At 38.2% G+C, this 194,315-nt stretch carries 175 protein-coding genes, 3 tRNA genes and 2 pseudogenes; 115 read left to right on the forward strand and 65 right to left on the reverse strand.

Annotated features, from left to right (window positions below):
• Window positions 1-652: 652 nt before the first annotated feature.
• Together mdh and gyrB are read right to left on the reverse strand one after the other, a co-directional pair.
• A complete protein-coding gene (mdh, locus tag QPK98_RS08060) occupies window positions 653-1,579 on the reverse strand; it encodes a malate dehydrogenase (protein ID WP_310992668.1) in 927 nt (308 codons plus the stop codon).
• Between the two features lie 212 nt (window positions 1,580-1,791).
• Window positions 1,792-3,732 carry a DNA topoisomerase (ATP-hydrolyzing) subunit B gene (gyrB, locus tag QPK98_RS08065; protein ID WP_310992669.1) on the reverse strand — a complete coding sequence of 647 codons (1,941 nt, stop codon included), beginning with the start codon at window positions 3,730-3,732 and terminating at the stop codon, window positions 1,792-1,794.
• 315 nt (window positions 3,733-4,047) lie between these two features.
• Between gyrB and QPK98_RS08070 the strand changes: the two genes are divergently transcribed.
• On the forward strand, window positions 4,048-4,587 hold the full coding sequence (locus QPK98_RS08070) for a DUF2911 domain-containing protein (protein WP_310992670.1): 540 nt from the start codon (window positions 4,048-4,050) through the stop codon (window positions 4,585-4,587).
• 123 nt (window positions 4,588-4,710) lie between these two features.
• Here QPK98_RS08070 and QPK98_RS08075 read toward each other — a convergent pair whose 3' ends face one another.
• Window positions 4,711-5,340: a 7-carboxy-7-deazaguanine synthase QueE gene (locus tag QPK98_RS08075; RefSeq protein ID WP_310992671.1), complete on the reverse strand. Its 630-nt coding sequence runs from the start codon at window positions 5,338-5,340 to the stop codon at window positions 4,711-4,713.
• A 255-nt stretch (window positions 5,341-5,595) separates the two neighbouring features.
• Here QPK98_RS08075 and QPK98_RS08080 point away from each other — a divergent pair, with 255 nt between their 5' ends.
• The 6 genes from QPK98_RS08080 (at window position 5,596) to QPK98_RS08105 (ending at window position 10,761) form a co-directional block, all read left to right on the forward strand.
• A complete protein-coding gene (locus QPK98_RS08080) occupies window positions 5,596-7,125 on the forward strand; it encodes a helicase HerA-like domain-containing protein (RefSeq protein WP_310992672.1) in 1,530 nt (509 codons plus the stop codon).
• A gap of 109 nt (window positions 7,126-7,234) precedes the next feature.
• Window positions 7,235-7,801 (forward strand): hypothetical protein, encoded by a 567-nt coding sequence (locus QPK98_RS08085; protein ID WP_310992673.1) that lies wholly within the window; start codon window positions 7,235-7,237, stop codon window positions 7,799-7,801.
• A 234-nt stretch (window positions 7,802-8,035) separates the two neighbouring features.
• Window positions 8,036-8,275 (forward strand): DUF7218 family protein, encoded by a 240-nt coding sequence (locus tag QPK98_RS08090; protein WP_310992674.1) that lies wholly within the window; start codon window positions 8,036-8,038, stop codon window positions 8,273-8,275.
• Window positions 8,276-8,710: 435 nt separating this feature from the next.
• Entirely contained in the window at window positions 8,711-9,751 is a 1,041-nt protein-coding gene (locus QPK98_RS08095) for an AI-2E family transporter (RefSeq protein ID WP_310992676.1), read from the forward strand.
• 10 nt (window positions 9,752-9,761) lie between these two features.
• Window positions 9,762-10,244 (forward strand): thiol-disulfide oxidoreductase DCC family protein, encoded by a 483-nt coding sequence (locus QPK98_RS08100; protein WP_310992677.1) that lies wholly within the window; start codon window positions 9,762-9,764, stop codon window positions 10,242-10,244.
• 52 nt (window positions 10,245-10,296) lie between these two features.
• On the forward strand, window positions 10,297-10,761 hold the full coding sequence (locus QPK98_RS08105) for a YkvA family protein (RefSeq protein ID WP_310992678.1): 465 nt from the start codon (window positions 10,297-10,299) through the stop codon (window positions 10,759-10,761).
• Here the strand turns inward: QPK98_RS08105 and QPK98_RS08110 are convergent.
• The gene (locus QPK98_RS08110) at window positions 10,758-11,636 is read right to left on the reverse strand and encodes a bifunctional 5,10-methylenetetrahydrofolate dehydrogenase/5,10-methenyltetrahydrofolate cyclohydrolase (protein ID WP_310992680.1); all 879 of its coding nucleotides are present in this window, start codon (window positions 11,634-11,636) and stop codon (window positions 10,758-10,760) included. The two genes, QPK98_RS08105 and QPK98_RS08110, sit on opposite strands and share 4 nt — an antisense overlap.
• 101 nt (window positions 11,637-11,737) lie before the next feature.
• Window positions 11,738-13,066, reverse strand: a complete 1,329-nt coding sequence (ffh, locus tag QPK98_RS08115; protein ID WP_310992681.1) for a signal recognition particle protein — start codon at window positions 13,064-13,066, stop codon at window positions 11,738-11,740.
• 621 nt (window positions 13,067-13,687) lie between these two features.
• On the opposite strand from ffh, the gene QPK98_RS08120 reads away from it, so the two are divergent.
• The 6 genes and pseudogenes from QPK98_RS08120 to QPK98_RS08145 all read left to right on the forward strand — a co-directional run bounded on the left by QPK98_RS08120 (window position 13,688) and on the right by QPK98_RS08145 (window position 17,894).
• Window positions 13,688-13,906 (forward strand): hypothetical protein, encoded by a 219-nt coding sequence (locus QPK98_RS08120; RefSeq protein ID WP_310992682.1) that lies wholly within the window; start codon window positions 13,688-13,690, stop codon window positions 13,904-13,906.
• Complete coding sequence (locus tag QPK98_RS08125) at window positions 13,870-14,634, forward strand: HNH endonuclease (protein WP_310992683.1); 765 nt, start codon at window positions 13,870-13,872, stop codon at window positions 14,632-14,634. The genes QPK98_RS08120 and QPK98_RS08125 overlap by 37 nt, the downstream gene beginning before the upstream one ends.
• A 303-nt stretch (window positions 14,635-14,937) precedes the next feature.
• Entirely contained in the window at window positions 14,938-15,243 is a 306-nt protein-coding gene (locus tag QPK98_RS08130; protein WP_310992880.1) for an HpaII family restriction endonuclease, read from the forward strand.
• 126 nt (window positions 15,244-15,369) lie between these two features.
• A pseudogene (locus QPK98_RS08135) lies at window positions 15,370-15,660 on the forward strand (DUF1016 N-terminal domain-containing protein); the annotation flags it as partial.
• A gap of 240 nt (window positions 15,661-15,900) precedes the next feature.
• On the forward strand, window positions 15,901-16,665 hold the full coding sequence (locus QPK98_RS08140) for a BamP family beta-assembly machinery protein (protein ID WP_310992685.1): 765 nt from the start codon (window positions 15,901-15,903) through the stop codon (window positions 16,663-16,665).
• An 83-nt stretch (window positions 16,666-16,748) separates the two neighbouring features.
• Entirely contained in the window at window positions 16,749-17,894 is a 1,146-nt protein-coding gene (locus tag QPK98_RS08145) for a lycopene cyclase family protein (RefSeq protein WP_310992686.1), read from the forward strand.
• Here the strand turns inward: QPK98_RS08145 and QPK98_RS08150 are convergent, their stop codons facing one another.
• Both QPK98_RS08150 and QPK98_RS08155 read right to left on the reverse strand, forming a co-directional pair.
• Window positions 17,895-18,845, reverse strand: coding sequence for an aldo/keto reductase (locus QPK98_RS08150; RefSeq protein ID WP_310992688.1), 951 nt, complete (start codon window positions 18,843-18,845; stop codon window positions 17,895-17,897).
• Window positions 18,846-18,952: 107 nt separating this feature from the next.
• Complete coding sequence (locus tag QPK98_RS08155) at window positions 18,953-19,423, reverse strand: GtrA family protein (protein ID WP_310992689.1); 471 nt, start codon at window positions 19,421-19,423, stop codon at window positions 18,953-18,955.
• 173 nt (window positions 19,424-19,596) lie between these two features.
• On the opposite strand from QPK98_RS08155, the gene QPK98_RS08160 reads away from it, so the two are divergent.
• Complete coding sequence (locus tag QPK98_RS08160) at window positions 19,597-21,636, forward strand: T9SS type A sorting domain-containing protein (RefSeq protein WP_310992691.1); 2,040 nt, start codon at window positions 19,597-19,599, stop codon at window positions 21,634-21,636.
• Between the two features lie 25 nt (window positions 21,637-21,661).
• Here the strand turns inward: QPK98_RS08160 and QPK98_RS08165 are convergent, their stop codons facing one another.
• Complete coding sequence (locus tag QPK98_RS08165; RefSeq protein WP_310992692.1) at window positions 21,662-22,933, reverse strand: DEAD/DEAH box helicase; 1,272 nt, start codon at window positions 22,931-22,933, stop codon at window positions 21,662-21,664.
• A gap of 346 nt (window positions 22,934-23,279) precedes the next feature.
• Between QPK98_RS08165 and QPK98_RS08170 the strand changes: the two genes are divergently transcribed.
• Window positions 23,280-24,515, forward strand: coding sequence for a YCF48-related protein (locus tag QPK98_RS08170; protein WP_310992693.1), 1,236 nt, complete (start codon window positions 23,280-23,282; stop codon window positions 24,513-24,515).
• A gap of 83 nt (window positions 24,516-24,598) precedes the next feature.
• On the opposite strand, the gene QPK98_RS08175 is transcribed toward QPK98_RS08170, so the two are convergent.
• A complete protein-coding gene (locus QPK98_RS08175; RefSeq protein WP_310992694.1) occupies window positions 24,599-25,273 on the reverse strand; it encodes an RNA polymerase sigma factor in 675 nt (224 codons plus the stop codon).
• A 105-nt stretch (window positions 25,274-25,378) separates the two neighbouring features.
• On the opposite strand from QPK98_RS08175, the gene QPK98_RS08180 reads away from it, so the two are divergent.
• Together QPK98_RS08180 and QPK98_RS08185 are read left to right on the forward strand one after the other, a co-directional pair.
• Entirely contained in the window at window positions 25,379-25,771 is a 393-nt protein-coding gene (locus QPK98_RS08180) for a hypothetical protein (protein WP_310992696.1), read from the forward strand.
• 254 nt (window positions 25,772-26,025) lie between these two features.
• Window positions 26,026-26,673: a carbonic anhydrase gene (locus QPK98_RS08185; protein WP_310992698.1), complete on the forward strand. Its 648-nt coding sequence runs from the start codon at window positions 26,026-26,028 to the stop codon at window positions 26,671-26,673.
• A 54-nt stretch (window positions 26,674-26,727) separates the two neighbouring features.
• Here the strand turns inward: QPK98_RS08185 and QPK98_RS08190 are convergent, their stop codons facing one another.
• On the reverse strand, window positions 26,728-27,687 hold the full coding sequence (locus QPK98_RS08190) for a fasciclin domain-containing protein (protein ID WP_310992699.1): 960 nt from the start codon (window positions 27,685-27,687) through the stop codon (window positions 26,728-26,730).
• 262 nt (window positions 27,688-27,949) lie between these two features.
• On the reverse strand, window positions 27,950-29,728 hold the full coding sequence (gene argS, locus QPK98_RS08195) for an arginine--tRNA ligase (protein ID WP_310992700.1): 1,779 nt from the start codon (window positions 29,726-29,728) through the stop codon (window positions 27,950-27,952).
• Window positions 29,729-29,855: 127 nt separating this feature from the next.
• Here argS and QPK98_RS08200 point away from each other — a divergent pair, with 127 nt between their 5' ends.
• Both QPK98_RS08200 and QPK98_RS08205 read left to right on the forward strand, forming a co-directional pair.
• On the forward strand, window positions 29,856-30,092 hold the full coding sequence (locus tag QPK98_RS08200) for a hypothetical protein (RefSeq protein ID WP_310992701.1): 237 nt from the start codon (window positions 29,856-29,858) through the stop codon (window positions 30,090-30,092).
• A gap of 273 nt (window positions 30,093-30,365) precedes the next feature.
• On the forward strand, window positions 30,366-30,998 hold the full coding sequence (locus QPK98_RS08205; protein WP_310992702.1) for a MarC family NAAT transporter: 633 nt from the start codon (window positions 30,366-30,368) through the stop codon (window positions 30,996-30,998).
• Between the two features lie 51 nt (window positions 30,999-31,049).
• On the opposite strand, the gene QPK98_RS08210 is transcribed toward QPK98_RS08205, so the two are convergent.
• Window positions 31,050-31,256: a hypothetical protein gene (locus QPK98_RS08210; protein WP_310992704.1), complete on the reverse strand. Its 207-nt coding sequence runs from the start codon at window positions 31,254-31,256 to the stop codon at window positions 31,050-31,052.
• A gap of 124 nt (window positions 31,257-31,380) precedes the next feature.
• On the opposite strand from QPK98_RS08210, the gene QPK98_RS08215 reads away from it, so the two are divergent.
• On the forward strand, window positions 31,381-32,805 hold the full coding sequence (locus QPK98_RS08215; protein ID WP_310992705.1) for an SDR family oxidoreductase: 1,425 nt from the start codon (window positions 31,381-31,383) through the stop codon (window positions 32,803-32,805).
• Window positions 32,806-32,813: 8 nt separating this feature from the next.
• On the opposite strand, the gene ctlX is transcribed toward QPK98_RS08215, so the two are convergent.
• The 4 genes from ctlX to QPK98_RS08235 form a co-directional block, all read right to left on the reverse strand.
• A complete protein-coding gene (gene ctlX / locus QPK98_RS08220) occupies window positions 32,814-33,716 on the reverse strand; it encodes a citrulline utilization hydrolase CtlX (RefSeq protein WP_310992881.1) in 903 nt (300 codons plus the stop codon).
• A gap of 452 nt (window positions 33,717-34,168) precedes the next feature.
• Window positions 34,169-34,522, reverse strand: coding sequence for a hypothetical protein (locus tag QPK98_RS08225; protein WP_310992706.1), 354 nt, complete (start codon window positions 34,520-34,522; stop codon window positions 34,169-34,171).
• 124 nt (window positions 34,523-34,646) lie between these two features.
• The gene (locus QPK98_RS08230) at window positions 34,647-35,051 is read right to left on the reverse strand and encodes a rhodanese-like domain-containing protein (RefSeq protein WP_310992707.1); all 405 of its coding nucleotides are present in this window, start codon (window positions 35,049-35,051) and stop codon (window positions 34,647-34,649) included.
• 12 nt (window positions 35,052-35,063) lie between these two features.
• Window positions 35,064-35,375 (reverse strand): rhodanese-like domain-containing protein, encoded by a 312-nt coding sequence (locus QPK98_RS08235; protein ID WP_310992708.1) that lies wholly within the window; start codon window positions 35,373-35,375, stop codon window positions 35,064-35,066.
• Between the two features lie 306 nt (window positions 35,376-35,681).
• Here QPK98_RS08235 and QPK98_RS08240 point away from each other — a divergent pair, with 306 nt between their 5' ends.
• From QPK98_RS08240 to QPK98_RS08300, 13 genes are all read left to right on the forward strand, one after another.
• The gene (locus QPK98_RS08240) at window positions 35,682-37,079 is read left to right on the forward strand and encodes an anthranilate synthase component I family protein (RefSeq protein ID WP_310992709.1); all 1,398 of its coding nucleotides are present in this window, start codon (window positions 35,682-35,684) and stop codon (window positions 37,077-37,079) included.
• 133 nt (window positions 37,080-37,212) lie between these two features.
• Window positions 37,213-37,785 carry an anthranilate synthase component II gene (locus QPK98_RS08245; protein ID WP_310992883.1) on the forward strand — a complete coding sequence of 191 codons (573 nt, stop codon included), beginning with the start codon at window positions 37,213-37,215 and terminating at the stop codon, window positions 37,783-37,785.
• Between the two features lie 112 nt (window positions 37,786-37,897).
• Window positions 37,898-38,890, forward strand: a complete 993-nt coding sequence (trpD, locus tag QPK98_RS08250) for an anthranilate phosphoribosyltransferase (protein ID WP_310992710.1) — start codon at window positions 37,898-37,900, stop codon at window positions 38,888-38,890.
• 47 nt (window positions 38,891-38,937) lie between these two features.
• Entirely contained in the window at window positions 38,938-39,723 is a 786-nt protein-coding gene (gene trpC, locus QPK98_RS08255) for an indole-3-glycerol phosphate synthase TrpC (protein ID WP_310992711.1), read from the forward strand.
• Entirely contained in the window at window positions 39,720-40,388 is a 669-nt protein-coding gene (locus QPK98_RS08260; protein WP_310992713.1) for a phosphoribosylanthranilate isomerase, read from the forward strand. Before trpC ends, QPK98_RS08260 begins: the two co-directional genes overlap by 4 nt.
• Window positions 40,389-40,453: 65 nt before the next feature.
• Window positions 40,454-41,674 carry a tryptophan synthase subunit beta gene (gene trpB / locus QPK98_RS08265; RefSeq protein ID WP_310992715.1) on the forward strand — a complete coding sequence of 407 codons (1,221 nt, stop codon included), beginning with the start codon at window positions 40,454-40,456 and terminating at the stop codon, window positions 41,672-41,674.
• Window positions 41,675-41,719: 45 nt separating this feature from the next.
• Complete coding sequence (gene trpA / locus QPK98_RS08270; protein WP_310992717.1) at window positions 41,720-42,481, forward strand: tryptophan synthase subunit alpha; 762 nt, start codon at window positions 41,720-41,722, stop codon at window positions 42,479-42,481.
• Window positions 42,482-42,564: 83 nt separating this feature from the next.
• Window positions 42,565-42,693, forward strand: coding sequence for a hypothetical protein (locus tag QPK98_RS08275; protein ID WP_310992718.1), 129 nt, complete (start codon window positions 42,565-42,567; stop codon window positions 42,691-42,693).
• A complete protein-coding gene (locus QPK98_RS08280; RefSeq protein ID WP_310992719.1) occupies window positions 42,693-42,824 on the forward strand; it encodes a 30S ribosomal protein THX in 132 nt (43 codons plus the stop codon). The genes QPK98_RS08275 and QPK98_RS08280 overlap by 1 nt, the downstream gene beginning before the upstream one ends.
• Window positions 42,825-42,996: 172 nt before the next feature.
• Window positions 42,997-44,310 carry a hydroxymethylglutaryl-CoA reductase, degradative gene (locus QPK98_RS08285; RefSeq protein WP_310992720.1) on the forward strand — a complete coding sequence of 438 codons (1,314 nt, stop codon included), beginning with the start codon at window positions 42,997-42,999 and terminating at the stop codon, window positions 44,308-44,310.
• A gap of 44 nt (window positions 44,311-44,354) precedes the next feature.
• A complete protein-coding gene (locus QPK98_RS08290) occupies window positions 44,355-44,861 on the forward strand; it encodes a hypothetical protein (protein ID WP_310992721.1) in 507 nt (168 codons plus the stop codon).
• A 3-nt stretch (window positions 44,862-44,864) separates the two neighbouring features.
• Window positions 44,865-45,767 (forward strand): GYDIA family GHMP kinase, encoded by a 903-nt coding sequence (locus tag QPK98_RS08295; protein ID WP_310992722.1) that lies wholly within the window; start codon window positions 44,865-44,867, stop codon window positions 45,765-45,767.
• A gap of 17 nt (window positions 45,768-45,784) precedes the next feature.
• Window positions 45,785-46,258, forward strand: coding sequence for a DUF2147 domain-containing protein (locus QPK98_RS08300; protein WP_310992723.1), 474 nt, complete (start codon window positions 45,785-45,787; stop codon window positions 46,256-46,258).
• Between the two features lie 394 nt (window positions 46,259-46,652).
• Here the strand turns inward: QPK98_RS08300 and QPK98_RS08305 are convergent.
• A tRNA-Phe gene (locus QPK98_RS08305) sits at window positions 46,653-46,725 on the reverse strand.
• A 144-nt stretch (window positions 46,726-46,869) separates the two neighbouring features.
• On the opposite strand from QPK98_RS08305, the gene QPK98_RS08310 reads away from it, so the two are divergent.
• The 22 genes from QPK98_RS08310 (at window position 46,870) to QPK98_RS08415 (ending at window position 66,963) form a co-directional block, all read left to right on the forward strand.
• Window positions 46,870-47,598: a type III pantothenate kinase gene (locus QPK98_RS08310; RefSeq protein WP_310992725.1), complete on the forward strand. Its 729-nt coding sequence runs from the start codon at window positions 46,870-46,872 to the stop codon at window positions 47,596-47,598.
• Window positions 47,598-48,836, forward strand: coding sequence for a BamG family beta-barrel-assembly machinery protein (bamG, locus tag QPK98_RS08315; protein WP_310992727.1), 1,239 nt, complete (start codon window positions 47,598-47,600; stop codon window positions 48,834-48,836). The genes QPK98_RS08310 and bamG overlap by 1 nt, the downstream gene beginning before the upstream one ends.
• Before the next feature lie 19 nt (window positions 48,837-48,855).
• Window positions 48,856-50,220, forward strand: coding sequence for a tetratricopeptide repeat protein (locus tag QPK98_RS08320; protein WP_310992728.1), 1,365 nt, complete (start codon window positions 48,856-48,858; stop codon window positions 50,218-50,220).
• Between the two features lie 2 nt (window positions 50,221-50,222).
• The gene (gene lptC / locus QPK98_RS08325; protein ID WP_310992730.1) at window positions 50,223-50,798 is read left to right on the forward strand and encodes an LPS export ABC transporter periplasmic protein LptC; all 576 of its coding nucleotides are present in this window, start codon (window positions 50,223-50,225) and stop codon (window positions 50,796-50,798) included.
• 263 nt (window positions 50,799-51,061) lie between these two features.
• On the forward strand, window positions 51,062-52,285 hold the full coding sequence (locus QPK98_RS08330; RefSeq protein WP_435373094.1) for a hemolysin family protein: 1,224 nt from the start codon (window positions 51,062-51,064) through the stop codon (window positions 52,283-52,285).
• 191 nt (window positions 52,286-52,476) lie between these two features.
• Complete coding sequence (locus tag QPK98_RS08335; RefSeq protein WP_310992733.1) at window positions 52,477-54,591, forward strand: peptidylprolyl isomerase; 2,115 nt, start codon at window positions 52,477-52,479, stop codon at window positions 54,589-54,591.
• 165 nt (window positions 54,592-54,756) lie between these two features.
• Complete coding sequence (locus tag QPK98_RS08340; protein WP_310992734.1) at window positions 54,757-55,659, forward strand: tryptophan 2,3-dioxygenase family protein; 903 nt, start codon at window positions 54,757-54,759, stop codon at window positions 55,657-55,659.
• Between the two features lie 134 nt (window positions 55,660-55,793).
• Window positions 55,794-56,138, forward strand: a complete 345-nt coding sequence (locus tag QPK98_RS08345) for a DUF488 domain-containing protein (protein WP_310992735.1) — start codon at window positions 55,794-55,796, stop codon at window positions 56,136-56,138.
• A gap of 40 nt (window positions 56,139-56,178) precedes the next feature.
• Entirely contained in the window at window positions 56,179-56,931 is a 753-nt protein-coding gene (locus QPK98_RS08350) for a DUF481 domain-containing protein (RefSeq protein ID WP_310992736.1), read from the forward strand.
• Between the two features lie 330 nt (window positions 56,932-57,261).
• On the forward strand, window positions 57,262-57,810 hold the full coding sequence (locus tag QPK98_RS08355) for an RNA polymerase sigma factor (RefSeq protein ID WP_310992737.1): 549 nt from the start codon (window positions 57,262-57,264) through the stop codon (window positions 57,808-57,810).
• A 116-nt stretch (window positions 57,811-57,926) separates the two neighbouring features.
• Window positions 57,927-58,508, forward strand: coding sequence for a YceI family protein (locus QPK98_RS08360; protein WP_310992738.1), 582 nt, complete (start codon window positions 57,927-57,929; stop codon window positions 58,506-58,508).
• On the forward strand, window positions 58,508-59,116 hold the full coding sequence (locus tag QPK98_RS08365; protein ID WP_310992739.1) for a peroxiredoxin-like family protein: 609 nt from the start codon (window positions 58,508-58,510) through the stop codon (window positions 59,114-59,116). Before QPK98_RS08360 ends, QPK98_RS08365 begins: the two co-directional genes overlap by 1 nt.
• A 4-nt stretch (window positions 59,117-59,120) precedes the next feature.
• Window positions 59,121-59,576 carry a DUF6789 family protein gene (locus tag QPK98_RS08370; protein ID WP_310992740.1) on the forward strand — a complete coding sequence of 152 codons (456 nt, stop codon included), beginning with the start codon at window positions 59,121-59,123 and terminating at the stop codon, window positions 59,574-59,576.
• Window positions 59,577-59,923: 347 nt separating this feature from the next.
• Window positions 59,924-60,262, forward strand: a complete 339-nt coding sequence (locus QPK98_RS08375; RefSeq protein WP_310992742.1) for an arsenosugar biosynthesis-associated peroxidase-like protein — start codon at window positions 59,924-59,926, stop codon at window positions 60,260-60,262.
• 110 nt (window positions 60,263-60,372) lie between these two features.
• Complete coding sequence (gene arsS / locus QPK98_RS08380; RefSeq protein WP_310992744.1) at window positions 60,373-61,449, forward strand: arsenosugar biosynthesis radical SAM (seleno)protein ArsS; 1,077 nt, start codon at window positions 60,373-60,375, stop codon at window positions 61,447-61,449.
• A 27-nt stretch (window positions 61,450-61,476) separates the two neighbouring features.
• Window positions 61,477-61,977 (forward strand): rhodanese-like domain-containing protein, encoded by a 501-nt coding sequence (locus QPK98_RS08385; RefSeq protein WP_310992745.1) that lies wholly within the window; start codon window positions 61,477-61,479, stop codon window positions 61,975-61,977.
• 59 nt (window positions 61,978-62,036) lie between these two features.
• Window positions 62,037-62,729, forward strand: a complete 693-nt coding sequence (locus tag QPK98_RS08390) for a TIGR04282 family arsenosugar biosynthesis glycosyltransferase (protein WP_310992746.1) — start codon at window positions 62,037-62,039, stop codon at window positions 62,727-62,729.
• Between the two features lie 3 nt (window positions 62,730-62,732).
• The gene (locus tag QPK98_RS08395; protein ID WP_435373095.1) at window positions 62,733-63,551 is read left to right on the forward strand and encodes a purine-nucleoside phosphorylase; all 819 of its coding nucleotides are present in this window, start codon (window positions 62,733-62,735) and stop codon (window positions 63,549-63,551) included.
• A 316-nt stretch (window positions 63,552-63,867) separates the two neighbouring features.
• A complete protein-coding gene (locus QPK98_RS08400; RefSeq protein ID WP_310992747.1) occupies window positions 63,868-64,245 on the forward strand; it encodes a GxxExxY protein in 378 nt (125 codons plus the stop codon).
• Window positions 64,246-64,345: 100 nt separating this feature from the next.
• The gene (locus QPK98_RS08405) at window positions 64,346-65,230 is read left to right on the forward strand and encodes a sterol desaturase family protein (protein ID WP_310992749.1); all 885 of its coding nucleotides are present in this window, start codon (window positions 64,346-64,348) and stop codon (window positions 65,228-65,230) included.
• 86 nt (window positions 65,231-65,316) lie between these two features.
• On the forward strand, window positions 65,317-66,117 hold the full coding sequence (locus QPK98_RS08410) for a DUF547 domain-containing protein (RefSeq protein WP_310992750.1): 801 nt from the start codon (window positions 65,317-65,319) through the stop codon (window positions 66,115-66,117).
• 96 nt (window positions 66,118-66,213) lie between these two features.
• Window positions 66,214-66,963, forward strand: coding sequence for a TIGR04283 family arsenosugar biosynthesis glycosyltransferase (locus tag QPK98_RS08415; RefSeq protein WP_310992751.1), 750 nt, complete (start codon window positions 66,214-66,216; stop codon window positions 66,961-66,963).
• Window positions 66,964-66,972: 9 nt separating this feature from the next.
• Here the strand turns inward: QPK98_RS08415 and QPK98_RS08420 are convergent, their stop codons facing one another.
• Both QPK98_RS08420 and QPK98_RS08425 read right to left on the reverse strand, forming a co-directional pair.
• The gene (locus QPK98_RS08420; protein ID WP_310992752.1) at window positions 66,973-68,571 is read right to left on the reverse strand and encodes a DUF4139 domain-containing protein; all 1,599 of its coding nucleotides are present in this window, start codon (window positions 68,569-68,571) and stop codon (window positions 66,973-66,975) included.
• 315 nt (window positions 68,572-68,886) lie between these two features.
• Window positions 68,887-69,957 (reverse strand): glycoside hydrolase family 113, encoded by a 1,071-nt coding sequence (locus QPK98_RS08425; RefSeq protein WP_310992754.1) that lies wholly within the window; start codon window positions 69,955-69,957, stop codon window positions 68,887-68,889.
• Window positions 69,958-70,075: 118 nt separating this feature from the next.
• Here QPK98_RS08425 and QPK98_RS08430 point away from each other — a divergent pair, with 118 nt between their 5' ends.
• Together QPK98_RS08430 and QPK98_RS08435 are read left to right on the forward strand one after the other, a co-directional pair.
• Window positions 70,076-71,380 carry an NAD(P)/FAD-dependent oxidoreductase gene (locus QPK98_RS08430; RefSeq protein WP_310992755.1) on the forward strand — a complete coding sequence of 435 codons (1,305 nt, stop codon included), beginning with the start codon at window positions 70,076-70,078 and terminating at the stop codon, window positions 71,378-71,380.
• A 63-nt stretch (window positions 71,381-71,443) separates the two neighbouring features.
• Window positions 71,444-73,033, forward strand: coding sequence for a 4Fe-4S binding protein (locus QPK98_RS08435; RefSeq protein ID WP_310992756.1), 1,590 nt, complete (start codon window positions 71,444-71,446; stop codon window positions 73,031-73,033).
• A gap of 3 nt (window positions 73,034-73,036) precedes the next feature.
• Here the strand turns inward: QPK98_RS08435 and QPK98_RS08440 are convergent, their stop codons facing one another.
• The gene (locus QPK98_RS08440) at window positions 73,037-73,423 is read right to left on the reverse strand and encodes a DUF2784 family protein (protein WP_310992757.1); all 387 of its coding nucleotides are present in this window, start codon (window positions 73,421-73,423) and stop codon (window positions 73,037-73,039) included.
• A gap of 130 nt (window positions 73,424-73,553) precedes the next feature.
• On the opposite strand from QPK98_RS08440, the gene QPK98_RS08445 reads away from it, so the two are divergent.
• From QPK98_RS08445 to QPK98_RS08460, 4 genes are all read left to right on the forward strand, one after another.
• Window positions 73,554-74,261, forward strand: coding sequence for a glycosyltransferase family 2 protein (locus tag QPK98_RS08445; RefSeq protein ID WP_310992758.1), 708 nt, complete (start codon window positions 73,554-73,556; stop codon window positions 74,259-74,261).
• A complete protein-coding gene (locus QPK98_RS08450; RefSeq protein WP_310992759.1) occupies window positions 74,251-75,741 on the forward strand; it encodes a cellulose synthase family protein in 1,491 nt (496 codons plus the stop codon). Before QPK98_RS08445 ends, QPK98_RS08450 begins: the two co-directional genes overlap by 11 nt.
• Window positions 75,742-75,979: 238 nt before the next feature.
• On the forward strand, window positions 75,980-76,522 hold the full coding sequence (locus QPK98_RS08455) for a hypothetical protein (protein WP_310992760.1): 543 nt from the start codon (window positions 75,980-75,982) through the stop codon (window positions 76,520-76,522).
• 206 nt (window positions 76,523-76,728) lie between these two features.
• A complete protein-coding gene (locus QPK98_RS08460) occupies window positions 76,729-76,824 on the forward strand; it encodes a DUF4172 domain-containing protein (RefSeq protein WP_310992886.1) in 96 nt (31 codons plus the stop codon).
• A 68-nt stretch (window positions 76,825-76,892) separates the two neighbouring features.
• Here QPK98_RS08460 and QPK98_RS08465 read toward each other — a convergent pair whose 3' ends face one another.
• Window positions 76,893-79,655 (reverse strand): hybrid sensor histidine kinase/response regulator transcription factor, encoded by a 2,763-nt coding sequence (locus tag QPK98_RS08465; RefSeq protein WP_310992761.1) that lies wholly within the window; start codon window positions 79,653-79,655, stop codon window positions 76,893-76,895.
• A 280-nt stretch (window positions 79,656-79,935) separates the two neighbouring features.
• Here QPK98_RS08465 and QPK98_RS08470 point away from each other — a divergent pair, with 280 nt between their 5' ends.
• The gene (locus tag QPK98_RS08470; RefSeq protein ID WP_310992762.1) at window positions 79,936-82,743 is read left to right on the forward strand and encodes a tail fiber domain-containing protein; all 2,808 of its coding nucleotides are present in this window, start codon (window positions 79,936-79,938) and stop codon (window positions 82,741-82,743) included.
• 124 nt (window positions 82,744-82,867) lie between these two features.
• Here the strand turns inward: QPK98_RS08470 and QPK98_RS08475 are convergent, their stop codons facing one another.
• Together QPK98_RS08475 and QPK98_RS08480 are read right to left on the reverse strand one after the other, a co-directional pair.
• A complete protein-coding gene (locus tag QPK98_RS08475; protein WP_310992763.1) occupies window positions 82,868-84,706 on the reverse strand; it encodes a monovalent cation:proton antiporter-2 (CPA2) family protein in 1,839 nt (612 codons plus the stop codon).
• Window positions 84,707-84,775: 69 nt separating this feature from the next.
• A complete protein-coding gene (locus tag QPK98_RS08480; RefSeq protein ID WP_310992765.1) occupies window positions 84,776-85,648 on the reverse strand; it encodes an AraC family transcriptional regulator in 873 nt (290 codons plus the stop codon).
• 167 nt (window positions 85,649-85,815) lie between these two features.
• Here QPK98_RS08480 and nfsB point away from each other — a divergent pair, with 167 nt between their 5' ends.
• Window positions 85,816-86,475: an oxygen-insensitive NAD(P)H nitroreductase gene (nfsB, locus tag QPK98_RS08485; protein ID WP_310992766.1), complete on the forward strand. Its 660-nt coding sequence runs from the start codon at window positions 85,816-85,818 to the stop codon at window positions 86,473-86,475.
• A gap of 243 nt (window positions 86,476-86,718) precedes the next feature.
• Here nfsB and QPK98_RS08490 read toward each other — a convergent pair whose 3' ends face one another.
• Window positions 86,719-88,386, reverse strand: coding sequence for a formate--tetrahydrofolate ligase (locus tag QPK98_RS08490; protein WP_310992768.1), 1,668 nt, complete (start codon window positions 88,384-88,386; stop codon window positions 86,719-86,721).
• A 180-nt stretch (window positions 88,387-88,566) separates the two neighbouring features.
• On the opposite strand from QPK98_RS08490, the gene QPK98_RS08495 reads away from it, so the two are divergent.
• The 10 genes from QPK98_RS08495 to QPK98_RS08540 all read left to right on the forward strand — a co-directional run bounded on the left by QPK98_RS08495 (window position 88,567) and on the right by QPK98_RS08540 (window position 96,809).
• Window positions 88,567-89,211, forward strand: coding sequence for a hypothetical protein (locus QPK98_RS08495; protein WP_310992770.1), 645 nt, complete (start codon window positions 88,567-88,569; stop codon window positions 89,209-89,211).
• Between the two features lie 322 nt (window positions 89,212-89,533).
• The gene (locus QPK98_RS08500) at window positions 89,534-90,043 is read left to right on the forward strand and encodes a hypothetical protein (RefSeq protein WP_310992772.1); all 510 of its coding nucleotides are present in this window, start codon (window positions 89,534-89,536) and stop codon (window positions 90,041-90,043) included.
• Window positions 90,044-90,047: 4 nt separating this feature from the next.
• Window positions 90,048-90,362 (forward strand): hypothetical protein, encoded by a 315-nt coding sequence (locus QPK98_RS08505; protein WP_310992774.1) that lies wholly within the window; start codon window positions 90,048-90,050, stop codon window positions 90,360-90,362.
• Window positions 90,363-91,002: 640 nt separating this feature from the next.
• The gene (locus QPK98_RS08510) at window positions 91,003-91,575 is read left to right on the forward strand and encodes an adenylate kinase (RefSeq protein ID WP_310992775.1); all 573 of its coding nucleotides are present in this window, start codon (window positions 91,003-91,005) and stop codon (window positions 91,573-91,575) included.
• A 74-nt stretch (window positions 91,576-91,649) separates the two neighbouring features.
• Complete coding sequence (gene obgE / locus QPK98_RS08515; protein ID WP_310992777.1) at window positions 91,650-92,648, forward strand: GTPase ObgE; 999 nt, start codon at window positions 91,650-91,652, stop codon at window positions 92,646-92,648.
• A gap of 456 nt (window positions 92,649-93,104) precedes the next feature.
• Window positions 93,105-93,350, forward strand: coding sequence for a DUF433 domain-containing protein (locus QPK98_RS08520; RefSeq protein ID WP_310992779.1), 246 nt, complete (start codon window positions 93,105-93,107; stop codon window positions 93,348-93,350).
• A complete protein-coding gene (locus QPK98_RS08525) occupies window positions 93,347-93,685 on the forward strand; it encodes a DUF5615 family PIN-like protein (protein ID WP_310992780.1) in 339 nt (112 codons plus the stop codon). Before QPK98_RS08520 ends, QPK98_RS08525 begins: the two co-directional genes overlap by 4 nt.
• A 62-nt stretch (window positions 93,686-93,747) precedes the next feature.
• Window positions 93,748-94,266, forward strand: coding sequence for a DUF4136 domain-containing protein (locus QPK98_RS08530; protein WP_310992781.1), 519 nt, complete (start codon window positions 93,748-93,750; stop codon window positions 94,264-94,266).
• A gap of 45 nt (window positions 94,267-94,311) precedes the next feature.
• Window positions 94,312-95,331 (forward strand): tetratricopeptide repeat protein, encoded by a 1,020-nt coding sequence (locus QPK98_RS08535; protein ID WP_310992782.1) that lies wholly within the window; start codon window positions 94,312-94,314, stop codon window positions 95,329-95,331.
• 116 nt (window positions 95,332-95,447) lie between these two features.
• Complete coding sequence (locus QPK98_RS08540; protein WP_310992784.1) at window positions 95,448-96,809, forward strand: UDP-N-acetylmuramate--L-alanine ligase; 1,362 nt, start codon at window positions 95,448-95,450, stop codon at window positions 96,807-96,809.
• Window positions 96,810-96,916: 107 nt separating this feature from the next.
• Here QPK98_RS08540 and QPK98_RS08545 read toward each other — a convergent pair whose 3' ends face one another.
• From QPK98_RS08545 to QPK98_RS08560, 4 genes are all read right to left on the reverse strand, one after another.
• Window positions 96,917-97,585 carry a hypothetical protein gene (locus QPK98_RS08545; RefSeq protein WP_310992786.1) on the reverse strand — a complete coding sequence of 223 codons (669 nt, stop codon included), beginning with the start codon at window positions 97,583-97,585 and terminating at the stop codon, window positions 96,917-96,919.
• Between the two features lie 86 nt (window positions 97,586-97,671).
• The gene (locus QPK98_RS08550) at window positions 97,672-97,989 is read right to left on the reverse strand and encodes a thioredoxin family protein (protein ID WP_310992787.1); all 318 of its coding nucleotides are present in this window, start codon (window positions 97,987-97,989) and stop codon (window positions 97,672-97,674) included.
• Between the two features lie 47 nt (window positions 97,990-98,036).
• Window positions 98,037-98,486, reverse strand: a complete 450-nt coding sequence (locus QPK98_RS08555) for a hotdog fold thioesterase (protein ID WP_310992788.1) — start codon at window positions 98,484-98,486, stop codon at window positions 98,037-98,039.
• A 111-nt stretch (window positions 98,487-98,597) separates the two neighbouring features.
• On the reverse strand, window positions 98,598-99,134 hold the full coding sequence (locus QPK98_RS08560) for a GNAT family N-acetyltransferase (RefSeq protein WP_310992789.1): 537 nt from the start codon (window positions 99,132-99,134) through the stop codon (window positions 98,598-98,600).
• 238 nt (window positions 99,135-99,372) lie between these two features.
• Here QPK98_RS08560 and purK point away from each other — a divergent pair, with 238 nt between their 5' ends.
• The 3 genes from purK (at window position 99,373) to QPK98_RS08575 (ending at window position 103,414) form a co-directional block, all read left to right on the forward strand.
• Window positions 99,373-100,536 carry a 5-(carboxyamino)imidazole ribonucleotide synthase gene (purK, locus tag QPK98_RS08565; RefSeq protein WP_310992790.1) on the forward strand — a complete coding sequence of 388 codons (1,164 nt, stop codon included), beginning with the start codon at window positions 99,373-99,375 and terminating at the stop codon, window positions 100,534-100,536.
• Window positions 100,537-100,772: 236 nt separating this feature from the next.
• Window positions 100,773-101,264 carry a 5-(carboxyamino)imidazole ribonucleotide mutase gene (purE, locus tag QPK98_RS08570; protein WP_310992791.1) on the forward strand — a complete coding sequence of 164 codons (492 nt, stop codon included), beginning with the start codon at window positions 100,773-100,775 and terminating at the stop codon, window positions 101,262-101,264.
• Window positions 101,265-101,374: 110 nt separating this feature from the next.
• Window positions 101,375-103,414, forward strand: a complete 2,040-nt coding sequence (locus tag QPK98_RS08575) for a M3 family metallopeptidase (RefSeq protein WP_310992792.1) — start codon at window positions 101,375-101,377, stop codon at window positions 103,412-103,414.
• Between the two features lie 545 nt (window positions 103,415-103,959).
• On the opposite strand, the gene QPK98_RS08580 is transcribed toward QPK98_RS08575, so the two are convergent.
• On the reverse strand, window positions 103,960-105,405 hold the full coding sequence (locus tag QPK98_RS08580; protein WP_310992794.1) for a M20/M25/M40 family metallo-hydrolase: 1,446 nt from the start codon (window positions 105,403-105,405) through the stop codon (window positions 103,960-103,962).
• A 166-nt stretch (window positions 105,406-105,571) separates the two neighbouring features.
• Between QPK98_RS08580 and QPK98_RS08585 the strand changes: the two genes are divergently transcribed.
• Both QPK98_RS08585 and QPK98_RS08590 read left to right on the forward strand, forming a co-directional pair.
• Window positions 105,572-106,120, forward strand: coding sequence for a sigma-70 family RNA polymerase sigma factor (locus QPK98_RS08585; RefSeq protein ID WP_310992795.1), 549 nt, complete (start codon window positions 105,572-105,574; stop codon window positions 106,118-106,120).
• An 11-nt stretch (window positions 106,121-106,131) separates the two neighbouring features.
• Window positions 106,132-106,386 carry an anti-sigma factor family protein gene (locus QPK98_RS08590; RefSeq protein ID WP_310992796.1) on the forward strand — a complete coding sequence of 85 codons (255 nt, stop codon included), beginning with the start codon at window positions 106,132-106,134 and terminating at the stop codon, window positions 106,384-106,386.
• On the opposite strand, the gene QPK98_RS08595 is transcribed toward QPK98_RS08590, so the two are convergent.
• Window positions 106,375-107,199 (reverse strand): UbiA prenyltransferase family protein, encoded by an 825-nt coding sequence (locus tag QPK98_RS08595; RefSeq protein WP_310992797.1) that lies wholly within the window; start codon window positions 107,197-107,199, stop codon window positions 106,375-106,377. The two genes, QPK98_RS08590 and QPK98_RS08595, sit on opposite strands and share 12 nt — an antisense overlap.
• Window positions 107,200-107,431: 232 nt before the next feature.
• On the opposite strand from QPK98_RS08595, the gene gcvP reads away from it, so the two are divergent.
• The 7 genes from gcvP (at window position 107,432) to QPK98_RS08630 (ending at window position 115,805) form a co-directional block, all read left to right on the forward strand.
• Entirely contained in the window at window positions 107,432-110,281 is a 2,850-nt protein-coding gene (gene gcvP / locus QPK98_RS08600; protein WP_310992799.1) for an aminomethyl-transferring glycine dehydrogenase, read from the forward strand.
• Between the two features lie 115 nt (window positions 110,282-110,396).
• Window positions 110,397-111,455: a 3-oxoacyl-ACP synthase III family protein gene (locus tag QPK98_RS08605; RefSeq protein ID WP_310992800.1), complete on the forward strand. Its 1,059-nt coding sequence runs from the start codon at window positions 110,397-110,399 to the stop codon at window positions 111,453-111,455.
• Window positions 111,456-111,503: 48 nt separating this feature from the next.
• Window positions 111,504-112,025 carry a class I SAM-dependent methyltransferase gene (locus QPK98_RS08610; protein WP_310992801.1) on the forward strand — a complete coding sequence of 174 codons (522 nt, stop codon included), beginning with the start codon at window positions 111,504-111,506 and terminating at the stop codon, window positions 112,023-112,025.
• Window positions 112,025-112,879 carry a glycosyltransferase family 2 protein gene (locus tag QPK98_RS08615; protein ID WP_310992802.1) on the forward strand — a complete coding sequence of 285 codons (855 nt, stop codon included), beginning with the start codon at window positions 112,025-112,027 and terminating at the stop codon, window positions 112,877-112,879. Before QPK98_RS08610 ends, QPK98_RS08615 begins: the two co-directional genes overlap by 1 nt.
• 68 nt (window positions 112,880-112,947) lie before the next feature.
• A complete protein-coding gene (locus QPK98_RS08620) occupies window positions 112,948-114,054 on the forward strand; it encodes an alkaline phosphatase (protein WP_310992803.1) in 1,107 nt (368 codons plus the stop codon).
• 249 nt (window positions 114,055-114,303) lie between these two features.
• A complete protein-coding gene (locus tag QPK98_RS08625; RefSeq protein ID WP_310992804.1) occupies window positions 114,304-115,044 on the forward strand; it encodes an MlaE family ABC transporter permease in 741 nt (246 codons plus the stop codon).
• Entirely contained in the window at window positions 115,041-115,805 is a 765-nt protein-coding gene (locus QPK98_RS08630) for an ABC transporter ATP-binding protein (protein WP_310992806.1), read from the forward strand. The genes QPK98_RS08625 and QPK98_RS08630 overlap by 4 nt, the downstream gene beginning before the upstream one ends.
• Before the next feature lie 4 nt (window positions 115,806-115,809).
• On the opposite strand, the gene QPK98_RS08635 is transcribed toward QPK98_RS08630, so the two are convergent.
• The 3 genes from QPK98_RS08635 to QPK98_RS08645 form a co-directional block, all read right to left on the reverse strand.
• Window positions 115,810-117,240 (reverse strand): DUF389 domain-containing protein, encoded by a 1,431-nt coding sequence (locus QPK98_RS08635; RefSeq protein WP_310992807.1) that lies wholly within the window; start codon window positions 117,238-117,240, stop codon window positions 115,810-115,812.
• Entirely contained in the window at window positions 117,241-118,320 is a 1,080-nt protein-coding gene (locus QPK98_RS08640) for a mannose-1-phosphate guanylyltransferase (RefSeq protein WP_310992808.1), read from the reverse strand.
• Window positions 118,321-118,461: 141 nt separating this feature from the next.
• Window positions 118,462-119,058: a SprT-like domain-containing protein gene (locus QPK98_RS08645; protein ID WP_310992809.1), complete on the reverse strand. Its 597-nt coding sequence runs from the start codon at window positions 119,056-119,058 to the stop codon at window positions 118,462-118,464.
• 256 nt (window positions 119,059-119,314) lie between these two features.
• Here QPK98_RS08645 and QPK98_RS08650 point away from each other — a divergent pair, with 256 nt between their 5' ends.
• A complete protein-coding gene (locus QPK98_RS08650; protein WP_310992810.1) occupies window positions 119,315-121,696 on the forward strand; it encodes a TonB-dependent receptor in 2,382 nt (793 codons plus the stop codon).
• 171 nt (window positions 121,697-121,867) lie between these two features.
• Here QPK98_RS08650 and QPK98_RS08655 read toward each other — a convergent pair whose 3' ends face one another.
• From QPK98_RS08655 to porU, 6 genes are all read right to left on the reverse strand, one after another.
• Window positions 121,868-122,548 (reverse strand): SDR family NAD(P)-dependent oxidoreductase, encoded by a 681-nt coding sequence (locus QPK98_RS08655; RefSeq protein WP_310992812.1) that lies wholly within the window; start codon window positions 122,546-122,548, stop codon window positions 121,868-121,870.
• Between the two features lie 257 nt (window positions 122,549-122,805).
• The gene (locus tag QPK98_RS08660) at window positions 122,806-124,461 is read right to left on the reverse strand and encodes a pyruvate dehydrogenase complex dihydrolipoamide acetyltransferase (RefSeq protein ID WP_310992814.1); all 1,656 of its coding nucleotides are present in this window, start codon (window positions 124,459-124,461) and stop codon (window positions 122,806-122,808) included.
• Between the two features lie 106 nt (window positions 124,462-124,567).
• Entirely contained in the window at window positions 124,568-125,566 is a 999-nt protein-coding gene (gene pdhA / locus QPK98_RS08665) for a pyruvate dehydrogenase (acetyl-transferring) E1 component subunit alpha (RefSeq protein WP_310992816.1), read from the reverse strand.
• 198 nt (window positions 125,567-125,764) lie between these two features.
• Window positions 125,765-126,247, reverse strand: coding sequence for a cytidine deaminase (gene cdd, locus QPK98_RS08670; protein ID WP_310992817.1), 483 nt, complete (start codon window positions 126,245-126,247; stop codon window positions 125,765-125,767).
• Window positions 126,248-126,372: 125 nt separating this feature from the next.
• Window positions 126,373-127,596, reverse strand: coding sequence for a type IX secretion system outer membrane channel protein PorV (porV, locus tag QPK98_RS08675; protein WP_310992819.1), 1,224 nt, complete (start codon window positions 127,594-127,596; stop codon window positions 126,373-126,375).
• 34 nt (window positions 127,597-127,630) lie between these two features.
• Entirely contained in the window at window positions 127,631-131,494 is a 3,864-nt protein-coding gene (gene porU / locus QPK98_RS08680) for a type IX secretion system sortase PorU (protein WP_310992820.1), read from the reverse strand.
• Between the two features lie 220 nt (window positions 131,495-131,714).
• Here porU and gldJ point away from each other — a divergent pair, with 220 nt between their 5' ends.
• Both gldJ and QPK98_RS08690 read left to right on the forward strand, forming a co-directional pair.
• Complete coding sequence (gene gldJ / locus QPK98_RS08685) at window positions 131,715-133,385, forward strand: gliding motility lipoprotein GldJ (RefSeq protein WP_435373096.1); 1,671 nt, start codon at window positions 131,715-131,717, stop codon at window positions 133,383-133,385.
• 69 nt (window positions 133,386-133,454) lie between these two features.
• Window positions 133,455-134,735, forward strand: a complete 1,281-nt coding sequence (locus QPK98_RS08690; RefSeq protein WP_310992822.1) for a UDP-N-acetylmuramoyl-tripeptide--D-alanyl-D-alanine ligase — start codon at window positions 133,455-133,457, stop codon at window positions 134,733-134,735.
• 214 nt (window positions 134,736-134,949) lie between these two features.
• On the opposite strand, the gene QPK98_RS08695 is transcribed toward QPK98_RS08690, so the two are convergent.
• A tRNA-Val gene (locus tag QPK98_RS08695) sits at window positions 134,950-135,024 on the reverse strand.
• A 55-nt stretch (window positions 135,025-135,079) separates the two neighbouring features.
• Window positions 135,080-136,060 carry a YitT family protein gene (locus tag QPK98_RS08700; protein ID WP_310992823.1) on the reverse strand — a complete coding sequence of 327 codons (981 nt, stop codon included), beginning with the start codon at window positions 136,058-136,060 and terminating at the stop codon, window positions 135,080-135,082.
• Window positions 136,061-136,606: 546 nt separating this feature from the next.
• Here QPK98_RS08700 and QPK98_RS08705 point away from each other — a divergent pair.
• From QPK98_RS08705 to QPK98_RS08715, 3 genes are all read left to right on the forward strand, one after another.
• Window positions 136,607-139,453, forward strand: a complete 2,847-nt coding sequence (locus QPK98_RS08705) for an ATP-binding protein (protein WP_310992824.1) — start codon at window positions 136,607-136,609, stop codon at window positions 139,451-139,453.
• 137 nt (window positions 139,454-139,590) lie between these two features.
• Window positions 139,591-140,685 (forward strand): T9SS type A sorting domain-containing protein, encoded by a 1,095-nt coding sequence (locus QPK98_RS08710; RefSeq protein WP_310992825.1) that lies wholly within the window; start codon window positions 139,591-139,593, stop codon window positions 140,683-140,685.
• Window positions 140,686-140,959: 274 nt separating this feature from the next.
• A complete protein-coding gene (locus QPK98_RS08715; protein WP_310992826.1) occupies window positions 140,960-141,112 on the forward strand; it encodes a hypothetical protein in 153 nt (50 codons plus the stop codon).
• Between the two features lie 228 nt (window positions 141,113-141,340).
• Here QPK98_RS08715 and QPK98_RS08720 read toward each other — a convergent pair.
• Window positions 141,341-141,413 (reverse strand) — tRNA-Met (locus tag QPK98_RS08720).
• A gap of 176 nt (window positions 141,414-141,589) precedes the next feature.
• On the opposite strand from QPK98_RS08720, the gene QPK98_RS08725 reads away from it, so the two are divergent.
• Window positions 141,590-143,137, forward strand: coding sequence for an AsmA family protein (locus tag QPK98_RS08725; RefSeq protein ID WP_310992827.1), 1,548 nt, complete (start codon window positions 141,590-141,592; stop codon window positions 143,135-143,137).
• A gap of 7 nt (window positions 143,138-143,144) precedes the next feature.
• Here the strand turns inward: QPK98_RS08725 and QPK98_RS08730 are convergent, their stop codons facing one another.
• Window positions 143,145-143,324 (reverse strand): CPXCG motif-containing cysteine-rich protein, encoded by a 180-nt coding sequence (locus tag QPK98_RS08730; RefSeq protein ID WP_310992828.1) that lies wholly within the window; start codon window positions 143,322-143,324, stop codon window positions 143,145-143,147.
• Window positions 143,325-143,343: 19 nt separating this feature from the next.
• Window positions 143,344-145,257, reverse strand: a complete 1,914-nt coding sequence (abc-f, locus tag QPK98_RS08735; RefSeq protein ID WP_310992829.1) for a ribosomal protection-like ABC-F family protein — start codon at window positions 145,255-145,257, stop codon at window positions 143,344-143,346.
• Between the two features lie 121 nt (window positions 145,258-145,378).
• Here abc-f and QPK98_RS08740 point away from each other — a divergent pair, with 121 nt between their 5' ends.
• A complete protein-coding gene (locus QPK98_RS08740) occupies window positions 145,379-145,765 on the forward strand; it encodes a DUF983 domain-containing protein (protein WP_310992830.1) in 387 nt (128 codons plus the stop codon).
• 15 nt (window positions 145,766-145,780) lie between these two features.
• Here the strand turns inward: QPK98_RS08740 and QPK98_RS08745 are convergent, their stop codons facing one another.
• From QPK98_RS08745 to topA, 7 genes are all read right to left on the reverse strand, one after another.
• The gene (locus QPK98_RS08745) at window positions 145,781-146,833 is read right to left on the reverse strand and encodes an NAD(P)/FAD-dependent oxidoreductase (RefSeq protein ID WP_310992831.1); all 1,053 of its coding nucleotides are present in this window, start codon (window positions 146,831-146,833) and stop codon (window positions 145,781-145,783) included.
• Between the two features lie 135 nt (window positions 146,834-146,968).
• Window positions 146,969-147,865 carry a type IX secretion system ring subunit PorN/GldN gene (porN, locus tag QPK98_RS08750; RefSeq protein WP_310992833.1) on the reverse strand — a complete coding sequence of 299 codons (897 nt, stop codon included), beginning with the start codon at window positions 147,863-147,865 and terminating at the stop codon, window positions 146,969-146,971.
• A 19-nt stretch (window positions 147,866-147,884) separates the two neighbouring features.
• Window positions 147,885-149,456 carry a type IX secretion system motor protein PorM/GldM gene (gene porM, locus QPK98_RS08755; RefSeq protein WP_310992834.1) on the reverse strand — a complete coding sequence of 524 codons (1,572 nt, stop codon included), beginning with the start codon at window positions 149,454-149,456 and terminating at the stop codon, window positions 147,885-147,887.
• 44 nt (window positions 149,457-149,500) lie between these two features.
• The gene (gene porL / locus QPK98_RS08760; protein WP_310992835.1) at window positions 149,501-150,157 is read right to left on the reverse strand and encodes a type IX secretion system motor protein PorL/GldL; all 657 of its coding nucleotides are present in this window, start codon (window positions 150,155-150,157) and stop codon (window positions 149,501-149,503) included.
• 62 nt (window positions 150,158-150,219) lie between these two features.
• Entirely contained in the window at window positions 150,220-151,593 is a 1,374-nt protein-coding gene (gene porK, locus QPK98_RS08765; protein ID WP_310992836.1) for a T9SS ring complex lipoprotein PorK/GldK, read from the reverse strand.
• 111 nt (window positions 151,594-151,704) lie between these two features.
• On the reverse strand, window positions 151,705-152,868 hold the full coding sequence (locus QPK98_RS08770) for a formimidoylglutamase (RefSeq protein WP_310992837.1): 1,164 nt from the start codon (window positions 152,866-152,868) through the stop codon (window positions 151,705-151,707).
• Window positions 152,868-155,408 (reverse strand): type I DNA topoisomerase, encoded by a 2,541-nt coding sequence (gene topA / locus QPK98_RS08775; protein ID WP_310992838.1) that lies wholly within the window; start codon window positions 155,406-155,408, stop codon window positions 152,868-152,870. Before topA ends, QPK98_RS08770 begins: the two co-directional genes overlap by 1 nt.
• Window positions 155,409-155,967: 559 nt before the next feature.
• Between topA and miaB the strand changes: the two genes are divergently transcribed.
• The 5 genes from miaB to secG all read left to right on the forward strand — a co-directional run bounded on the left by miaB (window position 155,968) and on the right by secG (window position 160,706).
• Window positions 155,968-157,410, forward strand: coding sequence for a tRNA (N6-isopentenyl adenosine(37)-C2)-methylthiotransferase MiaB (gene miaB, locus QPK98_RS08780; protein WP_310992839.1), 1,443 nt, complete (start codon window positions 155,968-155,970; stop codon window positions 157,408-157,410).
• A gap of 48 nt (window positions 157,411-157,458) precedes the next feature.
• A complete protein-coding gene (locus QPK98_RS08785) occupies window positions 157,459-158,736 on the forward strand; it encodes a sigma-54 interaction domain-containing protein (RefSeq protein WP_310992840.1) in 1,278 nt (425 codons plus the stop codon).
• 42 nt (window positions 158,737-158,778) lie between these two features.
• On the forward strand, window positions 158,779-159,291 hold the full coding sequence (locus QPK98_RS08790; protein WP_310992841.1) for an LptE family protein: 513 nt from the start codon (window positions 158,779-158,781) through the stop codon (window positions 159,289-159,291).
• A 75-nt stretch (window positions 159,292-159,366) separates the two neighbouring features.
• Complete coding sequence (locus QPK98_RS08795) at window positions 159,367-160,359, forward strand: DUF8458 domain-containing protein (protein WP_310992842.1); 993 nt, start codon at window positions 159,367-159,369, stop codon at window positions 160,357-160,359.
• A complete protein-coding gene (gene secG / locus QPK98_RS08800) occupies window positions 160,356-160,706 on the forward strand; it encodes a preprotein translocase subunit SecG (protein WP_310992843.1) in 351 nt (116 codons plus the stop codon). Before QPK98_RS08795 ends, secG begins: the two co-directional genes overlap by 4 nt.
• A 166-nt stretch (window positions 160,707-160,872) precedes the next feature.
• Here the strand turns inward: secG and QPK98_RS08805 are convergent, their stop codons facing one another.
• Complete coding sequence (locus QPK98_RS08805; RefSeq protein ID WP_310992844.1) at window positions 160,873-161,457, reverse strand: laminin B domain-containing protein; 585 nt, start codon at window positions 161,455-161,457, stop codon at window positions 160,873-160,875.
• A gap of 263 nt (window positions 161,458-161,720) precedes the next feature.
• Here QPK98_RS08805 and QPK98_RS08810 point away from each other — a divergent pair, with 263 nt between their 5' ends.
• The 5 genes from QPK98_RS08810 to QPK98_RS08830 all read left to right on the forward strand — a co-directional run bounded on the left by QPK98_RS08810 (window position 161,721) and on the right by QPK98_RS08830 (window position 166,407).
• Window positions 161,721-161,996: a co-chaperone GroES gene (locus tag QPK98_RS08810; RefSeq protein WP_310992845.1), complete on the forward strand. Its 276-nt coding sequence runs from the start codon at window positions 161,721-161,723 to the stop codon at window positions 161,994-161,996.
• A gap of 124 nt (window positions 161,997-162,120) precedes the next feature.
• The gene (gene groL, locus QPK98_RS08815) at window positions 162,121-163,767 is read left to right on the forward strand and encodes a chaperonin GroEL (protein ID WP_310992846.1); all 1,647 of its coding nucleotides are present in this window, start codon (window positions 162,121-162,123) and stop codon (window positions 163,765-163,767) included.
• Between the two features lie 200 nt (window positions 163,768-163,967).
• Window positions 163,968-165,404 carry an MptA/MptB family glycosyltransferase gene (locus tag QPK98_RS08820; RefSeq protein WP_310992847.1) on the forward strand — a complete coding sequence of 479 codons (1,437 nt, stop codon included), beginning with the start codon at window positions 163,968-163,970 and terminating at the stop codon, window positions 165,402-165,404.
• Window positions 165,405-165,472: 68 nt separating this feature from the next.
• Complete coding sequence (locus QPK98_RS08825) at window positions 165,473-165,940, forward strand: Xre family toxin-antitoxin system antitoxin (protein ID WP_310992849.1); 468 nt, start codon at window positions 165,473-165,475, stop codon at window positions 165,938-165,940.
• A gap of 2 nt (window positions 165,941-165,942) precedes the next feature.
• Window positions 165,943-166,407, forward strand: coding sequence for an RES family NAD+ phosphorylase (locus QPK98_RS08830; RefSeq protein ID WP_310992850.1), 465 nt, complete (start codon window positions 165,943-165,945; stop codon window positions 166,405-166,407).
• 391 nt (window positions 166,408-166,798) lie between these two features.
• Here the strand turns inward: QPK98_RS08830 and QPK98_RS08835 are convergent, their stop codons facing one another.
• Entirely contained in the window at window positions 166,799-167,731 is a 933-nt protein-coding gene (locus QPK98_RS08835; protein WP_310992851.1) for a pseudouridine synthase, read from the reverse strand.
• Window positions 167,732-168,792: 1,061 nt separating this feature from the next.
• On the opposite strand from QPK98_RS08835, the gene QPK98_RS08840 reads away from it, so the two are divergent.
• Window positions 168,793-169,329 (forward strand): lipocalin-like domain-containing protein, encoded by a 537-nt coding sequence (locus QPK98_RS08840; RefSeq protein WP_310992853.1) that lies wholly within the window; start codon window positions 168,793-168,795, stop codon window positions 169,327-169,329.
• Window positions 169,330-169,427: 98 nt separating this feature from the next.
• Here the strand turns inward: QPK98_RS08840 and folK are convergent, their stop codons facing one another.
• Window positions 169,428-170,564, reverse strand: coding sequence for a 2-amino-4-hydroxy-6-hydroxymethyldihydropteridine diphosphokinase (folK, locus tag QPK98_RS08845; protein ID WP_310992854.1), 1,137 nt, complete (start codon window positions 170,562-170,564; stop codon window positions 169,428-169,430).
• Between the two features lie 141 nt (window positions 170,565-170,705).
• On the opposite strand from folK, the gene QPK98_RS08850 reads away from it, so the two are divergent.
• Window positions 170,706-173,354 (forward strand): AsmA family protein, encoded by a 2,649-nt coding sequence (locus tag QPK98_RS08850; protein WP_310992855.1) that lies wholly within the window; start codon window positions 170,706-170,708, stop codon window positions 173,352-173,354.
• A gap of 75 nt (window positions 173,355-173,429) precedes the next feature.
• On the opposite strand, the gene QPK98_RS08855 is transcribed toward QPK98_RS08850, so the two are convergent.
• Window positions 173,430-174,224 (reverse strand): DUF2797 domain-containing protein, encoded by a 795-nt coding sequence (locus tag QPK98_RS08855; RefSeq protein WP_310992856.1) that lies wholly within the window; start codon window positions 174,222-174,224, stop codon window positions 173,430-173,432.
• 145 nt (window positions 174,225-174,369) lie between these two features.
• Between QPK98_RS08855 and QPK98_RS08860 the strand changes: the two genes are divergently transcribed.
• On the forward strand, window positions 174,370-175,884 hold the full coding sequence (locus tag QPK98_RS08860) for a GH3 auxin-responsive promoter family protein (protein WP_310992857.1): 1,515 nt from the start codon (window positions 174,370-174,372) through the stop codon (window positions 175,882-175,884).
• A gap of 238 nt (window positions 175,885-176,122) precedes the next feature.
• Window positions 176,123-176,248 (forward strand): annotated as a pseudogene (locus tag QPK98_RS15730) (Fic family protein); the annotation flags it as partial.
• A gap of 71 nt (window positions 176,249-176,319) precedes the next feature.
• On the opposite strand, the gene clpX reads toward QPK98_RS15730, so the two are convergent.
• The 8 genes from clpX to QPK98_RS08900 all read right to left on the reverse strand — a co-directional run bounded on the left by clpX (window position 176,320) and on the right by QPK98_RS08900 (window position 184,765).
• Entirely contained in the window at window positions 176,320-177,552 is a 1,233-nt protein-coding gene (clpX, locus tag QPK98_RS08865; protein WP_310992890.1) for an ATP-dependent Clp protease ATP-binding subunit ClpX, read from the reverse strand.
• A gap of 26 nt (window positions 177,553-177,578) precedes the next feature.
• Window positions 177,579-178,253, reverse strand: coding sequence for an ATP-dependent Clp endopeptidase proteolytic subunit ClpP (gene clpP / locus QPK98_RS08870; RefSeq protein ID WP_310992858.1), 675 nt, complete (start codon window positions 178,251-178,253; stop codon window positions 177,579-177,581).
• A 187-nt stretch (window positions 178,254-178,440) separates the two neighbouring features.
• Window positions 178,441-179,763 carry a trigger factor gene (gene tig, locus QPK98_RS08875; protein WP_310992859.1) on the reverse strand — a complete coding sequence of 441 codons (1,323 nt, stop codon included), beginning with the start codon at window positions 179,761-179,763 and terminating at the stop codon, window positions 178,441-178,443.
• 167 nt (window positions 179,764-179,930) lie between these two features.
• Window positions 179,931-180,275 carry a phage holin family protein gene (locus tag QPK98_RS08880; RefSeq protein ID WP_310992860.1) on the reverse strand — a complete coding sequence of 115 codons (345 nt, stop codon included), beginning with the start codon at window positions 180,273-180,275 and terminating at the stop codon, window positions 179,931-179,933.
• 115 nt (window positions 180,276-180,390) lie between these two features.
• Window positions 180,391-181,923: a G-D-S-L family lipolytic protein gene (locus tag QPK98_RS08885; protein ID WP_310992861.1), complete on the reverse strand. Its 1,533-nt coding sequence runs from the start codon at window positions 181,921-181,923 to the stop codon at window positions 180,391-180,393.
• 17 nt (window positions 181,924-181,940) lie between these two features.
• Window positions 181,941-183,191 carry an OmpP1/FadL family transporter gene (locus QPK98_RS08890; RefSeq protein ID WP_310992862.1) on the reverse strand — a complete coding sequence of 417 codons (1,251 nt, stop codon included), beginning with the start codon at window positions 183,189-183,191 and terminating at the stop codon, window positions 181,941-181,943.
• A 99-nt stretch (window positions 183,192-183,290) separates the two neighbouring features.
• Window positions 183,291-184,052: an alpha/beta fold hydrolase gene (locus tag QPK98_RS08895; protein ID WP_310992863.1), complete on the reverse strand. Its 762-nt coding sequence runs from the start codon at window positions 184,050-184,052 to the stop codon at window positions 183,291-183,293.
• A complete protein-coding gene (locus tag QPK98_RS08900; RefSeq protein ID WP_310992864.1) occupies window positions 184,049-184,765 on the reverse strand; it encodes a pyridoxine 5'-phosphate synthase in 717 nt (238 codons plus the stop codon). Before QPK98_RS08900 ends, QPK98_RS08895 begins: the two co-directional genes overlap by 4 nt.
• 140 nt (window positions 184,766-184,905) lie before the next feature.
• On the opposite strand from QPK98_RS08900, the gene QPK98_RS08905 reads away from it, so the two are divergent.
• The 8 genes from QPK98_RS08905 to murI all read left to right on the forward strand — a co-directional run bounded on the left by QPK98_RS08905 (window position 184,906) and on the right by murI (window position 193,259).
• Window positions 184,906-185,562: a CBS domain-containing protein gene (locus QPK98_RS08905; protein ID WP_310992865.1), complete on the forward strand. Its 657-nt coding sequence runs from the start codon at window positions 184,906-184,908 to the stop codon at window positions 185,560-185,562.
• A 51-nt stretch (window positions 185,563-185,613) separates the two neighbouring features.
• Window positions 185,614-186,498, forward strand: a complete 885-nt coding sequence (locus QPK98_RS08910; protein ID WP_310992867.1) for an NAD kinase — start codon at window positions 185,614-185,616, stop codon at window positions 186,496-186,498.
• A 178-nt stretch (window positions 186,499-186,676) separates the two neighbouring features.
• Window positions 186,677-187,402, forward strand: coding sequence for a type IX secretion system protein PorG (gene porG, locus QPK98_RS08915; protein WP_310992868.1), 726 nt, complete (start codon window positions 186,677-186,679; stop codon window positions 187,400-187,402).
• Between the two features lie 5 nt (window positions 187,403-187,407).
• Complete coding sequence (gene uppS / locus QPK98_RS08920; RefSeq protein WP_310992869.1) at window positions 187,408-188,151, forward strand: undecaprenyl pyrophosphate synthase; 744 nt, start codon at window positions 187,408-187,410, stop codon at window positions 188,149-188,151.
• Window positions 188,132-190,732 (forward strand): outer membrane protein assembly factor BamA, encoded by a 2,601-nt coding sequence (gene bamA / locus QPK98_RS08925; RefSeq protein ID WP_310992871.1) that lies wholly within the window; start codon window positions 188,132-188,134, stop codon window positions 190,730-190,732. The genes uppS and bamA overlap by 20 nt, the downstream gene beginning before the upstream one ends.
• 39 nt (window positions 190,733-190,771) lie before the next feature.
• The gene (locus QPK98_RS08930) at window positions 190,772-191,623 is read left to right on the forward strand and encodes an OmpH/Skp family outer membrane protein (protein WP_310992873.1); all 852 of its coding nucleotides are present in this window, start codon (window positions 190,772-190,774) and stop codon (window positions 191,621-191,623) included.
• Between the two features lie 84 nt (window positions 191,624-191,707).
• On the forward strand, window positions 191,708-192,217 hold the full coding sequence (locus QPK98_RS08935) for an OmpH/Skp family outer membrane protein (RefSeq protein ID WP_310992875.1): 510 nt from the start codon (window positions 191,708-191,710) through the stop codon (window positions 192,215-192,217).
• 250 nt (window positions 192,218-192,467) lie between these two features.
• Complete coding sequence (gene murI / locus QPK98_RS08940; protein ID WP_310992876.1) at window positions 192,468-193,259, forward strand: glutamate racemase; 792 nt, start codon at window positions 192,468-192,470, stop codon at window positions 193,257-193,259.
• 48 nt (window positions 193,260-193,307) lie between these two features.
• Here the strand turns inward: murI and QPK98_RS08945 are convergent, their stop codons facing one another.
• The gene (locus QPK98_RS08945) at window positions 193,308-193,817 is read right to left on the reverse strand and encodes a gamma carbonic anhydrase family protein (RefSeq protein WP_310992878.1); all 510 of its coding nucleotides are present in this window, start codon (window positions 193,815-193,817) and stop codon (window positions 193,308-193,310) included.
• 123 nt (window positions 193,818-193,940) lie between these two features.
• Window positions 193,941-194,315: type IX secretion system membrane protein PorP/SprF (locus tag QPK98_RS08950; protein ID WP_310992879.1), on the reverse strand; the 375-nt coding region annotated here is incomplete at its 5' end.

Below are 194,315 nucleotides of genomic sequence, written 5' to 3' on the forward strand. Positions count from 1 at the left end.
TCATCAAAGCACTGGATTTAAAGGCGAGTTCCTAAAATTTAGGGGACGAACAAAAAATTTAGAGAAAATTTCGTAAGCCTAGATTTTTTTGGTTCGTTTTTTCATCAATGGAAAAAATGAACAGGTTAAATATTTAGGACAGGATTGTTTTTATAGCTTTACTCCTGGCTTCAAGCCTCTATAGTACTGATAGTTCCGCCCAAGACCTAAGCTGTTCAGACTTTAAAGACGGAACTTTTAATGTTGCCGCTGACAATATAATACCCTTCGGTTATAAAATTATCAGAAAAGGAACTTCACAAATTGAAGTTGTTGAAGATCCAGAGGGGAAATTAGACGATGATTTCAACAAGACTTCCTATGAAATTATTGAGTGGATTGATGATTGTACGTATCGATTAAAATATGACGAATCAAAAATGCAACTCACCGAATATCAACAATTCATAAATGATAATAACGGAGTTATGACTGCGTTGATTAAAATTGAAGAAAATTGTTTTTACGTAACATCCACATTGTCCGCAAATGGCGAAACCCAAACAATAGACAGTAAAATTTGCAAGGAATAAAACGCACTATATTCTTAATTAAAAAACCTGTCAAGCTATGGAAACTTGACAGGTTTTGTAATTTTAAAGATGGCTTGAGTTTATAGCTCTAGCAAATTGTTAGTTTTACGAACACCTTCGGCACTTTTTTCAATATGTGCTTTTTCGGCATCGGTCAATTCAATTTCAACTATTTTTTCGATTCCGTTGCGGCCCAAAATTACTGGAACGCCAATAGAAATGTCATTCAGTCCATATTCACCATTAAGCATTACCGAGCAAGGGAACATTTTCTTTTGGTCGCATGCAATGGCCTGTACCAAACCAGAAACAGCAGCCCCAGGCGCATACCAAGCCGAAGTACCCAAGAGTTTTGTAAGTGTAGCACCACCAACTTTAGTATCTTCTTTAACTTGGTCCAGTCTTTCTTCTGAAATGAATTTTGTTACTGGAACACTATTTCTAGTTGCCAATCGTGTTAAAGGCACCATTCCGGTATCGCTATGACCACCAATTACCATTCCGTCAACATCGCTAATTGGGGCTTCCAAAGCTTCTGCCAAACGGTATTTAAAACGAGCGCTATCCAAGGCTCCACCCATCCCGATAATTTTATTTTTATCAAGGCCAGAGGTTTTGTGCACCAAGTAAGCCATAGTATCCATTGGGTTACTCACTATTATAAGAACAGTATCTGGAGAATGCTTTACAAGATTTGAAGAAACTTCTTTTACAATTCCGGCGTTTATACCAATTAGTTCTTCACGGGTCATCCCAGGCTTACGTGGAATTCCACTTGTGATTACACAGATATCGCTACCTGCTGTTTTTGAATAATCGTTAGTTACACCGGTAATTTTGGTATCAAAACCGTTCAACGAAGCAGTTTGCATCAAGTCCATCGCCTTTCCTTCGGCAAAACCTTCTTTAATGTCTAATAAAACTACTTCACTTGCAAAATCTTTAATGGCAATGTACTCGGCACAACTCGCACCTACAGCACCTGCTCCTACTACTGTTACTTTCATATCTTTTATTTAATCGTTATGTGTTATTTATCAAAAAGCCGTCCTTATCTGAAGTTAAAACAATGAAATGACAGCTATTTCAAAAATTCATTCTGAACTCACTACAAAAGTACTATTATCTACTTAAAATTATGATAATAAAGGGTTAAAAACCAAAAAGCCCATTTCCTAAATTCCAGAAATGGGCCTTTATAAGGTTATGACAAAGCTATTTATACGTCAATGTTTGCATAAACTGCATTTCTCTCAATAAATTCACGTCTTGGCGGCACCTCATCGCCCATCAACATAGAAAATATTCTATCTGCTTCCGTACCGTTATCAATAGTTACTTGGCGCAGGGTTCGAAATTCCGGGTTCATCGTTGTATCCCAAAGTTGTTCGGCGTTCATTTCTCCCAAACCTTTGTAACGTTGAATAGAAGCACTACCACCAAACTCTTCGTTTAGTCTATCGCGCTCCTTATCGCTCCATGCGTAATCTTTTTTGGCTCCTTTTTTCACCAAATAAAGCGGTGGCGTTGCAATATAGACGCAACCAGCCTCCACCAATTCTCGCATATAACGATAAAAGAAAGTAAGAATCAAAGTAGCAATATGACTTCCATCCACATCTGCATCACACATAATAACTACTTTATGATATCGCAATTTTTCAAGGTTAAGCGCCTTACTATCCTCTTCGGTACCAACCGTTACACCTAGTGCAGTATAAATATTTCTGATTTCCTCATTCTCAAAAACCTTGTGGTGCATAGCCTTTTCCACGTTTAGGATTTTACCTCGAAGCGGAAGAATAGCTTGAAAATTACGGTCACGCCCTTGTTTGGCCGTCCCGCCCGCAGAGTCACCCTCTACTAAGAATACTTCACATTTTTCGGGATCCTGCTCAGAGCAATCGGAAAGTTTTCCTGGTAAGCCACCACCGCTCATCACGGTTTTACGCTGTACCATCTCGCGCGCTTTCTTAGCGGCATGGCGTGCTTGTGCCGCAAGAATAACTTTTTGGACAATGGTCTTGGCATCATTTGGGTTTTCTTCCAAATAATTTTCCAGCATTTCCGCAACGGTCTGGCTTACTGCCGAAGTAACTTCGCGGTTACCCAGCTTTGTTTTTGTCTGCCCCTCAAACTGTGGTTCTTGAACTTTAACTGAAATTATCGCTGTTAAGCCTTCGCGGAAGTCATCGCCAGAAATATCAAATTTAAGCTTATCGAGCATTCCAGAAGCATCGGCATATTTCTTCAACGTACGCGTTAATCCAGATCTAAAACCAGAAAGATGGGTTCCGCCTTCATGCGTATTAATATTATTTACATAAGAATGAAGATTTTCATTAAACGACGTATTGTAAACCATGGCAACTTCCACAGGAATATCGTTCTTTTCACCTTCCATGGAAATAACTTCGTTTATAATGGGCTCACGATTACCATCCAAGAAACGAATAAATTCCTTTAGGCCCTCTTCACTGTGAAACTTTTCGGTTTCAAACTCGCCTTCATCATTGGTTCGGCGTTTATCAGTAACATAAATGGTTAGCCCCCTATTTAAAAAGGACAGCTCACGCATTCTACTTGCCAGCGTATCATAACTGTACTCAAGAGTTTGATGAAAAATTTCAGCATCGGGCTTAAAAGTAACTATGGTTCCGCGTTTATCGGTTTCGCCAATAGCTTTTACAGGACTCAAGGCCTTTCCGCGCCCAAATTCTTGCTGCCATATTTTGCCTTCGCGATAAACTGTAGCGGTAAGATTTTCGGAAAGTGCGTTTACTACAGAAACCCCAACCCCGTGAAGCCCACCGGATACTTTATAGGAATCTTTATCAAACTTACCACCAGCTCCAATCTTGGTCATTACAACCTCAAGTGCCGAAACACCTTCTTTTTTATGGATATCTACCGGTATTCCACGTCCATTATCTTCTACAGATATTGAATTATCTTCGTTTATTATAACTTTAATCGTATCGCAGTAACCACCCATTGCTTCATCAATGGAGTTATCTACAACTTCATACACCAAGTGGTGCAAACCGCGGTTGCCTACATCGCCAATATACATGGAGGGGCGCATACGCACGTGTTCCATTCCTTCTAAGGCTTGAATCTGGTCGGCGCCGTAGCTACCTTTTTTCTGTTCTTCGCTCATATAATTATTTGAATGATTTTCGGTTTTTCTCGTAACGAACAAATATAACGAAATCCCCAATAAAATTAAGGGTTTACGCAAGTTATGATGCTTAAGTTATTAACAAGTTTTTGTGGAAAAACCGAGTATTTAGAGAAGACATAAACCTTCTGTTAGTTTTAAGCCATTATCGTGCACTATTTTTGTGCATTTATTCGTTTTAACAATAATCAGGAAGCGCTAAACTGATATGTTGCCCAATTATTTTTTAAATTTACATAAAAACCTTCCCTCAGATTATAAGTTGCATGAGTTAGAAGCCTAAATAAAGAAATTATGAAAAATTCAATACTTGTATTTTTTATCGCCGTAACTGCATTTACTTTTCAAGATGTTTATGGGCAAGGCTTTCCTGATAGGGATGTATCCCCTATGGATCTTGCTATTGCTAGACCAGATAATGCTGCACCTTTGGCACGCGTAATTTACAGTAGGCCGCAAAAAAGAGGTCGCGATATTTTTGGCGAACTAGTTCCTTATAACAAAGTATGGCGTACCGGAGCCAATGAAGCTACCGAACTTACAACCTATGTGCCGCTTATGTTCGGGAAAACACTACTAAAACCCGGAACTTATACACTGTACACTATTCCAAGAGAAGATGAGTGGACGATTATTATTAACAGCGAAATCAACGCATGGGGAGCTTTTAGCTATAAAAAAGAAAAAGATGTGGCACGAATTAAAGTTCCATGTGAACAAGCTGCAGCCCCAATAGAATCGTTATCAATGATTTTTAAAACTGATGAAAACAAAACAACTTTAATGATAGGCTGGGACGATCACTATGTGGAAATTCCGTTCCGGATTCCGTAACGGCAGAACTTCATGAACAGATCATGTACGGGCAAATTATTCACGGACAGCGTACGGACAGGACAGCGTACGGACAGGACAGTGTACGGACAGGACAGTGTACGGACAGGTCGCGACCTGTCCCTACGGGATATTCAAATATTTATGCGTTTGCAAGGAAACTTTCCATTGCGGATTTTGCATGACATAATCCACAATTAACGGACTCATTTTTTCACGTTTACTCCATTCAGGCTGCAGATACAGGATACAATCTTTATTCACCTTCTTGGCTTGTTCTTCGGCAAAGCGAAAATCATCTTTGTTAAAAATGATTACTTTCAATTCATTGGCCACCTTATACACTTCTTCAGTTGGCAGTTTTATTTTTTTCGGGGATAGGCAAATCCAATCCCAAGTGCCCGTTAGCTTATATGCACCTGAGGTTTCTATATGAATTTGCATTCCTTTCTGCTTTAGCATTTGGGTCAAGGGCCCCATATCCCAAGTTAAAGGCTCTCCTCCCGTAATTACAATGGTTTTTGAATGCTTATCGGCGTTATCAACAATTCTTTCAACCGCAGTGGGTGGATGCAATTCCGCATTCCAGCTTTCTTTAACATCGCACCAATGGCAACCAACATCGCAACCACCAACTCTAATAAAATAAGCTGCGGTGCCTTTATGAAACCCTTCCCCCTGAATGGTATAAAACTCCTCCATCAATGGCAGTACCAGCCCCTTGTCAACCAAATTCTGTATTTCCTTTTTCATCGTTGCAAAAATACTTTAAATATGGAATAAAATTCAAAATAAGGCGCATTGAATTGCAAGGATTTAGCACTAGAATTTAAGAAGGTTTTCCATACGCAGGTTTATTCTTGACTTTGCAACGACTTTGAAATCAACAAAACAAAAGTTTAGTGTTTTAGCATTTTAATTAGGTTTCAATAATCTGACTTACTAGGAAATCAGATTTTTAGAGTTTGGAATTTATATTTTCTTACTTTTGACTAAAATTTTATAGGGATGTCCACCAAGCAAGCTTTTACAGATTACATCAACAAGGGATACGCCACAAAAGGAGATTATATCAATCTTGGTGCGGCCATGTATAATGAAGAAACCGCCGCGCAGGCTTACGTGAAAATTCCATTAAAAACCATGAACCGCCATGGGCTTATTGCAGGCGCTACGGGTACAGGGAAGACCAAAACACTGCAGATTATTGCTGAAAACCTTTCGGCTAAAGGAGTTCCCGTATTACTTATGGATGTAAAAGGCGATTTAAGCGGTATTGCAGAACCGGGGTCCAACAACGCCAAAATTGAGGAACGGCACCAAGCCATTGGCTTTCCGTATGAGGCCAAAAAGTTTCCCGCTGAAATTCTTTCACTTTCCAATCAGGAAGGGGTTCGGCTTCGGGCAACGGTAAGCGAGTTTGGACCTGTGCTACTTTCCAGGATTTTAGGGCTAAACGATGTTCAATCGGGGATTGTAGCCGTAATTTTTAAGTATTGCGACGACCATAAAATGCCACTGTTAGATTTACAGGACTTTAAAAAAATACTCCAATACACCACCGAAGAGGGTAAAGATACTTTTAGCAAGGAATACGGGAGAATTTCTACTGCCTCTACAGGGGTCATTTTCCGTAAGGTAATAGCCTTGGAACAACAAGGTGCAAATTTATTTTTTGGTGAAAAATCTTTCGACCCACAAGATTTGCTTCGTAAGGATGAGAATGGAATGGGGTTTATCAACATTGTTAGGCTGACCGATATTCAAGATCGTCCCAAACTATTTTCAACCTTTATGCTAAGCCTATTGGCCGAAATATACGCGACGTTTCCAGAGCAAGGCGATAGTGGAAAACCAGAACTTGCCATATTTATTGACGAAGCACATTTAATCTTTAAACAGGCAAGCACTGCACTTTTAGATCAAATTGAGAGTATTGTAAAGTTGATACGCTCAAAGGGCGTAGGGCTTTACTTTGTTACCCAAAACCCTACAGACGTGCCGGAGGCCGTACTAAGTCAGTTAGGTTTAAAAGTTCAGCATGCACTACGGGCATTCACGGCTAAAGATAGAAGAGCGATTAAGCTTACTGCCGAAAACTATCCGCTATCACCCTATTATAAAACCGATGAAGTTTTAACCAAACTCGGTATTGGCGAAGCGCTGGTAAGTGCATTAAATGAGAAAGGGATTCCCACCCCGCTTGCAAGAACAATGTTGCGAGCCCCAATGAGCCGAATGGATATTTTAACCGATAGCGAGTTATCTGGATTATTAAAAACGTCAAAGCTTATTCCTAAATACAATGAGCATACCAATAGGAATAGCGCCTATGAAATGCTAAACGAAAAAATTAAAGAAGCCAACAAGGCAGAGACCAAAGAAAAGGCAAAAAAAGAAAAAGAGGCGGCAAGCAAGACCGTGAGGAAAAAAAGCAGTTCTAGTAAAAAATCTTCTTCGAGCCCCTGGATAAAAGCCCTTTCAAGCCCTACGGTAATTAGAAGCGTTCTTGGCATTTTAAGCAAAATGATAAAATAAACGGAAAGCGATAAAAGGTGAAAATAAATATCCAGACTCTAAACCCATCATCTTAAAATCTTATTACCTTCGCAGCCGAATAGTCTATAACGAAGTAATTAAAGAAACAATGAAAAAAACAATAATTATCGGTGCTGTTGCGGCAGTATTATTTGTGCAGTGTGGAAAAGAAAGTGACCCATTTACTATAAACAAAGGTTCTATTGGAAAATTGAGCAGTGAGATAATGATGAAACAGGTTGATTCTGTTTTTGCTACGGACTCCATTGTAAAGATCAACTCGTCGCCAAATGCTATAGAAACCCAAGGCGAAGTAGAAGTTTATGAAAAAGGAGGAAAAAAACTCATGACACTTTCTCCAGAGAATGAATCGGACCCTAGCTCAACCATAACGAATATTCAAGTTTTTGACTCGCGTTACAAAACAGATAAAGGCCTTAATTCTGCCAGTACATTTAAAGATGTAAAAGCAAATTACAAGGTGAACAATATAGAAACCACGATAAATGCAATTGTAGTTTTTCTAGAAGACACCGATGTTTATTTAACCATAGACAAAGAGAATTTGCCAGAAGAATTGCGCTATGACCCCAATATTAAAGTAGAGGCTTCGCAAATTCCAGACAATGCTCCTTTTAAATACTTTATGCTTGGTTGGGAACCTGCGGCAGAATAATTATTCCGCTGTAAAGATTTTGTTAACATTCATCATTTAATGGATGTTTTCCTTTATTTTTAATTCAACCAGATTGTTAATACAATTGAATTATGATTAAAGTTATAGATCTTCCAGCAATACACGCCAGAGGAAAAGTCTTTTTAAAAATCGAAAAGACATCAAACCAATACAGCTATTAACGTTAGCACCCTATGGTAAACCATGGGGTGTTATTTTTTTAGAACTATACGTATGCCAAAACCAAGAATTAAAAACGAAGAACAATATGAAGCCTTACGCGAGCAAGGGTATAGCAAGGAAAAGTCTGCACGAATTGCAAACACCCCAAAAGCCGGTAAAAAAGGTGGTAAAGCGAAGCCTTACGAGGAGTGGACAAAAGATGAACTCTATGAACAAGCTAAAAATGTGGGTGTTGAAGGCCGTTCAAAAATGAAGAAAAAAGAACTTATTAAAGCTTTAAGAAACAACTAATGAGCAATACATTAAGACCTTTCCATCTTGCAATAACCGCTGACAACTTGCCGAACTTTTTAAGGCACCGTATTAAGCCTGCCTGAAGATAAAAGCAGTAATGGGTGGATAGATTTCGGTTTTTGGCTATCAAATTATCATTCATTTAAAAGAAAAAAGACCAGCATTAACCCAATTGCTAGGTCGAAAAATTACAAACGATAACTCAGTTGCTGGTATGATTGTGCCGATGCCACATTTAGGTGTAGATTAAGATATTAAAACTTTTAAGGTGTTTTCAACAAAACTCATAGAAAAAAACATTACTTTCATAATCGCTCCATATATTCGGTTTGAAGGAAAGCTCGGAGAATAGGCAACCCTATTTTTTAAGGATCCTTCTGGAAACACCCTCGAATTTAAAGCATTTAATGACCTAACTCAACTATTTGCCAAATGATTAAAGTAATACCCACCCAAATAATAAGACAGATTTTCGTAATCTTGCTAATACTGTTAATGGGAAGCCTGATATTTAGAGAGCTCATCCCATACCTTACCGGAGTATTAGGAGCCATTACCATTTACGTTTTAATGCGTAATTGGATGTCAAAATTAGTTATTAAGAAAAATTGGAACCCCAATTTAGCAGCCTCCGTATTGATGCTTATTTCTTTCTTCGGAATTCTAATTCCCATAGCGGGAATTATTTTAATGTTGACGAACAAAGTAGGTACGGCTGTAGAAAATTCAGGAGAGGTTGTTCTAGCGTTTAAAGAGCAATTGGCCAAGATTCAAGAGAAAATCGGCTACGATTTAACTTCGCAGATTGATGCTGCAGCCATTACCGGATGGACATCAGAAAACCTCCAAGGCTTTGTTGGTGGCACTTTTAATGCATTTGTTGCTATTGGATTGATGTATTTTATGCTCTTTTATATGTTTACAAACCGTAAAGATTTAAGAGATTCGCTTAGAGATTACATTCCAATGAATCGAAAAAACTTAAAGGAAGTTGGAATAGAAGTACAAAAAATGGTCCGTTCTAATGCCTTAGGAATCCCGATGGTTGGCCTTGCACAAGGTATTGTCGCCCTTATAGGTTTTTTAATATTTGGCACTGAAGATCCATTTTTTTGGTTTGTTATTGTAACCATCTCCAGTATGATTCCCTTTGTGGGAACCCTCTTGGGAATTCTACCCGTTTTTCTACTTTCGCTGTCCACCGGCGATAATTTTGCAGCTTGGGGAATTCTGCTATACGGGTTTATAGTTGTTGGTTCTACAGATAATATAATTCGCTTATACGTACTTAAAAAACTGGACGATGTACACCCATTAGTCACCCTTATTGGGGTAATAGTAGGCGTGCCATTATTCGGGTTTATAGGCCTTATATTTGGCCCCTTATTGATAAGTCTTTTTATGGTAATTGTTAAAATTTATCGGAAAGAATACGGTAAAGAGGAGTCTATTACACAGGAAGAACACCTGTAACACCAAACACATGTTCACAAAAGTGCCTTCTACCTCTTTTTCCCCTAGTAAACCACTTCTGGTCTGGGATGGTGCATGTGGGTTTTGTAAATATTGGGTAACCCATTGGAAGTTCAAAACAGGAAACCGTGTAAATTACAGCCCATATCAAGAAGTTGCTCATCTGGTTAAAGGCATTCCGATCAAGGAATTTAAAAAAGCCTCGCGACTTATTGAAACGGACGGATCAATCTACAGTGGACCAAACTCAGCCTATCGTAGTTTTGTCTATTTTAAAAAGCCTTCCTATTTCTGGAATAAGCTTTACGCTCGCTCAAAAACATTTACTTTTATCAGCGATCACTCTTATAATTTTATAGCGAAGCATCGCAGCTTTTTCTTTAAGCTCACTACAATATGCTTCGGAAAAAATCCAAAATCACTGAAACCATACTGGTTGCTTTGGATTTGTACTTTTGGTTTGAGTATAATAATGATAGTTTCAATTTTATAACAAAATTTTAAAACTTCCCTCTGCTTAAAAATGTATCTTTAAAAGAAAAAATATGTCATTCAAAGGAATTTTATCGAAATACTTTAATCCAGGAAACCGACAAGACAGTTCCTCAGATCACAGCACCACCCATGACTCTGCAAAAGAGTTTATGGAAGAGGAAGTGGTTAAAATTGAAGACGATGATGTTGAACTGGTTTTGGAAAACGAAGAAGCCATTAATAAAAAATTTAGTGGCGCCAAGACACTTTCAAAATATGCCGAACTCGGAAAAATTATGATGGCCATGTTAAAAGATATGAAAAACCGCGTATATCCGGAAATTCCATGGTTTACAATTGCCACGGTAGTATTGGCGTTATTATACGTATTAAATCCAATGGATTTAGTTCCAGATTTTATTCCCGGAGTAGGTTACATTGATGATCTTTCGGTATTGGCTATCGGTACCGGATGGATAGAAAGCGACCTTCACAAATACTTGGATTGGAAACTAAAAAAAGGCGAAGGACTTTAATGTTTTCTTTGCTCTCTTGCCAATAACGTATTTTTAAGAAGCATGGCAATGGTCATTGGCCCTACCCCGCCCGGAACTGGCGTAATAAAAGATGCCTTTTTACTTACGTTTTTAAAATCTACATCGCCCGTAATGGCGTAGCCTTTTGGGCGGCTTTCGTCTTCAACTCTTGTTATACCAACATCAATAATTACAGCATCGTCTTTTACCATTTCGGCCTTAAGGAAGTTTGGAACCCCCAAGGCTGAAATTATAATATCTGCCTGTGTAGTAATTTGGGCAATATTTTTGGTGTTGCTGTGCGTTAAGGTTACCGTACTATTTCCTGGCCAGCCTTTTCGGCTCATTAAAATACTCATTGGGCGCCCAACAATATGGCTTCTGCCAATAACCACCGTGTGTTTTCCCTTGGTATCAACTTTGTAGCGTTGCAGAAGTTCTAAAATACCAAATGGCGTAGCTGGAATAAACGTACTCATATCTAAAGCCATTTTACCAAAATTTTCAGGGTGAAACCCATCAACATCTTTTGAAGGATCTACGGTAAGCAGCACTTTTTGCGTGTCAATTTGTGGAGGCAACGGAAGCTGAACAATAAACCCATCTATGGCCTCATCTTCATTTAATTCCTTAATTTTTTTCAGCAGCTCTAGTTCGCTAGTAGTTTCGGGCATTTTCACTAAGGTTGACTCAAAACCTACGCGCTCGCATGCACGTACTTTACTTCCTACATACGTAAGACTCGCCCCGTCATTCCCAACAATTATGGCGGCAAGATGCGGCACTTTTTCGCCATTGGATTTCATCTTATCCACTTCAGCAGCGATTTCGTTTTTAATATCGTTTGAAACTTTTTTTCCGTCTAGAATTACCATCTGCTGTTTATTATTGAACTGATTGTTACTACTAATCACTGACTACTTATTACTAACTACTGACTACTGATTACTGACTACTGATTACTGACTACTGAACACTACCGCATATTCCCCATGGCCTGCATCATCTTTCTTCCGCCGCCACCTTGCATCATTTTCATCATCTTGCTCATTTGGTTAAATTGCTTAAGCAACTGATTCACTTGTTGAACGCTTGTTCCGCTACCTTTGGCAATTCTTTTTTTACGACTTCCCTTAATCAATGCGGGCTGGGTTCTTTCGGCTGGCGTCATAGAATGAATTATAGCTTCAATTCCTTTAAAGGCATCATCGTCTATATCAACATCTTTTAATGCTTTTCCTGCCCCGGGAATCATTCCCACCAAATCTTTCATACTTCCCATTTTCTTAACCTGCTGAATTTGGCTTAAGAAATCGTCAAAACCAAATTGGTTTTTTGCAATCTTCTTTTGAAGTTTTCGAGCTTCATCCTCATCAAATTGCTCCTGTGCTCTTTCTACCAGCGAAACAACGTCTCCCATCCCCAAAATACGATCGGCCATACGCGCCGGGTGGAACACATCAATGGCATCCATCTTTTCACCGGTACCAATAAATTTAATAGGTTTATCTACTACACTTTTAATAGAAATAGCAGCACCTCCACGGGTATCACCATCTAATTTAGTAAGTACAACCCCTTCAAAATTTAATCGATCATTAAAGGCTTTTGCAGTATTTACGGCATCTTGCCCCGTCATTGCATCTACCACAAATAGTGTTTCTTGCGGTTCAATTGCCTTGTGTACGTTTGAGATTTCAGTCATCATTGCCTCATCAATGGCAAGACGACCGGCGGTATCTACAATAACAACGTTAAAGCCATTTTGCTTGGCGTGGGCTATTGCATTTTGAGCTATAGAAACTGGATTTTTATTTTCTGGTTCGCTATAAACCTCAACGCCAATCTGATCTCCAACTACGTGCAACTGATTTATTGCCGCGGGTCTATAAACATCACAGGCAACCAAAAGTGGTTTTTTAGTCTTCTTTGTCTTTAAGTAATTTGCCAATTTTCCAGAGAAAGTAGTTTTACCGCTACCCTGCAAACCAGACATTAAAATAACCGTTGGCGTACCGCTCAAGTTAACTCCAGCAGTCTCGCCGCCCATCAATTCGGTAAGCTCGTCTTTTACCAACTTCACCATTAACTGTCCGGGCTGAAGCGTAGTAAGTACATCTTGACCCAGTGCCTTTTTCTTAACCGTATTGGTAAATTCCTTGGCGGTTTTAAAGTTAACATCGGCATCCAGTAGGGCGCGACGCACTTCCTTTAGGGTTTCTGCTACGTTTACTTCGGTTATGCTGCCGTGACCTTTTAGTACGTGCAGCGCTTTATCCAGCTTATCACTTAAATTATCAAACATATTCTTGCGTTCTTAATGGGTTAACTCCAAACTTATCACCTGTGCAAAGCCAGGTTGTTAGCTTTGGGGTCTAAGGTTGCAAAGATAACACACTGAAAGGGAGTATCAAAAAAAAGTATTCATTTGTACGGGTCTAGTTTAACCAAACAACTATTTTTTGTGGTGAACATGCCGTTAAATTGCTTTGTGCGGAGATAAACGACGTTATTCTCATTATAAATGCGGAAAACCACTTGCCCATTTAATCCTGATAATGAATGTATTGCGAAAAAAACACCTGAAATGCTACTTGCTCTTTAAAATCTAAGTTCACAAAGAAATTATAGCTTATCAATCCAGAAACTTATTGAGAAGAAAAGAGTTTCAATCAAAAATAATTAGAAGGTCGAAGTACAAATTACGAATTGAAAAAAATGGCTTTGACAATAATTGCAGAAAATGAACAGTCGTACAGTTAAGGAGGTTTCGTTTTTGCCATCGCATTAGCCAAAACTAAAAAGCTAAAATAGCTGCTTTTTAACCTCTACGCTCGAAAAAAATTGAAAAGGCTTTGAATAAAAAACTTAATATCATCTGCCCAAGACGACAAATTTTGTTATCTTGTACAGTTAAAAAAAGATAATGCTTAAGGAAAGAATTAACATAGAAAATATTGACGGACAGCTGTTTGAAATAAAGATAATTGACCCAGACAATTCTAAACCTGCCTCTTTTACGCATTATTTGATAGCTCTAGAAAAATATAGAATAAGATACAAAAGAACAGGTTTTCCACTTCAATCTCTATCGCAAAATATAGCTCAATGGCAAAGAAAAACTGGACAAGAAAAGAAACTATAGTTGCCTTTAATATTTATTGTAAAATACCTTTTAGAAGTAGTAGCAAAACCAATCCAACTGTAATAAAATATGCTAATATTATTGGAAGATCACCTTCAGCACTAAACATGAAAATTGGTAATTTTGGAAGACTTGATCCAGAGTTGAGAAGAAAAGGAATTACAGGTTTAGTAAATGGCAGTAAACTAGAGGAAGTTATTTGGAATGAATTTAATGGAAATTGGGAAAAACTAGCTTTTGAGAGTGAAAAATTTATTGCAGAATTTCAGAATAAAAAGATTGAACAGATAGATGATTTTAATATTGATGATTTACCACAAGGAATAGACAGGAAAACTATTGTGAAATCACGGGTTAATCAAAGTTTTTTCCGAAGCACAATTTTATCTTCATACAATTTAAGGTGTTGCATCACGGGGCTTTCGATACCTGATTTTTTGGTTGCAAGTCATATAAAGCCTTGGTCAAAAGATAAAAAGAATAGAACCAACCCTCATAATGGATTGTGCTTAAATTCAATTCACGATAAGGCTTTCGACAAAGGCTTTATTACAGTTACGCCAGACTTTAAAGTTAAAGTTTCAGATTTTTTTAATGATTACTCAAAAGATAAATCTGTTAATGATTTCTTTATTAAATACCATAATCAAAAGATTATAAAACCTGAAAGATTTTTGCCGACACATGAGTTTTTAGATTATCATTTCCAAAATATATTTATTCAATGAATACTTTTCAAACCATTTCCACAGAATATATAAGAGCATCAAGAACCATAGAAATTGTGCTCGTCACAAACAAGAGCTTAGAAAAAGTTTTTTTTGTTTATAACTATGAAGGCAATTCATTTAGAGTATTTGAAAATCATTTAAACTTACTACACTTTTTCCAGAACAACTCGGAAAGTGATTTTCACTTTAGTTCAGAGATCGAACTTGATACTTTTTTTTCAAAAGTTAAATTTTCAGCTTAAGTCTTACCCAATTTTCAAATTAATTGAATGCCATAAATTAATTTTTTGAAACAAAGACATTAAAAACGAGCATAAATTCTACGAATACAAAATAAAAAGGTTTCTAACAGATGTTGCACTTGGAATGATGCCATCAAAAGTTTGGTCAGGAAAATACGATGCAACTGGAGGGTATTTAATTGTAAAAGCAAGTGGAGACGTTTTGTGCTACCACATTTATAACAGAAATGAATTTGAGAACTACTTGTTAAGCAATACAAAACTCGAGACCGCAAGTTCCTCTCGACACGGATTCGGAGAGATTTATGAAGAAAACGAAGAATTATATTTTAATCTGAATCTACAAATTAGATTTACAAAATAGTGAACCCTAAAAGCTATACAAATATGCATTTCGCTTTAGGAAATACACAGGTCAATAATTCGTCATATCGAGCGCCCTGTCTAATCCTTGTTCAGGCATTAATCAAAGTGATGCAGAGGTTTTTCAGTCACTAATATTCAGCAAACGAGAAGTTTTTATCTCTCATATTCAAAACCGCAGAAACTGTCTGCGGAATTAGAAAAAGACAAACCGCACACACTGTCTGCGAAATCTGAATTGGAAAAACGACAGACACCGTCTGCTAAATTCGTTCTAAGCTGGTCTCATTATCTAAAGCTCATGCGAATGGATGATGAAAACGAACGAAAGTTCTACGAGATTGAATCTTATAAAAACAATTGGAGTGTTAGAGAGTTACAGCGTCAGGTTGACTCGGCTTTGTACACATTATTGTAATGCCCTTTATCCAAAGCAGCGCTAAACATCTCAAAAATTTATAGCAATCAACGCTCCGATTTCAATCTGTATTTAAACCCCTACAAGAACACCATTCTTTTTTTAACACCCCAAAAGCGTTAATTAAAAGCTAACAAAAGCAAAAATACTTCCAGTAATGCTGATTTTTATAATCAAAAGGCATTTTAAACATTTATGGCAAACCCGTATCGCATAAACACTTTCTATAAAAAGTTTTCCATGCTAAAAATGTTAGTTTTTGCTTCCTTGGTTTTTGCTTCAGGAACACTCTATTCACAACGTGAAAGTTTAGAAGGAAAAGTAAGTACCTCAAGCAATCTGGATGTGGAAGGTATTAATATCTATAACCTCTCTAGCAGTAAAGGTACGATTACGGATAAAGACGGAAGGTTTTATATTGCGGTCAGGACAAACGATACGCTCTCTATTTCTGCCATTCATATTGAAGAAACCACTCTTGTTATTGGAGAGGAACAACTAAAAACCAAAAAAATAAGCATCAACCTCAGCGAAAAAATGAATAAACTGAGCACTGTAACTCTTAGAAGACCACTTACGGGCTATTTAGGTAGCGATGCAAACATCATCCCTATTGAAGCTCCTATTACCGCAACATCCATTGGCCTGCCCAATGCAGACCTCAAACTGCCCTCTAAAGTTGCAAGACAATTGTATGCCGCCAATTCTGGCCCCGTAGATGCCCTGATCAATATGATTTCTGGGCGGACAAAAATGTTGAAAAAACACCTTGAATTTCAAAAGACAAACGCACTAACTTTGGCATTACTTGATAAATTTCCTGAAACCTTTTTTATTGATGGCTTAAAAATAGATAAACTGGAGGTCTATTCTTTCCTCTTTTTCTGCGAAGCCGATCCCGATTATCAAAAAACAATGAAACAAAGCACTATAACTATTATTGAGTTTTTAAAGCGGAAGCGTACAGAATTCAAAAAAGAAAAGGAAATAGGGAATAATGAATAGTGTGTAAATGCATTATAAAACTTGTAATTTAGGCAAATAAACCAAGCTCATACAAACCCAAACTATTGAAGCCATCCGAAAAAATGAAATACGATTATATAATTGCCGGAGCCGGATGTGCGGGGTTAAGTCTATTATTTAGAATGTTGAAAGACCCTGTTTTAAAAAACAAAAACATTCTAATTATTGACAAGAACAAGAAAACAGTAAACGATAGAACCTGGTGCTACTGGGAAGAAGAAAATGGACTTTTCCAGCCCATAGTAAAACACGAGTGGAAAAAACTTCAATTTTTAACCTCAGATTTTACTAAGGAGTTCCAATTGAAAAACTACACGTATAAAATGATCCAAAGCCTCGATTTTTATAATTACGTTTTAAGTTTCGCCAAAGAGTTTGATAACGTAGTTTTTAAGAATGAAGCTATTAATGGCATAACTTCAGCCGCTAATCGGGCAATTATTGAAACTGAACATAAAAAATATACTTCGGAGTTTGTTTTTAACTCTACCAGTCTTTATAACCCTGAAATAACCAAAAAAAATTCCCTCTTACAGCATTTTGAAGGCTGGGTGATACAAACAAAAACGCCAAAATTTAATAGTGCGGTTGGCACATTGATGGATTTTAGGCTTACTCAAAAAAATGGCGCTACTTTTATGTATGTATTACCCATTTCAGCTACCGAAGCCTTAGTGGAATACACCTTGTTTAGTCCTGAACTTTTAGACAAAAAGCAGTACAAACAGGAGCTGAAGCAATACATTAAGGACTATTTAAAAATTGACGAATATGAGCTTACCCATACCGAATTTGGTGTAATCCCTATGTCTTTGGCCAAATTTTCAAAGACTGTAGGTCCTGAAAAAAGGATAATCAACATTGGTACGGCAGGAGGATCTACAAAAGCCAGTAGCGGCTATACGTTTCAGTTTGTTCAGAAAAATACACAAAACATCGTGAACAGTTTGCGGAATAATGGCCATCCAAATGTTGCCATCAGTTTCCGCGAGAAAATGTTTCAATGGTACGACAAAACTTTACTCGACGTCCTTATTTCAAAAAAGATAGAAGGAAAGAAAGTCTTTTCATTATTGTTTAAAAAAACTTCCCCAGAAACCATTTTAAAATTCCTTGCAAACGAAAGTGATTTAAGTGACGATATAAAAATAATGAGTAGTTTGCCTTTTGCTCCTTTTTTAACGTCCGGAATAAAACAACTGAAATAACTAGAAAGAACTCGCTTTATTTAACAAATCTAAATCCTCCTTATCCAAGCTCAATTGTGGTGCCTTAATTATCGATTCCATTTGCTTTAAACTGGTGGCACTAACAATTGGTGCCGTAATGGTAGGCCTTGCCAGCAACCAAGCTAATGATATGGCTGCTTGCGTAGTATCGTGTTTCGCCGAAATGGAATCCAATGCTTCTAGAATTTTAAAGCCTTTTTCGTTTAAATATTTTGCTACTCCCCCACCGCGTTCACTTTTGTTGAGGTCGTGTTTACTTCTATATTTTCCGGTAAGAAATCCGGAGGCTAAGGAGTAATAACTTAAAACCCCCATATTATTATCTTTTACAATCTGGCGCAACTCCTTTTCATAAGCTTCACGCTCCATCAAATTGTATAAAGGTTGTAAGGTTTCATACTTCGGAGGCCCTTCTTTTTGAGAAGCTTGTAGAGATTCACGAATTCTTTTAGGCGACATATTACTGGTGCCAATAACGCGAACTTTCCCTTCCTTAATTAGTTGCTGATATGCGGAAAGTGTTTCTTCAACTGGCGTAATTTCATCATCAAAATGGGTTTGATACAAATCGATATAATCCGTTTTTAAACGCAAAAGCGATTTTTCTACATTCTTAAGAATAGTTTTTTTACTTATGTCTTTTGGATGTTCATTGTCTTGCGATCCAGTTTTAGTTGAAAGAATGATTTTGTCCCTATTTTTTCGCTTTGCAAGCCACTCCCCTATTATTGTTTCAGACTCTCCACCTTTATTTCCATCTGCCCACCACGAATACGTGTCGGCGGTATCTATAAAATTGAATCCAGCATCTACAAAGGCATCCAGTATTTTAAAAGATTGTTGTTTATCTACCGTCCAACCGAATACATTTCCACCAAAAGTTATTGGTGCTACTTTAAGACCTGAATTTCCGAGTTCTCTTTTTTCCATAGTACATTTTCAATTTTCTTAAAAATAATGAATTGGTACGGAATAGCGGAAGAATTATATAATAGTTAACGAAATTTCAAGCCGTTTCAAATTCGATTAAAAAACACTTAAACAACTTTAAAACTGAATTTATTCTGAAGCAAATAACTGTAGGCAACCGTAACAAAAACGGTGATGATTTTAGAAGGCGTGGGGTAAAATCCAAAACCATCTACTAGCAACTTTAAACAAATATAGTTTACTACCAGTGCGCCCATCCCAACTAAGAAATATCGAAAAAACTGAATTTCCCAAGGTAAGTTCGCTTTTTGAAACGTAACGAATTTTTGCAATAAAAACCCAGAAACAAAAGTAATGGGAAACACCACAAACAAGGAAGCGATATGCGGACTTAGAACCACAACATGTAAATCTACATTTTGCTTAGCAAAGATGAAGTTGTAAAAGATAAAATATAGCACAATATCAAAAACCAAGTTTCCACCGCCACAAGCCGCATAGCGATAGGTTTTTAGCGGAAGAAAAGGCCTAAATATAAAATAAAAGGCGTCAATAAATTTTATGATGCTGTTTTTCATGCCAAATAGGGCGCAAAGTTAAGCATAAGATTATGAATGGAACGCATTGAATGTTTTGAAAAAAACCAAGCCACTTTGTCAAAATTTTGAGCTACACTTTTTTGCTTTGCTATATCTAAAATATTCTTGTTCGCTTATTGAATTAATGTATCTTGCAGGCAATATTTTAAAATATGAAAAGACTACTACTTCTTATTTTATGCTGCTGCGGAATTCTTGAATCTAATGGCCAAGCCAGTTGGGAACTTTTAAATCCAACACCTTCCTACAAGACAGGTAAAGACATGCATTTTGTATCTGCCGAAACAGGATATATAATTACCGAAAGTGAGCTTTTGAACACTCAAAATGCAGGTGTAACTTGGGAAAAAATGCAAGGTGTTTCAAACGCTAATGACATTAATTTCCGTAATGAACTGGGTTATATTGTCGGGAATAATGGATACGTTATAAAGTCAACAGACAGTGGAGACACATGGAATACGGTAGCAATTGGGACTAGCGGAAATCTAAACACAGTAAGTATAATTGACGAATTCAACATCATCATATCTTCTGATACGAAACTCATTTCGACTACAGACGGCGGAGCCACTTGGCAAAGTTTTGACATTCCCGACGTTTCAGTAAATAAAACATTTTTCGTTAGCGCTACAGTAGGTCACGCCGCCTGCAAAGACGGTACTATTTTAAAAACAGTTGATGGAGGGGCTTCTTGGTATATTACAGAAAGCACTAATATTATACCAACAGATTACTACACCATTTATTTTATAAACGAAAGTATAGGCTTTGCAAGTCGCGAATTTGATGATGTTTTTAAAACTACCAATGGAGGCGAAACATGGGTTCAGATTCCAGAAATTAACGATGCTATTTATCGTTTTCAATTTCTAAACGAAAACGAAGGTTTTATAACGGGTGAATACGGCGTTATTTATAAAACAATAGATGGTGGAACTACATGGACTTTTATTGGTTTTCAAAATGGTTATATAATCAACACCAGCATGTATGGTATTTATTTTCAGGATAGCGATATTGGGTATGCAACCGGCGCTCGTGGCAGAATTATAAAAACTACAGATGGAGGTGCTAATTGGATCGATTATTCCCCTACTTATAACGATATCCAAAAAATACAATTTTTTAATGATTTTGTAGGTTATGCAGCTACAGGTGATATATTCTATAAAACAACAGATGCAGGTATTACTTGGCAAAATATTGGTAGCATAAATATTTCAAACTATAACTCAATTAAATTTACCTTTGTTAATGAGAACGTAGGCTATGCCTCTACTGGAGGGACTTATGGCGGGCAGATGTATAAAACGATTGACGGAGCGGTTAGTTGGACGCCATTATATGAAGGATATGATGTTATTGACGAAGGGATAAGCTCCATTGTATTTTTAGACGAAAATACCGGGATCGTTTCTGGAGGTTACAACCAGAGACAAACCAGAAAAACTACAGATGGAGGCGAGACCTGGGAGACTATAGGTTACACAAGTTATGGGCAAATGCAATTTGTAACAAATGACATTGCTTATGCAAGAGGCGGTAATAATTCCGATGCCAGACTTTATAAATCTATAGACGGTGGCACTAGTTGGAGTCTTGTTTTTGAAGATGAGGATAGTATGGGTTCCTTTGATTTTTTAAATGAAAATGTAGGATATTTAGTAGGTGATTACTCCCTGTTATATAAAACAACAGATGGCGGTGATTCTTGGGAAGAGCTAACGCTTCCTTATGGATTTTACACCTTGGTGAAATTTCAAACAGAAGAAATAGGCTACGTGGCTGACGAGTACGGAAAGATTTTTTATACCGAAGACGGCGGGTTAAATTGGCAATTAAATACAATCCAAGCCCGAGTTAAATCTATGGCAATAACCGATAACGTAGTTTATACCGCCGGGGTTAATGGGAAAATATTTAGAAAGCTGTTTGGTACTTTGGGCAACGATAAGGTTTCCTTCAGATTAGACTTTAAGGTATATCCAAATCCTTCAGAAAACTCCATCACCGTACAAACTGAAACTGAAATTTCTAAAATTGAAATTTATAACAATCTTGGGCAATTAGTTCAAGTGAATAAAGACGTAAACAAAATTGACATCACGATTTTACCATCTGGCATTTACTTTCTAAAAGCTACAGATAGTTTAAATACAATTGGTGTCAAGAAAATAATCAAAAGATAAAATAGGCGCTCTACAGTTAGGGCGCTTACTTTCTTCCACCACCCCGATTACCTTTTCCTTTTGAAGACGACTTTCCTCTATTTCCAGAATTGCGCTTACGGCTATGGTGTTCGGCTTTTCGCTTTTTCTTTTCGGCCTCGGCAGCTTTTACATCGGCCATGGTTTCGGTAGGTTGAAAGCCATCAATAGTTTTTGGTTGTAAACGCTCGCCAATTAGTTTTTCAATACCTTTTAAATAACCAACTTCATCGAGGCTTACCAAAGAAATTGCTTCACCACTGGCTCCCGCTCTTCCGGTACGACCAATACGGTGAACATAATCTTCGGAAACGTTAGGCAATTCAAAATTAATAACATGCGGCAATAAAGGAATATCAAGTCCTCTGGCGGCAATATCTGTGGCTACTAGCACTCGTACTTTACCTTCTTTAAAACCCGCAAGGGCCTTAGTTCTTGCACCCTGACTTTTATTTCCATGAATTGCTGCGGAAGTAATCTTTGCTTTTTCAAGCTTTTTACTCAGTCGATTGGCTCCGTGCTTGGTCCGTGTAAAAACCAAAACTTGTTGCCAATTGCCTTCAGAAATAAGCTTTGTAATCAAGTCTGTTTTTTGAAGTTTATCAACCCTATAAACTGTCTGGTCAATTTTTTCAACCGTGGTATTTTCAGGCGTAGCTTCAACCAAAACGGGGTTGTGCAAAAATTCGTTTGCCAGTTTTTTAATTTCCTTTGAAAAGGTTGCTGAAAACAAAAGATTTTGTCTTTTTGAAGGCAATAGGGCGAGTACTTTTTTAATATCGCGTAAAAACCCCATGTCCAACATTCTGTCGGCTTCGTCCAGAACCAGTATTTCAACTTTAGAAAGTGAAAGTGCACCTTGGTTTTCTAGATCTAACAACCTTCCCGGGGTTGCTACCAAAATATCTACCCCATTCCGCAAGGCACGAATCTGCGGGTTTGCACCTACTCCACCAAAAATAACGGTAGAACGCAGGTCTGTAAATTCGCTGTATTCCTTAAACTCAACCTGTACTTGGGCGGCAAGTTCACGGGTTGGCGTAAGTATTAACGCACGAATTGGTCTTTTTCGCAACGCAGGCTCATTGTTTAATAGTTGCAACATAGGCAAGGCAAAACCTGCCGTTTTCCCGCTTCCGGTCTGCGCTGAAGCCAGCACATCTTTTTGTTCTAAAATTAAAGGAATTGCTTTTTGCTGAATAGCCGAAGGCGTTTCATATCCTTTCTTGCTGATAGCTTTCAGCAGGGCATTGGACAGCCCAAGAGATTTAAATGACATTTTTTAGATATTAGATTTTTAGACATAAGACTTAGAACTTCATGACCTAAGACGTCTGACCTCAACACAATGAGTATTATATAGAATATTTTAGACCGCTGCGCTTGGAAATAGTATATCGCGGCGCTTTTAGAATTCGGTCTTTTTTAAGAACCATTAAAACTAAGAAGACGGTTTTAACAAGCGGCGAAGATACGTTTAATTTTCCGTACGACGGTTTTTGTTTCGGTTTTAGCGAAAAATAGTTGTTGTATTCGCGAATATAGAAAGCCTACACAGTAATTTCTTATTAAGTAAAACGGAGCATTGAATACATTTGAAGTTCACAAACCTTAATTAAAAACTTATGAAAAACTTGACAACCACATTTTTAACTATTGTCCTTTTGCTCGGAGCGACTTTCGTTTCACAAGGACAGACCTTTAACTACAAGGACTCTGGAACCGATTTTATTCTTTTCGACCTTTCCATCCCCGAAGGACAGAATTCAATAGCATATGCAGCCGGTTCAAAATTCACTTTCAATACAGAAGGAATTATTATAAAGACCGAAGATGCGGGAGAAACTTGGGAGACTATTTTTCCTGTAACAGGAACCGCAACCAGTTTTGAAAAAATTGAATTCGTCACTACCGAGAAAGGTTTCGTTGCTGGCTATGACCTTTTTATGAAAACTGAAGACGGTGGCGACACGTGGACACCAATGACAGTTGGCACCGATGTTTACCTGTACAACAATCTTTCATTTTACAATGAAAATATAGGCTTTGTATCGGCTCAGCTTAATGATGATCCTTATTTTGCAATATATCTCACTACAGATGGTGGCGATACTTGGACTGCAGCTTCAGATATTGAAGAGATAGGTGCTATTAGCATTGCGTATGCAGATACAAACACTTTATTTGGCGTAGGTGCAGATGAGCGAATTGCGAAATCAACCGATGGTGGAGATACTTGGAGCGCAATTTATTCGGGAATGATCCAGAATTATTTTCTTTCGGTATATTTTAAAGATCAAGACAATGGTGTTGTTGCTGGGGAAGATGGATTATTAAAAACCACGCACGATGGCGGTGCCACTTGGAGTGACTTCGCTACAGGCTATCATCAATTTTATGCACTCACCTATAAAGGCGATCAACTATTGGCCGGTGGAACCGATACTGACATATATTTCTCTGAAGATAACGGAGAAAATTGGAACCAGGTTTTTGTAGGGAACGGTCAAAATCAACTCTACGAAATCGAATTTTTTGAAGATGGTTCAGGCCTTATTGTTGGTTCTGGAGGAATCGTAATAAAATTCGAAGATGTTTTCTTGGGAACTGAAGACCATCAAATATCTAAAAATAGCCTTATAAGCTATTTCAATTCGGAAGCAAATACCTTTACTATTGAATCTAAAAACGACACCATTGATAAAGTGATGATCTACACAAGCACTGGGCAACTGGTAGGCACTTTCTCAAACAACGCCACAACTTTCAGCGCAGATGTTTCGTCTTACGCCAATGGATTATATTTGGTACAAGTTAGTCAGAACAACCAAACCAAGAGTTTGAAGTTTTTGAAACGATAATTTATTATGTACTAATACATTGAGAGGCTAAAAATGATCTTGGCCTCTCTTTGATTCTAAAACCTATTAGAAGTTTTCATAGGTTAGAAACCTTGAATCCGCTCCATTACCACTTCAACCAACGCATCACATTTATGGTTTCCGAATTCAAAAATACTGGCATCGTGGGTTGATTTAAAAATCTCATCTTTTAATAGCTTTTTTGCTCGATGCAGACGAACCTTTACGTTGCTATCAGTCAGCTTTAAACAAGCAGCTATTTCTGGATTAGACAAACCTTCTACCTGATGGAGCATAAATACAACTCTGTATTTTTCAGGAAGCCGATCTACCGCCTCCTCCACTAAGGTGCGAGTTTCTATCTTTATTGCTTGTTTTTCTGGATTCATATTGTTTGTATCTGGCAGATGGAACACATTTTCAAGACTTTCTGTCTTTCCATAATTCGTTGTCTTGCGTTTCTGTTTTCTTATAAACTGTAAGGCTTCGTTTATTCCAATTCGGATAAGCCATGTGGAAAATGAGGCCTGATTATTAAATTGCTGAAGTTTTAGGTAAGCCTTTACATAGGCCTCTTGCATAATATCCCGTACATCTGCTTCCGAATACACATAACTTCGAATCACTCTGAAAAGACGCTGATTATAACGTCTGAGTAAAATTTCGAATAATTCCTTTTCACCTTCCAAAACACGCTGCACCACTTTGGAGTCAGGTAATTTTGTTAAGGTAAATCGATCTGGTTGATGTGCTTTCATGACTTGTCTTTCTATTTAGATGCCCTAGACCCCTTAAAGTTACAAATTTTGTAACCACATTGTTTATTTAGCATCTAAACTATAGAACTAAAAAAATAAAAAAACATGAAGACAGCAACGAATAATTTGGAAATCAATAAATTACAAACCCTCTTAAAGTACACCTTCACAATAATCCCCATTGCGGCAGGTGCCGATAAGTTTTTGAATATTCTCGTGCAGTGGGACACATATCTAGCGCCATCAACATTAGAAATACTTCCTTTTAGCGGGGCAGCTTTTATGATGATTGTTGGGGTGATCGAAATTATTGCCGGAATTTTAGTCTTCACCAAAACACAATTGGGGGCATATATTGTTTCGCTTTGGCTATTGTTTATCGCTTTGAGCTTACTTTTTACTTGGCATTATCCAGATGTAGCGGTGCGTGACATTGCAATGGCCATTTCGGCATTTGTTTTGGCTAAGTTGAGTAATCCAAATATTACCGCCAGTTAATTTTACATCTTATACATCAAATGCCTTAGCAATTCCCTTTCTCATTTAGTATGGGTTAGGGAATCTGCAATTAGAATTCAGATTCAATTTACATTTCTTCAATCGATGTAAAGGCGAATAAAATAGCGTGATAGCTAAAAACAATTCAACTTAATTTTATTTAGCCACAAAATATTCAATTTAAAAACTCTGTTGTTTATTATCTTTGTGAGCAACACTAACTACCAAATTGCTTAAAAAACCTTCAGAATCTTATGGATATAGATCAAATATTTAAAAACAATCAAACTTGGGTAAACGATAAATTGGGTGTTGACCCCAACTATTTTAAAGATCTTGCAAGCGGACAAAACCCTGATATTCTTTATATAGGTTGTAGCGACAGCCGCGTAACCGCTGAGGAAGTAATGGGGGTAAAACCGGGCGATGTTTTTGTAATGCGCAACATTTCTAACATGGTTTCTAACCTAGACCTAAGCGCAATGAGTGTTATTGATTATGCCGTAAGTGTTTTAAAAGTAAAGAATATTGTTATCTGTGGCCATTATGGATGTGGTGGTGTAAAAGCCGCTATGGAGTCTAAAGACTTGGGAATTCTTAATCCGTGGTTACGAAATATTCGCGATGTTTACAGGTTGCACCGCGATGAACTCAAGGATATTGAAGACGAAGAGCAAAAATACCGAAGATTGGTAGAGCTCAATGTTCAGGAGCAGTGTGTGAATGTAATTAAAACTGCCGATGTACAGATTGCCGTCCGTCAAGGAAGATTAGCCGTTCACGGATGGGTCATGGACATGGCCACTGGAAAACTTATCGACTTAGAAATAGATTTTGAAAAAGTATTGGAAGGAATTATGGAAATCTATCATTTAGATAAAGATGAAATAGTATCAAAATAGAAAAAAGTCGCTTTCCTTATGAAAGCGACTTTTTTTTTGATTAAGCACTTAATTTTACAATTGGGGAAGTAGTACTTTATCTATGGCGTGTACAACACCGTTTGTAGCTTGTACATCTACAACAATAATATTGCTAATTCTACCATTTAAATCTGTTAAGGTTGCATCGTCAGCATCTACAATAATATCAGCTCCAAGGGTATTTACCGTACCATCCATTAAATCTTCAGAGCGAACATTTGCACCAGCTATAACGTGCGTATTTAGCGTTGCTGTAAGAGTAGGTCCATCAATATCTTCCAACCCGTTTACACCTAACTCTGCCAATAATGAGCCAAAAGCATCATCTGTAGGTGCAAATACAGTAAATGGAGCTGGCTCTGTTCCTGCTGGAGTTGACAAAACACTAACAAAATCGGGTTGATCATCACGTGTTAAGGCAGAAACTAATATTGAAAAGTTTGGATCAGCGGTAGCAAAAGTAACAACCGTTGGCATTGGGATTACTTTTCCTACTTCATGAATAACACCATTAGAAGCCATAATATCTGCATTAGTAACTGGAGCGGTTCCGTTTAATACCACACCGCCCGTTTGTGTATTGATATAAAGACTTAAATTAGCCCCAGAAGATTCTTCTGTTGCCAATGTATTTGTATAACCCGTGGTTATTTCAGCAGCAAGCACCTTACTTCCTAAAACGTGATTTAGCAAAACACTTTTTAAAACAGCGGTTGGCACATCATTTAAACTAGTAAAGCCATTGTCATTTAAAAAAGTAGCAAAGGCTTCATTAGTTGGTGCAAAAACGGTAAATGGTCCTTCACCTTTTAAAGTTTCGGTAAGATTAGCTTTGTCCAATGCGGCTTTAAGTGAGGAGTATTCAGCTTGTGAAGCAACAACATCAGCAATTGAATTTGCAGGCAATTCTACATTCACATCGTCGTCATCGCTACAAGAAACAACGCCTAGGGTGATAAAAGCAATTAGAGATAATTTCAATAAATTTTTCATTGTTTTTTGAGTTTAGATTAGAAAACAAATCTATTTAATGAAAGCCCTAAAACAATACCTTTTAACTTTTGTTTATGCTTTTTTACAAAAGATTAAACAAAATATTAAATGATATACCTTTAACTCAGAGTCTTTTACAAGCAAAAACTCTTAAACTACAAACACATTTTTAGACTAAGAATGAAAATTAAGTGCAGTCCTGAATCTCTTCCTCAAAAAGCTAAGATTAAATTTTACACATAAGATAGACGTGAAGAAAATTTTACATCCGTTGCGGAACCTCAATCCCCAATAACGAGAATGCACTTTTTATAACTTCCGCCACTGCTTCTGAAAGTTTTACACGGAAGGCTTTTTCAGCTTCATTATCTGTAGCCAAAATGGGCACGTTTTGATAGAAGCTGTTAAACTCCTTCACCAAATCGTAGGTATAGTTGGCTATAAGCGCCGGACTGTAGTTTGCGGCTGCCAACTGAATGGTTTCGGGATATTGCTTAAGCAGTTTTATAAGCTCCTTTTCCTTAGGATGTATTTCAACTTCGTCCAGTACCTGATTGCCCAGCGTGGCCGAAGCGGCTTTTCTCAAAATAGACTGAATTCGCGCATAGGTATATTGAATAAACGGCCCCGTATTGCCTTGAAAGTCTACGCTTTCTTCAGGGTTAAAAAGGATTCGTTTCTTAGGATCTACCTTTAAAATATAATATTTAAGTGCACCTAACCCGATGATTTTATAAAGCTCGTTTTTCTCTTCTTGGCTAAAATTGTCAATCTTTCCTAATTCCTCTGAAATCTCACGAGCCGTATCAGTCATTTGATTAATTAAATCGTCAGCATCTACAACCGTTCCTTCTCGGCTTTTCATTTTCCCTGAAGGCAGATCTACCATACCATAACTTAAATGAAAAAGGTTTTCAGCCCAACTATAGCCGAGTTTTTTCAAAATTAAAAACAGTACTTTAAAATGGTAGTCCTGCTCGTTACCTACAGTATAAATCATTCCGCCAACATCTGGATGATCTTTTACACGTTGTACGGCAGTACCAATGTCTTGCGTCATATAAACCGCGGTGCCATCACTTCTAAGGACTAATTTTTCGTCCAGACCTTCGTCGGTTAAATCGCACCATACAGAGCCATCCTCTTTTCTAAAAAACACATCCTTTTTTAACCCATCTTCAATGATGTCTTTCCCCAATAAGTAGGTGTCACTTTCATAATAATAAAAGTCGAAATCTACACCTATATTTTTATAGGTTTCCTCAAACCCCTTATAAACCCAGCCGTTCATTTTATTCCACAAGGCTACGGTTTCTTCATCGCCCGCTTCCCATTTTCTCAGCATATTTTGAGCTTCAAGAATAAGCGGAGCCTGGGTCTTGGCTTCTTCTTCGGTTTTTCCGGTAGCCTTTAGAGACTCAATTTCCTTTTTGTATTCTTGATCGAATTTTACGTAATAATTACCAACTAGTTTATCGCCTTTTAGACCTGCCGAATCTGGAGTTTCTTCATTTCCAAACTTTTTCCAGGCAAGCATACTTTTACAAATATGAATACCACGGTCATTGATAATCTGGGTTTTATAGACTTTCTTTCCGGCGGCTTTTTCAATTTCGGCAACAGAATACCCGAGTAAAACATTTCGAACATGCCCTAAATGCAGGGGTTTATTGGTGTTGGGAGAAGAATATTCTACCATTAAAGCTTCTTTTCCCTGAGGTTGAAATCCGTAGGTTGAAAAATCGGTAACCGAATTAAAGAAATCCATATAAAACGAATCACTTAAAACAATGTTCAAAAACCCTTGGACCACATTGAATTTTTCAATTTCTGAAACATTTTCAACTAAATACTCGCCAATAGCTTTACCAATCTGAACAGGGTTTCCTTTTACCACGCGAAGCATCGGGAAGACCACTGCAGTTATATCGCCTTCAAAATCCTTGCGAGTAGGCTGCAATTCAACGGTTTCTAATGTTGCGCCGTAAATTTCATTGACAGCTGCTTTTATTTGGGTTTCTAACTTTTGTTGAAATGTCATTTTTTAAAAAATCTTAAATATGAAACTTGAGATGTTTAACACCTTCCCGATTCACGAGAGTTCGTGGACAAAGATACACGTTTTTAGGGTTTAAGTATTTCAGAAATCTTTATCTTTCGTGTAAAAAATGCTTTTAGACGTTTCGTATAACAACAAGGAAGTTACGCGTAAAATAGACAATACGCTCGGAAAACCTTATCCTTTATTGCAGCGGTTAAAAATGGGCGGAATTGGTTCGCCTAAATTAATATTGACCAGAACGAGTATCCAAATTAGCAATTTGATGATGATGGATAATAACCGCAACGTCTGCAATATTGAGATGCGTCCAAAAGGTATTATTTTGGATTCAGGAGCCGATTGAGCTCATACGGGCTAATAATACCCTATTATAAACTGGTGGTATATAAAGGAAAAGCGGAAGAATATTCCATCTATATGGATCATTATTTTTTTAAGTTTAAGGCACAGAACCAAGGTAAGTCGGTACATAAATTTATGAAAAGACTAATTAAAGCAAAAAACGACGCCACACCCGATAGACTAGAAGACCTTTAACGCAACCAAATTTTAATGGTATCGTAACCATTCAGTAAACTGAAAACCGAAAAACCGAACGTCCTTTGCTAAAAAAACAATGGACATCTTTTTATATGTTTTTGCAGCATTATTTTCGGTAATAAATCCGCTGGGCACCGTACCCGTTTTTGTAGGCTTAACAAGTGAGGAAAGCACAAAAGAGCGCAATAAAACTTCATTTTTAACCACGGTGAACGTAGTTGTAATTTTAATTATTTCCTTTTTTGCAGGTACGTATTTGTTAGCTTTCTTCGGAATAAGTTTAAACGCCCTTCGGATTGCAGGCGGAATGATAATAGTAACTTCGGGCTTTGCGCTGTTAACCGGCACTTTTTCTAAGCATAAAGGAATGAAGAATAAGCGGGTTAAAAAAGATTTGGATCAACGTGAAAAATTTTCACTCACTCCATTAGCAATCCCAATGCTTGCTGGCCCTGGCTCAATTTCAATCTTAATAGGGTTTAACCACGAATATCAAAACTGGAATGATATGTTAATGGTTGTTTTAGCAGTTTTGGCCGTAGGACTGGCTACGTATACTATCTTGCGAAGCTCCCATTATATCAGTTCGTTATTAGGTGCTTCTGGCATTAACGCAATTTCTAGAATTGTTGGGTTTATCGTGATTTCTATAGGCGTAGAATATATAAGCACGTCTGTGATTTCTATTCTTGAAATTTTAAATGAATAACTACTTCGGGGCAAACCTCAGGGGTTTAAATTGCGATTGTTGCATAAAGCATTAGCGCCTATTTTTAAGAAGTGCTCCACCGAGTAGTGCCAAAACCCCTATCCCGATCATTCCCAAGGTTTGATTGTTTAGGCCTTCTGTTTTATTTACTTCCAAAGGCCCGAGTTCTACAACCGATTGTGGAACAAAAGCATTATACAGCCCAAAAATTATTAAAACAACTCCGGCAATAAGGAGCACCGTTTTTAAGACTTTCATGAAAATTGATTTATCTGGTTGAGTTTTTAAAGATAGTCCTTTACAAATTAGTCTGGGCTTTATGTTAACGCCTTTTTAACCTATGTTTAATTATTTTGATTTATATTTAAACAAAATTACCGTTTTGAAAATATTACTAACCGGAGCCAATGGATATATTGGCATGCGTTTATTACCCAAATTACTTGAGAATGGCCATGAAATAGTTTGCGCGGTTCGCAACAGAAATAGACTTCCACTAGATGCAGAAACTATTAAAAAAGTTTCGATAATTGAAGTTGATTTTTCTGAAGAAATAAACACGGAAGACTTTCCGAGAGACATTGACGCGGCTTACTACCTCATCCATTCCATGAGCAGCTCTACAACAGATTTTGACGAAATGGAGGCCCGTTCTGCAAAAAACTTCAATACATATATGGCAGAAACCTCCGTAAAGCAAGTTGTTTATTTAAGCGGGATTGTAAATCAAGAAGAGTTATCCAAACATCTCTCTTCAAGAAAAAAGGTAGCCGAAATCCTCTCAAACGGCAATTATCACCTCAGCGTTTTACGAGCAGGAATTGTGGTGGGAAGCGGTAGCTCTTCCTTTGAAATTATTCGCGATCTCTGTGAAAAACTTCCTTTAATGATAGCTCCTGCGTGGCTTAAAACCAGAATCCAACCCATTGCCATTCGCGACGTAATCAATTTTCTTTATGGGGTTTTAGACAATGAAAAGTGCTTTGATCAATCGTTTGATATCGGAGGGCCCGATATTTTGACCTATAAAGATATGTTGTTAAAGTATGCAGAGATTCGAAAACTAAAACTTTGGATTATTTCCGTGCCGGTCATGTCGCCACGACTATCTTCCTATTGGCTTTACTTTGTAACCTCAACATCATACAAATTGGCAGTTAATTTGGTAGATAGTATGAAAATAGAGGTTGTAGCCAGCGATAACAACCTTCAAGACATTTTAGGAATCAATCCCATTACATATGAAGAAGCTATTAAAAAAGCTTTTGTAAAGATTGAGCAAAATCTGGTGGTTTCTAGTTGGAAAGATTCATTGGCGGCAGGGCGCATAACAAATTTAAAATCATACATCCAAGTACCTAAATACGGGTGTCTTAAAGATAAAAAAGTTCAGAAAATTGATAATCCAGAAAAAGTTATGGATAATATTTGGGCTATTGGGGGTAAGCACGGATGGTATTACGGCAATATACTTTGGAAACTACGCGGATTTATGGATAAACTAGTTGGTGGCGTAGGACTTCGACGTGGAAGAACCAACCCCACAAAAATTTATACGGGCGACGCACTTGACTTTTGGCGCGTGCTTTATGCCGACAAGGAAAACAAGAGACTCCTGTTATTTGCCGAAATGAAACTTCCTGGCGAAGCTTGGCTAGAATTCTGCATCAATGATAATAACGAACTAATACAAACGGCAACCTTCAGGCCCAAGGGAATATGGGGCAGATTGTATTGGTACGCTATGCTGCCATTCCACTATTTTATTTTTGGTGGAATGATTCGCAATATCAGTAAAGTTGAGTAGTTTGAAAATTATTCCCTCGGAAGAAACACCTCAGCCATCATACATCTAGCACTTCCGCCACCACAGGTTTCAATTGTGGTTAAATCGCTGCTCAAGATATCGCAGGATTTTTCAATAGTTTCAATCTGGTCTTGACTTAAACTTTTATGAGCCGCAGTACTCATGACTAAGTATTTTTTATCGGCTCCTTGCACCTGAAGCATATTACCAGCAAAATGATGCATCTGATCTTCACTGATGTCTATAACTTGCTTGTTGTCACTTTTTAGGTGCTTTAACAAGTTTTTCTTTTCAGTTTTGTTGTCAATTGTATCTAAACACACCACGCAAAAATCTTCAGCAAGGCACATCATTACATTAGTATGATAAATAGGAACACGTTTGTCCGCAACGGTTTGGTTTGCTGTAAACATAACCGGTGTGTATTCAAAGTCTTCACAAAACTCTATCAATAATTCCTCATGTGCTCTTGGGGAAAGGGCACAATAGGCTTTTTTGTTTACGCGGTCTAGTAGTAAATTACCCGTACCTTCCAAGAATATACCTTCCTCTTCAGCTGAAGTATAATCGTAAACATTATTAATTATAAAACCTTCTTTCTCCAAGCGAATAAGAATATCCTCACGTCTTTCTCGGCGTCGGTTTTCAGCAAACATCGGGTACAATCCAATATTGCTATCTGCATGAAAACTAATCCAGTTATTGGGAAAAATAGAATCTGGTGTATCCAGTTGGATGTCATCATCTTCCACTATTACATTTACCCCCACCGCACGTAGTTTTTCCACAAAAGCGTCAAACTCTTCTTGAGCCTTCGCATTCACTTCAGCATTTTTAAGTGCAATATCTTCTTGAAAAAAATTATTTACGGCCGTTTGCTCGTTCATTCTAAACGCAACAGGACGTATCATCAATATGGAATCTGTAATTTGTTTTGCCAAGGTAAAAATTTTTAGAGTGCAAATTTAAGAGATTTTTCTGTGGAAAAAATACTTTTAAATGGAGAATTTGCTTTAGGTTACGCTTTCTTTTTCTATAATTTTTTAGTCGTGTCCGACTAAGATATAAGACCGCTGCGCTGAAAGACATAAGACGTAAGACTTGCTTTTTAATAGATTGAAAACTAGATAAAATTGATTAAACATACTTTTTAATCGATAAATTTTGATGCTAAGTATATTAGCACGCTGTCATTAAATAAAAATATTCTAATTGCCTATTATCTTTGACCCAATAAATTTTCTCACTCTTTTAATCGGACACTAATGATAATTTTTTCAGAAACATAATCAAATGTAAACTATAGCCGAGACAACTTTCGGAACTATGGAAACTAATTCCATAAATCAAGTTTACCCTTTCCTTAACTGAGGGCTTTACCGTACGCTGAAAGCATTTTCTTATAAAATAAATAGTGCAAATGGCTATTGTCAAGACAACCTATAAGTGTTTCTTTTAAATCGGAATAGCAAAATTGATCTGTTACAGCAGTATTAACATCAAAAAGCTTTACCGGACTCGTGGTTAACGGCTTGGCATTTGAGGCATAGATTTTTTGTTCGGCATAATCAACTTTTACATGAACCGCATGGAAACAAAACTTGAGATATGCCTCATGAAAAGCTATAAACTTACTAATGGGTTGTTCTTTAAATTGACAACTCGTATCAATAAGCGTCCGCATTTCTTCTTGGATGGTTTCCTGTGTCTTTTCCATTCTGATTAATTCTATGTACAATATAAGTTACAAAGAAATTATTCAGAAAAATTTAAAAAAGGCAAACTTTGGCGTCAATTTAACGCCTGAATTTTAATACGTTAAATAAATTAGCGGTTATAGATTATTTTTGAGTTTTAAGACCTTCGCTGCTCCAAAGTAGGTAACCGCCTTCCATGTCGTAAATTTTCTCAAAGCCCATATCCTTTAGCGTAGCGGCAGCTTTTTGACTCCTATTTCCGCTTCGGCAGTAAAGATACACGGGTTGGCTTTTATCTAAAGTCTTGGCTTTTTCGGCAAAATCATCTTCTAACACATCAATATTTACAGCGCTTTCTAGATGTCCTTCCTCAAATTCTTTATTGGTGCGCACATCTAACAATTGCACTTGGTTTCCTGCCGTTGCATCGTGAAATTTCTGCGGAGCCAACACTTCAATCTGATCTATTTCTTTTGATTCCTCCTTGTTTTTACAAGAAGCAAAAAACAATAGCATTGAAAATATAATAAGTACGCTTATCCTTTTCATAACAGTAATTTTTTAATTAGTAGTTTCTCCCTTCCATTCGGTGATGCCGCCCTTTAAATTGTATGCGTTTTTTACACCTACAGAATTTAGCAGCATACAAGCTTGAGCGCTTCTGCCACCTGCTTTGCAGTAAACATAGTAGTTTTTATCCGGATCTAATGCCTTTGCTTGTTTAAGGAATTCAGCTCCATTATAAATGTCTATTTGCTTTGCTCCAGGAATATAAGCTTCCTCAAATTCCGCATCGGTACGCACGTCAATAATTACTGCGTTATCATCATTTTCTAATTGTTCAGTCCACTGTTCTTGTGTCAAGTCTGCCATTTCTATTTTTTTTTGTAAAGCTAATCAATAAGAACAAAGTGAAATAATTTTTCAAAATAAAAATACAGGAATGGTCGTTTTTTCAAAAAGCTTTTTATCTTTGAAGTTCAAAATGTTTACAATTACAACAAATACTTGGTGGTGGAAAAACTTACGGCAACCTTCGTGAGCAGAACACCTATGGTATAAATTATATACAAAAAGGCTTGTCAATCACGACAAGCCTTTTTTTTTGGCCATACCGCTCAGGATCCGCTCATGATATTTAAATTGGTCTGTTAAGAAGACCGAAATGATAAAAATAAAATGAAATACAATTTAAAAACACATTCAAAAAAGCTATTGGCAGATACTTTGACACCTGTTTCGGTGTATTTGCGATTGCGCGATAAATTCCCAAATAGCTTGCTCTTGGAAAGTAGCGACTATCATGCCAACAACAATAGCTTCAGTTATATCTGCTTTAACCCAATTGCATCTATAAAGGTTCAAAATGAAACCATTTTTCAACATTTTCCCGGTGGAAAAAGCTCAACAACCGAAATTTCAGAAAACATAAATGTTCCAAATATCTTGGATAAATTCGCCTCGTCTTTCTCTTCTGAAGAAAATAATTTCAAGTTTATCAACAACGGCCTTTTTGGCTATATAGGCTTTGATGCGGTCCGTTATTTTGAAGATTTAGAGCTTTCAAAAAAAGAAGAAAACCTTGAAATGCCAGATTTGTTTTATGCAGTTTACCAAAATATCATCGCTATAAACCATTTTAACAATGAAGCCTATATTTTTGCACACTGCTACAATACAGAAAGTAATATTTCGGAAATTGAGCGAATTTTAAAATCAAAAAGTTATGCCGAATTCGCCTTTAAACGGTCAGAGGAACGCACTACAAACATCAACGATGCAGATTTCAAGAGTCTAGTTAGTAAGTGTAAAGCACATTGCAAGCGTGGTGATGTATTTCAAATAGTACCTAGCAAACGTTTTTCTCAGAAATTTCAAGGCGACGACTTCAATGTTTATCGTGCGTTGCGGAGTGTAAACCCATCGCCATATCTGTTTTACTTTGACTATGGTCATTTTAAGATCTTCGGAAGTTCACCGGAAGCACAGCTTGTGGTAAAAGGTGATCTTGCAGAAATTCATCCCATTGCAGGTACTTTTAAACGTACGGGTAACGATGAACAAGATGCCGAGCTGGCAAAAAAACTGGCTGCGGATAAAAAAGAAAATAGCGAACACGTCATGCTGGTAGATTTGGCACGAAATGACCTCAGCCGCCACGGAACCAATGTAAAGGTTGAAACCTATAAGGAAATCCAATTTTTTTCGCACGTCATTCACTTAGTGAGCAAAGTTACCGCTACAAAAAAACCATCAACTGCAACCATGCAAATTGTGGCCGATACATTTCCGGCAGGAACGCTAAGTGGCGCGCCAAAACACAAAGCCCTTCAGTTACTTGAAAAGTATGAAAATAGAAGTCGCGAGTTTTATGGAGGTGCCATTGGGTTTATGGATTTCAGTGGTAATTTTAATCACGCCATCATCATCCGTTCCTTTGTGAGCAAAAACCACACACTGCACTATCAAGCCGGTGCCGGCGTGGTTTCAGAAAGCAATGAAGAAAATGAATTACAAGAAGTATATAATAAATTAGGTGCCTTGACAAAAGCGCTGGAATTAGCTGAAAATATTTGACCTGCAAGGTGTTGTTTTCTTTATGCGACAGCAAAAAAGAAAACCTCCTTGTAGGTCTAAACTCTTTGATTGAATAGTTATGAAAAATAAAAACAACAAGCAAGATCCCTTTCCTCATGAGAAAGGCTTAGGGATGGGACTAAAAATACTGGTAATAGATAATTACGACAGTTTTGTGTACAATTTGGTTCACTATTTAGAGGAATTGGATTGCGAAGTAAGCGTGAAACGAAACGACAGGTTTACACTGGAAGAAGTGGCAGATTTCGACAAAATTCTACTTTCTCCAGGCCCAGGAATTCCAGATGAAGCGGGATTGTTGAAGGAGGTGATAAAACAATACGCAACTTCAAAACCAATTTTAGGTGTTTGCTTAGGGCAACAAGCTATTGGGGAAGTTTTTGGTGGAAATTTGGAAAATTTAAGTGAGGTTTTTCATGGCGTTGCCACCACAGCAACCATTCTATCTAAGAACGAACCATTATTTAAAGGGCTGGAAAGTAAAATTGAAATAGGAAGATACCACAGTTGGGTAGTATCAAAAAAAGGATTTCCAGAAGTTTTGGAGGTTACCTCGGAAGATGACCACGGGCAGATAATGTCGCTCCGTCATAAATTTTATAACGTATGTGGCGTGCAGTTTCATCCTGAGAGCGTATTGACACCAATGGGGAAGCAGATTATTAGGAATTGGGTAACCTCCTAGCCCCAAAAGGGAAATTAGTGTTCAATGTTCAAAAATAAAACTTCGCGACTTCGCGCCTTTACTAGAGAAACAAGACTAAAATAAAAAGATACCCGTGTTCGCGGGCATGATTATGAAAAAAATTCTAAACAGGTTAATAAACCACGAGCATCTTTCAAAGGAAGAAGCAAGAGCCGTTTTGGTTAATATTTCCGAAGACAAATACAATCAAAGTCAGATTGCGGCATTCTTGACTGTTTTTATGATGCGAAACGTAACTTTAGAGGAGTTAGAAGGTTTTCGCGACGCCTTGCTAGATTTGTGCTTGGCCGTTGACTTTAGCCACTACAACACTATAGATTTATGCGGTACTGGCGGCGATGGTAAAAACACATTTAACATTTCAACATTGGCATCTTTTGTTACTGCTGGAGCCGGGGTTAAAGTAACAAAACACGGCAACTACGGGGTTTCATCGGTTAGCGGTAGTAGCAATGTTATGGAAGCTTTAGGCGTAAAGTTCAGCAATAGCAAAGATTTTCTACATCGCAGTATAGACGAAGCCGGAATCTGCATTTTGCACGCTCCCCTATTCCATCCGGCAATGAAGAATGTGGGACCAATCCGAAGAGAATTAGGCGTAAAAACCTTCTTTAATATGTTGGGACCAATGGTAAACCCTGCCTTTCCAAAAAATCAATTGGTAGGCGTTTTTAACCTGGAACTGGCCAGAATGTATGGCTATCTCTATCAAAAAAGCAATAAAGATTATGTTGTGCTTCACGCCATAGATGGGTATGATGAAGTTTCGCTTACTGGCCCAGTAAAAATGATTTCTAAAAACTCGGAAACACTCCTTAACGCTACAGATTTCGGAGTGAATGAAATTGCTGAATCTGAAATTTTTGGCGGAGAAACCATAAAATCTTCGGCCAAAATATTTATAGATATCTTAAACGGAAATGGAACCGAAGCTCAAAACAACGTGGTTTGTGCAAATGCTGCATTGGCAATTTCAGTAGTTAAAAAATGCTCCATTTTAGAAGGTTTTGAAAAAGCGAAGCAGTCTTTACAGTCTAAAAATGCACTGAACGCTTTAAAAAAATTACAAGATATAAGTGGCTAAACCTCTTTCTTTTTCCAAGGAGAATTAGGTCAATAAAATAAACTATCATGAACATTTTAGACAAAATAGCAGCCTACAAATTAAAAGAAGTGGAGGCAAAAAAAGAAACAATCCCGATTCGGTTGTTAGAGCGATTTCCATTATTTTCAAAAGAAACCAGATCTTTAGCAGAGGCTTTACAAAATTCTTCAACCGGAATTATTGCGGAACACAAACGGCGATCGCCCAGCAAATCGGTAATCAACGAAAAAGTATTGCTGCACGAAGTTGTTTCAGGCTACGAAAAGGCGGGTGCTTCGGCAATCTCAGTTTTAACGGACACTAACTTTTTTGGCGGATCATTAGACGATCTTCTCTTGACTAAAAACTCGGTTTTACTACCCGTTCTTCGGAAAGAGTTTATTGTTGATCCGTATCAAATTTATGAAGCCAAGGCTTATGGTGCAGATGCAATTTTATTGATTGCAGCCTGTCTTTCAGCAGAAAGCTTAAAGCAGTTTTCACACCTAGCAAAAAGTTTGAAGATGGACGTTTTACTGGAAATCCATAACCGTGATGAACTTGAAAAATCACTCTTGCCTAATGTAGATATCATAGGTGTAAACAACAGAAATCTTAAAAACTTCAAGGTAGATATTGACACCAGCAAAACTCTTTCAGAGAAAATACCAAAAGATTTCGTAAAAATTTCAGAAAGTGGAATCAGCAGGGTTGAAACCATAAACGATTTAAAATCATACGGTTTTGAAGGATTTCTTATTGGCGAAACATTTATGAAAACTAAAAACCCAGGCGAAACTGCAAAACAGTTTATTAAAAACTTATCGTTATGACAAGCAAACCAACACCTTCCACTTCAGAAAGCGCTAAAATGGCATTAAAAATCTGTGGTATGAAACACAACATTGCCGAAGTTGCCTCTCTCCAACCAGATTATCTCGGATTTATCTTTTATAAAAAAAGTCCGCGTTATTTTGATTCCGGAGAAATCCCTGAGGTGCCAGAAGGCGTAAAAAAAGTTGGCGTTTTTGTGAATGCAACTATAACCGAAATTCTTGAAGCCTATAAAAAGTATGACCTAGATGTAATACAGCTTCACGGGGATGAAACCAAGGAGTTTATTTTAAACCTAAATATGTTTTTACGCTTAAAATTTTGGGATGGCTACGATGTTTGGAAGGTTTTTAAGGTTGATGATGATTTTAATTTTGATGAAACTTATGACTTCGTAGGTAAGGTGGACGCATTTTTATTTGACACCAAAGGCGAAAACCACGGCGGAAACGGTAAAACTTTTAACTGGGAAATTTTAAAGCGTTATACATACCGAACCCCGTTTATTTTAAGTGGCGGTATTGGCATAGAGCAAACAGCAGAAATTAAGGAAGTATTAGAGTGGAATTTACCAATAATTGGCATTGACGTAAACAGCAAGTTTGAAACGGAACCGGGAAGAAAAGATGTTTCCTTTCTGCAAGATTTCCTGCAAGGTTTTTAGAACATTCTGCAGGGTTTCCAAAACCCTGTAGGTCTAAATTAATATTTTGGAATAACACAAAAATTATGAAACAGAACAATCAACAAACTACTTCAGCTTCGGCAGGAAAATACAGCATAAACAAAAATGGCTACTACGGCGAATTTGGCGGGGCTTATATTCCAGAAATGCTTTATCCAAATGTGGAGGAACTTCGGCAGAATTATTTAACTATAATGGCCGAGGAATCCTTTCAAAAGGAATTTCAGCAGTTATTAAAAGACTATGTTGGTAGGCCTACTCCGCTTTATTTTGCAAAACGACTTTCAGAGAAATACAACACTAAAATTTATTTAAAACGCGAAGACCTTTGCCATACAGGGGCGCATAAAATAAACAATACCATCGGTCAGGTTTTAATGGCAAAGCGTTTGGGCAAGTCTCGCATAATAGCCGAGACCGGGGCTGGACAACACGGGGTAGCAACCGCCACGGTCTGCGCATTAATGGGGCTAGAATGTGTGATTTTTATGGGCGAAATAGATATAAAACGACAAGCCCCAAACGTTGCACGGATGAAAATGCTTGGGGCAAAAGTAATTCCGGCAACCAGTGGCAGTAAAACCCTAAAAGATGCCACCAACGAGGCAATTCGCGATTGGATAAACAACCCTGTAAACACACATTATATTATAGGCAGTGTAGTTGGGCCGCATCCTTATCCAGATATGGTAGCGCGTTTTCAAAGTATAATTTCCGAAGAGATAAAATCCCAACTCAAGAAATTAGAAGGCCGTGAAAGTCCAGATTTTGTTGTTGCCTGTGTTGGTGGCGGCAGTAATGCTGCTGGCGCATTTTATGAGTACCTAGACACCCCTGAAGTGGGAATTATTGCCGCAGAAGCAGCAGGAAAAGGTATTGATACCGGCCAAAGTGCCGCGACCTCAGCCCTGGGAAAAGCAGGGATTATCCATGGCAGCAAAACCTTGTTAATGCAAAACCAAGACGGACAAATAACGGAGCCATACTCTATTTCGGCCGGGTTGGATTATCCCGGTGTTGGCCCAATGCACGCACACCTCTTTGCTTCCGAACGTGGGGAGTTCATTTCTATTACCGATAACGAGGCTATGCAAGCCGGACTCGAACTTTGTAAGTTAGAAGGCATTATTCCCGCCATTGAAAGCAGTCACGCCCTTGCAATTTTAAAAAGTAAAAAGTTCAAAAAAGAGGATATCGTCGTTGTGAATTTAAGTGGTCGTGGCGATAAGGACTTGGATACATATATCAATCATTTTAACCTATAAACTGAGCTCACAGGTTTCAAAAACTAGTAAAAACGCTACGCTATTATGAATCGAATTAAAGAAAGACTAAAGCAAAACAAAAAACTGCTCTCCATATATTTTACGGCAGGATATCCAGAACATGAGGACACCCTCAGCATTCTTCAACAGCTTGAAAAAGGTGGGGTGGATATGGTTGAAATAGGCTTACCCTTTAGCGATCCGCTGGCCGATGGCCCTACTATTCAGGCCAGTTCACAAGTTGCTTTAGAAAACGGCATGACCACCGAACGCCTTTTTGAACAATTAGAAACGGTTCGAGAAACAGTTTCCATTCCATTAATTATCATGGGGTATTTTAACCCGATACTTCAGTTTGGAGTTGAAAATTTTTGTAGAAAATGTGCAGAAGTTGGCATTGACGGATTGATTTTGCCAGATCTTCCACTGGCGGAATACGAGGAACATTATGCCGAAACATTCAAAAAACATGGCCTGATTAATGTTTTTCTTATTACACCACAAACTTCAGAAGAACGCATTCATAAAATTGACGCTGTTTCCGAAGGTTTTATTTATATGGTAAGCAGCGCTAGTGTTACTGGTAGTGCCAGTGGTTTCGGTAAAGAACAGGAAGCGTATTTTAAGCGTATTGCCAACATGCAGCTTTCCACGCCCTTAATTCTTGGATTTGGAGTAAAGGATTCTAAAACCTTTCTGCAAGCTACTTCCCATACAAATGGAGCAATTATAGGCAGTGCTTTTATTAAAATGCTTTCAAAAAATGGAATTGATGGAATATCGAGGTTTATTGCCGCTATTCGGTAATTTTAACCATTATTTAGCAAGGATTTAATACAGTTTTCAGTTGATTTTTTATAGTTTAGGGAATGAATAAAAAAACGAATGTTATGGATAAGAAGTATGAAAGAAAGAAAGAGCAGAAAAATCCAACAAACCCAACTGGAAAAACAGAGCGTGAAACCAATGAGTTTGATATTGACAAGGAAACTATAAAAGAACAGCAAAATAAAAAATAATGGGAAAAGGAGATAAAAAGACGAAACGCGGAAAAATAAACATTGGCTCGTATGGCAAGCTAAGGCCCAAACGTAAAAAATTCAACGTTCGGCCAAAACCTACGAAAGACGCCCAAAAGAAAGAGGGATAAGAAAATTGGCCGTTACGCCTAGGAGTTTAGGCATATAACATACTAATTATTCCTTTAGACTTTAAAAGCATTTGGAAACAAATTTTGTTTTCAGATGCTTTTTTATTTTTTAAATCACCCTAAAGAAGCTTAACCGAAATATTATATTTGCAATTCAACTTTACCTTTTAAAATGATTGGACCCGTTTCTGGATTTTCAAAAAAAACCAAGGCTGAAAAAATTGAATGGCTGGCAAAAAATTATCTACAAAACCGCCCAGACGCAATTCAGGTTTTAAAAAAGTATTGGAATGAAGACGCCACGCTTCAGCAACTTCATGACGATTTTATAGAAAACACACTTTCCAATTATTATTTGCCGTTCGGTATTGCACCCAATTTTCTAATTAATGAAAAGCTTTACGCTCTACCCATGGTCACCGAAGAAAGCTCAGTGGTAGCGGCTGCTAGCAATGCGGCAAAGTTTTGGTTGGAGCGTGGCGGTTTTAAAGCAGAAGTGATTTCTACCGAAAAAAACGGGCAGATTCATTTTAATTACTTCGGAAGTGAAAAAGAGCTAGAAACTTTCTTTGAAGCGGTAAAGCCAAAGCTTCGCAAGAGCATACAGGACATTGAAAAAAACATGAAGGCTCGCGGCGGCGGACTTTTAGAACTTTCACTGGTTGATAAATCGCATATTTTAGAGGGCTATTCTTATATACACGCCACTTTTGAAACCTTGGATGCCATGGGTGCAAATTTCATCAATAGTTGTTTAGAGCAAATGGCGCATACGTTTGAAGCGGAAGCAAAGCAGTACGAAGTATTTCGGAAAAAAGAACAATACCCAGAAGTGGTAATGAGCATTCTTTCCAATTATGTGCCAGATTGTTTAGTACGTGCCGAAGTGAGCTGCAAAGTTGAGGAATTGACCACAAAGCAACACAACGGAAGGGAGTTTGCCAAAAAATTTATACGCGCTATTGAGATTGCTAAAACCGAGACACACCGTGCCGTAACTCACAACAAAGGAATTATGAACGGGGTTGATGCCGTGGTTTTGGCGACCGGAAATGATTTTCGTGCCGTTGAAGCGGGCGTACACGCCTATGCCGCAAGAAACAGTTACTACGGAAGCTTAACACATGCAAAAGTGGAAGATGGCGTTTTCACATTCTGGATAGAACTGCCTTTGGCCATAGGAACCGTAGGTGGACTAACATCACTTCATCCCTTGACAAAATTGGCTTTTGAAATCCTTCAAAAACCGGATGCCAAACAGTTGATGAAAATAATGGCCGTTGCCGGTTTGGCGCAAAACTTTGCTGCTATTCGATCTTTGGTTACTGTTGGAATCCAGAAAGGACACATGAAAATGCACTTGATGAATATCTTAAACCAATTTAATGCTTCAAAAGAAGAAAAAACAAAAGCCTTGGAACATTTTAAAGATAATGCAGTTTCGCATAACGCGGTGGTGGAATTTTTGAAGCATATAAAAAACTAGACATTTAATTAAGATGTAATTATATTTTTTTGTAGTTTCATAAAATGAAATATCACATATCGCTGCTGTTTTTATTTTGTGCCTTCCTCATGCAAGCACAGCAGGAAAGCTTAACAAAAACTCGATTTGTAACCGGTTTATCTGTGCCAGAATTAATCCATTTAGGCGCAAATGTAGATGTGGGAAAACGTAGCCAAATTGGAGCTTCTACGGGATTTTTAGTGTTTTATGGCTATCATCCCACCTTAAGTGTTGAGCATAGGTTATACTTTTCAAAATTAAATGATTTTACAAATAGACGAAATTGGTTTTTTAGACAAAGCGGCACTTATCTTCCTAGTATTGGTGATGAAATAGGCTCCGATTATCAAACTGCTCTAAGCTTGAGCATTGGCTTAGACTTTCGGTCTAAAAGCAGAAAAAGTGGCTGGACGCTAGATCTGGGTGCCTTTATTGCTTTTCCGCACGAGGATAGTACTGGCAGCAACAGTGACACAGTAATTGGCCCTATGCTACGTATACAATATTATAGTTATTTTAAAAAAAAGTAAAGATTGAATAAAACCTTCTACAGCAACGGAAAATTATTGCTCACCGGTGAGTATGTTGTGCTCGATGGGGCTACGGCTTTAGCTATCCCCACAACGTATGGGCAATCGCTGGAGGTGGCTCCTTCAGAAAAAAATGGAATTCATTGGAAGAGCTTGGACGAACAAGGTTCGGTTTGGTTTGAAGGACAATTCGGCATAAACAATTTTGAAATTGAAAAGCGTGATGATGACGTTTCCCGAACACTCTCAAAAATACTTCGCGAAGCTAGAAAGCTGAATCATGATTTTCTCACCAAAGTTGACGGAATACAAGTGACTACAAAGTTAGATTTTCCGCGTAACTGGGGTTTGGGAACCTCTTCCACCTTAATAAACAACATTGCACAATGGGCAAATGTCAACGCTTTTCAACTTCTGAAAAATAGCTTTGGCGGAAGTGGTTACGATATTGCCGCTGCGCAAAATAATTCTCCTTTATTATATGAATTGCAAAATGGAGTCCCAAAATTTGAAAAAGTAAAAATTAATTGGAGCTTTAAAGATCAATTATTCTTTGTTCACTTAAACCAAAAACAAGATAGTAAAGAAGGGATTGCGAGATATAGAAGTGCCTCAGTTGATAAAAAATCCATTCAACAAATTTCAGCTATTAGCAAAAAGCTTTTACTGTGTAACTCACTTTCAGAATTTGAGCAGTTGATGGATTTACACGAAGCAATAATTTCAGAAATTATAGATCTTCCCACAGTTAAAGAACAGTTTTTTAGTGATTATTCTGGAACTATCAAAAGTTTAGGCGCTTGGGGTGGCGATTTTATTTTGGTGATGGGAAATGAAAATGATATGGATTACTTCCGAAGAAAAGGATATGGCACGATTATTCCTTTTAAGAAGATGATTAAGTAACCAGAAAGGAAATTACAATGCAATACCTCCCCTTATATTTATTGCTGCTTTTTACCAGTTTGTCAATGTCGCAAGTGAAGGTCTATAAAGGAAATTCTACTTATAGCGGCGATGTTATCTGTACTGTAAACGATGCGAAAGTCTATAAGAAAAACTCCAATTACTCTGGCGATATATTGCTTCGGATTGCCGAGAATAAAATCTATAAGGGCAATTCCACCTATTCTGGCGACATTATTTATACCATTATAGAAGGAAAGGTTTATAAAGGCAATTCTAGCTATTCGGGAGATGTTGTTATGAACATTAAGGATGGGAAGGTCTATAAAAAGAATTCAAATTACTCTGGAGACATTGTAGCTACATTAAGCGACGGCAATGTTTACGCGGGCACTTCAAATTATAGTGGCGACATTCTTTTTACAATAAACGACTTTGTTACCATTGAAGAATTTGTAGCGATTTATCACGTTTTTAAATATGTGTATTAGCTTCATGCGAGGGTTTCATGTAAAATTCGGTGAGCTTTCAAGCAAAGACAACCATTCCCCCTTCCGCCCGCCGAATGGAAATTAGCAGTTTGAATATAGGTTGTAGCGACAGACATCATCCCCTGAAATAGGATAAGAGGCACTTACCAGCACCCAATAATAATACAGCAAAAAACAAAAATAATAGCACCAACGCACCCCCCCTATTTTCAGGGAGGGGTGGACGTCGCGGAACAATGTTTTTCTATCAGCGCAAAAGCTTAATTGCGACGGACGGGGTGGGTCGTTCTCTAGGCGTGAGAGGCATAAACTACACTACCGCTGGGGTCACGGGAAAGTATGAACAAATCCTAAAAATACAAAAAACCCGAAGCAAATGCTTCGGGTTTTAGTGTGGTGCCTCCAAGAATCGAACTAGGGACACATGGATTTTCAGTCCATTGCTCTACCAACTGAGCTAAGGCACCATTATTGAGACGGCAAATATAAAGCAATTTTCGTTTTCGCAAAACTTTAATTCAAAAAAATAAAAAATTATTTTCAGCACTTTAATAGGGCCTTAACAATTTCTTGCTGTTTCTAATCGTACTTTTACGGCCATAATAGAAAAAATGAACCTTGTAATTGACGTTGGAAACACTTTAGTAAAACTGGGAGTGTTTGATTTGGAAGTACTTAAACATAAAACAGCTTGCGTTAAAGAGGATTTTCTACCTACGCTAAACAACGTATCCAAGGCGTATCCATTGATTGAAAATACCATTGTTTCGTCGGTTAGTAATTTAACCGAACATCAACTTTTACAATTACAAAAGCAATATTCTGTTTTAAAGCTCACCCATCAAACCAAACTGCCTTTTATAAATAAATATGCCACGCCCCAAACTTTAGGTATAGATCGCATTGCCTTGGTTAGTGCAGCGGCAAAACAATACGCAAATACGAATGTACTGATTATTGATGCTGGCACCTGTATAACTTATGATTTTCTAAGTTTAGAAAACGAATATTTTGGCGGTGCAATTTCGCCAGGAATTTCAATGCGGTATAAGGCTTTGAATACATTTACTGAAAAACTACCCATATTGAGCGCAACTGTCCCAACTGAAATTATTGGAAATACTACTGACACTGCAATTCATTCTGGCGTGGTACACGGAATTTTACACGAAATAGATGGTTTTATAGCAGATTATAAAAAAGAAAAAGGCACTTTAACAGTTATTTTAACAGGAGGGGATGCACATTTTTTGCGAGATAGTATAAAAAATGACATCTTTGCCAACTCAAATTTTTTATTGGAGGGATTGAACCATATTTTAGAATATAACAAACATTGATGTTTAGAAAAATAGTAATTGGTTTATTTTTACTTATCACGGGTGCTGTTTTCGCACAAGAAGGAACCACATCTCCGTATTCGTATTATGGTATCGGAACCATGAAATTCCGTGGAACTGTAGAAAACAGAGCCATGGGAGGCCTTGGCGTTTTCTCTGATAGCATCCATATAAACCTACAGAATCCTGCGGGATATGCCGACCTACGCCTAATTAATTTTTCAGTTGGGGCTGGGCATAAAGCTGTGAATCAAAAAAACGAATCGGAAAGTCAAAATACTTCCGCCACGACCTTAGACTATATGGCAATGGGAATTCCCATGGGTAAGTTAGGAATGGGCTTTGGCCTTGTACCGTACTCTTCCGTAGGCTATGAGTTTTACTCAAACTTAGATGAAGGCGTTACACAATACGAAGGTAGCGGAGGCTTAAATAGAGCCTATTTATCTTTAGGGTATCAAGTTACACCAGCGCTTAGCTTGGGCGTAGATGCCAATTATAATTTTGGGAAGATTAAAAACACAGCAATTACCAAAAACCCCGATATAGCATACGGAACCCGAATTATAAACCGATCTAATCTATCAGGCTTCAGCTTTAATTTTGGTGCAATATACAAACAGATGATTACCGAGAACCTAGAACTTACAGGGTCGGTAACTTACAGTCCCGGCACCGATTTTACTTCAGAAAACTCCAGAAAAACAGCTAGCGTGTCTATACTTCCAACGGGAATATACCCTGTTGATGAGCGCGACATAAGCGTTGCAGACACCAAGTTCACATTCCCATCACAATTTACTATTGGAGCAGGTATAAGCAAACCCAAATCATGGGGTATTGGAGCGCAATACACAAACCAAGAATCTAGTAACTTTACAAACCGTACCTTTACTCTTGACAAGGTTACTTATAAAAATGCCTCAAAGTTTAATGTAGGTGGTTACTATATTCCGAAGTACAATTCGTTTGGAAAGTACTTTAAAAGAGTGGTTTATAGAGCTGGCGTAAGATTTGAAGAAACAGGATTAGTACTTGATGGTCATGATATAAACGAGTTTGGCATATCTTTTGGAGTTGGTTTACCCGTAGGACGATTATTCTCTAATGTTAACCTAGGAGTTGAGATCGGCAGACGCGGAACCACCGACTTTGGTTTGATTCAAGAAAATTTTATAAATACATTTTTAAGTTTTTCACTAAACGACCGTTGGTTCGAAAAAAGATTATATGATTAATACCAATAATAGCAAAACCATGAAAACAAAATTCACCTTACTGTTTACAATTTTACTAGTTTCCCTTTCTGGAAAAACTATTGCCCAAGCACCGGATGACTGTGCAATTTCCCTGTCTTATTTTTCAGAGCCAGCCAAAGCAAAGAATTATGAGGCTGCACTTCCTTTTTATGAAAAATTAATTAAGGAATGCCCAGACTACAATCTTGCCATATATCAATATGCCGTTAAAATGTTTGACTATTTTATTGATGAAAAAGGCGATAAAAGTAAAGTGAATGACCTAATTAATGCTTGGGAGCTAAGACTTGAAAACTTTCCTGAAAAAACAGAGGAAGGCGATGTACTTTTAAAGATTGCGCAAATAAAATTTGACAATAATATAGGAACAAAAACAGAGCAGTTTAACGCCTATGACAAAGCCTTTACAAAATTTCCTAAAAACTTTACCAGTGGAAAAAGCTTATATGCTTATTTTTCGTTAGCTGTAGATTTGCATAACTCAGGAGACAAAGAGCTTCAGGAAATCTTTGATCTTTATGACAAGGTTACTGCAAAAATTGATATAGAAAAAAATAGTCTTGCCTCAAAACTAACGCCTTTAATGGATAAGGAAGAGACAAACACCAAACTAACAAGCAAGGAAAACCGCGCCAAAGCAGTGTATGAAAACAACCTTGGTGTATATGCAACAGTAGAAGAAAGTGTAAATGGAAAATTGGGTCAATTAGCAGATTGCCCAAACTTGATTCCACTTTACGAAAAAGACTACGAAGCGAAAAAGAACGATATAGAGTGGATAAAATCTGCTAGTAATAGACTTGATGCTAAAGATTGCGACAGTCCATTATCAAACAAACTGGCTGTTCGTCTTCACGAATTGGAACCAAGTTCTACTTCGGCATATTTGCTAGGTAAACAAGCTGAGTCTGAAGGTAAAGCATCACAGGCTTTAGAATACTTTAACCAAGCGGCAGACCTTGAAACGGACAATACAAAAAAGTACAGAATTTACTACAGTATTGCTGAAAACTACCGCAAAAAAGGAAGTTACAGTACTGCAAGAAACTATTACAACAAAATGTTATCTGTAAAGCCTTCTGCAGGAGTTGCCTACTATAAAATTGGTTCTATGTATGCCAAAAGTGCAAACAACTGCGGAACTAATGTTTTTGAAAAAAGAGCAATGTACTGGTTAGCTGCTGATATGATGGACAAAGCCGCTCGTGTAGATAGAACTATGGCTGGAAATGCTAAAGCCGCAGCCCAATCATATAGAGGAATGGCTCCACAAAAAAGTGATATCTTTAGTGAAAATATGGCCGGCAAAACAATCAAATTTAACTGTTGGGTTGGCGGAAGCGTACGAGTCCCTAATTTGTAATAATGCACACAAACTTAAATATGTTTAAAAGCGTGATGGTCTTGGTATTGACCATCACGCTTTTTGCATGTGAAAGCAATTACCAAAACGTAAAAAACCTAAGCCTTTCAGACGGGGCGCCCATTGCTGAAGGCAAAAATATTAACTTTAAATATACCGATTCAGGCAAACTGGTCACCAACTTGTTAGCCGAAAAACTGTTGGATTATTCAAATTTAGAGTTTCCATATAAAGAATTTCCCAAAGGGGTTGAAGTCCTGTTTTGGAATGAAAAAGGCGAAAAAAGCACTGTAAACTCAGATTATGCCATTCAGTTTGACGAAACAGGCTTGGTAGATTTACGTAAAAACGTAGTATTGGTAACAGCAGACAGCGTGGTGCTTAAAGCACAGCAACTGTACTGGGATCAAGAAAACGAATGGGTTTTTACTGATCAACCTTACCAAATTAAATTTAAGGATGGCTCATATAACGATGGGGCACGGTTTGATGGCAACCAAGATTTCACTATCTTTTTATCCCGAAAAAACCAGGGCGTCCAACTAATAGACAAAAATAAAATTGACGATGGCAACTAAATTCTTTCGATTTTTTGAATACGCCTACCTTATAATGGCCGTATTTTTTGCATATGAAACAGTTAATAATTGGAATGAAGCACCAAATAGAGCGTATTTATTTCTTTTTTTTGTTGTTGTTTCTATCTTTATGTTTTTCTTTAAAAGAAATTTTAGAAAAAAAATGGATGAAAGAAATAAGAAGTAGCGCTGCATTAAACGTATAAAACTTCAATATAACCCATAACTAGAAATTGGATTACAGTATAATAATCATACTATCAATGCTCCTACTCTCCGCATTTTTTTCGGGAATGGAGATTGCTTACGTTTCTTCCAACAAAATCCATATTGAGATTGAAAAGAAGCAAAACAACTTTTTGGCTGGAATTCTAAAAAAAATCACGAAACGCCCTTCAAAGTTTATTGCTACCATGCTTGTGGGCAACAACATTGCCTTAGTGATCTATGGCTTCTTTATGGGCGCTTTGTTAATGGAATATATTCCCTTGTCTGGCTTCACGGGATTGTTGGTTCAAACAATCATTTCTACCTTGGTAATACTCATGACTGCGGAATTTCTTCCAAAGGTATTCTTTCAAATTTACGCCAACAACTTGGTTAAGGTATTCGCCGTTCCTGCCTACTTTTTTTACGTTCTATTTTCGTTAATTTCAGAATTTGTTATTTGGATTTCAGATTCAATACTGAAGTTATTTTTTAAGTCGGAAGGCGACAATGTTCAACTGAGTTTTAGCAAGTTGGAGCTTGGCAATTATATTTCGGAACAAATGGATATTGCCGAAACTAAGGAAGAGATGGATTCCGAAATACAGATCTTTCAAAATGCGCTAGACTTTTCCGAAGTAAAATCGCGCGAAGCAATGGTTCCGCGAACAGAGGTTGTAGGTGTAGACATAGACACTTCACCTAAAGAGCTTGCCAAACTTTTTACCGAAACAGGGCTTTCAAAAATATTGGTCTATAAAGAGAATATTGATGATATTTTAGGATACATTCATTCCTTTGAGCTTTTTAAAAAACCCAGTACCATTAAGAAAATCTTAATGCCCGTGGTCTTTGTTCCAGAAACAATGCTTATTAAAGACGTGTTAGGAATTCTTAGTAAAAAAAGAAAGAGTATTGCGGTTGTTATTGATGAATACGGCGGTACAAGCGGTATCATTACCGTTGAAGATATTATTGAGGAACTTTTTGGTGAAATTGAAGATGAGCACGACAGTGTTGAATTGGTAGAGGAAGAACTAAGCGAAGACCATTACAGGTTTTCTGCTCGGCTAGAGGTAGATTATGTAAATGAAACCTACAACCTCAACCTAGAGGAAAGCGAAAACTACGAGACTTTGGGCGGATTAATAGTAAACCATACCGAAGAAATTCCCGAACGTGGCGAAAACGTATCCATAGCAGATTATGAATTTACAATACTTGAAGTTTCAAGCACAAAAATTGAGATGGTAGAAGTAAAGGATAATTCGGATGATTAGTTTTTAACTTAATCATAACTTTTTTCACTTTAGTTTTTTATTACTGATTGGAATATGTTATTTTCGCTCCCTGATTAACTTATAAAACAAACCCTTCCAAATCCTTAGCGACAATAAGGTGTAAAAGGGATGACAACTAAGACCTTCCGTTCGGAATAACCGCATGAAAGAAGGATAAATTTGAACATCAAATGGCAATCTTAAACAGTATTAGAAAAAGAGGGATATTTCTTATCCTTATTATTGCATTGGCGCTTTTCGCCTTTATCTTAAGCGACGTCTTAACCAAAGGCGGCAGTGGCCCCAAAGGTCAAACCAACATTGCTACCATAAATGGAACAGACATCCCAAGACAGACCTTTATGCAAGAGGTTGAAGCAGCCCAACGTAACATGGGGCCTAGCGGGAATGCTACCCGTGCTATGAATATGGTTTGGGACCGAGAAATGCGCCGCGTTATCATGGAAGAGCAAATTGATAAAGCCGGGCTTAGCGTAGAAAAAGCCCAACTGGACAATGCCCTAAAAACTGCTTTGGCCAATAACCCTACTTTTTTAAATGAAGCCGGGCAAGTTGACGACGGTAAAATCCAGGAATATATTGCTAGCATTAAAGCATCTTCGCCAGATATGTATAACCAATGGCTAACATTTGAAGAAAATATTTCTGACGGCGTATTACAAACCACCTATAACAACATGATTAAAGGCGGCTTACGCGCAACCGTTGCTGAGGGTGAACAAGAATACCATTTCCAGAATGACAATTTAAACTTTCAGTATGTAATGATGCCATACAGCAAAATTCCAGATGAAGAGATAAAAGTTTCAGACTCGGAAATAAAGCAATATGTTTCATCGCACCCTAATGAATTTCAGGTAGATGCACAAGCCGATATTCAGTATGTACTTTTTTCAGAAGAACCTTCAGAAGAAGACATTAAAACAGCAAAAGCCGAAACTGCGGCCATGTTAAACGACAAGGTTGAGTTTAACCAAAACACAAAAGCAAACGATACTATCGCTGGGTTTAGAAATACAAATGACTATGAGGAGTATATCAATGCGTATTCAGACACGCCGTACTTTGAGAAATGGTCATTCAAGAGCGATCTTCCAGCCAGTGTTGCTGACACGCTAATAAAATTAAATAAAGGTGACATTTACGGTCCTTATAAAACGGATAACGCATACAACCTAACCAAGGTATTAGACACTAAGAAAATGCCAGATTCCGCTGACTCAAAACATATCTTAATCCGTTATGTTGGTACCATGCGTGCACCAGAAACGGTTACAAAAACCAAAGAGGAAGCTCAAAAATTAGCTGACAGTATCTTGGGTGTTGTTAGAAAAGACAATTCTAAATTTGCTGAATTGGCAAAAGAATTCTCTGATGACGGTTCTGGAGAAAATGGTGGTGATCTTGGTACTTCAAAACCAGGTAGAATGGTACCGCCATTTGACAAGTTTATCTTTAGCAACCCTTCAGGCACTATTGGCATTGTTGAAACCGACTTTGGTATTCACGTTGTAGAAGTAGGTGAACAATCAAGTGCAAAAAAAGCTGTTAAGTTAGCAACGCTTACAAAAAACATAGAAGCCTCAGAAAAAACTATAAACAACGTATTTGCTGATGCAACAAAATTTGAGCTCGCAGTACAAAAAGGTGATTTTACAAGCTTGGCAAAAGAAAAGAGCTTAGAAGTAAAACCCGTAAATAAAATAGGGAAAATGGACGATAACCTTCCAGGACTAGGCTCTAGCCGCCCCATTGTTAATTGGGCTTTTAACGAAGACACAGAAGTGGGTAACACAAAGCGTTTTAACGTAACAAATGGTTATGTAATTGCTCAGCTTACTCGCAAAAATCCAAAAGGTTTAATGCTAGCTGAAGATGCCTCGGCACGTGTAACCCCTATTTTGCGCAATGAGAAAAAAGCGCAAAGAATACGAGAATCAATTTCTGGCAATACCCTCAAGGAATTGGCTACCAACCAAGGTGTTTCTGTAAGGACTGCTAGTGGTATTAACATGGCAAACCCAAATATCGCTGGAAAAAGCGAACCTAGAGTAGTAGGTATTGCCTTTGGAACCAAACCAGGAGAATTAACCAATTTGGTTGATGGCAACGAAGGGGTTTACAAAGTAAAGGTAACCGCTTTCAATCCTGCTCCTAAAATGGAGTCGTATGTTAATTATGCGAACCAAATGACCGATAAAGCTGCTCCATCTGCGCAAAACGAAGTTTTCAGCGCACTTAAGCAAAAGGCCGAGATTGAAGATAACCGCGCCAACTTCTATTAGTCTTAAAACATATTTCTTAAAAAGCCTTTTTACAATTTTGTAAAAAGGCTTTTTCTTTATAAGTCAATTGGTGAACTTAAGATAAAATCAAAATATTCCTTTATTTTTATAAAGAATTACGAATCTTTCGTATTTAATAATATTTCTGATTAAAATTTTATACCCATGGACAACGATCTTATAAAGGCACTAGAAAAAAAATATACCGACTTAGGGGAGAATCCCGAAACCTATTTAAACGGGCTGCTTCAAAGTAAACCCATAACCTATTGGGATTATATCCAGGTTGACACCCTGCTTTCCCTTCAAAAAACCCGGACCGATTATAAGGATGAAAAAATATTTGTAATGTACCATCAAGTTACAGAGCTCACCTTAAAAATGATGATCCACGAAATACAGCAGCTTTCCGAAGGTGAAAACCTACCCGAAGAAACTTGGATAACAAAACTAAACCGGTTAAAAAGATACACTAGAATGCTCATCACCTCTTTTGATATTATGAAAGACGGCATGAGTTACGAAGATTACAATATTTTCCGTTCTGCATTAACCCCTGCAAGTGGATTTCAATGTGCCTCATTTAGAACACTAGAGCTTTACACTACGCGTCTAGAAAACTTACTAAATAAACCGGGAAAAGAACGCCTTCCAGAAAGCCCAAGTACTGACGATTACTTTGACCATATTTACTGGAAAGATGCCGGATTAAACAGAAAAACAGGTGAAATGACCCTGACCTTAAGGCTCTTTATAGAAAAATATGAAGCAGGATTTAAAACCTTGGCCAAAGAGGTAAAAGGAAAAACGCTTGAGGAACGGGTAGCTCAAATGGACAATCCCTCTGATGAGCTTAAGGAAAAGCTAAAGGAGTTTGACCATTTCTATAACGTGGCGTGGCCATTAGTGCATTTAGAAACAGCGCAGTATTATTTAGACCGAAAAGGTGAAAGCAAAGCAGCAACCGGAGGTTCGGAATGGAAAAAATATCTGCATCCAAAATATCAACAGCGCAAATTTTTTCCGAAGCTATGGTCTGCAACAGAAATAGAAAACTGGGGTGCGTAACAACAAGCCGATTATAGTAACTATTTGCATAAAATACTGCCGATAGCTATTATTCTTATTTAACATTCGCCGTTACCTAAAGCCAATTTTATAAGATTAACTTCTATCTTTAGAAGATCTAATATTTTAAAAACATGGACATTGTAATAAAACGGATTTACCAAGATGCCGCCAAACGCGATGGAAGTCGCGTTTTAGTAGATAGAATTTGGCCACGTGGTGTGAGCAAAGCAGATGCAAACTTGGACCAATGGATGAAGGAAATTGCACCATCTACAGATCTGCGAAAATGGTTTGACCATAAAGAAGAACGATTTAAGGAGTTTTCAACAAAGTACAAAAAGGAACTTCAAGATAAACCTGAGTTAATCAAGGAGCTTAAAAGTATGGCCGAGGAAAAACGGCTTAGCTTACTTTATGGTGCTAAAGATGAAGAGCACAATCAAGCTGTGGTGCTGCGGGAGTTTCTTTTAAGTTAATTGATACTATAAATAAGCAAAATAGTCTTTTACCATACAAATGAAACATATAGCTCTAGTTGTATCTTTATTGGTTTCATTCAGCACTTTGGCTCAGGTCATTAACGCTGAGTCCTTGCGTAAAGTAACTGACACTTCGGGGTTTTCAGGTTCTGCCGGCTTGGAGCTTTCACTAAAAAGAGACGTAAATGATAAGTTCTCTATTAAAAACACCATCAGTCTTCAATATAAAATGAGGAGGCATTTAGTATTGCTAAAAAACGATATTGAATTCCAAAAAATAGAAAACAACAACTTTGAAAACAAAGGCGTCCAGCATCTGCGTTATAACTATAAACTGTACCCGCAATTAGTATGGGAAGTTTTTGGCCAGGCGCAATACAACAAAATATCAAAAATCCGCTTCCGTGGCTTGGTGGGAATGGGTCCCAGGTTTAAACTTACCAAGCTTGAAAATTACAAATTGTATTTAGGCACACTTATCATGTACGAGCATCAGGAACTCAGCGATGGCGTAACACCAGTAGAGCGTATTTTCCGCGGTTCGGCATATTTTTCTTTTAGCCTCTTCCCTACTGAAACCCTAAGCATTTCTAGCACAACATACTATCAACCGCGGCTTAACAAATTTAGCGATTTCAGAATAGCTTCTGAGACTTCGCTTATGTTGACGCTTTATAGAAATTTCAGTTTTAAAACCACCTACACCTTTACTTTTGACGACTCACCTGCAATCAACATCCCAAATTCGCAGTACGAACTCACCAGCGGCATCGTTTACTCCTTCGACTAAAAAAGCCAAAACTTTCGTAAGCAATTGGTATTTTAGGAGACTACTTTTTATATTTATATCATTAGTGTCCGATTAAAAGAGTGAGAAAATTTGTTGAGTCAAAGATAATAGGCAATTAGAATATTTTTTATTTAATGACAGCATGCTATTATACTTAGCATCAAAATTTATCAATTAAAAAGTATGTTTAATCAATTTTATCTAGTTTTCAATCTATTAAAAAGCAAGTCTTACGTCTTATGTCTTTAAGCGCAGCGGTCTTATATCTTAGTCGGACACGACTATATTTATATATTGAATACATTTAGCAAAAATCATCTCGAATGGAATATGGACAACCTAATAAACGATTTAAAAACTGAAAACAACTTTGCATTTGGAAAGTTATACAAAGATAATTTTGGTAAAATTTCAAATTTTGTCCAAAACAACAGCGGAAATAAAACTGACGCAGAAGACCTTTTTCAAGATGCAATGATGGTTCTTGTTGAAAAACTGCGGCAAGATCATTTTCAGTTAACAGCATCAATAAACACATATGTCTATGCGATTTGTAAAAATTTGTGGTTTAAAAAACTTCGAGACACAAATTTCGAACTTTCCGTTGACCAGTTACAATCTTTTGACTTTCTAACTTCCATTAATCATTCTATTGAGGATGAAAAAACCTATTTAGAAAAGCTAAAAGGCTACTTACTTAAGATAACTGACCATTGTAACAGACTTATTCACGACATCTTTTTTAAAGAAAAAGCCATAGACCAAATCCAAAAAGACTACGGCTACACAACGCGACATAATGCTCAAAACCAGAAACATAAATGCGTTGAGCAAATTAGAAAAATAAAAAAAGCAGACGAGCTGAAACAAATAAAGTAAAAATAGTTAATCAACTTGGGTGATTTTTTGAAACTATTGGTATAAAGGTATAGATAGTACATATTGATTATCAAAAACTTTTAAATTTTAGAACAATGGTTTCAACAATCAAAACAATGATTTTCGCAGTAGCTGTTACTGCATTTACTACACTTTCAGCAAACGCACAAGAGGCTACGATGTGGAAAATTGACAAGCCACACACTTCTGTTAATTTTTCAATCAATCATTTCTTTTCAAGTGTTCCAGGAAAATTTAAAGACTACAACGGAACAATTCATTTCAATCCAGACAATTTAAAAGGGAGTAAAGCAGATTTTTCAGTAGTAATCAACAGCGTAAGTACTGATAATGCTAAACGAGACAAGCATCTTCAATCTGAAGATTTCTTTGATGCGAAGACCTATCCCAAAATGTCTTTTCAATCATCTAAATTCGAGAAAAAGTCTGATAAGGAATTTTTAATTCACGGTAAACTGACTATTAAAGACAAAACTAAAGATGTAATTCTTCCAATGAAGCTTACTGGAAAAATGGAACATCCTATGATGAAAGATACGCTTATTCTGGGAGTACTTATTGAAACTACCATAGACAGAACAGATTTTGGTGTTGGCACAGGAGATTGGGCAGCTACAATGGTTGTTGGCGATGAAGTAAGAATTCATATTCCAATGGAATTAAACCGAAAAATATAATGAAAGTACTACTTAATAGCATATTGGCAATTTTTTGTTTCGTTTGCACGTCTAATATCAAAGCGCAAATACCTGATAAAGCAGAAGATATTTCACCCTTACTTATAGGGGAAAAATTACCTAAAGCCAATCTTCAGAATGCAGCCGGTGACTTAATTGATTTAAGTACTGTTTTAAAAGAAAAACCAACAGTGTTAGTTTTTTACCGCGGCGGATGGTGCCCCTATTGCAATGCGCAACTTTCAGGGTTGGTTGACATTGAAGCAGAGGTTATATCGCTTGGATATCAAATTGTAGCCATAAGCCCAGATGATTATCAAAACTTAAAGCCTACTGAAAGTAAAGGCAATATAAAGTACACTCTTTTTTCTGACCCAAATGCAAAATTTATTCAGCAAGTAGGTATTGGTTTTAAAACACCAACAATGTTAAAAGGTTTTATTGCCACAAAAAAACATATGGGAAAAACCTCTAAAGTAATGCCCGTTCCTACGGTAATGATCATAAGTAAAAAAGAGGTGATTCAATTTGAATATATCAATCCAAATTACAAAGAACGAATTAACGGCGAACTTCTTTTAGCCATTTTAAAAACAATAAAAATTTAAAATTATGAACCATAGAATTCAAAAATCAGTTTTAGCAGGAATTATCGGTACAGCCGTTATGACCTTAATAATAATGGCAGCACCAATGATGGGGATGCCAAAAATGTCTCCACCAAATATGCTAGCAGGAATATTAGGAATGCCAGTTGCCATAGGGTGGATAATGCATTTTATGATAGGAATTATCTTTGCATTAGCCTATACTTATATGATAGCAGCAAAATTAAAAGTTAGCAATCATTTTATAAAAGGCGCTATATTTGGAGTAATTGCCTTTGTTTTCGCCCAAATTATGATGAAACTCATGGGAATGATTATGCCAATGCCTGCAATGGAAGGCCCAATGATTTTAGCTGCTATAGGTAGTCTCATGGGGCATATAATATTTGGAATGGCAGTTGCTAAAACAGTAGGAGAAACTTATTGTAGCGGTGAGTTTTGCGAAACTAAAACATCTTAAACTAAAGGTGAAATTAGATTTCAATAAAATTGATAAAGCGCATATTATAAGGACCATAACACTTATTTGGTTTGAGAAAATCACCCGAAACAGACCAATGGTAATTGCCAAAATAATAGCTTTAACAAAGCACTAACAAAACATCGAATACAGTGATTAAAAGACCGTATGGATTATGAGTAAAGACAGCAATTCAGTATGACAGATCACTTTTTTAAAAAATAAAGATAAAGAAACTCGGTTCTTGTATAATTCAAAAAGTAAGTATTAATTTATACATTGCGATTAATATGCAAAACCGAAAAAACCAAACATCCTTTTATTACGTAACTAAATAAAACTACAAAATGGCCTCTAATAATTATTACGACCCTGCTGATCTTCGAAAATTTGAAAAAATAACCGACTGGAACAAAGAACTGGGCGATAAGTTTTTTGAATACTACGGAAAAGTTTTTGAAGAAGGTGCACTTACCGCCCGCGAAAAATCCTTAATTGCCCTAGCGGTTGCTCATACCGAACAATGCCCATATTGCATTGATGCCTATTCAAAGGATAGCTTGCAGCGCGGCGTTACCAAGGAAGAAATGATGGAAGCCGTTCATGTGGGCGCTGCTATTAAAAGCGGAGCCACCCTGGTTCATGGCGTAATGATGATGAACAAGGTCAATAAGCTGGAAATGTAGCTAGCCTCTAATATTCCTCATTATTGGGAAAATATTGAAGTTATAGCTTCCAAAACCATTATGATCGGTAGCTTATAAGTAATTTTAAAAAATGATTTCAGAAAAAATTTATGTTAAAAGAAAAAAAGAAGAAACAACAATCACTTCACAAACGCGATAGCGAATTTGCAATTGCTAATAAACAGCTTGAAACACTTTCTAATGGTATTTTTGCCAATGGAGAGCTGCCTACTTTTTCTGATAAAATTGCAGAAACCGATCAATTTCCACTTCGGCCTAATAAACTGGAAATCCTTCAAATAAATGTTGGGTATATGTGCAACCAAGTCTGCGAGCATTGTCACGTAGATGCGGGACCAGACCGTAAGGAAATAATGACGCGCGAGACTATGCAACAATGTCTAGACGTTATCAAAAATACTGGCGCCCATACTTTAGACCTCACAGGCGGCGCCCCAGAAATGAATCCCGATTTTAGATGGTTTGTAGATGAAGCCAGTAAGGCAGGGGTTAAAGATTTTATCGTAAGGAGTAATCTTACCATCATTCGCGCCAACAAAAAGTATTACGACCTGCCACAGTTCTTTAAAAAGCACAACATCCATGTGGTTAGTAGCATGCCGCATTGGACGCGTGGAAAAACCGACAAACAACGTGGCGAGGGCGTGTTTGATCAATCTATAAAGGCCCTACAGGAATTAAATGCTGTGGGTTACGGAATGCCAGATAGCGACTTGCGCTTAGATTTAGTCTATAACCCAAGCGGTGCTTTTTTACCTGGAGATCAAGCCAGTATGGAAAAAGACTTTAAAAAGGCTTTACTAGAAGATTTTGGGATCCATTTTCACGACCTTTTCGTGATTACAAATCTGCCAATTGCACGATTTCTTGATTATCTAATTGCTTCAGAAAATTACGAGGATTATATGTATCAATTGGTTGAAGCCTACAATCCGGCGGCGGTAAAAAATGTAATGTGCCGAAATACCATTTCAATAAGTTGGGACGGATATTTATACGATTGCGATTTCAACCAAATGTTAGAGCTAAAGGTTGCAAGTAAAATACAGCACATATCAGAATACAACGAAGATATTTTAAACGACCGAAAGATAATAATATCACAACATTGCTACGGCTGTACTGCAGGTGCCGGAAGTAGCTGCCAAGGTGCTGTTACCAGTTAACCTACAACCAAAAAGCATTTTTATTCCATGAAAACAAGGCTAACTTTTGTTCTTTGCATGTTATGCGTCAATTTTGCTATGGGTCAAAAATCGTTAGACAAGCTTTTAAAGACCAACAATTCGCACAGCATTCCGTATATTTCGGTAGAAGCATTACGTATGCTTCAAATAAACGGCTCCGTAACAATTCTAGATGTGCGTGAAACCAATGAATTCGAGGTTAGCCATATTTCTGGAAGTAAACACGTAGGTTTTAACAAGTTTACTACTGATGAAAAAACACTTCAGCAATTAAACAAAGATCAGCCTATTGTTGTCTATTGTTCTGTAGGAATTCGTTCTGAAGAAATTGGCGAAAAGCTAAAAAAAGCGGGATTTACGAATGTCAGCAATCTTTACGGTGGTATATTTGAATGGAAAAACAAGGGGTTTCCCATAATTAATTCTTCGGAAAAAGAAACCGAAAACGTCCATACCTACTCGAAAAAGTGGAGCGCGTATTTACATAATGGCAACCCCGTATATTGAAAAAAACGGAAATAACATTAACGTTTTTTCGATTCTTAAAATAAAAATTCACATTAAAAATGGCTTTAACAACTTCAAAAGACACTGATAACGCCAACGAAATGGCAACTGACTTTCAGCTACCAACTTCAAAAAAAGCATTACTCGTTTTTACAAGAAACCCTGAATTGGGAAAGGTTAAAACGCGCTTGGCAAAATCGGTTGGTGATGAAAGTGCCTTAAAAATTTATAAATTTCTGCTAAACCATACTGTAGAAATAACCAAGGACCTAAAAGCAGATAAATACGTTTTTTATTCAGAAAACATTCACAGTGATGATATTTGGGATGCAGCCATCTATAGAAAGAAACTTCAGTCTGGCACAGATTTGGGAGAACGCATGAAAAATGCATTTGCAGAAATATTTGATATGGGGTATAAAGAAGTAATCATTGTTGGTAGCGATATTCACGACTTGAATACCAGTGACATAGAAACCGCATTTGAAGCCCTAAAAACCAATGAATATGTAATTGGCCCGGCTACCGATGGCGGCTATTATTTATTGGGAATGAAAGAGCTAAACCCCGAGGTGTTTCAAAATAAAAACTGGGGAACAGAAACTGTTTTAAACGATACATTACTGGATTTAAGGAATAAAAAGCACATGCTTCTGGACGAGCGAAATGATGTAGATTATTTTTCAGACATAAAAAATGTCGATGCTTTTCAGGAATTTTTACCACCTTATTTAGACAAAAACTTTTTATAGACTATGAGTATTACAAAATATATTGAAGAGGCCGCAGATTTTTTAAAGGAACGCGGTTTTAACCAGCCCGAAGTGGGAATTATCTTAGGCACAGGATTAGGAAAAATAATTAACAACCTAGAGATCGAGGCTGAAGTAAGCTATAATCACATTCCTAACTTTCCTACCGCAACGGTAGAATTCCACAAAGGAAAGTTAATTTTTGGCACGTTGGAAGGAAAAAAGGTTGTTGTTATGCAAGGACGTTTTCATATTTATGAAGGCTATTCGTTGCGCGACGTTACTTTTCCGGTGCGGGTCATGCAGCTTTTAGGAATAAAGAAACTATTGGTGAGCAATGCCTCAGGCGCAATCAACCTCAACTTTAAAAAAGGAGAAATCATGTTGATTGACGATCATATAAATTTACAAGGTGGCTCACCCCTTGCGTTCCGTGGTGTTGAGAAAATGGGAGAACGTTTTGTTGATATGAGCGCACCTTATGACACCGAAATGAACAAAAAGCTTGAAAAAATTGCTTCCGATAAAAACATTACGCTTCATAAAGGGGTTTATGCTAGTGTTGTAGGTCCCCAACTTGAAACGCGGGCAGAATATCGATATTTAAAAATTATAGGTGCCGATGCCGTGGGAATGAGCACCGTTCCGGAAGTAATTGTTGCCAATCATTTGCAGATTCCTGTGATTGCCGTTTCGGTTCTGACCGATGAATGTGACCCTGAAAAGTTGAAACCAGTTGATATTGCAGATATTATGGCTTCAGCAGAAAAAGCAGAACCAAATATGATTACTTTGTTTACGGAATTGATTAAGCAAATATGAGTTTCTCTGGCAGATGATGGGGATTGACGCAGGTTCATTTTTGTATTAGCTGCTTAAATTTAGGTGATTTTAGAAGACAAATTGTGGAAAGTAGGAATAACAGATATATCTATAAATGTCGCCCGCAGATCGCGCGGATTACCGCAGATATTTTTCGTAAAAGCTGCGTAAAACTTGCTGATCTTAAAGGCAGAAACTCTAAATAGTATTAAAAGCAGAAATAACTATTCAAATCGCCCGCAAATAACGCGGATTGACGCAGATATTTTTTCACCTGCGTAGATCGGCGAAATCTGCGGGAACAACCAGAAGAATTATGACTGAAAATCAGATTTCGTATAAAATAAGGGGCGCAATTTTTAATGTATATAATGCCTTTGGACCTGGTCTTTTGGAATCTGTTTATGCTTCTGCTTTGGTCATAGAGCTTAGGAATGAAGGACTAGATGTAAAAGCTGAAGTTCCTGTTCCAGTCTATTTTAAAGAAGAGAAATTAAATGTAGGTTTTCGCCTAGACTTACTTGTGGAAAATAAAGTGATAATTGAAGTAAAATCTGTTAAAAACTTAGCGGAAGTACATCATAAACAAGTACTAACATACCTCAAATTAACTAAATTGAAATTGGCTATTTTAGTTAATTTTAATGTTACCGAGATTACCGAGGGAATATTTCGAAAAGTAAATAACCTGTAAAAAATGTCCCGCTGATTGCATTAAATTTCACAAATCAGCACAAAATTTATTTCTGCGTAGATCTGCGTAATCTGCGGGAAAACATCTTACAAAATGCGTTATGAACAAATACACAACCATACTTAAAGATTCGTATTATGGATATTTCAACTATCTATGGTCTGAGGTTACCAATTTTCATTGGGAAAACTATTTCTACGGCTTAATATTAGTGTCTTTGATAGTGTGGGGCTTGGAATTACTATTTCCGTGGCGAAAGAATCAGAAAGTCTTTCGGAAAGATTTTTGGTTGGATACATTTTATATGTTTTTCAACTTTTTCCTGCTGAATTTAATCGTGCTTATTTTCCTTTCAAACGCTACTGCCGAACTATTTAACGATTTTCTGAGCCTTATGGGGCTTAAAATTGCAGACTTTCAGCTTTTAGATTTGAACGCCCTCCCCTACGGATTGGGTTTATTACTATTCTTTTTGGTAACCGATTTTGTACAATGGAACACCCATAGGTTGCTACATTATTCTCCTTTTCTATGGAATTTCCACAAACTGCACCATTCGGTAAAAGAAATGGGATTTGCAGCTCACCTACGCTATCATTGGATGGAACCCATAGTTTATAAATCATTACTCTATATTCCACTTGCGTTAATTGGCGGGTTTGATGTTGAAGCAGTGGCAATTGTCCATTTTACAGCACTTGCCATTGGCCATATAAACCATGCAAACTTAAACTGGGATTACGGATTTCTAAAATATATTTTTAACAACCCGAAAATGCATATTTGGCACCACGCCAAGACTTTGCCAAAAGAGGCACAATACGGGGTTAATTTCGGGATAAGCTTGAGCCTTTGGGACTACCTTTTTAAGACCAACCACATTCCACACGACGGCAGGGATATTGAATTGGGTTTTGATGGCGATGAGGAGTTTCCACCAAAATTTATACCCCAGATTATTTACCCCATTAAATCCAAAAAATGATTTTTTTCGTAAGTACTAATAAACTTTATCGCGGGAAATCTCACAGCATTTAAACCTCGACTATCGAGTAGATAAAAACATCTAGTATGAAATTAGCACACAGCTTCACAAGCCTTCTGTTAGCGGCAAGCTTATTACAGAGCTGCAATTTACTTTCGGCTGCTGGCGTTAGCAGTCAAGGGCAGCCAACAAAAGCGGTAAGCTCCCAATTAACCTCAACTACAGCAAACTCTTCGGAAAACATAGACCATTCCACTTGGGATAAATTGCTTAAAAAACACGTTCAAGCAGACGGATTAGTAGATTACAAAGGTTTCAAAAAAGACAGCGCAAAACTCAATGCTTACCTAGAAATGCTTTCAGAAAAGCAACCTTCAAATAAATGGAGCGTACAAGAGTTACTGGCGTATTACATTAATCTATACAACGCCGGAACGGTAAAATTAATCGTAGATAATTATCCTGTAAAGAGTATAAAAGATATAAAAGGCGCCTGGACAAAAGGCAGAATAAAGGTTGGCAATAAAAAACTATCCTTGGGCGGAATTGAAAACGGAATCCTTCGGAAAATGAACGAGCCAAGAATTCACTTCGCCATAAATTGTGCTTCCATTTCGTGCCCTAAACTTCTGCAGGAAGCCTATACCGCTGCCAAAATAAACGAACAGTTAGATCGAGCCACAATGGAGTTTATCAATAGTGATAAGAATGATATTTCGGTTTCAAAACCTAAAGTTTCCAGTATTTTTGATTGGTACAAAAAAGATTATACAGTAAATGGAACCCAAGATGTAATTGGGTTTATCAACCAGTATTCTAAAGTCAAAATAAGCTCAGAAGCTACATTGACATATAAAAATTATGATTGGAATTTGAACGAGCAGTAGCCTGTTGTCCAAAATCTACAAATTCTGGCGTCATCATTATTTCACCTAATTTTAAAAATAGTTAATGTATTAGAACCCTTAAACGCTAAACCTTCAATGCTATCCATCATCATTCCGGTTTTAAATGAAGCCGAAACTATTGAGTCGCTACTACTTCATCTTTCGGAAAACAGTTCGGGAGCAAATGACTTAGAGGTTATCTTAGTAGATGGTGGGAGTATTGATAACACAGCAGAAATAGTTGAAAATTTCATCGAGACATTTTCCAGACCTGTCAGATTTCAAAAATCTGACAGGTCTTTTACCATTCAAGTTATTCCTTCAAACAAAGGCCGTGCAATACAGATGAACACCGGAGCCAGTCTAGCTTCTGGGGAAATCTTATACTTTCTGCATGCCGATTCCTTTCCTCCTAAAAATTTTGACTCCTATATTATTTCCGAAGTAAACAAAGGAAATCTTGCAGGTTGTTTTCAAATAAAATTTGACAGTAATCACTGGTGGTTAAGGCTTGCTGGATGGCTAACCAAATTTAAATGGAAGGGTTGCCGAGGCGGAGACCAGAGCCAATTTATCACAAAAACTCTTTTTAGGGAAATTGACGGCTTCGACGAAAATTATATTATTTACGAAGACAATATTTTGATAAATACGCTTTACAAAAAAAAGCAATTTGTTGTCATTCCACACTGGGTCATTACTTCGGCAAGACGCTACGAAACTCAGGGCATTTGGAATTTACAATATCATTTTTGGATTATTCACCTCAAGCAGTTTTTTGGCGCAGATGCCGAAGAATTACACCGTTATTACAAGAAACACATTGAAGGGAAAAAACATAAATAGCCTTGTTTATCACATTCCAGAAATCACCTTATCCTTAGGAAGTTTTACCGAGTATGAAAACTGAAGCTTCTTGGTTTCTCCTGCTTTCAGGTTTAAATCCCAACTTAACTCGCCCTTTTTATGATCTACTTTGGCATTTGCAGTCTCCAAAAGTTTGATTTCAATATCCTTTTCCGTTGCTATTGGGAATTGCTCTTTTACGTTTATGGTTACGGTTTCGCTTCGTGAGTTTCGTACCGATATTTCATACGTGTAAGTTCGCTTTTGAGAGCCACCAAAAAAAGAGGTGCTTCCCTCCTCATCAATTCGCTTTCGCTCCGTAATAATGCGCTCATCCCTTCCTAAACTAAGTCTTAGTTTTTCAGCTGTGGAATTTGGATTTATATAAGAAGTTCCCGCAAAATTGTTATCGATTATCAAGTTGGCGTTTCCTGGCAAAAGGTTGTATTTGCTCCAATCTGTAACTTTGGCAACAAGAAAAGCTGCTTGATCTAATTGCGGAGCAGTAAAATAGGAGTATGTTGCTGGCAAACGGTATTGCTTCAGCTGTACAGCCTGCGGTTTTTGGTTGGAATACACATCATAAGGTGTATTCACCACAAAAGAAGTTGTTAGCTGGTTTTCCTGAACCACCGCCATATCTGGGCTGGCTGCCGCTGCATCCATACTTTCCATATGAACCCCAGCTCTCTTGCTTTCCAACCTTGTATTATTCACAACAGGTTGTTGAAAACCGACCCACCACGGGTTTAATTGTGGCGCGTTGTTATTCCGCCTTGGATTTCCACTAGAAAAAGCCAGCTTAATCTGCTTCCAATCTATACCAGTGTTCTGTGATACGTTGGCTTTATACACCAAATCGACAGGTTCGTTTAGGTTATCAACCCTTACTTCATAAAAAGGAGTCCATGAAACATTATTTGTAAAATAGTTTATATCAAAACCTGCTTTTACTGTTTTTTTTGAATTCATACGCACTACCAACTGTCCGGCGTTTTGTCCGTTACCCCCAGCTTCCTGCATCTGGTTTTTCAGTTTGTCAACTTCTTTTTGCTGTTCCTGTTCTTTATCTTTTAGGCTTATTATATTTGCTGCCAGTGTTTTATATTCTTCGCGGTAATATTTTATCATAGTCGCCATACTCGCAGGCGAAACCCCATTTTGACCCCCAAAATCACGATTTTCCTCCAATAATGCCAAGGTGCTTTCCTCACCTTTTCGAGCATTGGTGTAATCATGGAGGGTCGCTTTTGCATCTTCGTATTGTTTTTTAAGCTCCAAATACTGTGCGCTTTGATTTTCGCCATTTACCAAATAATCCCGTTCAAAAGAAACCGATAGAATCGTTATGGCATCACTATCACTGGTTACTCGAATACTTTGCGGATCCACATTTTGAGCAATTTGATTGATTACTAATTCAGAATTTCCACTTGGCACATCCAGTTTTTTGGCTACATGATGCAAACTAGCACCACGACCGTAAATGGTAGCATCTAATAACGGCGCACTAGTTTCCAATATATTTTGTGAGAAAACAAGTTGAACGCTAGATACAACAAATAAAAAAAGAAGTAATGGCGAAAGGGATTGTGAAAAGGTTTTCATAGCGGTTTATTTTGAGTTATTAGTAGTCAATTTTTATGCCGTTCTTTCTATCGAGACGTGCTAAAACTTTATATTTCAATCACTAGTGTCCGATAAAAAGAGTGAGAAAATTTGTTGAGTCACAGATAATAGGCAATTAGAATATTTTTTATTTAATGACAGCATGCTATTATACTTAGCATTAAAATTTATCAATTAAAAAGTATGTTTAATCAATTTTATCTAGTTTTCAATCTATTAAAAAGCAAGTCTTACGTCTTACGTCTTTCAGCGCAGCGGTCTTATATCTTAGTCGGACACGACTATATTTCAATATCAATTTTTGCCATAATATTTTTGAATAACCTGTTCGGCAGGTTTGTTTTGTGGGGTAAATTGATTGTTTTGTGACCCTCCTACTTGATTATGCGCTATAAACCATTTCCAAAGGAATCCGCCTGCAAACCAATCTTCATTCCATATTGATTCATACAATCCTTTCAACAAGTTTGCTTGCGCCTCTAAGTTTATCGAATCTGCTTTTCTGTGACTTCTCCAAGGTTCTTTCCCGCTAAAATCAAGGCTTCGGTAGCCGTATTCAGTAAAGAGTATTTTCTTGTTTTCTTTTTTAGAGAAGGTTTTTAATTCAGATTTCAAGGGCAACCAAGCCTCTTCTATTTCCTGAAGGCTCGGGGTTTTATTTTCTGAAATAGGAAAATAGGCATCCACCCCAATGTAATCTAAAAGCCCCCAAAAAGGCACACGTTTATATTCATCCCAATTGGCTGCATACGTTAGTTTTCCAGAGTAAACAGCCCGTATTTCTGAAATTAACTGAAACCAATATTCTGGCCTGTGTTCAATAAATTTTTCCAGTTCGGTACCGATACAAAATAATTCCACGCCTTCATTTTCGGCTAGTTTGGCATAATCAAGAATAAAGTTTCTATAGGAATTTTCAAGTTGTAGCCAATCTGCTTCCGAAGCCATTTTGAGCAAGCCCGTAAATTCTCCTCTCCAAACCCAAATTTGAGGCTTCATCATTACTTTAAAACCCTTTTTATGCAGGAGGTTGGTATATTGCTTTACACCAATTTTTGTTTCACCAAACCATTGCCGATCCTGATTATAAACAAGCTTGGGGTGGTCTAAACCTTGTATAAACCCGAAGGGCATTATGGCTGCATAACTGGCATTTATAGTATGAATATGCGTAATAGCTTCCTGCTGAAGGGAATCGCGGGAGGCAACAAAGCTAATTCCGTTTATTTTTGAATCCTTTGTTTTTTGCATTGCATTTTCACGGTCTTGAATTGATAGAATTCTTCCTGAATCCTGCGTCTCAACACACCCTAAAAAACTAATAAACAAGGAAACACATAATACAAAACGAAGAAACATAGTCATAGCTTAAATTGTAAATTATGAAAGTAAGGTTTAAATAAAAACTTTTAGCAATATTTTCAGACTTTCGCAAACCTAATTGTTTACTTTTATAAGTATAGAAAAACTGCTATTTAAGTTTATGGAGCATATTGTTATCATCGGCAACGGCATTGCAGGAATTACCGCTGCAAGGCATATTCGAAAACTTTCCGATAAAAAAATCACCATTATTTCTGCGGAAGCCGATCATTTCTTCTCCAGAACCGCCCTAATGTACGTTTATATGGGGCATATGCGATGGCGAGATATTGAACCCTATGAAAGTTGGTTTTGGAAGAAGAATCGTCTCGAATTAAAAAAAGCCTACGTTGAAAAAGTTGATACCGATAGCAAAACCCTTCACTTTAAAGAAGGTGGAAGTTTAACTTACGACAAACTGATACTAGCCAGCGGTTCAGTTACCAACACTTTTGGGTGGGAAGGCTTGGAGTTAAATGGCGTTCAAGGCTTGGTTTCCAAACAGGACTTAGAGATGCTTGAGAAAAACGCTCCAAATAATAAAAAATGCCAGCGCGCCGTCATTATCGGTGGTGGATTAATTGGGGTTGAAATGGCCGAAATGCTCCATACCCGCAATATTGACGTTACCATGCTTATTCGAGAGACTGAATTCTGGGCCAATGCGCTACCAAATTCTGATGCAGCTCTAATATCAAATCATATTATCTCGCATGGCATCGATCTAAGGCCCAATACAAACCTAGATAAAATTATAGGCGATGCCAATGGCAATGTAAAAGCCGTAAAAACTAAAGAAGGCGATGAAATTCCCTGCTCCGTTGTGGGAATTGCCACCGGTGTAAAACCGAATATTTCCTTTTTAAAGAATTCAAACATTGAAACCGATAGCGGAATCTTGGTTAACAGAAAACTCGAAACCAATATTGAAAATGTATTTGCCATTGGCGACTGCGCCCAACAACGAGACCCCATTGGCCTTCGTCCTCCGGTAGAAGCTGTTTGGTACACAGGCCGGATGATGGGCGAAGCATTGGCACAGACCATTTGCGGCAATCCGTTTGAATACAAGCCCGGCAATTGGTTTAACAGCGCGAAATTTTTCGATATTGAATACCAAACCTATGGGTGGGTTTTTTCCGAAGAAAGAAAAAAAGACTACGAGGCACAGTTTCATTGGAAGTGTAAAAGTAATCTGCGTTGTATAACTATTTCCTATCACAAAAATTCAGGGGAATTCTTAGGAATAAACACTTTTGGAATTCGAATGAAACAAGAGGTTTTTGATAAGTGGTTACATGAAAAACGAAATGTAGCTTATGTGATTGAAAATTTAAAAGAAGCCAATTTTGATCCAGAATTTTACAAACGGTATGAAAAGGAAATTTTAGAAGCGTATGCCTCAATAAACGCAACAGTATCGTAATACTAACTTTATAGGTTTTCGAGACCTGCGAGGTTTAAATAAACATTGTTTAAAAACAACAACATGAGTACAGTACAAAGAAATATGGCGCTTACTGGAGAACCGCCAAAAACAATAAACACGCAACAAAAAATAGCCTCTTTTATCGGACTATTGGGATTAACCGTTTTGGTTTTGGCCATATTCAACGTAAATTTTCCAAACAAAAGCTTGTGGCTTACTGCTTCCCTAGTTGCTATTGGGGGTGGCACCGTTTGGTTTTCCATCGCCGCTTATTCACATAAACACGCCGGAATAAAGAACGACGGCGTTTACTTTAAATCACTTACTGCCAAAGGCTTTTGGGGGTGGATTATGGGCATCTCCCTTACCTTATTTTACGTTTTGTTATATTGGTTTCCGCAATACCTAGGTTTAGTCCAGAATGGCAATAACACTGGTATTATTGCCTTATTCGATCCGTTGAGTAAGTTTTTAAGTGGAAATCCAGCAAGCCAATGGTTTGTATATGGTACACTTTACACCTTGGCAATTATAGCTTTTGGGGTGAAGTTTATCTTGAAATATCGCCACAATAAATACGAAAAACTTAGAACATTTTCGGTCATGTTTTTTCAGCTGGGCTTTGCATTTCTAATACCAGAATTGATGCAACGCTTAAACAGTGAAACTTTTTCGCTGCCTTATTACGACTTAAAAAATATTTGGCCGCTAAACCATTACAACTTTGAACAATACCGCGTAGATGATTTTATTTCGGCTGGGGATGTTGGACTTGCTTTATTAATTTTTGGCATTGCATCCATTTTTATAATCACCCCTATTTTAACCTATAAATACGGGAAACGCTGGTATTGCTCCTGGGTATGTGGCTGCGGCGGACTTGCCGAAACCGCAGGAGATCCGTTTAGACACCTCAGTGATAAAACACAAGTAGCCTGGAAAGTGGAACGTTGGGTAATACACAGTGTATTGGTATTTGTAGTATTAATGACAACGGCAGTGGTACACTCTTATTTAGGAGAAGACACCAGCAAATATTGGCTTACAAAAGACACTTTTCTTATAAGCGTTGCCGTATTTTTAACTTTGATATTTGCCGGAGTTTGGATTTTTAAAAGAGAAGAACTAAAAAAAGATGCGCGAATTGGTTCTATAGCCTATTTTGTGGTAATCATGGCCCTTGTTGCGCTTCATTTTACTACCGGAAAAACCTTGTTTATTTTTGATGCCGAAACCCTTCGCTCCTCATACGGTTTCCTTATTGGGGCCGTTTTTAGCGGAGTGATTGGTGTAGGTTTTTACCCTATTTTTGGCAATCGTGTTTGGTGCCGTTTTGGATGCCCAATGGCGGCAATATTAGGATTTCAGCAACGCTTATTTTCTAAATTCAGAATTACCGTTAATGGCGGGCAGTGCATTAGTTGCGGAAACTGCTCCACCTATTGCGAAATGGGTATCGACGTGCGAGCTTACGCCCAAAAAGGCGAAAACATTGTACGCTCCAGTTGTGTAGGCTGCGGAATCTGCTCTGCCGTTTGTCCGCGTGGGGTTTTAAAACTTGAAAATGGCCCACTGGAAAACCGTATTAGTTCAAACGAAATTCTTTTAGGAAATGATTTAGACTTGATGGATTATGTGAATGGCAAATAACAGTTATTTAAAACCCTTTTGTTTAACACCAAAGTTTGCCCAAAGCGAACAGACTAAAGCCAGAAACGTAAAACCTATGGTTAATACTTCCACCACTTCAGCAGGTGGTTGCCAGTTAAAAAAGGTTTCCACCAAAAAGGCAATATAGCTATGTGGAAGATTGATTTTACCAAGTTGAAATAGAATCTGGTAATGCCAATCGGTGAGAAAACAATAGCCAAAACCTTTCCAAATACCTAATACAAGCCACGAAAACAGCGTAATCATTATTGTGAAAAGGTGAAACTTTCTGGTTTTTCTAAAGATCCATCCAAAAAGATTAAAAACAATAAGCCCCGTATGGAATACCATAAAAAACCAATTACCAAAATGAAGCCAGAAATTTTCCAAGATTACCTCTAGTTTTTGAATTACTAAACAGCTACAATTTAAAGTTTATTTTCTGAAATTTGCACCTACCTAAATATCCGGAAAGACCCTGACGGTTTTTATAACCTTTGGGGGCTCATCATACAATACTATGAATAAAAACATTAAAGTAATCATTCCAGCTTTTAACGAAGAAGAAGCCATAGGAAAGGTAGTTGCTGAAATCCCCGAAATTGTTTCGGAAATTATTGTGGTAAACAATAATTCTACCGACAAAACGGCTGAAGTAGCTGAAACTGCCGGCGCAACAGTTCTTTTTGAACCCAATGCCGGTTATGGATATGCCTGTTTAAAAGGAATGGAATATATTGCGGGGTTATATACCAGCGAACAACCCGACATTATTACTTTTCTTGATGGTGATTACAGCGATTATCCTTCAGAATTAACCCGAATAGTTGCCCCGATTATTGAAGATGATATTGACTTTGTGGTAGGTGCCCGTGTAAAAAAATATCGTGAAAAAGGCGCAATGACGCTACCGCAACGCTTCGGAAATGGACTGGCCACCAAGTTGATGAACCTTTTTTTTAACTCAACATTTACCGACTTAGGTCCTTTTAGAGCCATAAAATACAACAAGCTACTCGCTTTAAACATGGAAGACAAAACTTATGGCTGGACGGTTGAAATGCAACTAAAAGTGCTTAAAAAGAAGTACACCTATTTAGAGATTCCCGTTAAGTACAAAAACCGGATTGGTGTGTCAAAAGTTTCAGGAACTATAAAAGGTGCTATATTTGCGGGTGTAAAAATTCTAACCTGGATTTTTAAATACAGTTTTAAAAATGATTCTTGAATCAATAGTAATTGTAATATACTCCGTAGCTCTTCTTCTCATATTCATGTATGCGTTGGCGCAACTCAACCTGCTTTTCAATTATTTAAGCGCCCGTAAAAACCTAAAAGATGCCCCTACTTTCGACCTTTCCAACGAAGCAGAAACTCCGTTAGTAACCATTCAACTTCCTGTTTACAACGAAATGTATGTAATGGAAAGATTGTTAAATAATATTGCCCGTATTGATTACCCCCAAGACAAATTAGAAATCCAAGTGTTGGACGACAGTACTGACGAATCTTTTGATAAAACTGCAAAACACATAGAAGAGCTTCAGAAAACAGGTTTAGACATTCAGCATATTACCCGTAAAGACAGGCAGGGCTTTAAGGCTGGCGCATTAAAAGAAGGTTTAAAAACCGTTAAGGGAGAATATATTGCCATTTTTGATGCAGATTTTCTTCCGAAGAAAGATTGGTTAAAAAGAACGATCCCTTATTTCAAGGATTCAAAAATAGGCGTGGTACAGACTCGCTGGGGCCATATAAACCGCGATTACTCAATACTCACACGCGTACAAGCATTTGCCCTAGACGCACATTTTACACTAGAACAAGTAGGGCGAAACAGCAAAGGTCATTTTATCAACTTTAACGGAACCGCAGGCGTTTGGCGCAAAGAGTGCATTCTAGATGCCGGAAACTGGGAGGGCGATACCCTAACCGAAGATCTTGACCTCAGCTACCGAGCACAATTAAAAAATTGGAAATTCAAGTTTTTAGAAAATGTAGAAACTCCGGCAGAGCTCCCTATAGTTATAAGTGCTGCACGTTCGCAACAATTCCGCTGGAATAAGGGCGGGGCAGAAAATTTTCAGAAAATGGCTGTACGCGTCTTTAAAAGTCATGATATTTCGTTAAAAACGAAAATGCACAGCTTTTTACATTTGCTCAACAGCACCATGTTTTTAAACATTTTAATTGTTGCCATTTTAAGCATCCCAATGCTTTATATTAAAAACGAATACGAGCATTTAAAAATGTACTTTTTTGTGATGAGCTTTTTTGTAATAAGTACCGTCATCTTTTTTATTTGCTACTGGTTTACGTTTAAAACCATATACGGCGGCGGTTTAAAACGTTTTTTTAAATATACCGGTATGTTTTTTACCTTCTTTTCAATAGCAATGGGCTTTTCTGTGCATAACTCCATTGCAGTTTTAGAAGGTCATCTGGGCAAAAAAAGTGAATTTATACGCACTCCAAAATTTAATATCGGCGATTTAAAACAAGGCTGGAAAGGCAATAAGTACATCGCCAAGAACATTTCGCCAAACGTTATTATTGAAGGCGTGCTGATGCTTTATTTCGCTTTCGGCATGTATAGTGCATTTATTGTTGGCGACCAAGGAGGCGATTTCGGGCTCTTCCCATTTCATTTAATGCTTTTTCTCGGCTTCGGATTTGTGTTTTTTAAATCTTTGACTTCCAAGGCGTAGCTTCAATACATTTTGAAAACAAGAAGTAGCAGAATAAAAAATAGCAATGCTGATTATGTTTTCAAAACACGCAGGCTTATAATACCGTACTACTTATAAATTCTTTGCCTTTAATCATATTTCACGGTAATCTCTGTACCTCAGCGATGGAATCTTTATCCCCAAAGTCACAACGCAAACTTGCGGATAAGTGGGGCATTTTGTAAATTATGAACCGAAACTAACCAAAATTCAAATTATGAAAAAATCATTGCTATTAATCGCAGTTTTTATGCTTACAATCGCCTGCGGGAATTCAGAAAAATCGAAAGGCGAAAGCAGTAGTAGTCCCATTTTAAAATCGGATATTGAGTCTCCTTGCGAGATACTATCGGAGGCCGAGATTAAAGATGTATTAGAAATTCCTTCCGATGCAGAAACTACAATGAACGAAAAGGACACCACCTTCCCAGTTTGCTTCTATAAATGGAAATCTATAACCTTCCCCAGTACAATGAAAATGGGGAGCATTGAAAAAACCTTGGACTATCCCGCCGAACTGAGCATTGTATTGGTGAAAAATGCTTCTGAAAATAAATTTAACACCTCGGTTAGTATCTATGACGACGGCGAAAATCAAGATGACGTTGCCGAAATGGCCGTGTGGAGCCCTAAAAAAGCCCAGCTTACGTTCCTATCTGGCGACTATCTAATCCATGTACATGTACGAACCACTGCAGATGTTGCAGCCAATAGAGCAAAAGCGGTTCAAGTAGCCAAAATGATTGTAAATAAAATTTAAGGTATTAGATGTGTTGCGAAGTATTTTCGCAGGGTATTTTAAGAGTAAAAATTCGTTAAAATTCTATCACTTCACTTTCTGAAGGAATTACATTGGTATATATCTCAGCTTCCGTTGGCACAAAGGGATAAATTGGCTTCACCTCTAAATAGCCTTCTGGCACACTGCCCAGTTTTGTGAATTGAGCAAACTTATACGGCAGACTCATCGAAAAAATGGAAATATTAGGTTTCCAATTTAGAAATGAGGCTTTACTTGATACGTTAACACTTGATGTTATAAAATCATCAGAGATTGAATGAGAGTTTCTAGATCTTGGTCAAGTTCGTTCATCTATCGTGTGGTAATTTATCAAAAATTAAATTAATAATTACAACAACTCCGAAGGTGGAACTCCAAAGCGCTCCTTAAATTTTCTGTTGAAATAGCTGGAAGAGTTGATGCCTATGGTATAGCGCACTTCCGATAATGTGGCGTGAGTCTTGTTCTGAAGAAGACCATAAGCCTTTTGAAGCCTTATTTCAAGAATGAATTTTACGGGACTCAGACCCGTGTATTGCTTCATAATCCTTGTCAATTGGCGTTGGCTATAGCCCACGTGATCCGATAGTTCCTTTATCTTAAATTCGTCGTTGTCCAAATTTTCAAGGATATACGTTTCAATTTTTCGCAGTAGTTTTTTATCGACGCTTTCACTTTCCGATAGCATGTCTTCGTTCTTTATCTGCCACTGCTCGCGGGCTGTCTTATTTTTTATCAGGTTTTTTATGCGGGCAATAAGTTCGTTTTTGCTAAACGGCTTGACTACATAATCGGCAACGCCAAGGGAAAACCCTTTTATCTTATCGGTTTCCAAATTTTTGGCCGAAATAAATATAAAAGGTGTGTTTTTGTGTTTGGGAAGCGTATTTATCCGTTCCCGCAATTGAAAGCCATCAATTTTCGGCATCATTATATCTGAGGTAATCAAGGAGTAAGAATGGTTCTGTAAGAGCCTTAACGCTTCCTCTCCATTAAATGCCAAGGTACATTTATAGGTGTTTTCCAAAAGCTCATTTAGGTAAGCTGCCATTTGGGGATTGTCCTCTACAATAAGTATGTTATCTTTATCCGTTGATATGCCAGACTTCGTTTCAATAGAACTTGAAATGTCCTTCTTGGTCTTTGGCAAATCTTCGTCTTCGGTAATTTCACTTAAGGGAATTACCTCAAGCGGAATTTTTAAGGTAAAGGTACTGCCCTTTCCAAGCTCGCTATCTACGGTGAGCGTACCTTTCAAGAAACCTGCAAATTCTTTTGAAAGCGCAAGCCCAATACCGATTCCGCCTACCTTACTGGCATTTTCCGATTGATAGAACCGCTCAAATATCTTTTCCTTTTCGTTGTAGTGGATGCCTTCGCCAGAATCGGTTACCGAAAATGTAAGGGTTTCGTCCACAAAGCTATCTGCAACCTTGATTTCTGATTCGGAAGGAGCGTATTTTATAGCATTGGAGAGCAGGTTGTTTACTATTTTTTCAATTTTACCAATATCGGTTTTTACAAATAGGCTATCCGGAACAGTAGATTGATACACAAGGTCAACCTTCTTTATCTGCGCCATGGACTCGAACGAAAAAACCATCCGTTCCAGCGTGGCTTTTAGCTGAATTTGGGTTTCGTTATAGGTGGTTCTATGGTCTTCTATCCTGAGCAGTTCCAAAATTTCGTTGGCATCTTCGGTAATCTTTTTTGTATTGTCCAAGGCTTTTTTTAGGTTCGCTTTGGCTTTTGTCTTATTGTCAATATTTTCGAGTGCCAAATTCAGGTTTCCCGAAACCAAGGTAAGTGGCGTCCTGATTTCGTGGGCAATATTTCCCAAGAACTTGGTTCGCAATTGGGTGTTTTCTCTTTCTTTTTCCAGTTTAAGTTGCACAAGGTCTCTTTTTCGCCTTTGCTTCGCAATACGCCAAAAGAGGAGTCCAAGCCCAATCAATAATACGCCTACACCTATAAAAATCCATGTATTACGAACGTTTTTCTGTCGGGCTATTTCCAATTCTTGCTGGGCGATGCGCTTGTCTTTTTGTTCGGCATTGAACTTGGCGTCAAATTCGGCAAAATGTTCTTTTGATTTATAATTACTTATAGAATCCTGTATGGCGAACATTTCTTTGGAAACCACAAACGCATTCTTATAATCGCCTTTTTCCTCGTACGCATTAGATAGCCTTTCCAAAAGAAAGAAATAGTTTTTTGGAGTAGGCTGTGGCAGTTCCTTAGCTTCATTAAACGCTTCAATGGCCTGGTCTGTCTTTTCTAACTCCATTAAAATAGAACCTTTGCCAATAAGGGCTATGTTTTTGTAAACGTCCAGGTTCAAACTGTCGGCAATACGGTAGGTTTTGTTAAAAGCCGAAAGCCCTTTTTGGTGATATTCGGGCGTTAACAAGTCAGGATCTTTAGTGAGGTACGCATTCCCTTCATATAAATAAAAAGAAGCCAACTGCAGCGGTTCGGTCTTGTCTATATTCGCCAGCGCCTTTTGTGCGTATTCATCCACTTGCTCTGGAAGGGCAACCGCCTGCATCAGATTTTTATAGGTTACCTGTTTTTCAGATTCAGGGGCATCAATATCATCATACATTTTAAGAGCCAGCAACAAATATTCTTCAGCCTCCTCATAAAGATCCACAACAAGATACATATCGCCCAGATTGTTGTAGGCATCGGCGAGATATATGGAGTTTGGCAATTCCTTTGAAATTTCCAAGGCTGCTTTGTAGTGCGATAAGGCTTCGTCAGAACGATCCAGAAGCCGATTGTTTTTAGCCAAAAGTGTATGAATCTTAAACCCAGGAAAAGCTAAGGATTTTTGTTCTGCCTCTTCAAGAAAGGGAGTGAGGTATGCAATGGCCTTTTTGTACTTTCCTTCTGAATAATATACGTCTGAAACCAACTCAACCGAACGAAAACCGAGCGAATCGCAATCGCAAACTTTTGAATATTCAAAGGCTTGTAGACCAATTTTAAGAATGGAGTCCTTGGCTTTGGTCTTTTCGGCCAAGCGATGTAGGTATATCACTTTTTCCCGGGGCGGAGCATTTTTGAAATTCTCGGTAATTAATTCTTGGCCATAAGCAAGCTCGTTCACAAATAAGCAAATAAAGAAACAGAGTAAAAAAAAAGCACTACTTAATCGCATCGGGTAGGTTTTTCCTATGTAAAACTACTAATATATTCATTTTTTTCAACAAATGTCCATTTTGAGACAGGTTATGGCAAAAAAGAGTACGATCCCAACCCCTTGCCTACTGTAGATTTGTTGTACGATAAAACAATCAGTGTCTTATTATGGCCTTCTCTCGATATTAGTCCAATCCTGAAGGTTTATGGAAAAGTTCGCCAAAGTAATATTATAAAAACATATACAGATGAAACCATTATTTATTTTCTTTTTCTTGCTCGCATTAAGCTGTTCTGCTCTTGCACAGGTAGGCATAAACACAACCGATCCCAAAGCCAGTTTGGACATCCAGTCTAGCAACCAGGCAACGCCCAGCAATAACGACGGTATTTTAATACCTAAAATAGACGAGTTTCCAACAACCAACCCCACGGCAGATCAAGACGGGATCATGGTCTTTGCCACGGGTAACGGAACACCCACCAAAGGATTTTATTTTTGGGACCAGACCGCAACCACTTGGGTTCACTTTTCCACTGGAACTATAAGCACGGAATGGACAGACCACGGAGTATATATAAGCCCCACCGACGGTAATGGAAAAGATGTAACCATTGGCGGAAACGACAATGGTTTTTCAAGGCTAACGGTTAGATCGGACAAGCAAGCAGCGGCGCTCCTTACCAATACCACGCCCAAAAATGGTGTTATGTTAGGGCTCAATACCTACTTGGAAAATACCGCAACCGACCCGGGTTCATCAACAGCCGGAGTCTATAACGATGTTTTAGCACACGGCCAAGGATATCTTTTGGGAATGTGGAACCAAATACGTGGTAATGGTAGTGGAAAGCACCTAGGAGTAGAAAATAATATTTCTGGAGCGGGAACAGGCGAACAGGTTGGAGTGGAGAGTTCAATCATTAACACAGGAGATGGTATTCATATAGGTGTCAATAATATATTGAGCGGTTCGGGAACAGGGAACCATTTTGGTATCGAAAACCATTTGGGCGGTACCGGAACAGGCGAGCAAACAGGCGTTTTTAATGAAATAGACAACTCGGGCAATGCCATCCACACCGGAACAAAAACCATTTTAAGCGGTACGGGAACAGGAAACCATTTTGGCAGCGACGTTATCCTGGAGGGCACAGGATCTGGCGATCAGGTAGGTACCCGCAACATCCTTACCAATACCGGCAGTGGGCAACTGATTGGAACGGAAAACTTTCTTTCGGGCAACGGAAATGGAATCCAGCGAGGCACCAGAAACACGATAAACAACGATGGAAACAACCGCCATATAGGCACGGAAAACATATTGGGCGGTGCCGGAACTGGCACTCATTACGGCACTTCCAATGAGTTATTTGGTTCTGGAACGGGTAGTAAGTTTGCTTCCTATCAATATATTGATCCCAGTGCAGGTGGCAACCAATATGGTGTTTATTCCAGTGTACTGAAACCGAGTGGATACGCCGGGTATTTTTTAGGAAAAGTAGCCATAGGGACCACCACGGCCAATATTTACTCCCTGCCGGATTCCCGCGCCGCAACAAATGGTGATTTTATGGTCTCGGATGCCAACGGAAATCTATCTTGGGCCGGCAATATATTTGATTATTGGAAGATAGGTGGCAACTATGCTGATGCCTCAAATTTTTTGGGAACCACAAATTCCGAACCACTTCGCCTCGGGGCCTGGGGCGCGGTATCCCTTCGTGTAACTTCATCAGGTATTATCTTTAATGACCCGAGTAGAAACATTTCCATAGGAGCAGATCTTGCCGCAGGTTATGGGGGTGGCACTGACAATATATTTATGGGCCGTGGGGCTGGGTGGGACATTAACACCGGAAGCTATAATGTTGCCATTGGCACAAGCGCGGCTACAAAAATCACCACTGGAGAAAACAATACAGCGGTTGGATATAACTCTATGGAAGGAAATACGACGGGAGAACGCAATACTGCAATAGGCAGAGGGGCTTTATTGGATAATAAAACAGGAAGTGATAATGTATCTATTGGCCAGGCCAGTTTGTTTAATATTATTGGAAGTCGAAATGTTGCGGTAGGGAAAAGTGCCCTTGCCGCTTTACAGCAAGGTAACGGAAACATCGCTATTGGCTATGGTTCGGGTCATAATGCAAATTTTACAAGTGGCGTGGTAACCAATACTATCCTGATAGGAAATGAAGTGTTTATCCCAGGTGGAAACTCAGGGCCATGGGACTATAAACTGAACATAGGCAATCTGGTCTTCGGGAATGGCCTGGATGGTACTGAATATACAGTTTCAAGTGGCAACATCGGCATTGGCATTCCAGAGCCCGTGGAAAAACTGGAAGTAGAAGGGAACATTGCTTTTTCCAACAATACCAATGATGCTGCCATTTTAAAAGTAAGCAATAGGTACAGTCATGTTTATGATAACAACCTCTCCCTCGGGCCCCAAATAGATGCCTGGACCCTGGCCTCACAAGAAGGCGGTTATGAAACCGCCGGAATACACGGCAACCAGGATTTTGTAATGCTTTGGTGCCCGGGAGACCAAGGACGGTACCTGCGTATTATAGATGAGGATAATTGGAACGACAACGATTCAGACCCGTATAACAACGGGGCCGAAGTGGCCTATATTGGTTCAGGCGGACAGTATTTTCAGGTGTCTGACCAAAACCGAAAGGAACAGATTAAAAACATTAACGCCCCAATGGAAAAACTAAAGCAACTGAACGGCTATACCTATAAATACAAAAACACAGATGGCAAGCAGAATGTCAATAAGACCACCTCGGGGGTTTTGGCACAAGAGCTTTACCGCGTATTCCCCGAAGCGGTAGAAATAAATGAACACGGCGAGTATTTTGTACACTATGCAGGGATAGTTCCGCTACTTATAGAAGGTATAAAAGCACAGCAGCAGGAAATAGATGAACTAAAAACACAGCGAAAAGAAATAGATGGACTGAAGGCAATGAAGCGGGAAATAGATGCCCTGAAAAAAGAAATGAAGGCAATGAGACTCTATGCTGATCGTAGTAGGTAAAAATAGTGGTTTACTGAGAGTGTATCACCTCGAACCTGCCTGCCAAAGGCTCGACTGAACGCGTAATTCATAATTTTAATTACCCCGTGCTTTATTACATTAATAACTTGATACAAGCTAGCCTCTATAATTTACTACTACCTATTTTCACATCGTCTACTAGCAGCTTTTCTTGCTGTTCCATTTCTTCCTTTGCTTTAAATATGTATTCCTTTCCATTTTTTGGAGTCGTTGCCAATCGCTTTAAACTTTGCACATCAAGATTTATAAATTTTTCAGCTTGATCGTTTGTAGCCTCTCTATCGAAACCCATAAAGTGAAGGACATCACTAGCCATTTTTACCGATGTATCCAGCGATTCTCTATAGATGTGTTCAACCCCTATATTATGCAAATCATAAGCATCGTAACGATTTTTTGCTCTAACCAATAATTTAATATGTGGATATTTCTTTTTTACTTTTTTTACAATATGAAGAACTGTATCTGGATTGTCAACAGCACAGATTAAATAATCGGCTTCTGCAATTCCTGCAGATTCAAGTAAATCCATTCTTGAGGCATCGCCATAAAATACTTCAAACCCCATTTTTCTTAAAAAATCTACTCTATTAGAATCTATGTCGAGAACCGTTGTAGGTATGCCGTGTGCCCTAAGAAACCTTCCTATAGTACTACCAAAATGACCAAACCCAATTAAGATTGTCTTATTATTTTTTTGGATGTCGTCCATCGGTCTTTTTTCAGATTCTTTTGTTCCTATTTTAGGTAAACATAAATGTTCGTTTAATATCCAAAGAATTGGAGTAAGAGTCATTGTAAGTGCGGTAACAACGAGCATGATATCAAGTTGTTTTCTTTCAAAAATATTCAGCTGGAAAGCAAAGGAAAGCAAAACAAAGGCAAATTCCCCAATTTGTGCTAAACCTACCACTAATAATAAACGCTGGTCTATTTTCAGCTTAAAAATAATTCCCACTATAAAAAGAACAATTCCTTTAATTAAAATTACAGACAGTACAAGCCCTGATATTAATAGTGGATTTTCGCCAATAACTAAAAAGTTAATAGATGCGCCAACAGCCATAAAAAACAGACCCAACAGTAAATCTTTAAAAGGATCTAACGTGCTTTCCAACTCGTGTTTAAATTCGCTGGTCGCTAAAACTACACCTCCTAAAAATGCTCCTAATGCCGGACTTAAGCCTACTAATCCCATTAAAAAGGAAATACCTACCACAATTAACAATGCCGAAGCCACCAACAATTCCCTAACCTTAGATTTGGCTACAATTCGCAGCATAGGGACAATTAAATATCTACCCGCTATAATGATTAGTATAATAGACAAAGCAATACCCAATGCTTGAAAACCTAGTGGCAAATTTTCGAGAAGATTCTCGTGAGTATTGTGGTTTCCATTCTCTACCGTAGTGGTACTTGAAACATTAGACAACAGTGGTAACACGGCTAACATTACAATAACAATGATATCCTGAAACAGTAGAATTGAAAAGGAAGAAGTACCATAAACGGTTTGCATCAACCCCTTTTCTTTGTTGGTTTGCAGCGTAATGGCAGTAGATGAGAGTGCAACGGCCATTGCAACCGTTAATGACAATTTCCATTCAATTCCGAAGCTGTACAAGACGGCAAAAGTGAGTGCCATTGTGCCAAAAACCTGGGCAGTTCCCATTCCCAAAACAAGTTTCCTCATCTGCCAAAAACTCTTGGGTTTTATTTCCAGGCCAATAATAAAAAGCATCATTACAACTCCAAATTCAGCAAACTCAAGGATATCTTCTCCTTCCTGGCCTACAAACCCCAAAACATAAGGACCAATTAAAATACCTGCCAATAAATAGCCAATAACCGAACTTAATCCGAATCGTTTGGCAATGGGAACACATAATATCGCCCCCGCTAGGAACACAATAGATTGAAAAAGGATGCTGCCGGTCATAATAAATAGTTGAGTTTGAAAATTATTTTTTACTTACTTCTTAACACCTGTTTCTTGGGTAATTGCGCACTAAGCGCGTTTTAAAAGGATATATTCTCCACTGTTTTTAAAATCCCGAACCGATTTTCCTACATAGCGTTTAAAGGTTTTGGAAAGATGACTAACATCGGTAAACCCATACTCATCGGCAATTTCTGTGAGCGTATAATCTGAATTCAAAAGACGTATTTCTACTAGTTTTAGCCTTGCTTTAATAATGTATTCTCGTAAAGGTACTCCAACCTGTTTTCTAAAAAACTCACTTACATAAGTTGGCGACATTAAAAATTCTTCGGCCAGGTGCTCTACCTTCAAAAGATCGGTTTTATGAATGTTTTCGCTTATATAGGTTAGCATTCTGGTAGCCCTGTCGTCCCTAGTTTTCTCTGAAATTTCATAGTGACTGCTCTTTTTTATATTTCTAATTAAAATTTCTAAAACACTGGTCATTAAACTAGATACTAACGAAATAGATTCTACGCCATAATTTCTGGATTCCTGTAAAATCATCGCGATAAGCCTTTTTAAATGCTGTCTATCTACATCGCCTTTAATCACATCGCCAGGCAATTGATTGTAATTTGAAAGTATGTAGGCAGCTTCACTAAACCATTCTGATCTATCTACAGAAACCCGATTAGAGTTTTTAAAAAAGGCATCTGTAAACTTTAAAAACACAAATTTTGAAGGCGATTCAATTTTAAAGGAGTGACATTTTAATGGAGGAAGCAAAAATATACTACCTTCTTTGTAGGGATGAAAATTGTAATTAATACACTGCGTCCCCGTGCCTTCCTTGATTAAAACGAGTTCGAAAAAATTATTCTTAACAGGACGTTGTTTCCATTCTAACAATTTCAACTCTTGTATTTCAAAAGGTTTGTATGCTTCTAATATTTGCATTTTAATCTAATTTGTGGCCAAATTTATTTAAAAACGAACTACACACCCAACTTCTAAGATAAAAAACCTTTAAAAATACATAAATACCCACTTTTTATACCAAAAAGCACCTGCCTATTGTATTTACTTTTGCCCTGAAAATAAGAACAACACATTAAAAAATAAAAATGAACTTAAAAGAAACATTAAACTGGAGATACACAACCAAGGAATTTGATCCAACCAAGAAAATATCAGATTCAGATATGGAGCAAGTCAAAAATTTACTTAGAATGAGCCCATCAAGTGTTAATCTTCAGCCCTGGCATTTTATTATAGCAAACACTAAGGAGGGCAAAGAACGCATAGCAAAAGGAACGCAAGGTTTTTTTCATTTTAACGAACCAAAAGTAACAAATGCTTCAGCGGTAGTTTTGTTTTGTGCAAAAACCGATGTAGATGAAGAATACATAAAACATATTGCAGATTCAGAAGATAAAAATGGTAGGTTTCCTAATGAAGAGGTTAAAAACGGGTTTTTAGGGGCTATGAAAGCTTTTTCCGATATTCATAAATACGACTTAAAAGATCTTCAACATTGGGTAGAAAAACAAGTTTACTTAAACCTTGGCAGCTTCTTGTTAGGCGTGGGAAGTTTAAATATTGATGCCACACCTATGGAAGGAATAGATGTAAAAACACTAGATGCAGAATTTGGATTAAGAGAAAAAGGATATACTGCACTGGCAGCTGTTTCTATAGGATATAGAGCAGATTCTGATTTTAATTCGACAGAGAAAACACCAAAATCTAGATTACCAGAAAGCGAAATTATTTCTGAAATATAAAAACACACTAAAAGTTTTCTATTATTGAAACAATTAGGTTTGAATTATTTTAACCGAACACTACTAGTTTCAATTATAGATACATTTGAAATGTTAGATATGTAAAACTCTATTTACAAGGAAGTACTGAGGTAAAAGCCTTGCGAATATTTTTCACAAAACCGCTACACTACTTCCTATTTAATTTGAAAATACTTGTATTGGCTGAAAAAGATAAACCAATACAAGTATTAATTATTAGTGTTAAAACAAGCCCTCAATACCTCCATCACCATCAACAGCAATTTTTTCGGCCGCCGGAGTAGCTGGTAAGCCAGGCATACGTAACATATTGCCGGCAATAGGGATAATAAACCCCGCACCTGTGGCAATTTCAAACTCTCTTATGGTTATATCAAAGTTTTTGGGACGCCCCAATTGCTTCTGATCGTCGCTAAAACTCTTCTCGGTTTTTGCAATACAGACCGGCAGGTTTCCATAGCCCATTTTTTCGTATTTCCGTAATTGCGACTTGGCCTTATCGCTTAATACAACTTTTTCGGCACCATAAATACTCTTACTGATCTTCTCCATTTTGGTGTGTACGCTATCATTATGATTGTAGGTGGGCTGAAATTTGTTTTCACAGGAATCTGCCGCCTTGATAACCGCTCCGGCCAATTCTAAACACCCATTGCCGCCATTTTCCCACCCGTGGCTCAGGGCTACTTGAATGCCTAATTGCTCACAGTGATCTTGCAAAACCTGAATTTCTGCTTCGGTATCTGTGCTAAAGGCATTTATGGAAACAACCAAAGGAACTCCAAAAGTTTTTAGACTAGCTAAATGCCCATCTAGATTAGCTAGACCTTTTTTAAGCGCCGCTACATCTTCCTGGGTAATTTCTGGCAAAGATTTGCCACCATGGTATTTTAAGGCTCTTATGGTTGCGACCACGACAATAGTTTTAGGCGAAATACCTGCCGCCCTACATTTAATATTTAAAAACTTTTCAGCCCCCAGATCAGAGCCAAATCCAGCTTCAGTTATGGTATAATCACTAAGCGACATCCCCATTTTAGTAGCTACAATAGAGTTTGTTCCTTGTGCAATATTGGCAAAAGGACCACCGTGGATAATAGCGGGATTTCCTTCTAGGGTTTGAACCAAATTTGGTTTTATGGCATCTTTCAACAGAACTGCCATGGCGTCTTCAGCATTCAAATGTTTTGCAAATACTGGCTCTCCCTTCCATGTGTCGCCTACATAAATATCACCACATCTCTCCTTTAGGTCTTCTATACTCGATGCCAAACACAAAATTGCCATAATCTCAGAGGCCGCGGTAATATTAAAACCGGTTTCCCGTGGCACACCACCAGCTTTTCCGCCAAGTGCCGTTACAATATTGCGCAAGGCACGATCATTCATATCCATACAGCGTTTCCAAACAACAGTTCTGGGGTCTATACCGAGACTTTTCGATTTGCTTTGAATGTTATTGTCTATCAGCGCTGCAAGCAGATTGTTGGCTTTTTCAATAGCGTGGAAGTCTCCCGTAAAATGTAAGTTGATATCTACCATGGGCACCACCTGGCTCCAACCTCCACCAGCGGCGCCTCCCTTAATGCCAAACACAGGGCCTAAACTGGGTTCACGTATTACCGCAACCGCTTTCTTGTTTAAAATATTTAATGCATCTACCAACCCAATGGAAGTTGTTGTCTTTCCTTCGCCCGGAGGAGTTGGCGACATTGCAGTAACTAATACAAGCTTGTTTTCTTTTACTTTCGCTTCATCAATAATATCCAAAGGAAGCTTTGCTTTATCGTTTCCGTAGTACTCTAACTTTTCTTCAGGAATTGCCAATTTTGCCGCAATTTCATTAATGTGTTTCAAGGTAACACTTTGTGCAATCTGTATTTCTGTCATAAGAGTAATGGTTTTTAAAAGTGGAATAAAATTACAGTTTCTATAAAAGAAAATATATGACGATTGTCATGGCTAAAAAAAGAGAGTTTCAATTTTTAAAATGATTGGGAAGCTTAGGGGCAGCTAACTTGGATTAATTGCTTAACTTTATAACATTCAAATCAATACGATAATTTTAGTATGCAGCTATTTTATAAAAGTATAAGAACCAAGATTTTGGTTTTCGCATTAGTGGTGGGGCTTCCGCTACAGATGTGTAGCCCTGAAAATTATGATGACTGCAACTGTGGGCCAATAGCAGGAGCGTTTTTTGACATCAAGGGTATGGAGCTGGATAATTTCAAAAAAACCGGCGAAAACTCCATTGGCATAATAGAAGAGAATGAGGCTGTTACTTATAATGAATACGCTGGCTTAGGAATTGATTATGATGTGGAGTACATAAGCCAAAACCGACCGAAAAAACCTAGTTTTTCACTTATCCAAAGTGCCTATGCCTGTTCCTGTATTTTTAATGGCGAGCGGGGCTCCAAATATGAAAAGCTTTCAAACATTACGGTGATTAGCCTTAATGATTTTGACGAATCTCATAGGGCAAATGATACCATAAACGATTTAATACTGGCAAAAGGGTTTTATCATCAAGATGATGAATACTTGCAAGACTATTTGGCTAACGATACAATAAACATTCAATATGAAGGGCTTCGGCTTATGGTAGATAGAAAACCCACTTTAAATGAAAATTACAAAGTAAAAGTGGTGGTTGAATTATCTACGGGCGAAGTTTATGAAAAAGTAAGTAATTCAATAAAAATTAGATAATGTTTTTTTATTGATTCTTTCGCGTCCCGCTCTTGGGTTGGCACAACCCGTTGTCACTATTTTTCCAAAACCCAAAATCCAATTTTACTTAAAAGCCTTTGGGCAGACCTTGTTTTTACTATGAATTAAGCTGGTAAAGCGGCGAATTCAACCATAATTTGAAGGCAGACAAGAGGTTGTTGAAAAACCCATTGGCTTATTAGTATGAAGTGCTCCATGTCTAAAACCTTACATTCTACTGGTTTTCAAATAAATATATCTGTGTTTTCCGTATAGATTAGTCATAATTCGTTAATTTAGTGAATACTAATTAATTACGAACATGGCGCATTTAGAGTTATACCGAAGGAAGCTTTTTATCATACCATTCCTATTGGTTTTTCTAGCTGTTAGTAGCTGCCAAGTTACGCTGGCTCCGGCCTATGATCAAGCTATTTTTGACGGCGTTACGGAAAACAGTGAATTGGCAATGCAATTTTTTGCCAATGTGGAGGGAGGAACTGATAACGAAAGCTTTTTTAGACGAGAACCCACTTACAACAAACTTATTGGTGCTTTTGAATCGCTGAAAATCCAAGCGCGTTCCCGGCCAATACCTGATAATAAAGCCATAGCCCGAGTTAATAAAATGCTTCGTGCTAAGGGAGATGAGGCAATAGACGATTCATACCCCAGTGCTTTTGCATTTGAACGAATTGCAGCAACTTTTAGACAGATGAAAGAATTTGATGAAGAAGATGCAATGAACCCTGAGGTGATTGCCACGCTAAAAGGGCAGGTAGAAATCTATTTAGACCAAGCTATAACTTACGAAAGCTTTTTAAAACGATAAACCCATGGATAAAAATTTTACAGAAATAGTGGGTGGTATCAAGGAAATTGCTTTCGGAATTTTAGAAGAAGATATTACTATTGTTAAGGGTTTTAGTCAACGGCAAATGGATAATTTAGCTAAACAGACTGTTATTGTACAAACCAATATTGCCAATGGAAAGTATAGCGAAAAGCAAAAAGAGTTTTTCCTCAACGAGTTAGAGCTAATGGCTCTTAATTTTGTGAATACGCTAAAAGGTGTTTTGTTGGTTACAATAGAGAAACTTTGGAATGCGCTAGTTACTTTTCTCTACAAAGTAGTTGGCGTAGTGACTTAATAGAAGGTTTATGCTACCGTTTTTATATGAAAAAATTGGCTCTATGCTGATTTGTAGCGGGTTAATTAAAGTAGAATTGTTTTGATTAACAATAAATATAGCTTTATTCTGTGTTGAATTTTGCAAATATTGATTTAAGGCGGTATGTTTTGAAGTTAAAACTGATTACAATTTATTTTCAAATTGGCTCCCGTTCCTCGGGGAAGTCTCGATAATTATCGGGAGGGGTTGAGACTTACTAAAAATATAAAACTACATTTCGTTTAACGAGATGGATGTCTTTTCTTCTAAAGCGAGGAAACTTTTACCCACTATATTCGATTAGTAGTGTCCGATTAAAATAATTAAAAAACCACTTGTTTCAACAATAGTAAGCTTTTAGAATAATATTAAAATATAACACCTTGCTATTGAGATTATAATAAAGGATAAACATTTTAAAAATATGTATAACGTAATTAACCTAATTATCAAGACTTTACAATTCTAGTCGTACGTCGTTAGTCATTTAGCGAAGCGATCGTACATCTTTGTCGGACACTAATGATATTCGATATAGAACCATTAAAAATTAGTATCGAAGCCAATTATTATTTCGTAAATTTGCAACCTCAATTTTGTCAATTATAAAAAACTACTTATGACCAATATCATTTTGTTTGGCCCTCCCGGTGCAGGAAAAGGTACTCAGGCTAACTTCCTAAAGGAAAAATACAACCTAGTACATATATCTACGGGCGACGTTTTTAGGTATAACATTAAAAACGAAACCGAGCTCGGTAATCTTGCAAAGTCCTTTATGGAGAAGGGAAAGCTGGTGCCAGATGAAATCACCATTGATATGTTGAGCAATGAACTTGACAAAAATGAAGATGCCAACGGGTTTATTTTTGACGGTTTCCCAAGGACTGAAGCACAAGCAGAGGTGCTTGGCCACCTAATGGACGATAAGAACACTAAGATTGATGCCATGGTTGCTTTAGAAGTGGACGATGAAGTTTTGGTTAAGCGAATCTTGGAAAGAGGAAAAACAAGCGGTCGTGCAGACGATGCCGATGAGAGCATTATCCGCAACCGAATAAAAGTGTATTACAACGAAACCGCCATTTTAAAGGATTACTACGATAAAAAAGATATGTACTACGGCGTTGACGGCGTTGGAAACATAGAAGAAATAACCGAAAGATTAAGTAAGGTTATTGATAACTTATAATTAAAATTCGTTCATAGAGATGGTTGCGTATTTTAAAACGCCAACTATAAACGACAAACAAGAAACAATAAAAGGTGACTGAAGGCAATTTTGTAGATTACGTAAAGATTCATGTTACTTCCGGGAAGGGAGGACAGGGCAGTAAGCACATGCGGCGGGAAAAATTCATTCCCAAAGGTGGCCCAGATGGTGGCGATGGCGGTCGCGGCGGTCACGTAATTGTAAAAGCGAACAAAAACCTTTGGACACTTTATCACCTTAAGTTTAAAAGACACTTTAGGGCTGAGCATGGCGCTTCGGGAAGCAAACAAACCAGCACAGGTGCAGACGGTGATGATGTTTATATTGAAGTGCCTTTGGGTACGGTAATCCGAAATAAGGAAACCGAGGAAATACTTTTTGAACTCACTGAAGATGGTGAAGAAAAAATAGTAGCAAAAGGAGGACGTGGCGGCCTGGGTAACACCCACTTTAAATCTGCAACCAATCAAACCCCGCGTTATTCGCAACCTGGCGAAGAAGGTGAGGAAGTTGATATTATTGTAGAGCTAAAAATTCTTGCTGATGTTGGCCTAGTCGGGTTTCCAAATGCGGGAAAATCTACCTTGCTTTCCGTAATAACCGCAGCAAAACCAAAAATTGCCAATTACGAATTCACCACCCTAAAACCTAATTTAGGAATAGTGGAGTACCGCGATTTCCAAACCTTTGTAGTAGCTGACATCCCTGGAATTATTGAAGGCGCTGCAGAAGGAAAAGGGATCGGACATCGTTTTCTGCGCCATATTGAACGAAATTCGTCGTTACTTTTCTTGGTGCCAGCAGATGCGCCAGATATTAAGGAGCAATACGATATTTTGGTAGATGAATTAAAACGCTACAACCCACAGCTTTTAGATAAAGAACGTTTGGTAGCCATCAGCAAAAGTGATATGCTAGACGCCGAACTAAAAGCCGAAATGAAAGCTGTTCTCGATAAGGAGTTTAAAGACATTCCGTATTTATTTATTTCTTCCGTGGCGCAACAAGGGCTTACTGAGCTGAAAGATAAACTCTGGAAGATGCTGAATTAACAGTTGGTTGCCGAGTGGAGTCTATTTGCGGTTACCGAGCGAAGCCAAGGTTTAAAAGATGAAAAATCAGTTTCAGCTAAATAAGAAAAATCCATGAGACTGTGCCGTATTCTTTTTCATTGCCAAAAAAACGTCTGCATTACTCTCATTCGTACCTCACTCGTCGTATGCAAGTAAAAGGCTAGCCTGAGCAAAACTTTACTAAAAATTTCTCTCGTTGCGGTGCAAACTAAAGGCTCACATTTGTTCATTCAAAATAGTTATTGTTTTAATATCGTTAAGATTAAAATTATCTGAGCGGCTGGCGCTAGTTTGCTTAACTCTCCACTCTCCCGATAGCTATCGCGGATCATTTTACGTAAACTTTTACTAGGCCAAAACAGCACTTATAAAGTTTTGATCTTTGAAAAAAATTACCCACTTGAAACAACATAGAGCTTTAAATATTCATTATATTTGAAAGAAACAGTCTTTAAAGTGATAGATTATAAAAAATATATTTCCATAGATCCAAATATTCGTTTTGGGAAGCCTTGTATAAATGGTACGCGAATTTCAGTTTATGATGTGCTAAGCTGGTTTGCCAACGGAATGACGGAAAAGGAAATTATCCAGGACTTTCCAGAATTATCCAAAGAGCAGATACAGGCCTGTCTTGCCTATGCTGCAGATAGGGAGCACAAATTGAGAGTGACCTTATGAAACTGCTTTTTGACCAAAACATTTCTTTTCGGATTGTAAAGCAAATTTTAGAAAATTTTCCTGATTCTAACCCAGTAAGAAAATTGGGTCTTGAGGATTGTTCGGATAAGGCTATCTGGGAATATGCGAAGCAAAATAGTTATACCGTAGTTACTTTTGATGCAGATTTTTATGATTTAGCAAACCTTTACGGATCTCCACCAAAAATAATCTGGTTACGCTTTGGAAACTCCACTACACTCAATATTGCGCACATCCTAAATACGAAACTTAGTGAGATTACGGACTTTATTAAAAGTTCGGATTTTGAAAGTGTTGCCTGTCTTCAATTATGATTTTAACCTTTTATAAAAACTAAAAGCAGCAATTTTACGTATTTTTAATGAAAAATTGCACGATGAAGTTATTTCCAATACTATTACTTTCTATATTCTTGGTCTCCTGCGGCGCAACCGTAACGGTAGATTATGACAAGCAGGTAGATTTCTCCAAATACACCGCTTATAACTATTACCCTACCATAGATTCTGGGCTAAACGAATTAGACGATCGCCGCATCATTAAAGCTGCAGACAGTTTGTTGCAGGCACGTGGTTTTGTAAAAAGTGAAAGTCCGCAGTTTTATATTAATTTTTATGCACGCGAAAGCCTTTCCAACTCCCGAAACACCATTGGCATTGGGATAGGCAGTGGCGGCGGCAACGTTGGTGTTGGCGTTAGTGGCGGCATTCCTATAGGTGGCAAGGTCATAGACCAACGCCTAACCATAGATTTTATAGATGTTCAAAAAGACGATCTAATCTGGCAAGCTATAGCAGACGGCGACATGAAAGAACGTGCAACGCCCCAACAGAAAGAAGCGTATTACATTTCGGTAATCCAGAAGATTTTGAACAAATACCCTCCAAGTAAATAACACATCCCAATTCCTATCGGGTAAAAATTCCAAATAAGCGCCAAGTTGCACATCCCAATTTTTAATATATGGACGTACTTATCCTCCTTCGGGGGAGATGCCGAAGGCAGAGGGGGACTGTATTTCCTGATTTTTCTTTTACCGCTGTTTACCGTTGCCCAAACCAACTACCAACAAGCCGAAACATACTTCAAACAGGAAAATTTCAGCAAGGCAAAGCCTATTTTTGAAAATCATCTAAAACAACATCCAAACGATTTAAAAACGCGTGAATACTTAGGTGATATTGCAGGATATAGCGAAGAATGGGATAAATCAATTTCATATTACAAAGCATTAGTTGAAGAGGAGCCGAGCAACGCCAATTATCATTTTAAATACGGGGGCGCCATGGGTATGAAGGCCATGTCAATCAGTAAAATTAGAGCCTTAACCTATATAAGCGATATTAAAAGTGAATTGGAGCAGGCGGCGAAACTGGATCCAAAACATATAGAAGCACGTTGGGCCTTGATAGAGTTTTACATTCAGTTACCGGGGATTTTTGGCGGTAGCGAGAATAAAGCCATCGCGTATGCCAAGGAGTTAGGAACAATTTCAAGCGTTGACGGATACCTTGCCAGCGGTTACATTGCCGAATATACTAACAGACCCAAAGATGCAGAACGGTATTATAAAAAAGCAATTGAAGTAGGTGGATCGCCACATACCTATGAAAAGCTTTCCAGCCTTTACGAAAAAAACAAGCAGCCAAAGGAAGCCTTAGCCACTACTTCAGAATCATTACAGAAACACAAACGGAATCAGCTTAATTACCAGATTGGCAAAATTGCTGCTCAGTATAATTTAGAACCAGAATATGGCATTGAATGTCTAAGCGAATACTTGGCTAATTACTCCATTAAAGACGGCGTTCCAAAGGACTGGGCGTATTTTCGCTTGGCACAGATTTATAAAAATCTCGGACAAAAAGAAATTGCACTTACATGGATAAATAAAGCTTTACTTGATCGAGCCGATTTTAAAGAAGCTCAAAAGGAAAAATCCTTGATTTTGGCAATGTAATTTTCAATTATGAATTCCAATTCTAATTGCTATCGGGAAAGGATAAGAAAAGGTATCTTTACACTATAAATGTCGCCCTGAGCGTAGTCGAAGGGCATAAACTCTTCAACTAAAATATGAGAATCCACTTTATCGCCATTGGCGGCAGCGCGATGCACAACCTAGCCTTGGCATTACATCAAAAAGGAGACACCGTTACTGGCAGTGACGACGAAATATTTGAACCTTCTAAGTCTAGATTAAACAATAAGGGTTTATTACCTGAAAAAGAAGGTTGGTTCCCTGAAAAGATTACTTCAGAAATTGATGCAGTAATTCTGGGCATGCACGCCAAAGCAGACAATCCAGAACTTCTAAAAGCAAAGGAACTCAGCTTAAAAATATACAGTTACCCTGAATTTCTCTACGAGCAATCTAAAAATAAAACCCGGGTGGTTATTGGGGGTTCGCATGGAAAAACTACCATTACATCAATGATTCTTCACGTGATGAACTATCATAAAAAAGATGTGGATTACATGGTAGGTGCTCAATTGGAGGGTTTTGACACCATGGTAAAAATAACTGATGCTAATGACTTTATGGTTATTGAAGGCGATGAATATCTGTCATCACCAATAGATAGAAGACCCAAATTTCATTTGTATAAACCCGATATCGCTTTATTAAGTGGTATTGCTTGGGATCACATCAATGTCTTTCCTACTTATGAAAACTATGTGGAGCAATTTGAAATATTCTTAACGGAAATAACCAAGAATGGCGCGATTATCTATAACGAAGAAGACACTGAAGTAAAACGTGTGGTTGAAGCAGCTACAAACCCGATAAAAAAACTTGCATACCAAACCCCAAAACACTCAATAAAAGATGGTGCCACAATTTTGGAAACGCTAGGTGGCTCAATACCTTTTGAAATCTTCGGAAAACACAACTTAAACAATTTAGAAGGCGCAAGGTATGTGTGCCAATTAATGGGCGTTGATGCCGAAGGTTTTTACGAAGCTATTGCCTCTTTTAAAGGTGCTAGTAAACGTTTGGAAAAAATTGCCGAGACGAAAACTGCTGTTGCTTTTAAGGATTATGCCCACTCTCCAAGCAAGGTAGAAGCAACGACAAAGGCTGTTAAAAATCAATACCCAGACCGAGAGTTGATTGCCTGCCTAGAGCTTCACACATATAGCAGTCTAAACCCAGAATTCTTAAAGGAATACAAGGGAGCGCTAAATGCGGCCGATAATGCTGTGGTGTTTTATTCGCCACATGCAGTTTTGATAAAACAATTGGAGGAAATAAAAGGAGAGCAAATTGAAGAAGCCTTTGACCGTGACGATTTGGTAGTTTTCACCAATCCGGCCGATTTCAAAACTTATCTTTTCACCCAGAATTATGAAAACACCAGTTTACTTTTAATGAGCAGTGGTAATTATGGAGGTTTAGATTTTGAGGAGGTAAAAGATTATGTTGAAGGCAACTAGTGTATTTTATATTCCAAAATTCTATAATATTTTTCAAGGTAGAAACTAAATTTTTGGTATTCTATTACCGACAAGTTTAAGCCGTTTTTGCACTTTACAGACGCTAATTATCCCTGAAGATAAACGGCGTTCATCCCTATTCCAAAATCATAAGTGCTAGGGTTCCAATTGGTATTTGAGGTAGATTGAATTGTTTTCCCTGTGTTATAATAAACAAAAGCATCCATTCCATCGTCAGTATTGGGAATGCGCCAAGTTACTTTCTTTGCCCTTGAAATTTTTAAATAAGTATCAGCGCACATAATTAAACTGGGGTTCTTAACTTCTAAAAAGCAAGCATCCGAAAACGCTAAGTTTAATATCTTGTTTTCAACATCAAAAGTTATCCCTTTCAATTGATGTCTTTTGCTAAGTAAGCTGTTGTTAGTATCGCCCCAGATTGCCAAAGTACCTTCGTTAAACGGCAAGACGCTATCTGCAAAATTACTGGTGAGTTCGTTCGGGGTCAGTTTTAAAACACCACTTCCCGGAATCGGCTCCAATTCATCAAGCTCGTACGAGGCCCTAGAACCGGTCATTGTGGCCAAAACACCTTGGCTCCGCCCCATATTAAAAACCATTCTTCCAAAATAAATACCTAACAATAAGCTAGCAAGAGCAGCAATATAATTAAATGGCGATGGCACCTGTGAATAAAACACAACTGCGATTATACAAAACCCTAAAAATGCCAAACTCGCTTGAAAAAATGCAATTGGGGTTCGAAGTATTTTCATAGCCGCACAGGTTTTAGTGTTAAAGCTTTAAATATAGTATAATTATTGAAATTTCAACTTTCTTAAAGCGTACAAAAACAAACCTATTAACTAAAAACCATACTATAAGGACGCTTTATTTTTTCCTGAAGCTCCTGAATGCTCATCAACCTAACTTTTCTTAAAAACTCTTTCCCTTCAAAGAACACCAATAAGGTTGGGGCAGAAAAAACACTGTATTCACCAGAAATATCTGGAGATTTATCGATTTCGATATGAATAAACTTTACCGCTGGAAAGGCTTCAGAAAAAAGTTGGGCAACTTTGGGATACAAAGCGTGACAAACCCCACAATTAGGAGCAGAAAAGTACACAGCCACAGCAGGTTCCAATTCAACACATTTGTTCAGTGAATCAACATCCATTGTCTTAACTGTATTAAGAAGTTTCCATTTTTATAAAACTATTTGTTTTACGAAGCATCATTCGCTTCGTCTTTTGCATTCATTCTTACAAAATTATACACCCCTTTTCCTTCTGCAATCAAGGTGTCATTTTGAAAAGCCTTCATCCGTGCAACCAGTATTCTATTACCAAACCTGATAATTTTACCTTCCACCATAATCTCTTCCGGTTCGGCTCCACGAAGATAATCTACCCTTAAATCAATAGTTGAAATTTTATCTTCAAGCGAAGTAAAATGTGTTGCGCCAATTACACCGCCCACAGAATCCATAACGGTAGCAATAACGCCGCCGTGCCATCTGTTGTTTCTAAAATCACCAACTATTTCTTTTCTGAAAGGCACAACTATCCTGACAAAGTTTTTTTCGAGCAATACAATTTTCAACCCCAAAAATTTATGCATTGGGATGCTTTTCTCAAAAGTTGTTTTTATAAGTTCTATATTATCTTGAAGCATTTTTTATTGTTTTTCTGCCTTAAATTTGAGTGTATTAACACACCCGTAAAGACCTCTATTTTTGTCAAATGTAGCAAGAATGCAGCAATATCTAAAGCAGGTGATGTACGTTTAAATAGCATTATACTCTTCTTTGGTCAACGAATAAAAATTATGGAGCGTCCCATCATATTCAAATGTATTTCTTTTAAGAAGGCCCACTTTTTTCAATATTCTATTTGAAGCAGTATGCTCAACATCAGCAATACCAACAACTTCGTTAAAGTTCAACTTATTAAATCCGTAGTTTAATGAAGCAATTGCCGTTTCTGAAGCGTATCCCCTTCCCCATCGTTTTTTTAGAAATCGATACCCAAGGTCATAATATCCTGTTCTTCCATTAACAACTTCCGTAATTAGTTTAAATCCGCTCCAACCAACAAAGTCGCCGCTTTCCTTTTCCACTACCGCCCATCTGCCAATTCCGTGTTCTTTGTATTGTTTTTGAACAGCTGCTATATAGCCTTTGGCTTCGTCTAGGCTAGCAATAGGATTATTTCCTAAGTAAGTATGTACATCGGCATCAGAGTCCATCTCAAACATTGCTTCGGCATCTTCCTGCATTAAATCACGCATTAGTAACCGCTCCGTTTCAATATGAATTTTCATTTAGTTGTTTTTTCGATTCTATATTTCAGCTTAAAAAAAGATAAGCAGGAGGCTAAAATATAAAAAGGATGTGCAATTTAACTTATAACACATATCAATTAAACGCAAACTGAGAAAAATAAAAATTCCAAGTTGTACATTTATCAAAAGTATTCTCTTGAGCGGAGTTGAAGTATCGAAATACCTATCTTTGCAAAATATAAAAAAAGTAATACCAATCGCTAATTAGCAATACCCTATGAACTACTTCTCCACCAACTTTACACTCGGCATTCTCGGCGGCGGACAATTGGGCAAGATGATGCTCTATGAAACCCGAAAATGGGACATTCGCACCCATGTTCTCGACCCCAGTGCCGAAGCTCCTTGCCGAATTGCAACAGACTATTTTGAAAAAGGAGATTTAATGGATTTTGATACCGTTTATAATTTCGGAAAAAAGGTAGATGTACTCACTTTTGAAATAGAAGGTGTAAACGTTGAAGCCTTGGAAAAGTTAGAAAATGAAGGGGTAAAAGTCTATCCCAGCGCCAAAACACTACGAAACATTCAAGATAAGGGCATTCAGAAGCAGTTTTATAAAGAGCACAAAATCCCTACATCGCCGTTTAGGGTCTATAAAGATAAAAATGAGCTAACCGAAGACGTTGTACGTAAGGAGCTTCACTTTCCTTTTGTATGGAAAAGCTGTACGGGCGGTTATGACGGAAAAGGCGTAAGCATGGTTCGCGATGCCGAAGGTATAATCCCACTTTCTGAAGGAGCTTGCATTGCCGAAAAATTGATTCCCTTTAAAAATGAACTTGCCGTTATTGTAGCTCGCAACCCTTCGGGGGAAGTAAAGACCTATCCCGTAGTAGAAATGGAGTTTCACCCCGAGGCCAATCAGGTTGAATACGTAATCTGCCCGGCTAGAATTGACGAAGCAGTAGCCAAAAAAGCACGAGCCCTAGCCACTAAGGTTTCGGAAACTTTTCAACACGTAGGTCTTTTAGCCGTAGAAATGTTTCAGACTGAAGACGATGAAATTTTAGTAAATGAAGTTGCCCCAAGGCCGCACAATTCTGGACATTATAGTATTGAAGCGAGCTATACCAACCAGTTTGAGCAACAAATAAGAGCTATTTTAGATTTACCCTTAGGAAATACCGATAGTAAAGTGGGTGGTGTAATGGTAAACTTGGTTGGCGCTGAAGGTCACACGGGCCAAGCCCATTACAAAAACATAGCAAATATATTAGCAATGGAAGGTGTTACCCCACACATTTACGGCAAAAAAGAAACCCGTCCGTTTAGGAAAATGGGCCATGTTACCATTGTAAATAAAGATTTAAATGAAGCGCGTAAGATTGCCCAAGAGGTTAAAAATACTATTGAGGTGATAGCACATCAAATATCATAACTAATAAGACCGATGAGAGTTTTATGGATGTCCAAGTAAAATTGGAAAAGGAAACAGTTTGGCTTTCTTTAAATCAAATTTCAGAATTATTCGGACGAGATACATCTATGGTTTCACAACATATATTCATCATTTTTGGGAAAGGTGAACGCAAAGGAATAAAATGAAAATCCGATAACTATTGAAAAAAGTAGCCAGTTCTAAAACTTGGAACTTGAATCTAAAACTAAAAACACATGAACAAAATAGCAATAATAATGGGAAGCACCAGCGATCTGCCTGTAATGCAGGACGCTATAGACATTTTAAAAGAATTCAACATTGAGGTGGAGGTAGATATCGTCTCAGCCCACCGAACGCCCGAAAAACTTTTTGATTATGGACAAAACGCCCATAAGCGCGGCATTTCTGCAATCATTGCCGGAGCAGGCGGCGCAGCACATTTGCCAGGGATGATCGCTTCCCTTTCACCCTTGCCGGTAATTGGCGTTCCGGTAAAATCAAGCAACTCCATTGATGGCTGGGACAGCGTTCTCTCCATCCTACAAATGCCTGGCGGTGTTCCCGTTGCAACCGTAGCCCTAAATGGCGCAAAAAATGCGGGGATTTTGGCCGCACAAATTCTTGGAGCTTCCAATAAGGAGGTTATGGAAAAAATACTAACCTATAAAGAAAGCCTTAAGACCAAAGTGGAAAAAGGCGCAGCGCAAGTACGCGGTGATCAATAATCAGTAGTTCAGTGGGCAGTGAGCAGTAATTCAGTTAGCAACTCTACTGCCGATTGTAACTAGACTAAACCCAAACGTTCTCTTCTAATTTTAAAAAACTCTACAATTAAATGAATCCCCTTTTCGAACAGTATAACACAGCACCATTTTCAAAAATAAAAAACAAGCATTTTTTACCGGCAATCAGTTCTTTGATAGAAGTAACAAAGGCCGAAATAGATAAGATTACCTCAAATGCTGAAGCGCCGAATTTCAAAAACACAGTGGAAGCTTTAGAACATACCGGCGAAAAGCTGGCAAGGGCAACAAGCATTTTCTTTAACTTAAACAGCGCCGAAACCAATGCCGAAATTCAAGCTATAGCGCAAGAAGTTTCGCCATTAATCACCGAATTTAGCAACGATATGTTACTAAACGAGGAGTTATTTAAACGAATTAAAGCTGTCTATAATCAAAAAGACAAATTAGAACTCACCGAGGAGCAAGAGATGCTGCTGGATAAAAAATACAAGTCGTTTTCAAGAAACGGTGCTAATCTTTCCGAAGAAAAGAAAGACGAGCTGCGAAAAATAGATACTGAACTCGCTAAGCTCAGCCTTACCTTTGGTGAAAACGTCTTGGCCGAAACAAACAAGTTTGAGCTTTATATAACAGATCTTGAAGACCTCTCGGGCCTTCCAGACGGAGTGATAGAAGCTGCCGAACAAACCGCCAAAGAAAATGGCAGGGAAGAAGGTTGGGTTTTTACTTTGGACTACCCCAGTTACATCCCTTTTCTTACTTATGCCGACAATAGGGAGCTACGCCGAAGAATGGCAGTTGCCTTTGGCGCTAAGGGTTTTCACAATGATAAGCTAGACAACCAGAAAAACGTATTGCAGATTGTAAATTTACGTCATAAACGTGCTGAATTGCTAGGGTATCAAAGTCATGCCCATTTTGTTCTTGAAGAGCGAATGGCCGAAACTCCTGAAAAAGTAGAAGCGTTTTTAAATGAATTGCTTGAAAAAACAAAACCCGCCGCTAAAAAAGAGTTTGAGGAATTAACAGCTTTCGCCAAGGAATTGGACAATATTGATCATCTGGAAAAGTGGGACGGGGCATATTATTCTGAAAAACTAAAACAAAAACGCTTCAACTTAGATGATGAAAAGCTCAAACCATATTTTGAACTAAAGAATGTAATTAATGGCGTTTTTACCGTTGCCAACAAACTTTACGGACTTCATTTTAAGGAAGTTCAAAATATAGACAAATACCATCCCGATGTAAAAACCTATGAAGTAAAAGACGATAAGGACAACTTGGTTGCTATCTTCTATGCCGACTTCCATCCGCGAGCTGGGAAGCGTAATGGCGCTTGGATGACGTCTTATAAACCCCAGCAAATAAAGGACGGAAAAAACGAACGTCCTCATGTTTCAATCGTTTGCAATTTCACAAAACCTACAGCGAGCAAACCTTCACTTTTAACTTTTAATGAAGTGACAACTCTTTTCCATGAATTTGGTCATGCCCTACATGGTATGTTGGCAAACACCCACTACCCTAGCCTTTCGGGAGCAAGTGTGTATTGGGACTTTGTGGAATTACCCAGTCAGATTTTAGAAAACTGGTGCTATGAAAAGGAAACACTAGAACTTTTCGCAATCCATTATCAAACGGGAGAGGTAATCCCAATGGAATACATTGAAAAAATAAAGGAATCGGCTTCTTTTCTTGAAGGAATGGCCATGTTGCGCCAACTGAGTTTTGGCATGTTAGATATGGCTTGGCACGGTCCTTCAACTTCAACAGAGCTCAAGGATCTGAAAAATAAAACCAATGTAAAGGCTATTGAAGTTGCTGCGTTTGGCGACACGCAACTTTACCCAGACGTTAAGGAGAATTGTATGAGTACATCTTTTTCGCATATATTTCAAGGCGGATATTCGGCCGGGTATTACAGCTATAAATGGGCGGAAGTTCTGGATGCCGATGCATTTGCATATTTTCAGCAAGAAGGAATTTTTAGCAAAACAGTGGCAAACAAGTTTAAAAACTTTATACTCACCCAAGGCGGAACCAAGGATCCAATGGAGCTTTATATAAAATTCCGCGGTCAAAAACCAGATCCCGAAGCACTGTTGAAACGCGCAGGCTTACTGTAATAATAGAACCAAAGGCTTTCTTGCTACCTACGCGAAAACTTCGGTAGGCAAACGAAAGCCTTTGGAACTAGAGTTTATTGAAAACAGATAATACCTCAGAATAACTTTAATATTGAACCCACTTCGGGGTTCTAGCCTAAGCGCATCACAACCCTACACTTCACTGTGATTGTGTAGGGTTATTAAAGTTAAACTCCTTCGGAGTGTTTCATATTGATTGATAATAGATAAAATAGACAATCCCAAAGGGGCTTATTGTTGATAAGCTTTAATACAAACGAAATGAAGATTTGATTCGAGGAAAAATACATCTATTTATCCTTAGCACTCAAGAGGAGTTCAATTTTTTCAATTCAAATAATTAAAAAATTATAATCTCCAAAATTGTGTTTATCCAAATACAAACTCCTGAACACCAGTTTTATAAAAAAACCTCAATACTTCAAAAATCTGTGGCAGAGAAAAAAAAACCAAAGGTTCAACCTACATCAAAATTTCAGTAGGTAAAGGATAACCTTTGGAGTTAGCTTGCATTAAAAAGCAGACTATTTCAATATAAATTTCTTCGTGAATGTGTGGCCGTTTTCCAATGCAAAATGAGCAATATAAAAACCTTGGGCAAATTGCTGAAGTTGAAGGCTTCCAGCTTCAGTATTTACTTTTTTAGTAATAATATTTTGTCCGGCAACATTGTAAATCGTTACTTCACTCACTTTTGAAGTTTTATTGTTAAGTCGGTAGTTTAAGGCCTTGTCTTTTACAAATACACTAATCGCTTTATCAGAAAAATCATTTACCGAAAGTAGTTGGGGTTTTGCAGCTTCAATCAAAAACTGAAGACCAAGTTTTGCAAATTTAACAGAATGTTCCGGTGTATTAAAAAACGAGTATCGATCTGCCGGGCTATGGATGTTTGGGTTTGAGTCGCCAAAATCCGCTTCAAATGGGAAAGCTGCATCATAGCCATTATCCGCCCAACTGGCATGGTCTGAGCAGGCATACCCACAAACGGTAGTACTATATGTAAAACTATGCGCTCCCGAGTCATTATAATGATCCATCAAAGCCATTAAATAGTCGTTTAGCGGTGTGCTGTTATAATAGTCGGTAGCAAGGTAAACATCGTTATTAGAGCCTTTATAGCCTGTCATATCAAATTGTACATAAGCTGCTACATCTACCCCGTTATCGGCGTATTCCTCGGCTATTTCGGCAGAGCCTACTAGTCCAATTTCCTCGGCGGCAAAAGCCATAACCTCAATCGTTCTGTTTGGCACAAAATCTTTAGCTAGTAACACGCGTACCATTTCATTCAGTGAAGAAATTCCCGAAGCATTATCATCGGCTCCAGGAGCATCATCTTTATCGCCAAAAGAAGTTGAGTCTATATGTCCACCAATAATAACAAACTCATCTGGTGTATTTGCACCGTCAATGGTAAGAATAACGGATGGCATAGGGGTGTTATCATGATTGTAGATTCGGGTGTGCACATCAGTTCGGCCAGCGGCCAAAATCATATCATCCCATCTTGCTTGCTGATCCATAACTGCTTGCTCGGCTTCCGATTTTGTATGATAGCGAGTACCGTAATCTTGCAACTCCAAAATATTTTCTTCAATTTTCTGCCCATCAACCAAATCTAAACACTCATTTACAAAAGCATCTTCGGTTATGGAGTAGTCTAAAACAGCATTTCGACGAGGTGCGCGGTTTAAAGCCTGGAGTGCTTTTTCTTCCGAAGCCCTAAAAATATATCCCGGGCCATGGGTTTGCACGTGATCGTGAATATGATGCGCTACTTCTTCAGTAATAAGAACTGCAGCTTGATTGGTATTGGTTGTTAGAATTTGAACCCCATCAGGGTATTGTACTTTAAACGAAGCCGCATCATCGGCATTCATAGTAGCATAAATGGAATTGCCGTTTTGAGCAATCGCAGAAACAGTAAAAAATAAAAACGTGAGTAATCCTATTGTAGCTTTTTTCATCGGGAAGTTTATAATTTAGACCGTAAAAATAAAATTTTCAATTAACATAGTCTTGAATTTTAAAAGTTTAACTATTACCGCTCTACATATTTATGTATAAATGTTAATTATCTTAGTATCTATTAGGCTAACTTCACTACTTTTGAAGTAGTTAAAAATCAAAACCTTGGAAGTTCTAAATCCAGACCGATGGGTCGATAAATATGCCGACTACCTATATAACTACACTATAGTTAGGGTGAATGACCCTGTTGTTGCCCAAGATCTTATTTCGGAAACTTTTTTAGCTGGGCTCAAATCAAAGGACAATTTTAAAGGAGAAGCAACTGAGCGAACATGGCTTATTTCAATTTTAAAGCGAAAAATAATTGATCATTATCGAAAAATTAACTCCAAAAAAGGTCGGGCTGAAGTGCACGTATCCTACAGAAGTGAAGACGCCGAAGGCGATTGGCTGGAAGAAAATGCAGCAGATCCCTTTGATAAAACCGCCGAGGATACTATGGAGAACAAGGAACTGGGCCTGGCCATATTAGAGTGCTTGGATAAACTCAGCGAAAAACATGCGGAAATTTTCAAAAGAAAAACCATTCACAATCACGATACCGAAGTTATTTGTAAAGAATTTAATATTACGGCGTCTAATTTGTGGGTAATCATTCACCGCGCACGTAAAACACTAGCCGAGTGTCTCGCAAAAAACTGGCTCAATTGAATTAAGTAACTATGAAAGTATTTTTAAAATGTGAGGAAGCAGCTAACCTATGTGACAAAAGTCAATATAAAGAAGCTGGACCTTGGGAGAAAGTCAAACTTAGCATGCACTTAATGATGTGTGGGCTATGCCGTAAATACTCCAAACAGAATGTAAAGCTCACACAAACCATAGAATCTGCTAACATAAAAACTATGTGTTCCGAAGAAAAAAAACGCCTAAAAGAAAAGCTGGAACAAGAACTAAACACTCCTTCAAGTCTTTAACCAATCAAAAAACAGATAGCAGAGCAACCAGAGTATTGGCAAGCCTTCAACCAGGAACGACGAAAAGTAGCGCTTTTGATCAGGCCTACAAATAATCAATACCAAGCCTAAGACCAGGCAAAAAATCAATAAGCTGGCAATATATGGAATTTGAGAATTCTCTTTAAAAAACTCGCACACAAAACAAAGCAAGAGAATAAACTCTCCCAAAATTTTAGTGTTACATATACCAAATTGCTGAGGTAGCGTTTTAAGGTTAAGCGAATCATATGGTACATCGCGTATTTCAAACGGCAAAATTAGCGCTACAACTATTAATATACGCTGAAAGAAAGTAAGCATGACATCGCCAGAAATCGGTGTTTTTGACGCCACAAAAGGCACAATTACACTTACTCCTGCCCAAACAAAACCAACTACAAAAATCTTAACACCTGAAAAGTTTCGCAAATTTTTATGCCTTATAAAAGGTACTGCATAAAAAAAAGTTGCCAAGCCAAACGCAGCGGTCACCCACAACACATTAATTGAAAGCCGATATGCAATTGGAAGTAGCAGGAGAAAAGCCACAGCAGAGAAAACCTGAATAACCTTTAAGGAACTAGTCAATCTTCTGTGGTGAAGTCCTGCAACTTTAGCGTACTTAACAAAGTTATAACCCGTTAAACTTCCTAGAAACACAAACGCCCATAACTCAAAAGGGATGGTTAGGTTGTATTCCATTACGGTAATTGCCAAAAGAGACAAAACAGCCAATGCTACATGAACGCTACTGTTAATGTAGAAGGCAAAACTTCGTTTTAAAAGCTCCATAAATTTAAAAGTCGCTGCTGTGTTAACAAGGTTTAAAAGTAGTTGAAAAATTATGTTTTTCAATCAATTAATAGCCTATAAATTCACCTTAAAAATTGTAATTTTGCAGCGTTTTGTAAATTGTTGAACTTCGAGAGTTTACAAGGCGAAAACTAAAACCTAAATATAATAAATATCCGTAGGAGTTTTACAGTGAATCTAAAGGCAATCTGCGGCAAAATATAACACAACTATGAATACAGATTCTTTTGCTTTAAGGCATATCGGTCCCCGGGAAAGCGATCTTCCCGAAATGCTTGAAACCATTGGCGTACAATCTCTGGATCAACTTATTTTTGAAACAGTTCCAGATGATATTCTGCTAAAAAAAGCATTAAATCTGGATACGGCTATGAGTGAGCAGGAATACCTTGAGCACATCACGGAGCTTTCTACAAAAAACAAAGTATTTAAAACTTACATTGGTTTAGGATATCACGCCACCAATTTGCCGCCCGTAATACAACGAAACATTCTTGAAAACCCAGGATGGTACACCGCTTATACGCCGTACCAAGCCGAGATTGCCCAAGGCCGTCTGGAAGCGCTTCTCAACTTCCAAACCGTTGTTACCGACTTAACCGGAATGGAGCTTGCAAATGCTTCGCTACTTGATGAATCTACCGCAGCAGCCGAGGCAATGTCATTACTTTTTGCCGTTCGGGAACGCAGTAAAAAGAAAAGCAAGGCCAATAAGTTTTTTGTTTCTAAAGATATACTTCCGCAAACTTTAGCCTTGTTGGAAACCCGAGCAGAACCTATTGGAGTAGATCTGGTTGTTGGCAACCATGAAGATTTCAATTTTGGCGAAGAGTTTTTTGGGGCGATAATTCAATATCCAAGCAAGACTGGAAAGGTTCATAACTATACCGATTTTATTGAAAAAGCCAACGAAAACAATATAAAAGTAGCCGTTGCTGCAGATATTTTAAGCTTAGTAATGCTTGAGTCTCCAGGACATTTTGGAGTAGATGTGGTAGTTGGAACCACGCAGCGTTTTGGCATTCCGTTGGGTTACGGTGGGCCCCATGCCGCATTTTTTGCCACAAAAGAAGCTTACAAACGCAGCATTCCAGGACGTATTATTGGCGTTACAAAAGATAAGGACGGAAACAGGGCGCTACGCATGGCGCTTCAAACCCGCGAACAACACATTAAACGCGACAAAGCAACCTCAAATATCTGTACTGCCCAGGTATTATTAGCAGTTATGGCAGGTATGTATGCCGTATATCACGGCCCTGAAGGTTTAAAATATATTGCAAGAAAAGTGCATAATGGCGCAGTAACCCTTGCAAATGCTTTGGAAGAATTAGGTTTTGAGCAGCTAAATGACACCTATTTTGACACCATCGCCATAAAAACCGATGCCACAAAAATTAAGTTCCTAGCAGAAGCAAAAGAGGTTAATTTTTATTATCCTGATAACGAAACCGTTTCAATCTCAATAAACGAAACCACAAACATAAAGGACCTCAACAAAATTCTTTCGATCTTTTCAGAAGCCTCTAAAAAAGATTTCCAAAAAATCACCGAATTAGAAACTGGCAATAAAATTCCACAAGAAGTAGCACGGAAAACCGAGTTTTTAGAACAAGAAGTATTTAACAAGTATCATAGCGAAACCGATATGATGCGCTATATCAAAAAACTAGAGCGCAGGGATCTTTCGTTAAACCACTCTATGATTTCTTTGGGCTCTTGTACCATGAAACTCAATGCCGCTGCCGAAATGCTTCCTTTAAGCGACCCAATGTGGGGCAATGTGCATCCGTTTGTACCTGTAGAACAAGCTGAGGGCTATCAAATAGTTTTACGGAAACTAGAAAAACAACTGACCGAAATTACTGGTTTCGCAGCTACCTCACTACAACCAAACAGTGGTGCTCAAGGCGAATTTGCAGGCTTAATGGCCATTCGTGCCTACCATGAATCTCGCGGCGACCACAACAGAAATATTTGTTTAATTCCATCTTCGGCACACGGTACAAACCCTGCAAGTGCAGTAATGGCAGGTATGAAGGTAGTGGTTACCAAATCTACCGAAGAAGGTAATATTGACGTTGACGATCTTCGAGAAAAAGCCTTAAAACACAAGGATAACCTTGCCTGTTTAATGGTAACCTATCCATCTACTCACGGTGTTTATGAATCTGCAATCTGTAAAATAACCAGTATCATCCATGAAAATGGCGGTCAGGTTTATATGGACGGCGCCAATATGAACGCCCAAGTAGGACTTACACATCCTGGTGCTATCGGTGCCGATGTTTGCCACTTAAACCTCCATAAAACTTTTGCTATTCCCCACGGTGGTGGTGGACCGGGCGTGGGCCCAATTTGTGTTGCTGAGCAGTTGGCACCATTTTTACCATCTAATCCAATAATCCCAACGGGTGGCGAACAAGCTATCTCGGCAATTTCTGGAGCGCCCTTCGGTAGTTCTCTAGTATGTTTAATTAGCTATGCCTACATCTGTATGCTTGGTGTAAATGGCTTGAAAAAAGCTACCCAACACGCTATTTTAAACGCTAACTATATCAAGGAACGCCTCAACGGACATTACGATGTACTTTACGCTGGCGAACGCGGCCGTGCGGCTCATGAGATGATTGTGGATTGCCGCCCCTTTAAAGCCAAGGGTATTGAAATAACCGATATCGCAAAACGATTGATAGACTATGGTTTTCACTCCCCAACGGTTTCTTTCCCAATTGCAGGAACCTTGATGATTGAACCTACGGAAAGTGAAAGCAAAGCATCTTTAGATGAGTTTTGTGATGCAATGATTGCCATTAGAAAAGAAATTGAGGCCGCCGAAAAGGATGAACCCAATAATGTCTTGAAAAATGCACCCCACACCATGCAGATGTTAACAGCAGATGAGTGGGATTTTCCATATTCCAGACAGGAAGCAGCTTTTCCATTGGAAAACATTGCCGACAACAAATTTTGGCCGTCAATTAGACGCGTAGATGATGCTTATGGCGACAGAAACCTAGTTTGCACATGCGATCCGATTGAGGCATATATGGAAGCATAAAAAAGTACGCAGTATGCCGTATTCAGTAGAATTCAGCAAATGAATATTTACTGAATACCGGCTACTGACCATTGATTACATATTTTTCCGTATTTTTAACGAAACTTTTTAATATATGAATGTCAAAATTACAGGCATAGGCAGTTACATTCCAAGCGAAATAGCTAAAAATGAGCAGTTTGGAAAACATCATTTTTACAATTCTGATGGTACTCGTTTTGATCAAGAAAACGAAACTATCATTAAAAAGTTTAAGGCCATAACCGGTATTGCGGAGCGCAGATACATTCCTAAAACCTTGAACACTTCAGATATTGCCTCTTTTGCAGCCGAAAATGCGCTTAAAGATTCGGGAATAGACAAGGAAGACCTAGACTATATAATTGTAGCTCATAATTATGGCGATGTAAAACACGATTCCGTACAGAGCGACACCGTACCTAGTATTGCAACCCGCGTAAAGCACAACCTTAAAATACAAAACCCAAGGTGCGTAGGTTATGATATGCTCTTTGGATGTCCTGGGTGGATTGAAAGCATGATACAGGCCAATGCATTTATTAAATCTGGTATTGCCAAAAAATGTTTGGTCATTGGCGCCGAAGCACTTTCGCGGGTAGTAGATCCACACGATCGTGATTCTATGATATACAGCGACGGAGCTGGAGCTGCTATTGTAGAAGCCACTGACGAAGAAGGAGGCATTTTAAGCCATTTTAGCGCGACCTACGCTTTTGATGAAGCACATTTTATCTTTTTTGGAGAAAGCAACAACTTGGAGAAAAAAGATAATCGCCGGTATATAAAAATGTACGGGAGAAAAATTTACGAATTTGCGCTGAACCACGTTCCCGATGCCATGAAAAAATGCCTGGAAGAAAGTGGAGCCGGAATTGACGATGTTAAAAAAATCTTGATCCATCAGGCAAACGAAAAAATGGACGAAGCCATTGTAAATCGTTTTTATAAGCTGTTCGGAAAAACTACGCCCAAAAACATTATGCCCATGAGCATAGACAAATTAGGGAATAGCAGCGTAGCCACAGTACCTACCCTCTACGATTTGGTTTTAAACGGCGAATTAAAAGATCATTCCCTTCAAAAAGGAGACCTTGTTATTTTTGCTAGTGTGGGCGCAGGAATGAATATTAATGCCATTGTTTATAAGGTTTAATAAATTCAGAATTCTGTCCCGATTTCTATCGGAATCAAGATTAAAAACATGTACGAAGAAAAGTTTCCGAAGAAGAGATACAAGCACACCCTAAATTTTCTAAACGAAGTTATTTCCAAGAAAGAAAAAATTCTCGACTTAGGGGTTCGCAATCCTTTTTCAGAAATATTAAAGCAAGAAGATTTTCAGGTTACCAACACCAAAGGTGAAGATCTAGACCTTGAGACGGGAGTTGTAAAAACCGAAGAATTTGATGTAGTTACAGCCTTTGAAATCTTTGAACATTTGGTCTCTCCATTTAATGTACTCCATGATATAAAGGCAAAAAAATTAGTCGCTTCCGTTCCCTTAAAACTTTGGTTTGCTTCAGCCTATAGAAGCAAAACGGATAAATGGGACCGCCACTATCACGAGTTTGAAGACTGGCAATTTGATTGGTTGTTAGAAAAAGCTGGCTGGCGCATTATAAAAAGTGAGAAGTTTACCAATCCGGTAAACAAAGTTGGCATCCGCCCTATTCTCAGAAGATTTACACCGCGGTATTACTTGGTTTATGCTGAAAGAGTTTAATGGATTTCTATATTGTCATACCGGCCCATAACGAAGCATTGTATCTTTCGCAGACCTTAGAATCTTTATCGCAACAAAGTCTTCTTCCAAAAAAAATAGTGGTGGTTAACGATGCCTCCACAGACGACACCCACAACATAATTGATCAATTTTCAGAAAAACATTCCTTTATTTCTGGAATTCAATATAATTCAAAGAAGCAACATGAACCCGGGAGTAAAGTAATAAACGCCTTTTACAAAGGTTTTGAAACACTAGACGATGGTTATGATATTATTTGCAAGTTTGACGCAGACTTAATTTTCCCCGAAGATTATTTAGAAAAAGTAGCTGTGGCATTTCAAGAAAATCCAAATGTTGGAATGGTTGGTGGTTTTTGTACTATTGACAATAACGATAATTGGGTTTTGGAAAACCTTACCAATAAAGACCATATTCGCGGCGCATTAAAAGCTTATCGCAAAAAATGTTTTGAGCAAATTGGAGGGCTGAAAAGAGCAATGGGCTGGGATACGGTTGATGAGCTCCTTGCCCAATACCACGGCTGGAAAATAAAAACGGATACTTCGCTACATGTAAAACACTTAAAACCCACCGGTAAAGTCTATACCCAAGCTTCAAAATATCGCCAAGGGGAAGCTTTTTACAAAATGCGTTATGGGTTTTGGCTCACGTTAATCGCTTCGGCAAAATTAGCTTCTAAAAAAGGCAGCTTTAAATTTTTTATGAATTGCATGCAGGGATATCAAAATGCCAAAAAAGAAAATTTGGAATATATCGTTTCAGAAAAGGAAGGGGCATTTATTAGAAACCTGCGATGGAGGAATGTCCGTAAAAAACTCGGGATTGGTTAATTTGTTGCTTTGATATTCAAGATTAATTTCAACTTATAATGCTTATTTTTACATAAAAATTTACGTTAATGAATTTCAAAATCACCCTATTCGCTCTCTTCTTATCGCTTTCCGTTATAACAACTTCTTGTGTTTCTGTTCAAGTTAGTGATAATCAAGTTTCAACAATTACTTCAGAAGTAAAAAAACCTAAAAACATTGTCCTTCTTATTGGTGATGGGATGGGTTTGAGCCAAGTGTCCACAGCCATTTATTATAAAGATGGAAAACCAAACTTTGAGCGGTTTAACACCATTGGATTGAGCAAGACATCTTCTTCCAGCGATTTGGTTACAGATTCTGCCGCCGGCGCCACAGTTTTTTCGGCAGGTGTAAAGACCTATAACGGTGCAATTGGGGTTGATAATGACACGATTCCAGTACCCACAATCGTGGAACAACTTGTACAAAGAGGATTTAGCACAGGTATTGTTGCTACATCTTCAATTCAGCACGCCACGCCGGCATCCTTTTATGCACACGTAAAAAGCAGGAGAATGTATGAAGAGATTACCGAGTTTGCTCCAAACTCTGGCGTTAACTTTTTTGCAGGGGGCGGTTTAAAGTTTTTCAACCAAAGAAAAGATGGAAAAAATTTGTTGGATGAAATGAAAGCCAAAGGTTATGATGTAATCACGGATAAGCTTCCAAAAAGCCCAAGTAAAAACAACGAAATTATCCTTCTTGCCGAAGATGGAATGCCGAAAATGAACGAAGGCCGTGGCGATTTTCTTGCCAATGCTACAAAATTGGCTTTGGAAAAACTTTCCAAAAATGAAAAAGGGTTTTTCTTGATGGTTGAAGGAAGCCAAATAGATTGGGGCGGGCATGCCAATGATGCCGATTATCTAATTGAAGAACTTTTAGATTTTGACAAAACTATTGGCGAGGTCTTGGATTTTGCCAAAAAAGATGGTGAAACCTTAGTCATTGTAACTGCTGATCATGAAACCGGCGGTTATACACTTGCAAGTGATGGCAAAAACTATAATAAACTGAAACCTACTTTTTCTACTACCGGTCATTCCGGCACCATGGTTCCCGTTTTTGCGGAAGGCCCAGGCGCTTCATTGTTTAACGGAATTTATGAAAACAACGAGATTTACTTTAAAATGAGGGAACTCTTGGCAAGGTAGCAGATTGGGGCTTTGAGCTTCAGTATTCATTTTATCCATTGTTCACAAGTTATAATTTACGCAGCTAGGCTTTGTCTTTTTCCACTATTTATTAATAAGAAGTGATTTCAAAGGTTAAAATAAGTTACCCCATTATTAAGTTGGTGTTTCAAACCTAATTTTCAGTCTGTCAACTGAAATCTATTTTCTTAACGCGGTTTTTAGAATTCGGTGCCGTAATTTTAGTATTTTAGCCATAGCTATGTTTTTATGAAGTACTTACAAGATATTGGTTCTTATTTTTTAATGCTTAAGAAGGTGTTTGGTAGTTTTACCAAGACATCGGTTTTAAGGCATTTAATATTTAAGGAAATTGACGACCTTATAATAGGTTCTTTGGGTATTGTTTCCTTTATTTCCTTTTTTGTTGGTGGCGTTGTGGCTATCCAAACCGCCCTAAATATGGATAACCCTGTTATTCCAGACAGCTTAATTGGTTTTGCCACGCGGCAATCTGTTATTTTGGAATTTGCCCCAACATTCATTTCAATTATTATGGCGGGAAAGGTAGGTTCGTTCATTACGTCTAGTATAGGCTCTATGCGCGTTACCGAACAGATTGACGCCTTAGAGGTCATGGGGATAAACTCATTAAACTATTTGGTTTTCCCTAAAATCGTTGCCTTAATGTTTTACCCTTTCCTCATTGTTATAGCCATGTTCTTAGGTGTGTTTGGCGGATGGATTGCCGGCGTTTACGGTGGCTTTACCAGTTCGGCAGATTTTATAGCCGGCGTACAGGAAGACTTTATTCCGTATCAGCTGTTTTACGCATTTTTTAAAACCTTCGTCTTTGCTTTTATTCTTGCTACAGTGCCTTCTTGGCAAGGATTTTATATGAAAGGAGGCTCCCTAGAGGTAGGTAAGGCAAGTACCAACTCATTTGTTTGGACAAGTGTACTAATTATTGCCGCAAACTATGTAATAACCCAACTTCTTTTAAGCTCATGATAAAAGTAGAAGACGTCCATAAAAGCTTTGGAGACGAAGAGATTCTCAAAGGAATTTCCACCGAATTTGACAAGGGTAAAACAAACCTTATTATCGGTCAAAGTGGTAGCGGAAAAACCGTTTTGCTGAAATGCCTTATCGGCTTATTTGAACCTGAAAAAGGCCGAATTTATTATGAAGATAGCGCCATTCAAGATATGGATGACGAGAAACAACGCAAACTTCGGGAAGAAATAGGTATGTTATTTCAAGGCGGTGCTCTATTTGACTCCATGAATATTGAGGAAAATGTAATGTTCCCCTTACGCATGTTTACCAAGCAAAAAAAGGCAGATATGCTTGCGCGGGTAAACGAAGTATTGAAACGGGTAAACCTTGAAAACGTCAATAAAAAATTTCCTGCCGAAATTTCTGGAGGAATGCAAAAACGGGTTTCAATTGCTCGTGCTATTGTAAATAAACCCAAATATTTATTCTGTGACGAACCAAACTCAGGTCTCGATCCTAAAACTGCTACCTTAATAGATAACCTTATTCAGGAAATTACACATGAGTATGATATTACAACCGTTGTTGTAACCCACGATATGAATTCGGTAATGGAAATAGGACAAAAAGTAGTACTGCTTAAAAATGGTAAACTAGTGTGGCAGGGCGACAATGAGGAGATCTTTAAAACAGATAATGAGGACGTTACCGCATTTGTATATTCGTCAGATCTATTTAAAAAAATTCGAGAAGTACAGCAAAAAGAAGGATAAGCGTTTAACGATATTCGGAAACCTGAAGCGTATCTAGTTTCAGCTTATACTTTAACCAAGCCTCTATTTTTTTCAGTGCGTTCTTCTTTTCACTTGCAGGCACCTCTTTTTTCCAAGCAATATGAACTACCGGCAAGGTATCTGTTTTTTCAAAGTTTGTAGTTATTTTGTTGGAGTAACTAAAAGTTTCTACGCTTTCATAGTTTATCTTTAACTCTTCGCTCAACTGCTTAAAAGGCACGTTTTGTACCTTCATAAGCGCCACCTGATTTTCTAAAAAGCGAATTTTTTCATCTTTATCCTGGATTATCTGTTCGTTTTTCACATAAAGATCTTCCAATATCCCGGCTTTAATTTCACCAGAAAGTTTTTCAGCCATTTCGCCTGTTTGATCTGCTCCTTGATAAATACGCAAGTGTGTTTTTTCCAGCTTCTCAGTCTTTTCAAGCTCTGCCAGCCAATCGTTAATTTTATTTTGAGGCACAGGCCTCCCGATTAAATAAACATCAAGGTTATTCGATTTATAATTATGAGTAAACTTTACCACTTCGGCACCTTCATATTTAATAATATTCTTTACAAATTCTCTCGATTTATTCTCAAAAACTTGTTGGTCTAAAAGGTTGATAAACAGGTAAACACTGGGCACCATAACCGCAATAGCAACTATAGAAGCAATTTGGGCAATTCTTCTTCTTCGTTTACTATTGGCATAACGCACCAATGGAAAACGCAGAATTTTTGAAACAATAAATGTTGAAAGCGCTATAAAAACAGCGTTTATAGAAAATAGGTACATGGCGCCAAGGGCATATTCACCACTTCCAATGGCAAGCCCGTAACCCACAGTACATAAGGGCGGCATTAATGCGGTGGCAATTGCAACCCCAAAAATAACACTGGCAATGGTTCCGCTTTTTGTTTTAGCCACAATCAAGCCCAAACCACCGAATATAGCGATTAATACATCTAGAATAGTTGGGTAAGTTCTGGCAATAAGCTCTGGCGTTTCCTCGGTTAGCGGAGAAAGCTTAAAATATAGAAAAGCAGTGAGCACACTTAAAAAAACCATAACCCCAAGGTTTATCAGGGAACGTCTCAGGGTTTCTACATCGTTAATGGCCAAGGAAAGCCCAATACCAACAATAGGCCCCATTAATGGCGAAATAAGCATGGCTCCAATAACCACCGCCGTACTACTTACGTTTAGACCAATGGAAGCAACAAAAATAGAGAAAATAAGAATCCAAGCCGTGTGCCCTTTAAACGAGATGTCTTTTTTTACAGCATCTATGGTAGCGTCTCGGTCTGAATCTGTTCGGATATCAAAAAGTTCAACCAAGAATTTTTTAATGCTCTCCCAAGTATTCAGCTTTACATTCTCAAACTCCTCATCGTTGGGAGTTGCTTTTATTTTCTCGTTGTTATCTGCCATTTACAAATAGTCTTTACCGAATTTCTCCGAAACTGATTTTAATAGTTCTTTTATATCTTGCTCCTTTTTCTTCGGAAATAACAAAAGAACATCCTCATTATCTACCACGATATAGTCATCTATTCCATCCAAAACAACCAATTTTTTGGAGGCTGTAAAAATCATATTATTTTTTGAATTGGCAAGATGCGTTTTCGCATTAATCACCGCATTTTCATTTGCGTCTTTTTCCAACCTTTCATGTAAGGCGCCCCAGGTACCCAGATCATTCCAGTCAAAAGTTGCTTTTTTTACAAAAACATTCGTCGCTTTTTCAAGAATGCCATAGTCTATAGATATATTTTCGGCTTTGGGATAATTATTGGCTACAAATTGTTTTTCTTCGGAAGTGTTTAAAACCGAAGTTCCATTTAAAAAGAGCGCACTCATCTGAGGTAGATATTCCTTAAAAGCACCTATAATACTTTCGGCACTCCATATAAATATTCCGGCATTCCATAGAAAGTTTCCAGCTTTAAGAAACTTCCTTGCAGTATCATAATCTGGTTTCTCCCGAAACTGACGCACTTTCGCAATTTCCAGATCTGTATTTTTTGAACTTTCAATATAGCCATAACCCGTGTTGGGAAAAGTTGGCTCAATCCCTAGCGTAAGCAAGATATCGTCTTCTTCGGCAGCCTTAAAACAGGCTTTAACATCTGCCGAAAATGCGTTTTCATCTTCAATCCAATGATCACTGGGTGCCACCAACATTTGGGCATTGGGATTTTCTTTTTGAATTTTTAAGGCCGAAAGTAAAATACAAGCTGCCGTATTCCGCATTGCAGGTTCTAAGATTACTTGCTCTTCAGAAATCTGGGGTAAATGCGCCAACGTAAGTTCCAAATAGATTTCATTGGTAAGTATATAAATATTCTCGGAAGGGATTATTTTCTGAAGCCTAGAAAAAGTATGCTGCAGCAAGCTCTGCCCCGTTCCTAACATGTCGTGAAATTGCTTGGGAAACTCCTGGGTACTAACCGGCCAGAATCGCGAACCGATACCGCCAGCCATTATTACTGCATAGTTATTTTTATTCATAATTTAATATTTGAGCCGCGACTATAGTGAATCAGAATAGATTTCAGGTAACTTTAAGCATCTTTCAGCTAACCCCCAGTTTAACCCTATACCCTTACAGTTTGTTTCCTGTTTCTATTAAGTCCTGCTTAATTTTAACATCTATTTCAAAAACTCCACCTCCGCATTGGGGTTGAACAAATAGGTTCGCCCAGTTGCCACTTCTAAACATTCAAAACGCTTTACACGCTGCTTTCCGCGCTTAAAGATTTTTCCGTTGTACAATCTAAAGTGACTCCCAAAGGGAATTTCAAAGATATAGTTTTTATCGTTTGGTGGATCAAATTGTTTTAAAGCTAAAGACAAGGGTGCATCGGTATCACTAGAGGCTTTGGGATTTTTAAAATGCCGTGCCAAGAGCGGTAACAATTCACTGGGGAAAATAGCAGGACGTATATAAGGCAACATCAAGGTCTGAAAGGTTCGCTTCCACTCCAAACCATGTGGTTTTATTGACCGGCCATACTTTGTAAAAGCCTCCAGATGTGCTATTTCATGAATCAGGGTAATTAAAAAGCGGTACTTATTTAAAGATGCATTTACGGTAATTTGGTGTTGCCCATTTGCCATTTTTCGGTAATCGCCATGCCGTGTAACCCGTTCGTTTACAATTTTAAGGTGAACCTTATGCGTTTGAATTAATTGAAGCGCTGAATGAACCGCGGCCTGTGGAATATATTTTTCAAGAATTTCTGTCATAAATGCTGAAATCGGAAGGTTTTCACCTTAGTTATAAGGCTACAAAAATATTCAGATAAGCACAATATAGCACCATTTAACTCGCCATAAAAAGAAATAGATCACTTTTCAGAAAAATTTTTAAGTCCATTCAATTTACTTTCAACCAATTGCAAAAAACCATTTTAAATCAGTCTAAATAAGCTTTGATTTTATAAAACTTCGAAGTATTTTTGCACTCAATTTATATTCAATCTAAATAAAAATAAATTATAAAATGAAGCTTATCCAATCGCTATTTTTAATCCTCTGCGTCCAGTTTATGGTAGCGCAAGAAGTAGCAACTATCACCGGAACAGTCACCGATATAGACAATAACCCCGTTCCGTTTGCCAGTATATATATACAAGAATTGAAAAAAGGCGGCGCGGCAGATGCTGACGGCGTCTTTTCTATCAACAATATTCCTTATGGAAGTTGGCAGCTTACCGCCAGCGCAGTTGGTTACAATCCTGCCACTGTGGCCATAAACCCAAGTGAGCCTGTTTTAAGCGGAATTCGGTTTCAGCTGAGTTTTGATAACGAACTAGACCAAGTAGAAGTATTTGGAAACCGGAACGATCATCCCGACAAGATAGAATCCATTACCCGCCTACCGCTAAAGCCTTATGAGCAAATACAGAGTATCTCAGTACTTTCCGAAAAATTAATTGAAGATCAAGGTGCTCTAACAATTTCGCAAGCCACCAAAAACGTACCTGGAGTTTATACTTTTGCTACCTATGGCAATAAACGCGAGAGCATGTCGAGCCGTGGATTTAGAGGTATTCCTATTCTAAAGAATGGAGTTCGGGTAAACTCAGATTTTCGTGGCGTAGGTGTGTTGACCGATATGCAAGGGGTTGATAACATTCAAGTTTTAAAGGGAACTGCCGCCATAACCCAAGGGGTAGCCACCGATATTGGAAGCCCGGGTGGGGTGATAAACATTGTTACCAAAACCCCAAAATACACTACTGGCGGTAGTGTTAGCCTTCGCGGCGGAAGCTATGGCCAAGTAAGACCTACCTTCGACTTTTACGGTCCTTTAAACAAAGAAAAGGACCTTGGCTTCCGCTTAAACGGATCGCTGGAAAGAGCCGATAGCTATAGAAGTTTAGTTCAAAAGGAGAGTTTTTACTTTAATCCTTCCTTCGAATGGAAAATTGATGATAAAACCAAAGTAACCCTAGAACTAGACCATTATTACGACAGTAGAACCCCAGATTTAGGTACGGTAAACTTAGCTGAAAATGATGTGAATGCCATTTACGATCTACCCCACTCCCAGTTTTTAGGATTTGAAAATGACCGTTCCATTACCCAAAACACAACCTATGCCATTAGAATGGACAGAAAGTTGAACGAAAAACTTACCCTAAAAGGAGCTTTCTATAATTCATCTTTAAAACTCAATGATAAAGGAGCCGGCTTAGGTAAGGTTATAAAAAACGGAGAAACATCAGTTTATAACCAACGTCAGCGAAAATACTCGACTTCTACCCGCGATGACAAAAACAGCGTGCTACAGTTTGATTTAATTGGCGACAATGTTTATACAGGCTCCATAAAGCATACCTTCCAAGTTGGTTTTGACTATCGTTCGTCACGTTTTAGTACCATGAGCCAGTCTGCTGGAGTTGTAGACACCATTAACGTATTTCAAAAAATTGCACATGGTTTGCCCAATGTAAGTCTTGGAGAAGCTAGTACCAATGGTGGAAAAACCAACTCGCTAGGTTTTGTAGCCCAAGACGTAATTTCATGGAACCACTGGTTAAAAACATTTTTGGGTGCGCGATATAGTTCTACGGAAACAATCTCGGAAGTGGAAAACACACGAAGCGATGCTTTTAACCCACTTGGGGGAATCATTGTTTCGCCAATTGAAAACATCAATCTTTTTGCTTCCTATACCAACAGTTCATATCCGCGAACCGCTTCACGATCGGGCGAAAATGGAGAAGAACTGGGCAATGAGCGTTTTGACCAATTTGAAGCCGGTTTTAAAACAACATGGCTCAACGATAGACTTCGTTTTAATTTAACGATTTTTAAAATCAACAATAAGAATATCAACCTCCCGGTTTACGACGACACCTGGACCAACGTTCTATATTATGCGAAAGGAGGAAACGACCAACGTCAAGGAATAGAGGTAGAACTTACCGGGCGACCGCTTGAAAACCTAGAGTTAATTGGTGGATACTCCTATATTGATGCCCAATATAAGAATCACACCTCGTACGTTTATGGATCTGCACCTTTAAACACTCCAAAACACACGTTTAATGCATACGCTAACTACTCCTTTAGAAATAATGCTTTGGAAGGACTTTCAATAGGAGCTGGTGCTTATTTTACAGGCGAGCGCCCCATTAACGACTGGTCTTCGGGCGCGGTAACACACGAAGGTATTGTACCGGGGCAAAAACCCTTTAATGTTGATGCCTATACCTTGGTGAATTTTCAAGCGCAATACCAAGTTGATCAAAACTGGAGCGTTCAGTTTTTATTGAACAATGTATTTAACAAAGTTGGATACAACGCTTACCGAACGCGTTATATCAATCAAACCGAACCACGATCTTTTGCCGGCGTTTTACGCTATAGTTTTTAATTGTTTGAGTTGTTAAGTAGTAAAGGCACGATGTAAAAATCGTGCCTTTATGTTTTAAAAAAACTATAGTACGACTAGAACTTATGCCTTCCTCTTTCTAATTAAGATTTGGAGCACCAGATTTTTCAAGACCGAAAAACATAGTAATTTTAAGAAAGGAATTACTTACAGTTAAGGCGTAGTACTGGAAACCTGCATGATTTTCCCATTGTAGAATTTATTCCCTGTAAGAGCGAAGTCTATAATATATTCCGCCATTTCGGTTGCTGAAAGTGGTGCTTTTAAACCTGGGAAAGCTTCTTCGAGCATTTCGGTTTGCACAGAACCCAATGCCAAAACATTAAATGATGGGCCAGATTCCTTGTACTCTTCCGCCAATAATTCGGTTAAAGTAATAATTGCACCTTTACTACTGCTATATGCGCTTAACCCGGGAAATTTCACACTGCCCTGAACGCCGCCCATACTGCTAATATTTATAACATGCCCCTCCTTCTTCATAAATGGAAGTACAGTTTGTATCAAAGATACAGGTCCCAAAACATTTACGCCGTAAGATTGTTTAAAGTCTTCGGCAGACAGATCGGCAAATGGTTTGTTTACTAAAAGCCCAGCGTTATTAATCAAGACATCAACCGTTTGCATATTGGTTTGAAGGTAACTGCCTAGCTTTACAATTTCGGAATGATTGGAAATATCAAATTCCAAAGCCGAAACATTTTTTAGATTTAATTCGGAAACCGGTTTGGAGTTACGTGAAAGTGCCAAAACAGTATGGCCTGCTTCAGCAAAGAGCTTTACCATTTCAAAACCGATGCCTCTTGATGTACCTGTGATTATTATGTTTTTCATATAGAAGTATTAGTAGAATTAAACCTGCAAGTAGGATTATACCCATAAGTAAATTACACCTACAACGTTTTGGAAACATTGCAGGAAAGATTAGGTGATCTTACAGGGCAAACGACCTTCGAAGTGCTCCTATCGCGGCAGGCATCGTGTAAGTCTTCCTAAGCCGAAACTTAAGGACGAATGACATTAAGTTAACCTAGATAAAACCCCTCATGTAAAGTTATACCTACAAGGTTCTAAAAACCTTGCAGGATCTATTATACAAACATCGTTACTGGGTTTTCAATATACTGGCGTACTGTTTGTAAAAACTTAGCTCCCGTAGCACCATCAACTGTTCTGTGGTCGCAGGCCAAGGTAACTTTCATCGTATTGCCAACAGCTATCTGCCCATTTTTAACCACTGGTTTTTGAACAATAGTTCCAACCGATAAAATAGCAGAATTCGGCTGATTTATAATTGAAGTAAACTCATCAATCCCAAACATTCCAAGGTTGGAAACCGTAAATGTACTGCCTTCCATTTCCTGTGGCGTAATCTTTTTATTACGCGCCTTCCCTGCAAGCTCCTTAACATTTCCACCTATTTGTGAGAAGGTCATTTGGTCTGCAAATTTTAATACCGGAACTAGCAAGCCTTCATCTACCGCAACCGCAACTCCAATATGGATGTGTTTGGCAATTTTGGTAACCTCTGGCGTCCACTGGCTGTTTACTTGTGGATGCTTGCGCAATGCCATGGCACAAGCTTTTATAACCATATCATTAAACGATATTTTTACATCTGGCGCAGCGTTTATAGCTTCACGAGCGGCAATGGCATGATCCATATCCAACTCTACAGTAAGGTAATACTCTGGTGCGGTAAACTTAGACTCGGCCAATCGTTTGGCAATAGTTTTGCGCATTTGCGAGTTTTTCACTTCCTCAAAACTCTCGGTTCCCACTGGTGTGTAAGCTTGTGCTCCAGCGGCAGCAGGCTGGTAGTTTTCAATATCGCTTTTAACGATACGTCCGTTTTCACCGCTACCCTGAACTTGACGCAGGTTAATTCCTTTTTCTTCAGCTAGCTTTTTGGCTAAAGGCGAAGCAAAAATGCGGCCTTCGTTTTTAGATTGTGAAGACCCCGATTTTTTATCTGAATCTTGCTTTTTAGTCTCCTGCTTTTCAGAAGCCTTTTCTGTAGTTTGCTTTTTACTTTCTTCGGAAGACTTTTTATTTTCAGATTTATCTTTTGAATCTGAAGCCTTGCCTCCCTTTTTAAAATTCTTTTCAACCTCAGAAACATCAGTTCCTTCTGGCCCAATAATAGCAAGCATATCATCTACCGGCGCCGATTCTCCTTCGTTAAGACCAATTTTGAGAAGGGTTCCTGAATAAAAGGATTCAAACTCCATGGTAGCTTTATCGGTTTCAATTTCAGCTAGAATATCGCCTTCTTCAACTTTCTCTCCTTCTTTTATAAGCCAAGTGGCAACAGTACCTTCGGTCATGGTATCACTTAAACGCGGCATGGTAATTACCTCAACACCTTCGGGAAGATCAGCATCAGAGGAGGAATCTTCTTCATCATCGGAAGGTTTTTCATCCGTTTCAGAATCGTCTTTCTTTGATGCGTCGTCTTCCGATTTTTTTTCTGAAGCAGATCCATTTATAAGTTCTGAAATGTCTTCATTTTCTTCCCCAATTATAGCCAATAGATCGTCAACCGGTGCTGTTTCACCTTCTTTAACGCCAATATGAAGTAGCGTTCCTTCATAGAACGATTCAAACTCCATAGTAGCCTTATCGGTTTCAATATCGGCAAGGATATCACCTTCGTTTACGGTATCACCAACTTTTTTAAGCCAGTTAGCTACCGTTCCTTCTTCCATAGTGTCGCTCAAGCGCGGCATTTTTATTACTTCTGCCATTTTTTTAGTAGATTTTAGATTTGAGATATTAGATTTTCGATTCCCGGTTTAATGAATACCATTAAGAATTACAACCCAATATCTACTAATCAATGCTTAACTTTACTTATAATTTATCTGATAGAAATGGGTAGTCTTCTTGTTCATAAACAGCATCGAACATCACGTTCTTTTCTGGATATGGAGATTCTTCGGCAAATTTTTCACATTCGCTTACTAAATCCTTTACTCTTTTCTCAATTTCTTTAATGTCTTTTTCGTTTGCCCATTTATTCTCGTAAAGCTGGTGAAGCACGTAGGTAATTGGATCTTCTTCCTGCTTTTTGGCAACTTCTTCTTTGGTACGGTAATGTTGGGCATCACTCATGGAGTGTCCGCGATAACGGTAGGTTCGCAATTCTAAAAAAGTTGGTCCGTCACCACGACGCGCACGTTTTATTGCTTCGTCCATTTCTTTTGCAACCACTTCTGGTTTCATTGCATCAACGGGTTTACAAGGCATTTCATAACCAAGGCCAAGCTTCCAAATATCGGTATGGTTTGCTGTTCTAGCTACCGAAGTTCCCATAGCATAACCGTTGTTTTCCACGCAAAAAACTACTGGCAACTTCCATAGCATGGCAAGGTTAAATGTTTCGTGAAGCGAGCCTTGACGAGTAGCGCCATCCCCCATATAAGTTAGAGTTACAGAGTCTCTATCAAAGTATTTATCAGCAAAAGCTAAGCCCGCACCCAGTGCAATTTGCCCCCCTACAATACCATGGCCACCATAAAAACGGTGTTCCTTGGCAAAAATGTGCATTGAGCCACCCAAACCTTGTGAAGTTCCGGTTGATTTACCGTAGAGTTCGGCCATTACTTTTTTAGGGTCTACCCCCATTCCTATTGGCTGTACGTGGTTTCGATACGCCGTAATCATGCGGTCCTTTTTAAGATCCATAGCATGTAGCGCTCCTGCAAGAACAGCCTCTTGACCGTTGTAAAGGTGCAAGAAGCCCCTTACTTTTTGATTGATATATACCTGCGCCAGTTTATCTTCAAACTTGCGCCAAAAGAGCATGTTTTCATACCAATCTAGGTACGTTTTTTTGGTGATTTTCTTCATCTGTCTGCGATAAGGGTTCCCAACGGGGAAATTTTATTAAACGGATAACAAAAGTAGCACTTTATACTATCAAAACACAAATTACAAATTACAAATAAAATACAAAATGTAAATTATAAAAGTCGAAACACTAGGGCTTAACACTTTCTGTCTTGAAAGTTACTTGTTATTTAAGGTTTACTACGAGGTTCTTTATCTTTAGAGGTATTGGGCATCAAAGCCTAACGGAAGGAGATCCATCACACTATTGACTTTTACAACCTTACCGGTTTTGCCCATAAAATATACGGCTATAGGAGCCTTTTGCTTTTGTTCGTATTCTGCCATAGATTGACGGCAAGCACCACATGGACCAATTGGCTCGACAAGCTCTTGCGTAGCTGAACTTGCTGAAATTGCAATAGCCTTAATTTCCTCTTTTGGAAAAAGGGCTCCCGTATGGAATATCGCTACACGCTCTGCACATAGCCCAGATGGATAGGCTGCATTTTCTTGATTACTACCGATTGTAATTTCGCCAGAAGCAAGCCGAATAGCCGCGCCCACCTTAAAACGCGAATAAGGCGCATAAGCTTTGTCACGTGCTTCTTGCGCCTTTTTCATCAATTCTTGAATAGCTGTTGGAAGCTCTGAAACAGATTCAAAAACCTCCAGTTGGATTTCAATATTTTGTTTTTTCAATTGAATTGTTTGTAGATATACCTACAAAATCTTTGTGACTTTGCAGATTTTTTTTTCATCTTAAAATACCTACAAGGAGATTGCTTCGCTACGCTCGCAATGACACCTTGCAGGAAAATTTCTTTTTAATACTCGTCGTACGTATCGCCAAAGTTAAACGTTAAACCAAAACGAAGCGTTCCGTCCAACGGGCTGTTTGCCAATTTTGAAGTAGAAAACAAGTAAGAAAGATCAATCTGAATTGCCGTATAACGGAAACCAGCTCCTAGCGTAGCGAATTTTCTACCACCTTTTTCATCACTTTCATTAAAGTAACCCGCTCTAAAAGCAAATACATCTTGATATGAATATTCAGCACCTAAAGCCCATGTAAATTCCTTTAACTCCTCACTAAATCCGCCGGGTGCATCACCAAATGACTGAAACATACCTTTAACAAAACTAACATCATTATCCTTACCGTCATAAATGGCGTAATTATTTAAGCTTGGCTCGTCGGGATCTTGTTTGCCATTCCCATTATCATCAACGAATTCGGTTCCTCGTATTGGAGGAGTTGGAACTAATAACTTATTAACTTCAGCAGAAACCCCTATTTTACTATATTGATCAAGAATGAAGTCAAATCCACCCCCAAGAGCAAGGTTTGTAGGAATAAAGCTTTCTGAACCTACTTCGTCATACTTCAATTTTGGACCAATGTTCGAGATATTGAAACCCATTCTCCAACGGCCATCAAAGTCGTTGTACGGAATTTCCTCACTTTGGTAGTATCCCGAAATATCAACTGCGAATGAATTTGCGGCTGTCGCGTCTTCCATTGCTGTTTGCAATTTTAAATCGGAACGGATATACCTACCGGCAACACCCATAGAAAAACGGTCGCTAAGACGCAGCGAGTACGATACATCAAAAAGAAGCTCATTTGGTTTCACCTCTATTCCTTGATCATCTGGACCTTGACGCAATTCTATAGATCCATTACTAAAATAACGAAAACTTGCCGCAACGGCACTTCGTTCGTTTAATCTATTATAATAAGTAAGGTTTCCTAGAAATATATCGTTTACCAATTTGCTTAAATAAGGTGTATAGGTTACACCAATACCTTGTTTTGATTGGGCAAAGGCAAATTTTGCAGGGTTCCATTGTTGCGAAAAGGCATCGGCAGAAGTAGTAACCCCAATATCACCCATACCAGCAGAACGTGCATCCCCTCCTATCAACATAAACGGTACTCCCGTAATAATTGCTCTCGAATCACTTTGATTTGGAACAACTATAGTTTCCTGAGCAACAGAATTAAAAGCCACAAGGCCCAACAAAATTGGAATAAATAATTTTTTCATATTAATAAATTTTGGACAAATATAATTTTAATTTTTAAAGGATAACAAGTTTCTCAAACTTTTCAACTCGCTGATTTGTTAACGCAGATTTAACGGTAATCTTATATACATACACACCTTTTCCTATCCGATCGCCAAAATCATCGCGGCCGTCCCAGGTAATTTCCCGAGACAAATAGCTACCTGAGGGCGGTAAGGAGGCATTTTTGGTCCACACTACTTTTCCGGTAACGGTAAAAACCTGTACTTGCACATCTAAGGTTTCATCTGGCCTATTATGGTTAAACCAGAATTCGGTATAGTTAACAAATGGGTTTGGATAATTGAGCACTTTAGATATTTCTAGCTTCCCGCTGCCGGCGACAATAAATTGTATCTCGGCGGTGGAGGAGTTGTTATACACATCCCAAGCTTTTAACTTAAGCGTATGCACACCGTCTTCCAAGTCTCTAAATTTATAATGGGTTTTCCCTCTGGTGTAATCATCAACTTCGGCTTGGTAAAATTCATTGAGAACAAACGGATTGGCTTCATCACCATCTAAAACGGCAACAATATCGTGACCAATACCACTGGCGGTGTTTATTCCGTTGGCATCTTCCAGTTTGGCAATTAAAATTGGGCTATCATCGGTTATTCCGCCAGAAACAAAGCTTTCATCGTTCATAAAAAGCTGGATCAATGGCCCTTCGTTATCTTCAGGAGCATTTTCATTTAGACCACCTACCTTTAAATCTAGGTTTACCCCAGTTTGATCTTCTGAGGCATCATTCCTTTTGGCGTAGAGACTTACTCTTCCTTTACCTACAGGAATTTGGATATCGCGAGGTACAACAAACTTAAACTCAAAACGCCCATTTGCAATGCTTGCCTGCCCATTAAACAGGCCTTCTCCCAAGGTCACAAAGTCCATAATAACACCTTGATTGTCATTATCTAAGGTTTGGCGCATTACATTTTTATCAAAAATTTTAGCCTCCAAAACCCCGTTATAGTCAGTCAAAACAGCACCTGAAGCACTTACTACTTCGCCTTCAAGCTTAATTTTGCTCAAAGCTTTTAGTGTATCTGTTGCTATTTCGATAGGCACATCGTTTAAAGCCGTAAGCCGAATGTTTTTCTTTGGAAATGCAAGTGGCATTGCTGGATCGCCAACATAAAAAACCACGCGTCTTAACGTATTCCCCATACTAATTTTGGACCTACGAAGCCCTTCAGCAGGAGGCAAGGGGTTTTCGGTATCAAAACCAAATAAATTTTCAGCTAAATAATCATTAAACCGCACTCCAGCACCTATAAAGATAGCTCTAGTAGTTGTCATCAATGAAATTGCACCGCCTTCTCTATTTTGATAGGTAAGCTCGCCCGCCGTTATCCGAAGTGGATTGTCAAATTTTGTAAACTCGCAAGTAACGGTTACAAAACACGGCAACTTGTCTTTGTTTTTTAATTCCTGAGCTGCTTCCTTGGTATAAATTGCCTCATGAGCTAGTCCGTCTTCACCCCCATGGCCAAAATAATCAATAATTATAGCTCCCGTTTCTATCCCGGTTTTAATGGCATCATTAACTTCTGGATAGCGATTACCGCCTGCAGAAGCTTGTTGCTGATACGAATCGGAATGAATTTTCTTTACGTTGACAAATGGTTTTTTTACCGAAATGCGATCTCCAAGCGAATCCAGTCTTTTTTGTAAAATAGCTTCAGTTGACACGTCAACATCGTCTGAAATTAACAAGAAATTATTCCGCCAGTTGCCATAGGAGCTTTGTTCCGAATACCGAATTATTTTATCTACCATGGCGTTGGCCAAGGAAACATCATCTACAACAATCCTTCCCATTGCAATATCCAACCGATCATTATCGCGCAACGGATTTAAATCGTTGTCATTTTCATAAGTATTGCCGCCAATGGTGCCTTCGTTTTCGTCCATGTTTCCGAAGAAATCATCAGACATAAACGAACTGCTAATACTAGCACCCTCCTGTACGTGATAGGTAGGAACAATATTATTGTTATTGGCAAGCCTGTTTTTGTAATCAATGGAAGTATCACCAAAAATACCTACATATTTAATGCGTTTTGAAGCGTTTGAAGCATTGTAATACACATACCGAATAAAATTACGAATGGCACTTATGTCTTGACTTCCCGAGCTAAACTCCTCATAGATTTTATCAGTGGTCACCACCTTTACGTTAAGGCCTTGGGTGATTTTGTGATGCGTAGCCAAACGCAATGCCGGCTGAATCAAAAAAGGTGCGGTGATTATAAGATAGTCAACATCTTTAAAATTGCCAGATTCATCATTAAAAATACTTCCTTTTAAATTTTGATTCTGAATCGCAGACTGTCTAATCTTTGTAGGCGCATAGTAATCGCTAGGGTTTACAGCCACATAGTTACGAACTTGGCCCAAATTCTGCTTAAAAGTAATGGAGGAAGCGCCTTCTTCATTTTCCTTAGCGCTTATGCTTTCAAGGTTGGTCACGTCCCATATTTGTGAAAATTGCGAGGCGTTGCTTATTTGGTATTCTCCTACTCCCGAAATATCGGCGGCATCGTTAAAGCGAAATGCCAATTGCCCGTCCGTACCGCTTAACTGTCGTTTTGCCCAAATACCAATATAATCCAGATACCCAATACTGGATGGATTTCCGCCATTGCTATAGGCTAAATCTACCGTTACTGTTTCGCCACTAGCCGGCACCGAAGCATCCATATCGCGAATATTCAACAGGCCTTGGTCGCCCAATCCAGAAAAATTTATAGGGTCTAAACTCGTACTGTTTACCGTAACGGCCATAGAGGTTGGGCTTTCAGAAGCTGCAGCAGCCTTTACCACGATTTCCATTGGGGCTCCCGAAACAATGTTCTTAAATTCAAAACTATAGCTTTGTTCGCTCTCAATATCAAAGCGGTTGCCATACCACTTTCTTCCCATTTTTGTTGGGCTTAGCTCGTCTTTTTCATGAAATTGATAATCGTCGAACTCGGTTATAATTGAATTGGCTGTTGCCGTAGGCTCAACCATGGCACTAATTCGTTTTCCAGCAGGACCATCGGCAGTTACATAATAATAGGAGTCGTCAGTGTACGGGTTTAAGTTAGAGTCGTTTTCACGAACATAACCTTCGGTATTGGTACCGTAAAACAATATGTAATCGCCGCCATCAAAACTGCCATCGGCTTCCCCCACAACCTGAATGGCATTTTCAGGAATATCAAAAAAACGGGTATTTCTGTTTAGAAGTGGCAGTGATTTCCCGCCATGCCCATAAATTTTAAGGTTTCGCGGGTTAATGCCGTCGGTATTCATTCCCAGGCTATTCAGAAAAGACTTGTCTATTTTATAAACCCCTGTTTTTTCAACTTTAAACTTAAACCATTGCCCAGTAGCAAGAACTGAATTTGTAATCCCTGGCGGCGGATTTCTATTTTGCGGGCCATACCGATAATCAACATCAAAAGAAAGCACTTTTTGATAGCTTCCATTCCTTTTTAGTATCGGTGAGATATTAAAAATAGTAAAACGTTCGTCCCTCGCCATGGTGGTAGCTATTGAATACTCAAGGCTATTTGGCAAGGATTGGGGTGTAATCTTGCTCAGTTCTTCTGAAGTAACCGATCCATACCGAACATTGGTAACACGAACCGAGTTAGGATCTGCAAAACCATTGTCCTTCCATTGTGTGATGTAGCTTACCGTTTCTTTATCCATGCGAATTTTGAGCGCATCAAGAGCCTTATCGGCAGCAGAAATACCAGGTTTGCTAGCACTAAAGTTACTGGTTGAAGTATTTTCAGCATCCCAGTTTATAGACACGGTTCTTGATTGCGCATTTCCTAAAAATGGAAGCGTCATTAAAATAAAAAGAAGTATCGTTTTTCTCATCAGTACCAATAACGCAGCAAATATACACTTAGTATAAGGCAATATTTTAAACTTTCGCTATATTCTGCCATTAGGATAATAATTTTAAAACTAATACGTTTGCATACTGGTTGGTCTTAAAACATTTATCAAGAATCTACCGAGCAATTATAACAAAATAATATTGTGTTTTTACCGTTAATGACTATATTGCGAACCCAATTTTATCATATTTAAATCTATGATGTTAAGAAAAAACCTAGCATTTAAGCTATTTATTACTGTATTAGCAAGCTCTCTTTTTATAGGATGCAACAAAACCAGAGATTATAAAGACAGCTCTCGTGCTACTGGATGGAAGATGAACGCCAAGGAAGGTGGCTTCCAGTACGACCCTGAAGCCAAAGAACAAGAAACTGGGCCAGGCCTTATTTTTGTTGAAGGCGGAACTTTTACAATGGGAAAAGTTCAGGATGACCCGATGCACGATTGGAACAACACTCCAAACCAACAGCACGTTCAATCCTTCTACATGGATGAAACCGAAGTAACCAACCTTATGTATCTTGAATACTTAGATTGGTTAAAGCAAGTTTTCCCTCCGAGTGACGAAACTTATAAAAAAATATACGATGGCGCTCTGCCAGACACGCTTGTTTGGAGAAACCGTTTAGGGTTTAATGAAGTAATGACCAACAATTACCTTCGCCACCCTGCCTATGCTAATTATCCGGTTGTAGGTGTAAGCTGGGTTCAAGCCGTTGAATTTAGCAATTGGCGAACAGATCGCGTTAACGAAGCAGCTTTAGAAAATTCTGGAATCACATCTCGTGATGCACGTTATGACGCTGAACCTGGTTCAACTTTTAGCACAGAAACCTATCTAAATGCTCCAACGCAAGTATATGGAGGGAATGACTCCATTACCCGTGGCGGAAAAAAATCTGAATCCATTGCCAAAAGAAGCAAGGATAGCACAAACTTATACATACAACGTCAAGATGGTATTCTTATGCCCTCATACCGCCTACCTACCGAAGCAGAATGGGAGTATGCTGCTTTAGGCTTAGTAGGAATTAGAAACTACAACGCTTACCGCGGGAAGAAAAAATATCCGTGGAGTGGTCAATACACGCGCTCTGGTAAAAGAAGGTCTCGTGGCGATCAATTGGCAAACTTTAAACAAGGTGATGGTGACTACGGTGGTATTGCAGGATGGAGTGACGATGGTGCCGATATTACTGCCGAAGTTAAATCGTACGAACCAAATGACTACGGTCTTTATGACATGGCCGGAAACGTTGCCGAATGGGTTGCTGATGTTTACCGCCCTATTGTTGATGATGATTTTAACGACTTTAACTACTATCGCGGTAACGTTTATACAAAAAATGCCATTGGAGAAGATGGAAAAGTTACTATAGTAACAAAAGACTCTATAGTATTTGATACGCTGAGCAATGGTAAAATTGTTGCACGTAATTTGCCCGGCGACATTCTTAGAGAACCTATTACCGAAGAAGACACCTACTTACGTACCAATTACTCAAAAAGTGACAACCGCGACTTTAAGGATGGTGACAAGCGTTCGTCAAGATATTATCAATCTTTCGCAGATGAGGTAGATGAAGAAAGTAACAAGCGTATGTATAATTCGCCAATTCAGAAAGTTTATGCAGATAGTTCGGGAACATTAGATCGCCAGTATGATAAATCGTCTGAAAGAACTACATTGGTAAGCAACGAAGTTCGCGTTTACAAAGGTGGTTCTTGGAGAGACCGAGCCTATTGGTTAGACCCTGCACAACGCCGCTACTTCCCGCAAGATATGGCATCAGACTATATTGGGTTTAGATGTGCAATGAGTCGCGTTGGTTCAAAATCTAAAAAGAAAAAACGCCCTAGAAATTAAGATTTATATTTTTTTAAAAAAAAACCCTCCTGAGCACGTTGCTTCGGAGGGTTTTTTTATATTTATTTTATGAATATAGCTGCTATCCATCAATTGTTTTTAAAAAGTAATGGCGTTAGTACAGACACGCGAAAAATTTTTAAAAACTGTATGTTTTTTGCCCTTAAAGGTGAAAACTTCAACGGAAATATGTTTACCCAAGAAGCCTTAGACAAAGGCGCCTGTACGGTAATAATAGACGAAGAAGCGTTCCATAAAAACAATGGCGACACTATTCTTGTAGAAAATGTGTTGGTAACTCTACAACAACTAGCCAGACACCATAGAACCTATCTAGACCTACCCATCATTTCGCTTACTGGAAGCAACGGAAAAACCACCACCAAAGAGCTTATCAATGCCGTGCTATCGCAAAAGTTTAAAACCATTGCCACCCTTGGCAACCTCAACAACCATATTGGCGTGCCATTAACCCTACTTAGAATGGACCAGGAAACTGAAATTGGGATAGTAGAAATGGGTGCAAACCATTTAGGCGAAATAAAAATGCTCTGTGAAATTGCAGAACCTAATTATGGATACATCACAAATTTCGGAAAAGCGCATTTAGAAGGCTTCGGAAGTGTAGATGGTGTTGTACAGGGCAAGACCGAACTATATCAGTTTTTAAAAAAGCACAACCGGAAGATATTTGTCAATGCCAACGACTCCAAACAAATGGAGAATTCGAAAGATATAAATCGCATCACTTTTGGCACTGAAAAAGCCGATTTCCACACACAGTTAAGCAGCACTTCAGACACGGTTGTTATTAAATTTGCCGGCAACGAAATTAGAAGCAATTTAGTGGGTGTATACAACTTCGCCAATCTAGCTGCTGCAGTTGCAATAGGAGCATACTTTAAAGTAGATAAAACTAAAATTAAAGCCGGGATTGAAAGCTACATACCGTCAAACAATCGATCGCAATTAATAAAAAAAGGCTCCAACACTATTTTAATGGACGCTTATAATGCCAATCCTACAAGTATGATGGCTGCACTAAAAAACTTTAAAACGACAAAAGGCATTAACAAAATATTGTTTCTAGGCGATATGTTGGAACTAGGAACGGCTTCTGAGGCAGAACATCAAAAAATAGTTGACTTTGTAAGCACAGAAAACTTTGAAAGCGTATTTTTTATAGGAAGCAATTTTTACAAGACAAAAACCTCCTCAGCAAACATAAACACCTATAACACCTATGACGATTTAAAGGAAAAGCTAAAAGAAAATACGCCAACCAATTCAACAATTTTAATCAAAGGATCTCGCGGCCTTGCTTTAGAACGTATATTAGAGCTCCTATAAATTAATAAACCTTTATTACTCAGGCTTTACCCCTTCCGTCCGCTGAAAAAGAATTTCAACTTTTAAAAGATTATACATCCGGCGGACACCTTCCCACACATAATAATATTTTTAGCAATAAACAATAACACTCCCTATTTTAAGAGCGGAGTACCCGAAGGGTGGGGTAGGTTTTTTTTCAGGTAATGAAAAACAATCCAATAAGAGGAGAAAGTGGGCCATACTGGATTCGAACCAGTGACTTCCACGTTGTCGACGTGACACTCTAAACCAACTGAGTTAATGGCCCATTATTAAAGATGCGAAAATACGAATTACACAATCGAAACCAACAGTAAAAACAGCTATTTATCGAATTTCTTAATTGGTTTCTTTTTAATCATACCACCCTTAGCATCTTTTACTGAGGTCATAATTATAAAAGCATTTCGGTCAATTTTTTCAACCTCTGTTTTTAGTTTACTCATCTCTAAACGAGTAATTACGGTGTAAACTACATTAAAAGGTTCGCGGGTCTGCCCTTCTTTTGCAAAACCTTTTTCGGCCTTGAAAATTGTACATCCACGGCCCATATTATCAACTATAGCCTGTCGGATTTCCTCATTGTGTTCCGAAATAATTGTAATCCCCATAAACTCCTCAATACCGTCTATTACAAAATCGACGGTTTTGGAAGCCGAAAAGTAGGTGAGTATGGCATAAAGTGCAATTTCAGTAGAAAGAATATAAGCCGCTGTCATAAAAATAACAACGTTAAATAGCAGGATTACATTCCCAACGGTAAGGCTTGTATTTCGGCTAATATAAATTGCAAGAACTTCGGTACCATCAATTATAGCCCCACCTCTAATCGCCAATCCTATTCCTAAACCAAGAAACAGCCCTCCAAAAGCAGCTATCAATATTTTGTCGTCCGTTATCTGCGGAAAAGGGATCAAGGCAACCGCAATGGCCAAAAGCATGATACCAACTACGCTTTTCACGGCAAACCTTTTCCCTATGGAAAAGTAAGCCAATATTAAAAATGGCAAGTTAAATACAACAAGCAATAACGAAAGGGAAAAACCTGACAAGCTGTTTACCATCAAAGATATACCGGTAACGCCCCCATCAAGAAACCCACTGGGCATCAGGAAGCCTTTTAAACCAAAAGAAGCTGACAACACGCCCAAAAACAAAATGAACAATTCCGAAATCTCATGAGCCACCTCAACCTCAAGGTTTCTAACGCTTTTATCAAAAGATGCGGAAGACGGAGGTAGTTTTTTATCCTTATTGCGAAGATTGACTACTTCTATGATTATTTTTTTTATGAACGGAATCAAATGGAATTGAGTTTAAAGTTTAAGAAGCTTCAAAGTTAATGCATTCCATGCTTTTGTAATATCCAATCTTAAAAAAATTGAAATAAAAAAGGATCAGTGTTAGCTGGAGCTTTTGCTACAATCGGTCACAGCCGAGACTCGAACTAGTGTTCGCCGTGGCGGATATGCCTGTGCGTAGTACAAAGGAAAAACTTGTTCATCAGTTTACAACTGCTTTGAAAAAGGAAACTACCTTAAAAAAAATAGGCATCAAAAGTTCGTGGTTTATCTTTAAAGGGATGCAAAAACTATTGAGAAAACTTGAAAAAGTGTTCGTAATGCTTCAAGCCAATCGAAATGCATAGAAGTTGAGGCCCGGCTGAGTTTTGAAAAGACAGGGTTAAATCTTTAAAACTCTTAAAAATAATCAATCTTACTATCGCCATAACTATAATAGCAAGCAAAACAAAGGAGTTCTATTGTAACACACATTCGTTACAATAGAACCAATGCAACATTCTAATTATATGTAAAATTGTGTATCTTTAAGTAACAATATTATCCCTAATGAAAAACCGTTTCATTTATGTGCTCTTAGTTGTTTGTATAGGAAGTCTTAATGCCCAAAGCCCGCAAACCGAAACCGTACAGCAGCATCTTGAAACCTCTAGGGGTTTTTATAGCAAAGGGCAGCTGGATAGTGCCTATACGTACGCAAAAAAGGGATACAAGTTGGCCAAAGTGCTTAAGGCAGATTCCCTTCAGTTAGAAATTGTAAGCACGTTAAGCTACTTGGAGCCAACTATAGAAAAAGCTATTTTGTATCTTAACGAAACCAAGCCTTTAGCCATAAAAAACAGCGCTTGGTTTCCTATTGAGAATTTGTATAGAATGAAAGGGATTGTATATTTTAACAATACCCAGGACGAAAAAGCATTGATCCAGTTTTTAAAGGTAGATTCTATACTGCAACAAAAAGGGAACAATATTTTTTTAACAGCAATGAACAAGGTCTCCTTAGTAGATGTATTGTTTAAAATCACTATCACTGTTGCAAAAGATACCAGCTACCTCCAGCAGCTAGATAAAAACATTGACGAAGGACTTTTACTTATTGAAAAGGCTTCAAAAATCCCCAAAGACAGCATTTTGCATTACAATGCCAAGCGCCTTCACGTACCCGCAGCTATTCTATATGAAAAAAAAGGGTTTATTAGCGAACAGCGAAAGCAACTCCAGCAAGCCATCTACCACTACAAAAAAGCGCTCGCGCATGCCAGACCTGAAAAAAATTACCTCAGGGAATCTTCGGTTTACAACTCCTTGGCAAATATTTATCAGGTTCGAGAAGAACAAGATTCGGCTCTCTATTATTATAAAAAAGAACTGGAAACCATTAAGAAAACCAAAGATACGCTGGAACATGCCATTTCTCATTACAGAATAGCCGCTTTCTACAACAAGACTGGACAGCCTGAGAAAGCCCTGAAATACCTTAAAATCTCCCAGACCCTTATGGAAGATGCTTATTTTGTAAGGGAAGAGCTTAAGTTTGACCAACAGGAAATATTAGCTAATATTCATTATAGTATAGGAAATTTTGAAAAAGCATACGAGGCATCCGAAAAAGCCAAAAAACACCTTCTAAAAATTCAAGAAAGCACAAACGAAAAAAACATAGCTGAACTTGAAACCAAATACCGGACCGAAAAAAAAGAACAGGAAATAGCAATCTTAACTTCAAAAAATAAATTGTCAGAGGAGCGTAGAAAAAACGAACGCATTCTTTTGTTGGGTGGTTTGGTCCTTTTGCTATCGGCCGGTTTGTTCTTGTATTTTCAATACAGCAACCGTCAAAAAACCAATAAAAAACTGAAAGAGCTGGACACGGCAAAGTCCACTTTTTTTGCAAATATATCGCATGAGTTTCGTACGCCGCTAAGCTTGATAAAAGGTCCTATTGAAGACCTACTGGACTTAAAAGCGCTCCCAAAAACCCAACGCAGCAATCTTTTGGCAGCACAGCGCAACACCGGTAGGTTAGAATCGTTGATAGAGCAATTGCTGGCACTTTCAAAATTGGAAAGCGGAGAAATCAACCTACAAGTACAGCCCGGGGAGCTCTCTTCTTTTATCGCCGCACAAATTGATGTGTTTAATTATGTGTTTTCAGAAAAAAAACTGGAAACCCATATAAATCTTTCAGAAAAACAAACCACAGATTGGTTTGACCATGATTTTATTGAAAAGATCATCTCAAACCTTTTGGGCAACGCAATAAAATACACCCCCGAGAAAGGGACAATTACCATTTTTGAAAAAAGAGAAAAAAACACCTACAAGCTATCGGTCAAAAACAGTGGCGTCTTTTTAAGTACGGAGCAGAAAAAGAACATTTTCCAGCGGTTTTACCAAACAGACCCTAAAAATCCGGGTACCGGAATAGGCTTAGCACTTACAAAAGAACTGGTTGAACTACACAAAGGGACCATTAAGGTGAAAAGTAAAGAGAATGACTTCACCGAGTTTATTATATCCATCCCCATCACCAAAGATTCTTACACAGCAACAGAGATACTTGTTGACGAATTACAAAAACAAACCGCCGAAACCGTGGCTATACACGAAACTAATATTGAGGCCGCTATTACAGCAACCGAAGATGCACCCATTTTATTAGTTGTGGACGACAGTAAAGAGATAAGGGACTATGTAGCTTCCGTTTTTGAAAAGGACTACTTAATTTTTAAAGCCGCCGACGGAAAAGAAGGTTTTGAAAAAGCAAAATCTGAAATCCCCGATATTATAATAAGCGATGTGTTAATGCCCGTAGAGGATGGTTTTAGCCTTACCAAAAACGTAAAAGAAGATCCGTTAACCTCACACATCCCTGTCATTTTACTAACGGCAAAAAATAAGGTGGTGGACAAATTAGAAGGAATGGTCATTGGGGCCGATGCTTACATTACCAAACCTTTTAGTTCAAAATTAGTCAAGGCTACGGCAGCCAACCTCATTGAGACCCGCAGAAAACTGCAACAGCGCTTTGCCCAAGAAGTAATACTCACCCCAAAAGAAATTGCGGTCTCCTCTGCCGACGAGCAATTTTTGGAACGATTACAGAAAGTAATGGACAAACACCTAACCAATTCAGAACTTACAGTCGATCTTTTCGGTACCGAAATGGGCGTAAGCCGTATGCAACTGCACCGAAAGTTAAAAGCACTTACCGGTTATTCCACTACGGAGTTTTTACGCAACCAACGCCTAAAATTAGCTGCCCAATTGCTAAAAGGCGATAAAATTTCGGTTGCCGAAGTTGGGTACACTGTTGGGTTTAACGACGCTTCCTATTTTGGAAAATGCTTTAAAAAAGAGTTTGGGGTGGCACCTTCAGACTATGCTTCTGAATAAAAACCTCCATAGAAACAGCGATAACAAGGCTTTTGTTACATCTACACGAGCTTTTGTTACATAGCTACCAATCCAACTCTTAAAAGGACAATAGTTTTATGGTGTGAAATAATTCACTACAATTTAAAACTATTAATATGAAAACAATTTTTACGTGTATGCTACTGCTTATCGGTACGATATGCATAGCCCAAGACAAAATTTATGTGCACACTGTCACGGCAGAAAACACATCTGGATACATAACCACGATTGACCATCCAGACCTTAATGATAACCCAGATGCTCCTATTGTTTATGTAAATAATTTTAACCCAGGAGGCGGAGGTGGAACCCGTAATGACAATGTATCGGGGTTATGGTACAATAGTGGTCAATGGTCAATTTATAACGAAGATTTCTCGTCTATGGTCATTGGCGCTAGCTTTAACATTTATATTGCAAGCGACCCCAATGATGTTTTTACACATATAGCCACAGCCTCCAACATTTCTAACCATATGACCAGCATGGACCATCCTTTATTAAATGGGAACAGACCTGGACCATATATAGCGATGTCTCATTATTATAATCCAAACGCCGTTTACAATACCGGTAACTATGGGCAATTTTATGCGGGCGACACCAGAATACTGTACGACGAAGGCATCACCCAGGTGCCAGAAGGTGCTGCTTTTAAGGTATTGGTACAAGGCGGGACAGGGGCTATACAAACCCAACATATTTCCACAATTTCAAATATTGCTGGCAACTATACCATTATAGATCATCCTGCCTTGAACGGCAATCCAGATGCAACGTTTGTGATGAGCCATTATTGGGGCATAGCCGGGAGTCCAACTCAGGTTTACCTTGATGGGAATTTAGGGGTTTGGTACACTGGCACCAATTGGGCAATATATACTGAAGATTCAAGCATCGCCTTCCCAGAAAATGTGGGTTTCGATATTGTTATAGCACCACAAGACGTGCTTGCTGTAGAAGAAAACCAATTGGCAGCTGCCATTAACATGTACCCAAACCCTGCCAAGGATGTTGTTACCGTTGCGGCTAATACAAGCATAACCAGCATCGAGATCTATAACACGTTAGGGCAAAAAGTAACAACAATAAAGGGGAATGGAAACAATGACATGCAAGTAGATGTTTCCGGTTATGTCATGGGGAACTATCTCGTTAAAGTTACTTCCAATCAATCCAGTGAAACATTGAAGCTGATTAAAAAATAAGTTTTTTTAACAATTTAAAAAATCAATATTCTATTTTAGATTAAACATATCTTTTGAAGAAAATCCTGGAAAAGAAGACCAATCCAGGATTTTTTTTAGAGGTAACGGCACCCTTAACCTGTTTTTGGCAAAAAAGAAGTGTTCTAGTATTGTTAATCCCTCATTAACACCTTGATATTCCAGCATTCTTACAATACTACTAGCGCTTGTTACAATAATAAAAGCCGTTTTTGTAAACACAATTTACTTATACAGTATCCAACCTCCCTATATTATGAGCAAGACAAAAAGAACTTATAACGGTAGTTTACACTATGTACCAAAACACGACATATACCTAAACATCACGAACCTAAAAGACGGAAAGTACGTACTGCATATAAGCCACAAAAACAAGATTATTAAGAAAACGACTTTTAAAAAATAATACATTTAAGCTCAAGATAAATAACAAAATTCTGTACTTATTCTGTACTATGCTAAATAAAAAAGACTTCATATGTCTGTGAAGTCTTTTTTATTTAGCATAGTAGCGGGAACTGGACTTACTTTGACTGTGCTCGGCTCAGCATAAACTTCTCGTCCAGTTCTCATTCCAACAGCTTTCTAAAATAAAAAAAGGCCTCACATTTCTGTAAAGCCTTTTCTACTCTAGTAGCGGGAACTGGACTCGAACCAGTGACCTTCGGGTTATGAGCCCGACGAGCTACCTACTGCTCTATCCCGCGATATGGGTTTTTCAATACTTCAATTTTAGCTTTTAACTTTCGGTTCATAATGCCGATAGAAATATTGGACTGCAAAGATAAGAAGCTTTTCGGACTACACAAGCAGGATACTACTATTTTTTAAGAGCCCTGTGGAAAATTTCTGTTGCATCACCTTCTTTACTTATCTTTAAGCCATGAATAAGCACCTAAGGCGAATAATCTATATAGTTCTTGGTATTGGTGTAATACTTATTGTTGGTAGCGTTTCAATAAATATTGTGTTAAAAAATAAATTAGAATCCTTTATAAAAGAGCGTTTACCAGAGAATATGGTACGCTCATACGAGGATATAAGCGTAGATTTTTTTGACGGATCACTCGCAATTACAAACCCTTCACTTATAATAAAGAATACCGAAAACAAAATTGAGCATACGTTTATAAATGTAGCCAAGCTTAACATTTCGCATATTAGTTATTGGGACTACCTGTTTCACGATAAAATATGTATAGAAACCATTTCCTTGAACTCTCCAACCATAGCTTACTATAAAGACAGGATAATTCCTAAAAAAGATACAGTTCAAAAAGGTCTTATAGAGATATACAAAGCTATTCTTATTAAAAATATTGAGCTCCACAACGGCAAATTCGTAATGTATGAAAAAGATAAAGATTCAACAATGTTGTTTACCGATGGTTTATCGGTGGACTTACAAGGAATACGGATTGATCAAAAAACAGTAGCTCAAAAAATTCCGTTGCACTATAAAAGCTATAGTGCAAAAAGCGACACTGTTTTTGTTAAAACTGGGCCTTACGAAAACCTTACCGTTGAGAGCTTTTCCATTACAGACCGCAAAGCCGTTTTTAATACCATAGAACTTAAAACAAAATATTCTAAAAGAGAACTTTCCAAGGTAATAAATAAGGAACGAGACCACTATAACCTTTCACTAAAAACACTTTCTATAGATTCAATAGACTTTGGTTTTGACAGGCATCGTTTTTTTGCCAAAAGTAAAATGGTTCAACTCGCTGCGCCATCATTAGAGATATATAGAGATAAGTTGGTACGCGACGACCTAAGTATAAAACCACTGTATAGCAAAAGCCTGCGCCAGCTTCCATTTAGTCTTACCGTAGATTCTTTAAAAATTAAAGAAGGGCGTATTAAATATGAAGAAAGGGTGAAGGCCGAAAACATGGGCGGCAGCATAGACTTTAAAAATTTAGACGCCAATATTTCGAATGTTAGCAACACCTATAAAAGTCCAAAAAAAACACACTTGGATATTTCTGCCAGTTTTATGGAGAACACACCAATTTCGGTTAATTGGAGCTTTGATGTCCAGAGCCCAGAAGACCAATTCCTGTTTAAAGCCAAGGTGGGTAGGTTAGATGCAAAAGAACTGAACAGTTTTACAAGGCCCAATTTGAAAGTAGAACTAGAAGGAAGCACCCATAAAACCTATTTTACAATTGATGGCAACAATGAAAAATCAAATACCGACCTGAAAATAAATTACTCCAATTTTAAGGTTACGCTACTGCAGAAAGACGGCAGGAAAAAGAATAAATTCCTTTCTGCAGTTGCCAATATATTTATACCCAAAAACAGTGAGAAAAAAGGACGTCGGTATAAAGATGGACATGCTGAGGCAACACGAGACAAAACAAAATCTATCTTTAATTTTTTATGGATAAGCGTAAAAGCCGCACTTACCAATGCCATGATCTAATAACAACTTATTGCACCGTATTAGCAGTAAAACCGACCAATTGATTGGCCTCAAAAGTAACTTCCGCTTCAATAGGGTTGCAGCAAACCTCGCAGTCTTCAATATATGTTTGATGTGGAACAGAAGAATCTAACAACATCGAAATCTCTTCCCAACAATGGGGGCATTGAAAAAAGTGTTCTATCATAAACAATTATGTTTTATTCCTAGGAAAGGGATTCCACGGTTTCCTGAAGCGTTTCCCAGTCTTCCATCAGCTTCTTTAGCTTCTTTTTCTTTTCTTGGTATTTATCAAAGAAATTTGGCTTGGCAATAGTCTCTTCGTAATTAATTGACAATTCGGTGTCTATTGCGGCTATTTCTTTTTCTAAGCTAGAAATTTTAGCTTCCACATTGCTCAATCTATTTTTGGCCGATTTCAGCTTTTTCTGAACCTCGTATTCTTCCCCGGCACTTCTTTTTTCCTTTACTTCGGAAGGAACTACCGTACGCTTTTCAGCCTCACGAAGGTTCTCAATATTACGTTGTTCTAAGAAATAGTCAATGTCTCCTAAATACTCCTTAATTTGATGATCTTTAAACTCATAGACTTTATTGGTTAATCCCTGCAAGAAATCACGATCGTGAGAAACTAAGATTAGCGTGCCCTCAAAACTTTTTAATGCATCTTTTAATACATTTTTAGACTTTATGTCTAAGTGGTTTGTGGGCTCATCCATTACCAGGACGTTAAAGGGCTGAAGCATAAGTTTTGCCAGCGCCAGTCGGTTTCGTTCGCCACCACTAAGTACACGTACATATTTTTCTACCTCATCGCCTCTAAAAAGAAAAGACCCCAATATATCGCGCACTTTACTTCGGTTTTTTTCATTGGCAGCGTCAATCATGGTGTCCAATACTGTTTTGGAGCCATCTAAATAATCGGCCTGGTTTTGGGCAAAATAACCTATCTGGACGTTATGGCCTAAAGTAAGGGTTCCACCGTATTCAATTTCGCCAACAATCATTTTTGCTAGTGTGGATTTTCCCTGTCCGTTTTGGCCTACAAAAGCAATCTTCGCATCACGATCAACTAGTAAGTCCACATTCTCCAAAACTGTTTTGCTGCCATAACTTTTTGATGCATCTTCAGCTTCAACCACAACTTTTCCCGGTGTAATGGAAACTGGAAACCGCAAGGTCATTACGCTGTTGTCGTCTTCATCAACTTCAATGCGATCCATCCGGTCAAGTTTTTTGATAAGCGACTGTGCCATAGTTGCCTTGCTGGCTTTAGCACGGAATTTATCGATGAGCTTTTCTGTCTGCTCAATTTGTTTCTGTTGGTTTTTTTGTGAAGCCAGTTGCTGCTCCCGCATTTCATTCCGAAGTACCAGATATTGGGTGTAAGGTTTGTTGTAATCGTAAATTTTACCCAGTGAAATTTCAATAGTGCGGTTGGTAACATTGTCTAGGAACATTTTATCGTGCGAGACAATAACTACAGCACCTGCATAGTTTTTTAAGAAATCTTCCAACCATAAAATAGACTCAATATCTAAGTGGTTTGTTGGTTCATCCAGCAGCAGTATGTCGTTGTTCTGAAGCAAAAGCTTTGCCAGTTCAATACGCATACGCCAACCACCCGAAAAAGTTTCGGTGAGTTTATCAAAATCTTCCCGTTGAAAACCTAAACCCTGTAGAATACGCTCCGTTTCGCCTTGGTAGTTATACCCGCCGTGGATTTCGTATTGATGCTGTACATCGTTAAGATCGACCATTAATTGATGATAGCCCTCGCTTTCATAATCGGTACGTTCTGCCAGTTGGGTGTTTATATGCTCAAGCTTATTTTCCAGTTTTTTAATTTCGGTAAAGGCTTCGTACGATTCCTCAAGCACAGTTCTTCCCTTATCAAAATCTATATCTTGCTTTAAAAATCCAATAGAAATTTCCTTATCGGTGGCTATCTGGCCAGTGTCGTATTCCTGCTCTCCGGCAATAATCTTAAGCAAAGTAGATTTTCCCGCTCCATTTTTCCCCACCAAACCAACGCGATCGCCTGGTTTTAATTGAAACGTGATTTTTTCGAATAAATAATCGCCTTGAAAGGAAATTGAAAGATTATGGATATTGATCATGGGTTACAAAAGCATTAAGTATGAGGCAATAGGAATTAAAAATATGAATTTCTATTATTCAGCAATTAGCCTCAAAATTTTTGCAAAGATGCTTAAATTTGCAGCGTTAAAAAAGCTGACCATGAAATTATTAAAAGGCACCAAACTCTACAGTATTTTTACAGGCACTTGTCCCGTGTGCCATAAAGGCGATATGTATTTGGAGAACAACCCTTATAAGGTTAACAAAATCATGGAAATGCATGAACATTGCAGCAATTGCGGCAAAAAATATAAAATAGAGCCTTCTTTCTTTTTTGGGGCAATGTATGTTAGCTATGGCGTAGGAACGGCTATTGCCATCGCCGCCTTTATAATTGCTTATTTTTTTATTGGTTTAGACAGAAACTACACCTTTTTGGTCATTATTCTATCCTTGGTAATACTCTTTCCTTATATCGTGCGGATTTCTAGGAATATTTGGATAAACCTATTTATTGACTACGATAAGGAAATTGCCGAGCGTTAAAAACCTAAGCTGCATCTATTTCCAGTTTCGGGTTCTTTTTATATCCATTTCCTTAGACAACGAAACATTTTCGGTTACATGCCTATAGAGAATTTCGGCCAATAAAGGCGCCATTAAAAAACCGCGAGACCCTAAACCATTAAAGAAAACTATATTTGAACTTTCTTCCCAAGCCCCTAATAACGGGCGGTGATCTCTTGTGGTTGGTCGCACCCCTGCTGTATGTGCTACAACCTGAAAAGAAGATTGCGTAATTGTTCTAAGCTTTGTTAGTATTTGTTCTTTAGCTTCTTGGGTTGGGTTTAAGCTATAATCGTCACGGCTATAAGTTGCGCCAACTTTGTAAGTGTCATTGCCTAAAGGAATAACATATACTGGACCTTTTAACAGGTTGTCCATTTTTAATTCGGGAGCTTTGATTACAATATACTCACCTTTGTTGCCGGTTATTGCATGCTTCGGAAAAAAAGGATTTTGAACCGCCTTTGCACCTTCGGAAAAAATAATTTTTGCTGCTGAAATATCTTTATAAACAACTGCATTATTCTTCTCTTGAAGCAAATGGTATTCAAAATTTTCAGAAAGCAATAAATTTTCAGATGCTAAATAATCGCGATAACCAGCTAGTAATCTATGGGCATCAATTTGACCTGTTCCTAAAACCGCTCCGAAACCATACGGAGCATCAATTGCTGGATTCGTGTTTTTTATAAATTCAGAAGCGAGAAATTGTTGTAACTCCTTTTTATCGGTAGCCACGGACCAATTATTCTGTTCCGCTACACTTTTCAATATCCGTAAAATGGGGGTTTCGCGAAAAATATTACAAGATATCTTTTCAGAAACTTCTTTGTAAAAACTTCTTGCAGCAGGATAAAAGGCTGAAGCATTCCAAGCTGCTGTAAAGCGTTTTAGTACGGTTGGGTTAAAAACACCACCCGACTTTGCCGTAGATCCCTCCTCGTTGTTGTCAACTACAATAAAGGACTTGTTGTGCTTTTTAAGCTGCTCACAAAAACTTACACCTGCAATACCGAGCCCTACCACAATATAATCTACATGTTTCATAACTATAATTAATCTTTTAACTATTTTTCCGAGAACTGCTTCCACCAAAAAAGCAAATCCAATTGTTAGGAACAAAAAACCCTTCAATTTCCAATATAGAAGGTGAAGGGTTTTTTAAAGCTTAGAATGTATGGATTAGTAATTCCACAGATCTAATTCAATATTACGTATTTTTTCTTTGATTCTGTCAGACTCTAACAATTGCATTAAGGCGTTATCATTAATGTAATCGCTTACTTCTCTATCGCCCTGAACATTGTCTTCCTTATATATTAGGCCATTAAAGCGTCTCGAGTTGAGTAAATGGTCAAAGGAAACAGGTTGCGAGGTGTTTTTACGGTTAAAGGCCTGGGCTTCGTGTAAAACCTCACGTGCGCCTGGGAACCAAACCCAAAACAACTCTACTTTTGCATCCAAGCCATCATCAAAGGCCTTAGAACGGGCTTCATTTGCTACCGGACAAATACCGAGCAACCTATATTTAAGCTCGCCTTGGCGCTTATCGATATACCAAAAACCCCGTATGCGGTATTCTTGGATATCTCCAGCATCTAAAGAGAAGCGACGAATATATTGTGGATCTACAACCCCTTCAGCATTAAATTGTTCAATTCCTAAATCTGTAGTATCACTATAGACCAAGGAGGCTTCAATATCCTTCAAGGTACGTTTTTCGGTAAAATATGAATCTGAATAAACGTCTTCAATCTTTCCGTTCTTGATGTTTTTCACCAAGACATCATATAACGAACGTCTAGAGCCACCAATGTTATTGGTATCAATAGGGTAATATAGCGGAAAGTTGACGCGTTCGTCCAAATCTATGATTTCCCAAGTAGCCTTGGACCACATAATGTGGCGATCGTCCGTATAGCCATAAGGCAACGGTTTATCGTTATCATAAGCAATCTGCGCTTCGGACTTTTTGCCAATCTCTTCTGGTGATTTGGCATTAAGAATATTAACCTGTGCATTTGCACCGGCCATTATTCCAAGACCAAAAACACATAAAACAACATTTCTCAAATTCATACCTATAAGGATTTTATTTCTAGTTTGTCAATTCAATAAATACCGGAGAAGTTCTTTTTAGCTTAACGCTACTTCCTGAAATACTGGTTTTAATATCGAATATTTGTACGGTTTCACCTCGACCTGCTCTTTTAAGGGCAGATTTGGCAGCGCCATTAAGTTTGTTTCCGTTAACCCTAACTGTTGGCTGTCCTGAAACTTTAAAGCTAAACCCGGTTACATTAAGTTTTAATGCAAAGTCGAAGTCTTGTAAAGCAGCTCCAACACTAGATATTGCTAAACCTCCGCGTTCCATACGTACAGGGCCACCGTTACCATCTTCTCCACGAATGGTACCAACTGGACTCGGTATATCTTTTATACGGAATTCAGCCGGAGTTCTAATTCCAGTACCGTCTGGCAAAGTTCCACTAGCCGTAATAGTAACCGTTCTACCAGCACCAGGACGCATCATATACTTACTACCTGAAACTTTAGATAGACCTTTTGCGGAAGCACTTACCTTACTATCTGGAATACCAGGAATAGAAACCGTCATTGGGTTATCAACTCCACGATATACTACGTTCATTTTGTCTGCAGCAATTACAGCTGAGTTTGGTTTTGATATTGTAGAGAAACTTAAGTTAACCGGTACTTCGGTGTCTTCGCCGTCTTCGGTAAAGATTAAGTTTCCTTCAATTTTGTGGTCTCCAGGAGAGCCAGCACCAATCTTCAACATAACTTTCCCTCCTACAACCTCATATTGATCTTCACTTAACGGCGTGCCATCTAAAGTAAGTTTTACATCGTTTGGTTTTGTATTTGGATCTTTACGCCCTAAAACAATTCCTCCGTCAAATTCTTCACCTGCATAATACGCACTTTTAGACGATTCTAAAAGCGTGTTGTATTGGGTAAAAGACAATGCCGCGGCTTGTTGTCCTGCCAGCATATTCGATAAAATTTCGTTTTCGGTAGTTTTAATATCACTCTGCATCTGGGTCAACTTTGTTCTTGAAGCCACCATCGGGAAGCCTTCAAAATGATAGTTTAACCACGGTACGGTTACGCCGTCATTACGTTTTACTGGATCTGTTTCAAATTTCTTCGATACATCTGCAACGATACTCTGGTATCTTGGGTCGTCTCCCATTACAGCAATAACGCCGTCTCTATACTTATTTATTTGATTTAAGAATTCTTGCCCAGCTTTAGTAAACTTATCGCCGTTGAATAGTTTTTGATCTAAATGATCTGATCTATCTTGTACCTCGTAGTTTTGGGTATCCTCAGAATCAATCTTACTCATCATATCAGTTTTCAATCCTGCGAGGTAAGCGTCAAATTCGCCTGATATTGCATTTATCTCGTCTGCTTTAGTCTTTACTGAACTGTATTGCTCAGGTTGCTCAGCAGCTTTGGTAGCCAAGTTTTCCATAAAAGCCATATTTCTAGCTTCTGCAGCGGTATTTGACTCCGTTAGTCGTTCATTTAAAAGGCCGAATGCCGAAAGCACTTCTTTTGACATGTTCAACGCCATCATGGCGATGAATATCAAATACATCATGTTAATCATTCGTTGCCTTGGGGATAGTTTTCCTCCTGCCATTTTTATTCTTTTTTAAAGATTAATAATTAAGGTGAGAACCTATCTTAGTTTTTTGGTGTCATTGCAGAAAGCATACCTCCGTAAACTCCGTTCAGTGAAGAAAGGTTAGTAGCTAAGTGCTTCATTTGTTGTTTTAATTGCTCTGCATTTTCAGCAGCTTCTTTATTCGCTTCGGCCTGACGACTAGTTGACTCAATCTGAGTTTTGTACAAGCTGTTTAATGAATCCATTTGTGCAGCGGCAAAAGCCATTTCCTCACTGTATTTTTTAGTAGAGTTCATTGCTTCGGCAGTAGGTGCCATGCTTTTGGTAGCGCCTTCAAAAGAGCGGATACTAGATGAAAGACTATTCATAAGGTCAGCATCTATACGTGCATCTTTAAGCATTTCGTCTAATTTTCTAGACAATACACCTTGTGCTTCAGTTGGCTCTTCTTTTGAAAATGCTCTTTTGGTAGATCCTGCACCCCCAGCTAATTCAGGATACACTAAAGACCAGTCCAACTCATCATCTACAGGTTCAAAAGCTGATATAGCAAAAATTATTGCTTCGGTAACCAAACCAATGGTCAATAACAGGTTACCACCTATTCCCGCAATTTCAAAGTGGGTAATCTTAAATAGTGCACCAATAATTACAACTGATGCTCCAAGGCCATAGGCCATGTTAAAAAGTTTTTTCGAGGATTTAGATTTTGCCATAATAAATTAATTTTTAGTTGAGAGTTTTTGATTAAGGTTATTTTAGTTTAGTAATTCTTGAATTAGCGTGCGTCACCAAAACTTTCATTTAAGGTAACATCGGTACCCATATAATCTTGAACAGTTCTAAAGCCAATATAGCTTCTTGCAGAATCTGCATATTCAAAATCGCGAGTACTTACTTGTAGGTAATAAGCAACATCTTTCCAAGACCCACCGCGAACAACTTTTCGCATATTGTCTGGATCGTTCACATTAGGGTTCATTGATGAAGAGTAATCATACGAAGCAGGATCATAAGACGAAGCTACCCATTCGGCAACGTTCCCAGCCATGTTGTACAAGTTGTAGTCGTTGGCCTCATAAGATTCGGCCTCTACGGTATATAGTGATTGATCGGCTGCGTAATCGCCACGTAAGGGCTTAAAGTTTGCCATAAAGCACCCTCTATCATTTTTGGTGTATGGTCCGCCCCAAGGATAAGCAGCTGACTGAAGGCCTCCACGTGCCGCATACTCCCACTCGGCTTCACCTGGAAGACGGAAAGAGTTCACCTGCGGACGTTTTTTAGATTTTTGATATGCATTTTTATAGAGCGTTCTCCATGCGCAAAAGGCTTTTGCCTGTTTCCAGTTTACCCCAACTACAGGATAATCGCCGTAGGCATCGTGCCAAAAGTAATCATTGTGCATTGGCTCATTATATGAGTAGTTGAAGTCTCTGATCCAAACGGTAGTATCTGGATAGATTTCCAATTCTTCTTTTTTAATAAAATCTTTTCTTCTTTTAGACTTGTCTCGTGCGGCACCGTCAATATCCATATAGGTATATTGAAACTTTAGTTTGGTTACATCAATTGTGCGTTGCCCGTTGTACGATTCTTCTGCGGGAATGTACATGGTATCCATAACTTCTGAATAGTATTCGTCTGGATACTCTGCGGTGTTCCAAATTAAACGGGTATCATCATTAAGCTTTCTTCCAGCGTAGTAATCTTCTCCCATTCCGAAATAATTGTCGTACATATACTGTTCGTACGGGGTCATTTCTTCATTTTCCTGATCAACAAAGGCAAATTCCCCTACACCTCCATCACCTGGAGTTGCACCAATTTCATCGGCCATAATAGCCAATCGAAGTCGTACGGTAGAATCTCGTACCCAATGTACAAATTGGCGATATTCTGAGTTTGTTATTTCCGTTTCATCCATATAAAAAGACCTAACGGTAACAGTTTTTGTTGGCGCATCGTTAACGGCAACAAAATCATCCTCACTTTTACCCATAATAAAGGACCCGCCTGGGATAAGCGTCATTCCATATGGCTTCTCAGGATGCCATTTTTTACCTTTTACCCCGACCAGTTCTCCTCGATCTCCGGAGTCACAACTGAATAAAAAGGCAACGATCGCAGTTAATGCAATAAACTTCTTCATAGGTATTTTGGTTAAATTTCGGGATTTCAGGGCGTAAACGTATCTATAAATTTTATAAAAAACAATTTTTTTTTGAAAAACCACGCAACCCGTTTTAATTGTAATGTTTGGTTATACTTCATTTTTGTGGCGGGCTTTTAGCCACCGCTCAGGATATTCCTGATTACATGCACTCAAATATTCGCCATAAGTGCAAGGTAATAACGTTCGCCTTTTTAATTTATTATTAACATTTGAAAGAAAAGGCAAAACAATCCACCATCTTTCTGTTTTGTTACTCTTTTTAAACTCTAATACTTCATCTTCAATAGGTACCATATATGATGTAAAGAGCTCATCATTGTCAAAATCGTCATCTTTTACTCTAAAATTAACACCTTCAATAAAGTACCAGACTATCTGAGCCACCAGCATAGCGCCACTTTTAGTTTTAATAGAATCGCTAAGCTCAAAGACACTAAATGACTTTACGCTATTGCTAATACCGGCATAACGGGAAATGGCACAAATTTCACGACCGTCAAAACCATTTGGGCTCTGGTTATTTTTATAACTTAATTCTGCGCTTTTTATTGCGGTAACATCCAATGTAACCATTTCAGCATTACGCAATATGGGTTCTACCGCTGTAATATCTGCCGTGACTTCCCCCAGTCTAAAAGCATCAAAAAATAACTTTTCCATCAAGGCTATTTCCTGAGGTGCGTTAAAAAAAGATTGGTATCCAAGCACGCTGTAATTAAAAAGATTATACGGTTGATCTACCACCATTTTCCCCACGTATGACTTATTTGAAATGGGCAATTCGGCATTTCCAAGGTCAAAGCGATTGTCAATATTAACTACATTAACCATTTTTCCGCACGTATCATAAGCGCGATATTGGGCATATGCTAAATCCTGGCTGCCACCTAAAATAAGCGGAATAATGTTTTTTTTCATTAAGGCAGCAATAACTTCCTTAGCAGCAAAACGGGTATCCTCAAGGGTTTCTCCCTTTGCGATATCGCCAAGGTCAATAATATTGTAATTCCAGTTGCCCGGATAAAGAGAGTATAAGGCCTCTCGATAAGGATCAAAACTAACATTACTGCCGAGGTAATCAATATCGCCGCGATTTTCGGCAATACCAAGAATGGCAAATTTAACATTTTTTAAGCCTGGTAGTTCCCCTTTTTCTGAATGGACTGCTAACTGCTTACCCAAGGTTCCCACGGGTAGGAGTTCGCGATGTGCCAATACTTTTTTGGAAACTGGAGCTAAAAACTCTATCATTATTTTTTCTTAGCGGTGGATTTCTTCTTTGTAGTAGTCTTCTTTTTAGCCGTAGTCTTCTTTTTGGCTGCAGCCTTTTTCTTCTTCTTCGGACTCTTCTTTGCAAGTATTTCCTTGGCTTCCTCCAATGTTATTTTATCGGCTTCAGTACCTTTTGGTAATTCCACCTTAGTCTTTCCCTTTTTAACGTTAAAACGTCCCCAACGTGCTTTTTCAATCCTAATCTTTTCTTCTGGCCACTCGTTGATTAGCTTATCAATTTCTTTTTGTTTCTTGTCTTCAATAAGCTTGACAATATCTTCGTCCGAAAGGTTATCAAAATCATACTTCTTGTTCACATTAATAAACATGTTGTTCCATTTGATATACGGACCAAAGCGTCCAACCCCTTTTTGTACGGGTAAATCTTCATACGTATATATAGGAGCATCGGCTTTTTTCTTTTCTTCTATAAGCTCTTTAGCAAAAGCCATATCTACATCTAGCGGATCCATGCCCTTTGGAAGCGAGATAAAGGTTTTCCCAAAACGTACATAAGGCCCATACCGACCATTGTTAACCTCTACTTCTTCATTTTCATAAACCCCCAATGTCTTCGGAAGTTTAAAAAGATCCATTACCTCTTCAAAGGTAACCAAGTGCAGTTGCTGATCTGGACGAAGACTGGCAAACTTTTTCTCTTCATCATCGGGTGCGCCAATCTGTGCCATTGGGCCGTATTTTCCTAAGCGAACCAAGACTGTTCTACCAGTTTCAGGATCTTCACCTAAAATACGCTCCCCACTTTCACGTTCGGCATTTTGTTCTACATCTTCTACCTGTGGGTGGAATTTTGCATAGAAATCTTTCATCATCTGCGTCCACTCTTCTTTTCCTTCGGCAATATCGTCAAAATTCTGCTCTACTCTTGCCGTAAAATTGTAATCGAGAATATTTTCAAAATGACCTACCAAGAAGTCGTTTACAATCATCCCAATATCGGTAGGCACGAGCTTGCCTTTATCGGAGCCAACAGTTTCCTTTAAGGTGTTGTCCTTAATATTTTCTTTTTGAAGTGTAAGCTGAAGATATTTTCGCTCAACACCCTCTACGCTACCTTTTTCAACATAGTTTCTACTTATAATCGTAGAGATAGTAGGGGCGTAGGTTGACGGACGGCCAATACCGAGTTCTTCTAATTGCTTTACCAGCGAAGCTTCTGTAAAACGATAAGGAGGTCGGGTAAACCGCTCGGTTGCCGTAATATAATTGCGCTCTAGGGCATCGCCTTTTTTCATATTTGGCAACATACCTTCTTGCTCTTCTTCTTCAAAGTCGGTCCCCTCTAAATATACTTTTAGGAAACCTTCAAACTTTATCATTTCGCCATTTGCGCTAAAGTTCTCTGAAACTTTTTCCTTTGAAAGAACATCAATTTTAACATTGGTACGTTCCAATTGCGCATCGCTCATTTGGGAGGCTAAGGTACGTTTCCAGATAAGGTCGTACAATCGTGCTTGATCGCGATCGCCAGAAATTCCATGCTGGCTCATATCTGTAGGGCGAATAGCTTCGTGAGCTTCTTGTGCACCCTTGCTTTTACCTTTATAATTACGCGGCTTGCTGTATTCTTTTCCGTAGGAAGAAATAATTTCCTTCTCCGCTGCCTTTTTTGCATCGTTAGAAAGGTTTACGCTATCGGTACGCATATAGGTTATAAGTCCGGCCTCATATAAACGCTGTGCGATTGTCATTGTTTTTCCAACAGAGAAATACAGTTTTCGCGCCGCCTCCTGTTGTAATGTTGAAGTAGTAAAAGGAGCAGCAGGTTTCTTACTGGCTGGCTTTTTGGTTAAATCTGAAATTTTATAATCGGCACCTAGATTTTTTTGAAGAAACTCGCGCGCTTCCTTTTCAGTATTAAAGTTCTTTGGAAGCTTCGCTTTAAACTTACTGCCGTCTAGCGTAACAAACTCCGCATCAATTCTATAAGATCCAACTGGATTAAAAGCCTCTATATCGCGTTCGCGCTCTACAATCAAGCGCACTGCTACAGACTGCACTCGACCAGCAGAAAGTCCGCCTTTCACTTTTTTCCAAAGCACGGGCGAGAGCTGATAGCCCACCAAACGGTCTAAAACACGACGGGCTTGTTGGGCGTTAACTAGGTTGTAATCTATTTGGCGCGGGTTTTCAATCGCTTTTAAGATTGCCGATTTGGTAATCTCATGAAAAACAATTCGCTTGGTTTTATCTTTATCCAGCTTTAACTCTTCAGCTAAATGCCATGCAATAGCTTCTCCTTCGCGGTCCTCATCACTTGCTAGCCAAACCATTTCGGCTTTTTTGGAAAGTGCCTTTAATTCTGCGACTAACTTTTTCTTGTCGCTGCTTACTGTATATTTAGGCGTAAAATCTCCATCAACATCAACACCCAATTCCTTGGATGGAAGATCTGCAATATGCCCAAAACTTGAGGACACCTTAAAATCTTTCCCAAGAAATTTTTCAATGGTTTTTGCTTTTGCAGGGGACTCAACTATCACTAAATTCTTTGCCATATCCTTTTCAATTAAGACTGCAAAAGTATAGGAATTTTTTAATACGAATCCATAAGCTTGTGAAATTTGAATAGTATTATCCCCAAACACCCTATAATTACTAGAATCATTTCCGCTTTAAACTTATTTGATACCAACCAAAAATGCAGCCAATTTTAAAGAAAATCATTAGTGTCCGATTAAAAGAGTGAGAAAATTTGTTGAGTCAAAGATAATAGGCAATAAGAATGTTTTTATTTAATGACAGCATGCTATTATACTTAGCATCAAAATTTATCAATTAAAGAGTATGTTTAATCAATTTTATCTAGTTTTCAATCTATTAAAAAGCAAGTCTTACGTCTTATGTCTTTCAGCGCAGCGGTCTTATATCTTAGTCGGACACGACTAAAATAAAATATAAACCGCTATCTACACCAAGACCAAGAATGAACGCACGATTTACAGTTGATAAAGTTTTCTAAAAACCAATCTGCCACTTTGTCACCGTTAGCAATTAATTGTATCTTTGCCGATTCATTACCGTAAATTTTATATTTACATTGAAGTTTGATTTTTTATGGAAAAGATTATTGACGAAAAAGTTCAAGGAGACACACTAACGCTTGAAGCCAAAGAAAGCAACTCTAAGAAACTCTATTTAGAAAGCTACGGTTGTGCAATGAATTTTAGCGATAGCGAGATTGTAGCTTCAATTCTTGCAGAACAAGGTTACAATACCACCAACTCATTGGAAGAAGCAGATTTAGTACTCGTAAACACTTGCTCTATCCGCGATAAAGCCGAACAGACCATTCGTAAGCGTCTGGAAAAATACAACGCCGTAAAACGCACCAATACAAAAATGAAAGTTGGCGTTTTAGGCTGTATGGCCGAACGTTTAAAGGAAAAATTTCTTGAAGAAGAAAAAATTGTCGATTTGGTAGTTGGCCCCGATGCATATAAAGACATCCCAAATCTTTTAAAAGAGGTGGAAGAAGGTCGTGAAGCCGTTAATGTAATCTTATCAAAAGACGAAACCTACGGCGATATATCGCCCGTGCGTTTGGGAGGAAACGGAATCACCGCCTTTGTAAGCATTACTCGCGGTTGCGACAATATGTGTACGTTTTGCGTAGTGCCTTTTACTCGTGGTCGCGAACGTAGCCGAGACCCACACAGCATTTTAAAAGAGGTAAACGACCTGGGCGAAAAAGGCTATAAGGAAATTACCTTGCTGGGGCAGAATGTAGATAGTTATTTATGGTATGGTGGCGGATTAAAGAAGGATTTTAAAAAGGCTTCGGAAATGCAAAAAGCCACTGCAACTAATTTTTCGCACTTGTTGGCAATGGTCGCGGAAGCTCAGCCTAATATGCGGGTGCGGTTTTCAACCAGTAATCCGCAGGATATGGGCGAAGACGTTTTGCACGTTGTTGCTAAATACGATAATGTTTGCAACCATATTCACTTACCTGTTCAAAGTGGAAGCACGCGAATTTTAAAGGAAATGAACCGCCAGCACACCCGTGAGGAGTACATGGAACTAATTGATAAAATTTGGGAAATCATTCCAGATTGTTCTATTTCGCAAGATATGATCATTGGTTTCCCTACCGAGACCGAAGAGGACCACAAACAAACCCTTAGCTTGATGGAGTATGTAAAATACAGCTTCGGCTATATGTATAAATATTCTGAAAGGCCCGGAACCATGGCCGCAAGAAAACTGGAGGATGACGTTCCCGAGACGGTTAAAAAAAGAAGACTCATTGAGGTTGTCGATCTTCAACAAAAGCACAGTGCCCTTCGTACCGCAGAAGCCTTAGGCAAAACTGTAGAAGTCTTGATAGAAAAAGAATCTAAAAAGGATAAAAACGAATGGAGCGGAAGAACAGAGCACAACAGCGTTGTTGTTTTTCCGAAAGAGCATTACAAACCTGGCGATTTTGTAAAAGTAAGAATAACCGATTGCACTACGGCAACACTTATTGGAGAAGCGGTTGAAAAAAGTAACTTTTGAATAATATTAAGCAACAAATAAGCAGTTCCTGCTCTGTGGGAAATTAATATGGAAAACATTCAAGCAACAAAACAACGATTCGGGATAATTGGCAACGACCAAAAGTTAAACCGAGCCGTAGAAAAAGCTATTCAGGTGGCACCTACCGATATTTCGGTATTGGTTACAGGTGAAAGCGGCGTGGGAAAGGAAAGCATTCCTAAAATAATCCATTCGCTTTCGCATAGAAAACACGGCAAATACATAGCTGTTAACTGTGGTGCAATCCCAGAAGGGACCATAGATAGTGAATTATTTGGTCATGAAAAAGGTGCATTTACCGGTGCCACAACAACCCGTAGCGGGTATTTTGAAGTGGCCGATGGCGGTACCATTTTTCTTGATGAAGTAGGCGAACTGCCACTCCCAACACAAGTACGACTACTACGTGTTTTAGAAAACGGCGAATTTCTAAAAGTAGGGTCTTCAAAAACCCAAAAAACCGATGTGCGCATTGTGGCAGCTACCAATGTTAAAATGGTAGAAGCCATTGAAAAAGGAAAATTTAGGGAAGATCTTTATTATAGGTTGAGTACCGTAGAAATAAATCTGCCGCCCCTTCGTGAACGCAAGGAAGACATCCATTTGCTTTTTAGAAAATTTGCATCAGATTTTGCGCAGAAATACAAAATGCCCACCATTCGTTTAGACGAGCGTGCTACAGATTTATTGCTCAAGTATAGATGGAGCGGGAATGTGCGCCAGTTGCGCAATGTGGCTGAGCAAATTTCAGTCTTAGAGCAAAACCGCAAGATTTCGTACGACACCTTAAAGCATTATCTGCCAGACATGGGCAGCAACCTACCGGCAATTGTAAACAATAAAAAGGCCGAAAGCGATTTTAGCAGTGAACGTGAGATTCTTTACAAAGTGCTTTTTGATATGAAACGCGATGTAAACGATCTTAAAAAACTGACTCTAGAACTGATGAAAACCGGTAATACCACAAAGGTTAAGGAAGAACAATCTTCACTCATCAATAAAATATATTCTGAAGAAACCGAAGCAGAAGAAGAGCTGGCTTCCATTATTGAGGACGAAAATATTGAAACTGAATCTGATGTTGAAGTATTCAGTATTCCAGAACACGCTTCAGACCAACACGATGATAAATATGAGTATGCCGAAGACATTGAAGAAGAGGAAAACCTTTCGCTTCAACAAAAAGAACTGGAGCTCATTAAAAAATCTTTAGAAAAATATAAAGGGAAACGAAAAGACGCCGCCGATGAACTCGGTATTTCGGAACGTACGTTATACAGAAAGATAAAACAATATAATCTGTGATAGCCGATTGTGGCTTGTATAAAAAACTTAGATTCACTTAGAATGTCAAAAATATATTCAATTTTATTATTGCTCGGACTCGCTGTTTTCTTGCAGGCTTGCGGCCCATATTCATTTACAGGGGCCGATATTGACTACAGTACAACCCAAACGGTGCAGGTAAATTACTTTAAGAATAACGCCCCAATTGTAGAACCGGGTATTGATCGCGATTTTACCCAAGAGCTACAGGATTTACTGCTCAACCAAACTAGCTTAGATCTTGTTAACCGCGGTGGCGATTTAGTTTATGAAGGAGAAATAACACAATATTATATTGCGCCCATTACAGCCACTTCAAATAGTACGGCAGCCCAAAATAGGCTAACCATCTCTGTAGCTGTTAGATTCTACAATACCAAGGACCCACTCAAAGATTTTGAACAATCATTTTCGTTTTATTACGATTATGACGGACAAACCCAGCTAACGGGATCAAAACTGGACGCTGCGGTAGCTGTTGTTTTTGAACGAATAACCCAAGATGTTTTTAACAAATCGCTTGCAAATTGGTAGCATTTTAAGTATCCTAGCTCTAAAAGGAGGCAAAAGAGACGCCTCCGTTAGAAGTGGGAGATGAAATAAGGAAATATGCACACCTCAACCTATACATATCTACTTGCCAATCCGCAGAGGGTAACTTCTGAAGATCTGGACGCTTTAGACGGTGTTATTAAAAAGCATCCGTATTTTCAAAGCGCACGTGCATTGCAGTTAAAAGGTCTAAAAAATCAGGATAGTTATTTATACAACGAGGCCTTAAAGATGGCCGCAGCCCACACTACAGATCGTGATATTCTGTTTGAGTATATTACTTCGGAAAAATTTGTTCAAAATGAAATTTCGCAAAATATACTTCAGCATGATGATTCGGTAAACGAGATAAAAGTGGTTTCCGAAGATGTTTCGCAACAAGTAAACGATGAAAACGACCAAGCAGAAATAAAGAAGGCCGAAGATATCTTGAACCCCGATTTATTTCAAAGAAAAGTACAATCGGTTACCAATTTAGTTGCAGATAAAGACGAGGTAAAAGAGAAAGAAGCTGAAGAAGCCTTGCAGCCCAATAAACCCTTGGAGTTTACAAAAAACGACACCCATTCATTTTCTGAATGGTTAAAATTGACAAAGGCCAAGCCCATAACTCGCGATGGAGAAGATTCAAATGCAGATTCCAAAATTTCTGAAGAAAATGAAACCTCCAATTCAAAAACCGCAAACAACGAAAATGAAGCTGCAAATATGAGCCCCGAAGCTGCAGCCGAAGAAGAAAATGCGTGGAAATCTAAGCTTATTGATAAGTTTATCCAGGAGCGTCCCAAGATAACACCGTCTGAAAATCAAGGGGTGTCCGCTAAAAAGAATGTTAAAAATTCTGGAAGTAAAAACCCTTCTACAGCCTACACCCAAAGTGATGAGGCACTAATGACGGAAACTTTGGCCAAAGTTTATTTGCAACAAAAGAACTATAAAAAGGCAATACAAGCATATAAAATATTAATTTTGAAAAATCCCGAAAAAAGTGGTTTCTTTGCAGACCAAATTCGGGCAATAGAAAAATTGATTAATTCAGAACAATCATGAGTACGTTTACAATATTTTTAGTTTTAATAATGATAGTGGCCTTTTTGTTGGTCGTAGTTATAATGGTCCAGAACCCAAAAGGCGGCGGACTTTCATCATCTTTCGGTGGTGGAGGCGGTGGTGCCCAAATTGGTGGTGTACAGAAAACGAGTGACTTTTTAGATAAAAGTACTTGGACGCTTGCAACCATAATGTTGGCACTTATCTTGTTCTCCAATGTATTTATCATGGGCGGCAGTACGATGCGTTCAAAAACATTTGACGAAAACGCGATTCAAAACACCATGCCAGCAGTGCCTACAACTACAGATACTCCAGCGGAATCAGGCGCGGACAACCCTGAATAAGAAACCCGCTACAAAACATATTAAAAGCACCCAACTGTAACTTTCAGTTGGGTGCTTTTGTTTTTTATGGAAATTTAAAGTTTGTTCTAAAGTGCAGCTATAGCACAGGAAATATGTTGCATTTTGAGGCTGTGTCTTTTTTTGCATTAGGAAAGTACTATTCCCTTTACTTGATGATTACCTCGTCTAATCCGCCCCAATCGTTCCCATTTCGATACTCGCCGCGGATCCAGAATTTATCCAAATTAGAAAGCACCTGCTTAATTTGCGCTTCGGTAGCAACTTCCCTATCCTTATACGCTCCGTAAAACCACTCCTGTTCTGCATCAATCTTTACCTCATAATGCGTCCATGTGGTATCTGGATAATCTTTCACCAAATAGAAGATTTCGTTTTCTCCATTGGTTAAAACCACATCGGGAGAATCAAATTGGTTATTATTTTTAGGCTTTTGAAACAAGGCATAACTCAGGGTACGTCCATATAATGTGTTTTTGTCTCCTAAATATTTTTCCGGTGCCGAAAAATACCAAACTCCTCCGGCGGCATCATCTTTTGCTTCAATGTACCCATTGACCATTCCATCCTCGGCATAATAGGTTGGTTCTACTGCTTCTCCTTGGGCATCTCCTTCAATGGTCCAATTTTCTGAGTTTTTTTTAAAGTATGAAGACACCGTTTCATTATTACAGCTTGCCAGCAACAGCAAAGAAAAAAAACCCATTAGTGTAACTTGACTATATTTTTTCATACTCTTTTGATAATTTGATCAGTAGCCCAAAGTTATAAAATATAATTTTGTTTGGTTTTGCTTCTCACTACAGTATCAGAAAATGCCTTATAACACGTATTTAAACCCTGTGGCAATCCTTGTCTGACAAGCTGGCATTTTTGTTTCCAATAGTGTCAGTTTATAGGCACTGGCACAATTTCTGCCAATTAGGAAATCGAACAATTGAACATAAGTTTAACGAGATTCCCGTCTTCACGGGAATAATAAAATTAAAATTTACTATGGCATTAAAAATTCAACCCCTTGCAGACCGCGTATTGGTACAGCCTGAAGAAGCAGAAACCAAAACCGCATCTGGTCTTTACATTCCAGATACAGCAAAAGAAAAGCCGCAGCAAGGTAAAGTAGTAGCTGTTGGAAAAGGAAAAGAAGACCATAAAATGACCGTAAAGGTTGGCGATACCGTGCTCTACGGAAAATATTCGGGCAGCGAGTTAAAGTTTGATGGTACTGATTACCTTATTATGCGCGAGGACGATATACTGGCTATTATCTAAGGACAGTAGCTCGTAAATTCCAATAAAAAGCGAATCCCAAATCTCAAAAAAGGTTCGTTTAAAAATTATAAATATTAACCTTTAGATTCCTAGATTTAAAAGGGAGTCACAAAATAAAAAACATATGGCAAAAGATATAAAATTTGATGTAGAAGCCCGTGACAGTATTAAACGCGGCGTTGATGCATTGGCAAACGCAGTAAAAGTAACATTAGGTCCAAGAGGTAGAAATGTTATTATCAGTAAATCTTTCGGTGCACCACAGGTAACAAAAGATGGGGTAACCGTAGCAAAAGAAATTGAACTAGAAGACGCGCTAGAAAACATGGGCGCTCAGATGGTTAAGGAAGTTGCTTCAAAAACTAATGACCTTGCTGGTGATGGAACAACGACTGCAACCGTTCTTGGTCAGGCAATCGTTAAGGAAGGCCTAAAAAACGTAGCAGCCGGTGCAAACCCAATGGAGCTGAAAAAAGGAATCGATAAAGCTGTTGAAGCAATTGTTGCAAACCTTGAAAAGCAAACTACCAAAGTTGGCAATTCTTCTGAAATGATAAAGCAAGTTGCTTCCATTTCTTCAAACAACGACGAGCTGATTGGCGAATTGATTGCCAAAGCTTTCGGAAAAGTTGGAAAAGAAGGTGTTATTACCGTAGAAGAATCAAAAGGAACGGAAACTTATGTTGATGTTGTTGAAGGAATGCAGTTTGACCGCGGTTACCTCTCTCCATATTTTGTTACGGACAGTGAGAAAATGACTACCGAACTTGAAAACCCATATATTTTGTTGGTGGACAAGAAAGTTTCGGCAATGAAAGACCTGCTTCCGGTATTAGAACCAGTAGCACAATCCGGAAAGCCATTACTAATCATTGCAGAAGATGTTGAAGGTGAAGCCCTAGCTACATTAGTAGTTAACAAATTGCGCGGAAGCCTAAAAATTGCTGCTGTTAAGGCACCAGGATTTGGCGACAGAAGAAAGGCAATGCTTGAAGACATCGCTATCTTGACCGGCGGAACCGTAATTTCTGAAGAACGCGGGTTTAACCTAGAGAATACAACTGTAGATATGTTAGGCTCTGCTGAAACTGTTACGATAGACAAAGACAATACAACAATCGTAAACGGTTCTGGAGATAGTGACGCTATCCAAACTCGCGTAAACCAAATTAAAGCGCAGATTGAAACCACAACCAGCGATTACGACAAGGAAAAACTGCAAGAACGTTTGGCTAAGTTGGCCGGCGGAGTTGCCGTTCTTTACGTAGGTGCTGCTTCTGAAGTGGAAATGAAAGAGAAAAAAGATCGCGTTGACGATGCACTTCATGCAACCCGTGCGGCTGTAGAAGAGGGTATTGTTGCCGGTGGTGGTGTAGCTTTAGTTCGCGCAATTGATGTGCTTAAAAAGCTTACAACCGAAACTTTAGACGAAACAACTGGGGTTCAGATTGTGTCTCGTGCCATAGAGTCTCCACTCCGTACCATTGTTGAAAATGCCGGTGGTGAAGGTTCTGTAGTTATCAATAAAGTTTTGGAAGGCAAGAAGAACTTTGGTTACGATGCCAAAACCGAATCTTATGTAGATATGCTAAAAGCAGGAATTATAGATCCTAAAAAAGTAACGCGAATTGCCCTTGAAAATGCGGCCTCGGTTGCTGGAATGATCCTAACTACCGAATGTGCTTTGGTTGACATCAAAGAAGACAACGCAGGCGGTGCCGGTGGCGGAATGCCAGGTGGAATGGGCGGCGGTATGCCAGGAATGATGTAAGCCCCCTATTTTATTTAGGAAGATTAAATATAAAAAAACCCACGGGTCTCTATGACTTGTGGGTTTTTTGTGCTTTAAAGTCTTATTGTTAAATTCACACAGCAAAAAATAAGCCTCGTATGCTTACTTTTACCCTAAAACTACTCTTGTTTGAAAACATCCAAATTACTTTATTTGAGTTGTGAACAAATCGCTTAAGGATGTCTCGATTCATAAATCTATATAAAGTTCCGTTGCTGCTTGCAATACTCGCTATTGCACTCTATATCTTTTTTGGGCATTATATAGCACGTAGCAACTTCACAACACTAATATTATGCTATGGGGTTCTTTTCAGTATTTCGTATGCTTTAATTGAAAAACTAAAACTTAATTTTTGGTTTTTGGTCGGATTGGGTATCGTACTCCGCTTTGTCTTTATAATAGCCATCCCCAATCTTTCACAAGATTTTTACCGGTTTTTATGGGATGGCCGGCTTTTGGCACAGGGAATAAATCCGTATTTATTTACACCGCAGCAATTTGTGGAAAACCTTCCTCCAAAATATATTCTCGGTAATTGGGCTAGCGAAACTTGGAGCTCGATTAACATTATGCAAGAAAGCCTATTGCACCAAGGAATGGGTAGTCTTAACGCAAGCCATTTCAGTAATTATCCACCAATTAACCAGTTATTTTTTGCAATTGCAGCTCTATTTGCAGGAAAAAGTATTTTAGGATCGGTGATCGTACTGCGTGTTATTATGATTTTGGCAGATCTAGGTATTCTTTACTTCGGAAAGAAATTATTAAAAAAGCTAAACCTTCCCATCAAAAATGTTTTCTGGTATTTTCTGAATCCTTTTATCATCATTGAACTCACCGGAAACCTTCACTTTGAAGGTGTCATGCTTTTCTTTTTGGTTTGGGCTTTGTATTTACTTTTTAAGAAGAAATGGGTTTGGGCAGCAGTTTTAATCGGGGTTTCCATTTCAGTGAAACTACTTCCCCTCTTGTTCTTACCATTGTTTATAAAATATCTGGCTAAGCAAAACAAGACCTCAAAGGTTTTTAAAGCCTCAAGTTTCGCTATGGGAAGATTATTTTTGTTCTATTTTAGTATCGGAGCAACTGTAATTCTAACTTTTTTTCCATTTATTTCATCTGAATTCCTTCAAAACTTCTCAGCTACAATTTCCTTGTGGTTTCAAAATTTTGAATTTAATGCCAGCGTATATTACATTATCCGGTGGATTGGGTTTCAGGTTGTGGGATGGAATGTCATTGGCACCGTTGGTAAGATTCTTCCTATTTTGGTGCTACTTTTTATCCTGAGTATTTCTTTCTTCAGAAAAAACCAAACCACACAACAACTAATTACAGCCATGCTTTTTGCCGTTTCATTTTATTTGTTTTTCGCAACTACTGTTCACCCATGGTATGTTGCTACCCCACTCCTACTTTCGGTATTTACGAGATACAAATTTCCAATTGTTTGGAGCTTTATGGTAATACTAAGTTATTCGGCTTACGGAAAAGATGGTTTTGACGAAAACCTATGGTTGGTAGCTTTGGAGTATATTGTGGTTATTGGGGTTGCCATATATGAAATAGGGATTTCCAATAGAAACTTAAACAATATTGCAGAACAAACTTAGGAATAGATTTGTAAAACCGAATAAAAAAATGTATTTTTATACTGTATAAAGATTAATTTTATACTGTTATGAAAAAACCCTATAAAACCACTGATACTATAAACTATGCAAAGGAAGCTCCTACCTGTTTTTATGATGGCAATCTCGCCATACCATTGGTAGATATGACGTCCTACCAAAAAATGCAAATAGTAAGGGGCGGCGTTAGCAAAAAGTATTTAACCACGCTAAAAAAAGAAACTTCGTTAGATTATGATGCATTAGCAAAAGCATTATCTGTTACGCGTGCTACGCTTATCAATAAAAAGGGTGAGCAAAAATTTAATGATCACATTAGCGAAGGTATTATCGCTGTAGCAGAGTTATATTCTTTTGGCTATGAAGTTTTTGAAGATAAGGGCAATTTTAACAAATGGATGTTTACCCCCAATCAAGCACTTTCAGGAGCCGTGCCCTTCAATCTTATAGACAATCAGTTTGGGCGCGATGAAATCAGAAATATTATTGGTCGAATAGCTTATGGCGTATATTCTTAAGTATGAAAGTTTACAGGATAAGCAAAACCCAATATGCGCAAGATTTAAACGGAACAGGGTCTAAGCTCTTTGGCGGAAGATGGAATCATGTAAATACTCCTTGCATATATACCTCTGAAAGTCGTTCGCTCGCTGTTTTAGAGTATGCTGTTAATACTGCTATAGATTTTATTCCTAGAGCTTTAAGTATTTGCACCTTTGAGATTGATGACAGTCTAATACATACATTAAAGGAGGCAGCGCTTCCAGGAAATTGGCAGGAAACACCAGCGCCAAAATCAACTAAGGATTTTGCCACAAGTTTTCTTCAGAAAAAGCACCCTATTTTAAAGCTTCCATCCATCATAATTCCGCAGGAATTTAACTATGTTCTAAATCCACTCGCCGAAAAATCAAATTTCAAATTGCTTGAAGTAAAGGATTTTGTTTTTGATTTAAGAATAAAGGAAAGTCTGAGTTCACGTTAAATGGCAATGTGGTATAGTAAAAAGTCATTTTATTCTGTTGTGCCCAAGATTTGAAAAAAATTACGTTTCGAGTATTATCCGTATTCATATTCTCAACCGGAATTAATCTATTCAGACAAGATACAATTGTCTATAAAGGAATTTTAAGAAATGACTTTCTGATAGAATCTATTGAGCTTTATCCAGACAGTACATTTAAATGGACAAATGAATATTGGTACTATGTTGAATAGTGGGCAATTCTCCGACAAATAATCATAGCGATTTGCGCTTTTTTAGTTTATTTCTTTACCCGCTCCAATTCAGAAAAACCCTTTCGTCATTGGCCATCACATTTATAGAAGGCTAAAAAAATTGTGAACACAAGCACTACTTGCAAGGCTAGTTATCGCTAAAGCATATTGAACGCATTGAGCTCTTTTTTGGTTAAGGTTCGCCAGCGTCCTCGTGGCAAATCCTTTTTAGTCAATGGTCCTAGCCCAACGCAATCTACACGTACAACGTCGTAACCTAAATGTTCAAAAATAGTTCTGATAACACTGTTTCCGGTGTGTTTTATCTTTAAACCCACTTCATTTTTAGGGGCATTATCCACATAACTCACCTCCTCAACCATTATAGCTTTTCCTTCAACAGTCAGGCCTTCCTGTATTTTTTTAAGATGCTCTGGTTTTAAGTTTTTATTAAGTTCTAAATGGAACAGTCGCGATATTCCCTTTTTACCAAATTTTTGAACAAACTCTTCGTCATTAGTAAAAAGCAAGAGTCCCGTTGCATTTCTTCCCAAACGACCAAATGGCTTTATCTTAGCGGTGGTGGCGTTGGCAACTAAATCCATAACCGTCATCCCTTTTGCGTTGCTATCTGTAGTTGCAAAACCTTTTGGTTTATTTAGCAAAACGTATGTATTGGGTTCCGGATTTATACGACGACCATCAAAACGAACATCATCAGAAAGTTGGACCTTGTAGCCCATTTCGTTAATGATTTTTCCATTAACGCTCACCAAGCCCGTAGCAATAAAGGTATCTGCCTCGCGCCTAGAACACACGCCACTATTTGAAATATATTTATTTAAGCGAATTCCATCGGCGGGATTTTTACTTTTTGATTGTTTTACCGGTTTTTCTCGACGGCCAATTTCCTTTCCATTTTTATCAAATTTCAACTTGGGCTTATTGGTTGAATCGCGTTGACCCCCAGTTTTTTTAGATCTCGATCCAGGTTTTGAAGGAGCATTTCCTCTTGCATTACTTCGGTTACGCTGGTTATTACTACCACGGCCAGAAGCTTTTCCGCTACTTTTCTTGTCTTGTCTGCTCATAATTAATTTTTTGCAAAGGTAGTGAATGTTAAAATGGTATTCTACATGTGAATTCCTAAAAATATAAACAGTCTCGTATTCGATTTTAAATAAGAATGAACTGCGGTTTCTCTCGTAAAACGGCCTAGTCGCAAACATGCAATAATATGAACCCAGCCTATTAGGAATGGGAAAAGCAATCCTGTCTTAAATATTTAACCTGTTCATTTTTTTACTCACTCTTTTAAATAATAAAATTGGAGTTCGTGAATCTTTGATTTCATTGATGATTCCGATAGCTATCGGAACGAACCAAAAACCCCGTACAGCTGTCGGGGCTAGGCTTACGAAATTTTCTCTAAATTTTCGATAGGCCAAAAAATAGGTATCCTTAATTACAGACCCTTATCTTCATATTATTTCTAAAACCCAATTAAACAAAGGCTTTCAAGGGTTGCCTTATGAACGTTTAGGACGCTATTGGTTTTTTATAGGAAACTAATGGGTTAAATGTAGAAACTATCCAGACGATAGTAAAGAATGCTGATTTCGCTGTTTTTCACCTTCAAAAGGTAAGCGGAAAGAAAACGTTTTGTAGCATTTTGGGTTGCGGTGAAGCAATAGAGTTTTTTAGGGAGGGTGAAGCCGTACAAGAAACAATAAAGTTAAAGATTATCGAATGTCCGTAATGCATCATAATATTTAACCTAGATCAAAAGGATATTATTAAACCAGCCCTGAAAGGGCGAAAACATCGTAACATCGGGCAAGGCCCGGTGGGGCAAACCTGTGACACACAAAGCCCTGAAAGGGCGTAATACATGTCGCCCTTTCAGGGCTAGGCTTAGACCGGTTAAGTGCAGAAAAGCTGTTAGGGTTTTTGATAGGGCGTTGCGTTGCCTTATCTTATGGTACGCTGCCTTATCAAAACATAATTATTTTCGATATCTAAAAAGGTTCGCTTGCAGACGCAATAATTAACACATAATTTGAACCAACCAATCATATTACTGATCGCGGATATTCATAAATATTTTCCTTAGTTTTGAGCTTCAACTAAATTAATTTTAAATTTTAACATGATGAAAAAGATTAAATTTATTCTATTAGGCTTGTTAATTATAGGAAACCTTTCCTGCTCTAGCGATGATGATTCGGTAGAATCATTTGATATTGTAGGCACTTGGACCATTACCGAAGGTTATATTGAGCCAGGTACTATGGAATTGGACATGGGAGGTGTAGATCTTCCCGTTGAGTACTCAGGAAGTTTTGTGAATATTGACGACGAGAACAGACTTAATTTTAACGAGGACAAAACTTTTACCTCTATTGTCAACAACATTGCCCTAGAAATGGAATTAGTGGTAATGGGCACTTCGCAAACCGAAACTTTTGAGATGAACAATAGTTTTGGAGAAGGCACGTGGGAGCTTAATGGCAGCGAATTGAAAATAAACAATGACAATGGCACTTCTATCAAGTATCATATTGACGAACTTAACGGCGACACATTGGTAATGAGTAGCAATGTGAAGGATATGGTTCCTGATGGTGGCTCAAACCCAATGCTGGAAAGCATGGATATTGATATTAAAATAACGCTAAAAAGAATCTAGACCTAATTTAGTGTCATAAGCACAATTTTAAAAAAATGCAGCAGAAGTTTCTGTTGCATTTTTTATATCTTCAATTTTAAACTTTTCGACACTAAAGTTTATTCAACAATTTTCTTTAAAACCTCCAAATAATCTGAACGATTCTTTACAAAATCGAACTCTGAAATATCAATAATTTTAATATTGTCAGCATGCTGGTTTTTGATAAACTGCGTATAGGCTTCATTCAATTTTTGTAGATAAGAAGCTTCAATTTGCTGTTCATACTTGCGGCCGCGACTCTTAATATTTTCAAGCAAGCGCTCAGTATTTTGGTATAAATAGACATATAAATCTGGCTTCGGCACATCTTTATGCATTACTTGATAGAGCTTTTTATACAGTGCATATTCCTCCTCAGGCAAAGTAATACTAGCAAAAATTAGCGATTTATTTACATCGTAATCCGCCACAACCGACTCTTTAAAAAGATCAAACTGGGTTATGTCGTCCACCAATTGCTGATAGCGATCTGCTAAAAAAGACATTTCCAAAGGAAAGGCATATCGAGCAGCGTCTTTATAAAATTTAGGTAAGAATGGATTGTCCTTAAAACGCTCTAAAATTAATTTCGCATTAAAATCATTGGCAATTTTGGTGGCAAGACTCGTTTTTCCGGCACCAATATTTCCCTCTATGGCAATATAATTGAATTTCGAAACCGGATAATCTTTAATTGGGTTTCGCAACCACTTTGACTGTTTTTGAAGTTCGCTGCCATCTGCCGTTTCAGCGAGTAAAGTCATCATATTTTTTTGGAAGTGCGGGTGCATCAACTCCATATTTAAATCGGCCAAAGGCTGCAGTACAAACCTGCGCTTCTGCATTTCAGGATGTGGCACGGTCAACGCTTCAGATGCGATAATTAAATCGTCAATCAATACAATATCAATATCAATTATCCGTGACGAATAAGCTTTTGAGGAATTTCGTGTTCTGCCAATTTTCTGTTCAATATTTAAAACCTTTTTCAGTAATGGCAAGGGCTCTAAATTAGTTTCCATCCAAACGGCGCAATTTAAAAACGAGTCACCCTCAAAACCCATTGCCGGTGTTTCGTAAATGGGAGATATTTTTAAAACACTGCCTACCTCCTTAAACAGCAAGTTCACCGCCTTTTGAAGATTATCAAAGCGGTTTCCCATGTTGGTTCCCAGAGAAAGATAGACGTTACGAGTAGGTTGAAGTGAATTCAAGAGTTAACATTTAAGACGAAATTAAGGAAAAGCAACAGACTTACAACTAATTTTGTAAGTTGATATAAACTTTACCTAAAACCAGCTTTTTAAGCTCCTGTTTTAAAAAGAATTACACAAATAAAATTTTCAAAAATATTTATGAAGAAAGCATTTAAAATTATAGGAATTATTCTTGGAATTGTAATCCTGCTCCTAATTGCCGCCCCTTTTATTTTTAAAGGTAGTCTCGAGAAAATGCTTCAGCAAACCATTAATAAAAACCTAAATGCTACAGTAGCTTGGGAAACGTTGGATTTGAGCCTTTTTAGTAGCTTTCCCGATGCTTCACTTCAATTGAAAAATTTTAGTGTAATTAACAAAGCTCCCTTTGAAGGCGATACGCTTGCCAGCGGTAAGAACCTTCAATTAAACATGGGCGTAATGCAGCTTTTTAAGTCGGAAGACATTCAAATTGATGCCGTAAAACTAGACGAAGCTTTTATAAACATTAAGATTGATTCCCTAGAAAACACCAATTATGATATTGCCATAAAAAAAGATGCGCCTGCGGTTACAGCTACCGAGGGCACTGACAGCGGTTTTAAGTTTGAATTAAAACAGTATGAAATTGCCGATTCTCGTATTAATTATTCAGACGAAGCGGGAAAAATGTACCTCACCCTAACCGAAGTACAGCATCAAGGAAGCGGTGATCTTTCAGCCGATCTCGGTAATCTTGACACCTATACTGAAGCACTAGCTTCGTTCAAAATGGACGACACCGAGTACCTAACCAAAAACCGAATTCTACTTGACGCCATCTTTAAGCTGGATTTAAACAACCAGAAGTACACTTTTCTTGAAAACGAAGCAAAGATAAATGAGTTGCCATTGACTTTTGATGGTTTTGTTAAACTAAACGAAGATAATAATGAAGTTGATATAACTTTTAAAACACCATCATCAGACTTTAAGAACTTTTTGGCCGTAATACCAGAAACTTACGTAAAGCAAATTAGCGATGTAAAAACCACAGGAAATTTTATAGTAAACGGGTTTATAAAAGGAATTGTGGACAGCACCCATATACCAATGATGGATATACAAGTGGCGAGCGAAAATGCTTCTTTTAAATATCCTGACTTACCTAAAACGGTTGACAATATTACCATTGATGCACGGTTAAAAAATGAATCTGGATTCTTAAAAGACACCTATTTAAACATTCCGAAACTTACATTTAGAATAGACGGCGAACCTTTCAGCATCAACGGAAGCGTTAAAAAAATGACTGAAAACCCATTGGTAAATATGGCTATGCAGGGCACGTTAAATTTGGCTAACATTGAAAAAGTGCTTCCGGTAGAAATGGAACAAAACCTAAGCGGAATTTTTAAGGCGGATGCAGTTGCAAATTTCGATATGGAATCCGTTGAAAAAGAACAGTATCAAAAGATTGATGCGCGCGGTACAGCAAGCTTGACAAATTTTAACTATGACGCAGGATTTAAAAATGACTTGAAAATATCTGATGCACGATTAGCGCTTCAGCCTGGCGTTTTCACTTTAAAAGAATTAAATGCTTCAACTGGAGAAACCGACCTCAAGGCTTCCGGTAGTATTAAAAATCTAATTCCGTTTTTAATGAGCAAGCAAAACCTTAAAGGTAACTTTGCGGTACAATCCAACACGTTTAATGTGAATGATTTTATGGAGCAGGAAACTACTTCACCAGAAAACACTTCGGCTAAAAAAGGAAATAACGTAGCTTCTGAAGAAACCATTAAAATACCAGATTTTCTCGACGCCACTTTAAACTTTAATGCAAATAAAGTGCTGTACGATAATATTGAATTAAAAAATGCGAGCGGTGTTGCAACAATTCAAAATGAAGCAATAAGCATAAGCAACTTCAAATCGGCTATTTTCGGTGGTGATATTGCACTTTCCGGAAATGTTTCAACCAAAAGCAAAACCCCAACTTTTGCAATGAATTTGGATTTAAGCAAGATTGATATTGACGAATCTTTTGATAAGTTAGACATGTTTCAGTTTCTTGTTCCCATAGCAAAAGCCTTGCAAGGAAGCCTAAATACTAACTTTGAATTAAATGGAGAATTGACCAATGAGCTTACTCCAAAACTATCATCACTTGCAGGAACGGTTTTGGCGCAAGTAATTACCGCAGAAGTAGATCCAGATAAAACTCCATTACTATCAGCCCTTGGCAAAAAAGTTGCTTTTCTGAATTTGGACAAATTGAGCCTCCAGGATGTTACCACCAATCTTACATTTAACAACGGAAAAATTGAAGTGAAACCCTTCAACTTTGATGTTAAAGGAATTGATGTAGCGGTTTCGGGAACTCACGGCTTAGACAAGTCTATAGATTACAACCTAAACATGGATGTACCCGCAAAATATTTAGGAGGTGACGTAACCAAATTACTTCAGAAGTTAGACCCAAAGGAAGTAGATGAAATGTATGTTGCCCTACCAATTGGCCTTAAAGGTTCTTTCACCAATCCGAAGGTTTCACTAAACACTCAAGCTGCTATTAATGCCCTTACGCAAGAACTTTTAGCAAAACAAAAGGAGAAGTTGAAAGATAAGGGAAGCGACATCCTTGGCGATCTGTTTGGTGGAGGAACCAAAAAAGATTCAACAAACACTACTACCAAGGAGCATCAACAAGATTCAACAAAACAGCAGACCACACAACAGCAAAATACCGAAAAAATTAAAGGAGTATTAGAAGGGATTTTTGGGGAAAGAAAAAAGAAAAAAGACACAACAAGTTCTAAATAGGCAGTGCACTCCTAATCACTATTCTAGTCTTTTCTTAAGCAAATCCGACTAATTAAAAAACCCAACAGCTACTGGTTAACCCACTGTAATAGAAACAACAGAGCCTTCATTACTTCTTACATTAAAAACGGTATCATCTTCAAATATTAAGTATTGTCCTTTTATGCCTTTTAAAATCCCCTCGTAAAACGGATTTTTTTGAAGATTAAGTGATTTTGGCTTTTTTGGATACTGCAAAACAGGAAATTCTAAATTAGTTTCCGTGTTGTTTTCTAGATAATACGCAAGCGCTTCTTCGGGGATGTATTGCTTCAGCTTGTTTCGCCATGCTACCAAATCTTCATCTTCCACATCATTTTTTAACATGGTACGCCATTTGGTTTTATCGCCCACATGATCTTTTAAGGCAATCTCGGTAATCCCGGCAAGGTACCTGTTGGGGGCTTCCACAATTTCAATAGCCTCATGGGCACCTTGATCAATCCAGCGTGTTGGCACTTGTGTTTTTCGAGTAACGCCCACTTTAACAGTGCTACTATTTGCAAGGTAAACGATGTGTGGTTTTAGCTGAACACTTTTTTCATAGGCAAGATCTCGATCTTCTATCCCAAGGTGAGCCTTACTAAGCTCAGGTTTTATAATCCAATCTGCAGCTTGAGGAATTTCATAAAAACAATCATAGCAAAAGCCTTGGCGAAACACTTTTTTCTGAAGGCCACAGTTTAGACACTGATACCGTAAAAAATTTAGAGTTACTTTTTTATCTAATAATTGGTTCACATTCAAAAAATCATCTTCAAAAATTAAATAATATTGAATGGGAGCTCCATTTTCTGTTAGCATTTTCTTTAATACGCCTTCGTATGTCATTTCTTAAAAATTATGTATGTTGAAAAAATTTCAGAAGAATTCCTATTGAAAGTACTTCTTCATAAAATATGGAAAACCTGCCTATCAAGAGCAGGTCGTAATTATAAAATTGTTTATTTTTATAGCATAAAGATAGTAGAAAAATATGCCAATCCCCATTGTAAATTCCATTGCTTCGTGGTTTTTAAAAAAACGTTTTCATCAAATAGACCTTTTTTTGAAATATCCTATTGAGGTTCAAGAGGAACTGCTTTTCAATCTTATCCAAAAGGCCAAAAACACTGAGGTTGGCAAGCAATATGATTTTGGAAGTATCAAGACGTATAGGCAATTTAAGGAGCGAGTACCGATAACCACCTATGAAGAGAGTGAACCGCTAATTGAACGCGCCCGGCAAGGCGAGAGCAATATTTTTTGGCCTACACCCATTAAATGGTTTGCAAAGTCTAGCGGTACCACCAATGCAAAAAGCAAGTTTATTCCCGTTACCAACGATTCATTAGAAGATTGTCATTATGCGGCAAGCAAGGACTTACTTTGTATGTACCTAAACAATAATCCGAACGCGCAGTTGTTTCTGGGCAAGAGCCTTAGACTAGGTGGAAGCAAGCAATTGTATAAAGAAAACGGTACTATTTTTGGCGATTTATCGGCCATATTGATTGACAACATGCCTTTTTGGGCAGAATTTAGCAGTACGCCAAGCAACGAGGTTTCACTAATGGGCGATTGGGAAACCAAAATGCAAACAATTGTAAATGAAACCATTAAGGAAAACGTAACCAGTCTGGCGGGGGTTCCTTCGTGGATGCTGGTCTTGCTGAACAATGTGATGGAAACTACTGGAAAAGGAAACTTATTTGAAGTTTGGCCCAATCTAGAAGTTTATTTTCACGGCGGCGTAAACTTTGATCCCTATATTGATCAATACAACAAAATATTGCCAAAAAGCGATTTTAGATACTATGAAACCTATAATGCTTCGGAAGGTTTTTTCGCTATTCAAGACAAAAATGACAGTACTGAGTTATTGTTAATGCTAGATTACGGAATTTTTTATGAGTTTATCCCCATGGATAGTTATGGGACGCTAGAAGAAAAGATAATTCCGCTAAGCGAGGTTGAAGAAGGAAAAAACTACGCTGTTATTATTACAACCAACGCTGGTCTTTGGCGTTATAAAATTGGCGATACCGTTCGCTTTACCGCTACTGATCCATATCGAATAAAAGTTACCGGCAGAACAAAACACCATATTAATGTTTTTGGCGAAGAATTAATCATTGAAAATGCCGAAACTGCGTTGCGAAAGGCCTCACAACTTACCAATGCAGAAATTGTAGACTATACCGCTGCCCCTATCTTTATGGACGGCCGCAAGAAAGGTGCCCACGAATGGATTATTGAATTTAAATCGCCCCCCAAAGATCTTAATGTTTTTACCCAACTTTTAGACTCAGCCTTACAAGAAGTAAATAGCGATTACGAGGCAAAGCGATTTAACAACACCACTTTGAATATGCTTAAAATCCACACCGCTAGAGAACATCTTTTTTACGACTGGCTTAAAGAAAAAAAGAAGCTTGGTGGGCAACATAAAGTACCGCGACTTTCAAACACCAGACACTTGCTGGAAGAGCTCTTGGAGTTAAATAATTAGTCGTATCTCACACAGGTTTAAGACACTGCAACAAGCTCAGCAACCTCCGCTGAAAGACGTGATAAGTAAGACTTGACTCCAAATAGATTGAAAACTAGATAAAATTGATTAAACATACTTTTTAATCGATAAATTTTGATGCTAAGTATAATAGCATGCTGTCATTAAATAAAAATATTCTAATTGCCTATTATCTTTGACCCAACAAATTTTCTCACTCTTTTAATCGGACAATAATGGTCAGGAATATATAAGCCTGTTAGCACGCAAAGGCAAAATTGACGCCCATAAAGAAGGTAGAAACTGGTTAACCACAAAAGAAGCAGTGGAAGAATACATAAAAAACCCCAAGCGAAAACGTTAGCTTCAACCTGTTTGTAAAATAAAAAACCTCAGCTTGAACTGAGGTTTTTTAAAAATTTATAGGTTTTGAGCTTAAGAAACCGCTTTCAACTTTTTAAGGGTCGATTTGTTTAGCTTCTCTTCGGCATAGGCCTTAGTTACATCTACTGTTTTTTCATCTGTACCGGGCATTTCATACATGGCATCGGTAAGTACTGCTTCACAAAGCGAGCGCAAACCACGAGCACCGAGCTTATACTCTATTGCTTGTTCTACAATAAAATCAAGTGCTTCTTCAGTGATATCAAAATCAATATCGTCCATTTCAAACAGTTTTTTATACTGTTTTATTATGGCGTTCTTGGGCTGGGTAAGGATTGTTCGTAGCGTTTTCTTATCTAACGGATTCATATAGGTTAAAACGGGAAGACGCCCAATAATCTCAGGAATAAGCCCGAAATCTTTTAAATCCCTCGGAATTATATACCGAAGCATATTGTCTTTCTCCATTTCACTTTCCTTGGCCGAGGCCGTAAAACCAACTGCCTGCATATTTAGGCGTTTTTCTATATGACGTTCAATACCATCAAAAGCTCCACCGGCAATAAAAAGAATATTTTCGGTATTTACCTCAATAAACTTTTGATCGGGATGCTTTCTTCCACCTTTTGGTGGAACATTAACAGTGGTTCCTTCCAAAAGCTTTAATAAAGCCTGCTGAACACCTTCTCCACTAACATCTCTGGTTATGGAAGGGTTATCACTCTTTCGTGCAATTTTATCAATTTCGTCAATAAAAACGATTCCATTTTCAGCTTTCTCTTGGTTGTAATCTGCTGCTTGAAGCAAGCGTGTTAAAATACTTTCAACATCTTCCCCCACATAACCCGCTTCAGTTAAAACCGTAGCGTCAACAATTGCCAACGGCACATTCAACATTTTAGCTATTGTTTTTGCAATCAAGGTTTTCCCAGTACCTGTTTGCCCGACAATAACAATATTACTTTTTTGAATTTCAATATCGTCATCGCTCTTTGGCTGCAACAAACGTTTATAGTGGTTGTAAACCGCTACAGACATAACCTTTTTAGTGAATTCCTGCCCAATTACATACTGGTCTAAAAATGCTTTTATAAGCTTTGGCTTCTTTAGCATTAAGTCTTTAGACAACTCAGAATTATCAGCGTGTAAAGCTTCTTCAACTACAATTCCGTGCGCCTGTTCAATGCAGCGATCGCAAATATGCGCATCCAATCCGGCAATTAGCAGACTAGTTTCGGACTTTTTACGGCCGCAGAATGAACATTCTAAATCTTCTTTCGACATATTATCTTTTTTCAAAAATCTATTTTTTAGCTTCGTGTCAATATTTCATCAATCATACCATACTTTAAAGCTTTATCTGCCTTCATCCAGTAATCGCGATCGCTATCTTCATAAACCTTTTCATAGGTCTGTCCAGAGTGTTTTGATATTATTTGATAAAGTTCTTCTTTTAAGGTAATAATTTCGCGTGCTGTTATTTCAATATCGCTAGCTTGACCTTGAGCACCGCCCAAAGGTTGGTGAATCATAACGCGTGAATGTGTTAACCCACTGCGTTTTCCTTTTTCACCTGCACACAAAAGCACAGCCGCCATAGAAGCTGCCATACCGGTACATATTGTAGCAACATCTGGTTTAATAAACTGCATGGTATCGTAAATTCCCAGGCCAGCATAAACGCTTCCACCTGGTGAATTAATATAGATTTGGATATCGCGAGTGGCATCGGTACTGGCCAAAAACAATAATTGTGCCTGTACAATATTTGCTACTTGATCATTTATTCCCGTACCCAGAAAGATAATTCTATCCATCATTAAGCGCGAGAAAACATCCATGGCAACAGCATTCATCTGGCGCTCTTCAATAATATTTGGGGTTAGGTTGGTAGGGTACATACTGCTTATGATTTTATCATAATACATATTATTAATCCCTTGATCTTTTATAGCAAAGTTTCTAAATTCGTTACTGTAGTCCATAAATTGTTCTTCGTTTTTAAATGTACTTTCTTGAATCGGCAAAGCCTAAATCAACTCTCGTTGTTAATTGTACCTTCTTTGTAAGTAGTAGCAAAAAAGGCTGAGTTACTCCCCCGAACAAGTTTTAATCAAAAAGGCGTTAAATTATAATAATTCAACGCCTAAAGATAACTATTTCTTGGCTGAATTAGTTGGGATAGGCCTCCTTAATGAATTTATCATAAGTAATTTCCTTCTGCTTCAATTTAGCATTTTCTTTAAAAAAGCCAAGTAATTTTGTCGAGTTCAATTGTTCGCTTAAGCGTTCAACCTCCTCTTTATTAGAAAGAATACGGGCCGCGATGTTTTCCAATTCTTCATCAGCAGGATCTGTTTGCCCAAACTGTGCCATTTGTGCTTTGATCATGTTTTTAGAATGGTCTTTTAGCTCGTCAAAGGTAACTTGCAGGTTGTTATCTGCCCGAAGTTTTCCTTCAATTAGCTGGTAACGCAATCCTTTTTCACTTCTTTCGTATTCTGCTTTTGCCTCTTCTTCAGAAAGTTGTGTTTCTCCTGTTACTGCAATCCAACGTTGTAAAAACTCGTCTGGAAGATCAAATTTTGTGTTATCAATTAAAGATTCTACAACATCGTTAAGCAATTTCTGGTCGCTTTGTTGTGCAAATTGCCCTTCGGCATCTTCTTTAATTTTTTCTTTTAATTCTTCTTCAGAAGTAACAACACCTTCACCAAAAAGTTTATCGTAAAGCTCTTGGTCTAATTCGGCCATTTCGCGTTCATTGACTTCCTTTACGTTTAAAGAAACTTCAATATCCAAGCCATGCGCCTCCTCGTGTGGAACGCCTAAAAACTTTTCGTTGTCATGGTCATCGGCGAACATTCCTTTAGTTTTTAAGGTAATGGTATCACCAACTTTTGCACCAACAAGACTCTCAAGTTGTTTTTTACCTTTGATATCTTCTGTAGAAAACGTAGCTTCTTTTTCAATATCCTTTTCTGAAGCGGTAAAGGTTCCGGTAATTTCATCACCTTTTTCAACTTCATCTTTAGACTTTAATTTACCGTATTGTTTACGAATAGTCTTAACTTGATTGTTAAGCATTTCATCGTCTGCCACAATTTTATACTGGGTAATCTCCTTTCCTTTTACATCAACATCAAACTCTGGCGCTAGCCCTAAGTCAAATTCAAACGTGTAATCCTCGGCATCCCAATTGATGTCTGCTTCGTTTTTAGGCAAAGGGTTTCCAAGAACGTTCAGCTTTTCTTCCGTAAGGTAGTTTTGAAGGGAATCTTGTAATATCTTGTTTACTTCTTCAACCAAAACAGCTTTTCCGTATTGCTTTTTAACCATACCCATAGGGATGTGGCCTTTTCTAAATCCTGGGACATCTGCTGTTTTTCTGTAATTATTCAATACAGTTTTTACTTTATCTGAATAATCGTCTTTTGATATTTCCACTGTAAGTACAGCGTTCAAGTTATCAATGTCTTTTTTTGTAATGTTCATGTCTTCGTTTCTGAATTTCGGGATGCAAAAATACGTATTTTTTAGCTAACTCTAAAAACATTTCTAAGTTGGTGTCTTTAAAAGTTTTAAGACCGCATTTTTAGTGTGAAAATCAAGGTATTTAATTTCTTTTAAATAAAGTATTTTTAGGCTAAAACAGATCTAATTTACTTCTCTTCGGGCAAAATAGAAAAGAGAACCGACTGAAATATCGAAAGCAACAAGCTAAAAAGAAGCGCCCACCATATTGTAGCAACGCTAAAACCACTGACAAAATAACCTGCTAATTGAATAATTATAGCATTGACTATTAACAGGAAAAGACCGAGAGTTAGAATGGTAATAGGAAGCGTAAGAATAACTAAAATAGGCTTTACTAGCAATCGTAACAAAGCAATAACCACCGCTACAATCACTGCCGACCCATAGCTAGCAACACTAACTCCTGACAGGATTTTCGCCAATACCACAACAGCTACAGCGGTTAATAAGAGTTTTAGAACAAGTTTCATATAGATAAGGTTTTAGGTTACAGGAAATAAAGATTGAAAAACTACAAACAAAAATAACAAAAAAACCGCTCTCGGAAAGAGAACGGTTTTCAGACAAATATATTAACCCTAAATATTAATTATTTGTAAGCGTTATTGTTCCGTAGTTACCAATATTCACTTTCGGAATAGTTGCATCATAAGCTTCATTAATAGCTTGAATAATCACGTTTGCGGTAAAAGCATAACCTCTAGGGGTTGGGTGCACTCCATCTAGAGAAAAAGCACCACCAGTAACAAACTCTGACGTTAGCATGCCACCATCATAAGAAACACCTCCATTAGCGAGTTTTGCCAATTCATTTTTAGCATCAACATATACTAATCCTTTTGCATCAGCCAAGGCTTGTATGGTTGCGTTATATGCAGTACTTGCTGCAGTAATACGCGTTTGCTCAGATTTTGCCAATACATACTCGTCACCTAAAGGAATACTAACCCCAATAATCCCTTGCGGATTGTTTGGATCTGGCGTTGAGCCCAAAACCGAAGAAGCAGTTAAAACAACTAAATCTTCTGAATTTACTTGCCTCAATTGCCCCAATAAAGCGGCCTGTGGCGCAGGAAGGCTAAACGGAGGCCCCTGTAAAATATCGGTAAGGTCCGTTAAATCTTTATCTGTTGTAATAGGAAAGTTTTGACCCGCAGCAAAGTTAATCATACGCATTGCAGCTTCTTCTTGCGAAATAACTCCAGCTCCTACCATTCCTGGCAATACTTGGGTATTATACGCTTCAAACTGGGCGTTTAATGCTCCCGCCGTAGCAGCATCTAACGGAATTGCTTGGGTTGGAACCGTTGTAAAATACGGGATTGAAGTTACTTCTGGAATATTTACCAACACTCCTTTTGCACCATTGGCAGTTAATGCATCTACTTGTGCACTGTATACCGAAGCAAAAACATTTGGGTCGGTAATATCGTTTCCTCCATAAGTTGAAGGGTCCATATTACCCGTTTGATCCACTCCAGAACCACCAGAGGTAGCGTAACTTAAGATATCGTTGTTACCAATCCACAGGCTAAAAAACGAAGGGTCTTTAGAAGCAGCATCGCTAATTACAGTTGTGTTTTCACTTGTAGCAAATCGTACAAAATACGGGTTTGAAGCACCTGTAGGCACTCCGGCCACATTTCCGTAGCCAGGAGCTACCAAATGGAAACTCTTAGCTCCTGGAACGCCCATATTATTAAACGGACCGTTCAATTTATTGGTGATTTCGGTTGTTGGTGCACCTTCTAAACGCACAGGACCTGGATTGCCATCGGGGCCCACGGCAAGAACAAACCTGTTTTCGGTTATTTGTTGACCACCTAAGAGCAACCCACCTAAATTATCGTTCATTAAAGGTTGTGTAAATTCGCCACCTCCTGCAAAATCAAATTGCTGTGCCATTATATTTGGAAAACTGTTTTCCTGCCCTGTAATGTATAATGCACCATCGGCATAACCAGCGGTTAAAGAGTTTCCTACCGAAACATAATTTGAAAGGTTGGCCGTACCACTACTGTAAAACCCTTCTTCGGTCACAGGATTATCAAACTCTGGCTCGCAGCTTACAAAGCCTATGGCCATGACCGCGAATGTATATTTTAATATATTTTTCATCTTTCTAATTTTTTCAATTATAGTTTATAAGTAAGCCCTAATCCTGGAACGAAAGCATTGGTTTTATAGGTTCCCTTAAAAGGAACAGCAACGCCATCTTCATAATAGTGATCGTAAGAGGCATTTACTTCCTTAAAGTGTGAGTAAAGGAAAGAAGCGTCTATCTGCAAGTGTTCTCCAATATTTACGGTTAAACCGGCCGTAAAGTTGTTACTGTCATTACGCGGAGTTTCTGGCGCAAAGTACCCTTCTCTAACTGGGGATTCGTCAAAATAGTAACCTGCTCTTAACGTAAACATTTTTGTAGCGTCATATTGTAAACCAAAACGATAAGTAGATGAGTTCTTATAGTTACGAGGATTAAAAGAATCTGGAATTGCCGGGTTGGCAAAATCTATATCTAATGATTCGTACACATCCCAAAAAGTTCGGTTGTAGTCAAATGCAAACATCCAATTTTCGCAAAAATCGTAAGACAAACCAACAGCCAATTCCGCCGGTAATGGCATAGCAGCGTCAATGCTAGTGTCTGCAAAAGGAGTTAAGGGCGAATTAGGTATGTTTTCAAAAGTAGCATCTCCACCTTCAGCTTCTAAAATCATTTCGGAACGGTAAGTTGCACCCAATCGAAGCTGATCTGTAAATTTAAACATGGTGCTCGCCACCCAACCCCAAGCGGTTACACCACTTGCGTCAATAGTAACATTTGCACGGTTTCCGTCAAGATCTGTTAAGGTTCTATTTAAGTTTCTATTAAAGTTTACGGAACCTGTAACATAAATGGGGCCACCACCAAAGCTCAGCTTATCGTTCACCTTAAAAGAAACTGTTGGCTGAATGTATATTGCCTGTAAATCAATTTTATTCACCAAGTGAGATCCCACCCAATCGGCTTCATACTCAACCGTACTTCCGTAGGGAGTGTACACCCCTAAACCAACAGACATCCAATCCGTTGCCTTATAGGAGGCATAAAAATAAAGCGGTGTTCCCAAAAGGCTCTTCGTTCTATCATTGGCCCCCGTACTCGGGTCTTGGTATTCAATATTAGCGATAACGCCATGAACTCCAGCTGTTATGCTTAGTTTATCATCTAGATGTACCAGGCCAGCGGGATTAAAAAACACCGATTCGCTACTATTTATAACAGCCACGCCGGTATGGCCCATTGCCAAGGCTTTATTGCCCTGCAAGCTTACGCGGTATCCGCCCGCATAAGTAACCGCAGTTGCAAGTGCAAAGGCAGCAAGTACTAATACTTTTTTCATAGTTATTTTCTTTGAGTTAATATCTTAGGTTAATATTGATAAGGAATCAAATACTGCTTTAATATTTATTATGCATGCATAACAAGTAATACTACAATATTATAAAAAATTCTTAACATTATCATAAAATTCATCAGGATTTTCGGCATGGAGCCAATGCCCAGCATTTGCAATTGTGTTGATTTTGGCTTTTGGAAAGTGGTTTTTTATCAAAATCTCATCCATAGGTTCAATATAACCACTTTTTTCACCACTTAAAAAAAGTGTATCGCCTTTAAAAACAGTGTCGGCGTCAAGTGCTTGCCCCACTTCTTCTATTTTTTCTGAAAGCACAGGTAAGTTTATGCGCAGTCCCAGTTCGTTTTTACTCTTTCGGTATAGGTTTTTAAGAAGAAATAATTGCACGCCTTTATCTTTAATATATTCTGAAAGAACCTCTTCTGCTTCTCCCCGAGATTTAATTTTTGTGAAATCTAATTGTGACAGTGCTTTCAAAATATCTTGGTGATGCGGCGGATACGCCTTTGGAGCAATATCAGCCACAATCAGTTTTGAAACCATTTCTGGGTAGGTTACCGCAAATTGCATAGCTACCTTACCACCCATGGAGTGCCCCAACAGAATGATTTTTTTTAAGTCGTGTTCTTCACAATACTCTTTTAAATCTTCAGCCATCAATTCGTACGAAAATTCATCGCTATGAAAACTTCGGCCGTGATTGCGCTGATCTAACAAATGCACTTCATAACCAGCTTCAGACCAGCGGGTGCCTAGGGTTTTCCAATTGTCGCTCATTCCTAGGAAACCGTGAAGAATAACAAACGGCTTTCCCTTGCCTAAAATTTGGGAGTGTAATGTCATGGTTTCAGTTTATTTAAATATTCAGAAATAACGGGCTTCAGGCCATCATACAAAGCTTCGCTAATAAGTGCATGGCCAATGCTTACTTCTAATAAATGCGGAATGTTTTCTTTAAAAAACGCAATATTATCTAAGGAAAGATCATGGCCTGCATTTAAGCCTAAGTTTAGCTTGTTTGCCAGTACGGCACATTGGGCGTAGGGCGTTATGGCTTCTTTATTTCCCAAGGCGTATTGGTTTGCAAATTCTTCGGTGTAAAGTTCAATTCTATCTGTACCCGTTTCGGCAGCCCCTTCAATCATGCTTAAATCTGGATCTACAAATATGGAGGTTCGGATTCCGTTTCGCTTAAATTCAGAAATCATTTCCTTCAGATAATCTTTATGTTTAACCGTGTTCCAGCCCGCGTTAGAGGTAATTGCATCAACTGCATCTGGAACCAACGTAACCTGCGTAGGCTTTATTTCTAAAACCATCTTGGTGAAATTGGCTATCGGATTACCTTCAATATTGTATTCGGTAGCTACAATTGACTTTAAATCATACGCATCTTGATACCGAATATGACGTTCATCTGGTCTGGGGTGAATGGTAATTCCCTGTGCACCGAATTCTTGAACATCTTTTGCTACTTTTAAAAGATCAGGTACATTTCCACCACGTGCATTACGCAAAGTGGCTATTTTATTGATATTTACGCTTAATTTTGTCATTCCATTTAGTTAATTTCGAAATTTGTCATTTTACAAAAAGCTTCCTCGTTTGCCACGAACGGGATTTTTAACAAAAATACAAACCTTCGTGATGAGAGTGAGCCTATATTTTAAGTAATTTGCAATTAAAACAATTTGCAATGGAAACCCTAAATTATATTATTAACGATATTGAACCCTTTGACGTCTCGGCGAAAGTTAAAGACGTACAAACTGTTTTTAACCAACTTACCTACTCGCATGTGCCTGTTGAAAAAAACGGAGATTTTGTAGGCTGTGTTTCAGAAAATGATGCCTATTGTTTTGAAAACAAAAAATCGCTTGGCGACTTTCAATACGCGCTAGAGCCTTTTCATGTGCTAGAAGACACCAATTGGTTAGATATTCTAGAGGCCTTTGCCATAAACAACAGCAATATTATGCCGGTTTTAGGCCCCGAAAATAAATATTTGGGTTATTACGAATTAGGTGATATAATGAGCCTCTTTAACAATACACCATTTTTAAACGAAACGGGTGGTATCATTGTGGTTCAAAAAGGAATTCAGGATTATTCCTTTAGCGAAGTTAGCCAGATTGTAGAATCTAATGGCACTCGAATTTTTGGTGTATTTATTTCAAAAATAACAGATGACCAGGTGCAACTTACTTTAAAAGTTGGCCATACTAGTATGAACAGTATCGTGCAGACCTTTAGAAGGTATAAATACACGGTAATAAGCAACCACGAAGAAGATAAGTTTTTAGAAGATTTAAAAGAGCGCTCAGCGTATCTAGACAAATACCTTAATATATAGCAGTTCAGAATATTAAAAAAACAAATGACAATAGGATCAACTTTTAGCTAAATGAAAATAGGAATCTACGGACAGTTTTATCACGAAAACGCAGAAATTTACATTCAACTTTTACTAGATGCGCTTCAACACCGGGAAGCAGAAGTTCTGATAGAAGAAAAATTTCTTGAGATCATAAACCGAAACCAAGAAATTACCAAGAACTTTTCAGACTGCTCCTCTTTTACCACCTTAGATGATAGTTTCGATCTATTTTTTAGCATTGGAGGTGATGGCACCATACTAAAAGCGGTAACTTTTGTTGCGGATCTTGACATTCCCATTGTTGGAATCAATACTGGAAGACTTGGTTTTTTAGCAACAATCCAGAAAGAAGAGATAACCGAAAGCCTCAATCAGATCTTAGAAGGTAAATATTCAATTTCTGAAAGAACGCTACTTACCGTTGAAACTTCCCCAAAAAGCGGCGAAATTCATTCTTTAAATTTTGCATTAAATGAAGTAGCGGTAAACCGGCGCAACACTACTTCTATGATAAAAGTAGAAACTTTTGTAAACGACAAACACCTTACCTCTTACTGGTCTGATGGATTAATTGTGGCAACACCAACAGGCTCCACGGGATATTCCCTTAGTTGTGGTGGCCCGGTTATAGACCCAAACACCAACGCCTTTGTAATTACGCCTATTGCGCCTCATAATCTCAACGCACGGCCTTTGGTAATTCCAGATTCCAGTAAAGTTACCCTAAAAGTATCTGGGCGAGAAGACAGTTTTTTAGCATCAATGGACTCTAGAATCGCAACCCTAGAAGACGAAACCAGTATTATTATAAAAAGAGCATCCTTTACATTAAAGCTACTTCAGCTTAATGACGATAGCTTTATCAAAACACTTCGCAAAAAACTTCTTTGGGGTGAAGACAAGAGAAACTAACACTAAAACCAAATAGGCCAAAACCCGAATTAAAAGCAATATTTCACCAATAAAATCAAATAGATAATCTCGTTGAGTTACAATAAAATCAGACTAAATTTGTTAATCATCACAGACAATTGTTCTTAAAACCCAATCAAGACAAGTTTATTATTATATTTGCAAACTTTTAAACTATATGAGGTATTTAGCATCTGCATTATTAATACTCTTAACTGTATGGTCGGCACAATCACAAACCTATGAAGTTGGGTTTATGGCTGGGGGTGCTAACTATATTGGCGATATTGGCAATACCACCTACATTAATCCCCAAACCTTAGCTCTAGGAGGAATAGTAAAGTGGAATCGCAGTAGAAGACACGCTTTTAGAGCCTCATTTCTTTACGCTAAAATTGAGGGAGACGATGCCAAAAGCAATGAGAACAGTAGGCAGCAACGTGGTTATTCATTTGAAAACTCAATAAAAGAGGCCTCATTAGGGCTGGAATATACATTTTGGGACTATGACGTTCACAACAATTCAAAATGGATTTCTACACCTTATTTATACACGGGTATCACCGCTTTCTTATATGATAAATCAGGCACTTTAGACAAAGGTTATGGTATTGGTATGGGCGATGGAACCGAGCAGGTACAAAACACTCAGACAGGAATTGAATTTGCAATACCAATGGTTTTGGGCTACAAAGCTAGGCTAAACCCACACGTATTTATGGGTTTTGAAATCGGTGCACGATACACATTTACAGACAATTTAGACGGCAGTAACAGCGCTACATCGAAAAGGCCCAATCCTGACGGTCAATTTGGCAACATCAACAACGATGACTGGTATATGTTTACCGGGATTACCCTTACCTTTGCATTTGGACGACTGCCCTGTTATTGTGATTTTTAAAAACTATGGATTCTAAGGAGCAAATTGACAAAACAAAACTTCCGCAACACCTCGCCATTATTATGGACGGTAACGGCCGTTGGGCAAAACAGAAAGGTTTGCTCAGAACCATCGGTCATGAAAACGGCAGCAAATCGGTTCGAGAAATCGTTGAAGGTTGTGCCGAAATAGGTATTCCGTATTTAACACTCTACGCCTTCTCTACCGAAAACTGGAATCGGCCCAAGCTAGAAGTAGAGCTCTTGATGAAGCTTTTGGTTTCTTCATTAAAAAAAGAAATAAAGACCCTAACAGATAACGACATCAAGCTCAATGCAATCGGTAATCTAAATGCACTCCCCAAAAGGGCCCATAGAGAACTTAAAGATGTAATAGACAAAACAAAAAACAATAAGAGAATGACCCTTACCCTTGCGCTCAGCTACGGTTCTAGGGAAGAAATAATAAAAACAATAAAAGAGATTAGTCTTAAAGTTAAAAATAACCTAATTTCGCCGCACGATATTGATGAAACGGTAATAAATAATCATCTTTACACGCAAAATTTACCAGATGTAGATTTATTGATCCGCACCAGTGGAGAGCAGCGTATCAGTAATTTCCTGCTTTGGCAAATAGCATATGCCGAACTGTACTTTACTGAAACACTTTGGCCGGATTATTCAAAAGACCATCTTTTTGAAGCAATATTAAATTATCAAAACAGAGAAAGAAGATTTGGAAAAACCAGTGAACAAATTAAACAATAGTTCCCTATTGCACATATACAGAAAATCTTATTGTATTCTATTCGTTACAATACTTTCCGTTTTCACACTTCAGGCACAGCAAAAAGAACTTGACAGCGGTAAAAAGTACACCATAAACGAAATAACCGTTTCAGGTGCCCAAAGCTTCAATGAGCAAACCGTAGTAGCATTTACAGGCCTTAAAAAAGGAGACCGAATTTATATTCCAGGGGAAGAACTTAGCCAAGTTACCAAAAAACTTTGGGAGCAAAATCTATTCAGCGATATCGCTTTTTATGTTACCAATATTGAAGGTGACAATGTAGATTTAGAGCTTTATATTGTGGAGCTACCCAAGCTAAATGAGGTCACTATTGTTGGGCAAGGAATCCGAAAGGCCAAAAAGAAGGAGATTATAAAGGATAACGACCTAAAATCAGGCACAAAAATCACTGAAAACCTTCTTACTACTACAAAAAACTACATCAAAAACAAATACAAAAAAGATGGGTTTTTCAATACTGAAGTAACCATTACCACTACGCCCGAAAAAGATTCTACTGGGGTTGAAATATCCAAAAACATGGTTATTGCAGTAGACAGAGGTAATAGGGTTAAAGTAAAGAGCATAAATTTTGACGGCAACGAGCAATTTTCTAACCGTAAATTGCGCCGTTTTATGAAGAAAACCAAACAGAAAAATTTCATTCGCTTTTGGAAACGCTCAAAATATACCGAGGAAGGCTTTGAAGAAGATAAGGAATCTATTCTTAAAAAGTACAAAGCAAACGGTTACAGAGATGCCAGAATTATTAGTGATACCCTGCGGAAGTTAGACGACAAAAGCGTGGCAGTAGATATAAACCTTGCCGAAGGCGATAAATATTACTTTGGCGACATTAAGTTTATAGGTAACAGTGTGTTTACCGATGGCCAACTGCGCCAAGTGCTCGCTATTTCAAAAGGCGACACCTATAACGGGGTTATGCTGAAGGAACGCATTGCAGATGAATCGGCACCAGATGCGGAAGACATTACAAACCTATACCAAAACAACGGATACCTTGCGGCACGAATAAACCCTGTAGAAGTTGCGGTAAGAAACGATACCATCGACTTTGAAATCAGGATTATAGAACGCAACCTTTTCTATTTTGACCACGTTACCGTGGTAGGAAACGATCGTACCAACGACCACGTTATTTACAGAGAATTAAGAACGCGTCCAGGACAAAAATACAGCAAGCGTAATGTGGTACGGACTATTCGTGAATTAGGACAGTTAGGATTTTTTGATCCTGAGCAACTTTCACCAAACTTCAAAAAAGTAGATGAAAATGCCGGTCTTGTAGATCTTGAATACGGCGTTGTTGAAAAAGGTTCCAGCCAGATTGAGCTTCAAGGAGGTTATGGTGGCGGTGGTTTTGTAGGTACACTTGGTCTTTCCTTCAATAACTTTTCGCTTCGTAATATTTTTAATTTAGACTCCTACAAACCGTTACCTATGGGCGATGGCCAAAAACTATCGCTTCGCGCCCAAGCGAGTGGATATTACCAAACTTATAGCCTATCCTTGTCAGAGCCATGGTTGGGAGGTAGAAAACCAGTACAGCTTTCAACATCATTCTCGCACACCATTCAAAATTACTACGACTACAACAACAGGCGTGCAGATAAATCTAGAAGCTTCACTATTACCGGTGGATCTGTTGGTTTAGCGAAAAAAGTAAAATGGCCCGATGATTACTTTGTTTGGTCAAACGCTATTAGCTTTCAACATTACAACCTTAATAATTACAATACAGGATTATTTACCTTTGGTGATGGGTACTCAAATAACCTTGCTTACACCATAGGTATTAGCCGAAACAATACGGCAACCAATCCTATTTACCCCACATCAGGTTCAGATTTTAGTATAACCGCTAAACTAACACCTCCTTATTCTGCATTCAATAACGTAGATTATAACGCATTGAAAAAGGAAAGAGCAGAGCTGTCATTAGTTAGAAGTGATGCACCGGGTTATGTAAATGCTAACAATAGAATTTCAGAAATTGACCAAGAGCGTTTCAAGTGGCTAGAATACTATAAAGTTAAGTTTAAAGGTTCTTGGTACACAAGACTTATCGATAAGCTAGTACTTAAAACAAGCACCGAGCTTGGGTTTTTAGGGGCTTATAACGACGATCGTGGGGTACCACCATTTGAAAGATTCTTTTTAGGTGGTGACGGTATGGGCGCGTATAGTCTAGATGGCCGCGAGGTTATTCAGTTAAGAGGATACCCAAACCAATCATTATCAGATAACGACGGAAATACAGTTTTCAATAAATTTTCGTTTGAATTAAGGTATCCTGTAACCTTAAAACAACTTGCCTCTATCTATGTACTTGGTTTTGTAGAGGGTGGAGCGTCATACACAGGTTTTAAGGAATACAATCCTTTTGAATTAAAACGTTCTGCTGGCGCAGGATTACGTATATTTATGCCCGCTTTTGGATTATTAGGCATCGATTTCGGTTACGGTTTTGACCCTGTTTTAGGTGGCACGGAAAGAAATGGATGGCAGACCCACTTTATTATTGGGCAACAATTTTAAAAGTTGGCACGATTTTTTCTTAAACAACAACCAAATAATATGAAGACAAAAAAAATACTATTTTTCGCCCTTACTCTTTTTTGCTTCAGCTTTATGGCAGAAGCACAACGCGGCGTTCGTATCGGTTATATTGATATGGAGTATATTCTAGAAAGCGTTCCAGAATACAAAGAAGCCTCCACACAATTGGAAGGCAAAGTGCAACGCTGGAAAAAAGATATTGAAAAAAGCCAAAAGGAAATTGATCAAATGAAATTGAACCTTGCTAATGAAAGGGTTCTCTTAACAAAAGAATTGATTGACGAAAGAGAAGAAGAAATAAAGATCAAAGAAGATGAGATGCTGCAATATCAGCAAGATCGTTTTGGCCCTAATGGCGATTTAATGATTCAAAGAAGGCAGCTTGTTCAGCCTATTCAAGATCAGGTTTTCAATATTGTTCAAGAAGTTGCCGAAAATAAGAAATACGATTTCATATTTGATAAATCGGCAGATGTCGTGATGCTTTTTGCAGCGAAAAGAAATGACGTTAGCGACTTGGTGTTACGAAGCATTGAACGTGCTGGAAGACGTGTTCAGGCTGAAAATAAAAAAGAAAAGCGAGAAATTGAGCGTCGTGAAAAGCTCGGTTTAGAAGAAGAAGGCGCACTGACCGAAAGAGAAGAAGCTATTCAGAAAAAGAAGGAAGAGCGTCAAGAAATGGTTGAAACCAAACAAAAAGAGCGACAAGAGATGATGGAGCAGCGCCGTAAGGAACGCGACTCCATTAGAGCTGCAAAAAAAGCAGAAATTGAAGCCCGCCGTCAGCGCATGATGGAAGAAAGAGAAAGAAGAAGAGATTCTATAATGGACGCCCGCGAAAAAAGAAGAAACGAACGTAAAAAGGACTAATAGAATATAACAAAATTGTTTTTTTTACAACGCAATAAATCAATAATCAATAAATTTACACCTTTAAATTAAATACACTTTACAATGAAAAAAATGAAAACGTTATTAGTTGCAATCGCACTTTTTGTGGGAGCTACAAGTTTTGTTAACGCTCAAGCAAAAATTGCCCATATCAATGCACAAGAATTGATTGAAACAATGCCGGAGTACAAGGCTGCTCAAAGTCAGCTAGAAAAAGTGCAAAAAACGTACGATGCTGAAATTAAGGCAATGGCCAAGGAACTTGACACCAAGATGAAGCAGTATGATGGCGAAGCCGCTAGCAAAACGGATCAAGAGAACCAAAAAAGAGTAGAAGAAGTTCAAGGAATGCAAAACAACATTCAGTCGTATAGACAACAAGCACTTCAAGACTTAGATAAGAAAAGAAGCGATATCTTTAAGCCAATTCTTGAAAAAGCACAAAGCACCATTCAAAAAGTGGCTAAAGAACAAGGTTATCAGTACGTATTGGACTCCACTATGGGAAGTGGTGTAATCCTTGCAGATGGTAAAGACCTTATGCCAGATGTTAAAAAGGAATTAGGAATATAATTCTTCTTATAACTTATTACCTTAAACTGTCGCTAAAAAAGCGGCAGTTTTTTTTTATCATAGTATCAACTTCCGCCAGTGTTTTTTTACCAAGCACCACAGAATAGCTAGTTGATCTTTCTATCACTCACCACATAGTTTTCACGTGTCACAACGGACGACACTTACCAAATAGAAAACATACGAAAAGTAAAAACCATTGGATACGTCATTATATGGTTAGCTTGGTATTATTAATTAAATTTACGGAATGAACAAAAACAGTCCCATAGGAATTTTTGATTCAGGAGTGGGAGGCTCTTCCATTTGGCAAGAAATTCATAAATTATTGCCAATTGAAAACACCATCTATCTTGCAGACAGCAAAAATGCCCCATACGGAAACAAGTCTGAAAAAGAGATAGTTGCTCTTAGCATCAAAAACACCGAAAAACTTTTAGACCAAGAATGTAAGATTATTGTTGTTGCATGTAACACAGCCACTACCAATGCCATTGAAGTTTTACGTGAAAAATACAACACGCCTATAATCGGTATTGAACCAGCAATAAAACCGGCCGCATTGCAAACCAACTCAAAAAGCATAGGTATTTTAGCAACTAAAGGAACCCTAAGCAGTACCCTTTTCAGCAGAACCACTCAAGAGTTTACAAAAGATATAAGTGTTGTTGAAATAATAGGCGAAGGACTTGTACCGCTAATAGAAGCAGGCAAACTTGACAGTCCAGAAATGCTTACGCTATTAAGAAAGCACACCAAGCCCATGATTGAGGCTAATATTGACTATTTAGTTTTGGGCTGTAGTCATTACCCCTACTTGATACCACAATTGAAGCAAATACTTCCCAAAAACGTAACAATTATCGATTCTGGCGAAGCAGTTGCCAAACAGACTAAAACTGTTCTTCAAAGTTTAAATCTGCTTCGCGAAGAAAACTCAAAACCTGAACTACAATTTTATAGCAACGCCCAAACCAACACCTTAATGGCTCTACTAAATAGGTTTTCAGAAAAAATAAACATCAAACAAATAAATTTTTAAAACAGATTCATCCGTATAAAAACCCATCTTGTTTCTTTCAATTTATATTTACTTATACCACGAAGAATACAAAACATAATTATTTGCTATACGTTCTATTTCACCTTTGGAAAGTTCTGGGCTAATGTCCTTAATTTTTTTGGCAGGAACACCAGCATAGATACTCCCACTCTCCACTTTTGTATTCTTTGAAAGCACAGCACCAGCGGCAATAATTGTGTTACTTTCTACAACACAATCGTCCATAACAATACTTCCCATCCCAATTAAAACATTATCGTGAATGGTACAGCCGTGCACGATTGCATTATGCCCGATAGATACATTATTGCCAATAGTTGTTGGCGAAGTTTTATAGGTTGCATGAATAACAGCACCATCTTGAATATTTACCTTATCACCAATTTTTATAAAGTGAACATCCCCTCTAATTACCGCATTAAACCAAACACTACATTCTTTCCCCATAACTACATCGCCAACAATACAAGCGTTTTCAGCTATAAAACAATCTTCGGGAATCTCCGGATGCTTTCCGTTTATTTTTTTTATTATCATTTTCTACTTTTATAATCTTACGGATTAATGTAAGAAATAATTTAAACTAATGCTTCTTTTATAAAAGAACTATACGCAATAACTGTAATTATATCAAACTAAATGCTTAGTGATATATCCGCATCAATTAATCGCTGGGCAGTGGCAGTCGTAGGGTTCTGGTCTGCCGCCCAAGAAGTCGTAGCCTAGGGTAATTTGGTGATAGCCTCCGCCATCAAAGCGTACGTTTCCACTTTGGTATGAGTAGGTATAGGCGAACATAAACTTGCCAAGATTGATGCCTAGTACCGGGGTGATGTAATTGAGCTGTTGGTTCTTGGTTTCTCGTCCACTAAGGTACTCTGCTCCATCTAGGCTTCTGCGGTACGAGAGCCCCGCCCAGAGCTGTCCAAACGGCATGGCCCGGTAGGCCTTAAAGTTTACATCGATCGTCTTCTCGCCCGTGCGCTCAGCCCACTGAAACAAAAACGAGGGTTCATAACTCCAATCCGAATCAAA

The sequence above is a fragment of the Aequorivita marina genome (assembly GCF_031631895.2).
GTDB lineage: Bacteria > Bacteroidota > Bacteroidia > Flavobacteriales > Flavobacteriaceae > Aequorivita > Aequorivita marina.

Excerpts from the sequence above, each read along its gene's own strand:
- mdh (WP_310992668.1), bottom strand. The coding sequence starts at position 1,579 with ATGAAAGTAACAGTAGTAGGAGCAGGTGCTGTAGGTGCGAGTTGTGCC.
- gyrB (WP_310992669.1), bottom strand. The coding sequence starts at position 3,732 with ATGAGCGAAGAACAGAAAAAAGGTAGCTACGGCGCCGACCAGATTCAA.
- QPK98_RS08070 (WP_310992670.1), top strand. The coding sequence starts at position 4,048 with ATGAAAAATTCAATACTTGTATTTTTTATCGCCGTAACTGCATTTACT.
- QPK98_RS08075 (WP_310992671.1), bottom strand. The coding sequence starts at position 5,340 with ATGAAAAAGGAAATACAGAATTTGGTTGACAAGGGGCTGGTACTGCCA.
- QPK98_RS08080 (WP_310992672.1), top strand. The coding sequence starts at position 5,596 with ATGTCCACCAAGCAAGCTTTTACAGATTACATCAACAAGGGATACGCC.
- QPK98_RS08085 (WP_310992673.1), top strand. The coding sequence starts at position 7,235 with ATGAAAAAAACAATAATTATCGGTGCTGTTGCGGCAGTATTATTTGTG.
- QPK98_RS08090 (WP_310992674.1), top strand. The coding sequence starts at position 8,036 with ATGCCAAAACCAAGAATTAAAAACGAAGAACAATATGAAGCCTTACGC.
- QPK98_RS08095 (WP_310992676.1), top strand. The coding sequence starts at position 8,711 with ATGATTAAAGTAATACCCACCCAAATAATAAGACAGATTTTCGTAATC.
- QPK98_RS08100 (WP_310992677.1), top strand. The coding sequence starts at position 9,762 with ATGTTCACAAAAGTGCCTTCTACCTCTTTTTCCCCTAGTAAACCACTT.
- QPK98_RS08105 (WP_310992678.1), top strand. The coding sequence starts at position 10,297 with ATGTCATTCAAAGGAATTTTATCGAAATACTTTAATCCAGGAAACCGA.
- QPK98_RS08110 (WP_310992680.1), bottom strand. The coding sequence starts at position 11,636 with ATGGTAATTCTAGACGGAAAAAAAGTTTCAAACGATATTAAAAACGAA.
- ffh (WP_310992681.1), bottom strand. The coding sequence starts at position 13,066 with ATGTTTGATAATTTAAGTGATAAGCTGGATAAAGCGCTGCACGTACTA.
- QPK98_RS08120 (WP_310992682.1), top strand. The coding sequence starts at position 13,688 with ATGCTTAAGGAAAGAATTAACATAGAAAATATTGACGGACAGCTGTTT.
- QPK98_RS08125 (WP_310992683.1), top strand. The coding sequence starts at position 13,870 with ATGGCAAAGAAAAACTGGACAAGAAAAGAAACTATAGTTGCCTTTAAT.
- QPK98_RS08140 (WP_310992685.1), top strand. The coding sequence starts at position 15,901 with ATGCTAAAAATGTTAGTTTTTGCTTCCTTGGTTTTTGCTTCAGGAACA.
- QPK98_RS08145 (WP_310992686.1), top strand. The coding sequence starts at position 16,749 with ATGAAATACGATTATATAATTGCCGGAGCCGGATGTGCGGGGTTAAGT.
- QPK98_RS08150 (WP_310992688.1), bottom strand. The coding sequence starts at position 18,845 with ATGGAAAAAAGAGAACTCGGAAATTCAGGTCTTAAAGTAGCACCAATA.
- QPK98_RS08155 (WP_310992689.1), bottom strand. The coding sequence starts at position 19,423 with ATGAAAAACAGCATCATAAAATTTATTGACGCCTTTTATTTTATATTT.
- QPK98_RS08160 (WP_310992691.1), top strand. The coding sequence starts at position 19,597 with ATGAAAAGACTACTACTTCTTATTTTATGCTGCTGCGGAATTCTTGAA.
- QPK98_RS08165 (WP_310992692.1), bottom strand. The coding sequence starts at position 22,933 with ATGTCATTTAAATCTCTTGGGCTGTCCAATGCCCTGCTGAAAGCTATC.
- QPK98_RS08170 (WP_310992693.1), top strand. The coding sequence starts at position 23,280 with ATGAAAAACTTGACAACCACATTTTTAACTATTGTCCTTTTGCTCGGA.
- QPK98_RS08175 (WP_310992694.1), bottom strand. The coding sequence starts at position 25,273 with ATGAAAGCACATCAACCAGATCGATTTACCTTAACAAAATTACCTGAC.
- QPK98_RS08180 (WP_310992696.1), top strand. The coding sequence starts at position 25,379 with ATGAAGACAGCAACGAATAATTTGGAAATCAATAAATTACAAACCCTC.
- QPK98_RS08185 (WP_310992698.1), top strand. The coding sequence starts at position 26,026 with ATGGATATAGATCAAATATTTAAAAACAATCAAACTTGGGTAAACGAT.
- QPK98_RS08190 (WP_310992699.1), bottom strand. The coding sequence starts at position 27,687 with ATGAAAAATTTATTGAAATTATCTCTAATTGCTTTTATCACCCTAGGC.
- argS (WP_310992700.1), bottom strand. The coding sequence starts at position 29,728 with ATGACATTTCAACAAAAGTTAGAAACCCAAATAAAAGCAGCTGTCAAT.
- QPK98_RS08200 (WP_310992701.1), top strand. The coding sequence starts at position 29,856 with ATGCTTTTAGACGTTTCGTATAACAACAAGGAAGTTACGCGTAAAATA.
- QPK98_RS08205 (WP_310992702.1), top strand. The coding sequence starts at position 30,366 with ATGGACATCTTTTTATATGTTTTTGCAGCATTATTTTCGGTAATAAAT.
- QPK98_RS08210 (WP_310992704.1), bottom strand. The coding sequence starts at position 31,256 with ATGAAAGTCTTAAAAACGGTGCTCCTTATTGCCGGAGTTGTTTTAATA.
- ctlX (WP_310992881.1), bottom strand. The coding sequence starts at position 33,716 with ATGATACGTCCTGTTGCGTTTAGAATGAACGAGCAAACGGCCGTAAAT.
- QPK98_RS08225 (WP_310992706.1), bottom strand. The coding sequence starts at position 34,522 with ATGGAAAAGACACAGGAAACCATCCAAGAAGAAATGCGGACGCTTATT.
- QPK98_RS08230 (WP_310992707.1), bottom strand. The coding sequence starts at position 35,051 with ATGAAAAGGATAAGCGTACTTATTATATTTTCAATGCTATTGTTTTTT.
- QPK98_RS08235 (WP_310992708.1), bottom strand. The coding sequence starts at position 35,375 with ATGGCAGACTTGACACAAGAACAGTGGACTGAACAATTAGAAAATGAT.
- QPK98_RS08240 (WP_310992709.1), top strand. The coding sequence starts at position 35,682 with ATGAAATACAATTTAAAAACACATTCAAAAAAGCTATTGGCAGATACT.
- QPK98_RS08245 (WP_310992883.1), top strand. The coding sequence starts at position 37,213 with ATGGGACTAAAAATACTGGTAATAGATAATTACGACAGTTTTGTGTAC.
- trpD (WP_310992710.1), top strand. The coding sequence starts at position 37,898 with ATGAAAAAAATTCTAAACAGGTTAATAAACCACGAGCATCTTTCAAAG.
- trpC (WP_310992711.1), top strand. The coding sequence starts at position 38,938 with ATGAACATTTTAGACAAAATAGCAGCCTACAAATTAAAAGAAGTGGAG.
- QPK98_RS08260 (WP_310992713.1), top strand. The coding sequence starts at position 39,720 with ATGACAAGCAAACCAACACCTTCCACTTCAGAAAGCGCTAAAATGGCA.
- trpB (WP_310992715.1), top strand. The coding sequence starts at position 40,454 with ATGAAACAGAACAATCAACAAACTACTTCAGCTTCGGCAGGAAAATAC.
- trpA (WP_310992717.1), top strand. The coding sequence starts at position 41,720 with ATGAATCGAATTAAAGAAAGACTAAAGCAAAACAAAAAACTGCTCTCC.
- QPK98_RS08275 (WP_310992718.1), top strand. The coding sequence starts at position 42,565 with ATGGATAAGAAGTATGAAAGAAAGAAAGAGCAGAAAAATCCAACAAAC.
- QPK98_RS08280 (WP_310992719.1), top strand. The coding sequence starts at position 42,693 with ATGGGAAAAGGAGATAAAAAGACGAAACGCGGAAAAATAAACATTGGC.
- QPK98_RS08285 (WP_310992720.1), top strand. The coding sequence starts at position 42,997 with ATGATTGGACCCGTTTCTGGATTTTCAAAAAAAACCAAGGCTGAAAAA.
- QPK98_RS08290 (WP_310992721.1), top strand. The coding sequence starts at position 44,355 with ATGAAATATCACATATCGCTGCTGTTTTTATTTTGTGCCTTCCTCATG.
- QPK98_RS08300 (WP_310992723.1), top strand. The coding sequence starts at position 45,785 with ATGCAATACCTCCCCTTATATTTATTGCTGCTTTTTACCAGTTTGTCA.
- QPK98_RS08310 (WP_310992725.1), top strand. The coding sequence starts at position 46,870 with ATGAACCTTGTAATTGACGTTGGAAACACTTTAGTAAAACTGGGAGTG.
- bamG (WP_310992727.1), top strand. The coding sequence starts at position 47,598 with ATGTTTAGAAAAATAGTAATTGGTTTATTTTTACTTATCACGGGTGCT.
- QPK98_RS08320 (WP_310992728.1), top strand. The coding sequence starts at position 48,856 with ATGAAAACAAAATTCACCTTACTGTTTACAATTTTACTAGTTTCCCTT.
- lptC (WP_310992730.1), top strand. The coding sequence starts at position 50,223 with ATGCACACAAACTTAAATATGTTTAAAAGCGTGATGGTCTTGGTATTG.
- QPK98_RS08330 (WP_435373094.1), top strand. The coding sequence starts at position 51,062 with ATGCTCCTACTCTCCGCATTTTTTTCGGGAATGGAGATTGCTTACGTT.
- QPK98_RS08335 (WP_310992733.1), top strand. The coding sequence starts at position 52,477 with ATGGCAATCTTAAACAGTATTAGAAAAAGAGGGATATTTCTTATCCTT.
- QPK98_RS08340 (WP_310992734.1), top strand. The coding sequence starts at position 54,757 with ATGGACAACGATCTTATAAAGGCACTAGAAAAAAAATATACCGACTTA.
- QPK98_RS08345 (WP_310992735.1), top strand. The coding sequence starts at position 55,794 with ATGGACATTGTAATAAAACGGATTTACCAAGATGCCGCCAAACGCGAT.
- QPK98_RS08350 (WP_310992736.1), top strand. The coding sequence starts at position 56,179 with ATGAAACATATAGCTCTAGTTGTATCTTTATTGGTTTCATTCAGCACT.
- QPK98_RS08355 (WP_310992737.1), top strand. The coding sequence starts at position 57,262 with ATGGACAACCTAATAAACGATTTAAAAACTGAAAACAACTTTGCATTT.
- QPK98_RS08360 (WP_310992738.1), top strand. The coding sequence starts at position 57,927 with ATGATTTTCGCAGTAGCTGTTACTGCATTTACTACACTTTCAGCAAAC.
- QPK98_RS08365 (WP_310992739.1), top strand. The coding sequence starts at position 58,508 with ATGAAAGTACTACTTAATAGCATATTGGCAATTTTTTGTTTCGTTTGC.
- QPK98_RS08370 (WP_310992740.1), top strand. The coding sequence starts at position 59,121 with ATGAACCATAGAATTCAAAAATCAGTTTTAGCAGGAATTATCGGTACA.
- QPK98_RS08375 (WP_310992742.1), top strand. The coding sequence starts at position 59,924 with ATGGCCTCTAATAATTATTACGACCCTGCTGATCTTCGAAAATTTGAA.
- arsS (WP_310992744.1), top strand. The coding sequence starts at position 60,373 with ATGTTAAAAGAAAAAAAGAAGAAACAACAATCACTTCACAAACGCGAT.
- QPK98_RS08385 (WP_310992745.1), top strand. The coding sequence starts at position 61,477 with ATGAAAACAAGGCTAACTTTTGTTCTTTGCATGTTATGCGTCAATTTT.
- QPK98_RS08390 (WP_310992746.1), top strand. The coding sequence starts at position 62,037 with ATGGCTTTAACAACTTCAAAAGACACTGATAACGCCAACGAAATGGCA.
- QPK98_RS08395 (WP_435373095.1), top strand. The coding sequence starts at position 62,733 with ATGAGTATTACAAAATATATTGAAGAGGCCGCAGATTTTTTAAAGGAA.
- QPK98_RS08400 (WP_310992747.1), top strand. The coding sequence starts at position 63,868 with ATGACTGAAAATCAGATTTCGTATAAAATAAGGGGCGCAATTTTTAAT.
- QPK98_RS08405 (WP_310992749.1), top strand. The coding sequence starts at position 64,346 with ATGAACAAATACACAACCATACTTAAAGATTCGTATTATGGATATTTC.
- QPK98_RS08410 (WP_310992750.1), top strand. The coding sequence starts at position 65,317 with ATGAAATTAGCACACAGCTTCACAAGCCTTCTGTTAGCGGCAAGCTTA.
- QPK98_RS08415 (WP_310992751.1), top strand. The coding sequence starts at position 66,214 with ATGCTATCCATCATCATTCCGGTTTTAAATGAAGCCGAAACTATTGAG.
- QPK98_RS08420 (WP_310992752.1), bottom strand. The coding sequence starts at position 68,571 with ATGAAAACCTTTTCACAATCCCTTTCGCCATTACTTCTTTTTTTATTT.
- QPK98_RS08425 (WP_310992754.1), bottom strand. The coding sequence starts at position 69,957 with ATGACTATGTTTCTTCGTTTTGTATTATGTGTTTCCTTGTTTATTAGT.
- QPK98_RS08430 (WP_310992755.1), top strand. The coding sequence starts at position 70,076 with ATGGAGCATATTGTTATCATCGGCAACGGCATTGCAGGAATTACCGCT.
- QPK98_RS08435 (WP_310992756.1), top strand. The coding sequence starts at position 71,444 with ATGAGTACAGTACAAAGAAATATGGCGCTTACTGGAGAACCGCCAAAA.
- QPK98_RS08445 (WP_310992758.1), top strand. The coding sequence starts at position 73,554 with ATGAATAAAAACATTAAAGTAATCATTCCAGCTTTTAACGAAGAAGAA.
- QPK98_RS08450 (WP_310992759.1), top strand. The coding sequence starts at position 74,251 with ATGATTCTTGAATCAATAGTAATTGTAATATACTCCGTAGCTCTTCTT.
- QPK98_RS08455 (WP_310992760.1), top strand. The coding sequence starts at position 75,980 with ATGAAAAAATCATTGCTATTAATCGCAGTTTTTATGCTTACAATCGCC.
- QPK98_RS08470 (WP_310992762.1), top strand. The coding sequence starts at position 79,936 with ATGAAACCATTATTTATTTTCTTTTTCTTGCTCGCATTAAGCTGTTCT.
- QPK98_RS08475 (WP_310992763.1), bottom strand. The coding sequence starts at position 84,706 with ATGACCGGCAGCATCCTTTTTCAATCTATTGTGTTCCTAGCGGGGGCG.
- QPK98_RS08480 (WP_310992765.1), bottom strand. The coding sequence starts at position 85,648 with ATGCAAATATTAGAAGCATACAAACCTTTTGAAATACAAGAGTTGAAA.
- nfsB (WP_310992766.1), top strand. The coding sequence starts at position 85,816 with ATGAACTTAAAAGAAACATTAAACTGGAGATACACAACCAAGGAATTT.
- QPK98_RS08490 (WP_310992768.1), bottom strand. The coding sequence starts at position 88,386 with ATGACAGAAATACAGATTGCACAAAGTGTTACCTTGAAACACATTAAT.
- QPK98_RS08495 (WP_310992770.1), top strand. The coding sequence starts at position 88,567 with ATGCAGCTATTTTATAAAAGTATAAGAACCAAGATTTTGGTTTTCGCA.
- QPK98_RS08500 (WP_310992772.1), top strand. The coding sequence starts at position 89,534 with ATGGCGCATTTAGAGTTATACCGAAGGAAGCTTTTTATCATACCATTC.
- QPK98_RS08505 (WP_310992774.1), top strand. The coding sequence starts at position 90,048 with ATGGATAAAAATTTTACAGAAATAGTGGGTGGTATCAAGGAAATTGCT.
- QPK98_RS08510 (WP_310992775.1), top strand. The coding sequence starts at position 91,003 with ATGACCAATATCATTTTGTTTGGCCCTCCCGGTGCAGGAAAAGGTACT.
- QPK98_RS08525 (WP_310992780.1), top strand. The coding sequence starts at position 93,347 with ATGAAACTGCTTTTTGACCAAAACATTTCTTTTCGGATTGTAAAGCAA.
- QPK98_RS08530 (WP_310992781.1), top strand. The coding sequence starts at position 93,748 with ATGAAGTTATTTCCAATACTATTACTTTCTATATTCTTGGTCTCCTGC.
- QPK98_RS08540 (WP_310992784.1), top strand. The coding sequence starts at position 95,448 with ATGAGAATCCACTTTATCGCCATTGGCGGCAGCGCGATGCACAACCTA.
- QPK98_RS08545 (WP_310992786.1), bottom strand. The coding sequence starts at position 97,585 with ATGAAAATACTTCGAACCCCAATTGCATTTTTTCAAGCGAGTTTGGCA.
- QPK98_RS08550 (WP_310992787.1), bottom strand. The coding sequence starts at position 97,989 with ATGGATGTTGATTCACTGAACAAATGTGTTGAATTGGAACCTGCTGTG.
- QPK98_RS08555 (WP_310992788.1), bottom strand. The coding sequence starts at position 98,486 with ATGCTTCAAGATAATATAGAACTTATAAAAACAACTTTTGAGAAAAGC.
- QPK98_RS08560 (WP_310992789.1), bottom strand. The coding sequence starts at position 99,134 with ATGAAAATTCATATTGAAACGGAGCGGTTACTAATGCGTGATTTAATG.
- purK (WP_310992790.1), top strand. The coding sequence starts at position 99,373 with ATGAACTACTTCTCCACCAACTTTACACTCGGCATTCTCGGCGGCGGA.
- purE (WP_310992791.1), top strand. The coding sequence starts at position 100,773 with ATGAACAAAATAGCAATAATAATGGGAAGCACCAGCGATCTGCCTGTA.
- QPK98_RS08575 (WP_310992792.1), top strand. The coding sequence starts at position 101,375 with ATGAATCCCCTTTTCGAACAGTATAACACAGCACCATTTTCAAAAATA.
- QPK98_RS08580 (WP_310992794.1), bottom strand. The coding sequence starts at position 105,405 with ATGAAAAAAGCTACAATAGGATTACTCACGTTTTTATTTTTTACTGTT.
- QPK98_RS08590 (WP_310992796.1), top strand. The coding sequence starts at position 106,132 with ATGAAAGTATTTTTAAAATGTGAGGAAGCAGCTAACCTATGTGACAAA.
- QPK98_RS08595 (WP_310992797.1), bottom strand. The coding sequence starts at position 107,199 with ATGGAGCTTTTAAAACGAAGTTTTGCCTTCTACATTAACAGTAGCGTT.
- gcvP (WP_310992799.1), top strand. The coding sequence starts at position 107,432 with ATGAATACAGATTCTTTTGCTTTAAGGCATATCGGTCCCCGGGAAAGC.
- QPK98_RS08605 (WP_310992800.1), top strand. The coding sequence starts at position 110,397 with ATGAATGTCAAAATTACAGGCATAGGCAGTTACATTCCAAGCGAAATA.
- QPK98_RS08610 (WP_310992801.1), top strand. The coding sequence starts at position 111,504 with ATGTACGAAGAAAAGTTTCCGAAGAAGAGATACAAGCACACCCTAAAT.
- QPK98_RS08615 (WP_310992802.1), top strand. The coding sequence starts at position 112,025 with ATGGATTTCTATATTGTCATACCGGCCCATAACGAAGCATTGTATCTT.
- QPK98_RS08620 (WP_310992803.1), top strand. The coding sequence starts at position 112,948 with ATGAATTTCAAAATCACCCTATTCGCTCTCTTCTTATCGCTTTCCGTT.
- QPK98_RS08625 (WP_310992804.1), top strand. The coding sequence starts at position 114,304 with ATGAAGTACTTACAAGATATTGGTTCTTATTTTTTAATGCTTAAGAAG.
- QPK98_RS08630 (WP_310992806.1), top strand. The coding sequence starts at position 115,041 with ATGATAAAAGTAGAAGACGTCCATAAAAGCTTTGGAGACGAAGAGATT.
- QPK98_RS08635 (WP_310992807.1), bottom strand. The coding sequence starts at position 117,240 with ATGGCAGATAACAACGAGAAAATAAAAGCAACTCCCAACGATGAGGAG.
- QPK98_RS08640 (WP_310992808.1), bottom strand. The coding sequence starts at position 118,320 with ATGAATAAAAATAACTATGCAGTAATAATGGCTGGCGGTATCGGTTCG.
- QPK98_RS08645 (WP_310992809.1), bottom strand. The coding sequence starts at position 119,058 with ATGACAGAAATTCTTGAAAAATATATTCCACAGGCCGCGGTTCATTCA.
- QPK98_RS08650 (WP_310992810.1), top strand. The coding sequence starts at position 119,315 with ATGAAGCTTATCCAATCGCTATTTTTAATCCTCTGCGTCCAGTTTATG.
- QPK98_RS08655 (WP_310992812.1), bottom strand. The coding sequence starts at position 122,548 with ATGAAAAACATAATAATCACAGGTACATCAAGAGGCATCGGTTTTGAA.
- QPK98_RS08660 (WP_310992814.1), bottom strand. The coding sequence starts at position 124,461 with ATGGCAGAAGTAATAAAAATGCCGCGCTTGAGCGACACTATGGAAGAA.
- pdhA (WP_310992816.1), bottom strand. The coding sequence starts at position 125,566 with ATGAAGAAAATCACCAAAAAAACGTACCTAGATTGGTATGAAAACATG.
- porV (WP_310992819.1), bottom strand. The coding sequence starts at position 127,596 with ATGAAAAAATTATTTATTCCAATTTTGTTGGGCCTTGTGGCTTTTAAT.
- porU (WP_310992820.1), bottom strand. The coding sequence starts at position 131,494 with ATGAGAAAAACGATACTTCTTTTTATTTTAATGACGCTTCCATTTTTA.
- gldJ (WP_435373096.1), top strand. The coding sequence starts at position 131,715 with ATGATGTTAAGAAAAAACCTAGCATTTAAGCTATTTATTACTGTATTA.
- QPK98_RS08690 (WP_310992822.1), top strand. The coding sequence starts at position 133,455 with ATGAATATAGCTGCTATCCATCAATTGTTTTTAAAAAGTAATGGCGTT.
- QPK98_RS08705 (WP_310992824.1), top strand. The coding sequence starts at position 136,607 with ATGAAAAACCGTTTCATTTATGTGCTCTTAGTTGTTTGTATAGGAAGT.
- QPK98_RS08710 (WP_310992825.1), top strand. The coding sequence starts at position 139,591 with ATGAAAACAATTTTTACGTGTATGCTACTGCTTATCGGTACGATATGC.
- QPK98_RS08715 (WP_310992826.1), top strand. The coding sequence starts at position 140,960 with ATGAGCAAGACAAAAAGAACTTATAACGGTAGTTTACACTATGTACCA.
- QPK98_RS08725 (WP_310992827.1), top strand. The coding sequence starts at position 141,590 with ATGAATAAGCACCTAAGGCGAATAATCTATATAGTTCTTGGTATTGGT.
- QPK98_RS08730 (WP_310992828.1), bottom strand. The coding sequence starts at position 143,324 with ATGATAGAACACTTTTTTCAATGCCCCCATTGTTGGGAAGAGATTTCG.
- abc-f (WP_310992829.1), bottom strand. The coding sequence starts at position 145,257 with ATGATCAATATCCATAATCTTTCAATTTCCTTTCAAGGCGATTATTTA.
- QPK98_RS08740 (WP_310992830.1), top strand. The coding sequence starts at position 145,379 with ATGAAATTATTAAAAGGCACCAAACTCTACAGTATTTTTACAGGCACT.
- QPK98_RS08745 (WP_310992831.1), bottom strand. The coding sequence starts at position 146,833 with ATGAAACATGTAGATTATATTGTGGTAGGGCTCGGTATTGCAGGTGTA.
- porN (WP_310992833.1), bottom strand. The coding sequence starts at position 147,865 with ATGAATTTGAGAAATGTTGTTTTATGTGTTTTTGGTCTTGGAATAATG.
- porM (WP_310992834.1), bottom strand. The coding sequence starts at position 149,456 with ATGGCAGGAGGAAAACTATCCCCAAGGCAACGAATGATTAACATGATG.
- porL (WP_310992835.1), bottom strand. The coding sequence starts at position 150,157 with ATGGCAAAATCTAAATCCTCGAAAAAACTTTTTAACATGGCCTATGGC.
- porK (WP_310992836.1), bottom strand. The coding sequence starts at position 151,593 with ATGAAGAAGTTTATTGCATTAACTGCGATCGTTGCCTTTTTATTCAGT.
- QPK98_RS08770 (WP_310992837.1), bottom strand. The coding sequence starts at position 152,868 with ATGATAGAGTTTTTAGCTCCAGTTTCCAAAAAAGTATTGGCACATCGC.
- topA (WP_310992838.1), bottom strand. The coding sequence starts at position 155,408 with ATGGCAAAGAATTTAGTGATAGTTGAGTCCCCTGCAAAAGCAAAAACC.
- miaB (WP_310992839.1), top strand. The coding sequence starts at position 155,968 with ATGGAAAAGATTATTGACGAAAAAGTTCAAGGAGACACACTAACGCTT.
- QPK98_RS08785 (WP_310992840.1), top strand. The coding sequence starts at position 157,459 with ATGGAAAACATTCAAGCAACAAAACAACGATTCGGGATAATTGGCAAC.
- QPK98_RS08790 (WP_310992841.1), top strand. The coding sequence starts at position 158,779 with ATGTCAAAAATATATTCAATTTTATTATTGCTCGGACTCGCTGTTTTC.
- QPK98_RS08795 (WP_310992842.1), top strand. The coding sequence starts at position 159,367 with ATGCACACCTCAACCTATACATATCTACTTGCCAATCCGCAGAGGGTA.
- secG (WP_310992843.1), top strand. The coding sequence starts at position 160,356 with ATGAGTACGTTTACAATATTTTTAGTTTTAATAATGATAGTGGCCTTT.
- QPK98_RS08805 (WP_310992844.1), bottom strand. The coding sequence starts at position 161,457 with ATGAAAAAATATAGTCAAGTTACACTAATGGGTTTTTTTTCTTTGCTG.
- QPK98_RS08810 (WP_310992845.1), top strand. The coding sequence starts at position 161,721 with ATGGCATTAAAAATTCAACCCCTTGCAGACCGCGTATTGGTACAGCCT.
- groL (WP_310992846.1), top strand. The coding sequence starts at position 162,121 with ATGGCAAAAGATATAAAATTTGATGTAGAAGCCCGTGACAGTATTAAA.
- QPK98_RS08820 (WP_310992847.1), top strand. The coding sequence starts at position 163,968 with ATGTCTCGATTCATAAATCTATATAAAGTTCCGTTGCTGCTTGCAATA.
- QPK98_RS08825 (WP_310992849.1), top strand. The coding sequence starts at position 165,473 with ATGAAAAAACCCTATAAAACCACTGATACTATAAACTATGCAAAGGAA.
- QPK98_RS08830 (WP_310992850.1), top strand. The coding sequence starts at position 165,943 with ATGAAAGTTTACAGGATAAGCAAAACCCAATATGCGCAAGATTTAAAC.
- QPK98_RS08835 (WP_310992851.1), bottom strand. The coding sequence starts at position 167,731 with ATGAGCAGACAAGACAAGAAAAGTAGCGGAAAAGCTTCTGGCCGTGGT.
- QPK98_RS08840 (WP_310992853.1), top strand. The coding sequence starts at position 168,793 with ATGAAAAAGATTAAATTTATTCTATTAGGCTTGTTAATTATAGGAAAC.
- QPK98_RS08850 (WP_310992855.1), top strand. The coding sequence starts at position 170,706 with ATGAAGAAAGCATTTAAAATTATAGGAATTATTCTTGGAATTGTAATC.
- QPK98_RS08855 (WP_310992856.1), bottom strand. The coding sequence starts at position 174,224 with ATGACATACGAAGGCGTATTAAAGAAAATGCTAACAGAAAATGGAGCT.
- QPK98_RS08860 (WP_310992857.1), top strand. The coding sequence starts at position 174,370 with ATGCCAATCCCCATTGTAAATTCCATTGCTTCGTGGTTTTTAAAAAAA.
- clpX (WP_310992890.1), bottom strand. The coding sequence starts at position 177,552 with ATGTCGAAAGAAGATTTAGAATGTTCATTCTGCGGCCGTAAAAAGTCC.
- clpP (WP_310992858.1), bottom strand. The coding sequence starts at position 178,253 with ATGGACTACAGTAACGAATTTAGAAACTTTGCTATAAAAGATCAAGGG.
- tig (WP_310992859.1), bottom strand. The coding sequence starts at position 179,763 with ATGAACATTACAAAAAAAGACATTGATAACTTGAACGCTGTACTTACA.
- QPK98_RS08880 (WP_310992860.1), bottom strand. The coding sequence starts at position 180,275 with ATGAAACTTGTTCTAAAACTCTTATTAACCGCTGTAGCTGTTGTGGTA.
- QPK98_RS08885 (WP_310992861.1), bottom strand. The coding sequence starts at position 181,923 with ATGAAAAATATATTAAAATATACATTCGCGGTCATGGCCATAGGCTTT.
- QPK98_RS08890 (WP_310992862.1), bottom strand. The coding sequence starts at position 183,191 with ATGAAAAAAGTATTAGTACTTGCTGCCTTTGCACTTGCAACTGCGGTT.
- QPK98_RS08895 (WP_310992863.1), bottom strand. The coding sequence starts at position 184,052 with ATGACATTACACTCCCAAATTTTAGGCAAGGGAAAGCCGTTTGTTATT.
- QPK98_RS08900 (WP_310992864.1), bottom strand. The coding sequence starts at position 184,765 with ATGACAAAATTAAGCGTAAATATCAATAAAATAGCCACTTTGCGTAAT.
- QPK98_RS08905 (WP_310992865.1), top strand. The coding sequence starts at position 184,906 with ATGGAAACCCTAAATTATATTATTAACGATATTGAACCCTTTGACGTC.
- QPK98_RS08910 (WP_310992867.1), top strand. The coding sequence starts at position 185,614 with ATGAAAATAGGAATCTACGGACAGTTTTATCACGAAAACGCAGAAATT.
- porG (WP_310992868.1), top strand. The coding sequence starts at position 186,677 with ATGAGGTATTTAGCATCTGCATTATTAATACTCTTAACTGTATGGTCG.
- uppS (WP_310992869.1), top strand. The coding sequence starts at position 187,408 with ATGGATTCTAAGGAGCAAATTGACAAAACAAAACTTCCGCAACACCTC.
- QPK98_RS08930 (WP_310992873.1), top strand. The coding sequence starts at position 190,772 with ATGAAGACAAAAAAAATACTATTTTTCGCCCTTACTCTTTTTTGCTTC.
- QPK98_RS08935 (WP_310992875.1), top strand. The coding sequence starts at position 191,708 with ATGAAAAAAATGAAAACGTTATTAGTTGCAATCGCACTTTTTGTGGGA.
- murI (WP_310992876.1), top strand. The coding sequence starts at position 192,468 with ATGAACAAAAACAGTCCCATAGGAATTTTTGATTCAGGAGTGGGAGGC.
- QPK98_RS08945 (WP_310992878.1), bottom strand. The coding sequence starts at position 193,817 with ATGATAATAAAAAAAATAAACGGAAAGCATCCGGAGATTCCCGAAGAT.